At 38.2% G+C, this 230,686-nt stretch carries 182 protein-coding genes, 2 tRNA genes, 1 other RNA gene and 21 pseudogenes (2 of these 206 running past the window's edge); 37 read left to right on the forward strand and 169 right to left on the reverse strand.

Annotated features, from left to right (window positions below; translation table 11 throughout):
• Positions 1-801, reverse strand: the 5' portion of a protein-coding gene (locus FLP15_RS10755; protein ID WP_142767115.1) for an NAD(P)/FAD-dependent oxidoreductase. 459 nt of this gene lie to the left of the window's left edge; only the first 801 of its 1,260 coding nucleotides appear in the window; the start codon lies at positions 799-801; its stop codon lies off the left edge, out of view.
• A gap of 145 nt (positions 802-946) precedes the next feature.
• Positions 947-1,312 (reverse strand): hypothetical protein, encoded by a 366-nt coding sequence (locus FLP15_RS10760; RefSeq protein ID WP_142767116.1) that lies wholly within the window; start codon positions 1,310-1,312, stop codon positions 947-949.
• A gap of 384 nt (positions 1,313-1,696) precedes the next feature.
• On the opposite strand from FLP15_RS10760, the gene FLP15_RS10765 reads away from it, so the two are divergent.
• Complete coding sequence (locus FLP15_RS10765) at positions 1,697-2,050, forward strand: iron-sulfur cluster biosynthesis family protein (protein WP_142767117.1); 354 nt, start codon at positions 1,697-1,699, stop codon at positions 2,048-2,050.
• A gap of 105 nt (positions 2,051-2,155) precedes the next feature.
• Here FLP15_RS10765 and FLP15_RS10770 read toward each other — a convergent pair whose 3' ends face one another.
• The 11 genes and pseudogenes from FLP15_RS10770 to FLP15_RS10820 all read right to left on the reverse strand — a co-directional run bounded on the left by FLP15_RS10770 (position 2,156) and on the right by FLP15_RS10820 (position 16,751).
• Entirely contained in the window at positions 2,156-2,953 is a 798-nt protein-coding gene (locus FLP15_RS10770; RefSeq protein WP_142767118.1) for an alpha/beta fold hydrolase, read from the reverse strand.
• A 350-nt stretch (positions 2,954-3,303) separates the two neighbouring features.
• The gene (locus FLP15_RS10775; protein ID WP_142767119.1) at positions 3,304-4,662 is read right to left on the reverse strand and encodes a glycoside hydrolase family 1 protein; all 1,359 of its coding nucleotides are present in this window, start codon (positions 4,660-4,662) and stop codon (positions 3,304-3,306) included.
• 87 nt (positions 4,663-4,749) lie between these two features.
• The gene (locus FLP15_RS10780; RefSeq protein WP_142767120.1) at positions 4,750-6,159 is read right to left on the reverse strand and encodes a PTS sugar transporter subunit IIC; all 1,410 of its coding nucleotides are present in this window, start codon (positions 6,157-6,159) and stop codon (positions 4,750-4,752) included.
• 399 nt (positions 6,160-6,558) lie between these two features.
• Positions 6,559-7,314, reverse strand: a complete 756-nt coding sequence (locus FLP15_RS10785) for a MurR/RpiR family transcriptional regulator (RefSeq protein WP_142767121.1) — start codon at positions 7,312-7,314, stop codon at positions 6,559-6,561.
• Between the two features lie 75 nt (positions 7,315-7,389).
• A complete protein-coding gene (gene leuS / locus FLP15_RS10790) occupies positions 7,390-9,900 on the reverse strand; it encodes a leucine--tRNA ligase (protein ID WP_142767122.1) in 2,511 nt (836 codons plus the stop codon).
• 229 nt (positions 9,901-10,129) lie between these two features.
• On the reverse strand, positions 10,130-10,804 hold the full coding sequence (locus FLP15_RS10795) for a helix-turn-helix domain-containing protein (RefSeq protein ID WP_142767123.1): 675 nt from the start codon (positions 10,802-10,804) through the stop codon (positions 10,130-10,132).
• A gap of 708 nt (positions 10,805-11,512) precedes the next feature.
• Positions 11,513-12,486: pseudogene (locus tag FLP15_RS10800) on the reverse strand (ribose-phosphate diphosphokinase).
• A gap of 430 nt (positions 12,487-12,916) precedes the next feature.
• Positions 12,917-14,116: a signal recognition particle-docking protein FtsY gene (ftsY, locus tag FLP15_RS10805; protein ID WP_142767124.1), complete on the reverse strand. Its 1,200-nt coding sequence runs from the start codon at positions 14,114-14,116 to the stop codon at positions 12,917-12,919.
• Positions 14,117-14,267: 151 nt separating this feature from the next.
• Entirely contained in the window at positions 14,268-14,822 is a 555-nt protein-coding gene (locus tag FLP15_RS10810) for a VC0807 family protein (RefSeq protein WP_142767125.1), read from the reverse strand.
• 83 nt (positions 14,823-14,905) lie between these two features.
• Positions 14,906-15,715, reverse strand: coding sequence for a Cof-type HAD-IIB family hydrolase (locus tag FLP15_RS10815; protein WP_142767126.1), 810 nt, complete (start codon positions 15,713-15,715; stop codon positions 14,906-14,908).
• 148 nt (positions 15,716-15,863) lie between these two features.
• The gene (locus FLP15_RS10820) at positions 15,864-16,751 is read right to left on the reverse strand and encodes an Rgg/GadR/MutR family transcriptional regulator (protein ID WP_142767127.1); all 888 of its coding nucleotides are present in this window, start codon (positions 16,749-16,751) and stop codon (positions 15,864-15,866) included.
• Positions 16,752-17,085: 334 nt separating this feature from the next.
• Here FLP15_RS10820 and FLP15_RS10825 point away from each other — a divergent pair, with 334 nt between their 5' ends.
• Positions 17,086-17,931, forward strand: coding sequence for a hypothetical protein (locus FLP15_RS10825; RefSeq protein ID WP_142767128.1), 846 nt, complete (start codon positions 17,086-17,088; stop codon positions 17,929-17,931).
• A 48-nt stretch (positions 17,932-17,979) separates the two neighbouring features.
• Here FLP15_RS10825 and FLP15_RS10830 read toward each other — a convergent pair whose 3' ends face one another.
• The 5 genes from FLP15_RS10830 to FLP15_RS10850 all read right to left on the reverse strand — a co-directional run bounded on the left by FLP15_RS10830 (position 17,980) and on the right by FLP15_RS10850 (position 22,077).
• Entirely contained in the window at positions 17,980-18,219 is a 240-nt protein-coding gene (locus tag FLP15_RS10830; RefSeq protein ID WP_120772015.1) for a KH domain-containing protein, read from the reverse strand.
• An 87-nt stretch (positions 18,220-18,306) separates the two neighbouring features.
• On the reverse strand, positions 18,307-18,579 hold the full coding sequence (rpsP, locus tag FLP15_RS10835) for a 30S ribosomal protein S16 (RefSeq protein ID WP_120772016.1): 273 nt from the start codon (positions 18,577-18,579) through the stop codon (positions 18,307-18,309).
• A gap of 177 nt (positions 18,580-18,756) precedes the next feature.
• Positions 18,757-19,965 (reverse strand): MFS transporter, encoded by a 1,209-nt coding sequence (locus tag FLP15_RS10840; RefSeq protein ID WP_142767129.1) that lies wholly within the window; start codon positions 19,963-19,965, stop codon positions 18,757-18,759.
• 107 nt (positions 19,966-20,072) lie between these two features.
• On the reverse strand, positions 20,073-20,534 hold the full coding sequence (locus FLP15_RS10845; protein ID WP_142767130.1) for a MarR family transcriptional regulator: 462 nt from the start codon (positions 20,532-20,534) through the stop codon (positions 20,073-20,075).
• A 517-nt stretch (positions 20,535-21,051) separates the two neighbouring features.
• Positions 21,052-22,077: an SDR family oxidoreductase gene (locus tag FLP15_RS10850; RefSeq protein WP_223804640.1), complete on the reverse strand. Its 1,026-nt coding sequence runs from the start codon at positions 22,075-22,077 to the stop codon at positions 21,052-21,054.
• Between the two features lie 110 nt (positions 22,078-22,187).
• Here FLP15_RS10850 and FLP15_RS10855 point away from each other — a divergent pair, with 110 nt between their 5' ends.
• Complete coding sequence (locus FLP15_RS10855; RefSeq protein ID WP_142767131.1) at positions 22,188-22,697, forward strand: TetR/AcrR family transcriptional regulator; 510 nt, start codon at positions 22,188-22,190, stop codon at positions 22,695-22,697.
• A gap of 48 nt (positions 22,698-22,745) precedes the next feature.
• On the opposite strand, the pseudogene FLP15_RS10860 reads toward FLP15_RS10855, so the two are convergent.
• Positions 22,746-23,977: pseudogene (locus FLP15_RS10860) on the reverse strand (hydroxymethylglutaryl-CoA reductase, degradative).
• A gap of 2 nt (positions 23,978-23,979) precedes the next feature.
• Positions 23,980-25,124, reverse strand: a pseudogene (locus FLP15_RS10865) (thiolase family protein).
• Positions 25,125-25,337: 213 nt separating this feature from the next.
• Between FLP15_RS10865 and FLP15_RS10870 the strand changes: the two are divergent.
• A complete protein-coding gene (locus FLP15_RS10870; RefSeq protein ID WP_142767502.1) occupies positions 25,338-26,489 on the forward strand; it encodes a hydroxymethylglutaryl-CoA synthase in 1,152 nt (383 codons plus the stop codon).
• 1,009 nt (positions 26,490-27,498) lie between these two features.
• Here the strand turns inward: FLP15_RS10870 and FLP15_RS10875 are convergent.
• From FLP15_RS10875 to FLP15_RS10905, 9 genes are all read right to left on the reverse strand, one after another.
• Entirely contained in the window at positions 27,499-28,347 is an 849-nt protein-coding gene (locus FLP15_RS10875) for an aldo/keto reductase (protein ID WP_142767132.1), read from the reverse strand.
• 449 nt (positions 28,348-28,796) lie between these two features.
• Positions 28,797-29,501, reverse strand: a complete 705-nt coding sequence (locus FLP15_RS10880; RefSeq protein ID WP_142767133.1) for a glucosamine-6-phosphate deaminase — start codon at positions 29,499-29,501, stop codon at positions 28,797-28,799.
• Positions 29,502-30,120: 619 nt separating this feature from the next.
• Positions 30,121-30,645: a hypothetical protein gene (locus FLP15_RS10885; protein ID WP_142767134.1), complete on the reverse strand. Its 525-nt coding sequence runs from the start codon at positions 30,643-30,645 to the stop codon at positions 30,121-30,123.
• Between the two features lie 230 nt (positions 30,646-30,875).
• Positions 30,876-31,022: a hypothetical protein gene (locus tag FLP15_RS12825; RefSeq protein ID WP_190288299.1), complete on the reverse strand. Its 147-nt coding sequence runs from the start codon at positions 31,020-31,022 to the stop codon at positions 30,876-30,878.
• Positions 31,023-31,270: 248 nt separating this feature from the next.
• Entirely contained in the window at positions 31,271-31,687 is a 417-nt protein-coding gene (locus tag FLP15_RS10890) for a hypothetical protein (RefSeq protein WP_142767135.1), read from the reverse strand.
• Between the two features lie 5 nt (positions 31,688-31,692).
• Positions 31,693-31,869: a hypothetical protein gene (locus FLP15_RS13320; RefSeq protein WP_223804641.1), complete on the reverse strand. Its 177-nt coding sequence runs from the start codon at positions 31,867-31,869 to the stop codon at positions 31,693-31,695.
• On the reverse strand, positions 31,866-33,083 hold the full coding sequence (locus tag FLP15_RS10895; protein WP_142767136.1) for a hypothetical protein: 1,218 nt from the start codon (positions 33,081-33,083) through the stop codon (positions 31,866-31,868). Before FLP15_RS10895 ends, FLP15_RS13320 begins: the two co-directional genes overlap by 4 nt.
• Positions 33,074-33,433 (reverse strand): hypothetical protein, encoded by a 360-nt coding sequence (locus FLP15_RS10900; protein WP_142767137.1) that lies wholly within the window; start codon positions 33,431-33,433, stop codon positions 33,074-33,076. The genes FLP15_RS10895 and FLP15_RS10900 overlap by 10 nt, the downstream gene beginning before the upstream one ends.
• Positions 33,433-33,705 carry a hypothetical protein gene (locus FLP15_RS10905; RefSeq protein WP_142767138.1) on the reverse strand — a complete coding sequence of 91 codons (273 nt, stop codon included), beginning with the start codon at positions 33,703-33,705 and terminating at the stop codon, positions 33,433-33,435. Before FLP15_RS10905 ends, FLP15_RS10900 begins: the two co-directional genes overlap by 1 nt.
• A 424-nt stretch (positions 33,706-34,129) precedes the next feature.
• On the opposite strand from FLP15_RS10905, the gene queA reads away from it, so the two are divergent.
• From queA to FLP15_RS10920, 3 genes are all read left to right on the forward strand, one after another.
• Positions 34,130-35,167 (forward strand): tRNA preQ1(34) S-adenosylmethionine ribosyltransferase-isomerase QueA, encoded by a 1,038-nt coding sequence (gene queA, locus FLP15_RS10910; RefSeq protein WP_142767139.1) that lies wholly within the window; start codon positions 34,130-34,132, stop codon positions 35,165-35,167.
• A gap of 190 nt (positions 35,168-35,357) precedes the next feature.
• Entirely contained in the window at positions 35,358-35,750 is a 393-nt protein-coding gene (locus FLP15_RS10915; protein ID WP_142767140.1) for a hypothetical protein, read from the forward strand.
• A 279-nt stretch (positions 35,751-36,029) separates the two neighbouring features.
• Complete coding sequence (locus FLP15_RS10920; RefSeq protein WP_142767141.1) at positions 36,030-36,662, forward strand: hypothetical protein; 633 nt, start codon at positions 36,030-36,032, stop codon at positions 36,660-36,662.
• 97 nt (positions 36,663-36,759) lie between these two features.
• Here the strand turns inward: FLP15_RS10920 and FLP15_RS10925 are convergent, their stop codons facing one another.
• From FLP15_RS10925 to FLP15_RS11020, 21 genes and pseudogenes are all read right to left on the reverse strand, one after another.
• The gene (locus FLP15_RS10925; RefSeq protein ID WP_142767142.1) at positions 36,760-36,930 is read right to left on the reverse strand and encodes a hypothetical protein; all 171 of its coding nucleotides are present in this window, start codon (positions 36,928-36,930) and stop codon (positions 36,760-36,762) included.
• A 262-nt stretch (positions 36,931-37,192) separates the two neighbouring features.
• The gene (obgE, locus tag FLP15_RS10930) at positions 37,193-38,506 is read right to left on the reverse strand and encodes a GTPase ObgE (RefSeq protein WP_142767143.1); all 1,314 of its coding nucleotides are present in this window, start codon (positions 38,504-38,506) and stop codon (positions 37,193-37,195) included.
• A gap of 130 nt (positions 38,507-38,636) precedes the next feature.
• Positions 38,637-39,740 carry a cell division protein FtsQ/DivIB gene (locus FLP15_RS10935; RefSeq protein WP_142767144.1) on the reverse strand — a complete coding sequence of 368 codons (1,104 nt, stop codon included), beginning with the start codon at positions 39,738-39,740 and terminating at the stop codon, positions 38,637-38,639.
• Positions 39,737-40,830: pseudogene (gene murG, locus FLP15_RS10940) on the reverse strand (undecaprenyldiphospho-muramoylpentapeptide beta-N-acetylglucosaminyltransferase). Before murG ends, FLP15_RS10935 begins: the two are co-directional and overlap by 4 nt.
• Before the next feature lie 130 nt (positions 40,831-40,960).
• Positions 40,961-42,310 (reverse strand): UDP-N-acetylmuramoyl-L-alanine--D-glutamate ligase, encoded by a 1,350-nt coding sequence (gene murD, locus FLP15_RS10945; RefSeq protein WP_142767145.1) that lies wholly within the window; start codon positions 42,308-42,310, stop codon positions 40,961-40,963.
• 434 nt (positions 42,311-42,744) lie between these two features.
• Entirely contained in the window at positions 42,745-43,086 is a 342-nt protein-coding gene (locus tag FLP15_RS10950) for a P-II family nitrogen regulator (RefSeq protein WP_142767146.1), read from the reverse strand.
• 602 nt (positions 43,087-43,688) lie between these two features.
• On the reverse strand, positions 43,689-44,930 hold the full coding sequence (locus FLP15_RS10955) for an ammonium transporter (RefSeq protein WP_142767503.1): 1,242 nt from the start codon (positions 44,928-44,930) through the stop codon (positions 43,689-43,691).
• A gap of 847 nt (positions 44,931-45,777) precedes the next feature.
• Positions 45,778-47,256 carry a HAMP domain-containing sensor histidine kinase gene (locus FLP15_RS10960; RefSeq protein ID WP_142767147.1) on the reverse strand — a complete coding sequence of 493 codons (1,479 nt, stop codon included), beginning with the start codon at positions 47,254-47,256 and terminating at the stop codon, positions 45,778-45,780.
• Positions 47,257-47,264: 8 nt separating this feature from the next.
• Positions 47,265-47,957 (reverse strand): response regulator transcription factor, encoded by a 693-nt coding sequence (locus FLP15_RS10965; RefSeq protein ID WP_120772040.1) that lies wholly within the window; start codon positions 47,955-47,957, stop codon positions 47,265-47,267.
• Between the two features lie 154 nt (positions 47,958-48,111).
• Positions 48,112-48,642, reverse strand: a complete 531-nt coding sequence (locus tag FLP15_RS10970; protein ID WP_142767504.1) for a DUF177 domain-containing protein — start codon at positions 48,640-48,642, stop codon at positions 48,112-48,114.
• Between the two features lie 537 nt (positions 48,643-49,179).
• Positions 49,180-49,425, reverse strand: a complete 246-nt coding sequence (locus tag FLP15_RS10975; protein ID WP_120772041.1) for a type B 50S ribosomal protein L31 — start codon at positions 49,423-49,425, stop codon at positions 49,180-49,182.
• A 162-nt stretch (positions 49,426-49,587) separates the two neighbouring features.
• Positions 49,588-50,667: a carbamoyl phosphate synthase small subunit gene (locus tag FLP15_RS10980; protein ID WP_142767505.1), complete on the reverse strand. Its 1,080-nt coding sequence runs from the start codon at positions 50,665-50,667 to the stop codon at positions 49,588-49,590.
• Between the two features lie 936 nt (positions 50,668-51,603).
• A pseudogene (locus tag FLP15_RS10985) lies at positions 51,604-52,515 on the reverse strand (aspartate carbamoyltransferase catalytic subunit); the annotation flags it as partial.
• A gap of 236 nt (positions 52,516-52,751) precedes the next feature.
• Positions 52,752-54,044, reverse strand: coding sequence for a uracil-xanthine permease family protein (locus tag FLP15_RS10990; RefSeq protein ID WP_142767149.1), 1,293 nt, complete (start codon positions 54,042-54,044; stop codon positions 52,752-52,754).
• A gap of 225 nt (positions 54,045-54,269) precedes the next feature.
• A complete protein-coding gene (pyrR, locus tag FLP15_RS10995) occupies positions 54,270-54,785 on the reverse strand; it encodes a bifunctional pyr operon transcriptional regulator/uracil phosphoribosyltransferase PyrR (protein ID WP_120772045.1) in 516 nt (171 codons plus the stop codon).
• 409 nt (positions 54,786-55,194) lie between these two features.
• Complete coding sequence (locus FLP15_RS11000; protein ID WP_142767150.1) at positions 55,195-57,060, reverse strand: BglG family transcription antiterminator; 1,866 nt, start codon at positions 57,058-57,060, stop codon at positions 55,195-55,197.
• A 190-nt stretch (positions 57,061-57,250) separates the two neighbouring features.
• The gene (locus tag FLP15_RS11005) at positions 57,251-58,705 is read right to left on the reverse strand and encodes a glycoside hydrolase family 1 protein (RefSeq protein ID WP_142767151.1); all 1,455 of its coding nucleotides are present in this window, start codon (positions 58,703-58,705) and stop codon (positions 57,251-57,253) included.
• Between the two features lies 1 nt (position 58,706).
• Positions 58,707-59,309, reverse strand: coding sequence for a PTS transporter subunit EIIC (locus tag FLP15_RS13645; protein ID WP_280954073.1), 603 nt, complete (start codon positions 59,307-59,309; stop codon positions 58,707-58,709).
• 8 nt (positions 59,310-59,317) lie between these two features.
• Positions 59,318-59,959 (reverse strand): PTS transporter subunit EIIC, encoded by a 642-nt coding sequence (locus tag FLP15_RS13650; RefSeq protein WP_280954074.1) that lies wholly within the window; start codon positions 59,957-59,959, stop codon positions 59,318-59,320.
• A 1-nt stretch (position 59,960) separates the two neighbouring features.
• Positions 59,961-60,299 carry a PTS lactose/cellobiose transporter subunit IIA gene (locus FLP15_RS11015; RefSeq protein WP_142767152.1) on the reverse strand — a complete coding sequence of 113 codons (339 nt, stop codon included), beginning with the start codon at positions 60,297-60,299 and terminating at the stop codon, positions 59,961-59,963.
• On the reverse strand, positions 60,299-60,616 hold the full coding sequence (locus FLP15_RS11020; protein WP_142767153.1) for a PTS sugar transporter subunit IIB: 318 nt from the start codon (positions 60,614-60,616) through the stop codon (positions 60,299-60,301). Before FLP15_RS11020 ends, FLP15_RS11015 begins: the two co-directional genes overlap by 1 nt.
• A 367-nt stretch (positions 60,617-60,983) precedes the next feature.
• Here FLP15_RS11020 and FLP15_RS11025 point away from each other — a divergent pair, with 367 nt between their 5' ends.
• The 3 genes from FLP15_RS11025 (at position 60,984) to FLP15_RS11035 (ending at position 62,857) form a co-directional block, all read left to right on the forward strand.
• Positions 60,984-61,253: a heavy-metal-associated domain-containing protein gene (locus FLP15_RS11025; RefSeq protein ID WP_142767154.1), complete on the forward strand. Its 270-nt coding sequence runs from the start codon at positions 60,984-60,986 to the stop codon at positions 61,251-61,253.
• A 409-nt stretch (positions 61,254-61,662) separates the two neighbouring features.
• The gene (locus FLP15_RS11030) at positions 61,663-61,950 is read left to right on the forward strand and encodes an ArsR/SmtB family transcription factor (RefSeq protein WP_142767155.1); all 288 of its coding nucleotides are present in this window, start codon (positions 61,663-61,665) and stop codon (positions 61,948-61,950) included.
• Positions 61,943-62,857, forward strand: a complete 915-nt coding sequence (locus tag FLP15_RS11035) for a cation diffusion facilitator family transporter (protein WP_142767156.1) — start codon at positions 61,943-61,945, stop codon at positions 62,855-62,857. The genes FLP15_RS11030 and FLP15_RS11035 overlap by 8 nt, the downstream gene beginning before the upstream one ends.
• Positions 62,858-62,941: 84 nt before the next feature.
• Here FLP15_RS11035 and FLP15_RS11040 read toward each other — a convergent pair whose 3' ends face one another.
• The 11 genes and pseudogenes from FLP15_RS11040 to FLP15_RS11085 form a co-directional block, all read right to left on the reverse strand.
• Positions 62,942-64,183 (reverse strand): glutamate-5-semialdehyde dehydrogenase, encoded by a 1,242-nt coding sequence (locus FLP15_RS11040; protein WP_142767157.1) that lies wholly within the window; start codon positions 64,181-64,183, stop codon positions 62,942-62,944.
• Between the two features lie 348 nt (positions 64,184-64,531).
• Entirely contained in the window at positions 64,532-65,335 is an 804-nt protein-coding gene (proB, locus tag FLP15_RS11045; protein ID WP_190288300.1) for a glutamate 5-kinase, read from the reverse strand.
• 180 nt (positions 65,336-65,515) lie between these two features.
• On the reverse strand, positions 65,516-65,812 hold the full coding sequence (locus tag FLP15_RS11050) for a hypothetical protein (RefSeq protein WP_142767159.1): 297 nt from the start codon (positions 65,810-65,812) through the stop codon (positions 65,516-65,518).
• Positions 65,809-67,305, reverse strand: a complete 1,497-nt coding sequence (locus FLP15_RS11055) for a DUF438 domain-containing protein (RefSeq protein WP_142767160.1) — start codon at positions 67,303-67,305, stop codon at positions 65,809-65,811. Before FLP15_RS11055 ends, FLP15_RS11050 begins: the two co-directional genes overlap by 4 nt.
• Before the next feature lie 285 nt (positions 67,306-67,590).
• A complete protein-coding gene (locus FLP15_RS11060; RefSeq protein WP_120772055.1) occupies positions 67,591-67,827 on the reverse strand; it encodes a DUF1858 domain-containing protein in 237 nt (78 codons plus the stop codon).
• A 313-nt stretch (positions 67,828-68,140) separates the two neighbouring features.
• A complete protein-coding gene (locus tag FLP15_RS11065) occupies positions 68,141-68,662 on the reverse strand; it encodes a GNAT family N-acetyltransferase (RefSeq protein WP_142767161.1) in 522 nt (173 codons plus the stop codon).
• 223 nt (positions 68,663-68,885) lie between these two features.
• Positions 68,886-69,233, reverse strand: a complete 348-nt coding sequence (locus tag FLP15_RS13325; RefSeq protein ID WP_425351495.1) for an AzlD domain-containing protein — start codon at positions 69,231-69,233, stop codon at positions 68,886-68,888.
• A pseudogene (locus FLP15_RS11070) lies at positions 69,210-69,914 on the reverse strand (AzlC family ABC transporter permease); the annotation flags it as partial. The pseudogene FLP15_RS11070 and the gene FLP15_RS13325, both read right to left, overlap by 24 nt.
• A 1,082-nt stretch (positions 69,915-70,996) precedes the next feature.
• Complete coding sequence (ffh, locus tag FLP15_RS11075) at positions 70,997-72,550, reverse strand: signal recognition particle protein (protein ID WP_142767163.1); 1,554 nt, start codon at positions 72,548-72,550, stop codon at positions 70,997-70,999.
• A 201-nt stretch (positions 72,551-72,751) separates the two neighbouring features.
• A complete protein-coding gene (locus FLP15_RS11080; RefSeq protein WP_142767164.1) occupies positions 72,752-74,317 on the reverse strand; it encodes a leucine-rich repeat domain-containing protein in 1,566 nt (521 codons plus the stop codon).
• Positions 74,318-74,775: 458 nt separating this feature from the next.
• A pseudogene (locus FLP15_RS11085) lies at positions 74,776-76,481 on the reverse strand (ribonuclease J).
• A gap of 657 nt (positions 76,482-77,138) precedes the next feature.
• Between FLP15_RS11085 and FLP15_RS11090 the strand changes: the two are divergent.
• Positions 77,139-77,810: an MgtC/SapB family protein gene (locus FLP15_RS11090; protein ID WP_142767165.1), complete on the forward strand. Its 672-nt coding sequence runs from the start codon at positions 77,139-77,141 to the stop codon at positions 77,808-77,810.
• A gap of 77 nt (positions 77,811-77,887) precedes the next feature.
• Here the strand turns inward: FLP15_RS11090 and dapA are convergent, their stop codons facing one another.
• The 17 genes and pseudogenes from dapA to FLP15_RS11175 all read right to left on the reverse strand — a co-directional run bounded on the left by dapA (position 77,888) and on the right by FLP15_RS11175 (position 98,626).
• Positions 77,888-78,781, reverse strand: a complete 894-nt coding sequence (gene dapA / locus FLP15_RS11095) for a 4-hydroxy-tetrahydrodipicolinate synthase (RefSeq protein ID WP_142767166.1) — start codon at positions 78,779-78,781, stop codon at positions 77,888-77,890.
• A 642-nt stretch (positions 78,782-79,423) separates the two neighbouring features.
• Positions 79,424-79,888, reverse strand: a complete 465-nt coding sequence (locus FLP15_RS11100) for an NUDIX hydrolase (protein ID WP_142767167.1) — start codon at positions 79,886-79,888, stop codon at positions 79,424-79,426.
• On the reverse strand, positions 79,885-80,961 hold the full coding sequence (locus FLP15_RS11105) for an aspartate-semialdehyde dehydrogenase (protein ID WP_142767168.1): 1,077 nt from the start codon (positions 80,959-80,961) through the stop codon (positions 79,885-79,887). The genes FLP15_RS11100 and FLP15_RS11105 overlap by 4 nt, the downstream gene beginning before the upstream one ends.
• Positions 80,962-81,559: 598 nt before the next feature.
• Positions 81,560-82,456, reverse strand: coding sequence for an alpha/beta hydrolase (locus tag FLP15_RS11110; RefSeq protein WP_142767169.1), 897 nt, complete (start codon positions 82,454-82,456; stop codon positions 81,560-81,562).
• A 414-nt stretch (positions 82,457-82,870) separates the two neighbouring features.
• Complete coding sequence (locus FLP15_RS11115) at positions 82,871-83,125, reverse strand: hypothetical protein (RefSeq protein WP_142767170.1); 255 nt, start codon at positions 83,123-83,125, stop codon at positions 82,871-82,873.
• Between the two features lie 288 nt (positions 83,126-83,413).
• Positions 83,414-83,749, reverse strand: coding sequence for a DUF2200 family protein (locus tag FLP15_RS11120; RefSeq protein WP_142767171.1), 336 nt, complete (start codon positions 83,747-83,749; stop codon positions 83,414-83,416).
• 135 nt (positions 83,750-83,884) lie between these two features.
• Positions 83,885-85,861: a transketolase gene (gene tkt / locus FLP15_RS11125; protein ID WP_142767172.1), complete on the reverse strand. Its 1,977-nt coding sequence runs from the start codon at positions 85,859-85,861 to the stop codon at positions 83,885-83,887.
• A gap of 369 nt (positions 85,862-86,230) precedes the next feature.
• A pseudogene (locus FLP15_RS11130) lies at positions 86,231-87,603 on the reverse strand (PTS ascorbate transporter subunit IIC).
• Positions 87,604-87,663: 60 nt separating this feature from the next.
• Complete coding sequence (locus tag FLP15_RS11135) at positions 87,664-87,963, reverse strand: PTS sugar transporter subunit IIB (RefSeq protein ID WP_142767173.1); 300 nt, start codon at positions 87,961-87,963, stop codon at positions 87,664-87,666.
• 1 nt (position 87,964) lies between these two features.
• Positions 87,965-89,905, reverse strand: coding sequence for a BglG family transcription antiterminator (locus FLP15_RS11140; protein WP_142767174.1), 1,941 nt, complete (start codon positions 89,903-89,905; stop codon positions 87,965-87,967).
• Between the two features lie 189 nt (positions 89,906-90,094).
• A pseudogene (locus tag FLP15_RS11145) lies at positions 90,095-90,735 on the reverse strand (bifunctional 2-keto-4-hydroxyglutarate aldolase/2-keto-3-deoxy-6-phosphogluconate aldolase).
• A pseudogene (locus tag FLP15_RS11150) lies at positions 90,714-91,726 on the reverse strand (sugar kinase). Before FLP15_RS11150 ends, FLP15_RS11145 begins: the two co-directional pseudogenes overlap by 22 nt.
• Entirely contained in the window at positions 91,686-93,095 is a 1,410-nt protein-coding gene (uxaC, locus tag FLP15_RS11155; protein ID WP_142767175.1) for a glucuronate isomerase, read from the reverse strand. Before uxaC ends, FLP15_RS11150 begins: the two are co-directional and overlap by 41 nt.
• Positions 93,096-93,132: 37 nt before the next feature.
• Positions 93,133-93,999 carry an aldose 1-epimerase family protein gene (locus FLP15_RS11160; RefSeq protein ID WP_142767176.1) on the reverse strand — a complete coding sequence of 289 codons (867 nt, stop codon included), beginning with the start codon at positions 93,997-93,999 and terminating at the stop codon, positions 93,133-93,135.
• A 92-nt stretch (positions 94,000-94,091) separates the two neighbouring features.
• Positions 94,092-95,616, reverse strand: a pseudogene (locus FLP15_RS11165) (MFS transporter).
• A gap of 290 nt (positions 95,617-95,906) precedes the next feature.
• Positions 95,907-96,988, reverse strand: a pseudogene (gene uxuA, locus FLP15_RS11170) (mannonate dehydratase).
• A 3-nt stretch (positions 96,989-96,991) separates the two neighbouring features.
• Positions 96,992-98,626 (reverse strand): mannitol dehydrogenase family protein, encoded by a 1,635-nt coding sequence (locus tag FLP15_RS11175; protein WP_142767177.1) that lies wholly within the window; start codon positions 98,624-98,626, stop codon positions 96,992-96,994.
• 224 nt (positions 98,627-98,850) lie between these two features.
• Between FLP15_RS11175 and FLP15_RS11180 the strand changes: the two genes are divergently transcribed.
• Positions 98,851-99,531, forward strand: a complete 681-nt coding sequence (locus FLP15_RS11180) for a GntR family transcriptional regulator (RefSeq protein WP_142767178.1) — start codon at positions 98,851-98,853, stop codon at positions 99,529-99,531.
• 283 nt (positions 99,532-99,814) lie between these two features.
• Here FLP15_RS11180 and FLP15_RS13330 read toward each other — a convergent pair whose 3' ends face one another.
• The 17 genes and pseudogenes from FLP15_RS13330 to ccpA form a co-directional block, all read right to left on the reverse strand.
• Positions 99,815-100,057 (reverse strand): hypothetical protein, encoded by a 243-nt coding sequence (locus FLP15_RS13330; protein ID WP_142767179.1) that lies wholly within the window; start codon positions 100,055-100,057, stop codon positions 99,815-99,817.
• A 114-nt stretch (positions 100,058-100,171) separates the two neighbouring features.
• Positions 100,172-101,146 (reverse strand): substrate-binding domain-containing protein, encoded by a 975-nt coding sequence (locus FLP15_RS11190; protein ID WP_142767180.1) that lies wholly within the window; start codon positions 101,144-101,146, stop codon positions 100,172-100,174.
• A gap of 12 nt (positions 101,147-101,158) precedes the next feature.
• A complete protein-coding gene (locus FLP15_RS11195; RefSeq protein WP_120772078.1) occupies positions 101,159-102,103 on the reverse strand; it encodes an ABC transporter permease in 945 nt (314 codons plus the stop codon).
• On the reverse strand, positions 102,104-103,582 hold the full coding sequence (locus FLP15_RS11200; protein ID WP_142767181.1) for a sugar ABC transporter ATP-binding protein: 1,479 nt from the start codon (positions 103,580-103,582) through the stop codon (positions 102,104-102,106). It abuts the gene before it with no gap.
• Positions 103,579-103,976, reverse strand: a pseudogene (gene rbsD, locus FLP15_RS11205) (D-ribose pyranase). The gene FLP15_RS11200 and the pseudogene rbsD overlap by 4 nt, the downstream one beginning before the upstream one ends.
• Positions 103,951-104,856, reverse strand: coding sequence for a ribokinase (gene rbsK / locus FLP15_RS11210; RefSeq protein ID WP_142767182.1), 906 nt, complete (start codon positions 104,854-104,856; stop codon positions 103,951-103,953). The pseudogene rbsD and the gene rbsK overlap by 26 nt, the downstream one beginning before the upstream one ends.
• A pseudogene (locus tag FLP15_RS11215) lies at positions 104,857-105,833 on the reverse strand (LacI family DNA-binding transcriptional regulator).
• A 186-nt stretch (positions 105,834-106,019) separates the two neighbouring features.
• Positions 106,020-107,284, reverse strand: a pseudogene (gene purB / locus FLP15_RS11220) (adenylosuccinate lyase).
• A gap of 840 nt (positions 107,285-108,124) precedes the next feature.
• Positions 108,125-108,814, reverse strand: coding sequence for a type I 3-dehydroquinate dehydratase (gene aroD, locus FLP15_RS11225; protein ID WP_142767183.1), 690 nt, complete (start codon positions 108,812-108,814; stop codon positions 108,125-108,127).
• Between the two features lie 92 nt (positions 108,815-108,906).
• Positions 108,907-108,978: transfer RNA gene (locus FLP15_RS11230), tRNA-Gln, on the reverse strand.
• 262 nt (positions 108,979-109,240) lie between these two features.
• On the reverse strand, positions 109,241-109,444 hold the full coding sequence (locus tag FLP15_RS11235; protein WP_142767184.1) for a DUF2969 family protein: 204 nt from the start codon (positions 109,442-109,444) through the stop codon (positions 109,241-109,243).
• A 69-nt stretch (positions 109,445-109,513) separates the two neighbouring features.
• On the reverse strand, positions 109,514-109,828 hold the full coding sequence (gene trxA, locus FLP15_RS11240; protein WP_142767185.1) for a thioredoxin: 315 nt from the start codon (positions 109,826-109,828) through the stop codon (positions 109,514-109,516).
• Between the two features lie 1,041 nt (positions 109,829-110,869).
• Positions 110,870-111,001: a hypothetical protein gene (locus FLP15_RS13655; RefSeq protein ID WP_280954075.1), complete on the reverse strand. Its 132-nt coding sequence runs from the start codon at positions 110,999-111,001 to the stop codon at positions 110,870-110,872.
• A 107-nt stretch (positions 111,002-111,108) separates the two neighbouring features.
• The gene (locus FLP15_RS11245) at positions 111,109-113,439 is read right to left on the reverse strand and encodes an endonuclease MutS2 (RefSeq protein WP_142767186.1); all 2,331 of its coding nucleotides are present in this window, start codon (positions 113,437-113,439) and stop codon (positions 111,109-111,111) included.
• Between the two features lie 3 nt (positions 113,440-113,442).
• Positions 113,443-114,003, reverse strand: coding sequence for a CvpA family protein (locus FLP15_RS11250; RefSeq protein WP_142767187.1), 561 nt, complete (start codon positions 114,001-114,003; stop codon positions 113,443-113,445).
• 390 nt (positions 114,004-114,393) lie between these two features.
• A complete protein-coding gene (locus tag FLP15_RS11255; protein ID WP_142767188.1) occupies positions 114,394-115,359 on the reverse strand; it encodes an NAD(P)/FAD-dependent oxidoreductase in 966 nt (321 codons plus the stop codon).
• Between the two features lie 319 nt (positions 115,360-115,678).
• On the reverse strand, positions 115,679-116,677 hold the full coding sequence (gene ccpA / locus FLP15_RS11260) for a catabolite control protein A (RefSeq protein ID WP_142767189.1): 999 nt from the start codon (positions 116,675-116,677) through the stop codon (positions 115,679-115,681).
• A 201-nt stretch (positions 116,678-116,878) separates the two neighbouring features.
• Between ccpA and FLP15_RS11265 the strand changes: the two genes are divergently transcribed.
• Positions 116,879-117,970: a M24 family metallopeptidase gene (locus FLP15_RS11265; protein ID WP_142767190.1), complete on the forward strand. Its 1,092-nt coding sequence runs from the start codon at positions 116,879-116,881 to the stop codon at positions 117,968-117,970.
• A gap of 553 nt (positions 117,971-118,523) precedes the next feature.
• Here FLP15_RS11265 and FLP15_RS13880 read toward each other — a convergent pair.
• From FLP15_RS13880 to FLP15_RS11305, 9 genes are all read right to left on the reverse strand, one after another.
• A complete protein-coding gene (locus FLP15_RS13880; RefSeq protein ID WP_280954099.1) occupies positions 118,524-118,739 on the reverse strand; it encodes a cell division site-positioning protein MapZ family protein in 216 nt (71 codons plus the stop codon).
• Entirely contained in the window at positions 118,637-119,821 is a 1,185-nt protein-coding gene (locus FLP15_RS13660) for a cell division site-positioning protein MapZ family protein (RefSeq protein ID WP_142767191.1), read from the reverse strand. Before FLP15_RS13660 ends, FLP15_RS13880 begins: the two co-directional genes overlap by 103 nt.
• 95 nt (positions 119,822-119,916) lie before the next feature.
• Positions 119,917-120,285 carry a hypothetical protein gene (locus tag FLP15_RS11275; RefSeq protein ID WP_142767192.1) on the reverse strand — a complete coding sequence of 123 codons (369 nt, stop codon included), beginning with the start codon at positions 120,283-120,285 and terminating at the stop codon, positions 119,917-119,919.
• 276 nt (positions 120,286-120,561) lie between these two features.
• On the reverse strand, positions 120,562-121,716 hold the full coding sequence (locus tag FLP15_RS11280) for a THUMP domain-containing class I SAM-dependent RNA methyltransferase (RefSeq protein WP_142767193.1): 1,155 nt from the start codon (positions 121,714-121,716) through the stop codon (positions 120,562-120,564).
• Between the two features lie 95 nt (positions 121,717-121,811).
• Positions 121,812-122,189, reverse strand: an RNA gene (rnpB, locus tag FLP15_RS11285) — RNase P RNA component class B.
• Between the two features lie 525 nt (positions 122,190-122,714).
• Positions 122,715-123,101: a cell division regulator GpsB gene (gene gpsB, locus FLP15_RS11290; protein WP_142767194.1), complete on the reverse strand. Its 387-nt coding sequence runs from the start codon at positions 123,099-123,101 to the stop codon at positions 122,715-122,717.
• A 53-nt stretch (positions 123,102-123,154) separates the two neighbouring features.
• The gene (gene holA / locus FLP15_RS11295; RefSeq protein WP_142767195.1) at positions 123,155-124,159 is read right to left on the reverse strand and encodes a DNA polymerase III subunit delta; all 1,005 of its coding nucleotides are present in this window, start codon (positions 124,157-124,159) and stop codon (positions 123,155-123,157) included.
• Between the two features lie 205 nt (positions 124,160-124,364).
• Positions 124,365-124,946 (reverse strand): hypothetical protein, encoded by a 582-nt coding sequence (locus FLP15_RS11300; RefSeq protein WP_142767196.1) that lies wholly within the window; start codon positions 124,944-124,946, stop codon positions 124,365-124,367.
• On the reverse strand, positions 124,936-127,173 hold the full coding sequence (locus FLP15_RS11305; protein ID WP_142767197.1) for a DNA translocase FtsK: 2,238 nt from the start codon (positions 127,171-127,173) through the stop codon (positions 124,936-124,938). The genes FLP15_RS11300 and FLP15_RS11305 overlap by 11 nt, the downstream gene beginning before the upstream one ends.
• A 260-nt stretch (positions 127,174-127,433) precedes the next feature.
• Here FLP15_RS11305 and FLP15_RS11310 point away from each other — a divergent pair, with 260 nt between their 5' ends.
• On the forward strand, positions 127,434-128,219 hold the full coding sequence (locus tag FLP15_RS11310) for a Cof-type HAD-IIB family hydrolase (protein WP_142767198.1): 786 nt from the start codon (positions 127,434-127,436) through the stop codon (positions 128,217-128,219).
• Between the two features lie 427 nt (positions 128,220-128,646).
• Here the strand turns inward: FLP15_RS11310 and FLP15_RS11315 are convergent, their stop codons facing one another.
• A complete protein-coding gene (locus FLP15_RS11315; RefSeq protein WP_142767199.1) occupies positions 128,647-129,036 on the reverse strand; it encodes a hypothetical protein in 390 nt (129 codons plus the stop codon).
• Positions 129,037-129,655: 619 nt separating this feature from the next.
• Complete coding sequence (gene pta / locus FLP15_RS11320) at positions 129,656-130,639, reverse strand: phosphate acetyltransferase (RefSeq protein WP_120772099.1); 984 nt, start codon at positions 130,637-130,639, stop codon at positions 129,656-129,658.
• 177 nt (positions 130,640-130,816) lie between these two features.
• Here pta and FLP15_RS11325 point away from each other — a divergent pair, with 177 nt between their 5' ends.
• Entirely contained in the window at positions 130,817-131,182 is a 366-nt protein-coding gene (locus FLP15_RS11325; RefSeq protein ID WP_142767200.1) for a DUF4176 domain-containing protein, read from the forward strand.
• 110 nt (positions 131,183-131,292) lie between these two features.
• Here the strand turns inward: FLP15_RS11325 and udk are convergent, their stop codons facing one another.
• Positions 131,293-131,913, reverse strand: a complete 621-nt coding sequence (gene udk / locus FLP15_RS11330; RefSeq protein ID WP_142767201.1) for a uridine kinase — start codon at positions 131,911-131,913, stop codon at positions 131,293-131,295.
• A 789-nt stretch (positions 131,914-132,702) separates the two neighbouring features.
• Between udk and FLP15_RS11335 the strand changes: the two genes are divergently transcribed.
• From FLP15_RS11335 to FLP15_RS11345, 3 genes are all read left to right on the forward strand, one after another.
• Positions 132,703-133,683, forward strand: coding sequence for a Gfo/Idh/MocA family protein (locus FLP15_RS11335; protein WP_142767202.1), 981 nt, complete (start codon positions 132,703-132,705; stop codon positions 133,681-133,683).
• 47 nt (positions 133,684-133,730) lie between these two features.
• A tRNA-Arg gene (locus FLP15_RS11340) sits at positions 133,731-133,804 on the forward strand.
• A gap of 21 nt (positions 133,805-133,825) precedes the next feature.
• Positions 133,826-134,206: a thioesterase family protein gene (locus FLP15_RS11345; protein WP_142767203.1), complete on the forward strand. Its 381-nt coding sequence runs from the start codon at positions 133,826-133,828 to the stop codon at positions 134,204-134,206.
• A 676-nt stretch (positions 134,207-134,882) separates the two neighbouring features.
• Here FLP15_RS11345 and FLP15_RS11350 read toward each other — a convergent pair.
• From FLP15_RS11350 to FLP15_RS11425, 16 genes and pseudogenes are all read right to left on the reverse strand, one after another.
• Complete coding sequence (locus tag FLP15_RS11350; protein ID WP_142767204.1) at positions 134,883-136,436, reverse strand: ClC family H(+)/Cl(-) exchange transporter; 1,554 nt, start codon at positions 136,434-136,436, stop codon at positions 134,883-134,885.
• A gap of 2 nt (positions 136,437-136,438) precedes the next feature.
• A complete protein-coding gene (locus tag FLP15_RS11355) occupies positions 136,439-137,176 on the reverse strand; it encodes a demethylmenaquinone methyltransferase (RefSeq protein WP_142767205.1) in 738 nt (245 codons plus the stop codon).
• Positions 137,177-137,725: 549 nt separating this feature from the next.
• Positions 137,726-138,310, reverse strand: coding sequence for a transglycosylase (locus tag FLP15_RS11360; RefSeq protein ID WP_142767206.1), 585 nt, complete (start codon positions 138,308-138,310; stop codon positions 137,726-137,728).
• A gap of 458 nt (positions 138,311-138,768) precedes the next feature.
• A complete protein-coding gene (locus FLP15_RS11365) occupies positions 138,769-140,202 on the reverse strand; it encodes a 6-phospho-beta-glucosidase (protein WP_142767207.1) in 1,434 nt (477 codons plus the stop codon).
• Between the two features lie 35 nt (positions 140,203-140,237).
• Entirely contained in the window at positions 140,238-140,582 is a 345-nt protein-coding gene (gene yidD, locus FLP15_RS11370; protein ID WP_223804642.1) for a membrane protein insertion efficiency factor YidD, read from the reverse strand.
• Positions 140,583-140,798: 216 nt separating this feature from the next.
• Positions 140,799-142,541: a 1-deoxy-D-xylulose-5-phosphate synthase gene (locus FLP15_RS11375; RefSeq protein ID WP_142767208.1), complete on the reverse strand. Its 1,743-nt coding sequence runs from the start codon at positions 142,539-142,541 to the stop codon at positions 140,799-140,801.
• A gap of 128 nt (positions 142,542-142,669) precedes the next feature.
• A pseudogene (locus FLP15_RS11380) lies at positions 142,670-144,030 on the reverse strand (sensor histidine kinase).
• Between the two features lie 262 nt (positions 144,031-144,292).
• Complete coding sequence (locus FLP15_RS11385; protein WP_162930842.1) at positions 144,293-144,961, reverse strand: response regulator transcription factor; 669 nt, start codon at positions 144,959-144,961, stop codon at positions 144,293-144,295.
• 1,015 nt (positions 144,962-145,976) lie between these two features.
• Positions 145,977-146,950 (reverse strand): annotated as a pseudogene (locus tag FLP15_RS11390) (LacI family DNA-binding transcriptional regulator).
• Between the two features lie 733 nt (positions 146,951-147,683).
• Positions 147,684-149,945 (reverse strand): glycoside hydrolase family 65 protein, encoded by a 2,262-nt coding sequence (locus FLP15_RS11395; protein WP_142767209.1) that lies wholly within the window; start codon positions 149,943-149,945, stop codon positions 147,684-147,686.
• Between the two features lie 489 nt (positions 149,946-150,434).
• Positions 150,435-152,054, reverse strand: a complete 1,620-nt coding sequence (locus tag FLP15_RS11400) for an alpha-glucosidase (RefSeq protein ID WP_142767210.1) — start codon at positions 152,052-152,054, stop codon at positions 150,435-150,437.
• A gap of 38 nt (positions 152,055-152,092) precedes the next feature.
• Positions 152,093-153,670, reverse strand: coding sequence for an alpha-amylase family glycosyl hydrolase (locus FLP15_RS11405; RefSeq protein WP_142767211.1), 1,578 nt, complete (start codon positions 153,668-153,670; stop codon positions 152,093-152,095).
• Positions 153,660-154,268: a sugar O-acetyltransferase gene (locus FLP15_RS11410; protein ID WP_142767212.1), complete on the reverse strand. Its 609-nt coding sequence runs from the start codon at positions 154,266-154,268 to the stop codon at positions 153,660-153,662. Before FLP15_RS11410 ends, FLP15_RS11405 begins: the two co-directional genes overlap by 11 nt.
• 280 nt (positions 154,269-154,548) lie before the next feature.
• Positions 154,549-154,812 (reverse strand): DUF1294 domain-containing protein, encoded by a 264-nt coding sequence (locus FLP15_RS11415; protein WP_142767213.1) that lies wholly within the window; start codon positions 154,810-154,812, stop codon positions 154,549-154,551.
• 37 nt (positions 154,813-154,849) lie between these two features.
• Positions 154,850-156,445 (reverse strand): glycoside hydrolase family 13 protein, encoded by a 1,596-nt coding sequence (locus tag FLP15_RS11420; protein WP_142767214.1) that lies wholly within the window; start codon positions 156,443-156,445, stop codon positions 154,850-154,852.
• A 107-nt stretch (positions 156,446-156,552) separates the two neighbouring features.
• A pseudogene (locus FLP15_RS11425) lies at positions 156,553-158,306 on the reverse strand (glycoside hydrolase family 13 protein).
• Positions 158,307-158,696: 390 nt separating this feature from the next.
• Here FLP15_RS11425 and FLP15_RS11430 point away from each other — a divergent pair.
• The 3 genes from FLP15_RS11430 to FLP15_RS11440 all read left to right on the forward strand — a co-directional run bounded on the left by FLP15_RS11430 (position 158,697) and on the right by FLP15_RS11440 (position 162,223).
• The gene (locus FLP15_RS11430) at positions 158,697-159,926 is read left to right on the forward strand and encodes an extracellular solute-binding protein (RefSeq protein ID WP_142767215.1); all 1,230 of its coding nucleotides are present in this window, start codon (positions 158,697-158,699) and stop codon (positions 159,924-159,926) included.
• Positions 159,927-160,003: 77 nt separating this feature from the next.
• The gene (locus tag FLP15_RS11435) at positions 160,004-161,362 is read left to right on the forward strand and encodes a carbohydrate ABC transporter permease (protein WP_142767216.1); all 1,359 of its coding nucleotides are present in this window, start codon (positions 160,004-160,006) and stop codon (positions 161,360-161,362) included.
• A 3-nt stretch (positions 161,363-161,365) separates the two neighbouring features.
• Positions 161,366-162,223 (forward strand): sugar ABC transporter permease, encoded by an 858-nt coding sequence (locus FLP15_RS11440; RefSeq protein WP_120772119.1) that lies wholly within the window; start codon positions 161,366-161,368, stop codon positions 162,221-162,223.
• Between the two features lie 37 nt (positions 162,224-162,260).
• Here the strand turns inward: FLP15_RS11440 and FLP15_RS11445 are convergent, their stop codons facing one another.
• The 3 genes from FLP15_RS11445 to FLP15_RS11455 all read right to left on the reverse strand — a co-directional run bounded on the left by FLP15_RS11445 (position 162,261) and on the right by FLP15_RS11455 (position 165,648).
• Entirely contained in the window at positions 162,261-163,640 is a 1,380-nt protein-coding gene (locus tag FLP15_RS11445; RefSeq protein WP_142767217.1) for an LCP family protein, read from the reverse strand.
• A gap of 780 nt (positions 163,641-164,420) precedes the next feature.
• Positions 164,421-165,083, reverse strand: coding sequence for a (d)CMP kinase (gene cmk / locus FLP15_RS11450; protein ID WP_142767218.1), 663 nt, complete (start codon positions 165,081-165,083; stop codon positions 164,421-164,423).
• A gap of 52 nt (positions 165,084-165,135) precedes the next feature.
• Positions 165,136-165,648 (reverse strand): SAG1386/EF1546 family surface-associated protein, encoded by a 513-nt coding sequence (locus FLP15_RS11455; protein WP_142767219.1) that lies wholly within the window; start codon positions 165,646-165,648, stop codon positions 165,136-165,138.
• Between the two features lie 46 nt (positions 165,649-165,694).
• On the opposite strand from FLP15_RS11455, the gene FLP15_RS11460 reads away from it, so the two are divergent.
• From FLP15_RS11460 to FLP15_RS11480, 5 genes are all read left to right on the forward strand, one after another.
• Complete coding sequence (locus FLP15_RS11460; RefSeq protein ID WP_142767220.1) at positions 165,695-165,901, forward strand: ferredoxin; 207 nt, start codon at positions 165,695-165,697, stop codon at positions 165,899-165,901.
• A gap of 264 nt (positions 165,902-166,165) precedes the next feature.
• The gene (locus tag FLP15_RS11465) at positions 166,166-167,158 is read left to right on the forward strand and encodes a PTS sugar transporter subunit IIB (RefSeq protein ID WP_142767221.1); all 993 of its coding nucleotides are present in this window, start codon (positions 166,166-166,168) and stop codon (positions 167,156-167,158) included.
• A gap of 19 nt (positions 167,159-167,177) precedes the next feature.
• The gene (locus tag FLP15_RS11470) at positions 167,178-167,981 is read left to right on the forward strand and encodes a PTS mannose/fructose/sorbose transporter subunit IIC (protein WP_120772125.1); all 804 of its coding nucleotides are present in this window, start codon (positions 167,178-167,180) and stop codon (positions 167,979-167,981) included.
• Positions 167,982-168,002: 21 nt separating this feature from the next.
• On the forward strand, positions 168,003-168,944 hold the full coding sequence (locus FLP15_RS11475) for a PTS system mannose/fructose/sorbose family transporter subunit IID (protein ID WP_120772126.1): 942 nt from the start codon (positions 168,003-168,005) through the stop codon (positions 168,942-168,944).
• Positions 168,945-169,077: 133 nt separating this feature from the next.
• The gene (locus FLP15_RS11480) at positions 169,078-169,464 is read left to right on the forward strand and encodes a DUF956 family protein (RefSeq protein WP_142767222.1); all 387 of its coding nucleotides are present in this window, start codon (positions 169,078-169,080) and stop codon (positions 169,462-169,464) included.
• Here FLP15_RS11480 and FLP15_RS11485 read toward each other — a convergent pair.
• A pseudogene (locus tag FLP15_RS11485) lies at positions 169,461-170,128 on the reverse strand (YitT family protein). The gene FLP15_RS11480 and the pseudogene FLP15_RS11485 overlap by 4 nt on opposite strands.
• 431 nt (positions 170,129-170,559) lie before the next feature.
• Here FLP15_RS11485 and FLP15_RS11490 point away from each other — a divergent pair.
• From FLP15_RS11490 to FLP15_RS11500, 3 genes are all read left to right on the forward strand, one after another.
• Positions 170,560-170,919 (forward strand): DUF956 family protein, encoded by a 360-nt coding sequence (locus FLP15_RS11490; protein WP_142767223.1) that lies wholly within the window; start codon positions 170,560-170,562, stop codon positions 170,917-170,919.
• Positions 170,920-171,898: 979 nt separating this feature from the next.
• Complete coding sequence (gene serS, locus FLP15_RS11495) at positions 171,899-173,170, forward strand: serine--tRNA ligase (RefSeq protein WP_142767224.1); 1,272 nt, start codon at positions 171,899-171,901, stop codon at positions 173,168-173,170.
• Positions 173,171-173,861: 691 nt separating this feature from the next.
• Complete coding sequence (locus FLP15_RS11500; RefSeq protein WP_142767225.1) at positions 173,862-174,836, forward strand: S66 family peptidase; 975 nt, start codon at positions 173,862-173,864, stop codon at positions 174,834-174,836.
• Positions 174,837-175,279: 443 nt separating this feature from the next.
• Here FLP15_RS11500 and phoU read toward each other — a convergent pair whose 3' ends face one another.
• The 10 genes from phoU to FLP15_RS11545 form a co-directional block, all read right to left on the reverse strand.
• On the reverse strand, positions 175,280-175,933 hold the full coding sequence (phoU, locus tag FLP15_RS11505) for a phosphate signaling complex protein PhoU (RefSeq protein ID WP_142767226.1): 654 nt from the start codon (positions 175,931-175,933) through the stop codon (positions 175,280-175,282).
• A gap of 556 nt (positions 175,934-176,489) precedes the next feature.
• Entirely contained in the window at positions 176,490-177,251 is a 762-nt protein-coding gene (gene pstB, locus FLP15_RS11510) for a phosphate ABC transporter ATP-binding protein PstB (protein ID WP_142767227.1), read from the reverse strand.
• A gap of 512 nt (positions 177,252-177,763) precedes the next feature.
• Entirely contained in the window at positions 177,764-178,570 is an 807-nt protein-coding gene (pstB, locus tag FLP15_RS11515) for a phosphate ABC transporter ATP-binding protein PstB (RefSeq protein ID WP_142767228.1), read from the reverse strand.
• Positions 178,571-178,636: 66 nt separating this feature from the next.
• On the reverse strand, positions 178,637-179,524 hold the full coding sequence (pstA, locus tag FLP15_RS11520) for a phosphate ABC transporter permease PstA (RefSeq protein ID WP_142767229.1): 888 nt from the start codon (positions 179,522-179,524) through the stop codon (positions 178,637-178,639).
• Entirely contained in the window at positions 179,524-180,447 is a 924-nt protein-coding gene (gene pstC / locus FLP15_RS11525) for a phosphate ABC transporter permease subunit PstC (protein WP_120772136.1), read from the reverse strand. The genes pstA and pstC overlap by 1 nt, the downstream gene beginning before the upstream one ends.
• A 663-nt stretch (positions 180,448-181,110) precedes the next feature.
• Entirely contained in the window at positions 181,111-181,962 is an 852-nt protein-coding gene (locus tag FLP15_RS11530; protein WP_142767230.1) for a phosphate ABC transporter substrate-binding protein, read from the reverse strand.
• Positions 181,963-182,360: 398 nt separating this feature from the next.
• Positions 182,361-183,257 (reverse strand): phosphate ABC transporter substrate-binding protein, encoded by an 897-nt coding sequence (locus tag FLP15_RS11535; RefSeq protein WP_120772138.1) that lies wholly within the window; start codon positions 183,255-183,257, stop codon positions 182,361-182,363.
• A gap of 69 nt (positions 183,258-183,326) precedes the next feature.
• Entirely contained in the window at positions 183,327-183,455 is a 129-nt protein-coding gene (locus FLP15_RS13665) for a hypothetical protein (protein WP_280954076.1), read from the reverse strand.
• A 338-nt stretch (positions 183,456-183,793) separates the two neighbouring features.
• Positions 183,794-184,261, reverse strand: a complete 468-nt coding sequence (smpB, locus tag FLP15_RS11540) for an SsrA-binding protein SmpB (protein WP_142767231.1) — start codon at positions 184,259-184,261, stop codon at positions 183,794-183,796.
• A 21-nt stretch (positions 184,262-184,282) separates the two neighbouring features.
• Positions 184,283-184,585 carry a winged helix-turn-helix transcriptional regulator gene (locus FLP15_RS11545; RefSeq protein ID WP_142767232.1) on the reverse strand — a complete coding sequence of 101 codons (303 nt, stop codon included), beginning with the start codon at positions 184,583-184,585 and terminating at the stop codon, positions 184,283-184,285.
• Between the two features lie 840 nt (positions 184,586-185,425).
• Between FLP15_RS11545 and FLP15_RS11550 the strand changes: the two genes are divergently transcribed.
• Positions 185,426-186,037 (forward strand): nitroreductase family protein, encoded by a 612-nt coding sequence (locus tag FLP15_RS11550; RefSeq protein ID WP_142767233.1) that lies wholly within the window; start codon positions 185,426-185,428, stop codon positions 186,035-186,037.
• Positions 186,038-186,073: 36 nt separating this feature from the next.
• On the opposite strand, the pseudogene alaS reads toward FLP15_RS11550, so the two are convergent.
• From alaS to FLP15_RS11595, 9 genes and pseudogenes are all read right to left on the reverse strand, one after another.
• Positions 186,074-188,691 (reverse strand): annotated as a pseudogene (gene alaS / locus FLP15_RS11555) (alanine--tRNA ligase).
• A gap of 328 nt (positions 188,692-189,019) precedes the next feature.
• Positions 189,020-189,946: a peptidyl-prolyl cis-trans isomerase gene (locus FLP15_RS11560; protein ID WP_142767234.1), complete on the reverse strand. Its 927-nt coding sequence runs from the start codon at positions 189,944-189,946 to the stop codon at positions 189,020-189,022.
• A 143-nt stretch (positions 189,947-190,089) separates the two neighbouring features.
• Positions 190,090-190,785: an O-methyltransferase gene (locus FLP15_RS11565; RefSeq protein ID WP_142767235.1), complete on the reverse strand. Its 696-nt coding sequence runs from the start codon at positions 190,783-190,785 to the stop codon at positions 190,090-190,092.
• Between the two features lie 20 nt (positions 190,786-190,805).
• The gene (locus FLP15_RS11570; RefSeq protein WP_142767236.1) at positions 190,806-191,636 is read right to left on the reverse strand and encodes an aminoglycoside 6-adenylyltransferase; all 831 of its coding nucleotides are present in this window, start codon (positions 191,634-191,636) and stop codon (positions 190,806-190,808) included.
• A 462-nt stretch (positions 191,637-192,098) separates the two neighbouring features.
• Positions 192,099-193,892, reverse strand: a complete 1,794-nt coding sequence (pepF, locus tag FLP15_RS11575) for an oligoendopeptidase F (RefSeq protein WP_142767237.1) — start codon at positions 193,890-193,892, stop codon at positions 192,099-192,101.
• A 635-nt stretch (positions 193,893-194,527) separates the two neighbouring features.
• The gene (locus tag FLP15_RS11580; protein ID WP_142767238.1) at positions 194,528-195,388 is read right to left on the reverse strand and encodes an HAD-IIB family hydrolase; all 861 of its coding nucleotides are present in this window, start codon (positions 195,386-195,388) and stop codon (positions 194,528-194,530) included.
• A gap of 125 nt (positions 195,389-195,513) precedes the next feature.
• A complete protein-coding gene (locus FLP15_RS11585; RefSeq protein ID WP_142767239.1) occupies positions 195,514-196,506 on the reverse strand; it encodes a competence protein CoiA in 993 nt (330 codons plus the stop codon).
• 159 nt (positions 196,507-196,665) lie between these two features.
• Positions 196,666-197,745 carry a YdcF family protein gene (locus FLP15_RS11590; RefSeq protein WP_425351479.1) on the reverse strand — a complete coding sequence of 360 codons (1,080 nt, stop codon included), beginning with the start codon at positions 197,743-197,745 and terminating at the stop codon, positions 196,666-196,668.
• A gap of 257 nt (positions 197,746-198,002) precedes the next feature.
• Complete coding sequence (locus FLP15_RS11595) at positions 198,003-199,424, reverse strand: NCS2 family permease (RefSeq protein WP_142767241.1); 1,422 nt, start codon at positions 199,422-199,424, stop codon at positions 198,003-198,005.
• A 565-nt stretch (positions 199,425-199,989) separates the two neighbouring features.
• Here FLP15_RS11595 and FLP15_RS11600 point away from each other — a divergent pair.
• The 6 genes and pseudogenes from FLP15_RS11600 to FLP15_RS11625 all read left to right on the forward strand — a co-directional run bounded on the left by FLP15_RS11600 (position 199,990) and on the right by FLP15_RS11625 (position 205,310).
• Positions 199,990-200,813, forward strand: a pseudogene (locus FLP15_RS11600) (HAD family hydrolase).
• A 167-nt stretch (positions 200,814-200,980) separates the two neighbouring features.
• Positions 200,981-201,499: a DoxX family membrane protein gene (locus FLP15_RS11605; protein WP_142767242.1), complete on the forward strand. Its 519-nt coding sequence runs from the start codon at positions 200,981-200,983 to the stop codon at positions 201,497-201,499.
• A gap of 143 nt (positions 201,500-201,642) precedes the next feature.
• The gene (locus FLP15_RS11610) at positions 201,643-202,413 is read left to right on the forward strand and encodes a (Fe-S)-binding protein (RefSeq protein WP_142767243.1); all 771 of its coding nucleotides are present in this window, start codon (positions 201,643-201,645) and stop codon (positions 202,411-202,413) included.
• Between the two features lie 80 nt (positions 202,414-202,493).
• Positions 202,494-203,966 carry a LutB/LldF family L-lactate oxidation iron-sulfur protein gene (locus tag FLP15_RS11615; RefSeq protein ID WP_142767244.1) on the forward strand — a complete coding sequence of 491 codons (1,473 nt, stop codon included), beginning with the start codon at positions 202,494-202,496 and terminating at the stop codon, positions 203,964-203,966.
• Between the two features lies 1 nt (position 203,967).
• Complete coding sequence (locus FLP15_RS11620) at positions 203,968-204,651, forward strand: LutC/YkgG family protein (RefSeq protein ID WP_142767245.1); 684 nt, start codon at positions 203,968-203,970, stop codon at positions 204,649-204,651.
• A gap of 158 nt (positions 204,652-204,809) precedes the next feature.
• The gene (locus tag FLP15_RS11625) at positions 204,810-205,310 is read left to right on the forward strand and encodes a DoxX family protein (RefSeq protein ID WP_142767246.1); all 501 of its coding nucleotides are present in this window, start codon (positions 204,810-204,812) and stop codon (positions 205,308-205,310) included.
• A 76-nt stretch (positions 205,311-205,386) separates the two neighbouring features.
• On the opposite strand, the gene FLP15_RS11630 is transcribed toward FLP15_RS11625, so the two are convergent.
• The gene (locus FLP15_RS11630; protein WP_142767247.1) at positions 205,387-206,106 is read right to left on the reverse strand and encodes a Bax inhibitor-1/YccA family protein; all 720 of its coding nucleotides are present in this window, start codon (positions 206,104-206,106) and stop codon (positions 205,387-205,389) included.
• 286 nt (positions 206,107-206,392) lie between these two features.
• The gene (locus tag FLP15_RS11635) at positions 206,393-206,905 is read right to left on the reverse strand and encodes an HD domain-containing protein (RefSeq protein WP_120772158.1); all 513 of its coding nucleotides are present in this window, start codon (positions 206,903-206,905) and stop codon (positions 206,393-206,395) included.
• Positions 206,906-208,065: 1,160 nt separating this feature from the next.
• On the opposite strand from FLP15_RS11635, the gene rpsT reads away from it, so the two are divergent.
• Entirely contained in the window at positions 208,066-208,299 is a 234-nt protein-coding gene (rpsT, locus tag FLP15_RS11640; protein WP_120772159.1) for a 30S ribosomal protein S20, read from the forward strand.
• Positions 208,300-208,616: 317 nt separating this feature from the next.
• Here the strand turns inward: rpsT and recD2 are convergent, their stop codons facing one another.
• The 21 genes from recD2 to aroC form a co-directional block, all read right to left on the reverse strand.
• Positions 208,617-211,124, reverse strand: a complete 2,508-nt coding sequence (recD2, locus tag FLP15_RS11645) for an SF1B family DNA helicase RecD2 (RefSeq protein ID WP_142767248.1) — start codon at positions 211,122-211,124, stop codon at positions 208,617-208,619.
• Complete coding sequence (locus tag FLP15_RS11650) at positions 211,121-211,714, reverse strand: histidine phosphatase family protein (RefSeq protein ID WP_142767249.1); 594 nt, start codon at positions 211,712-211,714, stop codon at positions 211,121-211,123. The genes recD2 and FLP15_RS11650 overlap by 4 nt, the downstream gene beginning before the upstream one ends.
• 229 nt (positions 211,715-211,943) lie before the next feature.
• The gene (gene pheA / locus FLP15_RS11655) at positions 211,944-212,762 is read right to left on the reverse strand and encodes a prephenate dehydratase (protein WP_142767506.1); all 819 of its coding nucleotides are present in this window, start codon (positions 212,760-212,762) and stop codon (positions 211,944-211,946) included.
• Positions 212,763-212,770: 8 nt separating this feature from the next.
• The gene (locus FLP15_RS11660; protein ID WP_142767250.1) at positions 212,771-213,259 is read right to left on the reverse strand and encodes a shikimate kinase; all 489 of its coding nucleotides are present in this window, start codon (positions 213,257-213,259) and stop codon (positions 212,771-212,773) included.
• Entirely contained in the window at positions 213,256-213,642 is a 387-nt protein-coding gene (locus FLP15_RS11665) for a GNAT family N-acetyltransferase (protein ID WP_142767251.1), read from the reverse strand. The genes FLP15_RS11660 and FLP15_RS11665 overlap by 4 nt, the downstream gene beginning before the upstream one ends.
• 27 nt (positions 213,643-213,669) lie before the next feature.
• The gene (locus FLP15_RS11670; protein WP_142767252.1) at positions 213,670-213,885 is read right to left on the reverse strand and encodes a tRNA(Met) cytidine acetate ligase; all 216 of its coding nucleotides are present in this window, start codon (positions 213,883-213,885) and stop codon (positions 213,670-213,672) included.
• Positions 213,872-215,161: a 3-phosphoshikimate 1-carboxyvinyltransferase gene (aroA, locus tag FLP15_RS11675; protein WP_142767507.1), complete on the reverse strand. Its 1,290-nt coding sequence runs from the start codon at positions 215,159-215,161 to the stop codon at positions 213,872-213,874. Before aroA ends, FLP15_RS11670 begins: the two co-directional genes overlap by 14 nt.
• Positions 215,162-215,479: 318 nt before the next feature.
• Positions 215,480-216,016, reverse strand: a complete 537-nt coding sequence (locus FLP15_RS11680; RefSeq protein WP_223804643.1) for a GNAT family N-acetyltransferase — start codon at positions 216,014-216,016, stop codon at positions 215,480-215,482.
• Positions 216,017-216,217: 201 nt separating this feature from the next.
• Positions 216,218-217,282, reverse strand: coding sequence for a prephenate dehydrogenase (locus FLP15_RS11685; RefSeq protein ID WP_142767253.1), 1,065 nt, complete (start codon positions 217,280-217,282; stop codon positions 216,218-216,220).
• A gap of 4 nt (positions 217,283-217,286) precedes the next feature.
• Positions 217,287-218,162, reverse strand: coding sequence for a sensor histidine kinase (locus FLP15_RS11690; RefSeq protein WP_142767254.1), 876 nt, complete (start codon positions 218,160-218,162; stop codon positions 217,287-217,289).
• Positions 218,149-218,910 carry a response regulator transcription factor gene (locus tag FLP15_RS11695; protein WP_142767255.1) on the reverse strand — a complete coding sequence of 254 codons (762 nt, stop codon included), beginning with the start codon at positions 218,908-218,910 and terminating at the stop codon, positions 218,149-218,151. The genes FLP15_RS11690 and FLP15_RS11695 overlap by 14 nt, the downstream gene beginning before the upstream one ends.
• A 349-nt stretch (positions 218,911-219,259) precedes the next feature.
• The gene (locus FLP15_RS11700) at positions 219,260-220,321 is read right to left on the reverse strand and encodes a VanZ family protein (protein WP_142767256.1); all 1,062 of its coding nucleotides are present in this window, start codon (positions 220,319-220,321) and stop codon (positions 219,260-219,262) included.
• 1,478 nt (positions 220,322-221,799) lie between these two features.
• The gene (locus FLP15_RS11705) at positions 221,800-223,725 is read right to left on the reverse strand and encodes a glucose PTS transporter subunit IIA (RefSeq protein ID WP_142767257.1); all 1,926 of its coding nucleotides are present in this window, start codon (positions 223,723-223,725) and stop codon (positions 221,800-221,802) included.
• 227 nt (positions 223,726-223,952) lie between these two features.
• Complete coding sequence (gene murQ / locus FLP15_RS11710) at positions 223,953-224,840, reverse strand: N-acetylmuramic acid 6-phosphate etherase (protein WP_142767509.1); 888 nt, start codon at positions 224,838-224,840, stop codon at positions 223,953-223,955.
• A 98-nt stretch (positions 224,841-224,938) separates the two neighbouring features.
• Positions 224,939-225,793, reverse strand: a complete 855-nt coding sequence (locus FLP15_RS11715) for a MurR/RpiR family transcriptional regulator (protein ID WP_142767258.1) — start codon at positions 225,791-225,793, stop codon at positions 224,939-224,941.
• 63 nt (positions 225,794-225,856) lie between these two features.
• Positions 225,857-227,851: an ABC transporter permease gene (locus FLP15_RS11720; protein WP_142767259.1), complete on the reverse strand. Its 1,995-nt coding sequence runs from the start codon at positions 227,849-227,851 to the stop codon at positions 225,857-225,859.
• Positions 227,844-228,674 carry an ABC transporter ATP-binding protein gene (locus FLP15_RS11725; protein WP_223804644.1) on the reverse strand — a complete coding sequence of 277 codons (831 nt, stop codon included), beginning with the start codon at positions 228,672-228,674 and terminating at the stop codon, positions 227,844-227,846. The genes FLP15_RS11720 and FLP15_RS11725 overlap by 8 nt, the downstream gene beginning before the upstream one ends.
• A gap of 355 nt (positions 228,675-229,029) precedes the next feature.
• A complete protein-coding gene (locus FLP15_RS12835; RefSeq protein WP_190288302.1) occupies positions 229,030-229,185 on the reverse strand; it encodes a hypothetical protein in 156 nt (51 codons plus the stop codon).
• A gap of 123 nt (positions 229,186-229,308) precedes the next feature.
• Entirely contained in the window at positions 229,309-229,662 is a 354-nt protein-coding gene (locus tag FLP15_RS11730; RefSeq protein WP_142767260.1) for a YxeA family protein, read from the reverse strand.
• A gap of 532 nt (positions 229,663-230,194) precedes the next feature.
• Complete coding sequence (locus FLP15_RS11735; RefSeq protein ID WP_142767261.1) at positions 230,195-230,431, reverse strand: hypothetical protein; 237 nt, start codon at positions 230,429-230,431, stop codon at positions 230,195-230,197.
• Between the two features lie 2 nt (positions 230,432-230,433).
• Positions 230,434-230,686, reverse strand: partial view of a chorismate synthase gene (aroC, locus tag FLP15_RS11740; protein ID WP_142767262.1) — the 3' end only. Its footprint extends 920 nt past the window's final position; 253 of the gene's 1,173 nt are visible here — the last part of the coding sequence; its start codon lies off the right edge, out of view; it ends in the stop codon at positions 230,434-230,436.

Raw genomic sequence — 230,686 nt, forward strand, 5'->3', positions numbered from 1 at the left:
CGTCCAGATGAGCGTGTACCCTGCAATTTCTTTAGTTACTTTTTCCTCATCACGTCCACCAACACTGACTGTGATATAGTTTTCTGCAACAGCTGTAATCCCATGATTTACAAGAACATTGATGTTCTTATTTTGTAGATAAGCCAGTGCTTTGTCCGCTAGACTTCGATCCAAGATATTCATAATCGTCGGCATCATTTCTACAACATTAATCGTAAATTCTGATTCAGGAATGTCGTATTTTTTAGAAACTTTTTTACGCCAGTCAATCAATTCACCAGCCATCTCAATACCTGTAAATCCTGAACCTGCGATACTGAAAGTCAATAAAGCTTTACGTTTTTCTGGATTTGTTTCTGATTTTGCAGCTTCAACCATTTTTTTCAATTGAGCTTTAATTTTCAAAGCGTCTTCAAGTGACCAGAGCGTGAACCCGTGTTCTTTGACTCCTGACACACCAAAATCATTGGGTTCTCCACCCATGGATACGATAATGTAGTCATAGTCATAACTACCTTTGGCAGTGATTGCCTTTTTATTTGCTTTATCAAGTTCTACAAGACTATCTTTAACTAATTTTACATTATCAAACTTCCCTATTGTTTTACTCAATTGGTATTGTACGGCATCTGGTTCAACACGGCTTGCTGCAACTTCGTGAAGCTGTGTCATTGATGTCTGAAAATCATGTTTGTCAATAACCGTAATTTCTACTTCATTTTTAAGTGTTTTTGCCAACAGACGCGTTGCTGATATACCAGCAAATCCTGCACCTACAACAACTATTTTCTTCTTAGCCATTTTTATTTGGCCTCCTACTAATAATTAATAAAGTCAAAGATATTATACAATTTATTGCTTAAAATATACACTTTGTTGTTTATAAATTTAGATTTCCAAAAAAGCTAGAAAAGAAAAAGCCGTATTGTCACGACTTTTGTGTGTTTTACTCCTCTGAGTAATTTTGCATGACCTGACCTTCAGTTACACCAAAACATTTTGTAAAAGGAAGGATGTATTCAATATCCTCAATGTTTTTGTTCTTCATCACAGTGATTCTACTCATACCTTGGTGGACTTCTACTGTAATTTTGTGATTATTGTCAATAAAGAAGTGAACATTATCACAAGCTCCATGATGAATACTTACTCCAAGGATTTTCCCATCATGCAGTTCACAGGTCTGAGCTCCGTGCAAATAACCGTCAACAATGAGCTTCATCACCGCACTTTCTACTTTAGGACTGGTGTTTGAAATTTCTTCAATATGTGGATGGTCAGTTTCTGGTATTTCCATTCTTTTATGTCTCATGAAACACCTCCTCTCTCTTATTACTTCTATTTTATCAAGTTTTTTCATTAGAACAAAATGAGATACAAATTAATTTTTACTTATACGATTTTATACTATGATTATCATTCAACAAATTGATATTGCTTTATAAACTTCTGAACGTAGGAACGTTTATCATTAGTTATTAGCTGATTGGAGTTTGTTCTACACCGTCATGATGATACTACGACGATAAATTCAATTCTAACTTCAAAAAATATCTTAGAGATTAAAAAGTATGAGTTTTATCTCTTAAGCTGAACTAATAGAATTTCGCTGATAAGTTTGATAAAATAAAGTTGAATTTTGAAAGTAAGGCTCATTCAGTTGAATTTGCCCTCCTTACAATTTATAGGAGAAAAAATGAAAATTACATTTGATGATAGTATTACCAAACATCTGTCAGAACTGACAGAATCGAAAACTGGGGATTTTGTCTTAGATTTTGACCACACGTTGAGCACAGAAATGATTGATAGTTCCTGCTGCGGAATTACACGCTATCGCATTGTTTTAGTTGATAAAGGCGCTGTACCTGCTGTGTTTGACGTACGTATTGATTCTCCAATGGGTGAGTTTTTCTGTAAAAAATGGGGGATGATGTATTTTGACGAAGAAATGAATGTTCGTTTAACTGCTAATCATTTGATTGAAATTATGGGACGAGGTGAACAAATTGCTCCTCATATCGAAATTATTGATTATCGGCAAAAATAATGCTGACAGATTTCTGTCAGTATGCTGACAGAATAAAAAGACTGATAAAATCAGTCTTTTTTTATCAAGGCAAATGTTTGATTTGAATTTCGCTTAGCTAAATCTCTATTTTATTTTCTCAAGAAAGTGAAGGACACTTTGATTAAATTTTTTGCTGTCTTCCAAATGCAAAATGTGTCCGCAGCCTTCAAATATTTGGACTTCTGAGTCGGGATTAGGTTGCAGGTCACGTGCTGCTTGGGCATGACTTGATGGAAATATTGGCGATTGACTTCCTGCAAAGAACAAATGTGGAATCGCCTCTTGAGTAAGCTCCGCCCGCCAATCTTGCAAAATAACATTTTGTAAAAGTGAGCGATAACGCTTGAAATCAAAGGGTTTCATCCCTTTACCTAACTCACGTTTTATATCATCGGAAAGTGGCTTCTGCGTCAGTCTTGTTTTAGGGAAATCATCAATAAAAGTTCCTAATGTTTCTAAAGTTCTACCAGCTTTACCATCAAGCCAATCTTTTGATTTTAAAAAAGTTGGAGCTTGATCCTCTGTAATCACTGCTGACAGGTTTCTGTCAGTAAATAATTCTTCATATGCCATGATTGTCGCAGCACCCATAGAATGACCAATTAAGACAACATCTGACAGCTGTAAATACTCTATTAATTCATACAAATCAGTTGCAATACGATGCAAAGTCATTCCAAAGTCAACTTTTTGAGAATCCCCATGTGAACGATGGTCGTAAGTAATCACACGGTAACCAGCCGCTACAAAATCATCAATTTGACAAATCCAAGTAACCTCGCTTGATGAATATCCACCAATTAAAATCAGCGCTTGGTTATTTTTATCTCCGTAATCATGAAAATTTATTTTCACATTATCATTGGTTATAAAAAAAGACATTTTTTCTCCTATACTGCTATAAATCCTTTGCACATTCACTTGAAAGTTGTTGAATGAGCAAATGCTTTTAACTTAGCATCACTATCTCCGCTTCGCTACGCTGTCCATTCGCTCTAAATCGCTAAAGCGATAAGGCGAAATGGCAAGCTCTGCTTTCGTTCTACTAACATTGGTGGGGGAGAAAGAATCCTCCACCAATGAAGTAATCACTTCAACTTTCTCATTGTACCAAAAAATCTGGCAGTAGTGCGATTTCGACTAGTCGCTTTAGCGACTTAGCGAGAATCGACATTCGGAGCAATAGTGGAGATGACAGATTTTTGATTTATGACTATGAAATACTCCTGCTTTCATAACTCATCACCGTTGCTTCCAAAAACTTTTTTAAACCAATGAAATGACTTTTTGGGTACACGTTTGAGTGTTTCTGGCTCGACATATACAGCACCATAGCGTTTGTCAATATCTCCACCTGATGCTGGAATATCAATCAACCCCCAGCCTAAATACCCTATCACATCCACACCATCAAGGAACATTGCATTCTTCATTGCTTCGATATGCTTTTTATGATAGTTAATGCGCACATCGTCTTCAATCTCGTGTTCACCATCCCAAGATTCATCCTGCCCAATTCCATTTTCTATTGGAAAGACAGGCAATCCAAATTCACGATAAATTCGATTCAAAATATTTCTAAATCCCTCTGGGTCGATTGACCATCCCCAACGGTTATGTGAAAGAAGTGGATTTAATTTCATCGCTTTTGATAGATAAAAATTGGGGGTATCTTCGTCTGTTAATGTTGTAGCATCAAGAAGTACTGAACGATAATAAGAAAACGAAATGAAGTCCGAAATCCCTCTCTCCAAAATCAGTTCATCCCCTTTTTGAAAGTCCATCTCAATCTTATGATTACGAATAAAAGTTAATACTTCATCTGAATAATGCCCGAAAGCATAAACATCACAGAGATTTCGATTGTAAAACTCATCAAATTTTCTCAAATACAAACTATCTTTTGGCGAAGTTGAAGCAGGATAAACCTCCGTTGTCGCCAACATTCCGCCAATTTTTGCATCAGAAATTTCATGAAGAAAATCAGCTAACTCACAGTGAGCAAGCATCGTATGATGAAATACAGTATAACAATCATTCACCGTTAATTCTTTTTTTAGAACACCAGAATAATGCTCAAATCCCTCTGCAAAATATAAATTATGCTCGTTGAACACAATCCAATACTTGACACGACTAGAAAAACGACGCATCATCTCTTTACCAAAGCGTACGAAGGCTTCTTCAACAGCGCGACTCAAAAAACCATTATATTTTTCTGCTAAAACCAGTGGCATATCAAAATGATAAAGACAAATCATCGGCTCAATCCCACGTGAAAGCAGTTCGTCAATCATTTCGCTATAAAAAGCAATGCCTTCCTCATTGAAATCACCATCCCCATCTGGCACTACACGTGACCAAGAAATTTGGAAACGATACATATTCATGTTCATTTCCTTCATCAAATCAAAATCATGCTGGTAATCATGAAAATTATCAATTGTAATTTGCCAATTTTTAGCCGTTCGCCCTGCTGTATCAACATCGTAGACGGATTGACCTTTACCTCCTTCATTCCAGCCTCCTTCTGTTTGCATGGATGAAGTTGAATTTCCCCAGAAAAAACCTTCTGGCATTTTATTTTCCATTTTTCCCCCTTTATCATTAACTGACAGTTTTGTTAAAAAGTCTGTCAGTACTGACAGACTTTATTTTTTATATCAATCATCAATTTTTCAATGTGCTTCTGCTTCAAGTTCTTCTTCATTTTCTGCTTCTTGTTGCAAAAGTAATTTATCATATTTACGCGCAAATGGTAGATAAATCAAAGTTGATTCTAGCAAAGCAACTGCTTGCAAAACAGCATATTGCCAACCACCAATCAAGAAACCTGAGATAATTGGAGGTGTTGTCCAAGGCGCAGCTACTCCGTTCATCGGTGGAACAATGTGGAAATAAATCGCACCATAAACCGTTGCTGAAACCACTACAGGTACAAGGAAGAATGGCAATGCTAAGATTGGATTCATGACCAATGGCAATCCAAACAAGAATGGTTCATTAATATTGAATAACCCAGGAACCAACTCAACTTTACCAATTGACTTCATTTGTTGAGATTTTGCAAGGAAAATAGTGAAAATAATCAAACCAAAAGTAATCCCAGATCCTGACAAGTTGATAAAGTTATTGTAAAATTCATTCGTTACAATATGTGCACCATTTGCCAACGACAACTTATGTGCTTGGTAAAGTGCTGCATTATCAAAAGTATTAGGAATCAAGAAAGCACCAGTAATCGCACCCATGATAATCCCACCATGCACACCAAAGAACCAGAAGAATGGCACTAAAAGTGAGATGATGATAATTCCACCAAATGAACCGCCAAGTCCTTGTAAAGGAACAGACAACCAGTGATAAATAAATGTTACAGCATCCGTATGACCAATCTTATTAAACAAAGCATAGACCACCGTTGCTCCAATAATAATCACACCCGTTGGAATCATTGATGTGAATTGATTAGCAACATTTGAAGGCACTTGCTCAGGCATGGTAATCTTCCAACCTGCTTTAATCATTGAACTATAAGCCCAACCGCTCAAAAGTCCAATCAATATAGCAGCAATCATCCCTTGTCCACCATTCCAAGTCAGATTAAGAACTCCTGTCACTGGACTATTCAAAAGGCTTTGTACAGCGCTTGGCAACTTGTCAAAAGCAGCTGTGACTTCTTTACCTGTAAGCGTACCCGTACCATTTGCGAGTGCTGATGTCATGGGATTTGCAATCGTCAGCGATTGAATAATAAAGAATGCCGAAAGTGATGTCAAGCCTGCTTGCAAAGCAACATCGCCATGCCCAGCATCTTTGACATAACTGTAACCAATCCCAACCGCAGCCCAAATCGCCAAAATACCGAAGGACATACTGAAAGCTTGGCTGAAAACTTCAGACCAGCCATTAGTTGACAACCAATTTGCAACTGCAGGGATTGGAAGATTTGCCAAAATCAAGAAAATTGAACCTACAATGATGAATGGCATCGCATAAAGCATCCCATTCTTCAGAGCTGTAATTGCTCGAGTGTTAACAAATTTCATGACTGGAGGCAAAATTTTATTATTTATAAACTCATTCATAAATAGTCTCCTTTAGATTTATTAAAATTGCTTACACAATAATAATACCGTTTACAAATATATTTGTAAACGGTATTTTAGGCATTAGTTACATGTTACAGCAATGGTTACAAGACAAGATACATCACTAATCATTGCTTGTTTAAAAGCTACTTAATCTCATGCAAAAAATCTCTTTTCATCTCTTAGCTGTTCTGCGATTGGTGTGTTCTGTTGCGCTGTGGAGAACAGGGATGAAGCACGTAATCCGCAATATTTTACCATAGTATAGACTCACCAATCAAAAAAATGTTTATACTAGTTTACCTCTAAATCTGCTGCTTTGTGCTTGCGCAAGAAGTGGTTGACGTGGAGCGCAAATTTAAACTTCTAAACAATACGCTTAGAAGTTTAATCATTTTACTCTATCTTTTTGGCTTGCTCCACAGCCTTGTGTGCCAAAATCTCCAAAAAAGCAACAACAGGAAGTTGTGAAGTCAAGTTTTCCAGCGGATCATAATTTGAATATTCTGTTTGGAAATTATAAGTAAGATTGATATTGGATAATTTAGATAAGGTAGTTTCTGGCTGATTTGTGATAGAGATAATCTTTGCAGAAGCTTCCTCACGCAATTTAACAACTCGCTCAATAATTTTATCAGTTTCTCCCGAAGCAGACAAAATTATACTCAGCACATCAGGTGCTCCCTTACCCTTAACTGCTTGATAAGGGTCAGAAATAGCATAAGATTCTAAACCAATATTGGTAAAATATCTAGCACCATATTCCGCTAAAGCCCCAGATGAACCGACACCAATAAAAATAATATATCTCGCTTGTTGAATTAACTCTACTGCCGCCTCAAGTTTCCTTGATGACTCTTTCGAGGTAATCTTTCTTAAAAACAAGTCAAGTTGTAGCAGATTTTCATAATAATTGACAGGAACTTCATCAACCTGATTTTGATTTTTCAGGTAATACTTCATCTCTACCCATCCATCAAAACCTAACTTTCTGGTCATTCTCATCACTGTTGCAGTTGAAACATGAACAGCCTGAGCAAGTTCTCTTACGGATAACCCTTCTGAAATACCAAGATTTGCCAATATAAAATTAAAGACTGAACTCTCTAATTCATTGAGTGTTCTGACTTGTTCTGGTGAAAAATTAATCATAAGCTTAATATCAGCACTTTCTATGACTGATAGCGTGCTGACAAGACTCACTTTCCCGTCAGCACGCTGACAGATTTATTTTACAACGATATTCACGAGTTTATTAGGCACCGCAATGACTTTGACAATATTTTTATCTGCGAGCGCCTCCGCAACTGCTTCTCTACCTACTATTTCAAGTTGTTCTCGTGGTAAATCTTTTTCAATCTTAATTTTTGCCTTGAGTTTACCATTAATTTGGACAACAATTTCAACTTCAGATTCAATCAGCTTACTTGCGTCAAATGTTGGCCATGCAACATAAGAAATTCCAGCTTCATTCCTCAGTTTTACCCAGAGTTCTTCAGCAATGTGTGGTGCAAAAGGTGCTAACAATTGCACAAATCCTTTTGCATAATTAACAGGTAAAGTTTTTGCCTTGTTAACACTATTCACGAAAATCATTAACTGTGAAATAGCAGTATTAAAGTACATATGGTCCAAGCGCTCAGTCACATTTTTGACGGTTTCATGATAAACTTTATCAAGTGTTCCATCATTTTCCTCTGTGAGTTCGCTATTTTCAATCATACGAACGGCACGATCAAGGAATTTACGTGCGCCTTCAAGACCTTCTTCTGACCAAGGGATACTTGCGTCTAACGGTCCCATAAACATTTCATAAACTCGAAGAGTATCTGCACCGTAATGCTCAACTACATCATCTGGATTAACAACGTTTTTGAGCGACTTAGACATTTTTGCTGGAAGTTGAGTAAGCGCTTCGCCTGTTTCAATATGGAAATATCCACCATCACGCTTTTCAACTTTATCCGTTGCAACAAGTGCCCCACGATGGTCACGATATGACGTTCCCAGAATCATTCCTTGATTAAAGAGTTTTTGGAAAGGCTCTTTTGTTGGAACGATGCCGAGGTCATAAAGCACTTTATGCCAAAAACGTGCATAGAGCAAGTGTAATACTGCGTGTTCTGCACCACCCACATAAATATCAACTGGAAGCCATTCTTTGAGAAGGTCTGGATCTGCAAGCGCCACTTTGTTGTGAGGGTCAATATAACGAAGATAATACCAGCTAGAGCCTGCCCATTGTGGCATCGTATTTGTCTCACGACGTCCTTTGACACCATCACGGCGTGTCACAGTCAACCAATCCGTCAAATTTGCAAGTGGTGACTCACCTGTACCTGAAGGCTTGATGTCGCTTGTCACAGGCAATACAAGTGGTAAATCTCTTTCAGGAACTGCCGTTGATGTTCCATCTTCCCAATGAATGATTGGAATAGGCTCTCCCCAATAACGTTGGCGACTAAAAAGCCAGTCGCGCAAACGATAAGTGATTTTTCTCTTACCAATTTCTTTTTCTTCAAGATAATCAACAATTTTTTCTATTGCTGTGGCTTTGTCAAGCCCATTCAAGAATCCAGAGTTAATATGTAATCCATCTTCAGTATAAGCGGCTTGATTGACATCAAAAGATGCTCCATTTGCATCTTTTCCTTCTAACACCGGAATGATTTCAAGACCAAAAACTTTAGCAAACTCCCAGTCACGTTCATCATGAGCAGGTACAGCCATGATCGCACCATGTCCGTAGCTGGCAAGTACATAGTCTGAAATCCAAATCGGCATCTTACGCCCATTCACAGGATTAATGGCATAGGCTCCTGTCCAAACTCCTGTCTTATCTTTTGCAAGGTCAGTACGAGCAAGATCAGATTTAAGGCTAGCTTGACGTTGATATTCTGCAACGCTAGATGCTTGTTCATCTGTAGTGATACGATTTACCAAAGGATGTTCTGGAGCAAGTACAGCATAAGTCGCACCAAAAAGTGTATCTGGACGTGTGGTAAACACTTCAAATGTTTGGCTTGTACCGTCAACAGCGAAAGTCACATCCGCACCTGTTGATTTACCAATCCAATTGCGTTGCATTTCTTTAATTGACTCTGGCCAATCCACGAGTTCAAGGTCTTCAAGTAAACGTTCTGCATAGGCAGTAATTTTGAGCATCCACTGACGCATGGGTTTACGGACTACAGGAAATCCACCGCGTTCTGAGGTACCGTCTGGTAACACTTCTTCGTTGGCAATCGCAGTACCGAGTTCTTCTACCCAGTTTACAGCAACTTCTGCTTCATAGGCAAGCCCTTTTTCATAGAGTTTTGTGAAAATCCACTGCGTCCATTTATAGTAATCAGGGTCAGTTGTATTAACTTCACGCTCCCAGTCATAGCTAAATCCTAAACTATTAATTTGACGTTTGAAGTTGGCAATATTTTCGGCTGTAAATTCTGCAGGATCATGTCCAGTATTCATAGCATATTGCTCTGCTGGTAGCCCAAAAGCATCCCATCCCATTGGATGAAGAACATTATAGCCTTGCGCGCGTTTATAGCGTGCAAGAATGTCTGTTGCAGTGTAACCTTCTGGATGCCCGACGTGCAATCCTGCTCCAGATGGATAGGGGAACATATCAAGCGCATAAAATTTGGGTTTTTTCTTATCTGTTCCTGTGCGGAAAGTTTGATGTTCTGCCCAGAATTTTTGCCATTTTGCTTCTACTTCTTGGTGATTGTATTCCATAATTTTAAGATGTGAGACCGACTGCTCTGAAGTAACGAAAAGTGTCCTTTGGCGCTTTGCACCATAAATAAGAATATGAGGTTCTGAGCGTAACTCAGATTCCACCTTATCTATTTTCGTTTACTTCAAAGAAGGCGAACTCAGTTCCTTTCTTGATATATAATACTAATTCCACTACCGTATTTTATGATGAACACCCTTTAGTTAGCTTACAAACTAGTGAACAGTATTAGATTAAATTATAAGCGAGAACAAGGTCGCTTCCTGTAAGCTGAAGACCGTATTTTTGCTCGTATTTTTTAATTTTATTGAGTAAAGTATTTCTGTGAACATAAAGATTTTTTGCAGCTTGAGATTGATTACCATTTGTCGCATACAGTGCAATGACAAGTTTTTGGTCTTCTACATTTTCCAATAATTCACGATGAATATCTTTTAAAATTTTGTTATCAGAAGTTCTCAAACTTTCTGTTAATATATATTCACTAAACGATTTTTTACTTTTAAAAATTGTGGACTCTTCAGCATAAATTTCAGAAAGCTGGGCTTTATCCACAAACATCCCCACATAAGCAGAGATTTTTTCTCCCATATCTTGTGATAAAGTTTGAAAGATATCAAAAAGTTCCGACTTTGTCGGATTATCATTTGACAAGCGCTCAATGACAATTTTTTTATCAACATCACTACTTGCAAAGTCCGGAAGTAACAGTTTTAAAGTGCTTTCTAGCGGCTCAAAATCTGTTGCTGAAAACTGCAAAATACGGTAGCGCCCATTTGGTAACAATTCTGTGCTGACAGGATTTCTGTCAGTAAAAATTAATTCTGTCAGTAACTTTTCACGTTCTGAAAGTGTACTGATATCAACATTTTCATAAAGTTTTCGAATTTTCTCTAGTTCCATTTTTTAAAAAAGCGACCAGCGGCCGCTTGAAGTCTTATACTAGTTCAGCTAATAATTTTTTTAGAAAAAGTTATTAGCTGAACTGCAAATAGACTGCTTTGCAACGATTGGGAAAAGCGATGCTTTTCTTATCCGTAGTTTGAGAAGTAACCTCAAGTGGGAAACCCAAGCTTCGACTTTTAACTTAGTAAGTGCGTGCTGTCTCCGCCCTTTGGGCTACGCGATAAACATTTGTCCTTTTTATCTAGCCGCTAAAGCCTCTGATAAAAAGGCCGTCAATGCCCGCTGCGATGCTACGTGCTTCGCACACCGTTCTATGAACGGTCTTTGCAACTTCGTTGATCACTATCCATTCGTTCCATCTCCGCTTTACTACGCTGTCAATTTCACTATCTACGCAACTTCGTTGCTCCGCTGTCCATGCTCGCTATGGTGCTACGTGCTTTGCACGCCGTTCTGCGAACGGTCTACGCAACTTCGTTGCTCCGCTGTCCGTTTGCTTAGCAAGCAAAGCTGGCAAGACGAAATGGTAAGAGCAAAAGGCACGCACCTGTGCGCCGTTCTTCAAACGGTCTACGCTCGATGTTCTCGCTCCGCTGTCCGTTTGCTTAGCAGGCGAAGCCTGCAAGAGCAAAAGGCAAAGCATCTAGTCGCAATCGCAATTCCCCACCAATGAAGTAACCACTTCAAACGTCCCGTTTAACCGTATTAGATTTGCTCTGAAGGAAGATGCAATTCAAAAAGAGGTGAAAGAGGACGGCGTTCGTGGATACGAATGATTGCATCTGCAAGCAAGTGTGCAATCGAAAGTTCTACGATTTTCTCACTCTTACGTTCTTCTGGAATTTGAATGGTATCCAAAACGACTAATTTAGTGATTGCTGAGTTATTGATACGTTCAATCGCTGGTCCCGATAGGACTGCATGGGTACATGAAGCGTAAACTTCAGTTGCTCCAAGTTCCTTGAGCGCATTGGCAGCGAGAGTAATTGTGCCTGCTGTATCAATCATATCATCAATCAAGATACATTTTTTACCTTTAACATCACCAATAATATTCATAATTTCAGCGACATTTGCACGCGGACGGCGTTTGTCAATAATAGCAAGTGGTGTTTTGAGAAAATTTGCCAATTTGCGCGCACGACCAACTCCTCCATGGTCAGGAGAAACAACGACAACATCATCGCCAGCCGATACAAAATGACGACGGAAATAATCTGCAATGAGCGGTGAACCCAAAAGATGGTCAACTGGAATGTTAAAGAAACCTTGAATTTGAGGCGCATGAAGGTCAAACGTAATCAATCGATCTGCACCTGCAATTTGAAGCATATTTGCTACAAGTTTTGATGTAATTGGCTCTCTAGCACGCGCTTTACGGTCTTGTCTAGCATAACCGTAATAAGGCATGACAATGTTAATTGATGCAGCGCTAGCCCTGCGAAGAGTGTCCATCATAATCAAAAGTTCCATCAGATTGTCATTGACAGGGCACTTGTTGATTGAAGGATAAAAACATGGTCACCACGAACTGATTCGTCAATGTGAACTTCCGTTTCACCATCTGAGAAGGTGCGAACACTTACTTTTCCAAGCTCAATTCCGATTTCCTTAGCCACTTTTTGGGCCAATTCTGGATTGGAAGAGAGCGAAAACAGCTTCAAATTTGAGTACGACATGAAGAGCCTTTCTTATAAATCGTTACGAACCTACTGGTTCAGTTAGATGCACTACTTATTTTACCTTAAATTACTAATTTTTTCAAACACTCATTTGTTTTTGATACTGAAATTTGTACTGATAATCTAATACTGTTTGACTTTTAACTTAGCAAGTGCGTGCTATCTCCGCCCTTTGGGCTACGCTATCCATCCTTGCTACGGTGCTACGTGCTTTGCACGCTGTTCTGCAAACGGTCTACGCAACTTCGCCGTTTGCTTAGCAAGCAAAGCTTGCAAGAGCAAAAGGCAGTGTATCTGCAGTTCATCTAATATAAGGAGTCTCTGTCAGTATCCCACCATTCACCTAAGCATGAAAGTGGGAGATAAAAATTCTGTCAGCATACTGACAGAATTCCCTTTACTTTATCTCAACTAATCAATCCTTAATTTACAATAATTCTTTGAAAAGTCCTCGAACAAAAAACTCTTCATCAAAATCTTGCAAATCATCTATTTTTTCTCCAAGACCAATCAATTTGACGGGTATTTTCAAACTTTGTACGATTGATAAAACAATTCCTCCTTTGGCAGAACCATCAAGCTTGGTCAATGCAATCCCTGTAATCGGTGTAACTACACTAAATTCTTTTGCCTGTTGAATTGCATTTTGACCTGTTGTCGCATCAAGTGCAAGAATCGTTTCGTGAGGTGCATCTGGAATTTCACGTTTAATTACTTTCCCGATTTTTTCCAATTCCTTCATGAGATGGTCTTTATTTTGCAGTCGTCCTGCCGTATCCACAAGTAAAATGTCATAACTTTCAGCCTTAGCTTTAGCAACAGCGTCAAAAACGACACTCGCAGGGTCTGAACCAGCAGCTTTTGTTACCACTTCCACACCAGAGCGATTTCCCCATTCAACCAACTGGTCAATGGCGCCAGCTCTAAAAGTATCCGCTGCTGCAAGCAGCACACGCTTTCCTTCATTTTTGTAACGCGCTGCCAATTTGCCAATCGTCGTTGTTTTACCAACACCATTTACACCAACAAACAAGAAAATCGAAAGTCCTGTTTCCTGAATATCAAGTGCTGATGGCAACTTCTCTCCATCAAACTTGTCAACAATCTTCTCAATAATTAATTGGCGTAAATCATCAGATGATTTTGCATGAGCAAGTTTTGCCTCATGTCGAAGCTCCTCAGTAATTTCCATCGCCAAATCAACACCAACATCAGACATAATCAGCGTTTCTTCAAGTTCCTCAAAGAACTCCTCATCAACAGTTCTAAAGTTGGCAAACAACTCATTAAAGCCATCACTAAACGTTTTCCGAGTCAAACTTAAAGAATCTTCATATTTCTTTTCAGTTTCCTCACGCGACTTCGTAAAAATATCTGCCAAAGCATCAACATCAATGACAATTTCTTCCTCATCAGTGCTGACAACAGTGTTGTCAGTAACGTTTTCACTTTCTGTCAGTACTGACAAACTTTTATCACTATTTACAGGTTCTTCATTAGCCTCCTGCACTTCTGTCAGTGCTGACATAGTGCTAGATTCGATATTATCCTGTTTTTCCTCAATGACAATATCATCAGCTACGTCTTCTTGCTTTTTTTTACCAAACAAACGGTCAAAAAGTCCCATATTTTCTCCTTTAAAATGGCTCAATAAACGATGGGCAACAACTCAACTCCCATGCTTCAATCGCTCAAGCTTGCATTTTCATTAACTTTCAGGCGCCCTAAACTCAATATCACATACCGAATCTTACTTCCCAAAAACGACTCAGCCATTCTCATTTCAATTTTTTTCTAAGTAATGCAAGTCCAGCAATCAAAATTCCAACCGCCGAAAAATCAATAATCTTTGATACAATCATAAAATTTGTTGTGTCCACCGAGAAAGCAAGCATCATCACAAGCAAAGCATGACTAGCAAATACTAACCCCATAAAACCAGTCAAAATCATAAATTTCTTATGACTTCCTTCACTCTCACCAGCCAACTCTAGCAAAGGCTTATTAAAAGCTACCGACAATAAAAAGATAATTCCAATCACTGCTGTCAAAATAGGATGCCAAAGTTTAAAAGCCAAATTATTTCCATGCGTCAAATAGACCGATAAAAGTGAAATCAAAAATCCCACAATCGCAACCAAACTAACGGGATTCAACGTCCGTTTTGTGAGCAATCCCCAAATCATATGGATGACAGGAAATGCTGTAGCCACGCCAAGTGCTAACGTATCAGACCAACCACACGTTTTTAAAATTAAATAAGCAACAACAGGCAATATAATTGCAAAAATCAAGCTTGGTATAAACTTTTTCAACTGTAAATTTTGACTCATCCTTAATCCTTCTACAAATATTCAAAACCTATTTTACCATGATTTTACCTAGAAAAAATCAGGCGCAAGTCGGATAATCAAAATTACAATACATACTTTTCAATCATATCTGCAACAGCATTTTGGTCATTCGTCAAACTCGAAATAATATTCGCTTGCTCTTTCACGCTATCTACTGCATTTCCCATTGCAACACCATAACCTGCCCAAGCAATCATTGACAAATCATTTGCCTCATCTCCCATCGCCATCACATTTTCTGGCTGTAAATCAAGCTGACCGATGAGTTGGGTCAATCCATAAGCTTTATTAATTCCCTTTGGCATAAATTCTAATAATTTTGCCTGAGTTTTGAAAATCTCAAAACGACTAAAAAATTCAGCAGGAATCTGCTTTAAACTTTCATCCAAAAATTCTCTTTCCGTGCAAGAAACAATTTTATTATAAACCACTTCACGCGGCACATCATTGAAATCCATCTTGATAAAGGTCAAAAGTTTATTCAAAGTTTCATATTCCGATACTCTTGCACTCTTTGTAACAAACACTTTTTCTTCACTCAAAATATCACAAGGAATATCAAGACGAGAAGTCAAAGTTTTTATTTCCTCAATTTCTTCATAAGAAAAACTTTTTTTCGATAGGATTTGTCCTGTATTTCGCTGAACCAATCCTCCGTTAAAAGTCACACTATAATCATCAAAATCAAGCATATTTAATCGTTTCAAAAACGGCTGAATCGCAATCAAAGGACGTCCAGTCGTCAACACGACATCAACTCCTTTATCTCTCGCAGCATCAATCGCTTCAATATTCTCGCGAGAGATTTCTTTCGACGAATTCAATAACGTCCCATCTAAATCAAGGGCAACCAATTTAATTTTGTTAGTCATGAATTTATTATACCACAACTCTCAAAATGACAAATGCTCCGAACAAATGATTTATCCCTCTTCAAAACCTTTGATCTAATTTTCTCTATCTAGTGGTTTTTATACTTTAAAAATCAGTAAGTATCGGCTACGTTAAACACTTACTTTTCTACCTTCTCACTCGTTTCAACTCTTTAATTTCTTTACTCATCAGTAAAGCATAGGAGTTACAATCACAATATTCAAAAACATCACGACATTTCTCCATTATCACTAATGCTGTATCATCTCCTCGATGAAAACGATAATTGGCTTTATTATACTTTAGAATATTTTTTTCAAAAGTATAATAATCTTCGATATTCATATTTTCAAGATAACTAATATATTTTTCTGCTAACTCCCACTGCTTATTCCTAACAAATGCATTGACAATATTGAGTAAAGCTTGAATTTTTGCACGTCGTATTTCTGGTAACTTTTTATTGAAATAATTAGCTTTTAACATCTGTTGAGTTAATTTTGAAAGTGTAACAGGGTCAAAAATATGATCACTTCGGGTTAGTGCATTAATATCATATATTCCCCAATCTTCTAATTCTAAAAGATAGGTTTTTAAAAATAAAATATCCTCTTCAGGTATTTTATACTCCCTATCAATTTTTGCAAGAACTGCCTCTGCTTGTACTTTATCTAACTTGTATTTCTTACTCTCAAACGTCAAAGATAGCATTTTTAGTTTTTCAATAAATTGACAAACCTTATCCTTATCATTAGACATATACGCTGCAATAAGTTCTGATTCGTAAAGCATAATATCTTTAGAATTCAACATCTGATTATATAAGTTCTGAAACTCAAAAGCTGAAACATTAATATTATTTATGATATTAAAGAAAGTTTCAACAGATGGACTAGAAATTCCATTTTCAAATTTAGATATATTAGCACTAGAGGTATCATTTCCAGCTGCTTCTTTCAACGTAAACTTTTTTGAAGTTCTAAAAAGTTTAAAAGCTTCCCCATATAAGACTTTCTCAACATTTCCACTTTTCATCCATCCTCTCCTATATTACAAATAAATAATAATTAACGATAGTTAAAAATTAACTCTATTTTATTTTTGTATTCTTTTATATAGTTTATTATACTACAAACATAATTATGAGGGAGGAGAAGTTATGAAAAAATCAAAATTCACATCACTACTAGTCGCTTTAGTATCCTTGGTCGTTGTCTTTGTTGAAGTTCTTCCTTGGGGATAATTTTAATACTACTTATAAATAAAGTTTCACTGATGCGATAATGTCACTTATTATCTTTAGATTAAAATATTAACATATTGAAATTTTTCTCCATCTAGAACATACTAAACAAAAGGAAAAAACTAAATGAATAATACGATTACTAACCTATTATCCAATCAATCTCAAAAGGAGATACGTACAGACCGACTACAAGTCCAAGGAAATGTGCTCAAAGTTGACAAAAACACTCTTCAATTAAGTAATATCTCCACGCTAAGTCACGGTCGCCTAAAAGTTAACATTCCATATCCGCTTATTATCATATGGCTCTTAATCTCTCTTATCATCTTAAAGTTTTCTTTTATACTAGGGTTAATTTTAATCATTGCCTTAGGAGTTTATATCTACTATCTCTATCAGAAAACTTTAAATACTAATTCTTATCTTTATATTCAGCTTAACTCTGGAATAATCTATCCTATTTATTTTAAAGAGGAATCTTTTTTACTTGAGGTTCAGGATGTGTTAGAAACTGCTTTTAATCAGCGAAATCAAAATATTAGCATTAATATCAAAGATCAGACAATTGTTGGAGATAATAACTCAATTGCTGAACATTCTATTGGGAATAACAACATTATTGAATCAAACAATACTGATAAATCTTTCAGCATAGGAGAGATTAATAATAGCTCTCTTGAGCAGGTTCAACTCGGTCATGGCAATCACGCAAATATTGCTTCCAATGTTTCCGGTTATGACTGGGATGAAATCTCTAAAGAACTAGAGCGTGTTATTAATAACATCTCAATTTCCTCTTCAGTTAAGTCTGTTAGTATTGAAGCATTAGAAGCCGCTAAAAATAAAGATACTTCCACATTTGAAACCATTGTAAAGAGTCATAAAGCCGAGTTTCTTTCAGAGTTATTTGTAAATTTTGCAGGAAGTTTATTAACTCAAGTTGTCACTAAAATTTTAGGAATGGGATAACACATTTATCATTGAAATAAAAAAAGCCCAAATGGGCTTTTTTTATTTTTATTGGTCAACCAAAAGACGAACTTTTTTACCCTCAACAGGGACAAAATAAACAACTGTACGAATAGCTTGGATAATACGCCCTTGGCGACCGATAATCCGACCGATATCACCATCAGCGACTTTGAGATGGTATTCCATAAATTCTTCACCTTCAATAAGTTCTAAAGATACTTCATCGGGTTGTGTTACCAATGGTTTGACAATCGTCAAAACTAACTCTTTCACATCTGATTGCATAACATTTCCTACTCTAACCAGAATTCTGGTTCAATTTTTTATGTGAATATCCACGAAAAGCTGTCCAAAAGGGCAGCTTCAAATTTCTTATTTAGAGAATTTTGATTCGTGGAATTTTTTCATAACTCCAGCTTTTGAAAGCAAGTTACGAACTGTATCTGATGGTTGTGCACCATTGTTCAACCATTCCAAGATGCGTTCTTCTTTAAGTGTGACTTGGTTTTCAGCTACGAGTGGGTTGTAAGTACCAACTGTTTCGATGAAACGACCATCACGTGGAGCGCGTGAATCAGCAATGTTAATACGGTAGTAAGGTTTTTTCTTAGAACCCATACGAGTCAAACGGATTTTTACAGACATGTTTATCTATTCCTCTTCTTAATTTTTAATACTTGAATATTATAACATAGGTAAGGAAAGCTGTCAAGAAAAAATCTTGACAGCTCTCATCTACCGATTTTTTACTCAATTCAATCGCAAAAAACGATCAAGAAACTTCTCAATAGTTTTGTATTATTTTTGGAGAAAAAGATATGTTTATAAAATATTTTCCTTTTCAGCGTTGTCTTCTCTCTTTCTTAGAGTGAATAAAGCAGCAACAAGCAAAATTATTCCCATAAGCGCAGGAGCTGAATGTCCAAAGAGAATATATATTTCACCACCGATTAAAGGTCCTGCAATGCGTGCAAGGGATTGTAAGGCTTGTGACCCACCTTGGAGCTTTCCCTGCTCGCTATCGCTTGCTTGTTTGGATAAACGGCCGTTAAAAGCGGTACCAAATACCGAATCGCCAAAAGCATAGATAAACATTGCAAGGATAAAGATGGGCCAAAACTGAGTGATTGCTGAGAGAGCCATCAATGTGTACCCGATAAGCTCACTCACTATCGCGAGATTAATTAACTGCTTATCATTGAAGTGCTTGAGTAGATGTTTCATTATCAATGTTTGAGTGACAATATCTTGTAGCCCCATGATAGAAAAGACGAGTCCGATAGCTACAGGTCTCCATGCAAAACTATCCCATGTAAACTGGCTAATGATGGCCTGCATTGCTCCTGCTGGAATCCACAGGAAAAAACCTACGATGAAAAGTTTTGAAAGATTACGCATAGTCAAAACATCAAAGAGTGCTGTAAAAGGATTAATCCGATTGAGCGGAAGTTTTGATAATCGCTTATCTACTGCTAAACTTTCTGGCATTGCAAAGAGACCATAAACAAGATTGAGCAAACAAATAAAAGCACCGAAATAAAAAGGAACACTATTTCCAAAATGAGCAAGCAGTCCCCCAAACGTAGGGCCAGTAATCGTCCCAATACCAACGGCCGCTGCTGCCCAACCAAAGATTTTTGTACGTTCTTCAGCTTTTGTAATATCGGCAAAGTAGGCAAAAAGTGCAACAATATTTCCACCAGTCAATCCATCAATAATCCGACCAAGAAACAGCATCCAAAGTGCGCCCGCCAGTCCAAAAACGAGATAACCGATGCTTGAACCCGCGAGACAAGTTAATAAAATGACTTTTCTACCATATCGGTCAGAAAGAGCACCCATTGCTGGTGCAGCAAGAAAGGTACAGCCTGCATAAATCGCAGTTAGCGCAGTCACAATAAATGCTTGATTACTATGATTTGCAAAAGGAGCGACTAGAAACGGAACAACAGGAGCAATGATTGTAAAGCCCAGTCCTGTAAGAAATGTTGAGATAAGCCCAAAGGTTAGGGCATGATGATTAGGTTTCATATTAGTTGACCTCGATTGAATATCTATATTTAGTTTCCTTAGAAACAATAATAGAATATCATCTTTTTGTTTCTTTGTCAACAAAAAGATGATAAAAAAGAAACACTTTACGATTTCAAAGTGTTTCTTATTGTTTTATCAAGGTGATTGTTATATTTTTCTAGAAAATTCAAAATAACTTGACTTTCTTTTTCAGATAAATCTTCAAATACTATTTCATCTTCTTTGAGAAATTTTTGATGCATCGCCTCATGACGATTATTGATTTCACTTCCAGCTTGTGTCAGCCGAAAATAAATTTCTTTTTTATTGTCAGGACTTTTGAAACTTTCTATGAGACCTTTCTTGAGCAATTTTTTGGTGACCTTACTGATTGCTCCGCGTGTGACATAAAGTGCTTCTGCGAGCTTGGTAACATTGGGATACTCAAGTATGGCAATTATCTCAATTGACTCAATCTCTGACAAGCTTAACTCTGGGAAAACTTTTTCCATTTGTGGACGATAGTAGTAATTAATTTTATTAAATAAATCAGTTAAACTTGATAGGATTTCTGCTTGCTTGGACATTTTACCACCTTCTTTTTTTAAATCTTTTCTTTTATCAAAGTAAGTGCGTGCTATCTCCGCCTTACGGCTACGCTGTCGATGCTCGCTACGCCACTAAAGTGGCTAGTCGCAATCGCAATACTCCGACCTCTTAGGTCGGAGATAAAGCAGCACTATCTCCGCTTTGCTACGCTGTCCATCCTCGCTAAGGTGCTGAAGTACCTAGTCGGAATGGCAAGCTTTGAATTTCGTCCGACTGCCATAGGGCGTTGGCGCTTTTAGCGCCTAGGCTTCTTGGACAAGGTGACCTCATATCGAAGATGTTAAGCAGACTGTTGCAGCTTTAGCTGCGTACAGGTCGCTTAGTTGTTACACCTAGAGGTTGTACCTTAAATTCAGTGGGGAGTTGCCTTTTTATCAGTCGCTTCGGCGACTAGAGAAAATGGACAAATGTTTTATGAAACTCCTACTGAATAAGTCTTGACTTCATTTTACATTCCAAGGAATCAAAAGTCAATTTGTGATTAGAAAAATGATATTAAATTATTTCAAGATCTATCATGCTTTGTACAGTAGCTATAATAGCTTCTTTTGCTGGGCGAGGTTTCCACCCAAGTAGTTTTCTCGCTTTTTCATTACTACAATTGGTATTTTGTCCGAGAAATGTAGCAGGCATTTTAAGACTTTCATTAAAATGCGAGAGAAATCTAACAACAAAATCTGGAATTTCTCTGATAGAAACTTTACTTGCTCGCGAGTGAAATTCTTGTTTTAACCATTCTGCTAGTTGTTTGTAGGTGATGTTTTCGTTTGTCGTTGCTAAAAATCTTTCTCCTACAGCACTTTCAGATTCCATAGCAAGAATATGAAGTTCCGCCACGTCTCGCACATCAACATAATCAAAACCCATTTTTAATAAAAAAGGCATTTTCCCATCAAACATAGATTTAATGATTTGATTAGAATGAGAAAAATCTTTCCCTAACACAGGTCCCATTACTGCTACTGGCAAAATGCTTGTCAACTCAATGTTTTGTTCTTTAGCAAATTTCCATGCTTCTTGCTCCGCTCTTGTTTTAGAACGCTGATAGGCATTTATTGAAGCGGCCAAATTAGTCCAATCTTTTTCTGTAAATGTTCCTGGATGATTTTTGTGACCTGCAAGTACCGCCCCCGATGCAGAGGTCAATACAATCCGTTTTACTCCTGCTTGTTTAGATGCTTTAAAAACATTGAGTAGTCCTTCTACTGCCATTTTGACCATCTCTGATTCTTCTTTTGGTCTTGTGGCCGGAGTTGGCGAAGCAACATGAATGACATAGCCTACTCCCTGAGCTGCTGTTATCCAACTTTCTTTGTCCAATAAATCTGCTTGAACAAACTCTAACATTTCTAAATTTATTGCACCTGCTTGGTTTATCATTGCTTTGACTTCGTCTTGACGGCTCATCGTGCGCAAAGTCGCTCTCACCTGATAACCTTTTTTCAACAGTTTTGCTATCGTATGCACAGCGATAAATCCACTACCACCTGTAACGAGTACTAATTCTTTTTTATCCATCATTTCCCTTCAACTTACGTTTCACTTGTAACTTATGCTTTCTTAATATATAATATTTTCAAATAGAAAACAAGAAAAAAACTAGCTTATGTGACAATAAAGGAGCTTTTGTAATGGCAGCTACAGACTATGCGCAAACGGTGAAAAATGATACACGGGAATTTATTTCTCTTGCCATCTTACAACTTTTAAAAAAAGAAAAACTATCAACTTTGAGTGTTTCCAAAGTTTGCAAACGTGCAGGTGTAAGCCGTATGGCATTTTATCGAAATTTTTCAGACTTATCTCAAGTTTTGCATGAGTATTATCAACCTAAGATTTCCGCTGAATTTGATGTTGTGCGGAATCAACCGTTGGCCTCTGTTAAGATTGAGCGTCAAGAAATATTTTTTGAGCGATTTGGTGATGATTTTATCTTAGCGGAGCAAGGGGAGTTTGAACCAATTATTCGGAGCATTTTTACAGAAGAAATTAAAAAGTTTTATGTAAACTCTGAAGATGATTATTGGGTAGCTTTCATGGCTGCAGGTGTTTATGCCATTTGGCATAAATGGCTATTGGAAGACAAAAAGCGTCCGTTAAAAGAGGTTCATGCTTTAATCAAAAACTTTGGTATAAAATAATAATAAAAACTTACTGACAAGATTATCAGTAAGTTTTTATCAGTTTTGTCAGTGATTTCTGAGTTCTGTCAGTAATTTTTCTGCTGTCGCTTGATTCATTAGTTTTGATTGATGAAGAAGTTGAGTCAACTGAGCGATTTCTTCACCTTTTGCACCGACCGAAAGCGCTAGAGAGCGAGTTTGTAAGCTCATGTGTCCTTGCTGGATGCCCTCAGAAACAAGCGCACGCAAGGCTGCGAGATTTTGTGCCAAGCCAACAGCAGCAATAACTTTCGCCAACTCCTGAGCTTCTGTAATTTGCAAAATTTCCATCGCTGCTTGCGCTTTAGGTAAAACTTTGACACCTCCACCGACCGTAGCAACAGGAAGTGGTAATTCTAGCTCCCCAAAAGCATATCGCCTGAAACCCACCATGTCGCAAGCCCACGATATTTTCCATCATGGCTTGCAAACGCGTGGATTCCGGCAGCAATGGCGCGAGTGTCATTTCCCGTTGCAAGCACAACTGCATTAATTCCATTCATAATCCCTTTATTATGCGTAGCTGCACGATAAGGATCAAGCTTTGAAAAACGTGAGGCAGCAGAAATCTTATCTGCGACATCTGCTCCATTTCCTGTCTTGGATAACTTTTCGACTGGAATCTCACAAGACACTTTAACTAGAGACTCTGTCGCAAAATTTGACAAAATACTGAACAGAATTTTTTCCTCAGGGAACCATAGTCTAAAGCGTTCTGCAATGCTTTCCAAAATAGAATTGACGATGTTTGCGCCCATAGCATCTCTGACATCAATCTTAAAATCTACTGACAGAAAATTTTCATCAAAAAGTCGAGTAGAAATATCACGTAAACCTCCACCTCTTTTGACAATAGAGGGGTAAGCTGTTTGCGCTACTGACAAGATTTCGTCAGTACTGACAGAAATTTTGTCAGCGATTTTTGAAGCATTTTGTAGATCATAAAAAACGATTTGTCCACGCATTAGCCGTTCCGTAATCTTTGCAGTAAAGTTCCCAGCCATTTTGGCACCGTTACTTGCTGCAGCGATAACTGATGGTTCTTCTGTTGCAAAAGGAATCATATATTTTTTGTCATTAATGACAAAATTTTGAGCGAGTCCCATCGGTAATTCAAACTCCGAGATTTGATTTTCAATCAAATTATTTGCGACATCTTCATCTAGTGTTATCTGACGCAAAATCTCTTGTGTTTGCTCCTTTAAGTCAAGCGTCTGACGTCTTTCTTCTGGCGTCATCTGATAGAATTTCTTTTCCATTTTTAGCTCTCAAATTTTGGATTTTTCAACAAGACGGCAAGCCCTAGACCACCGCCAATACAAAGACTTGCAATACCGTAACGTTTGTTTTCACGATTGAGCGCGTAGCTCAAGGTTGTGATAATCCTTGCTCCAGTTGAGCCGATGGCATGCCCAAACCAATTGCTCCACCATAAATGTTTACTTTTGTCTCATCAAGTGCCAGTTCACGATTGACCGCAACACTGGATGCTGCAAAGGCTTCATTGATTTCGAAAAGGTCTATTTCTGATTGATTCAACTTTGTTTTAGTGAGCAATTTTGTGATTGCTTCAATCGGTGAAACACCCATGATGGCTGGATTAATTCCGATTTCTACTGAATCAACTAACTCCGCAAGATATGGAATTTTGTGTCGTGTGGCATAATCTTTCGTTGCCAAAATGACTGCCGAAGCACCATCATTCACTGGTGAAGAATTCCCAGCAGTTACCGTTCCATCCTCTTTGAAAACCGTACGCAAAGTGCTTAATTTCTCTAAACTTGAGTTTGGACGTGGAGCTTCATCGTCTACCAGCGCTCCAATTGGGATAATTTCATCTTTAAAAATTCCTGCACTTCTGGCTGCAACCGACTTTTCCTGTGAACTTTGCGCAAAGACATCTTGACTTTCTCTAGAAATTTTAAATTTCTCGGCAATGGTTTCGCCAACATTTCCCATATGAATCCCTGAAAAAGCATCAATCAGACCATCAGAGAGCATCGAAAGTGTTTCCTTACCAGTCTTTTGATTTTTCAGGATTGGTGCATTAGACATTGACTCAGTCCCGCCTGCAATCACAAGCTCTGCCTCTCCAAGTTGGAGGAGTTGTTTTGCTAAAATGATGGCTTTCATCCCTGATCCGCAGACTTCATTGATTGTTGAAGCAGGTACAGTGGCGCAAAGTCCACTATTCATCGCGATTTGCCGAGCGACGTTTTGACCATTGCCGGCTTGAAGCACATTACCAAAAATGACTTGAGCCACATCTGATTTTATCGCTTCATGTCGAGTCAGAAGCTGTTTTACGACAGATGTTCCAAGCTCTGTTGCTGAATATTTAGAAAGTGCGCCGTCATATTTACCGACCGGCGTACGTAAGGCGTCAATGATTACAATTTCTTTCACGAGTGAACCTCCGAAAGCCATTATAGCATAATTTCGAGTCCTTTTTGTAAAGAGAGTTTATCCCTTGGAGATGGTGAGCTATGAAAATCTTGTTAAATGTGCTAAAATGATATCATTCAAAAATAAGGTTGTGAAATCAACTTTTTTTGTTTTTCTTAAAGCAAAAATATGATTTAAACTCACAAAGCGATGATAATGAGGGAATTTTTAAAAATGAAAGTCGGTATAGATAAAGTTGCTTTTTTTGTGCCAAATACATATGTTGATATGACAGAGTTGGCGCTTGCTAGAGGGGTTGACCCTGCAAAATTTCATATTGGAATTGGACAAGATGAAATGGCAATCAATCCTGCTACTCAAGACATTATTACTTTTGCAACAAATGCTGCTGCAAGTATTTTGACAGATGAAGATAAAAAATCAATAGATATGGTGATTGTCGGCACAGAATCCAGTGTTGATGAATCTAAAGCTTCTGCTATTGTAGTTCATGGTCTTCTTGATATTCAACCCTTTGCACGTAGTATCGAGATGAAGGAAGCTTGCTACGCAACAACAGCAGGGCTTGCTGCTGCTCGTGACCATGTACTTCTTCATCCTGAGTCGAAAGTCCTTGTCATTGCCTCCGATATTGCAAAATATGGTTTAAATACAGGCGGAGAACCAACACAAGGGGCTGGTAGCGTTGCTATGCTGGTTACTAGCGCCCCTCATCTTTTGGTATTAAATAATGATAATGTTGCACTTTCGCAAGATATTTATGATTTTTGGCGTCCTTTTGGGCAGGCCTATCCTTCTGTTGATGGAAAATTTTCAAATGAAACTTATATCAATGCCTTTGCAAAAGTTTGGGATGAATACACTAGCCGCACTGGTTTGACTTTTGAAGATTTTAAAGCGGTCGCTTTTCATACGCCTTATACCAAAATGGGTAAAAAAGCTTTATTGCCAAAACTTGAGGCTGAAAATCCTAAAAATGCTGATGATTTGATGAAACAGTTTGAATATGGAATTGCTTATAATCGTCGTGTCGGCAATCTTTACACGGGTTCACTTTATTTGAGTTTAATCTCTCTTTTAGAAAACTCAACTGACCTATCCGCTGGTGATAAAATCGGATTATTTAGTTATGGTTCTGGAACTGTCGCTGAATTTTTCTCTGGTGAATTAGTAGATGGTTTTGAGAAATATTTGCGTGCAAAAGACCACCAAGCATTACTTGATGGACGTTCAAAATTGGCAATTTCTGAGTATGAAACAATGTTTAATGAAAAGTTAGATTTGAATCATCATGCAGAATATCATGATGAAATGCCTTTCTCAATTAGTGAGATTCGTGATAATCATCGTCTTTACAAAAAATGAAGCCAAGACATACGCAGTAGAGAATGGACAATGCTTATCCTAAAGCGCTGCGGGTAAATAAGGTGACCTCAATCTTTGATATTAAGCAGACTGTTTGCATACAGGTCGATTGCGATTTGAACTTGCCACTTTATAGGATAACCGTTGGCGCTTCAGCGCTTACGGATATGCTAGTTGTTTCACCTAGTGGCTTAGTGAAATCGACAGCGTAGCAAAGCGGAGATAGTTGTTACACCTAGAGGTTGTGCCTTAGGTTCGCCGTCAATGAGTTGACTTCACAATCTTAATAAATGCTGACAGAAATTTCGTCAGTAATTTTTCCAACCTCTACTCCCTGCCATGATACTGACAGAGAGTAGAAGATTGAGGTAAGTAATGAATCAGTAAATAATGAAACCTGTCAGCGTACTGACAGGTCTTTCTTTTTTGAAGTGATTACTTCATTGGTGGGGATTCTTCCCCCCCCCACCAATGTTAGGGCACAACCTCACATCAAAGATATGAGGTCACACCTCCGCTTTGCTTCGTTATCCATTCGCTCTAAGCGACTAAAGTCGCAAGGCGAAGTGGTCTTGTCCCTGAAGTCTAAGCGCTGAAGCGCTAAGACCCTAGGGCAGTAGAACGAAAGCAGAGCTTGCCATTTCGCCTTGTCGCTTTAGCGAGTTGCGACTTCGACTAGGCACGTTCGTGCCGTAGCGAGAATCGACAGCGCAGTGAAACGGAGATAGAGCGAATGGACAGCGGAGCGAAGCGGAGATAGTGCTGCTTATCCCACCACCTTATAGAGGTGGGGGGAATTGCGATTGCGACTAGACACTTTGCCTTTTGCTCTTGCAAGCTTTGCTTGCTAAGCAAACGGACAGCGGGACCGTTCGCAGAACGGCGTGCAAAGCACGTAGCGCCTTAGCGAACCATTTCGCCTTGCTGCTTTAGCAGCTTAGAGCGAATGGATACCCGTGGTTCATCGACAACGTAGCCCAAAGGGCAGAGATAGCACGCACTTGCTAAGTTAAAACTGAACATTATCAGGATATTTGTGTGGCAAAAGGGCACCATGCAACTGGTCAATAAACACCATATCTTCATCTGTCAGTTCAAAATCAAAGATTTGAGCATTTTCTTTGATTCGATTAGGTGTGATAGATTTAGGTAGGGGAAGGTATCCTTTTTGTAGATGCCATCTCAGCACTGTTTGCGCCACTGTCTTATCATATTTTTCGGCAATTTCACCCAAGGCTAATATTTTAAAAATTTCACCTGTTCCAAGCGGAGAATACGCTTCTGTCAGCAAATCATGCGCTTTATTATAAGCTACAATATCTTCTTGTTGATCACTTGGATTGCTATAAATCTGATTGACAACAGGCTTGATTTTTGCTGTTTCAAACAAAGCATCCAGATGATGAGGTTGAAAATTGGCTACACCCAACGCTCTAATTTTTCCCGCCTCATGAGCTTCTTCCATCGCACGCCATAGTTCACTATTTCGCAGCTTAAAGTTAGGACGTGTTTTCACTGGATTTGGCCAATGAATCAGTAGAAGGTCAATGTATTCTAAACCTAACTTCTCCAAACTTTCATCAATACTGCTGACAGCTTCTTCATAAGTACTGACAAAATTCCATAATTTTGTTGTAATGAAAAGTTCATCACGTGCTATCCCTGAATCTTTTATTGCTTCTCCTATAGATTGTTCATTGCCATAAGCCTGAGCCGTATCAATATGACGATAACCTGTAACAAGTGCAGTTTTCACTGCTTCATAAGCAACCTCTCCATCTGGACTTTGCCAAGTTCCAAAGCCAACTTTGGGAATTTGCACACCATTTGCGAGTTGATAAGTGTCTGATAACCCCATCCTGTCCTCCTCCAAACTTTTCTTTCTATCAAAGCAAGTGCGTGCTATCTCCGCTCTTTGGGCTACACTGTCGATGCACCACGGGTATCCATTCGCTCTAAGCTGCTAAAGCAGCAAGGCGAAATGGTTCGCTAAGGCGCTACGTGCTTCGCACGCCGTTCTGCGAACGGTCTACCTCCGCTGTCCGTTTGCTTAGCTGCTAAAGCAGCAAGAGCAAAAGGCAAAGCGCCTAGTCGCAATCGCAAGCCCCTCAGGGGAAGCAGCATTATAACTTTGAATTTCGTCCGACATAAACTCAGTAGCGAGTTTCTCGCCACTGAATAAGTCTCGACTTCATTTTATCAAAATTTTAGAAAAAATGATTTCTGTCAGTACTGACAATTGTATTAGATTTTCTTTAAAGTTCGTTCAGTATAGAAAAAAACTGTCAGTACGCTGACAGATTTTTTTCATTTAAGTAATGATGCAGCTGCTTCATCAGCAATCACTGTGACATTATCACGAGTTTGCAAGATAGATGCTGGCAAATCAAGTGTAACTTCGCCTTCAATCATTCCTTTGACAGCCTCAGCTTTCTCTTTTCCATAAGCCATCAAAACAATATTTTTAGATTTCATAATACTGGCAAGCCCCATAGAAATTGCTTGACGTGGCACATCAGCTTCTGACGTGAAGAAACGCGCATTTGCTTTGATTGTACTTTCTTCAAGGTCAACAACATGAGTTGTAATATCAGTAGGTGTCCCTGGTTCATTAAAGCCAATATGACCATTTTGACCGATACCAAGAATTTGCCAATCAATAGGATGTTCTGCGATAATTTGATCGTAATGTTTCACTTCAGCATCAAGATCTGCGGCTTTACCATTTGGCAAGAAATTTTCTTTAAAAGGTTTTTCTTCAAACAAATGTTTGTTCATGAAGTAGCGATAAGACTGGTCATTTGAACCATCAAGACCTACATATTCGTCCAAGTTAACTGAAGTCATGCCAGTAAAATCAAGGTCAGAATTAATGATTTGATTATAAAATTCTACTGGAGTTGAACCTGTCGCAAGTCCAAGTGTCTTAGCACCATTTTCCATTGCTTCTTTAAGAAGATTGAAACCGATTTTTCCACCTTCAAGTTGATTTTTAACTACGATAACTTTCATTTTTCTATGCTCCTTTTTAAAATGTAAACTCACCCAATCACTGTGAAATTAGTCATACTACAGATAATCCGTTGTAACAATCAGCAACAGATTGACCTCGTTACAAAAAACATCACTATGATAAGCAAATTCAGTTATAAAGTAGACCCTGATTTCAGATGTCTGAATCACTTTTAAATTGGTATATATCAATTTATCTACACTTTTATTATAGCATAAAATGACGTCATGTCAACCAAAATTTATCAACAAAACTCATTTTTTTACTCTTCATGATGATTTGTAAAATTTACTTTTACAAGCTGAAGTTTGCACTTCACATTTGATGTCGTGATAAATCCTCACAAGGCAGTATATCTAATTTGCCATTCAGTGCAGCACAGCCACTCACTAATTTTACGATCTGCGAGCAAAGAAAAAATTCTAGCTAGATACTAAATAGCTAGAAACTTTTTCGTTTAATGCTCTAATGAAATTTCTTATTTATTTTTTAATGCTTAAATCTGCTAAAATTATGAAATCGCAGACTTTAAAATACTCTATCGGTTTCAAGTAATAGCAAAATAATTAACTGACAATCCGAGTAAGTATTTTTGTCAAAAACTCTACAGATATAGAATTATTCGGTTTTTGAGTGATACAACCCTCTAGCCAATGCTTCCCCCTCAGTCATAGAAATCACAGGATTTGTTGGTTTAGGATGAATAGCATATTCATTGTACCAATACACTTTAGTAGTACCATTATCTACAACATATACAGTTCGACTATTTGGATCACTAGCAGTAGTGGTCTGTGAGTCTTGTTTATTTTGTTCGGCCACTGCAGCTGCTGCTTGTGAAGAAGCTTCTTCAGATGCTTGGTTAGCTTTAGAAATACTGACAGACTTATTATGCGAACTCTCAGCAATGGATTTTGACTCAGACTGACTTTCAGCAATGGACTGTGATTCAGATTGTCTTGACAGGCTTTCAGATTGTGAAATAAACTGGCTTCTGCTAATTGATTGTGATTCAGATTGTTTTATCTTTGCTTCTTGTAAAGAACTGGATTTGGTAGAACTATCATTTGCTGAAGTTGACGAACAAGCAGAGAATGAGAAAACCGCTAGTATGGTTAATAATAGTAATGGAAATTTTTTCATAAATTATCTCCTTATAATATATTTTTAAATTTTTTCTTGATTTATTTTGGAAGATAAATTTCTCAAGAAAATTCCTCTCCCATACGACAGTAAGTTATCTGAGATAAGCAAATCTTTTATTTCCGTAATAATCTTACTTTCAAATTCTTTTTTATTATCCACAAAATTTAAAACCCTAATGTTACAGGCTTCCCTTATAGTTTTATACTTTTACAGCCTATGTAAATACGTTAAAGTATTGTAGGTGTGTTAATGATTGGCAAGGTGCCTTCCATATTATGAGAGTGGTCAAGTTCTACACCTGCTCGTAGACGGAAAATTGGTTCTCCATATATTTCAATCAAATCATTTGATAATTTTTCGATTTCCAAGCTCAATATTTTCTTCTTACGTTCTTTCAGAGTTTTAACAAGAGAAAAATTTAAATCATTAATTGCTTCCTGAAATTTTACTCCTTCTTGAATTTCAGTGATACTTTTTTTTAATATACTCTCTATTTATCTGTCACACTTGAATTTTCTTTGCTTAGTTGAATCATTCGAATTTAAAATTTGTTCTGTCTATCTGTTAGCATATTAATTTCCAAACTAAACTGTACCTCCATTTGACATGGTCTGTAAGTTTTTTATTTTAGATACTTTTCTAAGAAATCAAAAAGAAAATTTAGTCTGCCTGTCCATGCTAAAACAATCAGCAAAGTAAAGAATAGCATCGTCCAAAACCATTGAGTATTACTAAGTTTTCTGTAACCACCATTGTAGAAGACATGAGTTTCTTTTTTTTCTGGAATACCATATCTTTCAATTAATTCATCATATATTTTTTTTGAATTAGGACTAAGACTGTACTCTTGATTTTCTTCTAGTCTATGGAAATTTGTTAATAATTGTTCTACGGCTTCTTCAAAGCTTTCTCCACGGTCTAATCGAACAATAAATTTTTCAAAAGAGTTTCTTTCCCCATAGGACAATGCACTGTCTGAAATAATTATACTTTTTATTTTGATAGTTATATTGTTCTCAAATTCTATTTTATCGTCCATAAATTTTACGACCCCAATGTTGCTGGATTTCCTCCATCTGAAATTTTTTGTTGCGCTTTTATTATTTCTTCTTGACGTTTCTTCTCTTTTTCCTTCGCTATTTTATCCAAATATTCTTTTCCACTCATATCCTCTTTTTCTTCGGAATGATATGATTTTTTAAAAGCAAAAGAATCCATCAAACCGTCCAATCCACCTTTAACAGTATCAGCATAGCCAAGTGTATGACTTTGTTCTTGTTTGTATTTTGGAGCCTTTCCCTCCCAAACTCCAGCATATTCAACTCCTTTTGCCTCTTCAGAAGTCCCACTAATACCATTAAAACTAGCAAGATTATCCATGAAGCTTCCCCATTAACTGAAAGAACAACATTCTTAGTTTCATCATAGACAACTTCTAAATTACCTTGATTAGTGTAATAGATTATCGTTTTAATCACGTCATCAGCTGAAACCTTATTTTCTGTATGAAGTTTAGAAAATTCCCCTGTAATAAAATTCCAGACATTTTTAACACCTTGACCCGCATCTGAAATCTTTTCTTTTTGATTTTGAGCATATATGGCGAACACTTCCGCTAAAGTCATCCCTGTTACTTTAGCTAGTTTTTTCAACTGCTCTACTGTAGCTTGGTTCTCTTTTGATACGTTGTCAGTTAAAATATCCTCTAAAGTCAAATCATTATGTTTTTTAGACACGAGTGATTCATCTAAATCTTTTCCAGTTAACTTTTTATACCAAGCCATGTCAATATTTTTACTCACTGTGAAATTACCTTTTGAATCAAAAGAGCCACGTCTCAAACTTTTTGCTCCTAATAAAGCATAGCGAAAATCTTGCAAACTATCTGAAAACAACGAACTTGTTCGACTTTCTACATCTTCCAAGATATGTATTTTGTCCTCTAGTTCTTGAATCTCTTTTTCGTAGTGATTTAAGACACTCTCTAAACCTTTTCCCTCAAAAAATAAATTTTCCGTTGCTGTTTGTGATAGGCTTGTTGCTAACAGTTGACTAAAAACAGTGAGTTGATTTTCTGTTAAGGCTTTTTGTTGACGCTTGATTTCAAGCAAGTGTTCAAAATACGTTTTATCATAAACACTATCAGAATAACGGTCAAATGCTTCAATCGCTGATTTATAGGTATTTAACTCTGATTTAATTGTAGTCGTTGCATTTTTTAGTTCATTAAGCATGGGGACAACGAGTTGTCTAAAAAGCGTGTCTGCCGCATGATAAGCTTGACCTGATAAACCAGCAAAAGGGGCTCCGATGCAAGAAACTAACCGCTCAACTCCCTCTTGCAAGTCACTGATGATTTGGTCGGCAGTTGAAAGATTATGGTCTAATGCTGAAACCAAGGCTTGACCGTCTGCTTTGGTATATTTTAATCCCACGGTAACTGATTCCTTTCTTGATGTGTCATTTCTATCTCCTCTTGAATTCGATTACTTTCATTACGGTAATCTTGTTCTAATTGCCCTAGTTGACGTTCTGAAACATTTTGAATCTCACGACGGACTTCGCGAAAAGTCTCGGCACTCCAACCTAATTTTTGTCCGCCTTGTTCTGCTTGATAATAAGTTTCTTCTTCCTCACGAAATAAGTGGTTCATTTGGTTTTGATACGCTTCAATTTGGCGTTGAATATTTTTCTTTTCTTGACTAAACTCATCTAACTGATTTTCTTTATAACTAATCAAGCGATTCAATTCTAAACGTTGGTCTGCACTTCTATCTCTTTGCATTAAAACCCCCAACTTTGAGCATCCGTTTGGTCGCGGTATTCAATAATTTGAGCTAAACCAGTTACTTTGTGCGCCTGCGTTTGAATCGTTTCAACCAATTCTTCTACATCTTTAAGCATATCGTTAGTTAAATTTTGGGCAGAACTCATACATTTTAAACTACTTCCTGAAAATTCAACTTGTTTACCTTGAGTTGAACTTGTCACACTCGTCAATTTTGAAACAGCACTTTGTGCCACTCCAATGTCCGAACTGATCCTTGATGTTCCCATTAAGTAAAATTCTCCTTAAATTTTCATGTGATTCTAATTAAGTTTATTTTACAGTTTTTAGAATACATTTGCAAGATGTAAAAAGAAAAAGCTAGACTTACTCTAGCTTTTTTATTTCAATTTCTAATACCTCTCAGCAAATACCGCTAGTTCTACTATTTTCAAACCTAACTCCGATTCATAAGTGCTAGCCATAACTAGTTTAATAAATTGTTCTCCAAGAGCTCAAAATATTTCCCTAAAAGTTTTCCTTTTGATAAAACATGAATAATTTCCGAATTATAGCAAAATCAAACTCTTGACAAAATAACATTTTATCTTGCATAAAAAACCATTAGGCCTTATCATTATTGCCGAGATGAACCACCATAAAAACTCACATCAAAATACGCTGCCTGAGTGAAATTTTGCTATAATTGTCTTTATGAATATTAACGAATTTGATTTTGATTTACCAGAAGAACTTATTGCTCAAACCCCTTTAGAAAAGCGTTCTGAGTCACGTCTTTTGGTCCTTGACCCTAAAACTCACCAAATGCAAGATAAGCATTTTTATAATATTATTGACGAGCTTGAAGCTGGAGATGCTTTAGTGCTTAATAACACTCGTGTCTTGCCTGCTAGGTTGCATGGTATGCGCAGTGAAACAGGAGGGCATATTGAACTGCTTTTACTCAAGGATTTGGGTGAAAATCGCTGGGAAACTCTTGCAAAACCTGCTCGGAAGATGAAAGTCGGTGAGCAAGTTATTTTTGGTGATGGTCGTCTGAGCGCTGTTGTTATCGAAATACTTGAGCATGGTGGACGCATTGTTGAATTTCATTACGACGGAATTTTTCTTGAAATTTTGGAAAGTTTAGGTGAAATGCCACTTCCACCCTATATTCACGAACAACTTGAAGACCAAGAACGTTATCAAACGGTTTTTGCCAAAGAAAATGGCTCTGCTGCAGCTCCAACAGCAGGTTTACACTATACACCAGAACTTTTGCAAGCCATCGAAGATAAAGGCGTAAAAATTGTTGAACTGACACTCCACGTAGGTCTTGGTACTTTCAGACCTGTCAGCGTAGATAATGTTGACGAGCATCATATGCATAGTGAATTTTATCAACTTTCAGAAGAGGCAGCAAGAACCCTCCGCGAAGTTAAGGCCTCTGGTCACAAGGTTGTTGCCTGTGGGACAACATCTATTAGAACTTTAGAAACAATCGGAAGCAAGTTTAAAGGAGATATACAAGCAGATTCAGGCTGGACAGACATTTTCATCAAACCTGGCTATGAATGGAAAGTTGTTGATGCTTTCAACACAAACTTTCACCTTCCAAAGTCAACATTAGTCATGCTTGTTGCTGCATTTGCTGGACGCGATTTTGTACTTGAAGCTTATCAACACGCCGTTGATGAAAAATATCGCTTTTTCAGTTTTGGTGATGCAATGTTTGTACGAACAAAAGCATAAAATTCACTGACAAAAACTTTGTCAGTTCAACGCAACTAAAACGAGCATTGAATCCACCAAATAAAGGAATTATCAGCCCAGCTGATAATTCTGTCAGTTCAATGCGACTAACGCGAGCATTGAATCCACCAGATAAAGGAATTATCAGCTGGACTAATAATTCTGTCAGTTCATGCGACTAACGTGAGCATTGAATCTACCAGATAAAGGAATTATCAGCCCAGCTGATAATTCTGTCAGTTCAATGCGACTAACGCAAGCATTGAATCTACCAGATAAAGGAATTATCAGCTGGACTGATAATTCTGTCAGTTCAATGCGACTAACGCGAGCATTGAATCTACCAGATAAAGGAATTATCAGCCAAGCTGATAATTCTGTCAGTTCAATGCGACTAACGCGAGCATTGAATCTACCAGATAAAGGAATTATCAGCCAAGCTGATAATTCTGTCAGTTCAATGCGACTAACGCGAGCATTGAATCTACCAGATAAAGGAATTATCAGCCAAGCTGATAATTCTGTCAGTATACTGACAGAAAAAAACTATTGCATACAAGGACCGCTTAGTTGTTATACCTAAAGGTTGTGTCTTAGGTTCGCCGTCAAAAACAATACGAGTTGACTTCACAACCTTAATAAATAGGCTTTTTAATACTAGTTCACCTAGTCGTAGTGGCAACAACAACTAGCATATCCGTTGCTGCTTTAGCGCAAACGGCTATCCTATAAAGTCGGAAGTTCAAATCGCAATCCAGCAGAGCTGGCAAGGCGAAATGGTAAGCGCAAGAAGTGGTTTGCGTAGGATGCAAACTTTAACTTCTAAGCGATAGTTTAGAAGTCAAACAATATAAGGAGCAAAATGAGCTTTCTCAACCTTGTTATGACACCTGATTTTATCAGCATTATCTCAGATGGACAAATTACAACTGACCAACACATCACACAAAGTCACTTTAAAAAATTTGAAACTAGCCCAAATGGTTTTGTTGTCGGTATAACAGGATTTGAACTTATTACAAATGAGATTAGAAAAAAATTTTACTATCAGCCAAAATTGACCTTTGATGAAGCACAGCTTTTTTTAAGAGATGAATTAGAAAAATATAAAAATAAGCAAGCTACTTTTGGTCAGTTTATCCAATTCAATGCTATCATTGCTGGATACCCAAATTTACTGACAGAGCCCCTTTCCTCTAAGCATGAATCTTCTACCCTGTCAGTGCCAGAAGCCACGACATTCCACATTGAAAATCAAAGCATTACAGAAACACATTATCAAAATTCGGCAGTTCTTTCTCTCATACCCGATGATATTTCATTTAATCCTAATCGTCTCATCAGCGATAACCTTGCCAATTTTTCCTCTCAAACACTCTTACCTCATCTTCAAAATCTCCAACGCAACGCTCTCTACAAAGTCGCTGACGAATCTAAAACTGTAAATCGTGTCATTTTTCAAGAAACGATTACCCCTACCAATCTCATTAGGTGACTCCCAATGAGAAATTGTTTACTGACAACCTTCTGTCAGCACTGATAATGTTTGTAGATTTGGAGTTGAGCTGGTATGACAAAACAAAAAGACTGAGTTACTCAGTCTTTTTTTCATCATGTTTTTCTTGATTGGCTTTGGATAATGTTAATTTGCCCTTTGGATTATATTTTTTTAACAATGTATCAATCCGTGCATCCGTCCAATAATCTGCAGAAGCAATAAAATTACCATCTTTATCTCGGTCACCAATAATTTTAAATCCCATTCTTGTTCTCCAAAATCGCTTATTGCTCATTCGTTGCCTTGCAACTTCACCATACAAAATTAAGCTTTATCGCCTTCATTTGAGTTTCAATCTCGATGAATCTAATACTGTTTAATTTCTAAATATTCCATTTAGAAATTACTTCGCTTTGCTCTGCTTCCGATTTCACTATCTCCGCAACTTCGTTGCTCCGCTGTCCTTTTGCAGTTGATCCAATAATCTTACTGCATAAAATTAAAGATAAACTAGTATAAATCTTATGTCAATCCACAAATTCAAACTCAAATTTACGAATTCTTACATAATCGCCATCACGAGCGCCCATTTTCCGAAGGGTTTCATCAACACCCATAGAACGCAGCTGACGAGCAAACTTCATAACAGATTCATCATGGTCAAAGTTTGTCATAATGAATAATTTTTCAATCTTCTCACCAGACAAGCGCCATCCTCCATCATCATCTCTAGACACACTAAAAGGTTGCTCCTCTTCTTCAAATCCGTAGTACGCAGCTTCATTCGCAATCTCGTCTTCATCATAAAGCAAGAACTCAGGCGTTTCGGAAAGTAGTTCACTCGTGCGAGCCAACAGACCTTGAAGACCTGTTTTCGTTAAACCAGAAACTTCAAAGATTTCAGGCATTTGCTCGTCATCTTTCAAATCTGCCGCTAATTTTTCTTTAAACTCTGCCAGACGTTCAGGAGCTTCAGGCATATCCATTTTATTTGCTACAATGATTTGTGGGCGTTCCATCAAGCGCAGATTATAAGATTCCAACTCATCATTAATCGTTTTATAATCTTCATAAGGGTCACGTCCTTCAAGTTCAGACATATCTAAGACATGAAGCAAGACGCGCGTCCGCTCAATATGTCTAAGAAATTGAATACCAAGACCCGCACCTGAATGCGCTCCTTCAATCAAACCAGGCATATCCGCCATAACAAAGCTATCGCCATAGCCGACTTGTACCATCCCAATATTTGGAGTAATTGTCGTAAAATGATAAGCTCCGATTTTTGGTCTAGCGTTTGATACTACAGAAAGTAAAGTTGATTTACCCACAGATGGAAATCCAACCAAACCAACATCTGCAAGAACACGAAGTTCCAACAACAAAATCTTATCCTCACCAGGCTCACCATTTTCGGCAACCTCTGGCGCAGGATTGCGTGGTGTTGCAAAACGAATATTTCCTCGTCCTCCACGTCCTCCTTTAGCTACAACAAATTCTTGATCCTTTTCAATCAAGTCAGCAAGTACGTTACCTGTTTCATTATCTTTGACCGTTGTTCCTTGAGGAACGCGCACAATTAAATCTTCAGCGCCACGTCCATGCATTCCCTTATTCATCCCCTTTTCGCCAGCTTTAGCACGAAAAATACGATTATAACGGAAATCCATCAATGTAGACATTCCTTCATCTACCTTGAAAATAACTGAACCACCTTTTCCGCCATCACCGCCTGCGGGGCCTCCGTCTGGGACATATTTTTCACGACGAAAAGCAACTGCTCCATCGCCACCTTTCCCAGCTTTTACCTCAATTTTAGCTGTATCTAAAAATAAGCTCATTTTATTTTTTCCTCTGTTTTCCTATTTTTCAGCACTTCCTAAAAAAAATAGGAGCTTTGAACTGCTCCTATTTTATCATATTTTGTTAATTATCTCAAAAGCTGGTTTTAACTCGGTCATATTTTTTATTCTAGTTACTAGTAGTCGTACTGCTCGCTGATGTTCCTGTATTTTCCGCTGCTTTTTTGGCTTTTTCTGCCGCGAGTGATGATGATTGAGCACTAGCTTGTTTGCTTAGGGCAGCAAGATAGGCAGCTTTAGGTTTTGTATAAATTCCTGCTTCCATATCAACGACTTGGGGTGCCTTGACCTGTTTGGCAACACTTGGATAATAGGGGAGTTTTTCAGCGATTTGACTCAAAGGCACCCGAACTTGATTGCCATCGCTCATGTCAAGAGCAATAAAATCTTTGCTTGCGCTAGTTGGAGTTTTTGTCACATTGGTAATCAGAGCTTTTAAAGCGGGTTTCAATGTTTCATATGCTCTTACAAACTCCTGAACCTCAGCATTTGAAAAATTTTGTAGAGTAGGAAGCTTATTTTCTTGTACTTGTTTTGAATCAACTGGTGTTGTGATAATATATCCATTACTCAAAACAAGATAGGTTTTATTACTTTGTTTGACATAGACACTATTTGCATATTCTTGGATTTGAGCTTCAAAATTATTGGGAAAATGGTAGCTCAACTTTACAGTAGATACGCGTGGAAATTGAGCTTTTATTGTATTTTCAATATTTTGTTTTGTGTTCAAAATTTGAAAAATACTGTCACCCGTTTTAATTTTAGAAGCCAAAGCGATTTGTTCTGCACTTTCATTTTGGTTTCCAGATACAGTAAAGTTTCCGATTTTGCTTAATGGAGAAACTGCGTAAACAGAGCCAAAGAAAATAAGTAGCGCAAAAGCCAAACCAATCCACATTTTTTTGAGGAGAGCCCCACTGCCCGCAAAAATAGATGGTCTAGTTTCTCTTAAACTTTCAACATCTTGAGCAATATTTTCTAGCTCACTCAGGATTGTTTCTTGGCCTTCTACATTTTCTGTTTCTTCTAAAATGTCTTTCCTGTTCTTAGCTTCTTCCTTCTTTGAGACTGTTTTGAGGAATGGAGAAGAGAAACGAGCAATTTTGGGTTGATTTTTCTTAGCTTCTTGTCTGGCTTCCTCAGCTTTTTTTTGCCGATATTCGAGATTTTTTTCTTGCCAGGGTGTTAGATTTTTATCTTTTTCACTCATTTAATTATTTCTTTCACAAGATTGTAAAGTCGCTCACTTGCATCTGGTACGCCTGCTTTGCGACTATTTTCTGCCATTTGCTGGTAGTTGTTCTCGTCCTTGAAAATTTCATTGATGGTTTCAATCATCACTTCACCTGTTAACTCACTGTCTGGAATCATTTTGGCAGCATTTATTTTGACTAGTGCCTGAGCATTCTTGGTTTGATGGTCAGCAGTCACGTTAGGACTAGGTACAAAAATCGTCGGTAAACCTAATGCTGTAATCTCCGCAATGGTCGTCGCTCCAGCACGGCAAAGAATTAAATCCGAAGCTGAAAGAACTTCAAGCATATTTGAAATATATGGACGTATTGCTATATTTTGGCTATTTTCGTAAGGGGCGAAGTACTCGTGGTCTTCATCATAGTAAATTTGACCCGATGCATAAATCACTTGATAGTCTTGTTCAACAAACTGAGGGAGGGCTTGTTTTACTGCTTCATTTATCGTCATAGCACCACGTGAACCACCAAAAATCACGACTGTTTTCTTACCTTTTTGTAGATGATATTCACTTTCTAAAACATCTGAGTGTTTCAAGTCTGCAACTTCTTGAGCCCGTGGATTTCCAGTGAAAACTGTCTTTTCGGCTGGAAAGAACGGTTTTGCAGCTTCAAATGCAACCGCAATTTTGGTCACATGTTTACTTAGAAATTTATTTGTAATTCCTGGAATTGAGTTTTGCTCGTGAATAAGTGTCGGAATTCTCAATTTTTCTGCGGCATAGAGTACAGGTCCTGCGACATATCCCCCGTACCAATAACGACGTCTGGCTGAAATTCTTGGATTAATTTTTTAGCATCACGCGCTGATTTGAGAAATTTCGCAATTGTTCTGAAATTATCTAAACTTAGCGAACGCTTGAATCCTTGCACGTCTACCGTTTGGAAATCTATTCCTGCTGCTGGAACAATTTTATTTTCCAGTCCACGCGTCGTCCCAACATATAGAATTTTTGAGTCCGGCTCAACTGTTTTAAGGTAATTAATGAAAGCAAGCGCTGGATAAATATGTCCACCCGTCCCGCCGCCTGTAATGATAATTCGCATTTTGTTCTCCAATTTTAACTTGGGGTTTTTGGCTCACTGACAGAATCCTGTCAGTTTTATTTTTTCTACATTAGATGTGTATTTATAGACTAGAACCTCGTCAGCACAGACCTTTTCACTGATGAGGTCGTCATTTCAATTTTTCAAAGGTAGTGATGAACAGGTCGCCTCGCTCTTCAAACGTTTTGTATTGGTCCCAACTTGCACAAGCAGGGCTCAATAGAATGATATCTCCTCTTTCTGTTTGTGGCAGAATTTCTTCCAGTGCTGTAGCAACATTTTCACTGTGAAAGACTGGAATGTCTAATTTTTCTGCAGTTTTCTGCAATTTTGATGCAGTCTCCCCAAAAACAACCATTCCTTTTAAACCAATCAAGTCTGGTTCAAGTGTGTCAAATCCATTTCCACGGTCTAAACCACCCGCAAGTAGCCAAAGTTTACTATTATCGAAACCTGAAAGTGCTTTCTGAGTGGCCAAGATATTTGTCGCTTTGCTGTCGTTATAAACTTTGCGTCCATCAAGTTCTCCGAGATATTGAAGACGATGTTTCACACCAGCAAATGTTGTCAGTACTGACAGAATGGAAGTATTGCTGACAGCACGCAGTTTTGCTACCGCAATTGCAGCAAGTGCATTTTCCACATTATGCTCACCTGGAAGAGCGAGCTGCTCAACATTCATGATGAATTCGTCTTTAAAATAGATTTTACCATCAAGAACATAAGCTCCTGCCACTTTTTCTTTTGTTGAAAATGGAACAACTGTCGCTTTTGTAGCCGAACTCAAGGCTTTACATTTTTCTTGATTAAAATTCAAAATCAAGAAATCATCTGCCGTCATATTCTCTTGAATTCGCCATTTTGCAGCTTCATAAGCTTCTTGTGAACCATGATAATCCAAATGTGCTGAAAAAAGATTGGTAATCACAGCGATTTTGGGTTTAAATGTCTTGATTCCCATCAATTGGAAACTTGAAAGCTCCATAACAAGGCTGTCAGTACTGACAGCTTTTGACGCTACTCCTGACGCAGGAAAACCAATATTTCCTGATAGTTTAGAGAACTGACCGTCAGCATTTAAGATGTCTGCAATCAGCGTTGTTGTTGTTGTTTTTCCGTTTGTCCCAGTTATACCAATAATCGGTGCTTCGCTTACCAAATAAGCTAATTCAACCTCGGTGATGACAGGAATATTTAGAGAAATTGCCCGTTCAACCATTGGATTATCATAACGAATGCCTGGATTTTTTACCATCAGTGCAAAATCTTCATCTAACAAATCCAATGGATGACTGCCACAGATGACTTTAACTCCCTCTTCGAGCAATTCCTGCGCTTCTTTATTTTCCGCGAAAGGTTTGCCATCGTTGACTGTAACAATCGCGCCTAAATCATGTAAAAGTCTGGCCGCAGCCAAACCTGATTTTGCTAAACCAAGTACCAAAATTTTTTTATCTTCAAACGTTGTGATTTTTTTCATTTTTATTCCCTTTTTGGATTCAACACATCATCGTATTTGAGATGACTTTATCCAAAGTTGCAAGCTCAATCTTTCCATCTTTCATTGCAAAATTTTGCTTCTGCTCCTTACAACTTTATCTCATCTATTTTACCCCTAATTCCGCTTTTTTTCAACAGTCTTACCACTCACCCTTTCTGTCAGTGAATTTTTTGCTGACAAAAACGACTTACAAATTGTAAGTCGCTGACAGATTTTATCAAAGCAAGTGCGTGCTATCTCCGCTTCGCCACGGTGTGGCTCCATAAAGATGTCAAGCAGACTGTTGTACAGGTCGCTTAGTCACTGGGTTGTACCTCAAATTCAGTGACGAGTCAGAACTCTCACTGAACAAATCTTGACTTTATCACCTCTGCATCATGACAAATTATCAGATTAACATTGCGACGTCAAGCTTACAAAGCCTCTCCATCTTCCTCACCAGTACGAATACGAATGACACGCTCAACAGGTTGAATAAAAATTTTTCCATCACCCACTTCTCCTGTCTGAACAGCTGTGGCAATAACAGCAACAATCTCGTCCACTTCTTGATTAATACAGACAATCTCTATCTTTATTTTTGAAAGTAATGTTGTTTCAATTTTTTGCCCACGGACATATTCTGTAAAACCTTTTTGTTGACCATAACCAAGAACTTGAGAGACTGTCATACCATGCACAATTCCATTTTCGACCAATGCTTTTTTTAAATCTTCTAGCTTATCTCCTCGAATGATTGCTTCTATTTTTTTCATCTTTTCCTCCTTATATTTTCATTGACAACTGACAGAAATTCTGTCAGTAGATTTCTTTGATTTTATCAAAAAAAGTGCGTGCTATGTCCGCCCTCTGGGCTACGCGATAAACATTTATCCGTTTTATCTAGCTGCTAAAGCGTCTGATAAAAAGGTTGTCGATGCTCGCTACGGTGCTACGTGCTTCGCACGCCGTGCTGTGAACGGTCTACGCAACTTCGTTGTTCCGCTGTCCGTTTGATTGCCATTTGGCGTTGCCTCTATTCTTGTCACTTTAGTGACTTAGAAATAGAGGACAAATGTTCATTGGCACTTTAGTGCTTACGGATATGCTAGTTGTTTCACCTAGTGGCTTAGTGAAATCGACAGCGGAGCAAAGCGGAGATAGAGCGAATGGATAACGAAGCTTTGCTACTGTGTGACCTCATATCTTTGATGTTAAGCAGACTGTTGCAGCTTTAGCTGCGTACAGGTCGCTTAGTTGTTACAACTAGAGGTTGTACCTTAAATTCAGTAGGAGTCAAAACTCCCGCTGAATAAGTCTTGAATGTATCCATAGAAATAATGATTAGTTCATCATTAATTTGTCGCAACCACTAAAATCAAGAATCCAGTCCCAAAAACGTAGGATATGCAGTTTCTTCATGTTCACTGTCATCAAGTCCAATTGCCTCAGCGCGGTCAGTGACACGAATCGGCATAAACAAAGTAATCACTTTGATGATCACAAAACTCATCACAGCAGAGAAAACAATTGTAAAAATTACTGCTAATAAATTAGCCAAAAGTAGCTTACCAGAGCCATAAATCAAGCCAACATAATCTTTATCAGGAGAAAGCGCAGGTGTGGCAAAAATTCCTGTCATAATTCCACCAAACATCCCACCAATTCCATGACATCCAAAAGCATCCAAAGCGTCATCATAACCAAATTTTTTCTTCACAACACTAATCATGAAAAAGCAGATAGGACTCACCAAAAATCCAATAATAAGAGATGACCAGAGCGAAACATATCCTGCACCAGGAGTAATCGCAACTAGTCCAACAACCGCTCCAGAGCAAGCCCCAACTACAGATGGCTTACCAATGATAAGTTTTTCCAGCAACATCCAAGATAACATCGCACTTGCTGCCGCAGTATTAGTTGTCATAAAAGCATTAATAGCCACACCATTTGCTGCAAGCGCTGAACCAGCATTAAATCCAAACCATCCAAACCATAAAAGTCCAGCTCCTAGTACTACAAAAGGAATATTGTGCGGCCGATATTCTAAGCGCTCATAATCACGACGTTTTCCAAGAACAATTGCCAATACAAGCCCTGTCACACCACTCGAAATATGCACAACATCACCGCCAGCAAAATCAATCGCATGAATCTGGGCCAAAAATCCACCGCCCCAAACCATATGTGCCAAAGGATAATAAACTAGAAGTAGCCAAACAACCATAAAAATCAATAACGGAGTAAAACGCATTCTACCAACCACAGCACCCGTAATCAACGCTACCGTAATAATTGAGAACATCATTTGAAAACCGCTGAACAATCCGTCAGGAATGTGACTAGCTGGAAATAACGAATTTTTTGCCATATCCACACCATTCATGAATAAATGCTGAAAATCTCCAATAAAACTACCACCACCAGAAAAAGATAAACTAAATCCAGCAATCACCCAAAGTATTGAAGCAAGTGCCATCGGCGCTAAGGACATCATCATGTTATTCAAAACATTCTTTCGACGTCCCAGTCCCCCATAGAAAAAAGCAAGTGCGGGTGTCATTAATAAAACTAGTGCAGAACAAATTAAAATAAAAGCAATTGAGCCCGTCTCCATATCAACCTCCTTTAAAATGCGTGAAATACTCATCATGAAATCACTAATTTCCTCATGTCAAAGAGTTAACAAATAATTCAATCACTTGGAAAAGTCTGTACTATGGCTAATCCGTTGTAAAAATTAACAACGAACCAACCTTCATGGCACGAACCCAGCACCATGAAGTGAAATAATCACTTCAAAATGGAACTAGTATATACAACATATATCACCAAAAATCAGCAGTCCATCCACTTTTCTCTGGAATAATATGTACCAAAGCTATAATACATCAAACTATCTCCAAGCAAATCACTTTGAGTGCTTCTTTACCAAAGTACCAAATAATAGAATTTATAGTCATTTCAAACAGATAAAATTTACTCTATTTTCTGACAATTTATTCATGTTATAAATTATAACATGAATTTATAAAAAAGCAAGTATTTTTTATGTTTGATGTCACAAAACATAACATTAACTTCTCGTGAATACCAGTCGGTATACAAAAAAGAGCTGTCAGTGCCATGACAACTCTCTAATATTCATTTATTTTCTAGTTTCCTAAATGGCAAGACATATGAAGTCAAGACTTATTCAGTGGGAGTTTCAACTCACTACTGAATTTAGTCGGACGAAATTCAAAGCTTAGTGCTGCTTTATCTCCGCCCTTTGGGCTACGCGATAAACATTTGTCCTTTTTATCTAGCCGCTAAAGCGTCTGATAAAAAGGCTATCGATGCTTGAACAACTAGCATATCCGTAAGCGCTGAAGCACCAACGGCTACCCTATAAAGTGGCTAGTCGCAATCCTCACCAATGAAGTAATCACTTCGAAGCACGATTAATATAATGTCCATCACCATTAGTCCAATTTCGGAATTTTTAATATGAAAGTTGAGCCAACACCAAGCTCAGACTCTACCTCAATTTTTCCTTTATAGTTCTCCGCTAGACGTGCCATGATTGACAAGCCGAGCCCTGTTCCACCAATATCTCTATTTCTTGCCTTATCTGCTCTGAAAAAGCGCTCAAAAAGGTGTTGAATATCTTCCTTAGAAATCCCTATTCCCTTATCAGAGACTTTCGTAATCACATAGTCTTCATCCTCAGCAATCGTGATTGTAATTGACTTTCTATCATCAGGTGAATACTTCGCTGCATTATCTAACAAAATACTTAAAGCTTGCTCATAATGATTTGGATAAATTTTTGCCTTAGTCTCATCACTCACTTTTTGAATCAGCTCAATTTCAAATTCTTGACGCACCAAAGCAAAATTTTTCACCGCATGTTTACAAACTTTTACCACGTCACAATCCAGTTCACTACTAGATAAGTCAACATTTTCAAGTCTTGCAAGTGCAAGCATCTCCTCTAGCATCTTTTTCATTCTTGAAATTTCAAACTGACTTGCCTGCAAAGATTCATCCAAAATCTCAGCATCATTCTTTCCCCAACGATTAAGCAGGTTAATATGACCATCCAACACAGCAAGCGGTGTCCTAAGCTCATGAGAAACATCTGAAACAAAGCGTTTTTGTTGCTCCACGTAAGCATTGGTTTTCATCATCATCTCATTATAAACATGGGCAAGTTCCTCAATTTCATCACCCGTCTTAATTTCAATCGGTTTAAATTCACCTGTCGGATCTTCAGCAACTTCCTGCATTCCCTTATGTAACTTCTCTAATGGTCTCATAAAATAATGAGCCATGAAGTAACCAATAATCTGAGCTACAATCAATGCTACAACTTCTAAAACCAAGAGGGAAATCAATAGAAGATTACTTACCTTATGATAAGAAGTTAAATCATAAAAGGCCTGTAAATATCCAATCACCTTACCCGTTGACTTAGAAACAATCTCTCTTTCAACCAAAAATCCAGGATTTTTACCATCAAACTGCTTAATTTCATTATTTTTTAAATTCATGAAACCAAATGAACGAGGATGGGTTGAATAAAGCAAGTGTTTATCAATATCGTAGATATAAAAAGCTTTTCGACTACCAATCATACTCATCAATGTTTGCTCTTCAGCAGAATGGTTACCAGGCTTTATCGTTGCTGTATACTCAATATATTGGTGTAAATTTTCCGAAGTTAACGGCTCTTTTGCCTCGGAGAGTACATTTTCAATATTTGTCATTGAATTTAATACAACGCTTTTCTCCTCATTGATAAAGGTTGTTATTGTCGCCTGATAAATCACAACTGCAAATACCGTAAAGGTGATAAAACAAAAAACTGTATTAGCAAAAGCCCATCTAAGCATGATACTTCTTTTAGATGAGCTTTCATTTTTATTCTCTATTTCTTTGGGCGTTTTATTTTTTTTCATCTTACATTCTACTTACGTTCACGCATCACGTATCCCAAACCACGTACCGTTTGAATATAGCTTTCATGTCCTTCAACATCAATTTTGTTGCGAAGATAACGAATATAGACATCAACAACATTTGTTTCTGTTCCTTCTTCATATCCCCAAACTTGTGACACTAAATGTTCACGAGTCACAACATCACCAACATTTTGCATCAAAGTCAAAAGCAAGTCGTATTCACGGCGAGTAAGGTCAATAACCTTTTTACCACGATGCACTGTACGATTTGTTTTATCAATCACTAAATCTCTGAAAGTCGTATTTTCTGATTGTTCTACCGCATGAGCATGATCTTCACGACGGAAGAATGCACGAACACGCGCCAATAGCTCTTCAATAGCAAATGGTTTAGTAATGTAGTCATCTGCACCAATATCAAGACCGGCCACTCGGTCCATTGTAGAATCACGTGCCGTCATCATGATAATCGGTGTGTCTTTTTCTTTACGCAAACGACGAGCCACCTCGAAACCATCAAGTTCTGGCAACATCAAGTCCAACAAAAGTAAATCGTAATCTTTTGCTAGAGCTTCTTCAAGACCTGAACGACCATTGTCTTTAATCTCTGTTGAATATCCCTCATGTTCCAATTCAAGTGAAACAAAGCGTGCTAAATTTTTTTCATCCTCTATAATCAATATTTTTTTCGATGTCATATCTTCTCCTTCTTAAAAAAATCTGTATAATTTGCTATCTTATAATGCTATTATAATATAAATTTAATTTATCTACAAACTATTTGCTGGAATTATTAAAATTGATTCCGCTTACCTTTACTCTGTTATCACTAACAGATAAAATGAGAAGCCTCTAATCAAATAATCCATCTAAGCCTGCGAACGGAGATTTCTTTTCATCTTGTTTTTCTTCTTGTTGCTTTTTATAATCTTCTTCGGTGAGTACTGACCAAAATTTTCCCATTGGCATTGCTTCATCTTCTTCATTTTCCGCCAATACTCTCAAAGGAATTTCCAACAAAATATTGTCAGCCACAGATTCATCCAAACTAATCAAATCTTTGTCCAAGATAAAAATCATATCATTATCTAACAGTTCTTGATTTTCCTTTGCATTTTCTTCCGTGGTAAAAATTTCATTGACAACCACTTCCATCGGATACTCTACTGCTCTTAAACTTCTTGACGAAGGTAAAGTCAGAACCGTCTTCAACTGATAATCCAGATAAAATAGTCCATCTTCATAACTCACTTCACCCCTGGTTTCAATAATAGAGCAATCAAGAATTTCTGACGAACGCGCCAATAATTCCTCGTGCAAATCTAAATTTTCTTCAAAATTAATGTGCTTTTTCTTAGTTATCTCATTCAAAGACCATTTCATATTCATCGTTCTCCAATTATTTTTCAAGATGATTTATACTAGCCCATCTCTAAACAGCTTTAGACGTTTAGCTAGATGGGCTGCAGTGACACTGTCTTGTAGCGATTGGAAGAACCATGCTTTTCTCATTCGCAACCTTAACACAGCGCATTGAAGTAATCACTTTAAAAGTGAAACAGTATCAGTAATTTTCTCTACCATCAACTCATCTTATTTTATATTATTTTTAGTTTTTATCCTAGCAATATTTATCATTTTCTCAATAAGTCGCAAATCATTGCTAGTACTGTTTTATTTCTACAAGACTCTTTTAGAAAGAACTCTGCTATGTTACGTTGTCAATGCACCATGTCTAAGCTGTCGAAATATTTTGCCACCCGCTCCATCTTTGTGATTATACTTTTCTTATCTGTCTATCTTTGCAGTTCATCTACTAAATCTGAGACCTAGTATAAACCTATGAGTCCATAGTATAAAAAGCTGCCTATTGACAGCTTTTCATCTTCAAAAATAAAAATGGTCGATTGACCATCTCTATTATTGTTTGCCGTATTTCTTTTCGAATTTCGCGATACGTCCGTCCGCTGCTTGGAATTTTTGACGACCTGTATAGAATGGATGTGAGTCTGAAGAGATTTCAACACGAATCAATGGATAAGTGTTACCGTCTTCCCACTCAACAGTTTCTTTAGAACCTTTTGTTGAGCCAGACAAAAATTTGTAACCAGTTGTTGTGTCCATAAACACTACTTCTTGGTACTTAGGATGGATATTTTGTTTCATCGTTAGAATTTCCTTTCTGCCTTGGACTGTTTGCCAGACCAAAGTTGTACGAATACTTAAACATTTTATCAAATTCATAATAAAATTTCAAGTCAAAGTTTTGATTTGTCAAGAAAAAAACTTTACATCTTCTTTTAGAATCATGTTTTTTACATTTTTACACTAAGCTTCTATCTTAAATGTATCCATGAGATCCATAAAATCATCAAAAAGATAACTTGCATCATGTGGACCTGGTGCTGCATCTGGGTGAAATTGAACAGAAAAAGCTGGGAAACGACGATGTCTTACTCCCTCAACAGAGTTATCATTAATTTCCACATGGGTAATCATCAAATCTTCTGGTAAGTTTTCACTATCTACTGCATAGCCATGATTTTGGGAAGTAAAATCAACGCGTCCTGTAGCGATTTCACGAACTGCATGGTTAAATCCACGATGTCCAAACTTCATCTTATAAGTTGTAGCGCCATTTGCTAGACTAAACAATTGATGACCTAGGCAAATTCCAAAAATGGGAATTTTTCCTTGAATCCCACGAATCATCTCTATCGCCTCTGGAACATCTGTAGGGTCACCAGGTCCATTTGTCAACATGACTCCATCTGGGTTCATGTCTAAAATTTCATCAGAGGTTGTATTATATGGAACAACGGTGATGTTACATTGACGCTTTGAAAGTTCCCGTAAAATACTATGTTTAAGTCCAAAGTCTACCACAACAACTTTCCTTCCTGTATTTGGTGAAGGATATGCCGTTGTTGTACTGCTGGTTTCGACTTGATTTGTTGGTAATACGGTGGCTTTTAGTTGACTCATTTGATGTTCAACTTCATCTTTTGCTTGAACAAGAGCCGCTTTCATCGTTCCGTGTTCGCGAACAATCTTTGTAATTGCTCGTGTATCTATCCCTGAAATACCAGGGATATTTTTTGCTTTAAGAAACTCATCAAGAGACATTTGCATCCGCCAATTCGAAGGACGACGCGCTGCTTCATGAACAACTATAGCCTTACAAGTCGGGTGGATAGATTCGTAGTCATCACGATTTACACCATAATTACCAATAATTGGATAGGTAAACGTTAGAATTTGCCCATTGTAAGATTGGTCGGTGATTGATTCTTGGTAACCTGTCATCCCAGTACTAAAAACTAGCTCTCCCGTTACATCAAGATTTGCTCCAATCGCCTCTCCCTCAAAAATTGTGCCATCTTCCAAGATTAAGAGTCTCTTGCTCATCATTATCTCTTTTCTGTTCTTATTTTCCGTATTTGAAGTGCGTTAAAGTCACCTGCTTCATACTAATACTGTTTAACTTAGCAAGTGCGTGCTAATTCCCCCACCTCTATAAGGTGGCGGGATAAGCAGCACTAAGCTCCGCTTTCGTTCTACTAACATTGGTGGGGGAAAAAGAATCCCCACCAATGAAGTAATCACTTCAATTTCTAAATCTTCCATTTACAAATTACTTTGCTACGGTGCTGAAGCGCCAAGAGCAAAAGGCAGTATCTTTGCAGTTGACATTTGGCGTTGCTGCTTTAGTTAGATTGCGATTTGAACTTGCCACTTTATAGGATAGCCGTTGGCGCTAAAGCAGCAACGGATATGCTAGTTGTTTCACCTAGTGGGTTGCCACTGCGACTAGGTGCTTTGCCTTTTGCTCTTACTGCTTTAGCAGTTAAGCAAACGGACAGCGGCGCAACGAAGTTGCATAGACCGTTCGCAGAACGGCGTGCGAAGCACGTAGCACCATAGCGAGCATGGACAGCGAAGCAACGAAGTTGCGGAGATAGCGAAATCGACAGCTTAGCAAAGCGGAGATACAGCCAATGGACAGCGTAGTCATCTACCAAATCTGCTGAGCAGATTTAGAGATGAACTAGTATAGCATGCTTTAACAATGTGTGCCATGCCGTCATTATGAAATTTGAAATATCATCTGACCAATCAAGGTTCCATTCACTCACCCAATGAGAATTCAAGTCTATTATTCTACATTTAGATATTGTGCAAGACACAATTTAACTTCTAAGTAGATGAAGCTAGATGATACCGCCTTACTTTATACGTGCACTTACATTAGACTATTGTTTCTAAGTTAGAACTTATTGCTCCCGAAATACTTGCACCTACAACTTTTAGATTTTTTTCTTGTTTGATTTCATTTTGTTTTTGCATGATTGCCTCAAGAATTGCCATCCGTGTGTAAACACCATTGCTCATTTGTTGAACAATACGGCTTTGTGGACTTTCAACTAAATTATCCGAAATTTCTACATCACGATTTACTGGTGCTGGATGCATGATGATTGCCGTTGGTTTAAGCAATCTAGCTCTTTCTTCTGTCAAGCCAAATTGTCTATGATAAGATTCTTTTGAGAAAACTTCTCCACTTGCGTGGCGTTCATGTTGAACACGCAGCAACATATGAACATCCAGTTCAGGAAGGATACGGTCAAGGTTGGCATAATGTCCGTAGGCGTCGAATTCTTCACTATACCATGCTGCTGGACCTGTGAAATAGAGTTTCGCTCCCAATTTTTTAAGCATCATCATATTTGATTTTGCAACACGTGAATGTGTCAAATCACCAGAGATTGCAATTTTTAAACCTTCAAATCTGCCGAATTCTTCATAAATCGTCATCAAGTCAAGTAGACATTGGCTTGGATGTTGACCTGAACCATCTCCACCATTGACAATGGCACAAGTGATATTTTCAGAATTGACAAGTTCTTCATAGTAATGTTCAACGCCTGAGCGGATAACGCAAACTTCAACACCTAACGCGCACAGTGTCAATACTGTATCATAAAGTGTTTCTCCTTTACTGATTGAGCTGGCTTGGGCATCAAATTCAAGGACGTCCAATCCCAGTTTTCGCTCAGCAATATGGAAACTGTGGTGAGTTCGTGTACTGTTTTCAAAGAACAAATTTGAGGCAAAAGTCTGTTTAGGCAGATTAAATTCTGCTGTACCTGACTTATGGGCTTGCGCTCTTTTGATTAATGCCATCACTTCCTCGGTACTTAGATTTTCCATTGTTGTGAGGTTTGATAAACTTACTAATCCGTTTTTTACTGACATATTAGGTCTCCTTTACCCTAACTGAGCGCTCTCGGTCGCTACAGTTTGTTTTGACAATTTTGATTTGATTGAAGTGATTACTTCATCAGCGGGGATCCTTTCTCCCCACTGATGTTAGTAGAACGAAAGCAAAGCTTAGTGTCGCTCATCTCGCCACCTAAGAGGTGGCGGGATTTAGCACGCACTTGCTTGGTTAAATTTGATGCTATCAGTGTACTGACAGACTTATCGTCATTTTAATGTTCACTGACATCTTCTGGTAAAACTAGATTTAAGACAATCCCAAGAATAGTCGCAATGGCTACTGACGAGATTTGTAAATTTTGCGTAATATTGATAATCATGCCACCAATCCCAATGACTAGAACAACTGAGCTAATAAGGAGATTGCGTTTAATATCAAAGTTTACTTTGTTTTCTACTAAAATCTTTAAACCTGATGCTGCAATAACTCCAAAGAGTGCAATGGATGCTCCACCAATCACTGGCGCTGGAATAGATTGCAGTAATGCTGTAATTTTACCAATAAACGAAACAACTACAGCGAGAACTGCCGCTCCTGCAATAACATAGATAGAATGAATCTTCGTAATTGCCATTACTCCAATATTTTCACCGTAGGAAGTTACTGGCGGCGCACCGAGGAAACCAGCGATAATCTGTGCGACACCATCACCACTCAGTGTTTTTTCAAGTCCTGGTTCTTGGAAGTAGTCTTTCTTTGTTAGAGAATTTAGAACCATGATGTGTCCAAAATGTTCTGTCATTGTGACAAATGCAATGGGTGCCATTGTCAAAATAGCCGATGGATAAAATGCCCAATGATAACTTACAAAAGGAACAACTACTGGCGGAAGGTCAAGCCACTTTGCGTGAGTGAGTCCAGTAAATGAAACGATGCTTAATCCCGTGATTTTTCCGATAATAATCGCTGCAACATAACCTGTAATAATCCCAAGCAAGATAGGTACAACAGAGAGAAAACCTCTTCCATAAATACTATAAATTACAATTGCTAACACTGTAATCAAAGCAATGATGATATAAGATAAGCTATATCCTGTCTGCGCTCCTGCATTGGTATACATTGCATCATTAATTGCAGTTGGAGCTAATGAAAGTCCAATGACCATAACAATTGGTCCTACTACAATCGGTGGTAAAACTTTATCAATCCAGCCTTTACCTGCAAACTTGACGATGAGAGCTACCACTAAATAAACTAAACCACCTGTCATTGCTCCTTGTGCAATTGCAGGCATTCCTCCATTTTTCATCAGTAGAGTCATCGCACCAATATAGGCAAATGACGAACCCATGTAAGCAGGAACTTTAAATTTCGTCACACTCATGTGAGCTAAGGTACCAAGTCCAGAACTCAATAAGGCAATGGCAGGATTGATTCCAACAAGAATCGGCACCAAGACAGTTGAGCCAAACATAGCAAAGAGATGCTGGAAGGAAAGCCCAAACCACTGTCCTGCTCCTGGTTTTTCGTCTACTTTCAAAATAATATCGTTATCGTTCAATTTTTTCTCCTGTCAGTAACTTCTTAATGCTGTCAGTATACTGATAGCTCTGTCAGTATGCTAACAAAACTATCATATGCCGATTCAATGCTTCTGTCAGGCACATTGAACTGACAGACTTTTATCAAAGGCCTTCGGGCTATGCGATAAACATTTGTCCTTTTTATCTAGCCGCTAAAGCGTCTGATAAAAAGGCTGTCGATGCTCGCTACGGTGTTAAAGCACTTAACGTTCAATCAAAATACTATCAGTACCATCATGTTCTGACATTTGAACGATAATTTCTTCTTCGCGGGCAGTTGGAATATTTTTCCCTACATAGTCTGCACGAATAGGTAATTCACGATGCCCTCTATCTACAAGGACAGCTAATTGGACACGTGCTGGACGACCAATTTTTACCAAACCATCAATTGCTGCACGAATTGTGCGACCTGTATAGAGAACATCATCAACAAGTATGATATCTTTACCCGTAATGTCTACATCAATGTCTGTGGTATCTTTTTCTGCTTGCTTATCATCACGAAATGGCCGCGTATCAAGCTCACCAAAAGGAATTTCCAGACCTTCTAACTGTTGCAGGCGTTCCTGAATCCGCTTTGCCAGATAAACACCCCTTGTCTTGATTCCGACAAGAACTAACTTATCCAAGTCTTTGTTACGCTCGATGATTTCATAAGTAATCCGTGTAATCGCACGTTTCATTGTGATTTCATCAATAATTTCTTTTTTTGCCATCTTTGACTCCTTTATTTTAAGATGTGAGGGACGCTTGTCCTGAAGTGATAAAAATTAGGAATTTGCAAGTTCACATTGAAAGTGTGCTTCTGAAATTTCTCTATTTTTTGCTCGCTTCAGGCGCACCGACCTCCGTTGATTAAGACACCCACTAAAGTCCTATTTTACAAACTTTAGCACTCCGACAGTTTTTACAATCTGATTTGTAAAAACAAAAATCCTGCATCCATCAGAATGCAGGTATAGTATCAGAAAATGGACGCTGTCCACCGTTTTATTACTTTGTTATTTTCTGACCTTGCCTGCCTCTCTGGACAACCTTAAAGGTTTAAAACATTATAGCAAATTTATATTTTTTTGTCAAAGATATTTTGATAAAAATCTGTCAGTACTGACAGAAAATATTTTACTAATCATAATATCCGTCAGCGACCATCAATTCAATCAAACGCTTAATAAATTCATCACTCGTTTGACTTCTCTGCAGAAAATTCACATGATATTCTTCAACAAGTATTTCAATAATTCTTGGAAATATACGATTAAAATCATGTGAGTCTGCTGGATTTATCGCCATCGCGAGAATCAATTTTATTGATTGTTCATCCCAATAAAGTGGCTGAACTGGCTTTAATACAAGAAATCCAGTTTTTTTCCCTTCGTATCTGATGGTATGAGGAAGTGCGACACCACTTGTAAAGGCAGTTGAGGCCATTTTTTCCCTCTCAAATAATCGTTGGGTATAATGATAATCAGTAAAACCCTTTTCGAAAAACCACTGTCCAATGAAGCTGAACACTTCTTCTTTTGATTCTACTTCTTCCAGCACTATGCACGCTTCTTTTTGAATTAATTTTGGTAAAAATTCTTCTAAAAAGTGCAAATAGCGTTTTTGTTTGATGCGTTCAATTCCCCTACGAATCCTTGCAAAATCACGTTCTCTTAAAAATTCTTGGATAAAAACGACTTCTGCATCATAATCGAAAAATTTTTTCTCTGACGAAATAATAAACTCAATTCTGTCAGTATTTTTTATTTCGTCAGTACTGACAAAAAGTAATTCATCACCAAAACGTGATTCTAATAAGACTTGAATCTGATTTTCTCTCTCCAAATAGTCTGAGCCAACAAGCAAAGTATGGATCTTTTTCTCATTTTTCTTTTGCTCGTCCAGAAAAGAACCAATATGCAACGCCAAAAAAGCAATTTCATCCTCAGCAATCTCAATTTTCAAATCCGTTGCAATCAACGAAGACAAATATACAGCAACATCAAACAAAGCAGGATAACGCATCTTAATCTCTAAAGCACTCAGATTGCGCTTAACTTTTTTATCCTTTACTCGATGATAAAGATTTTGAGTATGAAGTAACAGACGATTTAAAAACTGTTGGTCAGTAAAATCAATCAGGAATACACTACTTAATTCTTCCAACGCCTGATGAAGACTATCTGAAACATTTTTTGACACATAATTAGCAACCTCAACTTCACGATGCCCTCGCTCACCATCACATAACAAAGCCAGCTCAAACTTATCTTCCTGCGCCAGTTCAAGATGATATTTTTCAAAAATCAACACTGCAATTTTTTCAATCATTGGCAAAGATGGACTTGAAAACACTTTAGGCTCTTCCTGCCATTTCTGATTAAGCACAATAATCAGATGCAAAATAAAATTTTGGAAAAAATATTGATTAACATGAAAATTAAATTCATCAAAAACCTGCTGACAGATTTCTGTCAGCACTGACAGCGGAATTTCTCCTAAAAATTGCTGCATTTCATCTTCTAGAGAAGGTGCATCACCATTTTTCTTACGAATGAGTGTCATGATGAGTAACCGCTTTGCCTCTTGAGTCCCTGTCAGAAAATAGTGAAACTCATGCTGCTTAATCATCAACTGATAATCCTGCATTAACTCTTGCAACGCTGACATATCCTGACGAATTGTTGATTCTGATACCCAAAGCTTTTCTGCCAAATCAAATAAATCTACTCCCTCGTCACCTTTTTGCAGTAAATAACGTAAAATAGAAAATCTGCGCCCATCCACCGATTCATCCACTTTCGGAACCTCAAAATACTGCCAATTGTATCGGTAGCCCTCCCGACTACTTTCCACTAAATCAGGCGTATCATTATTAAGTTGTTTCACATAATACCTGATACTTCGATTTGTGACCCCCAATATTTTTGCTAAATCCGAACTCGAAACAAACTGCTCCTTTTTCTGATTTTTTAGATAATCTAAAAGAATTTCTTTCTTTTTCATCCTATTATCCCGTTTTCATCATTTTCACAGTAAAATATCTGTCTATCCTATCTTTTGACATTCATACAAACTCACTCCAGCTATTGCGCAACGCTCAGAATCTTATTTCACAGCCTTTGAGTACCAACAATTTGCACACCCTCTCTTACAATCATACCAAGCAAAGCTCAAAAAGGAGTTTAAAAACTCCTTAAATTTCTGCTCCATTTGTTTCGATTACTTTTTGATACCAAGCAAAGCTATCTTTTTTCAAACGCTGACGTGAGCCATTTCCCTCGTCATCAATATCAACATAGATGAAACCATATCTTTTTGACATCTGTTGAGAAGAACAACTCACAATATCAATCGGCCCCCATGCACAATAGGCAATAACCTCTGCTCCATCATAAATAGCACGCCCTACCTGCTCAATATGAGCCCCAAGATAATCCGAGCGATAACCATCATGAACCTTCCCAGACACGAGTTCATCATACATTCCAAAACCATTTTCAGCAATCAAAATAGGTTTTTGATAACGATCCCAATATTGTGATAATGTGTGATATAGCCCCTTCGAATCAATATTCCACCCCCACGGATTAGCCTCCAAATATGGATTTGTTGTAATGTCATACGGAATATAACCATTTTTATCCGCATCAACCATTTGAGAGAAGTAATAAGAGATAGCTAGATAATCCATTGGATTTTCCCGCAAAAGCATAAGCTCTTCATCTGTCATGTTAATTTTTAAATCGTGCTCTTTAAAGTAATTTAAAGCAACTTGTGGATATTCTCCTCTAAACTGCACATCCGTAAAAAGATACTGCATCCTGTTATGCCACAAAGCAAGGGTGACATCGTCTGGCTTGCAAGATGCAGGATAAGCTGTTCCATCTGCAACCATTGTACCAACCTGCAAATTTGGAATGTTAAGTGTTTTTGCATATTGTTGAATCATACTAGAAGCAACCATTTGATTATGAACAGCTTGATACTCAGCTTCTTCAATATTTTCATACTGATTACTGCAAATTCCAAGTGACAAGAAAGGTTCCACCTGAATCATATTAATTTGATTAATAACAATCCAATACTTCACTTTTTGACCAAAACGCTCCAGTAACACTTTACCATAGCGAACAAACAACTCAATTACCGCTTTATTCGTCCAGCCTCCATACTCCAAAGTTAAATGAATCGGCATTTCATAATGGAGCATTGTGATAATAGGCTCCATACCCACTTCACGAATTTTGTCAATCATTTTTTCGTAGTGTTCTAGCGCTGCTTCATTTGGCAGCATTTCATCTCCATTTGGAAATACTCTCGACCAATCAATAGAAGTACGAAAAGCTTTCATTCCAGTTTCAGCAAGCATTTCTAAATCTTTTTCATAGCTATTATAGAAATCAATCCCGTGACGTTTAGGATAAAAATGCTCCGTATCCAAAAGCGCTTTCTTCACTTGCTCAATTTTCATTCCTTCTTGCTCAAGGTGTTGAATTTCCATATTACTTAAACCTTTAAGATAAGGTTGAACATCCGATGAATTAGGCTTCTTTCCGTCTTGGGTGTACGCTCCATCTGCTTGTGATGCTGCTTGTGCTCCCGCCCACAAAAATCCTTCTTTGAAATAAGGGTATTTATTTTTTCTCACATCAATCCTCCTCGTCTTCGGCCCATTCTAAATCTTGTTGGACTGCTTGCTTATCATAAACTTTAAAAAATGGATAGTAAATTATCCATGAGATGGCAAAGATTGCCAATACAAAGATAACTCCTGCAATAGATTTCGTAATTATCCACCCAGCAATAGGTGCTGGTGTGTACCACATTTGAAAAGGTTGCGCTGGAATAGGAACAAGGTGAAGCTTCATTGACAACCATAATAATATTGGGGTAATTAAGCCAGTAATCCAAAACGGAATCATCAATATTGGATTAAACGCAATTGGGGCACCAAAGACAAGAGGTTCATTGATATTAAATACTGATGGAACAAGTGCCGCTTTCCCAATCATACGTAAACGTGATGATTTAGCAAGAAAAGCCATCATAATACACAGTGCTAATGTCGCTCCACCACCACCAATTAAAATTAATGTCGTAGCCTCTACAGTGAAAATATTTGTAGGTGCTTGTCCAGCAGCAACAGCTGCTTGGTTTGCAGCAATACCAGGAAGCTCAATCGCATAAATTACAGGAGTCAATACCCAACTGGAAATCCCAAAAGAATATAAGAAAGAAAATCCAAGGAACATTAATATTGTCAGCCCCAGAAACTTTGTCCCAAATTAATCAGCGGGCTGAATAATGAGTTAATCCCTTCGTATAAGTTAAAGTGAAGTTGGAAAGTAAATAACCAGCCTACCAGAAGGATAACGATAATTGGCAACAAAGTGTTAAACCAAATTGCCACAAAATCTGGAAGACCTGAATCCTCCCCGATAAAATTAAATTTCGTAAATAGATTCATGATAAAGGCAACAAATAAACCCGCAATTAACGCTGCAATCATACCGCCTGTACCAAATGAATTACTATCAAAAGTAATCGCACCTGTCGTTGTGTTTAATTTAGGATAAATCAAGATTAAGAAAAACGCCAATCCCGCCAATCCTGCTTGTTTCGAGATTTCAACATGATTTTTATGTTTCATCACTGAATTTGGAATCAAATACGAAAGAAAAATTGAGAAGAGTCCAAATGAAAAAGTACCAATCATTGAAAAATCTGGAAAGCCCTTGACATAAATATTGACAAGGCTCAATACTGTAGCAAATGAACCAATCAAAATCATTGGCATTGCTGCCATAATCGCCTCTTGAATAGCTGCAATCCAAGCATTTTTGGCAAACTTATTCACTTTTGGTGCAAAACTGTCGGTCATCCAGCCCATAAATTTGTTCATATCATTTTTCCTCCAATCGTTTGTAGAGCTTGATAATTTCCTTGACAAGATTGTACTCTGTTTTTACAGTCATTACATGGTCTTGGGCATGACCAAATAATGAAGAGTAAGGAATTTCAATCCCTTCTGCTTCTTTTTGTAGGGTTGAGGTTTGAGCGCGATGTGCCTCTATAAGCTCATCATTTGCTTGTTTCATGAGTTGATTTACTTCGTCAAATTGCCCTTCTGCCGCTTTATTTGCAGCCTGAAAGATAAAATCACGCGCATTCCCCGCATGAAGAATAGTACTCATTGAAATTATTGCTAACTCGTCACGCTCTATTATTTCTTTTTCTTCCACTAGTCTTCTCCTTCAAACTGTTTTAGAGCAAACTGGACTAATCCTTTACCATCTAACGCTCCATAGACACGTTGTGGAATAATGTTATATTTGACATGATTTGTTTCACAAAGTTCCTTGACTTCATCAATCATGTACTTTAAATGAGGAGCAACGAGAAGTAAATCAATTTCTGGTAAAGAAGCTTCAACCTCTGTTTCACTTTTTGCTTTAATTTCAATATCTGCGCCGAGTTTTTTTGCCGCTTTACGTGCTGCTGCTGCCATAAACCCAGATGATGCACCTGCACCACAGGTCAATAATACTTGTTTTGTCATTTTGTTCTCCTAAAATATTTAATAAGTTTTACCACCGAAGTAATGAATGGAAATCTATTGTTTCGATGATTTCATTGTAGCAAAAGTTATTTTTTTCCTCTGCCAAATTTTTTTCCTACTAAGCGGAAGTTTTTTTGAATGCGTTAACATTAACGATATGAAATTACTGAATTTTTGACAAAAACTGATCATCGTCGTAAACTATAATTAAGCTGCTACGAGGTGCTCCAAGTTTTTCATAATTGGCTGATTTATCTCGTGATGACAGCTGTGTCCCACATTTTTGTAGTTAAAATCTTAATGTTTTTACTAAATTTTTGAGTGGAACTTGTTTAAAAAATATTATTTAATTTAAAGGAGAAATATAATGTCAGAAATGAATGATGCTACCACAGGTCCAACAATACGTGAAGTGGGTGCTACTGCTATCGGTGCACATACGACGGTTACCATTGGTGGCATGACCTGCGCGCATTGCGCAAATACCGTTGCCCAAGCTATTTTTGATGTTCCCGGTGTTATCGCTGTTAAAGTTTTTTTGGAAGAAGGGAAAGCAATGTTTGATACAAATGCTGAGGTATCATTAGCTGATGTTGCCCTCTCAGTCGAAAAAGCTGGCTATAAACTTGTGTTCTAAGATTATTAGAACTTATATCACTTTTTCTTAATTGGATAAATAAATGGAAAAACAGTCAAGAATCACCATCCTTTGACTGTTTTTCTTTTATAAGTCAACCAAATGCCCCTACTTTTTACTTTTGGAGCTTCAGGCTCTGATGCTGTTTAGTTTCTAAAAACTCCTTTTAGAAATTAAAGTTTGCCTAGATGCAAGATGGTATACCTGCAACTGCTAAATCTGCTAATACAGGCTTAGAGATGAACGAGTATAAACAAACAGATAAATGATACGACACAGAGATGAGATGAAGAAACTAAAAGTTGAAATAGTGTTACATCACATTGACCATATCTTTGAAACTGTTGTCTCACCAAAAATAACTTATTATTGACTTGACATTTATATTATAAAATTATAATATAATAATATGACGAATTATAATGATATTGCAGAATTTTTTAAGCTTTTTTCAAATGAAGGACGTTTAAAAATTATCTCAACACTTGCTACGAGCGATTCAACTGTCAATGAAATTGTTGAAAAGAGTGGACTATCTCAGTCCCTTGTCAGTCAACAACTCAAGTTACTCAAAAATGCACGGATTTTAACAAGCGAAAAACGTGGAAAAACTGTGACATACAGTATTTATGATCGACACATTCTCCATTTACTCAAGGATGTTTCAGAACATTTAGGGGAGCATTTAGATGAATAAAAAATTATCTTCTACAAAACATAAAAAGCACCATCACACTTTGGATGCTTTGACTTCACAAAATGTCACAATTGTTTTTGTACTCAACTTTTTCTTTGCAATTTTGGAGTTTATTTTTGGATTTTTGTTTAATTCGACTGCGATACTATCTGATGCTGTCCATGATACAGGAGATGCTGTTGCTATTGGTTTAGCTTGGTTTTTCCAAAAATTCTCTAAGCGTGGTGAAGACAATAAATTTTCCTTTGGTTATCAGCGATTTAGCCTTTTAGGAGCCATCCTTACGAGTGTTATTTTGATTACTGGTAGTTTTGTTGTACTCTTTGAGTCTGTGCCTAGATTATTAAATCCGCAACCAGTTCAAGCTTCTGGAATGTTTGGTTTAGCGATTTTTGCAATTGTTGCTAACGGATTCGGAGCGTGGCTTCTTGCACGCGGTTCTTCTCGTAATGAAAGCATTTTAAATCTCCATGCTTTGGAGGACGTATTGGGATGGCTTGGTGTTTTGATTGTTTCCATTACTCTCCATTTTGTAGATTGGTATTGGTTAGACCCACTTTTATCAATTGCTATTGCACTCTTTATTTTGAGCAAAGCACTGCCAAAATTCGTGGGTACTTTGCGCATTTTGCTAGAGTCTGTGCCACTTGATGTTGATTATTCTGATTTACTTCTTGAATTGGAAAAGCTTCCAGAAGTTCGTGCTATTACTCAACTCATTATATGGTCTATTGATGGTGAACAAAATGCTGCAATGATTCATATTTTGATTCCTCAAAATCAAGATTTTACTGAGGCAAAAGTTGCTGTTAGGAAGCTTTTAGAGGCACACCATGTTTGTCAATCTGCGATTGAGCTCGACGAAACACAGATTGAACATGAATGTCACTTGAAGTATGAAAAGTAAAAAAAAACGACTTCTTACAGAGGTCGTTTTTTATTAAACTTACTGACAGAAATCTGTCAGCACTTATCAACTTTTGTCAGTGATTTAGCGAGTTTGTCCTGTCCCGTCAATCAAAAATTTTGTGCTTGTCAGTGCATCAAGTCCCATTGGCCCACGTGCATGAAGTTTTTGTGTGGAAATGCCAATCTCTGCACCCAATCCGAAAACAAAACCATCAGTAAAACGCGTTGAAGCATTGACATAAACGGCTGCCGAGTCAATTTCATCTTGAAACTTTTGAGCATTGAAATAATCATGGGTCACAATTGCTTCTGAATGATGACTTGTATATTTATTGATATGCTCAATCGCTTCATCAAGGCTATCAACGATTTTGACAGACATCACATAATCCAAATATTCACATCGAAAATCTTCGTCAGTTGCTAACGTAGCTTCTGTCAGTACTGACAGCGCTTTTTCATCAGCACGAAAGTCAATTTTGTGAACTTTGTCTATTTCTTTTTGTAATTGTGGTAAGAATTGGTCTGCAATCTTTGCGTGAACAACAAGGCTCTCCGCGGCATTACAAACACTTGGGCGCTGTGTTTTTGCATTAATGATGATTTTTATTGCCATCTCGAAATCAGCTGATTCATCAACAAAAATCGTGCAATTTCCAACGCCTGTTTCAATGACTGGAACGGTCGCTTTTTCTTTAACTGTATTAATTAATCTACTACTTCCACGTGGAATAAGGACATCAAGATAAGCGGTTGCCTGCATCATTTTCTCTGCTTCTGCATGACTCGTGTCGCTCAAAAATTCCACTGCTGACTCTGGAAGATGACTACTTTTCAGATTTTCTTTGATAATTTTCACTAAAATCATATTTGAAAACAAAGCATCTGAACCTCCACGTAGAAGCACTGAATTTCCCGTCTTAAAACACAGAGAAAACGCATCAACAGTTACGTTTGGACGACTCTCAAAAATCATTCCGACAGCACCTAAAGGTACTTTTTTCTGCACAATTTTTAACCCATCAAGATTCGTAAAACCTTGCACAAGCTGTCCAATCGGATCAGGCAAACCAGCTACTTGTCGCAACCCTACTGCCATGTCAGCAATCCGCGTTTCTGTCAGCCGCAAGCGGTCAACCATAATATTGGAAATTCCATGCGATTGGGCTTTTTCCAAATCCTTTTGATTCTCTGACAGGATTCTGTCAGTATTTTTAATGAGACTATCAGCCAATTTCATCAAAAAATTATTCTTATCAATTGTCTGAACTTTCGAAAGCGCTCGGCTTGCTATTTTTACTTTTTGCCCAAGTTCCTCAATCATTAATTTTCCTTCCTATTGACTGACAAAGTTTTTATCAAAGTAAGTGCGTGCTATCTCCGCCTTGCGGCTACGATGTCGATGATTGCTAAGGCGCTGAAGCGCCCAGTCGCAATCGCAACACCCCTGGATGAAGTAGCACTAACTTCGAATTTCGTCCGACTGCCCTAGGGCGTTAGTGCTTTAGCACTTAGGCTTCTGGGACAGTGTGACCTCATATCGAAGATGTGAGGTTGTATCCTAAATTCATTGGCGAGTTGCCCTTTTATCAGTCGCTTTGGCGACTAGAGAAAATGGACAAATGTTTTACGAAATTCCCACTGATTAAGTCTTGACTTCATTCTGACAGAATTATTTTCGATAAAAATAAGTGCCAATTTCTTTACCCGCAATGATTTCACGAATCTCACGGATTCTGGCGCCATTTGTCAGTACCATTTCTTGCCCATTCTCAAACAAAATTTGTGCTGCGGACAGCTTAGAAGTCATCCCTCCTGTACCAAAGCGACTCCCAGCTCCACCAGCCATTTCGCGCAATTCATCTGTAATTTCATGGATTTCTCTAAAAATCTGTGCATCATCATAGATTGTCGGATTTTTGTCATAAAGTCCATCAATATCAGACAGCATAATCAGCAAGTCAGCATCCACAAGCTTCGCAACGATTGCACCGAGTTTATCATTATCACCAAACTTCGTCTGATGATCCATTTCATCCACCGCGATGGCATCATTTTCATTGATAATCGGGATAATATTCATCGAAAGCAACGCTGAAAGCGCATTTTCTGCATTTTCCCGACTTGTTGGAAAATCCGTAACATCCCGCGTCAGAAGTAACTGAGAGACTTTCTGCGAATAACGCCTAAACATCTGCGTATAAAGACTCATTAGCTCGACTTGTCCAATTGACGCTAAAGCCTGCTGCGTTGCGATGTCGGCAGGTCGTTTGTCCATTTCCAAAACATTTAATCCTACCCCTACAGCACCTGAGGTCACCAAAATCACTTCATAACCTTTATTATTCAAATCAGATAAAACAAAAGCAAGTTCATCAATATTCGATAAATTAATTTTTCCATTTGGTAAAATCAGCGAACTTGTTCCTATTTTTATCACAATTCGCCGAAATTTCAAAATATTTCTTCTCGTCATAATCAACAATTATACCAAATGAACCACAATTTTGCTGTAAAAAATCAATTTTTTCCCTATAAAATTTTCTATCATCTTCGCTTCGTTTCACTGTCCATTCTCGCTATCTCCGCTTTGCTCCACTGTCGATTTCACTATCTCCGCAACTTCGTTGCTTCGCTGTCCATGCTCGCTATGGTGCTACGTGCTTCGCACGCCGTTCTGCGAACGGTCTGCGCCGCTGTCCGTTTGCTTAACTGCTAAAGCAGTAAGAGCAAAAGGTAAAGCACCTAGTCGCAGTGGCAGGCCACTAGGTGAAACAACTAGCATATCCATTGCTGCCTTAGCGCAAACGGCTATTCTATAAAGTGGCAAGTTCAAATCGCAATCTGCTAAAGCAATAAGTCGAATCGCAGTGCTGACAGAAATTTCATCAGTCCAGAACACACTTCTCGGCTCTGTCAGCAAACCAATTCGCAAATCATCAGTACTTATCAACGTTTATCAATACTGACCGAACGTTCTTCCAACATTTTTTTCACAAAATCAGGCATTTCGGAAGCCGCCAGTTTTTCATCAATACTGATAGCATTGCTGTCAGCAGTCTTCTCAGCTACAGCATCCTCATAAGCAGAATGCTGCTGTTCATGCCCATCCAATCGTTTCTCTCCAACAAGATTTTGAATCGCTGTAATGTCTTGAGAAACCTCTAAACATCCCAAATACTCCCCTGTTTCCTCATCACGCATCGCAAAATATCGAATATAAACTTTTTTATTAAAACGATGTAAATCAATCCAAAACTCTGCTGAATCCCGAATTCCTGCGTGAAAATCTTTCAAAATTTTATCCACAGCATCAAATGACTTTGGTGGATGACAATCAATTACTCGTCTACCTACAACAGATTTCGCACGTGGAAAAATCCGCTCACCACCAGAGAAAAACCGAACAATATCATCTTTATCCACAAAACTCAAATCCACAGGCAAAACATTAAACAATGCAGTCAATTCGTTAAGGTGCATGATTCCAGTTGGCAACACGACAACACCGTCACCCTGCGCCTTTTCCCAGTCATACTGTCGCTTAACACGCTTAGGTTTGACAATTTCAGCACCACCATCTGCCGCAATTGCCGCTGTCATTTCCTTTGCTGACTCAATCGCAGCAAGACGCTCTGGCTCTCGTTCAGTTTCAAGCGCACGTGATTCACTTGAGGCTTTCCACTTCAAAGGTTCTGCGATAAATGAGTAACCAATCTCACTAGAATCCCGCTCAATCTGCTCCCAATCATCCAAAGAAAAAACATCCAAACACATTGGAATCATGATTGCCTCTTCCTTAAAAATCATCTCTTCAATCTCAGTAATCACATCATCCAGCATCTCACGCAAAGGATTCAAAGCAACTTTACCTGTTTTAAGATAGACTAACAGCTCTTTTATCATGTCGCGCACAGCATCATCCACACCCCACATCACCTTTGGTGGCGCTGTAATACCATATTTCTCCATGTAACTAAAAATCAATGTTTCTTTTCTCGTATAATGTTTATCAATATTATACAAATCTTCGAGTGCGGCAAGCAAGCGTTCCAGAAGTTTCCAATCTCCCTTTTCAATCTTTGCAAAAACCCAACGAATTTCATCATTCAAAAGCGATGCAATGACTTGATTCTCAAGTTTCAGCGTATGTACAGGATGTCCAGGCGTATTTTCCTCCAAAGAAGATTTATGAATATCTTTGATTGAACCTTTAAAAACCGCCGCATGGACATTACATAACTTTTGAATTTCTGATGGACTCAATCCTCCCTGAATCAAAGCTTTTTCTGCACCAGTAATCTCTGAAACATCCACACCATCAAACTCTTCATTAAAAATTTTCTTTGCTTCCTCAAAAGAACCCCCTTCATGAAGCAAGGTCAAAATCTCAACAATTCTTTTTTGGCGGTCAACTGTTGTTGACTTTTTCATATCTTTATTCATTTTTTATCTCCATTACAAATCATCTCAGAACACACACTTCCTGCACCATTCTGCAAACGTTCTACGCAACTCCGTTGCTCCGCTGTCCTTTTGATTGCCATTTGGCGTTGCCTCTATTCTTGTCACTTTAGTGACTTAGAGATAGAGGACAAATGTTCATCGGCACTTTGGTGCCTTACAGCCAATGGTCATGCGAAGCTAGGGGCTACAAAAGGCAAAGCCACAAGTCGAGTCGCAAAGCGCTAATACCCTAGGGGCAGTGGAACGAAAACAGCACTTGCCAAGTTAAACAGTATCAGAGCTTACAAATTCAAAACCATTTTCAGCAAAGACTCGAACAATCTCCTCCCAGTCAATGTGTTTCATCTTAGCTCCCATCGGAATTGTTGCCATTCGACCCGCTGTTTGTAGCATTCCTGGCATCTTAATTTCGTGGAAACCTAATTCGTCCATCAACTCCACAATTTCAGGATAAGCTGTCGCCAAATCATAAAGTTTCGCATCTATATTAAGTTGAATCATCTTCTTTTCTCCATCTCACACTGTTCTATTTCCATATCTTAAGCTCATTGTAAAAATCAACAATCCTTTACATAGAAATGAAAGTTTTCGTCAACACAAACAACCTCTTGTGATTAACACATCACGCAAGTCAAAGTTGCACATAAGAAAAACACCATTTTCTCATGATTCTATTTGCTGTAAAAAGTTTTTGACACCTTATTTTAACAAAATATCTCTTATTTGAACAGAAAGAAAAAAGCCTAGATTCCTCAAAACCCAAGCTTCATATCATTTTTTTAGAAACTACAAACTTCTACTCAAAGAGCTAGCTTCATTTATACTTCCAGTATTGTGAACTCAATTTATACCAAAAGACGTCACACCAATTTCCGTCATTATCTTGACTTGCTGTTCTTTCAATTTTGTCCAAGTCAAATCCCAGTTTTCTCACCAACGCTCCTGATTTGTCGTTATCTAAAGTTTCTGCCACGATTTCATCAACTTCTAATTGTTCAAATGCATACTCAATCAATCGCGTAACTCCCTCATAGGCGTAACCTTTGCGCCAATAATTACGATTTATCCACCACCCTATTTCAAAAATATTAGCTTGTTCTGAATAAAATGGCTTAAATAGCAGATAACCTAACAGTTTTCCATTCATTTTTTCTTCTACCGCAACGGCTTTTCTCCCACTGATACAGAAGTTCTGCAAAAATTCCTTAGTTTGCTTTAAAGAATAGATAGGTTCACAAAATCTCATTGTTTCTCTATCTCCAAAAATTTCTTGTAAATCTTCTAAATCACTTTCTTTAAAATCTCGTAAAATCAAACGCTCTGATTCAATTTCCATCGTATTCCCATTCTCCTAATACTTGTTTAACCAAGCAAGTGTCTGCTACCTTCGCCCTTTGGGCTACGCTGTCCACACTCGTTATAGTGGGCTAAACTCTGGACAGTCGCTGTGGTAACCTAATAAAGCAGCAAAGCGAAAGGTTCGCTACGCTATCCATTTGCTTACCAAGTGGCAGTATAACTGCAGTTAATCTGACTAATCAACTAAAATTATTTAGTGATTAACCAGTATAAAGCACTAGTTGCACAATTGCTAAAGATACAATCCCAACAAGAACAATAAGCAGCAAATTTTTAGTTAAAATTGCTGCTATCACTGTTGGGATAGAGGCCCATAAATTATTCCAATCCACTGAGGGAAAATGTCCCAAATGTTGCACAAATAGATTGGATACCCATAGTGCAGACATAATCACAATCGGAACAAAGCTTAAATACTCGACTAAAAGCTTAGATAAAGTCATTTTTTTTAGCAAAATAAAAGGAAGAACGCGCGAAAGCCAAGTCACAAGTCCACATCCTAAGATAGTTAATAAAGTAAATTCAAAAGAAGACACGTTTAACCCCACTCCCACAGCACATACAATCAAAGTCACAAATAGGACAAGTAAATTACTCGGAATAATCATCAAACCAAAATAGAATAAAACAAAAGTTATTCCAATCATTATTAATTGAAGAAGCTTTCCTAGACTTTTATCGCTAATGAGTTGCAAATATAAAAGACCAATGAACATCGCGATAACCGCAAATCCCAAGCCCAACTTTCTTGGGTCTGTCAAAAGGTTTCCTAGTAACGCCCCAACAACAGTCGCCACATTCCAAACCATATAAGACAAAAGATTTGCCGCATTAAACCAAGGAAAACTAAGTTTTCCTCCTGTATAATTTTGCTTGTTCATCCCCAGTGCGAAACTTTCGTCTGTCAACAAAGTGCCAAGAAAAATATTTTTGAGCAAACTTTCTTTTTTAAAGTAAGAGGCAGTGGTCATGCTCATCAAAATCATACGTGAGTTAACCAAAAATACACTCAAAATAATTGATAGAATAGGACTTTTATCAGCAAGTAGTGTAATCATGATAAATTGAGCTGAGCCAGCATATACAATCAGCGACAACAAAAAAACAATCAATACGCTAAAATTAGCTGCATGCCCAATCATTCCAAATGCTAAGCCAATTCCGATATAACCAAAAACCGTTGGCAAAGTATCTCGCAATCCTTGTTTAAAAGTCAGTTCTGAATTCATAATCTCTCAAATTTCTAATGCTATAGCTAAGCCACTCTAAAATCCAACCAAGATTGCTCAAAAATTAATTGAGTTCGGTGTGCTAGAAGCTAGGAAAATAGATGCTCCGCTGTCCATTCGCTCTATGCGAGTAAACTCGCTAGGCGAAATGGCAACTTGGAACCTGTCCTTGCGGACAGAACCTCAATTTCCTAATTTTCTACGCTTCTGAACGAGCGCACCTCACATCTTATTTTCGTCAGACTGAGGCGGAAGGACGCAGGGTTGCTGGCGCAAGTCAAGGACGGCAACGAAAGACTGACGGAAAATTTGAGGGATTTTAGAGTGGCTTGGTTATATTTACTTCTAAATACAACTACCCTACTGAAATAATATATTTAGCCAATGAGCAAATCCATCTTGAATCGCTCTAAAATAGTGTGTTTATCCATTATATAAAAAAACAGGGAATTTTTCCTGTTCTAATAAGGCTCATTGAAGTTTTACTACTGTTTTATCAAAGCAAGTGCGTGCTATCTCCGCCTTACTATGCTATCGATTTCACTTAAGCCACTAGGTGAAACAACTATCCTATCCGTTGCTGCTTTAGCGCCAACGGCTATCCTATAAAGTGGCAAGTTCAAATCACAATCTGCTAAAGCAGCAAGGCGAAATGGTTCGCTACGGTGCTAGGTGCTTCGCACACCGTTCTGCGAACGGTCTACGCAACTTCGTTTGATTGCCATTGGCTGTAAGGCACTAAAGTGCCGATGAACATTTGCCCTCTATCTCTAAGTCACTAAAGTGACAAGAATAGAGGCAACGCCAAATGGCAATCAAACGGACAGCGGAGCGGAGCGAAGATAGCAACTAGAGAAAATTGACAAACGTTTTACGAAACTCCCACTGAATAAGTCCTGACTTCATTTCTAGCCGAAACCTTTATTTATATTAAGGATACAGGTAGGAAAACAATACTTTTTTCCTTTCATAGTCTTGATAAGTGTATCAAACGAAAGATATGTTTTCATGGATTATTCCGCATTATCCTTTGAAGTCCTAAAATGCATGGACAACTGATGCAACATAAATCAAAGCAACTATTATTTTTTCTTTTTACCTTTTTTCATTTTCTTTTGAGCTCTTTTCATTGCTTGCTTCATGGCAAATTCAGTAGCCTTTCCTTTAAGGCCTCCACCGAACATCGAAGACATATCTGGTGTTCCGCTGCCTCCCATCATACCTGATAAATCTCCTAATTGGCTCATATCAGGCATTCCTGCAGGTAGCTTCCCATTTTTAGGAAGATTAGGCATACCCGCACCGCCCATCATTTTTTGCATCATTGCATTCATATCACCATTCATGATACCTTGCATCATTTCTTTAGACTGATTGAACTGCTTGATAAACTTGTTTACTTCAATAAATGAATTTCCTGAACCTGTAGCAATACGCCGTCTTCTAGCCGGTGATAAATCCACTTCAAGATGACGTTCTGCTGGCGTCATTGATAAAACCATCGCACGTTTTCTTGCAATATCTTTAGGGTCAACTTTGACTTTGTCAAGTCCAGGCATTTGCGACATTCCAGGAATCATCTTCATAATATCTTCCATTGGTCCCATGTTGGTTACTTGGTCAAGTTGTTCAACAAAATCTTCAAAATCAAAACGATTTTCTGCCATTTTTTCGGCAAGTTTTGCAGATTGTTCCTCATCAAATTGTGCTTGCGCCTTTTCAATCAGCGTAAGCATATCGCCCATACCAAGAATTCTTGAACTCATCCGGTCTGGATAAAATGTTTCAAGATCTGTTAATTTTTCACCTGTCCCAGTGAATTTAATCGGTTTCCCTGTGATTTCTCGAATAGATAGCGCCGCACCACCACGTGTGTCACCATCAAGTTTTGTGATAATTACACCTGTAATATCTAGCTTTTCATCGAATGTTTTAGCAACCTGTGCTGCCACTTGCCCTGTCATTGCATCGACGACAAGTAAAATTTCTGTTGGTTGGGCAAGAGCCTTGATTTGATGCAACTCATCCATAAGTCTATCATCAATTTCAAGGCGACCTGCTGTATCAATCAATACGTAATCTTTGCGTTCTTCTCGAGCTTTTTCTAGTCCATTTCTAACAATATTAACAGGGTTTTCTGCTGTCCCTTCATCATAAACTGGAACATCAAGCTGAACACCTAAGGTCTTTAACTGGTCAATCGCTGCTGGTCTGTAAACGTCAGCAGCAATCATTAAAGGACGAGCATTCTGCTCCTCTTTGAGTTTTTTAGCAAGTTTTCCAGCAAATGTTGTTTTACCAGCCCCTTGCAGTCCAACCATCATGATAATTGTAGGAATTTTTGGAGACTTGAGAAGTTCTGCTTCTCCTCCTCCAAGAATCGCTGTTAATTCTTCGTCTACAATTTTTATTACTTGTTGAGCAGGGTTGAGTGCCTCTGAAACCTCTGTACCAATCGCACGTTCACGAATTGCTTTGATAAATTTTTTGACAACAGGAAGTGCAACGTCGGCTTCTAAAAGCGCAACACGTATCTCTTTAGTGATTTCCGCTACATCTGTCTCTGTAATTTTTTTCTTTCCACGTAAATTTTTAAAAACGTTCTGCAAACGCTCTGTTAAATTCTCAAATGCCATTTTCTATTCCAATCTCTTTTTTACATTGATTTGTTCATACTATAAAAATCACTTTAAAATCCGCCAAGTGACGGATGAAATAAGCGAAGCTTGCACTAAAAGCATAGTTGGACAAAAGCAATATTTCTGAACAACTTTAGTGTTCTTATTATAACATTTCTTTTAAAAAAATTGAATACATCAATGGTCTGAGGGAATTTTTCATTTTTTAAATTTTTTAGGACTCGGTATAAGTTTACCAACTATAAAACCAAGCAACAATGCTGGAATAATCATAAAATAATCAAATTTTTGCTGCTTCTGACTCGACTTTTTTGTTTGCTTGAGATCTTGATTCTTTTTATCAAGCTTTGTTGATTTTTTAGTAGCCGTTTGCATTGTTTTTGGTTGCTTTGAAAGTTCTGACGAGACTGTATGACTGAGCAATGCTGGAGTTAATCCTCTGGAGCGCTTAGCCATCCGTGTTTTCTTTAGCTTTTCTATTGATTCGGATAGTGGTAAACTGGAGCGGAGTTCCAAAGTTTTGTAACTTACTGACATATTTTTGGGTGTCGAGTCTATTGTTGTCAGTAATTTATCATCATCCGTAATCAATGGAACACTCTCCGCTTCAGAAACAACGTTGGAACTATCTATTGATGCATTGTCAGCAGCATCTGGTAATATTATCGTATCATCAACATCTGGAGTATTAGGCAATGTCGTTGTAATCTCATTGTTGAGCGGAACAGCATCAGGTAATGTCATTGGGCTGTCAGTACTGACAGTGGCTTCGTCATTAACATTTGGAGTATCAGACGAGGACGTTCCATTATTGGGGGAAACAGCATCAGGCAATGTTACTGGGTTGTCAGCACTAACAGTTGTTTCGTCATTGTTTCCTTTCGTATCACTTTCATTGTCAGTACTTTCTGAAATGGAATCACCAGTGGATACCATATTTTCCCCTAACCAACTTTTTTGGATTGTTCCATCACTACTGACAGAAATCATTCTTACGCCCGTCAGAGGTAAATCATCAAGCTGCCCAAACAGTGGACTGACTTTATTGAAAGTATCATCCGCTAGAGTCACGCCAATCCCAAGTGTTAAAGATGACACAGGACTCCCTGAAAATGCTTCTGAGTCAACAATTGTCCGTGCATTATCTGCAAATGTAATATTAATCAGTTGATTACTTTGGAAAGCCTTACTCATAATTTCTGTAACATTATCTCCAAATGAAACTTCTGTCAGCAAATTATTTGCGAAAGCTCTCGTTGCAATTTTAGATACTGATGACGGGAAAATAATGTTTGTCAGTGCGTTGCCAGCAAAGGCGTCTGTTTTAATGTTTTGAACATTGTTTCCTAATATTACACTGGTCAATGCTTTTTTATAATAATCTGGATAGCTTGTTGTTGTTTGGAAAGCGCTCGTATTAATATCTGTAACATTATTTCCAATGACAACCGAATGCAACCCCATATTTGAAAAAGCGTAAGCACCAATAGAGGTCACTCTGTAGCTTAGTCCATCAGTACTGACAGAATCTGGAATGATAGCATCAGCACCAGCGCCTCCTGAAAATGTAGTGACTGTCGCCGTTTGACTGGTGTTATCTAAAGTATAGGTTATTCCTTGATTGTCCGTATAAGTCTGTGTTGCAGTTGCTGCTTGTACTGACAGCTCTATCAGTGATTTCGGTATCTCTGAAACAAGTGGTCCTAAACTTACAACAAGCAATCCTGTGATAATAATTACTTTTGAATGTCTTAATTTATACATAAAAAACCTCCTAACTTTCTATACGAAAATTTGGAGGTTTTGTCACTCATAGTGTAAATAAAATTAATTTTTTTCTGAAAGTTCGCTGAAATCTAAACGAATTGGATTCGCACTTTTAGTTTTATCAAAGCAAATGCGTGCTATCTCCACCCTTTGGGATACGCTGTCGATGCATGCACCACAGGTATCCGTAGAACATTTGTCCTCTATTCGTAAGTCAGCAGAGCTGACAACGATAGAGGCATTCGATCTATCTCCGCTTTGCTCCGCTGTCGATTTCACTAAGCCACTAAAGTGGCAAGTTCAAATCGCAATCTGCTGAAGCAACAAGGCGAAATGGTTCGCTACGGTGCTACGTGCTTCGCACGCCGTTCTACGGACAGCGGAGCGCAGCGAAGATAGCGACTAGAGAAAATGGACGAATGTTTTACGAAACTCCCACTGAATAAGTCTTGACTTCATTTATTATTTTTTTTGCCATAACGTTTGTTAAGCTCTTGTGGTTGACGTGCTTCCATCACAACCGGAAGAATCACTGGTTTACGTTTTGTTTGTTCATAAAGGAATTTGCCAAGTGCATCACGAATATTTCCCTTGATGTCCGCCCAGTCAAACTCTCTGCCTGCTAAATATTTATCCACGGTTTCATTAACTAATTCTCCCGCTTCACGCATTAAGTCACGAGAGGTTTTTACGTAGACAAATCCGCGCGTGTGAACACGTGATTTACTAACAATTTTACGCTCTGTTTTAGAAATTGTAATCACTGCGATAAAAATTCCGTCTTCAGACAAAACTTTTCGGTCACGCAAAACCACCGAGCCAATATCTCCCACACCAGAGCCATCAATCATAACATTTTCTGCTGAAATAACTCCTGTTGGAAGCATTTCTCCCTTTTCAAACTCAACAGATTCTCCACGTTTAGCAATAAAAATATGCTCAGGCAAAATACCCATTTCCATTGCTAATTCAGCGTGAGCGCGAAGTTCACGATACTCCCTTGAATCGGAATCAGATTTTTAGGACGTAAGATATCAAGCATAAACTGCAAATCACGCGCGTTGGCATGACCTGAAATTTTTAAATCTGAGCCAAGCATTTTCATGACACCGCCAGCTTTATAAATATCATTTTCAATGCGTGCAATCGTCGTTTCGTAAGAAACCGATGGACTTGTAACCGCAAGAACAAGGTCACCATCTTTGATTTGAACGTATTTGTGACGGTGATGTGCCATATCTCCAAGCGCTTTTAATGGTTCTCCCATGCGACCTGTTTCCAAAATAACAAGTTCATTATCATTATATTTTTTGATTTCTGAAGGTTTAATCACTGATTTTTTATCCACAACTCGAAGTTTTTTCAAACGTGTTGCCGTTTCAATGATTTGGTCCATATCTTCACCTGTGAAAGCAAGACGACGTCCTATTTTAATTGCAGCATCAATCGTTTGTTGAATACGTCCCAGATTCCCCGCATTACAAGCAATAATCACGCGACCTTCACTATCATTGATATAATCATATATCTTGTCATAAATCTCATGTTCACTAGCGGACTGTAGTGTTGATAAAGCATTAGGTGACGAAGACAACAGAGCAAGCACCCCATTGTTACCAATCTCGGCAAGACGACGCATATTTGTCCGATACCCCTTTGCTACTGCAGGGTCAAACCTGAAATCTCCTGTATAAACAACATTACCAGACTTCGTAGAAATAACTATTCCTAAACTTTCAGGAATCGTATGTGTTGTGGAGAAGAACGAAACTACAGCTTTGCCAAAGTCAATTTCTGTATCTTCATTGACCACATGAAAGTCATTAAACTTACGGCTATCCGCATAGTTTTTTACATTAATTTTTGCAAGTTCAATTGTGAGTTCGGAGCCAAATACAGGAACACGAAGCTCAGATACAATATAGGGAAGTGCACCAATGGAGTCCGCATGACCATGAGTCAAAAAGATACCAGCCACACGGTCTGCATTTTCCAAAAGATAAGTAATATCAGGAATCACAAAGTCAACTCCCAACATTTCTATTTCTGCGTATTTTAGCCCAGCATCAAGCACAAAAATCTGCTCATCGACCTCAACCAAATACATATTTTTACCAAATTCACGTACACCACCTAAAGGGGTGATTTTAATATTAGACATAAAAACCTTTCGTTTTAAGAACAAATTGCTCTTATCAGTGTAAATTATAATTTTTTCGACATAAAAACGCTCTGTAAGTGCTGACAGAATTCTGTCAGTAAATTCCAGATTTTCTAGGACAATATAACCTTATCTTGCAAATGTAAGGTCGTACCATGACAGAGTTTTTTACTTTATCCTTGCCGTATTCACTCTCGTAAACGGTCGAGTGGGACAAGCGATAAAAACAAGCTTCATTACATTTAAGTTAGGAAGCTACAATAAAAGAGACTGGCATTCCAATCTCTACCGAGAATACACTAACATAAGTTTAACCCAAACTAATTAAAAAATCAAGTAGATAAGAAAGTCTGTTATCTCTCTCCCTTCTGTTTCCGCATTGACTCTCTAGCAAACAGTCACTTATTAATAAGTTTAACTTAGTAGGTGCGTGCTCATTCCCACACCAATGAAGTAATCACTTCAATACCATATGAAGTCAAGACTTATTCAGTGGGAGTTTCGTAAAACATTTGTCCATTTTTTCTAATCACTATCTCCGCTGTGCTACGCTGTCCGTTTGCTTTGATAAAATCATATTCATTTTGATTTATCACTAAATCGTCCTATAATAAAGAGTGTGTATTTCAAAAACAACAATACAAGAAAGGAAATTTTATGAATATTAATCTGTTAACTCAGCTGGACTGGTTAGTTCGTTTAGTTATAGCCGGAATCTGTGGCTATACGATTGGTTATGAAAGAAATAGTCGTTTAAAAAATGCTGGAGTGAGAACTCATCTGATTGTCGCCTTGAGCTCTGCCTTGATGATTATAGTTTCAAAATATGGTTTTATGGATATCATCAACCTTCATGGCGCCACGCTTGACCCTTCACGTATTGCTGCCCAAGTCGTAAGCGGGATTGGCTTTTTAGGAGCCGGTATGATTTTCGTGCATAACCAATCTGTCAATGGACTTACCACTGCTGCTGGAATCTGGGCAACAGCTGGAATTGGAATGGCAATAGGTTCAGGTTTGTATTTTATCGGGATCGCCGCAACACTTCTGATACTCCTTTTTCAAATTCTCCTACATCAAAATCTGCGATGGATAAAATTACCTGCGAGTGACCGTCTTATCCTACAATTTTCTGACATTGAGGGAATTAACTTCGTTCAAAAAATCTTGAAAGAAAATGATATCAAAATCATCAATCTAAAAGTTGAACGTCAAACAAACAATATTTTACGTGCAGAATTATATCTTAAAATTCCGCAAAATTATGATATTGGTTTATTAATGGATTTATTAAAAGAAAATGACGAAATACAATCTATTGAGTACTGATTTTCACAATTGAAAATTCGAATTACATTTGCTTCAAGAAATAATATAATAAATAGACTGTCCTTTCGGACAGCCTATTATTTTTCTATCTTTTCAATAATTATTTTGGCTTCATCAGAAGTTACTGCAACAAGTGGAAGTCTTAACGCTCCTGTGTTATATCCTTTATGATTAAGTACTGCCTTGATTGGCGCTGGACTAGTGCTACTAAATAACGCATTAATTTTCGGTAAGATTCTACGTTGAATTGCTGCTGCATTTACAAGTTTCCCTTGCTCTAAGTCATTGAACATTTCATTGATTTCATCACCTAAAATATGGCTGGCAACAGAGATTACTCCTTGTCCACCCAAAGCTTTTGCATGAAAAGCAAGTCCATCTTCTCCCGTATAAACAAGAAAATCAGCTGGCGCATTTTCAATCAGATAAGCAATATTGTCTGTATTTGTGCACTCCTTTACGGCAATAACATTATTTAATTGAGCGAGATGCAGCACCGTTTCGGGATGAATTTCTGTGACAACTCGTCCTGGGATATTATACAAGATGATTGGTAATTCGGAAGCTTCAGCAATAGCTTTAAAATGTTGATAAACTCCCTCTTGCGTTGGTTTATTGTAGTAGGGCGTCACTGCAAGACCCGCATCAATATAGCCTAACTTTGCCACTTCTTTTACAAATTCGATAGAATCGCGAGTATCATTCGTTCCAACACCTGCGATAAGTGGCACGCGCCCCGCTACAATCCGATTAACTTCAGCGAAAATCGCTAATTCTTCATCATGAGTCAAAGTTGGAGATTCAGCGGTTGTTCCTGCCAAAATAAAACCTTCAGTATGATGAGCGAGTAAGTCCTCTATCAATTTTGGAAATGCTTCAAAGTTAATTTCACCATTTTCATCAAATGGTGTGACAAGTGCAGTGATAATCCGCGCACTTTTCAATTTTTCAATTGCTTCTTTTGCTGACATAATTTCTCCTTTTGGTTGTTAGGTCATAATCAATGAAGTCAAGACTTATTCAGTGGGAGTTTCGGCTCACTACTGAATTTAGGGTACAACCTCTAGATGTAACAACTAAGCGACCTGTACGCAGCTAAAGCTGCAACAGTCTGCTTAACATCTTCGATATGAGGTCACACCGTAGCAAAGCTGCGTTATACATTCGCTCTATCTTCGCTTTGCTACGTTGTCGATTTCACTAACCGACTGAAGTCGCAAGGCGAAGTGGTCTTGCCCTCTACCTTTTAGGTAAGGGATTAGCACGCACTTGCTCTGATAAAAAAACAAAAAACCTCTATTTTTGTGCAAAAGAGGTTCTTAAAAGTTCGTCAAAAATGATTTTGATTAGCTCAACTTTCTATCAGTGCTGACAGAAAGACAGTCTGACGGATTTAACCTGTCAGCCCAAGAAAAACCTTGTGGAAATTTTTCTTTCGGCAAAATACGCCGCCGCCAGTTTCATCGCATCCACCGCTCCACTGACTTTTTCGCATTTGCAACCTCTAATTTGTTTGAACTATTATAACACATTTTCATGCGTTCGCCAAGTTTTAAATCTATCTCAGCTATTGATTTGAATTCCAACATATCACAAGATGATTAGAGTATTTTTCAATAGTTTGATTCGTTTACAATCAATCTAATAAAATCCTGCAAAACTCTTTGATTGGGTTTATGAATGTTTTCTGGAAGTTGGTCAAGCGGAAACCATGCGAGCTGCTGAACTTCATCAGGCTGAGGACTTAACTTTCCTGTGAAATCACGACAAATATAATAAACATTGGGCATATAAATTTGGTCGCCATTAGGATAAGTCATAAAACGGTCTTGACCTGAGTAAATCCCCAACAATTCAAGAGTTCCAGCCTTTAGTCCTGTTTCTTCAAAGAGTTCACGACGTGCTGTATCTTCAAGTTCTTCTCCAACCTCAATACCTCCTGCGTGCAAAGCCCAAGTTCTGTTGTCTTGACGCTGTTGTAAGAGGATTTTGTTGTCATGGTAGATAATCACACCTGCGCCAAGATAAATCAGAAGTTCATGACCAATTTTCTCACGAATTTTTCTGATATAACTCATTTAAGTTCAAACTTCAAATCTTTTGTTGCTCGAACTAAGCCACGTTCATGCAGCGTTTCTGCGATTTGCACCGAATTCCATGCCGCTCCTTTGAGCAGATTATCTGATACGACCCACAGATGAACACCATTTTCGACATCAAGGTCTTTACGGATTCGTCCAACAAAAGTTTCACGTCGTCCAACTGAGTTAATTGCTTGTGGATAAATTTGATGTGCGACATCATCTTCAAGGACTGCACCAGGAAATTCAGAAATAAGGCGCTTCACTTCTTCAATAGGTGCAACTTTTTCAGTTTCAACATAGACAGACTCAGAGTGTCCATAGAGTACAGGGATACGTACACAAGTCGCTGAAACCGCAATAGAATCATCTTCCATAATTTTTTTGGTTTCATTTGTCATTTTCATTTCTTCGTAAGTATAATCATTGTCAGTAAAAACATCAATTTGAGCAAGTGCATTATAAGCAATTGGATAGTGCTTTTTATCACCTGCTGATGGCAAAATGTTTGCTGACAACTCTGTCAGGGGTGTTCCATCCAATGCTTCTTGCAACTCACGATTTGTTTCATTGATTGCAGACTGACCTGCACCACTGACCGCTTGATAAGTGCTGACAATGATACGTTTGAGTCCATAAGCACGTCTTATAGGCTCAAGCGCAATCATCATTTGAATCGTTGAGCAATTGGGACAGGCAATAATTCCATTATGTCCATCCAATGCGTGGGCATTGACTTCTGGCACAACTAATGGCACATTGGGATTTTGACGGAAAAATGATGTATTATCTACCACCACAGCGCCTGCTTTTACAGCATATGGAGCAAATTTTGCTGATACTGAACCTCCTGCAGAGAAAAGGGCAATATCAATCCCTTCAAAACTGTCTTCTGTTAGCTCTTCAACAACGAGTTCTTGATCTTTGTATTCCACAATTTTTCCTGCTGAACGCTTGCTTGCCAAAGCACGAACAGTTTCAATAGGAAGGGTTGATTGCGCTAATTGTTCAAGCATCCGAGTGCCGACAGCTCCAGTAGCTCCGACAACTGCAATATTATATTGTGTCATAATTGTCTATCCTTTTTTAGTAAATTAACATTATTATAACGCTTTTGAGTGCTCAGAGCAAGAAAAAATTTACTGACAGGTTTCTGTCAGTAAACTAGCTCCACTAAAAAAACAGTCGCTCAGAGGACTAACGCTAATTTTATACTAACTCACCTAACAATCTATTGAGTAAAATGATCAAATGAAGTCAAGATTTATTCAGCGGGAGTTTCGTAAAATATTTGTCCGTTTTCTCTAGTCGCTATCTTCGCTGCCCATTCGTAGAACGGCGTGCGAAGCACGTAGCACCGTAGTGAACCATTTCGCCTTGTTGCTTCAGCAGATTGCGATTTGAACTTGCCACTTTAGTGGCTTAGTGAAATCGACAGCGGAGCAAAGCGGAGATAGATCGAATGCCTCTATCGTTGTCAGCTCTGCTGACTTACGAATAGAGGACAAATGTTCTACGGATACCTGTGGTGCATCGACAGCGTAGCCCATAAGGAGGAGATAGCACGCACTTGTTTTGATAAACTATAGGTATACTTAACCACAACCTTGAAAGTAGCCTCATGTACTTACTGTGATTCTGTCAGTCATCTATTTTCTGTCAGCACACTTACAAGTATTTTTTTAGGAAATCTTTCACTTTTTCACGATAAATTTCTGGCGCTGTTTCATAGGCGATGGCGTGTCCTGCATTTTCTATCAAAAGTAATTCTTTTTGCGCTGACGTTGCTGCAAAATTGCGATGTACCATTTCTGTTGGGACAAAGACATCTTTTTCTCCATGAATAAACAAAAATGGTCGTGTATTTTTTTCTAATTGCTTTACTGCCGAGGCTTCTTTATAGTCATAACTAGCAAAGATTTTTGACCAAAATGACAACAAATGAACAAGCGGAAAAGCAGGCAAGTGAAAATCATGTTTGGCTTTAAAGGCAATTTCATTCCAAAGATTATCATAACCACAGTCAGCAATGAAACATTTCACTTGCTCGGGCAAGGACTCACCTGACACCATCATCGCTGAGGCAGCTCCCATCGAAACACCAAACATCGCAACTTTAACCGACGAATCTTGCTCAATTAATTGGTTCATCCATCTGAGATAGTCATCTCGGTCAAGCCAACCAAAACCTATAAAATGTCCCGCAGCCTCCGCACTCGCACGGTATGCAGGAATTAACACATTATATCCTAACTGATGAAAAAGCCAACCATAAGCCGCAAATCGCGCACGAATTGAATGGTAGCCATCAGCAACAATCACGGTTTTCTCTGTTTTAACCTCAGCCGGTAGATACCACGCATACAACTTCAGTCCGTCCTGAGTGCGGATGCTCCATTCTTCCAAATCAGAAGCAAGAAATTTTTCACTATCCTGATACAGATGATGGTCAGGCTTTAGTGAAGCAATCACTCGCCTACTTTTATGCTCCACCACAAAAAAAGTAATCAACGAAAATAGCAAAAACAACAAAAGTATAATTAGCAAAATCCATAACATTATCATATCTTGATTATAACAAATCTACTCATTTTTATACTTCGATACAAAACTTAGCATGGCTGATTCTCTGTAAAAATCAGCAACGATTTGACGTTGCTTCACACTTTAATGACGCCATATCAACACCACAATGGACAAGTATGTTACCAAATTCAACAGATTCTCCTACGCCTCACCGTTTTAGCAAATTATACACTTCTGAGCTGTAAATCTCAAAAGACTTTTAAGATAGAACCAACATAAAAAAGCCCCGAAGGGCTTTATAAGGCACGAAACCGTGTGCCAAAAAGGTTCACACAATTTGACAAACGCTCACACTTCCTGTGCGGAAAACCAAATTTCCCAGCGTTCCTTTAGCTTCGACTCTGACCAAAGGTCAGAAAAATCGACTCATCGCATAGGCAATATTCTATCACATTAATACAAATGAAGCAAGAGTCCCAGCAAAATTGAACCAGCTCCCAAAAAACTGATAAAGCAAATCACAAATCCAAAGGTAAAATAGCTCTGTACATAGCCACTATAATAAGCTTTTCTCGTCCGCTTCCCTCCATAAAAAATCATTGATAGCACTGACAGAATCGTCAGTACGATTTGAATGATTACATTATTGATTGTCATAAAGTTCAAAATAGAACCTGCTCCTGCTACAAGCGCAAATAAAATCCCCATTTTTCCTCCTTCAAGCTTTAGACTATTCCATTATAATTTTTTATAAATCTCTCAATGTTTACTGACAAAAATCATGAAGTCAAGACTTATTCAGTGAGAGTTTCGTAAAACATTTGTTCACTTTCTCTAGTCGATATCTTCGCTGTCCGTAGAACGGCGTGCGAAGCACGTAGCGAGCATCGACAGCCTTTTTATCAGACGCTTTAGCGGCTAGATAAAACGGACAAATGTTTATCGCGTAGCCCGAAGGGCGGAGATAGCACGCACTTGTTTTGATAAATTTCTTTCTCAGCGCAAAATTTTCTCTATCTTTTTCCCTTTTGCCAGTTCGTCAACCAGCTTATCCATTTGTCGTATTTTTTTGATTAAAGGATCTTGGATTTCTTCAACGCGTACACCACAGATGACACCTTTAATCAAATCTGCCTTGGGATTAAAAGCTTTTTCTGACAGCAGCCCTTCAAAAGTTCCTGTCAGTGCTGATGGTTCTTCAAATCCTGTCAGCCAAGACAAAACTTCATCTAGCTCGGCAACCGTGCGCCCTTTCCGCTCTATTTTTGCAACATAAAGCGGATAAACCGCTTCCCATTTCATCTTATAAATACGCTCCAAATTTCCCACCATTTTCATCTCCTCAGTTTCAAACAAAATTTATCAAAGCACAATGACAGCAGCCTGTCAGCATACTGACAGAAATTTTCAAGGTAAAATTCAACCAAAAAACGCTGACAGAAATCCGTCAGCGCTCCTATTCAAGGGTCAGTCCAAAGTATTGTAAACTGCCACAACATTTTCAGCAGTAAAGCCGTACTCTGGCAATACTTTTGTTGCAGGTGCGGAAGCGCCCCATTTATCAATCGTTACAGTTGCGCCATCAAGCCCAACATATTTACCCCAGCCGTAGCTTGTGCCCGCTTCAACAGCAAGACGACGACGAACAGCTTTAGGCAAGATTTCTTCTTGATATTCAGCAGATTGTTCATCAAAAATATTCATTGATGGCATAGAAACCACGCGCACACCGCTACCTAGCGTCTTCTTCGCCTCAAGCGCTAAAGCAACTTCAGAGCCAGTAGCAATGATAACTCCTGAAAGTTCACCTTCTTCTTTCGCAAGAATGTAAGCACCACGGCTCAAACCTTCTTCAGCCAGTTCAGCCGTTCCAGGAAGAATAGGCAAGTTCTGACGTGTCAAGACCAAAGCTGTTGGACGATGTTGGCTAGAAGCCGCATGACGCCAAGCAGCCACCACTTCATTACCATCTGCTGGACGAATCACATCTAAGTTAGGCATTGAGCGTACAGAAGCCAGTTGTTCAACAGGTTCGTGAGTTGGACCGTCCTCACCCACAGCAATCGAATCATGTGTCCAAACATAAGTCACGGGCAGACTTTGCAAAGCCGCCATCCGAACCGCTGGAAGCATATAGTTTGAAAAGACGAAGAAAGTCCCACCATACACACGCGTTCCACCATGCAAAGCAATCCCATTCATCACTGCGCCCATCGCAAATTCACGAACACCAAACCAAATGTTACGTCCTGCATAATTTGACGGCATAAAGTCTGATTCTGCCTTTGCCATTGTGTTATTTGACGCTGAAAGGTCAGCAGAGCCACCCCAAAAATTAGGCAGTTGAGCAGACAATTCTTGAATCGCTTCTTGTGAAGTCACACGTGACGCCTTGCTGCTTCCTTCTTCGTGTTTTGTGAGTTCCAAGTCAGGCGTTTCATTCGCAAAAGCTTTCGCGTATTGTTCTGCAAGTTCTGGATATTTCTCAGCATAATCATCAAACATCGCACGCCAGACTTGTTCCATGGCTTCGCCACGTGCCACTGTTGTTTCCAAGAAACGTTTTGAAACTTCGGCAGGAACTGTAAATTCTGGATAATCCCAGCCATAAGCTGCTTTCGCAAATTTTACACCCTCAGCTCCCAAAGGCGCACCATGAACGGCTGAAGTTCCTTGCTTTTCAGCACCAAAACCAATCACAGTTTTCACTTCAATAATCGTTGGCTTAGATTTTTCGCTCTTTGCCACCTCAACTGCCGCAGCAATTTCTTCTAAATCATTGCCATCTTTTACCAAAAGATGTTGCCAACCATAAGATTCAAAACGTTTTTGAACATCATCAATAAATGACATTGATAAATCACCATCAAGTGAAATATTATTTGAATCATAAAAGAGAATGAGCTTGCCTAATTTCAACTTACCAGCAAGTGAAGCCGCTTCTTGCGAAACACCTTCCATCAAATCGCCATCGCCATTCAACGCATAAGTATAATGATCCACAACATCAAAGTTAGGACGATTATATTGCGCAGCCAAATGAGCCTCAGCCATTGCCATACCGACAGCATTCGCAATCCCTTGACCGAGTGGACCAGTCGTTGCTTCAACACCATCAGTATGATTAACTTCTGGATGTCCCGGTGTTTTAGACTGCCATTGACGGAAATTTTTCAAATCATCAATCGTCACATTGTATCCAGCCAAGTGCAACAAACTGTAGAGCATTGCAGAGCCGTGACCAGCAGAGAGGACGAAACGGTCACGATTAGACCATTTACGACTCGTCTTAGGATTCACATTCAAGAACTTACTCCAAAGGACATATGCCATTGGCGCAGAGCCCATCGGAAGACCTGGGTGACCAGAGTTTGCCTTTTGAACGGCATCTATTGACAAAGTCCGAATCGTGTTCACAGCCAATTGATCAGTGTAATCAAACATAAGATTTCTCCATACTTTTTATTAGTTGCGTTTAAAGACTCCGCTTTTTATCACAACTTCGCTTGCTCTATCTAAGTTTCTTGAAATGTAACTTCCAGAAACTGATTTTGCACATGAAGTTGTGAAACCATATCAATTCGTCATCACTTTTTACAACGAAAAATTATAAAAGCAAGGCCAGTTTTTGAACAACTTTATTTATCATCTATTATAACACAACTTAGAAACGGTTTTCACTCTTCAAAATTAAAATTTTTTTCTTTTTTTGGAAATTTATATGAAAATCTTTTTAATTCTCGTAGGAAATGTTGTTATTATTAACTTTTGAGCCCGTATAAAATAGCCAGATTATCAATCTAGCTATTTCAATTACTTCGCATTCAATTTATCACGTCTATTCAATAATGCACTTGTAATAAGTACAATACCTAAAAAGGCTAGAATAAATATAATCAAGGTCGCAGAACCTGCTTTCCCCATCACTCCAAGCAACCCGCCTGATACGATATAATCAGAGTCAGCAAAAGTTGAAGCAGCATTTGCACCAAATGAACCTAAAGCAGGCAATATCAAAAGTGGCCCCCAAGCTAAGACTAGTCCATTTGCAATTGAGCCAATAATCGCGCCACGTACTCCCCGAAAGCATTACCATAGACACCAGCTGCACCACCACAAAAGAAGATACCAACGACTCCTGGAATAATCACGGTTGTCCCTAATCCAAGCATAATAAGCATTGAAACAATCCCAACAACGAAAGAAACAAAGAATCCAATCAATACAGCATTAGGTGCATAAGGAAATACAATTGGAACATCAAGTGCTGGTTTCGAATTAGGCACAAGTTTTTTCGCAATCCCTTGAAAAGCTGGAATAATCTCTGACAAAATCATCCGAACACCTTGGAGTACAACAACAAAACCTGCTGCAAAAGTTCCTGCTTGGGTAATGGCATAAACAATATAATTTGTACCAGCTGACAGAGTTGCACTTTCTACAAAATGAGGTCCTGCAATTAAAGCTAAGATAATATAAACAACCATCATCACTAGAGAAATAGAAACTGTAGAATCTCTCAAAAATCCAAGACTTTTTGGAATATTTAACTTCTCAGTCGATTTTTCAGGATTTTTGTTACCGAATTTTTCACCGAGCCAACCAGAAAGAGCATATCCCATATTTCCAGTATGCCCCATCGCTACACCATCATTTCCAGTAATCTTACGCATATAGCGCTGGGTTAAAGCAGGTGTAACTGTGAGAAGCGTTCCTTCAAATATCCCTCCTAGTAAAATAGTTAACCATCCATTTCCCAATCCTGCTGAGATAAGAACAACCGCAGCCATTGTAGAAACATAAAGCATGGCTTGTCCCGTCAAAAAGATGTATTTGAAACGTGTAAAACGGGCTAAAATGACATTAACAATGAACCCTACAATCATAATCAAAGCTGCTGGTGTACCATATTTTACCAATGCTAAAGCTACAACGGCTTCATTAGACGGTACAACACCTTTTGCGTTGAATACATGTTGAAACATCGTTGCAAAAGGGTTTAAAGAAGTTACCAAGATTCCTGCTCCACCAGTCAATACTAAAAATCCTGCAAATGTCTTGATTGAGCCTTGAATAACAACGGTAGCAGCTTTTTTCTGCAAGATTAACCCTAACATTGCAATCAGACCCACTAAAAGAGCCGGTGTTGTCGTTACCGATACGACAAAGTTTAAAAAACCATTCATTTTGTTTATCTCCTTTAAGCTATGAAGCACTCCTCACTGCCTCAAAGACTCTTTTTTATATTATTGATGTTCAATTCCATTCGCATCTAGGACTTTATAAACTCCCTCACGCGCTATTTCTTTATCAATGATTGAGTTAAGCGGAATAATTTTTTCTTCTGGAAGATTCGGTAAAGCAGAAACCAAAGTAGATTCTACAAAGAAATAATCTGCAGCATCCGAGGTAGCCGAACCAACATCCATATGCTCTAACTCAAAGTCATCAACATTTACACCAGCTTCTTCCAGTATTGATTGAATATTCATTTGAACCATAAAACTCGTTCCAAGTCCTGATTGACATACACACGCAAATTTCATATTATTTTTCTCCTTCTTCTTCTAAAAGTATTTGTTCGACCTCTGATGCTTCTGTTGCTGTAAGTAACTGGTTCAAACGGTCTTTATTAGACAATATTTTGGTGAGTGTGGATAAAGCTCTGAGATGCGTTTCATTATCTATCGCTGCTAAAACGATAAAAAGTTTAATCTCATGTTTTACATCATCCATTAGTTTTACAGGCTGTTCGCATCTTAAAAATGACATAGCAAGTTGATTCACTCCATCTTCAGGTCTAGCATGAGGAAGAGCAATACCCAGCCCTAAGTCAATATAAGGACCAAAAGCTTCTACTTTATCAATAATAGCTTGCACATATCTTTTTTCAATTTCATGTTGCTCAATAAGCGGTTGAGCAGCGAGTTCAATTGCTTCTTGCCAGCCTAAACTTTTATCTGTAAAACGTATTTTTTCTTTTGTGAGTAAATCTGATAGCATAACTCCTGAAATTTCTCCTTCTCGTCTTGTATGGTTTAACTTTTTATCAATAATTCTCAATAAATCTTTTTTACTTGCTGGATTTTTTACTGTAATATAAGGTTCAATCGCACTCAAAATATTTTGTGCGGAAGGTTTGACAAATCCTGGAAGATGATAGTCTTTTAAAAGTTGATTGTAGAGTTCATTTTCTTCTCGATGCTCAGGAAACACAGACATAAGATAAACTTTTTTGTCTGATTTCACAGGGACTGTTGAGAAAATAATATCGTATGAATTTTTAGGCAATTTTTCAAAATGTGAGACTCCTGTACTAAGGATAAATTCCATTGTGGGAAATAGGTTTTCTAGCCTTTTTTTCATAATTAGGCTTGAGCTTATCCCATTCACACAGAGAACAATTGCTTTTAATCGTTTCGATGAGTATTTCTTTTTGTAAATTTCCCCACCAAATAAAATCACAAAATAAGCACGCTCGGATTCTGAAATTTCTCCGACCTGTTCTTTTAAGGGAACAAGCGCAATATCCATGAGCAAAAATAATGAATAGTATTCGTTTTTTATTCGTTCAAGAAGGACATTCTCTAATTCAAAATGATTTTTTATTCTGAAATAAGCGGGTGTCAAATGCGCTAAAAGTGCCATAAATGTTTTTGTAAAATCTTCAAATTCGATGGCCGCCAGTTTCATGACATTTTCCATAATGTTAAACGCGATACGATATAAAAAATTATCTTGTGGAATTGCACCTCTTCCGTCTGACATCCCAATCATCAGTGCTTCGATTTGTTTATTTATTGCTTCGTCAGGATACTTACTGGCTCTAGCCTTTAACAAACTCGTATAAAGAAGCGTTGAAATGTACCGACTATAAACAATTTCAATTTTCATTTGTTTCATTGTTTGTCTTAAAAACTGACTCACTTTAAAAATAGCTAGAGAATCTTTTTGATTTAAAAATTTTGATAGGATATAACAGCCATTTTTTTCTGATAGTTTTTGTAAAAAATACCATGCTTTTTCTTGATGTTTTTCATTTTCAAAGTGGAGATAAAATCCTTTTTTTCTTGAATATTCAACTTGGATTTTGTCTTTTTCTAGTCGTTTTCTTAACTTTTTTATGTCACTCAATACTGTATTTCTGCTTACAACTAGCCAATTTTGTAAGTCATAGATTGATAGTGTCCTTGCTTCAACAAAAACAAGTAGATAAATTAACGCTTGACGTTCAATTTCTGATAAAACAAAATTTTTTTGATTAATTGAAAAACGAACTTCTTCAAAATTTTGGAGATTATCAGGTATTGCTACAATTTCATTTTTATATTCAAGTTTTCTTAAATGCCTTATTTCTAATTTTTCGTTGAGTTCCTCTAACTTTCTTTGAAATTTTTCTTTATCAAGATTGGTGACTTCTAATATGCGCTCTAATTTCCAGAGTTTATGTTTTGAAAAAAGAATAACATCTAAATCATAGTCAATCATAAAGTGCTTGTCTCCTCTGTATTTTTATTATAACTTAATTATTCTAGCAAAAAACAGCGCTTACAGTACAATTTCACTTATTTAAAATTAATAAAATTGGACTGATTATCTGTGAATATAAAAAAACTCTCTAAGAGAGCTTCTTATTATCTTATTTTTAGATGACGTTTTATTAAATCAGAAGTTGCCTTATTTTTTAGCTTCCTCAAATGCCGCAATGAATTTTTTAGCATTCTCAGTCACAGCGGCGTAATCGCCTGTCAGTGCTGGCGCGGTTACCCCACCTCCTGCGCTGACGGCTGCTGCGCCTGCCGCAAACCAATCGGCAACATTATCCACATTGACCCGCCTGATGGCAGGATATTGATATATGGAAATGGGCCTTTCAAGTCTTTAATCATCTTCGGACCTGTGATGTCGCCTGGGAAAAGCTTAATCAGCTCTGAGCCATATTCAAGTGCGATTTGCGCTTCTTTCGGTGTTAAAATGCCTGGTACATAAGGAATTTGATAGAGGTTACAAATTTTTGCCACTTCGACATTAAAGCTAGGGCTGACGACAAATTGGGCTCCTGCAATAAGTGCAAGGCGCGCAGAAGTCGGGTCAAGTACTGTACCAGCGCCAATGACAACGTTTGTGCCTTGATATTTTTCCACCAATTTCGCGATAACGTCATTAGCTTTGGGAACGGAGTAGGTCAGCTCAATCGAGCTAATTCCTCCTGCGACAACGGCTTCAACGATTTTGATGGCTTTTTCAGGACTGTCAGCTCTTACCACTGAGACTACGCCTGATTTCAGGACTTTTTCTAGTAAGTTTGCTCTTTGCATTTTTCTTCCTCGTAAAATTTTTCTAACTGTTCGTGCGTTGGATAGCCCTCACTGTCGCCAGCAGACTGGACGGCAAGTGCTCCAATAGCGCAGGCTCTGCGGACGGCGGCTTTGAGCGGTAGATTTTCTAGCAAGGCGCTCTCCAAGCCTACGGCAAAGCCATCGCCAGCACCGACTGTATCCACGACTTTTTCAACTTTAAATCCACTGACCCTAAAGGCTTCGCCTGATTTTGTTTTGACAAAAGCCCCTCAGCGCCGAGCTTGACGATAACGGTATGAGTCAGCTCACTCTGGTTCAGGTAAAAATCAGCGATTTGCTCTGGGTCGCGTGAGCCGGTCAAGATTTCGCCCTCGTTGATCCCTGGTAAGATAATCTGACTTTCTTTTGCCAAACGATTTGTCGTTTGAATCATCTGTTCTTCGTTCTGCCAGAGTGCTGGGCGCAAATTGGTATCAAATATGGTCAGCACCTGGTCCGACTTCAATTTGGCATTGAGTGCTTCGAAAGTCTCCAAAGCAGTCTTTGACAAGGCTGGAAAAATCCCTGACAAATGGGCGATTTTCACGCTGTCAGTACTGACAGAATCAATGTCCGAAGCTGTCAGTTGACTTGCTGCCGAATTTTTGCGGAAATAAGCGACCTGTGGATCACCATGACTGACTTTTTGCTTGATATAAAATCCTGTGGCGGCTGAGCGGGTTTTCGTCAGTAAACTTATATCAAGCCCTGCCTTATCCGCTTCGTCAATGATAAAATTTCCAAAGGGGTCATCTCCTACTTTGGATAAATATAGGGCTTGATGACCGAGTCGTGCCAGACCAATCGCGACATTCAGCTCTGCGCCTGCGACATATTTCGTGAAATGTTGCGCCTGCTCAAGGCTGACATCTACATCTTGCGAGGCAAGGACGACCAGTGGCTCGCCAATGGTTAAAAACTCTGCCATGCTAGTCTCCATTCTCAAAAAAGCCAAAATAGTCGTGTGCATTGGTATAACTGATGTCTTTCACCATTTTTCCAAGTAAAGCTTCGCTATCTGGCACTCGTCCAGCCTCAGAAAGACTGCCGATGAAGTTGCAAAGCACGCGGCGGAAATATTCGTGGCGCGGATAAGACAGGAAACTCCGTGAGTCCGTCAGCATGCCAACAAAGTTTGGTAAAAGGCTCTGTGAAGCGAAGGTCTGGAGTTGATGCGTCATGCCCTCAGCTGTGTCATTGAACCACCAGCCTGCGCCAAGTTGCAGCTGTTGAACACCCGTGCCTTGGAAACAGCCCATCATGGTCGCAAGCTCCATCCAGTCGTTGGGATTGAGTGAGTAGAGGATTGTTTTGGGAACAATTCCACGATGAGCCGCCGCTGTGAAAAGTTTGGTTAATTCTTCTGAAATATTGGCTTGGGTGCCGATGGTGTCAAAACCTGTATTTTCCCCAATTTCTTGCAAGGCGATGGGATTGATAGAGCGATTAACATTGACATGAAGTTGGAGCGTCCAATCGTATTTTTGATTGAGTTTCATGATTTCTAGCATCAAAGCGGTAATATATTGATGATATTCAAGGTCACTGACTGGCTCATTTTTGATGGCTTTTTGGACAATCTGGTCAATCGTAGCTCTGTCAGAATTGACAAAATAATAAGTGGACAGTGAGTGGTCTGACAGTCTTCCTCCCATTTCATGGAAATAAGCGAAGCGCGCTGACAGTGCTTCAATCAAACTGTCAAAGTCTGTAATTTCAATCTTTGCAGCAGCTGACAGCTGTGTCAAATAATCGGCGAAAGTGCCATCTCGCATCGTAATCAAATGGTCTGGGCGCAATCCTGGCAAGACTTTGAAATCCTTTTCTTCAGCGGATAATAGCTTGTGATAAGGCAAGTCACTGGCAGGATCATCTGTGGTCACAAGAACTTTGACCTTAGAATTTTTGATGAGATTTCGTGGCGTAAAAGCGTCAGTAGCAAGCTTTGCATTGGCTTCTTCCCAGATTTCATCTGCCGTAGCGCGACTGATGAGTTTGTCAATATTGAAAAAACGTTTCAGCTCCAGATGTGTCCATTCATAAATCGGATTTCCGAAAGATTTTTCGAGTGTTTCTGCAAAAGCGAGAAACTTGTCATAATCTGATGCCGCTCCTGTAATCAAACGTTCGGGAATGCCATTTGCGCGCAACAGTCGCCATTTATAGTGGTCTCCGCCTAGCCAAATTTGTGTCAGATTTTCATATTTTTTATTTTCATAAATCTCTTGTGGCTCTAGGTGACAGTGATAATCGATGATGGGCATATCCTTTGCATAGTGGTGAAATAGCGTTTTTGCCATCTCATTTTCTAACAAAAAATCATCTGATAAAAATTTCATAATATTTCCTTTCTCAAATTTACTGACAGAATTTCTGTCAGTTGTCAAAAGTTAATTTGACTTTATAAGTTGCTGCTTCATTTGCTGTCAGCACATGATTTCCTTCTTTTTCTAAAAGTTCTTGTTTTTGATTGATGATATCAGGTAGGCCGCTGAAGGGCTCAATGCACAGATAAGGAAGCGTCATGTCTTCTTTTGTCCACAGACAAAGGTAGGGAAAATCAGTCATTTCCAGACTGACCGCGTAGTCTGTCAGCACTGACGAAAGCTTTATCTGATCGATTTTATTGTCAAAAATGACCAAGCCAGCAGCAAACATCTGACGATCAAGGGAAAATTCACTGACAGACTGAGCAAAAGTTGTCAGTTTTCCCGAACGATAAGGAAATGGATTTTTGACAATGTCAAAAGTTTTGAGCACTTTGTCATTCGTCGCAAATCGAATCTGATAATCTTCAAATTTACCTGGTAAGTTAAAAGCAGGGTGAAATCCCAATGCAAATGACATTGATTTTTCTGTCAGATTTTTCACCTCAAACGTCAGATTTAAGGCATTGTCTTCTAGTTTATAAATGACAATAAATTCAAAGTGAAAAGGAAATGATTGATAAGTTTCAGGATTATCTTTGAGCAAAAGCTTAATAAAATCAGTCCTTTGCTCAAGAAGTTCAAAATCATAATCTGTCGCAAAGCCGTGCTGTTGCATCGGGTAAAGCTTGCCATCTAAGAGATATTCATCTTCTGTGGAACGACCGATTGCTGGAAATAGAATAGGCGCGTGTTTAGCCCATTCTTCGCCATTCCAGATAAAATCCTGACCTGTTTTATTATCAATAATGTGAGTTAATTCTGCTCCTTTTGGGTTGATTTTAACGGTCAATTTTGTATTTTTTAGTGTCAACATTGTTTTATTCCTTCAAAAGTTACTGATACTGTTTGATATGCCTGAACTCCTATGACGAGAATTTCGTCAGCACTGACAGAGTTCTGTCAGCATCAAATATCAGCTTCGTCAGGCCAACATTCATCATAAGGGTGACCTGTCAACATTTCAACCACTTCACGCGCTTTTGGTGTAACATCGGCCTTTGAGCCGCCATCTTCTAAACGCTTCAGCTCTGATTTCAAGACATCGTGATTTTCACGGTTGAGCTTAAAAGTACGTGCAGCAATCAAGGCCAAAGCGATAAGTACAATCGGTACAACAATGAAAATCAGCATAATTCCGTGCTGGATACCCAGTGGTGTATTAGCATGTGTCGTCATTGTTGCTGAATCAAATCCAATCGCTTCAAGCAACCAACCTGCAACATAAGTCGCAAGCGCACCCGTTGATTTACGGAAGAAAGTCATGACGGACGCATAGACACCTGCCTTATCGCCGTGTGTGTAAATCCGATCCACGTCAGGAATAAAAGGAAAGACATTCCAAGGTGTGAACTCCAAAATCCCACGCCCAAGTTGATAAAGGATAGAAACGATAATCAGCATCCACATCGGATCGCTCACACCCGTCATATAGACGATGAAATAACCAATCATGGCAATAATAATGGAAACATAGCTCAGTGTGAACAGGTATTTCGGTCCATGAGAGACCATGATTTTGACCGCTGCAATCGTCGAGAGAATCCCAAATGCAGACAAAGCTTGAAGAATCCAAGGTGAATTAGCCGACATCCCTGAAATCCCAACCACGATGAAGGTTGGCAACAATGTAGAATAAAAGTCCTTACCTGTAAAACTCAACAAATAAACCAAGAGGTGTTTGCGGAAAGATTTGTTTTTAAAGGTACCAAAGTAGTCTGTGACCGTCTTCTTGAGGAAACCACCAAAACCTAATCGAGGTTGTGCATCAAGTTCTGCCAAAAATTCTGGTGTCAACGGACGTTCCCAAGTCGAGCGCCAAGAGGTAAAAATCGCAATCACGAAAATAATTGTCCATGTAATCCCAGTGTAGAGATAAGCGTTTGGATTGTTGAAAGATTTCAAAACTGCCAGCGTAAAGAAGACAATCGCTGTCCCAGTCGCTGAGATAAACATCCGATTTCCCGACAAAGTCGTACGCTTTTTATAATCTGGCGTCATTTCCGTAGGTAATGTTTCCCAAGGAATTAAAATCATGGAAATAGCAACTTCAATGGCGACATAAACCCATAGATAATATTGCCAGTTTGTCGTTGAAATCCAAAACATAGGAAACAAGATTGCAAAGAGGACACCGCCGACCGCAATCCAAAAATGTCGTCTCCCAAAACGTTTACCAAGTCGCGTCCGATAAAATCTGTCCGTAATTGCCCCAAAAAATAATGACCAGATGGCATCAATAATACGCCCAATCCCAAGCACCGCGCCGGTAAATAGTGGACTAATCCCTTGTGAGAGGACAAAGACGAAAATAACACCTGAAACAATGTTATTCCAACCCCACCCATTAAGTCAGTCAAGCCATAACGCAAGCCTCGCGCCGTATTAATTTCTTTTGGGTGTAAACCCAAGAGCTTTTCTTTTTTTCTGCCATTTTGTTTAGATTCTCCTATAAATCTGTAAACTGATGCTACTTTATAACCGAACTTTCTTCATAGCTTGATGAGCTAATCTAAAAGGCTGAAATTCGGTACATCTTGTTAATTTGTGAACTTTGTGAAGCGCTTACTCTAGCGCTGTAAGTTTAGCGGAGAATTTCCCGCTAATGTTTCTTGTTATTGCATTTTTTGAGTCTTTTTCAGCACGAATAAATCTGATTTAACATTTTATTCTTACTGACAGTATTTTTTGTCAGCAATTGATTTCTGTCAGTACTGACAGAAATCAAATCGTCGAATCATTTTTCTCAATGGCTTCCCAAAGTCCATTAAGATAGCTGGCGCCGAGTGCGCGGTCGTAGAGACCATAACCAGGGCGTCCTGTTTCACCCCAAATCATACGTCCGTGGTCAGGGCGGATATAGCCGTCAAAACCGTTGTCATACATGGCTTTGAGGATTTTATACATGTCAAGCGAGCCATATTCAGACTTGTGCGGTGCTTCGTAGAAATCTTTTTCACCACTTGGCAAAAATTTGATATTACGCACGTGAGCAAATGGAATACGGTCACGTTTGACAAATTCTGCCATGATGCCATAAACGTCATTTGCTGGGTCTTCAGCGATTGAGCCTGTGCAAAGCGTAATCGCATTTGACGGGCTATCAACAACTTTACAAATCCAGTCCAAATCATCACGATTTTTTACGACACGAGGCAGACCAAACATACTGTAAGGTGGGTCATCAGGGTGAACTGCCATTTTGATGCCAACTTCTTCACAAGTCGGTATGATGGCTTTCAGGAAATAAGCAAAGTTTTCACGCAATTTTGCTTCGTCAACATTTTTGTAGGCGGTCAGTAATTTTTTGACTTCTGACAGCCGTTCAGGCTCCCAACCAGGGAGTGAAAATCCGCCGTCAGCGGCTTGCACGCGGTCAATGATTTCCTGCGGCTCAGCAGGAATATCATTTGCAATGAAAGCCATCGTCTGCGAGCCATCAGCCAATCGGTAATCCAAATCCGACTTGAGCCAGTCAAAGACGGGCATGAAGTTGTAGCAAATGACCTCAATCCCAAACTCAGCAAGGTTTCTGATGGTTGTCTTGTAATTTTCGATGTAGCGGTCGCGCGTCGGCAGACCAATCTTGATGTCATCATGGATATTCACCGACTCGATGACTTTAAGCTCAAGTCCTGCCGTTTCGATTTCTTCTTTAAGTGCTTTAATTCGCGCTTTCGGCCAAATCTCGCCTGCGGGAATATCCATAATCATCCCCACCACGCCTGTCACTCCTGGTACTTGGCGATGTCAGCAAGCTTGACCTTGTCAGCATCATGCCCAAACCAGCGCATTGTCATTTTCATTTTTTAGTCGTCCTTTCCATGACCTGTCAGCGCTTTTTGCAAGGTCGCAAGCACTGCGCCTTTTCCTGTCAGCATTTGTGCGAAGTAAGTTTCGATTTTTCCAGCCAATCCTGTGGCGTACATTTCTTGTGGAAAGATAGATTTATTGCTCAAAATCGGTTTCAAGAGTTCTGACACATTTTCTGTGCTACCGTCAAATTTGACAGTAGCTAAGTCAGTCTGTAATTCGTCAAGTAATGGATCTGGACTTGGTGTAAATTTTGCTAAATCATCATTTACGCCTGTCAGATAGCGGCACCAAGCCGCGATAACGAGCGGAATGAACTCTAATTCTTTGACTGAAAAACGTGGATTTTCAATATAATGCCCAATCGTCACGCCATAGCGCACAGGGATTTTTTGCGAAGTATCTGCTGCAATCCGCTGTGGTGTGTCCGGAATATTTTTATTCGGCAGGCGCTTTGTCAAAAGCTGGTCAATAAAATCGCGCGGATCAATGATTTTCGGATTTTTTACCACTGGTAAAGCTTCTCCATAACCTAGATTTTTAATCAAAGCGAGCAAATCAGGATTTGCCACTTCGTCTGCAATCGAATGATAATCCAACAAACAGCCAAACACCGCAAGCGCCGTATGCAGTGGATTAAGACAAGCTGTCACTTTCATCTGATCCGCATCATTGACAGTGGCACGGTCAGTCATGATGACACCAGCTTTTTCAAGCGCAGGGCGCCCATTCGGGAAACTGTCCTCAATGACCAGATAATGCACTTCCTCAGTATTGCCAAAAGGCGCGATATTCGTGTGTTTTGCCGTATGCAAGATTTCTGTATCTTCAAAACCAGACTTAGCGAGCAACTGACCAACTGTGTCAGACGGATTGGGCGTGATTCGGTCAATCATTGACCAAGGAAAACTCACTTTTTGTGGATTGATCAGATAATCATAAAAACCTTGCTCCACAATTTCATTTTCCACCCAGCCTCGCGCAATGGTCAGCACTGCTTCTTGCAACTTTTGACCATTTTCAGAAAAGTTGTCAGTGCTGACCATCGCAATAGGAAATTTTCCAGCCTTATAACGTGCATAAAGCAGGTAAGTGATTGCACCCATGTTCGTCACAGGTTTGCCAGCCCCTTGAATATCTGCAAGCGCAAGTGCCGTCAAATTTCCCTGAGAATCACGAAGTGAATAACCCTTTTCTGTAATTGAAAACGTTGTAAACTGCAAGGACGGATTCTCAAAAATTCTTGTCAGCGCTGCCCAGCCCTCAATATTTTCAGCATTAAAATAAAAGCTATCCGCAACTGCCGCAATCAGTTCTTTGTCAAAACTGCCATCTGCCTTCATCGTGACTGACAAAAACCGATTATCATAAGCATGATACATTTTTTCAATCACTTCATCATCATAGGTTTCTGCTACAATGACTCCTGCGTTCATTTCACCTTTGTTCAACAAATCCTGCGCAACAACGGCGTGGAAACAGCGAAAAAGATTTCCTCCGCCAAAATGAACCCATGTGGGATTTTCTGCCGCACGCTCGGCAATCTTCTCCTGGTCAAATAAAGGAACTTGAATATTAGCATTTTTAAACTCCTCTGCCTTCTCCAAGTAAGAATCAACCAACTTTACCATGATTTTCTCCTTTTCAAGATATGAGCTTGACGCTCCATGTTCTAGAATACTTATATATCTTAAAATGCTTTACTCCTAAAATTGATATATCAGTTTTCCATTTACGAAAACTAGTATATTACTTTTAGAAAACGTTGTCAACCCTAATTAGATAAAATAAATTATTTTTTTCTCCTTATTTGCTTTTATTTGACTTTGCGAAACCACTGCTCTATAATTACAGAATGAACGAATCGAATTTTAATCTACAGAGTCAGGCTTATAAGCAAATTATTGGTAAAATTCTACGAAATGAGTATATTCCTGGACAAAAAATTTCACAAAAAAGTATTGAAAAGGATTTGCAGCTTGGACGCACGCCTGTTCGTGAGGCTTTATTGCGCCTGCGCCGTGATGGTCTTATTTATACTATTCCTCAATCTGGCACTTTTGTCACCAAGATTGATTTAGATGCCGCGATTAATGCGCGCTTCATTCGAGAAAATTTGGAACGTAAAATCGTTTATGAAGCTGCCAACACCGAAGATAACCTTCTTTTATCACAGGCACGAGATGCGATAGCACTGCAGGAAAAATATGCTGCCAACGGTGAATACAATAAATTTTTTGAAGCTGACGAAGAATTTCACAAAACTTTTTATCTCACAACCAATCATGCACAAGTCTGGGATTGGCTTCAGACCATCAACACCCAGTTCAATCGTTTTCGTTGGCTTCGTTTGGCTATCTCTGAACTCCCTTGGAATACGCTGATTGAGCAACATAAGGAAATCCTAGATGCTGTAGAAAACCACGATCCAGAGCGCGCAGATGCCGCTGTAGCAAAACACTTACACTTGATGTTTGAGGAAGAAATGACCGTACTGACTAGCTTCCCTGAATATTTTGACAATCTTCCAGAATAAAAAGCCCTGTCTAACCTAGTGACAGAGCTTTTTTATCTTATTAGTCAGATTTATACTAATTCCACTTTAAAATCCGACAGAATTTTATACCACAGGTGTCCATTCGTTCTATCTCCACTTTGCTCCGCTGTCCGTTTGATTGCCATTTGACGTTGCCTCTATTCTTGTCACTTTAGTGACCTAGAGATAGAGGACAAATGTTCATCGGTACTTTAGTGCCTTACAGCCAATGCCTTTTGCTCTTGGGCTTTAGCCCCTAAGCAAACGGACAAATGTCCTATGGTCATGCGAAGCTAGCTGCTAAAGCAGCAAGAGCAAAAGTCAAAGCACCTAGTCGCAGTGGCAACCCACTAGGTGAAACAACTAGCATATCCGTTGCTGCTTTAGCGCCAACGGCTATCCTATAAAGTGGCAAGTTCAACTCACAATTTGCTGAAGTGACAAGACAAATGGCGAGTGGCAACGCCTTTTTATCAGTCGCTTTAGCGGACAGCGGAGTAAAAGAGCGCTCTGAAGAACGATGCACAGAGTGCGTGCCATAGCACCTTTTTTCACTAGAAGTTGCGAAGCACTGTCAATCCTTTGTTGGTTTTGACAATGGATTAGCTATGGAAACTCATTTCAAATGAAGTTTTAGCTCTCACCAGTTATGCTCACCTACATTATCTTTTGTAACAAGATAGATTGGTGAATTAATGGTTTTAGACACTTCTTTTCCTTGATAGTAATCATACGCAGCTTGTAGTGCCATTTCTCCTATTTTCGCTGGAGCTTGAGCTACTGTTCCTGTCACTGTTCCCGCCTTGATTGCATCGTGAGTTTCAGATTCGCCATCAATCCCAAAAATTGCGATTTTTTGTCCTGTCGCTTGCACAGCTTTTGCCGCACCAAGTGCCATTTCATCGTTCTGTGCAAAGATGGCTTGAACATCTTTATGAGATTGAAGCATATTTTGTGTTGTATTCAACGCTGTTGTACGATCAAAGTTTGCAGATTGGCTTGAAAGTATAGTCAATCCAAGTAATTTTGCTTCATCGTTGAAACCTTTTCCACGGTCAATGGTTGATGAAGCTCCTGGTGTGCCAGAAAGTTCTAGCACTTTAGCATGAGCACCAACAAGATCTTTCACTGCCTCAGCTGCCATCTTACCAGCTGCAACATTGTCTGAAGCAACCGTTGCCAATACAGTTCCACCATTGGAACCACGGTCCATTGCAATAACAGGAATATGAGCATTGTTCGCTGCATTGATTGCTGGTACAATAGCGTCAGAATCCACAGGATTAATCAAAATCGCATCTACATTTTGACTAATAAAGTTTTGAATATCATTCAACTGTGTTGCTGAATCATTTTGCGCATCTGACACTGTGATTTTTGTATTATTCTTCTTTGCCATTGCCTGAATAGCATTGTCCATCGAAACAAAGTAGGGATTATTAGTCGTAGAAATCGAAACACCGATTTTCAACTCATCTGGTTTTTTATGAGTCACTTGACTCGTTTCTTGCCCACCATCTCGACCAGGAATTCCGGTATAAAGGCTACAAGCTGCTAAAGTTGATACTGCAAAGGTTGCTAGTACAGCTAAGGTTATTTTCTTCATCAAATTCATCTTTAAATTCTCCTATTTGCTCCTTTTGCTACGAATCACATCAATCAAAACAGCAATCAGGATAACAATTCCTTGAATTACTTGTTGCCAGAATGCTGAAACACCGATGATATTTAGTCCATTATTTAGTACACCGATGATTAAAACACCAATCATTGTGCCAAACATCCGTCCTTTACCACCCATCAATGATGTTCCACCAAGGACAACAGCCGCGATTGCATACATTTCATAGCCTGATCCTGCTTGTGGTGTCGCAGAAGATAGACGTGAGGTAATAATCAGTCCAGAAATTGCTGACATCGCACCAGATAAAGTATAGATAGCAATTTTAACTTTATTAAGTTTAACTCCTGAGATATAAGCAGCTTTTTCATTTCCACCAAGAGCATAAACTGACTTACCAAAGGCTGTCTTATGTAGGACAATCCAGAGAATGATGAAAACAAGAATCATTAGAATGACTGGAAATGGAATACCAAGAAGATAGCCTTGACCGATATAAGCAAGGAAATAGCTATCCAAGTGTTTAGTAATCGGGTTCCCATTAGTAAAAACGAGTGTTGCTCCACGATAAACCATCTGAGTCGCTAAAGTTACGATGAATGGTGCTAATTTTCCGTAGGCAACCAAGGCACCGTTGACAGCTCCGAGAAATGCACCAATTAATATTGCACAAAGTACTGCCAACGGAATCGGCATTCCTTGAGCGATAAATCCTGCTGAAACTGCACTTGAAAGTGCTAAAATAGCTCCGACTGAAAGGTCGATGCCTGAAGTTAAGATGACAAAGGTCATCCCAAAAGCAATAAAACCATTGGCAGTAACTTGCAAGAGCAAGTTTAACAGATTATTTGTTGTCAAAAAATTTGGATTGATAATGGTGATGACAATCATCAAGATAACCAGGGCAAGTAGGGTGGTTAAAGAACTGAATTTTTTCGATAAGGCTTTCACTTATTTTCCTCCTGTGGCAAACTGCATGATTTTTTCTTGCGTCGCTTCTTCTTTAGTTAAAATACCTGATATTTTGCCCTCGTGCATGACGACGATACGGTCAGAAACTCCAAGGACTTCAGGTAAATCACTTGATACCATAATAATTGGCACACCACGTTCGGCTAGTTCATTCATTAGTTGGTAAATTTCTCTTTTGGCACCGACATCAACACCACGTGTTGGCTCATCTAAGATGAGTACTTTTGGTGCAATTCCAATCCATTTAGCGAGGACAACTTTTTGTTGATTTCCACCTGAGAGACTAGCGACTGACTGTTCCTCATCTGTTGCTTTTACTTTGAGTCGTTCAGAGAGCGTTTTTACGAAAGTTGTAGCTGTTTTGTCATCAAATAGACCTCGATGAACAAAATCTTTGGTGCTTGGCAAAGTGATATTGTCTTTAATGCTAAAATCTAGAACTAACCCTTCTTCCTTTCGGTCTTCTGTTAAAAATCCAATGCCTGATTGAATCGCTTGAGCTGGAGTTTTGATTTTCAATTTTTTACCATTAACTCTGATTATGCCTGATTTTAGAGGGTCAATACCAAAGATTGCACGCATGACTTCAGTGCGTCCAGCACCCATCAGTCCTGCGAAACCTAAGATTTCACCTGATTTTACTGAAAAAGAAATATCTGTGAATTTTTCGCCTGAGAGATGTTCTGCTTCAAAGACAAGTTCGCGAATTTCTGCTGTTTTCTCTGGATAATAGTCTGTAATTTCACGTCCGACCATCTTGCGAACAAGTTCGTCAACATTGGTTTCTACCGTTTTTTTAGTGTCAATGACGAATCCATCACGCATGACAGTGACACAGTCTGTGATTTTGAATATTTCTTCCATACGGTGCGAAATATAAACAATTCCAACTCCTCTTTGTTTCAATCCATCAATGACAGAAAATAAACGTTCTGTTTCACGTTCTGTCAGTGCGGCTGTGGGTTCGTCCATGATTAATATTTTCAAGTCTGATAGAAAGCTTTTGGCGATTTCAACCATTTGTTGCTGTCCAACGGATAAGCCACCGATTTCTGCATCTAAATCAATACTTACACCCAGTTGCTCAAAAGCAGAACTCGCTTTTTTACGCATGGTTTTATTGTCTAAAAGTCCAAACTTTCCTTTTATTTCACGTCCTAAAAACAGATTTTCTAAAACTGTCATGTCTTTCCATGTGTTCATTTCTTGATGAATGAAGCTGATGCCAAACTGCTCGGCTTCTTGCGGATTAGTGAATAGTTTTGACTGTCCATCAATCGTAATATTGCCACCACTTGCAGGAAAAAGTCCTGTTAAAATGTTCATCAAAGTAGATTTTCCTGCACCATTTTCCCCCATCAGTGCATGAACTTCTGCCGAATTAATCGTCAAATCAATGGCTTCCAATACTTTGTTTGTGCCAAATGACTTGGAAATATTACTCATCTCGATTTTCAAAGTGTCACCCCCGATTGTAAAATAATGTTTGAATACGGTGTATCTTCGCCTGTTCTGACCACTGCTTTTACATTGGTATTCATGGATTTAAGTTCTTCATGACTGACAAAAATAATTTCAACTTCTGACGAAAGTTTGTCAGTAATGCTAGCCAGCTGATCAGGATTATTTTCTTTGATTTCCTCGGCTAAAAATACTTTTTCAACCAGTACATTTTCTAGATAAATATCTAAAACTTCCTGAAAACTGGGGTTCCGTGCTTGAGCGCAAGGTCAATTTTTTTGATACTCTTTGGCACAGGCAGACCCAAATCTCCAATACAAACTTGATCCGTATGTCCCAAATCATCAACGATTTTGGCAAGTTCGCTATTTAATATTCCATTCTTTTTCATAATTTTTATGTTCCTTTATCACTTTTAATGTTGGCATACCACCTTGGGCACCAAACTTTTGGACGGACAGATGCGAAGCAATGACAGCAAATTTAACACTGTCAGTTACTGACAAATTTTCTGTCAGTGCAAATCCAAAGGCTCCATTGAAAGTATCACCAGCACCAGTTGTATCAACAACTTTCGCCTTTATGGCTGGAATGAGTTGGATTTCTTGTCCGTCATGGAAAGTCACACCAGCCACACCCAAAGTCACAATCAGCTTGTTGGGATATTTTGTCAGCACTGACGAAAGACTGTCATCAGGGAAAAGCGCTTTACATTCATGCTCGTTTGGTGTGATGTAGTCCACAAAATCAATCATTTCAAGGTCTGTTGGACGAGCAGGTGCTGGATTGTAGAGTACTTTTACGCCATTTTCTCTACAAAATTTAGCGATAGCAAGATTGGTCGCGTGTGGAATTTCGTTTTGTAAGACAACTAATTCACTATTTTTGATTATTTCCCAGCTTTCTTTTAGACTGTCAGTACTGACAGAATCATTGGCACCGGGAATGATGATGATGCGGTTATCCTCGTCAAAAAGTGTAATTTGAGCAATTCCTGTCATTTGTGGTATCGTTCCCACATTCTTAAAAAGAACAGCATTTTTCTCAAAATTTTCTGAAATACTCTGACCAAATGCGTCAGTACCTATTGCTCCAATCATATCAACCTCGTGAGGTGTCAACCTTGCCATTGCAATTGCCTGATTAGCTCCTTTCCCTCCTGGAACCATCGAAAACTCTTGACCAAAAACTGTTTCACCAGCTTCAGGAATACGCAGAGTGCGCGTTACCAAATCCATAGCAATACTTCCAACTACTGTTATTTTACCCATTTATTTCCTCTTTCTTATCGTATCTCTTTCAACATAATGAACAGGAAGTTCAATTCTCTTTTTTTCTATTGGCAAATCATTTGCCATTTTATAAATCAATTGTGCTGCTTCAAGCCCCATTTCATAAGCCGATTGATGAATCGTGGATAAAGCAGGATAGATAAACTGACTCATCTGTATATCATCATAGCCAATAATCTGAATCTCCTCTGGAATTTTTTTGCCCAAGCGATGAATTTCATGCATATATGCCATAGCATGAATATCAGAAGGAGCAATGATTCCATCAAAATCATTCTCCAAAGCAAAAACTTCTTTTGCTTCTTCTTGAATGGTATCAAAATCATAGCTCTTACTATAAAATTTCTGGAACTCTACTTTGGCTTTTTTCAGGTAAGACACACTTGCTTTGAAACGATTATTGATATTAGCCGCGGTGACTGGGCCACTTACTACGGCGACTTTTTTGCTTCCAGCATCAACCACAACTTTTGCAGCAATTTCTCCCCTGACTCATTATCCGAGAAAACTCCAAAGTCACTCTTATGTCCTACACGGTCAACAATAACGGCTGGGATATCTAATTCAGGAAACTCTTCTTTAAAATCATGTGTTGTAATCACCCCAGCCGCATTACTCTGAATCAATACTTTGAGATAATCCTGCTCCAGTTGATTATCCTCACCAATGTTTCCCAACATCACTCGATAACCTTTATCCTTTAAAAATTCCTCCACACCCTTTGCCAGCATTGGAAAAAAAGGATTAGAAATATCAGGTAAAAGTAATCCCACCAACTGATTTTTCTTAGTTTTCAAGGATTGAGCTGAAAGATTAGGAATAAAATTTAATTTCTTAATTGCCTGCTCAACTTTTTTCTGTGCTTCATTGCTGATATAACCATTTTGTGCGATATAACGCGACACCGTGGATTTTGACACACCAGCTTCTTTCGCAACTTGTTTTATCGTAACCATGAGCTCCCCAAGATATAATTAGATTACAAATTTTCAAACTTCTAACGTTCAAATTTGCTGTTCCATGTTTATGGGAACGTTCTCATATTTATGATTTTAATTGTACGCGTTTTCATTTAATTTGTCAATCTTTTTTATGTTATATTTTAATGACAAAAAACCTGTCAGTATACTGACAGGTTATTATTAATCAAAAACACGGTCAAAAATTTCATCCACACGTTTAAGATGATAATTGTAATCAAAAGCAGCATCAATATCTTCATCTGTTAAAAATTCACGAACTTGTGAATTTTCTTCAACTAATGGACGGAACATGATTTGTTCATCCCAAGCTTTAGCAGTCAGTGGTTGCACGAGGTCATAAGCAGTTTCGCGTGTCATCCCTTTTCAATCAGGAGCAACATCACGTGCTGACTATAAATTAAGCCAAAAGTTGCATCCATATTGCGTTTCATATTTTCAGGGAAAACAGTCAAATTCTTCACAATATTTCCAAAACGATTGAGCTGATAATCAAGCAACTCCGTTGTATCTGGCGCAATAATCCGCTCCGCTGATGAATGGCTAATATCACGTTCGTGCCAGAGGCTTACATTTTCAAGCGCAGTCAAAGCATGACCACGAATCACGCGCGCAAGTCCTGTCATATTTTCAGAACCAATCGGATTACGTTTGTGAGGCATCGCTGATGAACCTTTTTGCCCTTTGGCAAAAAATTCTTCAACTTCACGCTGTTCAGATTTTTGCAGACCGCGAATCTCAGTCGCCATCCGCTCAATAGAAGTCGAAATCAGAGCCAAAGTCTGAAAATACTCAGCGTGCAAATCCCGAGGCAAGACTTGAGTCGAAATCTCTTGTGGACGCGTCCCCAATTTTTCACAAACATAAGCTTCAACAAAAGGAGGAATATTCGCAAAAGTTCCTACCGCACCTGAAATTTTACCTGCTTCAACTCCTGCGGCAGCGTGCTCAAATCGCTCAATATTGCGCTTCATTTCGCTGTACCAAGTCGCAAGCTTAAGCCCAAAAGTTGTTGGCTCTGCGTGAACACCATGTGTCCGTCCCATCATGACAGTGTATTTATGCTCTAAAGCTTTGTCCTTCACAATCTCAGCAAAATTCGCTAAATCACGGCGAAGAATATCATTCGCCTGTTTATAAAGATAGCCGTAAGCCGTATCCACAACGTCAGTTGAAGTTAGACCATAATGAACCCATTTACGTTCTTCTCCAAGGCTTTCAGAAACCGCGCGCGTAAAAGCAACCACATCATGACGAGTTTCTTGCTCAATTTCAAGAATACGCTCAATATTAAAAGTCGCATTTTCTCGAATTTTCTTAACATCTTCATGAGGAATTTCACCTAGTTCTGCCCAAGCTTCATCCGCAAGGATTTCAACCTCAAGCCATGCTTTATACTTGTTTTCTTCTGACCAAATATTCGCCATTTCTGGACGTGAATAACGACTAATAACCACTTTTCGCTCCTAATTTATCTTTTTATACTGTAGCCAAACCATTGTAAAAAACACAATAATTTACACCACCCACACCTGTTTTGTTGCCAAAAATGCACCAGCTCCATACTATCAATGTTCGCACACAGGTAAAACCTGCAAGAGCAAGAATCATACTAATTGTAGCACTACTAATTGAAGTCAAGACTTATTCAGTGGGAGCTTCGACTCTCCTCTGAATTTAGGGTACAACCTCACATCTTTGATATGAGGTCACACCTCCGCTTCGCTGCGCAGTCCACACCACGGGTATCCATGCTCGCTACGGTGCTGAAGCACCGAGTCGCAATGGTTCTCGCTAAGTGGCTAAAGCCACAAGTCGAGTCGCAAAGCACTAACGCCCTAGGGCAGTCGGACAAAATTCAAGGATTGTCATTCCGACTAGGCGCTTCAGCACCGTAGCGAGGATGGACATCGTAGCAAAGCGGAGATAGCGCTGCTTTGATAAAATGAACTTACTTATTAACTGTCCTAATATAGTTTCAAAATCCAACAGGATTTTATATCATTTCAATATTAATTATATCATTTTTCACTGACAAAACAGCTCCGTCTTTCTGTCAGCACTGACAGAACTAAAAAATTGTTTGTAAAATCCGAACAATGTGAAACCATTGAAAATTAATTGTAGTTTGAAACACAAAAAAAGAGTAGTTTCCTACTCAGTTGAAGTGATCACTTCAAAGATACGAAATCTCCTATCCCTAATATCCCAGGGCACTAGATCGAAAGCGTAGCCCAGCGGAGCGGAGATAGCACATACTTGCTAAGTTAGAAAAGATTTTCTTCCAAAAGATTTAATATTTTTTCAGCTTCAGCAAGTCTTATCTGTCCAGGTGCACTCGCCTTTTCAAGACTTGCAAAAGTCCAGCATGAGCCCGTCAAATATCCAGAAATTCTCGAAATTCTGCCCAAATCTCCCATAGCCATTGTGATAAAATTCTCACCATACTCTAATGTCAAATCTCGTGTAATCTGTAATAAATCTAGAACATCACATTCATGTTCTGGCATAACTGCGGCTTTCACGAATGCTGTTTCCTCACCATGCATCTTAATCAGTCGCGTGGTCAAATCGGTAGGTATCTCATCAAAGTTATGATAAGACAAGACAATCTTCTGACGAAAATCTGTCAGTGCTGACAATGCCCGTCCATGACTAAAATACTCAATATCAATGTAGTCAGGGTCAAAATTCAGTATTTCTTCTAAAATCTGAATGTACTTTTTATCAGAAATTTTTAAATTTCCACCTTCTGATGTTGTTCTTATTGTAAATAAAATCTTATTATTCTTAAACTTCTCAAAGACTTTGGGTGCTAATATTAGAATATCATCAACTGATAAAAAATCTGCTCGCCATTCAACAACATCAGCAGAGACATAATCACTTACAGAAATAGCCTCAAAGTCTGAAACATTTTCTATTATTAAGGGAACTACAATTTTAGTCTTTCTCATGATTCTCTCCTTCCTTTATCATTATTCTCTTGGTTCTATTCTAGCATATTTTAGTAAAAACAAAAAAAGGAAACCAATGTTTCCTTCAAGAACTGGGGTAGCTGGATTCGAACCAACGCATGAGGGAGTCAAAGTCCCTTGCCTTACCGCTTGGCTATACCCAATATTTATACTCATTTCCCTTTAATCCCCTCAAAGATATTATACCAAAGGCACTCATTATATAGAGACAAAGCGATAGAGGAAACGACTAGTGACAATTGACATGGTATCTACTTTTACGTCATGAAATCAAACTGCACCAAATGAATCACCGTTTTACAACAAAAATTATTCTATCAAAAATCAAGTCAAAATTCAAGCTACAACATTTTCGTTTTTGTTGAAAAAATCGAAAAAAAAGCATGAAATTAATAACTTTCCTGCTTAGATTGATAAATTATAAGCCTTAATTGCTTCCTCAAGAGCATCTTCAAATGTTCGAACAACGGCAATTTCCTTACCTGACATTATCACCACAAATGTCCCAAACTCTTCTTTAATTTCAGCAATGGTTTTCTTACCAAGATTAACTACGGCACCAGTCGCCGTATCAATAACTCCAAGTTCTGTATCTTTTTTCTTTGACATAGAATTATTTTACTATAAAATATGAAAAATCACAATAGAAAAAGCGAGCTTTCACTCGCCTCACTCTACTTATGATAATTCAGCGATTACCGATTTAAGTTGTGCTTTACTTTGCACACCAACGATACGTTTCACTTCTTCACCATCTTTTTTGAACATCAAAGTTGGGATAGACATGATACCAAATCCTTGGGCTGTTGCTGGATTTTCATCAACATCCATCTTGCAAATTTTGAGTTCTGATTCATCAAGTTCTTCAGAAAGTTGTTCCAAAATTGGCGCTTGCATACGACATGGACCACACCAAGTCGCCCAAAAGTCAATTAAAACAAGTCCTTCTTTTGTTTCTTCTTCAAATGTTGCATCTGTAATATTGTATTCCATTTTTTCTCCTGTAATACTCAGTGTATGAAAGAATTATTTCAAGTTCTAATTCTTCCCTCAATTTATTTGGAAATTTTTGGGTGTATGGCACCTCAGAATCTACGCATGAGAAACTACAGCTAACCCCATTACGATGGATTGACTTTGCTACGCAACTCCATGACACGTTACTTCGTGCGCCGTTCTCCGAACGGTCTACGTCCATTTCACACTAACACTACTTCTCTGTCCGTTTTGGCGTTGCCTCTATTCTTGTCACTTTAGTGACCTAGAGATAGAGGACAAAAGATTACCGTTACCAATCATTTCAGCAATACAGAACGAATGGGCATCTGCGGTACATCTACCGGATTTTAAAGTAGAACTGGCATAAAATCTGAATTCCAAGTATAATGTCAACTTATCCCAATACATCTATTCTAGTGTATTTTAGCTCATATTTCAAGGAAACTGACTTTTTTACACTGAAAAACCTGCCTTTATAAAGGCAGGCACATGGTTCTAGATTTTCTACCATCTACACTTAAATACATCCTTTCGACACTTCTCTGTAGACGATACACCCATCTCTTCTCTGCAATATTGAAGAGAGAGGAGCTAAGGTTGGGCAAATCTTACTCGATTTACCTTTGGAATAGGTTCACGCTTGTTCGCTAACCACTCTCCTATATAGCTTATTCGTTATACAACCCTCAATGAATTGGAATTGCCTGCAATATCATACCCAGAGCAACACCATGCTGATATAGTCCACCAACGAACCATTCTCCAAATTCGAGGTAGAAGTGGAAACAATACAGCTAACACCAATGTCGCCCCGACATCATCCCTTGTGTTAACTTATTGACTAGCTTTCACGTTCACTTTCCTTGAAAATCTAGTTCCTTCAAAAGATAAATTACCTTTATCTTTCTTTAATATTATTATATCAAAATTCAGACAATTGGCAAAATAATATGCTTATAACCTATTCTCCTAAAAATTACTTCTATCATTTTGTCCAGAAAGTTAGAGAAATTGAATGAAATGGAGTAATTTCATTCAAAAAGATGTGCCAGCAGAGAATCTTGGATGCTCCACCTCCAAAATTGCGGCTCGACTTGCAGCTTTAGTCGCATAGCGAGAACCATTGCTACTCAGTACTTCAGCACCGTAGCGAGCATGGGTACCCATGGTGTGGACAGCGCAGCGAAGCGGAGATAGCACGCATTTACTTTGATAAAATATAGTGAGCAAAATTTTCTCTGAAAATAAGTGCTTATTATTTTACAATGCAATATTCACTTCAATATTGCAATTGTTGCCCCTGACCCACCAGCGTTAATCGGCGCATATTCGTATGATTTAATATGACGATTTTTCTGAAGTTTTTTCTGTACCATTTCTCTGATTACCCCTGTACCAATTCCGTGAACAATCGTAATCTGAATCAAGTTTGCAAGCAGTGCTTGGTCAATGTAGCTATCCAACTCAAGCTCTGCTTCTTCATACCTCAACCCACGTAGGTCAAGCTGCGCTTTGACTTTACTCGTTACTTTTTTGGTGATATTTTTAGTTTTTGCTTGCTTTTGTTCTTCTGTTTCAATCACTTCAAATTGGCTTTCTGCAAGTTTTGTTGTAATTGAACCCATTTGAACAGTCCAACGTCCATCTTTTTCAAGACGAATGAGCTTTCCTCTTTGTCCGAAACTCATGACATTGACCTCAGCCCCTTGTTTGAGACCGCGTTTGGCTTTAGCTTTTTTGAGCACCTTGTTTTGACTAAAATCAATCGTTGGAGCAAGTGCTTCAAGATCCGCTCTTGCTGCAATGATTTCATGAGGTTTGAGGGTTGCTTTATCATTAAGGTTTTTGAGAATCTCTTGAGCTTCATGACTTGCCTTTTTCACAAGCTCCTGAGCTTCTTTATGAGCTTTTTCAAGCTCCATCTCACGCTCACGATTAATTTGATTGTAGACCCGCGTTAAATCTCTATGAAGCGCAATATTTTCACGTTCCACTTTTTTAATATGATTGGCACTTTCAATGACTTCTCGCGTTTTTTCTTCGAGGCTTTGAATCATGTGATTCACATCATGTTCTTCATCTGAAATCTGACTACTTGCTTCTTTGATAATTTCGGAAGAAAGTCCCAATCGTCTTGATATTTCTAACGCATTTGACCGCCCTGGAACACCAAGTTGAAGATGATAAGTAGGCTGCATCTTGTCAATATCAAACTCCATACTAGCATTGATGACACTATCCGTTTCCACACCATAGGCTTTCAGCTCAGGATAATGTGTACTTGCTATCGTTTTGATTTCTGCACGACGAAGTTGTTCTAAGATGGCAATCGCAAGCGCTGCTCCTTCTTTCGGGTCAGTACCAGCACCAAGTTCATCAAATAATACTAGACTGTTGTCGTCTGCTTTTTCAAGAATGTGAACAATATTTGTCATGTGACTAGAAAATGTTGATAAACTTTGCTCAATAGATTGTTCATCTCCAATATCTGCAAAGATTTCATCAAAAAGATGAATACGACTTCCTTCACCTGCTAAAATCGGCAAACCAGACTGTGCTAACGCAGAAAGCAGCCCCACAGTCTTGAGTGTAATTGTTTTACCACCTGTATTCGGTCCTGTAATCACAATTGTGTTCAAATCTGCGGAGAATTTTATATCATTTGCTACAACAGTACTAGAATCAATCAAAGGATGGCGTGCTTCAAAAAGCGTAATATCTTTCTCTTCCGTAAGTGTTGGAATGGTTGCTTTATGTTTTGTCAGATAAAGATACTTTGCACGAATGAGGTCAATATGACCGATTAACCAAGCATTTTGACGAATTGCTGTAGTATAAGGCTTAACTTCTTTCGACAATTCTCGATAGAGACGTGAAATTTCATTTTTTTCTTCAATGCGTTTTTGATTGAGGTTGTTATTTAGTGCTACTACAGCATTTGGCTCGATATAAAGTGTTTGCCCGCTCGCTGACATATCATGAATAACACCTGGAATTTTGTTTTTATTTTCTGCTTTGACAGGAAGCACCTGACGATCATTACGGATAGTGATGACATTTTCTGTCAGTACTGACAAATTCTTTGTCAGCATTTCTTGCATAATTTTGCGGATATCAGACTGATAGCGCTTGATGGCATCTCGAATACGGAGTAAATCTGATGATGCATTATCGTAAAGGCTCCCAGCATTATCAAAGATTTCTAGTTTTTTTGTCAGTATTGACAAATCAACGACTTTATCCAAAGTGAGTTGTAGGGTTGGTATTTCTACATTCTCAGCTGCATCAAAATATCTTACAATATTGACACCAAGCTGAACCAATTTTTTTATTTCGACAAATTCCTTGCCGTTAAGTTCTCCATCAAGCTCTAATCGTCTAAGAATTTCTGTCAAATCTGTTGTTTTTGACAGATTTAAAAGTCCGTTTTCTTGCGTGAGAATACGGAAATCAGAAAGTTCATCAAAAAGAAGCTGAATTTTATTTTGGTCAGTAAGTGGGAGAAGTTCTGTCAGTTCTTTTTTCCCTTGAGCAGTTGTCAAATCATTCACAAATTGTGATTTGACTTTATCATATTCTAATATTTTTAAGATTTTTTTATTCATTTTTTAACTAAGTGGATTAATGTGGACAATATTTTCAATAAATAAATTTTGAAGTAATCCTGATGTTACTGGTGTGTGTAATACCATGAATCTAGCAAGAAAGCTTGCATCAATATGACTCTGAACCGTTGCAAGCGGCACTAAGCTCAGGATAATGAGCAACATTTGCAACCCAAAATAGGTTGCCAAAAGGCCTAATACTCCTGCAATAATCTTACCGTTTTTTCCTAGTGGTTTCATAGTGAAGCGTAGGAAAAGTCCAATGAGTCGGATGATGACATAAACCACTACAAAAATCATCAGAAAGGCTACTCCCGCATAAAATGCTTCATCTAGATGAAAAAGCAAGTCATTGCTAAACAGCAAGAGATGTGAGTTTTCTGTAGCGCTTGAAAAAGGAATCCACATACTAATCTGCTTGGCAAGTCCTTTATAGTTATTCGCTGCGATAATCGCTGAAAGAATTGTTCCAAAGCTATAAATAGCTTGCAAAATCAGACCACGTGAGTAGCCAATCATAAATGCCCAAATTAGTGCAATTAAAATAATCAAATTTAATAACATGAGAAATTCCTATTTTTTAGAGGTTATTTATCTATTGAAATCCAGTTGTCCTATGGATAATTCATTATGTACTCTTCCTATTATATCGTATTTCATCAAAAAAACGTAGCCCTGAATTGAGCTACGTGAAAAACCTGCATGAATTTATCAATAATTTTATCGAAGTAAGTGCGTGCTATCTCCGCCCTTCGGGCTACGCTGTCGATGCTCGCTAAGGCGCTACGTGCTTCGCACGCCGTTCTACGAACGGTCTACGTAACTTCGTTGCTCCGCTGTCCGCTTGATGGTGACTAGAGAAAATGGACAAATGTTTTACGAAACTCCCACTGAATAAGTCTTGACTTCATGAAATCAATTCATTTTGCTTTTTTGTACACGTCTAATAACCTCTTAGAAGAGTGATGAGGAATGCCCTTTTCTTATGGCATGATCTAACGTCAAAACTTTTGTCATCGCATTGATTGCTGTGACTGCTTCTCCAAAGCCAGCCGACATCAAAGGAACTTTACCTATGTAATCACTCGCATCTCCAGCAGCATAAAGTCCCTCAATATTTGATTGCTGCTCACGATTTGTTTTCACACGACCGTTGCGACTTAACTCAATCTCATCAATCAAATCAATGTGATTCGTCACAAAACCATAATTGACAAGTATTTTATCCACTGACAGATTAACTTTTTCGTCAGATTTTACCTTTGTCAGCAACAATCCTGTTTCTGTCAGCGCTGACAGAGTATAAGGAACATGAATTTTCACACTTGACTCAGATATTTGCTCAACGGTAATTTCATGAGCACGAAATGCAGTCCTACGGTGAATAAGGTACACTTTTTCTGCAACATTTTCAAGCATCAATGACCAGTCCAAAGCCGAATCTCCGCCTCCAAGCACCGCAACCCTTTTCCCTCGAAACTCTTCGAGTGACTGGATAAAATACGATATTTTTCCAGATTCAGCAAATTGTTCCTCGCGTTCCACACCCAGTTTTCTCGGAGTCAAAAGTCCAGCTCCTGTCGTTAATAACACCGCTTTTGCGCTTCTTTTTTCTTTGTCAGTACTGACAAAAAATCCGTCAGTGACTTTCTCAATTTTTTGAACAGATTCGCCCAGGAAAAGCTCATGAGGCACTCGTGCCACTTGTTCTAAAAGGTTTTTGGTCAAATTAATTCCTGAAATTGCAGGCAATCCTGCAACATCATAGATCAATTTTTCAGGGTACAGATTTTGTGGTTGTCCCCCTGCAACTTCCGCAGACTCAATCATTGCCACAGATAAACCTCGCATTCCAGCGTAAAATGCTGCATAAAGTCCAACAGGACCCGCTCCAACAATAATCAAATCTACATTCTGCATTTCAAACTCCTATTTTATACTCGTTCATCTCGAAATTTCCCCAAAACGTAGAGATGAACTACAAATACACTGTCTTACGATAAATTTGCTTTTCATTCATAGCTTTGACACAGTGCGCCAAGACTGAAACAGCATTAAGATGTATTTCTTATAGATAAATCCGTGTAAACAATTATCTTGTATTTTTCACGTTAACTCTATTATTACCAGTTTTTTTAGAAATGTCAAATACTTTTTACTTTACAATTCTTTTTACTAATCTATCACTGACAGAATTTCGGTCAGTAAAAAAAGCCCCATCAAAATGGGGCAATTACTCTTATTTTGTAGATTGACGTTCAATGATTTCATGATCCAAAATCAATTGATTTTCTTCTACTTCTTCTTTAAGCATCAATTTTGTCAAAAGACGCATTGCAACTGCACCTAAATCATAGAGTGGTTGATTAACAGATGTCAAGCTTGGGTAAGTATATTGCGTAATTGGTGAATTACTTCCTGCAATAATTTCAAAATCCTCAGGGACCTTGATTCCTTTAGCCATCAAGGCTGATAAAACACCAACTGCCACAGTATCATGTGCCACAACAACGCCTGTCACTCCTCTATCAAGTAAACGTTCGACCAAAACTTTCCCTTGTTCATAGCTATAATTACCTTCGAATACCAATTCTTCGTCAAACTCAAGACCAGATTCAATCAAAGCTTCTTGATAACCAACCATGCGTTCAATGTTCTCAGCATCAGTCAACGAACCCATGATATAGCCAATTTTTTTATTTCCATTTTTAGCAAGTTTTGTTGTTGCCTGATAAGCAGACAGATGATAGTCAATATTGACTGATGGAAGTTCTTTATCTCCATCAATTGTCCCAACTAGCACAACTGGTGTGCGCGTATTTTTTAGCGCAGTACGTACCTCTTCATCTAAAGACGACCCCATGTATACAATTCCATCAACTTGTTTCGACAGAAAAGTTTCAAGAATTTTTCCTTCTTTTTCAACATCATTATCACTGTTAGCTAAAATCATGTTGTACTTATACATGGAAGCGATATCATCAACTCCACGTGTAATTGCTGCAAAATAAGTTGAAGTGATGGTTGGCAAGATAACGCCCACTGTTGTTGTGCGCTTACTTGCAAGACCACGCGCTACCGCATTTGGACGATAGTCAAGCTCTGCGATAGCATCCAAAACCTTCTGGCGCGTCTTCTCTTTCACATTTGCATTCCCGTTTACAACACGGCTAACCGTTGCCATTGAAACTCCAGCGACACGTGCCACGTCATAAATTGTTGTTGTTGATTCTACCATATTCTGGCTGACCTCTTTCTTATGTTTTGTCCACAGTATTTATGAAAACCATTTTCATTTACAAATTTTATCATAAAGTGTAAACCTTTTCAACCATAAAATACGTGATTTTTTAGAAAAATTAGCGTAAAATGAAAATAAGATGCTTTTTAAGAAGTAAAAATCTTAAAATGCTCATTTTCATAATTTGGAGGACATATTTTGAGCAAAATTGAACGCATTTCAGATTTTCTGAATGAAAAAGAAGTCGATATGACTTTTATCACCAACCCAACAACTCTCAATTATCTTACAGGGCTTGCAATTGACCCGCACGAACGCATTGCTGGACTGATGATTTTTAGAGATTCAACACCTATGCTTTTCACTCCAGCTCTGGAAGTTGAAAAAGCGAAAGAAAAAACAAATGGCTTTGATATTTTTGGTTACGAAGATGCTCAAAATCCTTGGGAAGTAATCAAAAATCATGTCAAAACAACTGTAAAATCAATCGCTGTTGAATTTTCTGACATTCCTCTTTCAAAAACAGAAGGACTGAAAGCACAATTTGGCGAAAATATCGAATTTGTCAACCTCACGCCACTCGTTGAGCGGATGCGCCTGATTAAATCTGCTGATGAGATTGAAAAAATGAAGATTGCAGGAGATTTTGCAGACAAATGTTTTGAAATTGGCTTCGCAACAGCCGCTGAACGCAACGGTGTAACTGAATCTGACATCGTCGCAAAAATTGAATACGAAATGAAGCGCATGGGTGTACCTCAAATGAGCTTTGAAACTATCGTTTTATCAGGAGCTAGAGCTGCAAATCCACATGGTGTCCCAGAAGAAGTCAAAATACAAGAAAACAAACTTTTGCTCTTTGACCTTGGAGTGATGAGTCATGGCTACTCCTCTGACGCTACACGAACAATTGCAATTGGAACACCTTCAGAATTCGACGCAGAGATTCACAAAATAGTTCTTGAAGCACAGCTTGCTGCTATGGATTTCATTAAACCAGGTGTTTCTGCTATTGAAGTTGATAAAGTCGCGCGAGATGTGATTACTAAAGCGGGTTATGGTGAATATTTCAACCATCGTCTTGGTCATGGGATCGGAATGGATGTCCATGAGTTTCCATCAATTGGTGGTTCAGAAGACATCATCGTCGAAAAAGGCATGTGTTTCTCTGACGAACCTGGTATTTATATTCCTGGTAAAGTTGGTGTACGGATTGAAGACTGTATCTATGTAACCGATTCTGGTTGTGAAAGCTTCACGCATACTAATAAAGATTTGATGATTTTCTAATACTTATCACTTCTAAATCATGTCATATTAAAGAGCTATATATAGTATAAAATTTTATCGTATTTTGAGATAAAATAACTAAAAACGTTCCGTCAGTAATGACAGAACGTTTTTTTATTTGGGATAAACAAAAACCCCTGTCATAATATAAATTCACATGAAAGTTGTGAAGTTATATTATCATATCCTGAAAGTTTGACACAAAAGCGCCTCATCTCTCGAAACAGCTCTGATAGAGTTTATCAAAACAAGTGCGTGCTATCTCCGCCTTGCGGCTACGCTGTCGATGCTCGCTAAGGCGCTGAAGCATCGCAATACCCCTCCTCTTAGGTAGGTGATGAAGCAGCACTAACTTTGAATTTCGTTCGACTGCCCTAGGGCGTTAGTGCCTTAGCACTTAGGCTTCTGGACAGGGTGACCTTATATCGAAGATGTGAGGTTGTGCCCTAAATTCAGCGGTGAGTTGCCCTTTTATCAGTCGATTCAGCGACTAGAGAAAATGGACAAATGTTTTACGAAACTCCCACTGAATAAGTCTTGATTTTATTTTTCATCAATAATCTAAATCATCAGCATGACCTGCACCATTTCCAACGAAATAGCCTGTTTTGTCATTAATAGACACAAGATAACTTCCATCTGGAGCATAAAGATTGTAATATCCACTTACAATGCCTGCTGGGAAGCCTTGGCTACCGTTAGTCGTATGGATAGCCGTTGGTACAAGGATATAGTTATTTCCTTTAATATAACCTCGCGCACGACAAATATCCAAAACTTTCTGCAAGATACCATCCCCCAAATAAAAGCTGAATCATTTGGATTAATGCCTGCTTGTGGTTGAACACGCGCTTTAGCAGTATCAAGTGTCACGCCATTAGCACTCAAACCACCATTATTTGTTACTACACTTGACGATCCTGAGTTATTCGTGTCTGTATTCGTATTAGACTCAGTAGTATTTGTTGATGGTGTTGTATTACCTTGTGTATTATCTGATGATGAGGTTGTTCCAGCTGAAGCTTTTTGTGTTGAAGACGTTGTAGCAGCATTTTTTTCGACTTGCGACTTAGCCAAAGCAATCGCTCTAGTTAATAATTTATTTAATGTTTCGTTACCTGTTTTAGGAGTAGCAGGAATTTTTACATTATTTATCACTTTCGGAGTAGTATCAAACTTTCCGTCAGTAATGACAGGCTTAGTAAATAAAGCGTTCACGAGATTAATCGCTGCAATTTGTTCTTTCAAATCTTGTGTTTCGGAAACGGCGTTAGACCAAGCCGTTGCATTTTTATGCGGACTGACCATTTTTTCAAGAGTAGAAAATTGAGTAAACTGATTATTTTTTAATGCCACATGAGATTTATCAGTAAAGAAAGCATCGTAAGCTTTATTGAATTTATCTAAATCCGATGATTCACTATTACTTTTAGCCGTTTGTACTGGTTTTGGATGCTGATTGGCATTATACTGTGCAAAACCAACTGCACCTACTCCGAGCAAAACAACTGCACAAACACCAATAATAATCGGTGTTTTCCTATTTTTACCTTTAGAGCGACTCAATACTTCTTGATTTTCATCTGAAGGAGCAATGACTGGATTTTCTAAAATTTCTGCCTGCGCTTTGATATTTTCTTCTGTTTTGTCAGTACTGACAACTTCTTCTGTCAGTGGCACTTCATTGGCTGACATTATGATAGGAACTGGTTCTTGATCCAACTGTTGCTCTAAAACGCCTTCACTTGATTCTTTTACTGACAGTTCCTCATCAACAAATGATTCTTCGCTGTCAGTAGGCGCAACTGTCATTTTTGACTTTTCATCAGCATTTTGTGCTGCATCCGCCATAATAACAGGATCTAGAGTAGGTTCATTTTTCTCTACATCACTCTCTTCTTTAGCATCATTATTTTCATCAGAGATATTCTCTTGCTCTGATTCGACTACTTCTGCTTTTTCCTCTTCGTGATTGTCATGGATAAAAGCTCTTCTTTGTCAGTACTGACAGGATTTTCCGTCAATTCATCAGTTACATTTTTCTCTTCAGACTCTTCTTTCTCCTCTGAAGGACTTAACTTTTCACGCTCATTTTGGATAAACTCATCTAAATTTTTACTCTTCGCTTCTTCAATTTCACTCCGATGTTGGCGAATATATTTATCCAGCACTGACTCATTGTCTTGATTTTCCTGATCTACTCGCTTTGATTGTTCGACAATCTCTCCCACAGTAAAATCCTTCAAATCTTGCAGTTTTAGTGTCTTTTCACCGATTTGCTTTTGGTTATTATTTTTTTTATTCTTGTTTGACATTTTTCCTCCGAATAAGACCTCACTTCCTCAATCTCTAGGACAAGAAAATGATAAATCAGAACACAAGAGCGACTCAAACTCAACTATTCCAATACAACGCTCTGCTAAACTTAGTCTACACTGAACTTACTATAGCTAATCTAGTATAAAAATCAACAACGAATTAGCATCACGGTCTAACTTCATGGCGCAGAAATAACACCATGACACGTATAAAGTTAATCTAGTATAGCATAATTTATACCACCCCACTCATCAATATACATCTGCAAAAGATTATTTTATACGCTTTCCAAAATACATATACAAATCAGCACGCAATGTTCCATTATAGAGTTTACGTTTCTTCGTTGCCTTTGTGCCATAATGCTGCTCAAAAGCTACATCACTTGTCAAAATATACTTACTCCATGTTTGAAGAGGAGCAAAAGTTTCTCCCATCTCTGCATAAAGTTGTGCGACACTATCCTCATCATCAAGACGGACACCATACGGTGGATTAGAGACAATTACTCCATCAAGCTTATCCGTCTGAAAATCTTGAAGTCGCATTTGTTTATATTTTATCACATCTGAAAGGCCTGCCGCAAGTGCATTGCGTTTCGCAATTTCAATCATTTTACCATCAATGTCCGTTCCTTGAATATCTAGCTCCAAACCACTTCTCACTTGCTTACGAGCTTTCACACGCTCTGATTCTAAGAGATCATCCTCAAACCAAGGCCATGCTTCAAATGCAAAATTTCGATTCATTCCTGGTGCCATATTTAACGCCAACATCGCTGCCTCAATGGTGAAAGTTCCAGAACCACACGTTGGGTCAATAAAAGGACGTTTGGTATTAGCTAACCAATTGGTTAATAAAATAATCGCAGCAGCCATATTTTCTTTTAGTGGTGCCTCACCCTTTTCCGTTCGATAACCTCGCTTAAACAAAGAATCTCCCGTTGTATCAAGTAATACCGTTGCCACATCTTTGTGCAGAGCGATTTCGATAGAAAATTTAGCACCATTTTCGGGAATAGGCACCCCTTCAGGACGATGATAAATCTTTTGTAACTTCTTCACGATTGCTTTTTTCGTAATCCCTTGAACAGAAGGTTCATTATGCAATGTAGATTTGACTGATTTTGCTTTACTTACAGGAAATTGACAACCAAAAGGGATTAATTCATCCCAAGGAAGTTCATATACCCCTTCAAATAATTCATCAAAAGTTCGCGCTTTAAATTCTCCCACTACAATCTTCACTCTATCTGCCGTACGCAACCAAAGATTAGTTTTAGCAATGGTAGTCAAATCTCCTTTAAAAAATACACGTGATCGGTCATCAATTGTCACATTTTCAACATCAAGTTGGCGCAATTCGCGAGCCACAAGACTCTCAAGTCCAGCTGCAGCCGTTGCCACTAATTTAAATTCTTTTTTCATTAATTTCTTATTTTTCCTTATGTATTGAATACTTTAAAGTAATCACTTCAATTAAAAAAGGCGAGGCTAAAAGCCCCAGCCTGTGTCATACAGTTTTCTATAAGCCATGTTTTGTTCCAGTCTAAAAGACCTTCGATAACCATCTGTCTGCCAAAATCCGAAGAAATCAGCCTCAACCACGCTTTCATTTCAGCTAGTTAAGTGCCCCGACCATAAGTTTGGGTTGCTCGCTTGAGGGGTTTACCACGTTCCATCCTTACGGTTTCCCGCAAGACTCGTCTCTATGGCACTTTTATAGGCTACTTTCACATATTTTTGAAAATCAAAAACTTAGTGATTTCGCCAGCCGTTAGGCATGACGCTCCTACCTAGGTTTATTGTTTAACCTAGCACAAACACTGCGTGCATCTCAGCAACGCGCGAGCATGGACTTTCCTCACGATTTTCAAAAAATCGCGCGATTATCCGAAAACTGTTATTCTATCGCAATTACACTCCCAAATGCTGTAACACAATTGGGGACTATTGCTTCTGATTTCAGCACAAGACCTGCGCCAAAACACAAAAAATTATTCTAAAAGCCTATTTTTATTCAATCCTATGATGTTAATAAACCTAATCATATCAGGTGAATTCCATAGGATTGGACATAATATTTCTTCCATTATCAGAACACATCAAATGAAGTCAAGACTTATTCAGTGGGAGTTTCAACTCGCCACTGAATCTAGGGTACAACCTCACATCTTCGATATGAGGTCACCCTGTCCCAGAAGCCTAAGTGCTAAAGCACTAACGCCCTAGGGCAGTCGGACGAAATTCAAGGCTTGGTGCTGCTTTATCTCCGAACTAAGAGGTCGGAGTATTAGCACGCACTTGCTTTGATAAAGTTTGAACTAAGGACAACGAATTGATTTTGCATTTAGAGATTCATATATTAAGCGCAAGACCATAATACCGAACCCTAGACACAACAAAAACAACGTAGCCACAACTGGTTAGTCATTATCATTTGCAATACCATTTGGGCCAAATACAGCTTGTTCCAAACGATTAATGCGTTTCAAAAGGTCAAAATTACTTGGGTTACGTAGTTCAGTTTTTGGCTTACTTACGCGCGATTGAAGGATTTGGCTTGGGTCAAAGCGTTGCGTATCATCAAGATTCGCTTGATTTGGCTTAGATACTTGCATCTCCAATTCAGCAATTTTTTTCTTTAAAAATTCATTTTCTTCTTGTAAACGCAGAACTTCCGTTTGATAAGTTTCATAATCCGCGATGATATCATCAAGGAGTTCATCAACTTCCTCTTTATCATATCCACGCATTTTGGTCGAGAAGTCTGCTTCATAAATATCTTTGGGAGTAAATTTGAATGTTGGCATTTTTACCTCTTTATCATCATTATAAAATGTCCGTTACTAATCATACCAGATTTTCATACTTTTTTCAAGGTCAATTTGATTAAAGTGATATCAAACAGATAGGCTTTATCTGCAACACTTGTCTTAACAGCAAAATCTAGTTGAATCAATTCCAACAAACTTTTCTTCAAAAAATCCGAAGAAAGTTTTCTTACGAGCTGATTAGCAAGTTTTACAGGGTAAGGATGCATTTTCAAGAAACTCACTTGTTGTTGTTCTTGCCATCGTTTTTCTTGCATTAATTTCACTTGGAGATAAAGACGATACGAATTAGTCAAAATTGCCAATATCTTAATCAAATCTTCTCCTTGCAAAGTTAAATCGTGGACTAGTTCACGAGCTTCATCAATTTTTCCTTTAAAAATTAAATCTGTTAGAGCAAATATATTATCTTGTAAAGATTTAGGAACAACTTTTTCTACATCATCAGTGGTTACTTCACGTCCTAAAGCATAAGTTTGTACCAAACCAATATTTTGCTTCATAATTGAAAAGCTATCATTTGATTTTTCAGCAATTTTTGCAAGTACATTTTTTTTCAGTTGAGTGACTTGACCGAAATACTGGATGAGCTCTGAAGTTTTTAATTCTGTGGCTTCTAGTAAATAAGCTTGTGATTTAAGTTTTTTTACAACTTTTAATCGACTATCCAACTTACCATGCAAAATCAGAACAAGCTGAGTTGTGCTAGAGGGATTTTCAAGGAAATTTTCAAAGCGTTTGAGCTGCTTTTCATCCAAGACACTTTTCTTTACAGTTGTTAGATTAACTAGATTTTCTAAGATGACAAGTCTTGAATCTGAAAAAAACGGAAGAGATTCAAGTTCTTCCAGAGCAAGATTAGCATTTGTAGTTGTCAAATCATAATATGCTTGACTTAAATCTGTTGGTTCAAAATTGACAAAATCTAAAATCTGACTTTTCAATTCTTGTACCATATCGTCTGCTTCACCAAAAATAACTAAAATTTGTGGTAAACCCTCATTTTTTATTTTTTCAAATTCATCAAATACACTCATGGATTAGCCACCTTTTTTTAACTTAGCAAGTGCGTGCTATCTTCGCCCTTTGGGCTACGCTGTCCATCCTCGCTACGGTGCTAAAGCACCTAGTCGGAGTGGCAATTCCCCTCCTCTTATAAGGTGGCGGGATAAGCAGCACTAAGCTCTGCTTTCGTTCTACTAACATTGGTGGGGGAGAAAGAATCCCCCACCAATGAAGTAATCACTTCAAAAGTAGTCCCAAGACAACGACTAGCGCAAGAATTACAATTAATATAATTCCGATAAAAGCACCGCCCCTCCCGACACTTCCTAAAAAGCCCCCTGCTCGAGCTTTTCTAATAAGTTCATTATCTGGAACGGCAACTCGTTCCTCAGTACTTTTGTATTTTTCACTTGGGTCAAACTGAGCATAGCCTAAACCGACAAATCCTTCATCCTCGGTAAATTTGTGTCCTTTTATTGCATCATCCCAAGTAACCGCATTGATTTCTCTCACACCTGGGACAACAGAAGAGGACATTACAAATTTATTTTCTCGTAATTTCTGTGAAAGTTTAAGAACTTCACGATTCATCCCTCCACGGATAAATCCTTCATTATCATGGTTTTCAAAAAAATCTAAACGCATTGCCAACTGTCCCAATATTTCACCAACAGGCTCTTTTCGCTCAAGTAATACCAAGCTATAAGCGAGTATTTTCTTTTCTGTGGAGGATAAAAGTTTATCTTGTGACTGCAAAACATCATAGACCTCTTGCATCAAATCCATCTGAAGAGCATGAATTTCAATTTCATTCATCATTTTCCAAAATCTCTCCATCTGGACTTACAAGGACTTTGCGCGGTGTTGTCCCTTTAGCTGGTCCCACAACTCCTTGTGCTTCTAACTCATTCATCAAATCAGACGCACGATTGAAGCCCACCTTTAATGCACGTTGAAGCTGTGCTGTTGAAGCCTTTTGGGCAATGATTACCATATTTCTTGCCTCCTCAAAAAGAGGGTCTCCTGAGCCCGTATTAGAAGCTGAATTCCCAGTCGGGCTTTCCTCAACATCTCCTGGGTCAAAGCTCTCATCATACTCTGCTTCCGACTGTGCTTTGATGAAGTCAACAACGGCTTCAACATCAGCATCAGATAGGAAAGCCCCTTGTAAACGGATGGGGTGATTTTCATCAATTGGTTTGAAAAGCATATCTCCACGCCCAAGCAGTTTTTCAGCACCATTTGTGTCTAAAATTGTTCGTGAATCCGTTCCTGAAGATACTGCAAAAGCCACACGTGATGGAACATTTGCTTTAATTAAACCACTGATGACATCCACTGAAGGACGCTGTGTCGCAAGAATCATGTGAATTCCTGCTGCCCGCGCCTTTTGCCCTAGACGAATAATCGCATCTTCAACTTCTTTACTCGCTACCATCATCAAATCTGCCAGTTCATCTACAATGACCACAATCAAAGGCAATTCCAACATTTTATTCTCAGATTCAGCGTTGTATTTTTGAACCTTTTCATTGTAACCTGCAATATTTCGAACACCATATTGGCTGAAAAGTTCATAACGATTTTCCATTTCATCGACTACTTTTTGAAGCGCTCGTGAGGCTTTTCTAGGATTGGTAACAACTGGTATCAAAAGATGAGGAATATCATTATAAACAGAAAGTTCAACCATCTTTGGGTCAACCATCAAAAACTTAACTTGACTTGGCAATGCCTTCATCAAAATTGATGTAATAATCCCGTTGACAGCTACTGATTTTCCCGAACCTGTTGATCCTGCAATGAGTAAATGAGGCATTCTTGTCAAATCGAAAATGCGCATACCACCGTCTAATGATTTTCCAAGTGGGATCTCCAAAAGTTTGTTGGGATTGGTTTTGCCACCTTCCCACATTTCTCTGAAGCCTACGGTTGCAACTTCAGCATTAGGTATTTCAACACCAACTAATGATTTCCCAGGAATTGGTGCTTCAATACGAACGTCTTTGGCAGCTAGAGCAAGTGCGAGGTCATCTGAGAGATTAACAATGCGTGATACTTTTGTCCCTGTTGCTAATTTAATTTCATATTTTGTAATAGAAGGCCCAACCACTGCTGATTCTACCGTAGCTGCAATACCAAATGATTTAAAAGTTTCTTCAAGAATTCGGATATTTTTACGAACATTTTCACGCTCTCCTGATTGATTTTTGACAGGTATTTCTGCGAGTAAATCAATCGTTGGGAGTTTGTAGTTGCCCTGATAATAAGTAGGAGCAAAGTTTACAGCTTCTTCTGAAGTTTCCTCATCAAAATCTGGGACAGTATCATCTTCAAAGTCTGGGATATTAATAGGAATTTCCGTTGAATTTGCTTCTTCGTTATATGCTCCCTCTGGCTCTATCTCCAGTTGCTTTTCAGCTTCTAACTTTTCCAAAGCTCTTTCTGCTTTCTTGGCTTCTTGTTTTTCTGCGTGTTTAATTTTCCACTTGGCGACACGCTCATGAAGCGCATCACGCATTTTGGGAAATAGTCCTGGAATCAAGAGATAAATCGCAATCAGAAAGAAGATGACAGCAATAATGTAAACACCAACAACTGAAAAAAGTGCTTTAGATGGGCTAAAAATTGCTGCCCCAATAATTCCTGAACCGACGAAATGTGTGACTTTTCCAGACATCAAATCGTTTATCACAAGAGACAAAGTTTGTCCAAAATCTTTTGCAAGTTTAATCTGAAAAATAAGCATTAAACCAATAAAAAATAATATTCCAGCAGGAATAAGACGTTTGTTTTCTCTAAAAATTTGTTTTCTAAAAACGGAAATAATCATTGTAAAAGCAAGCAATATCAAAAATAATATCGCTAATGAGCCAACGAATAATCGTGTGACATTATAAAAAAGCACTCCAACAATTCCAAGACGAAATAGTGCAAATAAGATTAAAATGAGTCCAGCAAAAAAGATAATCATTCTTCTCGTTGCAGCCTTTTTTTGCTGTTCTTTCTTCGTTGTTCTGCGTGTTGGTTTTTTCTTTACAGGCATTTTTTTACTTCACATTTCTTTATTAAACTTACTTAAATTCTGTCAGTATACTGACAGAAAGCTCATCGAAGCTGAGCTTTCTTTTATCCGCCGATTTAATGCTCTCTTTGGTCGCATTAAACTGACAGAAAGCTCATCGAAGCTAAGCTTTCTTTTATCCGCCGATTTAATGCTCTCTTTGGTCGCATTAAACTGACAGCGTTATTCATCTACTTAAGACTTTACTTACAATTATATCATAATTTTGATACAATAAATTTATGGAAAATATCAATAATTATAAGGCGTTAGCCTTCTTTGACTTAGATGGAACTTTGCTCAATTCAAAGAGTCAATTGGACGAGGAAGTCATTCTTGCTCTTCATCAGATTCGTGAAAATGGGGTTCTTCCTTTTATTGCTACTGGACGTGGCCATTTTGAGCTTGATAATATCATGAAACTGACAGGAATTACTGGTGCTGTTGCGATGAATGGTCAGTACATTATTTTGAATGGTGAGACCATTTACAAAGAGGAAATCCCTACTGACAGCGTTGAAAAATTGCTGACGGCGGCAGAACCTCATAATGAAGCTCTTTCTTTTTATGACAGCAAAGGCTATTGGGTAAGCGAATTAACTGATTTTGCTAAGCAAGCCTACTCCTACACTCATATGCCACTTCCTCTGGTTGACCGCAGACGCTATCTGCAAAATGAAGTCAATATGTTGTTAGTGTTGACCAACCAATTGAGCCAAGTTGATTACTATAAAGATGCTGTCCCTGAGCTAAATTTCTTTATGAATTCTCCAAGTTCGATTGATGTGACAAACATTTCAACAAACAAGGGCACTGGAATCAATCACGTCAAGGAGATTCTCGGTTTTACAGGTGAAACTTTTGCTTTTGGTGATGGTAGAAATGATCTCCATCTTCTCGCAGCTAGTGACCACAAAACAGCGATGGGAAATGCCGTGCCTGAACTTAAAGAATTAGCCGATTTTATTTCTACAGCAAATACTGATCACGGTATTATCAACGCTTTCAATCATTGGGGAATTTTGTAAGCTGTCAGTATATTGACAGAAAGCTCATCAAAGCTGAGCTTTCTTTTATCCACCGATTTAATACTCCCTTTGGTCGTATTAAACTGACAGAATGCTCATCAAAGCGGAGCATTCCTTATATCTGCCTATTTAATGTTCTCTTTGGTCGTATTAAACTGACAAATTTTTCATCAGTAAAATTTAATTCATTTACAAATAAAAAGCCTGAAAATCAGGCTTTTTATCAAAGCAAGTGCGTGCTATCTCCGCGCTGTCAATGCTCGCTACGGTGCTACGTGCTTCGCACGCCGTTCTGCGAACGGTCTATGCAACTTCGTTGCTCCGCTGTCCGTTTGCTTAGCGCAGCAAAGATAGCGACTGGAGAAAATGGACAAATGTTTTACAAAACTCCTACTGAATAAGTCTTGACTTCATTTTTAGCTTAAGTCTAAACTTCTGAAAGTTCACGTCTTTTGAAAACAAAAGCAAGGATAAAACAGATAGCAATAGGCAAAGTAATGATAATCCCTGCACTATTGATAGTAGAAGCTAGACCATAAAAAATTCCTAGCACTAAAAAATAGATACGCCAGCCTTTTCCTTTGTCTAATCGCGCAAAAGCAATCCAGTTGAAAATCATCAAAATCAGAATCAGACTAAAAGCAATAATCATGGCTGTAATTAGAAGTTGCATATCTAATCCAGCTTTTTTTAATTCTTCATCAAGTGCTTTGGAATGTTGGAGAACCAGCAGTGTCCAGCCAACAAGCGTACTCCCAAACGCAAGAAGGGTATAAATGATATTGCCAATTAAGGCAAAAATTCTTGACTTAGCCATACTTTCTCATTTCTAATCATGCGAACTCAATTACAAGATGTGAGCAACACCGTCAAGAAATGGAAAAATGTGGTTCTGCTCATAGAGCAGGTTCCATTTTGTCTTCTTTCATAGCTTCTGGTGTTGCAAATTCAATTATAACATAAAAAAATCACTGACAAAATCCTGTCAGTGATAAATATTTTTATCAAAGCAAGTCCGTGCTAACACCTCTACCTAGGTGTAACAACTAGCATATCCATAAGTTGCTAAAGCAACAACGGCTATCCTATCTTAGGTAGGGGATGAAGCAGCACTAAGCCTTGAATTTCGTCCGACTGCCCTAGGGCGTTAGTGCTTTAGCACTTAGGCTTCTGGGACAAGACCACTTCGCCTTGCGACTTTAGTCGATTGCGATTTGAACTTCCGACTTTAGTCGGTTAGTGAAATCGACAGCGGAGCAAAGCGTAGATAGAGCGAATGGATAACGAAGCTTCGCTACGGTGTGACCTCATATCGAAGATGTTAAGCAGGCTGTTGCAGCTTTAGCTGCGTACAGGTCGCTTAGTTGTTACACCTAGAGGTTGTACCCTAGATTCAGTGGTGAGTCGAAACTCCCACTGAATAAGTCTTGACTTCATTATTTGTTCAATGCTTGAGCAGCAGTAATGATGGAAAGTTTATAAACATCTTCTTCATTACATCCACGTGAAAGGTCAGATACTGGAGCGTTTAAACCTTGCAAGATTGGGCCAATAGCTTCAAAGTTACCCAAACGTTGCGCAATCTTGTAGCCAATATTTCCTGCTTGAATATCTGGGAAGATAAAGACATTTGCTTTACCAGCCACTTCTGAATCTGGTGCTTTTTGACGCGCAACAGCGGGTACAAATGCTGCATCAAATTGAAGTTCTCCATCAAGTGCAATTTCTGGATGTGCTTCTTTTACAAGATTAGAAGCCTCTACTACACGGTCAACATCTTCTGATTTACCAGAACCTTTGGTTGAAAATGAGAGCATAGCAACTTTAGGGTCAATGTCAAAAAGTGCTGCCGTTTCAGCTGAAGCAACTGCAATATCTGCAAGAGTTGCAGCATCTGGTTTGATGTTGATTGCACAGTCACCAAATACATATTTTTCATTGTCATCACGACCACGAACCATGATAAATGCGCCCGAAACAGAGCGAACACCTGGTTTTGTCTTGATAATTTGAAGGGCTGGACGCACTGTGTCAGCAGTTGAGTGAACCGCACCCGAAACCATACCATCAGCAATGCCCATAAAGACAAGCATTGTACCAAAATAGTTAGGGTCTTTAAGAATTTCTTTGGCTTGTTCTTCCGTCACTTTACCTTTACGGCGTTCAACAAAAAGTTCCGTCATTTTTTCAAATCGTCCACAGTTTTCTGGGTCATAGATTTCGAAACCTTCTGGATTAATCCCACGAGAAATTAAAGTTTCTGTGACTTCAGATACGTTCCCGATAAAGACAGGAGTAATCAAACCATCTGCATTCAAACGATTTGCAGCACCAAGAATACGTGCATCTGTTCCCTCTGGAAAAACGATTTTTAAGCCTTTGCTGGCAATTTTTTGTTTTAGTGATTCAAAAAGTTCCATTTTGAAATTATTCCTTCTTTCTTAACAATACTCCACGATTATAACACACTTTCACAAAAAAAGTAAGCATTACCAAGGGCATTTTCACGGAGTATTCTTTTGGTTTCGTTTGCTCCTTTTTTCACAAACATCACACGAATGCATTCTTACCTCACATTTTTTGCTATACTAAATCCTATGAACAATGATTACATTTTACCAATAGGCAGCATTGTCCACCTTAAAGATGGAAATATTGACCTCATGATTACAAGTCGCGCTCAACTCTTTAATGACAAGGGAAGACTAGGTTACTTTGACTATGCTGCAGTCTTTTATCCCACTGGTGTCACTGAAGAAAATAAATTTGTTTTCTTCAATCGAGAAGATATCCAAGCTGTCATCTTTGAAGGCTACCGCAACGAAGAAGAAAAACACTTCTCCAAGCATTATGACGAGGAAATCCTCAAAGTACCTTATCCAAAACTCGGTGTAAATTCTGAGCGCGGTGTAGGCACAAAAACAGCGCAAACAGATGACCTCAGCACTAAATTTGGCTTATAAAAAACTGTCAGTTCAATGCGCCTAGGCGAAGCATTGAATCGGTAAATAAAAGACTTGCCAGCATAGCTGAAAAGTCTGTCAGTATACTGACAGACTTCATCCATAAGCGCTCATTGTCCTAAAATACTAGCAATTTTTGTGGTAATAATATCAACACCAACGGTATTAGACACACCTTCTGGGATAATCACATCTGCATAACGCTTCGTTGGCTCAATAAATTGGTGGTACATCGGTTTAACTGCTGCTAGATATTGATTGATGACAGAGTCTAATGTCCGCCCACGTTCCTCAATATCACGACGAATCCGTCTGATAATTCGCACATCATCATCAGTATCTACAAAAATTTTGATATCCATCAAATTTCGCAAACGCTCATCTTCAAGAACCAAAATTCCCTCAACAATCAGCACATCCACAGGTTCTTGTCGATAAGTCTTATCAGACCGTGTATGATTCGCATAATCATAAATAGGAATATCCACAGCCCGCCCATCTTGTAGCTCTTTAAGTTGAGCAATCAAATAATCTGTATCAAAAGCCAACGGATGGTCATAATTTGTCTTTGTCCGCTCAGCAAAAGTCAGATGCGACTGATCTTTATAATAGCTATCATGTTCAATCATTGCAATACGTTCATTGGAAAAAGTTTCTAAAATCGCATGAGAAACACTTGTTTTTCCACTTGCAGAACCACCTGTTACACCAATAATTAATGTTTTTTTCAAAGCACTATACCTTCCAGTAAGATTTTCATCAAAGCAAATGCATGCTATCTTCGCCCTTTGGGCTACGCTGTCCATTCGCTCTATCTCCGCTTTGCTTCGCTGTCGATTCTCGCTACGGCACAAAAGTGCCTAGTCGAAGTCGCAACTCGCTAAAGTGATAAGGCGAAATGGCAATCTTTGAATTTCGTCCGACTGCCCTAGGGCGTTAGTGCCTTAGCACTTAGGCTTCTGGGACAAGACCACTTCGCCTTGCGACTTTAGTCGCCTAGAGCGAATGGATAACGAAGCGAAGCGGAGGTGTGACCTCATATTGAAGATGTTAAGCAGACTGTTCGTACAGGTCGCTTAGTTGTTACACCTAGAGGTTGTACCATAGATTCAGTGGTGAGTCGAAACTCCCACTGAATAAGTCTTGACTTCATTTACCATTCATTAACATTCTACAAAATACCGCGACAATAGCTAATAGCAGCTGATAAAATGATAATTAACCTCAAAATTTCTTCAAACTATTTTACCACAAATCAATTTTTTTGTAAGCAACTGACAGATTCACTAGAGAAATTTGAGCAAAAATTTGATATAATTAAGCTTACACAATTTAGAAACTCGTGAAAAACAAAATCTCTCCAAGATTTTCTATTTTTCATCATTTCTTATCAATCACACTCACATCTTGTTGCTGAGTTCTAAGTAACCTCACACCTTGGTAGATATAGGACACGGGGTTGACACAAGATTTGTCATAAAAAGCACTGGTTATTGTCAATAAAAAATGGAGGAAATTTTATGTTAAAACTAGGAGTAGTAGGAACAAGTTGGATTGCTCGCTCATTCATTGATGCCGCATCTCTCACAAAAAAGTTTACTTTTAGCGCTGTTTATTCAAGACATCTTGACACTGCAGCAAAATTTTCAGCTGATTTTGAAAACGTTCAACAATTTGACCAGTTTGACCAGTTTTTGGCATCTGACTTAGATATCATCTATATTGCTAGCCCAAATGCACTCCATTTTGAGCAAGCAAAAGCTGCGATTTTGGCTGGACACAATGTCATCACTGAAAAGCCTGCTTTCTCAAATCCGTCAGAACTGACAGAAATTATTCAACTTGCTGACGAAAAAAATATTCTCTTTTTCGAAGCTGCACGCAATATCCATGAGCATTCTTTTACGCTCATCAAAGATTTTCTTGCTGACAAAACTATCACTGGTGCTGACTTCACTTATTCAAAGTATTCATCAAAAATGCCTGCTTTACTGCGCGGTGAATTACCAAATAAATTTAACCCCAAATTCTCTGGTGGACTTCTTGCAGACCTCGGCGTTTACCTTTTGTATGCTGCAATCTTCTGGTTTGGAAAACCTCAAGATGCTCACTACGATGCCGTTGTTCTCCCTAGTGGAGTTGATGTTTCTGGCGTCGGCTCGCTTGATTATCATGACTTCAAAGTTGCTATCAAGTGTGCTGGTAATTTTAATAGCTACTTACCCAGTGAAATTTATACCACAGATGGCACACTGATTTTAGATGGTGTTAACGCTATCTCCTCTGCAAAATTCATTGCCCTTGATGGTTCAGAAACAAAAATCGAGCTTACCGCTCCGAAACATTCTCTCTATGATGAAGCAGTAAAATTCGCCGAAATCCTGACCAATAAAGATTTTGAAACAGCTCGCAAGCTCCAAAGCTTTGCCAAAGATGTCGCGAGCACCTCATACAAAATGCGTCAAAGCGCTGGTATCGTTTTTGATGCTGACAAAAAATAATCTTACTCTGTCAGTGCTGACAACATATTGTCAGTATTGACAAAAGCTGATCCCTTAGTTAAGTTGGATATAACGAGAACCTCCTAAGTTCTTGTCGCCGGTTCGAGTCCGGCAGGGTCATATTTAGAAATCAGGTAACTTTATGACCGAGATAAAACTTGGAACAACCTTTTCTGTAAGCACTATCGTTGATGAAAGCAATATCGCAAGTACTGTTGGTAGCGGACTGCTCCCTATCTTTGCTACTCCCATGATGATTGCTCAAATGGAAAAAGCAGCAAGTGAACTACTCGCACCATTTTTGGAAAAGGGTCAAACTTCTGTTGGCATAAAAATTGATGTCAGCCATGACAAAGCCAGCCCCATTGGCGCAACAATTACCACAACAGCAAAAATTATCGCGGTTGACCGCAGACAAGTTGACTTCGAAGTCATTTCTAAAGATGAAAAAAGCCTGATTGGCAAAGGATTTCACAGTCGTTTCATCATAGATAGCCAAAAATTTCTCGAAAAATTGAAGTGATTACTTCATCAGTGGGAGATTCTTTCTCTCCCGCTGATGTTAGTAGAACGAAAGCAAAGCTTAGTGCTGCTTATCCCTCCACCTAAAAGAAGTGGGGAATTGCCACTCCGACTAGGTGCTTTAGCACCGTAGTGAGGATGGACAGCGGAGCCCAAAGGGCGAAGATAGCAGACACTTGCTTGGTTAAAATGAAGTCAAGACTTATTCAGTGGGAGTTTCGTAAAACATTTGTCCATTTTCTCCAGTCACTATCTTCGCTAAGCAAATGGACAGCGGAGCAACGAAGTTGCGCAGACCATTCGCAGAATGTCGTGCGAAGCACATAGCACCGTAGCGAACCCTTTCGCCTTACTGCTTTAGCAGATTGCGATTTGAACTTGCCGCTTTATAGGATACCCGTCTGCGCTAAAGCAGCAACGGATATGCTAGTTGTTTCACCTAGTGGCTTAGTGAAATCAACAGCGTAGCAAATCGGAGATAGCACGCACTTGCTTTGATAAAACTGCTGTCAGTATACTGACAAAACGGTTAGCGTTGCTAACCGTTTTTTTATTCGCTTAAATCGTTCTTATACTGTCTAACTTTTAACCATTCCGCTTAGAAGTTACTTTGCTACGCTGCGCAGATTTAGAGGTGAACTAATACCAGCTTAATCAAACCGAACTGACAGAAAATTTCAGCTACTGATAGATGTTTTTTCAGTCAAAATTTTCCTAATCTGTTCACGCGCAACTACTTCATCCTCACGGTTAACCAAAAAAGTCAAATAATCTCCAGCTTGCAACTCCGTTTTTCCCCTTGGAATCAAATCTTTACCCGACCGATGAATAGAAACAAGTAAAACGCCTTCAGGCAGAGCCAATTGTTCCAGTCTCTTATGATCAGCCTTCGCATCAAATTGCACCATTGTTTCAAACATCATCTGACCTTCTGAAATTTCCTCATCACCATTTCGCGCACTCAACATTCGCTCCAAAAGTGAATCATAAATAGGTTCTGAGCCCAATAAATCAGCAATAACATAAGCTACCAAAGAAACCAGTGCCAAAGGAAGCAAATGGTCAAAAGAACCCGTCATTTCAACCAATAATAGAATTCCCGTCATCGGCGCACGCACAATTGCCGTAAATGTCCCAGCCATTGAAAGAATCACAAAGTTCGCAAATAGATGACTTGGCAAATGAAAAGCTGCCAAAACAATCGTGGCATACACAGCACCCAAACTCGCCCCAAGTACCAAAAGTGGAAAGAAAATTCCTCCTGGAACTCCAGAAGCATAAGAAACCATTGAGATAAAATACTTAGCAATCAAAATCAAGCATAGAAAACCAAGCCCCATTCCGAAACTAAAGGAATCCATCAAAATATGACCACTACCAATAACAATTGGAAAAATCAGTGCCATCAATCCAACACTTAAAAAACTAATCACAACTCGAACAAAAGGCAAGCGAATCTTACTCATCAACCTCTGACTAGAAAGTAAAGTCCAATTATAAAAAGCACCAAAAAACCCTAAAATCACCCCTAATATTAATAATAACCAATAGTCAGAAAGTGCAATAGAACCAGAGATTTGAAAATGAAAAACTGCTCCTTCACCAAAAATAATTCTCGAAACAACATCCGCCACCATCGCAGAAGTCATACAAGTCAACAAAATTAAAGGTGAAAAATATTTAAAAACTTCTTCTAAAGTAAACATGACACCTGATAAAGGGGCATTAAAAGCAGCAGATAAACCTGCAGAGGCACCTGATGCAATCAGAATACGCTTATGCCGTTCTGTTTGCGCCAACCGACCTGATACCATTTGTCCCATAGCAGCTCCCAGTTGAATCGAAGGCCCCTCACGTCCCAGCGATAAACCAGCAAACATTGCTAATGTGCCTGCGATAAATTTAGAAAAAGCAGTCGTAAACCAGTTATTTCTAAAGTAACCTTGCAATTGCCCCTTGACCTGTGGAATACCGGAACCAGAACTCATAGGAAACCACTTCATAAACAAACTCACAATACCAGCAATAATGACTAAAGAAATCACGAGAAAAGGAATGAACATTAAATGCAAAGACACGAAATGATAAATTTCGCGCCCTAACGTTTCCGCCTTCTCCAACGCCAAACGATACAAACTTGCCAAAAAACCTGCAGTTAATCCAACAAGTACGCTCAAAAAAAGAAGGTACAAATTTTTATTGGGTGATTTTTCTATATCTTTAAGTTTCATCACTACTTACCAATACGAATATTTGACTTAGGCTTCAATGATTTTTTAGCAAAATGAGTTGCAACAGCACCTCCACCATGCATTTTATACTCCACCGCCGAAAAACCTGCGCGTTCAAATAACTCTTTTAACAGCTTTGCATTTGGAAAATCTTTAGCTGACTTTTGTAACCAACGATATTCTTCATAAGACTTAGCAAATAATTTTCCAAAAAGTGGCATGATATTTTCAAAATATAACTCAAAAGCTTGCTTGTAAACAGGCAATGTGGGATGAGAGGTCTCAATACAAATTGCCCTACCTCCAGGCTTTAAAACACGGTATATCTCTGATAGTACGGTAAGATAGTTGGGTGTATTTCTAAGCCCATAGCCAATCGTAACCACATCAAACTGCTGATTAGCAAAAGGCAACTCCATTGCATTTCCCTGAATTAACTCAATGTTTTTATCTCCACGCTTAGCAACTTTTGCTTGAGCAATGGCCAGCATATTCTCCGAAAAGTCTAAACCAGTCGCTTGCCCACTCTCTCCTACAGCCTCCGCCAAATCAAGTAGCCAATCTCCAGTTCCACAGCACAAATCAAGCACTTTTTGCCCCGTTAAATTTCCCATTTTTTTCATTGTTTGCGCTCGCCACAAATCATGTTGTTTAAAGCTAATAATTGAGTTCATCTTATCGTAGTCTTCTGAGATTGTATTAAAAATCTCATGCACACGTTCTTCATTTACTTCTGTCATATTTTTATTATATCACACCCCGCAATCACATATTTACATTGAACTATTTTATACTGCCAAGGTTCCCAACATTCTTATCTCTTTATCTATATTAATTACAATATTTTTTAATGAAAAAAGCCCTATATAGATAGGGCAATTTAAAGTTTGACACTACTAAAGTAGAGTAAGCCAACTCTGATGTAGAAATCTACAAAGAAGTTAGATACTGCTTAATTTTATCAAAGCAAGTGCGTGCTATCTCCGCTTCACTACGCTGTCGTTCTACTGCCCTAAGCGTTTTTGACGCTTTAGCGAAATCAACAGTGTGCGAAGCGAGATAGACTTCTGGGATGGGGTAACCCATATTATTGATGTCAATAGACTTTTGCAGCTTTAGCTGCGTACAGATCGCTTAGTTGTTACACCTAGAGGTTGTACCCTAAACTTCAAAGTAGAACTAGCTATATCAAATCATACAATACGTAAAGTCATAAGCATTCAATTATTAATATTTATAGTCTTTTCACTTGATAACCAACTGAAAAGACACTTGCAATCTTTCAATACTTAGTTGTAAACCACCCAGCTACCAGCGGGAAGTTTACTTGCCATAGCAATCTGTTCGCTCAAAGGCATACCAGAATATTCACCATGACCTAGCAATTGAAAAACGCCATAAGCACCTGAACTCGCATTAACACTATCAACTAACCCGTTTGATTCACGAGAGATGATATAAGCCCACTCACTAGCAGAATAACCAGCCGTATTTGCTGTATTAGCCATCATATAATTTGCGAGCGCTTGAATGTCAACTTGTCCAGAATTTTGGCTCATATTGAGTCCATCAGAAACACTTTGTACTGATGTAACTTTAGTAGGTTGTCTTTCAATAATCTTAGTAGATACGGGAGTTTGTTTTACTTTTCCTAGTAAGATATCATTAACTTCTGCTTGGATAACTTTAGCATCAAAACCTTTGTTTGTTAGTTTTGTGATGCGTTCACCACCGTCACCATAGTTTCCATTAATCACCTCCAGCGCAATGTCATGTGTTGATGGAGTAGGGGTGTCTGCATGAGCAATACCACTACTGATAAACATTAACGATGCAACTAATCCAGTTGAAATAGCAACTTTACTTAACTTCATTTAGACCTTTCGATTTCGCCACTAAGAATATTCCATAGGAGTACGATCCAGTATATACCCTATCATCATGGTTACTTCCCATACACATCATAAAGTCTTGAACGCTTGTGTAGGATTACCGTAAGCAGTTTAACGTCATTGCACGCTATGGACGTTACACCTTTAAAATATTCAGCTCTTCTTTAAGATTAAAGGTCTATTAGTGTACTCTAAATAATAAAAAATGCCGTAACATTTATGAGTAGCCAATTCTACTCTCCTTCCCTTAAACAAAACTTAATTAAATTAAGGAATTGTTTTTTGTTTTAATATAAAACGATTACATTTATATTTTTTTTGAAATAAAAAGTAGGCAAAGTCGTAAAACTTTGCCTACTAAAAAACCTTTTTAAAACTACTTTATATTCTCATTTAAAGCGTTTTATCCCTATACTTCATAGTAAAATGAAATATCAGCTTCATTCATTACTTAAATCTTCCCCGTTTGATGCAATCACTTTTTTGTACCAATTAAATGATTTTTTAGGGGTACGTTTCAATGTTCCCTTACCAAAATCATCTCTATCAACGTAAATAAAGCCATAACGTTTGCTCATTTCACCCGTACCTGCAGAAACAAGGTCAATACAGCCCCAAGTCGTGTAACCAAGAAGTTCTACGCCATCAATCTCAACGGCTTTTTTCATCTCTTCAATATGAGCTGCCAAGTAAGCAATTCGATAATCGTCAGCAACAAAACCATCTGAATCAGGTGTATCTACTGCACCAAGCCCATTTTCAACAACAAAAAGTGGTTTCTGGTAGCGGTCATAAGCTGTATTCATTGTGATGCGAAGACCTTTAGGGTCAATTTGCCATCCCCATTCACTTGCTTCCAAATAAGGATTAGTCACTGATTCAAAAATATTTCCAGCAGACTTATCTGCTGCCTCATCTTTTGCCTTTGCCACCCGACTTGAATAATAGCTAAATGAGATAAAATCTACAGTATTTTCCGCTAAAATCTCCAAATCTCCTTCTTTGATTGGAAGTTCAATGGATTCACGCTCTAGCTTTTTAAGAAGATAATTTGGATATTTTCCTCGTGATTGAACGTCAATGAAGAAAAGATTATCTCGATTTTGTTTTTGAGCTTCAAGTACATTATCTGGATGACAGTCAAAAGGATAATATTCTCCTGCAGCTAACATACATCCGATTTTATTTTCTGGGTCAATCTCGTGAGCTATTTTTGTAGCAATCGCTGATGCTAAAAGCTCATGATGAGCCGCTAAATATTTGGTTTGCTCTTTATTTTCTCCTTCTTCAAACACAATACCTGCTCCCATGAACGGAGCGTGCAAGAGCATATTGATTTCATTGAAAGTGAGCCAATAATGAACCAGTCCTTTAAACCGTGTGAAAATCGTACGTGCAAGATTTTCGTAAAATTCAACCATTTTTCGATTACGCCAGCCGCCATATTCTTCGATAAGATGAATCGGACAATCAAAGTGTGTAATGGTTACTAATGGCTCAATGCCTAAACGTTGACATTCTTTGAAGATTTCTTCATAAAACTTCAATCCTTCTTCGTTTGGCTCTTTTTCATCACCTTTTGGAAAAATTCTTGTCCATGCGAGTGACATTCGATAGGTTTTAAATCCCATCTCCGCGAAAAGAGCAAGGTCTTCTTTCCAATGATGATACATATCAATCGCTTCTTTTGCTGGATAATAATGTTCATCATCGAAATCCAAGTGTTTCATTTCTCCCGTAATAATGGGAAATCTATCTTTACCATGTGGTACAACATCAACGTTTGCAAGACCTCTACCTCCAAGGTTATATCCGCCTTCACATTGATTAGCAGCCGTGGCACCGCCCCATAGGAAATCTTTACTAAATGGCATAAATGGTTCTCCTTTTATTTTACTCTTATATTATTCTAACATTTTTCAAAATGATTTAATAGCGTTTTCATTTTTATTTTTAATATTTTTTGATTTACGAAAAAAAGACAATTCTTATTTAGAAGAGTTGTCTTTTGGGGTTCTTCCCAATTTCGTCGCAAGCTAAAATGGTCTGGAACTAGGTCATACCCAGGAGTGCACAATGGATGACAACGTAAAATACGAGCGGTTCCCATTGCTATACCTTTTGTGGCACCGTGTTTTTCTATCGCCTGAATCATATAGTTGGAGCAGGTAGGATAATAACGGCAAGCTGGAGGGAGAGCTGGAGAAATCCAACGCTGATAACCATGCACTGCCTTCACTAATACTTTTTTCATATTTCTTTCATTGGGATGTTTCATAATCCTGTAATTTATCCATCATTTACCAATATTTATCCAACAGTTCGCTGAAATCCAACTCATAGACGACTTGCTTATTTCTGTAAGCTCGGATACTACCGACAAAAGATTGAACTATTGAAGTCACTTATTCTGTCAGTGTCTGGATCATTTCCCTTTTGTCAGTATACTGACAGCTTTGTTTGTTAATGTCTATTTTAGAAGTTGAAGGATATCAGCAACCATTAGTTCTGGTGTGAGGTGATAACGTTCATATAATTCTGATGCGGGTACGGAATCATTAAATTCACGTTTTGCGCCAAAATTCAAAACTTTTACATCATATTTTCCGAGGAATGACGCTACTTTTTGACCGAATCCTCCGTCTAAAATTCCATCTTCAATAGTGACAATAACCTCATGATTTTCTGTCAGTGCTGACAGAAATGTTTGATCTAAATCATTGACAAAAAGTGGATTGACAAGTGTTGCTTCAATTCCCGACTTGGAGAGTTCTGAAACGATTTTTTCTCCATGAGAGTATAAGCCACCAAGCGCCAAAATTGCGACTTTTTCGCCGACTTTTTCCATCTGATAAGATGGTTCTGAATAGTCTGTCAGTACTGACAAACGTGACTCCACACCATGTTCTGGCATTTGAATCACAACTGGCTCTTCATGCTGTGCAAGCGCCCAGTCAAGCATAGACAGTAATTCTTCCTCCGAAGTTGGCGCGAGATATTTAAGATTTGGAATATTAGAAATCCATGTCATTGCTGATGAACCTTGGTGTGTCTTATCAGAACCAGAAATCACACCACCTTTGACAATGATAATTGCTGGTTCTTCATTAATTGCGACATCATGCCAAAGTTGGTCGTAAGCACGTTGTAAAAAGGTCGAATTATGGAAAATAATTGGGCGCGCACCATAAGCCGCCATTGCTCCACCAAAAGTAATCGTGAACTGTTCAGCAATTCCTGCATCAATATAGCGTTCAGGGTATTTGCTGGCAAATTGTTTCAGACCAAAAATCCCTGGAATTGCGGCATTAATAGCGACAAGTGGTAGACCTTCTGCCATTTTTTTATCCAGATAATCAAGCATGACACTTATGTAAGATTTTGTAGATGGTGCTGCTTTTAAAGCACCTGTTTCTAAATCAAATGCCCCACGCCAGTGAAAATTTTCTTTATTCTCAATTGCTGGTGCATAGCCATGTCCTTTTTCGGTGTGAATATGTAAAACAATGGGATGATTAATGTCTTTCACTTCTTCAAAAAGATGAATCAACGCTTCAATATCATTTCCTTCTTCAAGATATTTATAATCTAAACCGAAGGTTTTAAAGAAGTTATTTGCTGCCGCTCCCTTTGTTTCACGTAACTCAGCAAGATTACGATATAAACCACCATGATTTTCAGCAATTGACATTTGATTATCATTAAAAATAATAATAAGATTACTATCAAAATCCCCTGCGTTATTTAACGCTTCCATAGCAAGTCCGCCAGAAATTGAACCATCTCCAATCACTGCAATAATATTTTCTTTGTTTCCTTTCAAATCGCGTGCCTTAGCAAATCCTAAAGCGTTTGCCACAGAAGTTGAAGTATGACCTACAGTGAAGAAATCGTGCTCAGACTCATGCTGACTAGTATAGGGAGTAATGTCATGAAAGTGTCCATCAGTAAAACCAGCCTTGCGTCCCGTCAAAATCTTATGAGGATAAGTTTGATGAGAAACATCCCAGATAAACTTATCAACAGGTGAATTAAAAACTTTGTGTAGAGCAATTGTTAACTCTGTTACTCCAAGATTAGGACCAACGTGCCCCCCGACATTTGAAACTTTATGAAGCACAGTAGCACGTACTTCAGTGGCTAATTCATTAAGCTCTGAAATTGTCAAATTTTTTACATCCGCAGGTGTATTTACTTTATCTAAAATTGACATTTTTTCTCTTTTCTAATTATTTAAGTAAGATATCTAATAGGCAAACTTGATGTCACCACATACTTTGTCCCATCAAGTTCTATTTTGTAGTTTTCGTATTATAAAATACACAAATATTATCTTTTATTTTACAACTTTTGGAAAATTTTTGCAGGATTAACCATCGAATTGTCCAAACGAATTCTTATGATAAATTTTGTCCCTTGTGGTTGATTGTCCTCAACAGAAATTTTACCGTTATAAGCGTCAACAATTTGTTTCGCTAAGGATAGTCCCAAGCCCAAACCACCTTTTTGCCTTGTGCGTGCTTTATCTACACGGAAAAAGCGGTCAAAAATCTTCTTTTTATCGTCGTTAGAAATTCCTTCACCATTATCAGCGACTGTAAAAATTAAGTTTCCTCCATTTTTTTGCACATCAAGTGAAATCTCCCCGTCATCATCAGTATATTTCAGCGCATTATCAAACAGAATAGTCAATAACTGCTTAATCAAAGCTTGGTCTAAATTTATTGTTCCTTCTAATTTGACCGTTCCTGTAAACAGTTTTCCTGCATTTTCAGCAAGCATTTCATAACTATTGAAAATCATCTCAAAAAATGCTGCTGTTGTTTCTTCTGGTTCAATCTTAATTCCTGATTCACGACGAGCTAAGTTGAGCAGATTAGTGGTCAAAAGTCGCATATTTCGAACTTCTGACAGACTTTCAGAAATATTTTCCGATTCATCAATGATTGTCGCTGTCGGTTTTTGAAATAAAAGTTCCAACCGATTTTGCAAAATAGCGAGTGGAGTACGTAATTCATGAGAAGCATTTTCCACAAATTCCTTTTGCTTCTCATAAGCAGATAGAATTGGTTTCAAAGTCCAATTAGCAAGATAAAGACTAATCACAACTGATAAAAGCCAAAAAGCAACCATTGTCGTTAAAATAACAAGCATAGCACGACTCATCGCATCTTGAATTTGGTCAACATTTGAAAAGACCTGCACATAGGCTGGGGTAATGCTACCATCATTGTTTGTAATGACAATTTGCGTTGTTAGATAGCGATAGTGCCAATCTGCACCATAGGGATTATGCACGGAAATTGTCCGAATCGTATTAATCGCATTTTTATTTAATTTTACTGCTTTTTTTAGATGACTAAGAACAAAATCTGATGGTCCCATATCAGTAGAGGCTGGGTAAAACTATGTCCATCAGCATCGTAGAAAAGTACACTATTCGTCGGACCATACGCTCCTTGGCTTTGCAAACTTCCTGTTCCAGTTTGATTATTTGCTGCATCTTGCAAAAAAGCCGAATTACGCGCTAAATCCTGTAAATTTTGGTCTGTTGCTTTATACATCCCAATCTGCATTACTTGAATGATGATAACTGCCAAAGCCACAAAAATTACTGTAAAAGCTAGAAAAAAATGAAGGAAATTTTTCCCATCATTTTTCACAATCGCTGAAGACTTAACTTTTTTAATTATTTTCTTCAAATTTTCTCTTTTCCATTTCGTCAGCACTACAACTCATTCGTCATTCAGCTCTCTTTGAGGATAAGATTTACTGACAGACTTATAACAGTTTTGTCAGTACTGACAGAAATAATTTTTATCAAAGCAAGTGCGTGCTATCTCCACCCTTTCGGGCTCCGCTGTCGATGCTCGCTACGGTGGCAATCGCAATACTCCGACCTCTTAGGTCGGAGATAAAGCAACACTAAGCTTTGAGTTTCGTCCCACTGAATAAGTCTTGACTTCATCGCAAAATATATCCTACATTCCGCAAAGTAGAAAGATTGTTAACAAACTCTGTATCTTTCAACTTTTTACGTATTTTGCTCATATATACTTCAACAACCGTAACAGTAGTATCGCTATCATAACCCCAAATTCGGTCAAAAATTTGTTCTTTAGGCAGGATAACATTTTGATTTTGCATCAGATAAACGACCAAATCAAACTCTTTACCAATCAAATCTACTGGTGTATCATCTACCATCGCTGATTTATTCGAAAGATTCAAGCGAACATTACCATAAGAAAGTCCATTGGAATCTTCAAGTTTTCCTGTGCGTTTTAGCAGTGCCTGAATACGCGCTCTTAACTCGTCAAGATAAAAAGGCTTTGTCAAATAGTCATCAGCACCAATATCAAAACCGTGCATCTTATCATCTAAGGATTCTTTTGCTGTCATGATAAGAACTGGCGTATCAACATTTTTTCCGCGTAATTCTTTCAAAACTTCAAAACCATTTTTTTCTGGCAACATCAAATCTAGCAAAATCAAATCATAGATTCCAAGCTCTGCTTCGTATAATCCTTCAATCCCATCATAGACTTGCTTTACTTCCGCAAATGATTTTAAGAAATCATAAACAGACTTGGATAACGATAAGTCGTCCTCGACCAACAAAATTTTAATCATCGGATCCATCCTTCTTCACTTTTTTGAGCTAAAATCATTTTTCTTATCTCATGCTTTTATACTAGTTCATCTCTGTAGCCATAACTATACTGCTTTGTGACAATTTTCTCATTTTATAGGTTTTAAAAATAGCATCAAATGCAAGAAATAGTTTGCGTAAACGCAAACTCCAATTTCTAAAAGAAGCTTCTAAAAATTAAACCATATTAGAACGTTACAATATAAAAAAACATTCAAGAAATCTCTAGTATTTTTACTTATATTTGTAAAATATACTCTCGCTATTTTTCAAATAAAGCTGATAAGAACGCGCTCACCCTTTCTTTTATTTTATACTATTATGCCGTTTTTGTCTTGTATTAAACTTAATCAATACTGAAATAAAACTAAAACAATTATTTTGAATTCTTCTGATAACCCAAACAATATTTTTCTCCAAATTTCGTAGTTGAAGTGATTACTTCATTGGTGGGAGATTCTTTCTCCCCACCAATGTTAGGGCACAACCTCTAGGTGTAACAACTAAGCGACCTGTACGCAGCTAAAGCTGCAACAGTCTGCTTAACATCAAAGATATGAGGTCACACCGTAGCGAAGCTTCGTTATCCATTCGCTCTATCTCCGCTTTGCTACGCTGTCGATTTTGCTAAGTTGCTAAAGCAACAAGCTCAAATCGCAATCGCTGAAGCGCTAAGACCCTAGGGCAGTAGAACGAAAGCAGAGCTTGCTACTTCGCCTTATCGCTTTAGCGATTTAGAGCGAATAGACAGAGTGCTGCTTATCCCGCCACCTTATAGAGGTGGGGAATTGCCACTCCGACTAGGTGCTTTGCCTTTTGCTCTTGCTGCTTTAGCAGCTAAGTAAACGGACAGCGGAGCAACGAAGTTGCGTAGACCGTTCGCAGAACAGCGTGCGAAGCACGTAGCACCGTAGCGAGGATGGACAGCGGAGCCCAGCACGCACTTACTAAGTTAAAAAGATTCCAAAGACAAGCTTCGGAATCTTTTTAACTCTATTATTTTTTGATTTTTGTTGATTCTCTCAAAATAAGCTCGAAAGGAATAATTGTTTTCTCAGGCAAAAAATTCTTATCATTGGACAAATCTAAAAATTTTTTGACCGCAGCTGCGCCTAACTGCTCAATATGAATATCAAAAGTCGTCAAATAAGGATGTAAAATTGATGCAAAAATCGAATTATTGTAGGTAATCATGCTGACATCGTCAGGTACTTTCAATCCAATTTCTGACAAACGTTCCACCACTTTCAACGCTAAGACGTCATCCATGACGACAAGAGCTGTTTCATCTTCTAGCATGAAGTCTTTGTTAAAAAATATAAGACGTTTTGTCAATCCTAATCGGTTCATCTCATCTTTGAAACCTTGATAACGTTCTTCGTAGACTTCTCCTTCTGTAGTATCAGTGACAAAGGCAATTTTTTGATGTTGAAGTTCAGCCAAGTGTCTGACTGCTTCTCTTCCCAAAAGCATATTATCATTATCCACATGCGTAATCTCATTTTGCCGTTCAGAAGGTGTTCCAACTAGCACAAATGGAATATCATTTTCTAAAAGATAGTCACGAATTTCATCTCTTTTCCCTGCATATAAGATAATAAAACCATCCACTCGCTTCTCTGAGTATTGTAGCTCAACTTGTTTTTTTAATTCTTTGGTTGAATGCCCTGTTGCAATAGCTACTGATACATTGTAATCACGAGCCGTTTCATTAATCGAGGTCAATATTTTCATAAAGAAAGGCTGACTGGCTTTATCACTTACAGGGGAAAGACAACGCCAATGGTGTTTGTTTTACCTGAAGCTAAAATTTGAGCAGCTGCATTTCTCCTGTAACCTAAGTCTTGCATTGCTTTACGCACTTTAGCTTTGGTTTTATCGCTAATTTCTGAGCTGTCTTTTATGACTCGACTTACGGTCGAAGCATTTACTCCAGCTTTTTTTGCTACATCTTTAATTGTTACTGCCATTTTCGTCTTCTGAGCAATGCCCAGACTGGATAAATCCAGCACTCCTTTCTTTATTTTTTTTCTATAAAAAGCGACAATGCTCTCGTTTTACTCATAACCCTTGGGCTTATTATGAAGTCAAGACTTATTCAGTGGGAGGCTCGTAAAACATTTGTCCTTTTTCCCTAGTCGCTATCTTCGCTGCGCTACGCTGTCCGTTTGATTGCCATTTGGCGTTGCCTCTATTCTTGTCACTTTAGTGACCTAGAATAGAGGACAAATGTTCATCGGCACTTTAGTGCCTTACAGCCAATGCCTTTTGTTCTTGGGCTTTTAGCCCTAAGCAAACGGACAAATGTCCTATGGTCATGCGAAGCTAGCTGCTAAAGCTGGCATCTTCGCTGCGCTCCGCTGTCGATTTCACTAACCGACTAAAGTCGGAAGTTCAAATCGCAATCCAGCAAAGCTGGCAAGACGAAATGGTAAGAGCAAAAGGCGATTCGACTGATAAAAGGGCGACTCCCCGCTGAATTTAGGGTATAACCTCACATTTTCAATATGAGGTTACACCGTAGCGAAGCTTCGTTGTCCATTCGCTCTATCTTCGCTTTGCTCCGTTGTCGATTTCACTAACCGACTAAAGTCGCAAAGGCGGAGATAGCACGCACTTACTTCGATAAAAAACTTATCTTTTTATAATCTTGTTCCATTTTGCTAAAAGTTTTTCAATTTGTCAACCTTTGATTACAATTTTTTATTTTATATTTGTTTTATAGTTTGTTTCTAAAAGAATTTTTTCATTGTAAACTTCAAGTTCTATTGGCTGACCTTTAAGGAGTTCGATTTCGATTGTGTCGGAAACAGAGATTTTTAATAAACGTCCACGATAATTGATATGGAAATTGTAAGCCGTCCAAGCTTCTGGTAAAAATGGAGCAAAACTTAGCTGACCTTCCCATGTTTTCATTTGAGCAAAACCATGAACAATGGCTAACCATGAGCCTGTCATTGAAGTGATGTGAAGTCCATCTGCTGTATCGTTATTGTAGTTATCAAGGTCTAAACGTGCTGTACGTTCATACATCTCTACTGCTTTAGCTTCCATTCCAAGCTCGGCAGCAAGAATCGAGTGAATAGATGGAGATAACGAACTTTCATGAACAGTGAGTGGTTCATAAAATTCAAAGTTACGGCGTTTTTCTTCCAAGCTAAACTTGTCTCCAAAGAAATAAATCCCTTGCAATACATCTGCTTGCTTGATGTACGGACTGCGCAATACTCTGTCCCAAGACCAGTTTTGATTAAGCGGCAAGTTTGATGGATCAAGCTGCGCTACTGGTGTTAAGTCCTTGTCAAGATAACCATCATGTTGGACAAAAATACCTAATTTTTCATCCTCTGGATAGTACATTTTTTCCACGATTTCTGACCATTTTTCAAGTTCTTTTTCTGAAACTTTTAGATCAGGACGAGGAAATTTTGCTAGATTTTCACTGGTGTAGGTGAGAACCCATGCGGCTAACTTATTGGTATACCAATTGTTGTTGATATTGTTTTCGTATTCGTTAGGTCCTGTGACGCCATGAATCATGTATTTATCATTTCGTTCTGAATAATGCACGCGGTCCGCCCAAAATCTTGCAATTTCAACTAGAACTTCCAGACCTTCATGAGCAAGATAGGTTTCATCACCCGTGTAATTGGTATAATTATAAATTGCATAAGCCATCGCGCCATTACGATGAATTTCTTCAAAGGTGATTTCCCATTCATTGTGACATTCAACTCCTGTGAATGTAACCATTGGATAGAGCGCTCCAGCTAAACCTTGTTGACGTGCATTATGTCTGGCTTGTGGAAGCTGTATATGTCTATATTTCAACAGATTTTTTGTGACTTTTTCATCAGCCAATGCGAGATAGAGTGGTACTGCATAAGCTTCTGTGTCCCAATAAGTCGCTCCGCCGTATTTTTCGCCTGTAAATCCTTTAGGTCCAATGTTCAAGCGTGCGTCTTCACCATAATAAGTGCTGAAAAGTTGAAAAAGGTTGAAACGTATTCCTTGTTGTGCTTCGTCAGAGCCTTGAATCTGTACGTCAGCGATTTCCCAACGTTTTGACCATGCTTCTATCTGTGCTGTACGAAGTTCTTCATAGCTAATTGCTGACAAAGACTCTATCAAAGCTACAGAAGTGTCTGTCAGTGCTGACAGATTGTCATAATCACGACTTGTCAGCACCAAAACACGTTTTTCAAAAGTTAATGTTTGGCCTGCTGGCAAGATTTCTTCGTAAGTATCACTCACGTTGTCGTCAGCAGATTTTTGAGCGGTCAGTTGTAAACTTCCTTTGAAATCTTGATGGGCAAGGACCGTAAATTGTTCTACACCAAAAGGATTTGGAATGGTTTGACTAATGAGATAAGAACCGTGTTCTGTATTACCTGATTCATAGGTATTCCAGAATTTTTCATCATAGTTGGCATCTTCATTACGAACATCAGCATCTATAAATGACTCTACCCGCACACTGTGCATTTGCCCATCAATATTTTCAAAGTTAAAATGGAAAACTGCGAGTTCTCGCGTTGCAATTGAGAAAAAGCGCTCAACTGTCACGCGCACACCAGAAAAAGAATAACCATAGCTCAATATTCCCTTTTCCATGTCCAATGCTAAATCAAAATCTGTTACTGGACTTGTTGCTAAATCAACTTCTTTTTTATCTATAAACAGACGAACTTTGGAAAAATTCAGAGCGTTGATTGCCTTCCCAAAATATTCTGGGTAACCATTTTTCCACCAACCCACACGAGTTTTATCTGGAAACCAGACACCTGCGATATAAGTTCCTTGATGATGGTCACCACTGAAAGTTTCGCTAAAATTTCCACGCATTCCCATGTAGCCATTTCCGATGGAAGTCAGGGATTCTTGCAATCTTCGGTCTTCTTTTTCGATTTGATGGGCCGTAATTTTCCAAGGATCAATTCCCATAATTCTCTTGATTTGTTTCATTTTTACTTTTATTTTTCCTTTTCTATAAGATGTGAGTCCGACTGTTTTGAAAGGTTGAAAAATGCCACTTGGCTCTTTACGCGAAAGCAGTATAGCTTCGCATGACCATTGGCTGTAAGCTACTAAAGCAGCAACGCCAAATGGCAAGCCAATGGACAGCGTAGTAGTTGCACTACGGAGATAGGAAAGCTGGAGGTTCTGTCGCAGACAGGTTCACAGATTTATCTTTTTTCACACCTTTCAAGGAGGATGAACTCAGTTGATTAAGATGTGAGGAGCGCTCGTTCAAAAGCGTAGCGATTTAGGAAATTGGATGGTTCATGCGAAAGCACGGTTCTCCAATTTATCTCGCCTAGCTTTTAGCGCTCCGAATTCAACTGAAGTGATTACTTCATTGGTGGGGAATTGCCACTCCGACTAGGTGCTTTAGCAGCGTAGCGAGGATGGATAGCGTAGCCCAAAGGGCGGAGATAGCACGCACTTGCTAAGTTAAATCTTTTGATAAACATGATATTCCCATGCTTCTAGTAGCATTTTGGTTTGAAATTGTCTGTCAGCACTTCCCAAGATATGCTGGTAATTTCTGTCAGTACTGACAGAAGTTTTATCAAAATTCAGATGTGCTTTTTTCGTTCCTAAATTGACCATAATCAAAAATTCATCACGTTCATAGACAAATGCCTGCAAGTGTCTAGCAAAATGGAAACGAACGGCTCCATCAGAAATTGCTTTCTCATCGTGCCGCAGATGAATCAGTCTTTGATACAGTTCCGTCAGCACTGACAGACTTTCTGAATTTACTGTTTTAAAATTTGGATTAATCTCCATCCACGGCTGACCTGTCGTAAAACCTGCATTTTCATCAAGCGACCATTGCAAAGGGGTACGTGCGTGTTCACGACTTCCCGCAGTCACTTTTTTTAGTGCATCATCTGCTGACAGATTTTCTGTCAGTAACGCTTGATAATGATTTTTAACTTCCTCTGCACGCAACTGACTACTGTCAGTAAATGGAAAATTGGTCATGCCAAATTCTTGACCTTGATAAATGAAAGGGGTCCCCCGCAACAACATATAACTGACCGCAAGTGCTTTTGCTGATGCAAGTGAGCCATCACCAAAAGTGTCAATACTTCTAGGCTGGTCATGATTTTCAAGATAGAGCGCATTCCAACCCTCTGCTTGTAAGTCCTCCTGCCAACGCATAATCACTTTCTTGTAAGCATAAATTGAACCTGTACCATCACCATTTGATTTGCGCGTGTTATGTTCAAGCTCAAAAATCATGTTGATGTAACCTGAATCATTTGTCCAGCTTGAAGCCTGATGTGAGCGAACTCCTGAAGCTTCACCAACCGTAAGAGCACCATACTCATCAAAAATTTTCTTCAAATCATCCATGTATTGCTCAATGCCCGCAACATTCATGAACGGCTGCCACGGACCATCGCCTTTCCATGATTTAATTTTAAAATCCCACGGTTCTTTTTGAATATGAGAAATAGCATCTAATCTAAAGCCGTCAATCCCAAGCTCTAACCACCAGCGAATCATACGATAAACTTCTTCTCGTACTTTAGGATTTTTCCAGTTTAAATCTGGTTGCTCTTTTGCAAAAACATGAAAATAAGCCTGTCTGGTCGCTTCATCATAAGTCCACGCTGAACCACCAAAAAACGAAATCCAGTCATTTGGCATCTTCTCATCTATCGCGTCTTGCCATAAATAATAGTCGCGATAAGGATTATCTTTCGACTTCTTGCTCTCTAAAAACCACGGATGTTGATCAGAAGTATGATTGACAACCAAGTCCATGATTACTTTTATACCAACTTCATGAGCTTTTGTAAGCAAAATTTTGAAATCATCAAGACTTCCAAACATCTCATCAATCGCATAATAATCTGCAATATCGTATCCACCATCAAATTGTGGACTTTTGTAAATTGGATTGAGCCAAATAAAATCAACCCCCAACTTTTTCAGATAAGTTAATTTTTCAATAATTCCTTGAATATCGCCGATGCCATCACCATTTGAATCCTTAAAAGATTTCGGATAAATCTGATAGCCAACGGCAGAATGAAACCAATTTTTATTCTTTTTCATTAAACCTAATCTCTGTCAGCACTGACAGAATTTTCCTTTTACTTCGTCAAAATTACCGTGCTGTATGCCGGAATTGTCAACTTGTCATCTGTGAGTTTTGCTACTCCACCTTTGATGTAAAGTCCATCAGAAAGCTTGTTTCCAATGACTGCTTTAGGTAATTTCACAGTAACGGCGTCAGTAGCCGAAAAATTATTGACAATCGTTAAGTCTTGCCCGTAATTAATGACAGATAAGCTATCATTACTGACAGAAACTGATTTGATTCTGTCAGCAGCAATTTCTGGATATTTTTCCTTTAATCGTAAAATTTTCTTATACCAATTAAGCAAAGAATCTGGATTGGCTTCTTGTTGCGCAACTGAACCACCAAGTGTCGTAGCTGTCATATCACTTCCAGGCACAGAAACACTTGCTTTTGGCGAATCTTTGCCATTAGCAGTCCAAGGCATTGGCAAACGTTTATTTTGGTCAACTCCTGAGCCACTCATTCCTAGCTCCTCTCCATAGTAAATAAATGGATTGCCTGGCATGAGCAAATAGCTTGATGCTGCCATTTTAGATTCAGGTAGCGTATTTGTGAAATTAATCGCTCGATCCATATCATGATTGGTCAAAAACGGTGCATCAATTGCCATCGGATTTGCTTTATGAATCTCGTCATCCCAAGCCGTTTCCCCCTCTGCAAAAGTTGAACCTTCACCATACATCAAAGCATTCACCAATGGACTGTTATTATTATTTAAAGCATTGGGAAAAGCAAACAGCGAATTAATCTTCGAAGCATAAAGTGATGTAATATCATCTGCACTTGCATAATCCTCGCCTACAACATAAGCCTTTTTATCTTGAGAATGAATTGTCTTCATCAACCAACTCGAAAATTTAACCGTGTTTTTATCCACAGATGTGCCATAATAATAAGCCATACCATCTAAACGAAAGCCCGAAACCCCTTTGTCCAGCCAAAATTTTGTGATTTTTGCGATTTCTTTTTTAACCTCTGGATTGGATAAATTCAGGTCTGGCATAGATTTGTCAAACTCTGACTCATAGTACTTTCCATTACTTGCCAAGTTATAGCCTTGTTTTGCCCTATCTGACCAATTGTAATAATTTACATATTTTTTATCGCCAGCAAGCGCCTTTTCAAACCACACATTGTTTGTCGCTGTGTGATTAAATGGCATATCCAAGATGACTGCAATTCCACGTTTTTTCGCCTGTGCAATCAAATTTTCAAAATCTGCCATTGTTCCCAATTTTGGATTGATTTCTTCATAATTTGTCACATCATAACCGTGATAACTAGGACTTGCAAAAATAGGTGTCATCCACAAGCCCTGAACTTTTAAATCCGTTGTTGATTGGGGATTTCCAGTGTTCAAATAATCTAAATGCTGAGTGACACCATTCAAATCTCCTTGCCCATCAGCATTTGAATCCGCAAAAGAACCTGTAAAAATTTCATAAAAATTGCGGTATAAATTTGGACTCACTTTTGTACTGACAGCTTTTTTGTCAGTACTACTCGCTTGCGAATTTGTCTTTTGGCAAGCTGTCAGTACTGACAGAGCAAGAATACTCGCTGACAAAACAATGATTTTACTTTTCATGATACTTTCTCTCTTCATTTTCCCAATAAAGACGGTCTGTTTCCGAAATTTCGCGTAAGACACGCGCAGGATTTCCTACTGCAATCACATTTGCAGGCAAATCCTTTGTCACAACACTTCCAGAGCCAACAATCGTATTTTCGCCAATCGTAACCCCAGGATTGACAATCACACCAGCACCGAGCCAAACCCGATGGCAAATCGTAATCGCCTCTCCTAACTCTAACCCACGCACACGAACCCCAGCATCAATCGGATGACTGGGTGTAATCAACTGCACACGAGGTCCAAACATGACATCATCACCAATCGTAATCGGTGCTACATCAAGAAAGATACAGTCCATATTGGCATAAAAACGCTCACCAATCTTTGTGTTAAAGCCATAATCAACATAAAGCGGCGGATTGACATAAATTTCTTCACCAGTTTGTCCAAATAATTCTTTTTCAAGCGCAACGATTCTATCTCTTTCCAGTAAACTCATTTGATTGATTTTTTGCGCCAAAGCACGTGATTTCCTTGGACGGTATTCTGGTTCAATCTTGCCTGCATCGTAAAGCTCGCCTGAAATCATACGTTCGTATTCAGAAGTCATTTTTCACCTCACATCCTCTTTCTCCTAATTTTGTCGCTGATAGTTACTGCAAAATTCTGTCAGTTTAACCAAGCAAGTGCCTGCTAAATCCCCACCTTTTTAGGTGGAGGGATAAGCAGCACTAAGCTTTGCTTTCGTTCTACTAACATCAGTGGGAGAGAAAGAATCTCCCACTGATGAAGTAATCACTTCAATACGCCCAAAGAAAGTATTAAATCGGCAGATAAAAGAATGCTCAGCTTTGATGAGCATTCTGTCAGCGTACTGACAGAAAAAATTTTCACATTAGATTAATAATCACTAAAATTAGAAGAATATCGACAGTTACTCCAATAATCCACGCCAACCAAAAATACCATTTTCGCGTCTTATGATGGCAAATCTGTCCTGCCAAAATTGCACCAAGACCTCCGCCAATGACCGCCTCTGTCAGTAAAACTTTCTCAGGAATACGCCACAAATGGTGTACTGCTTTATACTTGTCCACCGCATAAAAGCCAAAAACTATGATGTTCCAGGCTAGTAAAATCCAAAGGAAAATCATCCTTTATCTCCTATCCTTTGACAGAATTCTGTCAGCATTATTCTACTTCGCAGACAAAAGCTTCCCAAGGTAGCAAGTTCATTCGAGAAAGTTCAGGCATAAATTCATAATTGTGAATCAGCAACTCCTTGCTTACAAATCCCGTCAAAAAGCTATTTTGCTCATCAGATAAATTAACTACAACCAAATATTTTTTCCCTTTATACTTGCGTAAATAAGCAAAAACATCCCGCTCACTATCCAACAGCTCAAAATCACCATAAACGACCCAGTCATTCTGACGGCGAAGTTCGATTAACTTTTTATAAGTGTAAAAAACCGATTTTTCATCTTTGAGCGCACGATCAGCATTAATTTCCAAATAATTTGGATTGACAGAAAGCCACGGATTTCCCTCTGTAAATCCTGCATTTTCATCAACAGACCATTGCATTGGAGTTCTGGCATTATCACGTCCCACACGACGAATCGAATCCATAATCTCATCTTCTGAGTGCCCTTGCGAAAGACGCTCTAAACGCATATTTCTCGACTCAACATCATTAATTTGTTCAATCGACTCAAAAGGAAAATTCGTCATACCGAGTTCTTCTCCTTGATAAATATAAGGCGTTCCTTTCATCATATGAAGTAAAATAGCAAAAGCTTTCGCTGATTCCACGCGATATTTTCTATCATTTCCCCAATTTGACACAATGCGAGGAAGATCATGGTTGTTCCAAAAAAGTGAGTTCCAGCCTTTTTCGAGCGCCTGCCATTTGGAAAAAACTTCCTTCAGCAACGGTACAGAAAACTCCTTCTTGTCCCATTTCTCTCCCTCATCCAGATAAGTATTTGTGATATGTTCAAATTGAAAAACCATTGACAATTCCGCACGTTCAGGATTAGAGTAAAGCTCTGCAATTTCTGGTGTTGCTCCCCAAGTTTCGCCGACTGTAAGCAAATTTTTATCCCCAAAAGTTGCTCGGTTCATTTCTTGCAAATATTCATGTAATTTTGGACCATTTCCAGTGATTTCTTGATCAATTTCTTTTCCAATCAAATCAATAACATCCATACGGAAGCCACCAATTCCCTTGTCAATCCAGTAATTCATCATGTCATAAACTTCCCTGTGAACTTTTTCGTTTTCCCAATTTAAGTCAGGTTGACGTTTACTGAAAATATGCAAAAAATATTGACCAGTTTTCTCATCAAATTCCCAAGCCGAACCTGAGAAAGTTGATTTCAAACCATTCGGCTCATCACGCCAGATATAATAGTCACGATATTTATTATCACGCGAACTTCGTGCTTCAACAAACCAAGCGTGTTCATCCGAAGTGTGATTGACCACCAAGTCCATCACAATCTTAATCCCACGTCGCTCCGCTTCAGCAAGCAACTGCTCCATATCTTCCATTGTTCCAAAGACATCCGCAATCGCCTGATAATCTGAAATATCATAACCATTATCATCCATCGGTGATTGGTAGACAGGCGATAACCAAATTGCACCAATCCCTAACTCTTTCAAATAATCAAGCTTTGAAATAATCCCTTGCAAATCGCCAACACCATCATTATTACTATCCATAAATGACCGCGGATAAATCTGATAAACAACTGTCTTTTGCCACCAATTTTTTTCCATAAGTTAACTCCTAAAAATGTCAAACTACTCACTGACAGCTTTCAAAATTTTCTGTCAGTAAAAAATTAATTTCTGTCAGCAAAATATCTTGCTGACAGAATCATAAATTATTTATAAATCACAAAACCATATTGTAAAACATTCTTACCATCTATCAAATTAGAGAATACAATATTTTCAGCTGAAAAATAAGCTGGTTTTTCCCCAATATTGAAAACAGCTTTCAAGTCTCCACGTTTAAACTTAACAATACCATTTTCATTATCGACAATTTTCCACTCAACATCAGAATCACTTAAAATCTCTTGATATTCATGACGAAAAGCAACCAATCCTTTGAAAAATTCAAACATATTTTCATCTTGAAATTCCTTTTCCCACGGCATACATTTCCGACACTCTGGGTCCATACCACCAGTAACAGCGTACTCATCGCCATAGTAGATACATGGCACACCAGGCTGTAAATAAGTAAAAGTCTCCACAAGTTTCATCAGATTTTTGTTATTCTTTGCAACGGTCAAGATACGAGGAGTGTCATGCGAGTCTAACACATTAAACATCATTTGATTCACTTGTTTTCTATAAAGTGTCAATTGTGTGTTAATATTAGAAGCCATTTGTTCAAGCGAAATCTTCTTCGTGATAAATCCATCCTTAATGGCATCTGTATAAGCATAATTCATCACAGCTGTGAATTCATCCCCTACAAGCCACGGTTGAGCCGAATGCCACACTTCTCCTAAGATATAAAAATCTTTTTTCGCAGCATCACAAGTTGCTCTAAATTTCTTCCAGAAAGTATGGTCTACCTCATCAGCAACATCCAAACGCCAAGCATCAATATCAAATTCACGAATCCAATAATCTGCAACTTTAAGCAAATAAGCTTCAACTTCCGGATTTGCTGTATTTAACTTAGGCATATGCGGAGTAAAAGCAAATGTGTCGTAAGTTGTATTCTCAGCATTTTCAAAATCATCTGTCGGTGTATATGTCGCTGGCCATTGATTTACATGGAACCAATCAGCAAATTTTGAGTCTTGTTGATATTTCAAAACATCTTGCCATTGTGCAGAAGTATCCCCAATATGATTAAAAACTGCATCCAACATTACTTTAATTCCGCGCTTATGCGCCTCATCCACAAGTTTTTTGAAAATTTCTTTATCACCAAAATGCTTGTCGATATCCAAATAATCCTCAGTATCATATTTATGATTTGAAAATGCCTGAAAAACAGGAGTAAAGTAAATTCCATTCACACCAAGCTCTGTTAAGTGATCCAAATGATTAATCACCCCTTGCAAATCGCCCCATAAAAATCCTGACGTTCAGGTGTTTCCGCTGGATTCCATTCCTTTGTTTCTTCAGGATCATTTGATTTATCCCCATTAGCAAAACGTTCAGGAAAAATTTGATACCAAACCGTTTGTTTAACCCACTCAGGTGCATGGAAACGGTCAGTTTCATGGAAATAAGGAAGGCGAAAAGCACCATATTTTTTAGTTACTAATGTCTTATCATAATCCAATAAGCCTTGGTCTGTATAGATGACTTTTTCACCATCTACACCAGTGACTACAAATAAATAATCCACTCGTTTAGTAGGAACAGTAATCTCCGCTTCAAAGAAATCACTAGTATTAGTAGAAAGAATCTTCTTCATTTCTATACTATGACTTTCCCAATACTGCGTATCTGGATTATCCACTCCTTTCCACATATAAGGGTCACCATAAACCAATTCTACAGTTGCGATATCATCCTTATCAGCTCGAAGCCGAATATGCATCAATTCCTTCGTATATAAGTATGCAAACTCTGATTCAGGGCGATGGTAAAGTGCTGCTTTGTTCATAAAAAGAACCTCCAAATTATTTGATGGTTGTACTGCCCTAACATTGTCACAAGATTTTTTCTGCACAATTTTAGGGACAGCGGAAAATCAATGCTCATACAATCAACTCTCCGTTAGTGTCATGTCCACCACATCTGGAAGAATACAAATCCTCACATTGATTACATTTTAGCATAACGCTTTCATCTGCGCAACCGATTGCATATTATTTTGCAATTTCTTTTATTTTACATGATTATTTCTAACAGAAAATATCTCAGAAACGCTGTTTTTAAGCCAAAAACACCTCGTAACTAAAATGTAATATTATTTTCCTTGACAAAGAGCAAACGTTTGCGTAAAATGAGAGGTGTAAAAATTAAAACCGTTTTCATTAGGAGGAAACACAAAATGAAATCTTGGAAAAAAGTTGCTCTTGGAGGAGCATCAGTGCTCGCAGTAGCAACACTCGCAGCTTGCGGAAATTCTGCAAGCGGTAGCAAATCAACATCATCAAAATCTCCAGCAGTAAAAGGAGATGTTACTTTGTGGGTTGATCCTGCAAACGTTGACAGTTACAAAACTTTAGTAAATGGGTTTGAAAAGAAATACCCTGATGTTAAAGTAAAAGTTACTCAGTCCCCAACAGGTTCAGCAAACGCTAAAACTGACGTTGGTAAAGATCCATCTAAAGCTGCTGACGTCTTCAAAGTTCCTAATGACCAACTTGGTGCTATGGCTGAAGCCGGATACATCAATCCTTTATCACCTGATGCAACAAAATGGGTTAAATCAAACGATATTTCAGTAGCTGCTGATGCCGTATCTTGGAAAGGTAAATTCTACGCTTACCCTCAAGACCAACAATCTAACATTATTTTCTACAATAAATCAAAATTCTCAAGTGCTCCAACTGATTGGAGTCAATTCACAAAAGATACTGCTATTGGTACAGACTTCTCCAATTCATACAACTGGTATCCTGCCTTCCTTTCAAATGGAACTGTTTTATTTGGTAAAGATGGTGAAACTTTAGATGGTACTGATGTATCTGGAGATGCAGGAGTTCAAGTTCTAACTTGGTTTGCAAAACAAAAAGCAAATACAGGTGTAGTCAATTCTGGTCAAGCTTTACTTGCTGATTTGAAGTCTGGTAAAACTGCTGCGGTCCTTGATGGTCCTTGGGATGCTGGAAACATCAAAAAACTTCTTGGCGATAATTATGGTGTAACAACACTTCCTACTATTGATTTTGGTTCTGGCTCTAAACAAATGCAAGCATTTTCTGGTGTAGGTACACTTGCTGTTAATTCTGCATCTAAAAATCAAATAGCTGCTTCAAAACTTGCTGAATATCTTTCAAATGCAGACTCTCAAAAAGAACTCTATAAAGACAATAATGCTATCCCTGTTGCTAAGAGCTTACAAGATGATTCAACAATCACTAATGACCCTGCTGCACAAGCCGTTATCAAACAAGTACCAAATGATACTTTAATGCCTAAGATGCCTGAAATGGCCACATTCTGGAATTTAGCTGCACCTTTGATTAATAATACATACCTTGGTAAGACTCCAGCATCACAATTTGCTACACAACTTAAGACTTTCCAAGAATCTATTTCTAAAGCAACTAAATAATTAGTAATGACTCTTGTTATAAAGAGGTTGGGCACAGCCTAATCTCTTTATTTCTTATTTAAAGAAGGACAAATTTTATGTTCAAAAAGAAAAATAAATTTCCTCCTGAAGCAACTTATGGAGAAGTGTGGTCTAAAGGTGATATTTTTGCCAAACTTAGCTTCATAATCATGGGACTTTTTCAACTTAAAAATAAACAATGGCTTAAGGGTATTCTTTTTCTCGCTAGTGAGATTATTATCATCGGTTGGCTATTCTTTTCTGGTTTCAGCGCCATTAGTATGCTCGGAACGTTAGGAACAGTCAAGACAAAAAAAGTCGTTTGGGATGCCTCACAAGGTGTATACAATACCATTTTACCTGATAATTCCATTCTTTATTTGCTTTTTGGTGTTTTCGCCATAGTAGCCGTTGCTTTACTCATCTTCCTATACATCGTACACCTCCGCTCTTTACGCCATTTATACGCTCTGAACCGCGATGGTGAACATATTCCTACTACATTAGAAGATTTATCTTCACTTTTGGATGACCGTCTTTATATTACCTTGATGGCTTTGCCATTGCTCGGGATTCTCGCTTTTACAGTCGCACCTTTGATTTTCATGATTACACTGGCTTTCACAAATTATGATAGTCAACACCTCATAGGCTTTTCATGGACTGGTTTTTCTGCTTTCATTCAGATTTTCCAAGGAGATTTTGGACAAGCTTTCTTACCTATACTAGCTTGGACAATTATTTGGGCAATCGCTTCAACAGTGACAACTTTCCTTGGAGGTGTGTTGCTCGCTCTACTCATCGAATCTAAAGGCATTAAATTTAAAGGATTCTGGAGAACAATTTTTGTCGTTGTCTTCGCCGTACCTCAGTTTGTCTCTCTTTTACTGATGGCAATGTTCCTAGATGATCATGGGCCTATCAATACTGCATTAGAAAATGCGCATTGGATAGCAGGACCTATTCAGTTTTTATCCGACCCAACATTGGCAAAAATTTCAGTCATCGGAGTCAATATGTGGATTGGTATTCCAGTTACAATGTTAGTTTCAACTGCCATTATTCAAAATCTTTCTCAAGATCAAATTGAAGCTGCGCGTATTGACGGAGCTAACTCTTTCCAAGTTTTCCGTTCAATTACATTCCCGCAAATTCTTTTTGTCTTGACACCAACATTGATTCAACAATTCATTGGTAATTTTAACAACTTTAATGTTATTTATCTCCTTACAGGTGGTGGTCCAAATACAAGTAACACTCTAGCTAATGCTCAAGCCGGAACGACTGACTTGCTTATTACTTGGCTTTATAAATTGACAACCCAATCTACGAGAAACTACGCAGTCGCATCTGCAATTGGTATTATCATATTTGTTATTACCGCAACGGCTTCATTAGCATTGTATCGTAGAACCAATGCATTTAAGGAGGGATAAACATTGAAATCTTATAAAAATCAAAGAAGAACTTCTCTTATCTTGCGTTACATTCTATTAGTTGTTTTAGCGCTACTCTGGATTTTTCCCGTGCTATGGATGATAGTGACAAGCTTCGCTCAAAATAATAACACAGGGTTCGTTCAAACGCTTTTTCCAACTCACTGGACACTTGAAAATTATATAGGGATTTTCAATAATCCTATGTACCCTTACTTAAATTGGGTTTTAAATACTTTTATCTTAGCAGTTATCTGTGCAGTAGCTAATACATTCATCACAACTATTATGTCCTACTCTCTATCGCGTTTACGTTTTAAATTTAGAAAACCATTCTTACAATTTGCCCTAATTATCGGGATGTTTCCAGGTATCATGGGAATGATTGCCATGTATTCTATTTTAAAATCTATTAATATGTTAAATCTTTGGGGAATGGCTTTAGTTTATGTCGGAGGCTCAGGACTTGGTTTCTATGTCTTTAAAGGATTTTTAGATACTATACCTCGCTCTATTGACGAAGCTGCAATCATTGATGGTGCCTCACGCTGGCAAACTTTCATCAAAATTACCTTACCTTTATCTCGTCCAATGATTGTTTACACTTCTCTTATGGCTTTCATTGGTCCTTGGCTCGATTTCCTATTCTCTAGCTATATATTGGGAGGCGGAAATCCTAAAATACGTACAGTAGCTTATGGTCTGCAAAACATGATGACTAACTCTAAAGGTTCCAGTGCAACTAACCTTTATCAGTTTATCGCAGGTAGTGTACTTATCGCTGTACCTATCACAATTCTCTTTATTATCATGCAACGTTTCTACGTCAACGGAATTACCGCTGGTGCAGACAAAGGATAACAAAAAAAGTCTCGTTAATATAACGAGACTTTTTTATTTATTGTCCAAGAAGTTTTTCAGCTTCCGCTTTATATTTTACCATATCAATAGAAAGTCCTAGGCCTCCATACCTATCATATGCATTTTGCCAGTCATTATTATTTGGTATTGTTGTTGATTTTATTCCATTTTTCATATCAAATAATGATTTGAGTCCTGATGTTAGTAGGAATGAATTTGGAATATTTGTCATTGTGACTGCACGAGTCGTTCCCAACGCACTAGAACCAGTGAAAAGAGTGAGAGGATTTTTCATTTTAGACATCACAGTTTCTAAAACTTGTTGTTGGCGTTTTACTCGACCAAAATCTCCTTCATCATCATGACGGAACCGAGCGTAGTTCAACAAAGTACGACCATCCATTTTTTGAACCCCTGGCTTAATCATCATGAATGTTCCACCACCATCTGGATAACCTAAGGCAGCTGCTTCATCTGCAGTAAGGACTTTATCGGTAGAAGTTTTACCTTCTGTTTCTGATAAATCATCTGGAACAGGTACAGCACTGAGTTTTTGTCCATTTACTGTTGAAAATTTCGCATCAATTTTCAATCCTGTAGGGAAGAGAGAGTCAATGATAGTCGCAAAACTAGAGAAGTCTACCACTGCATAATATTGACAGTTGACACCAAAATTCTCTTTCAATGTTTCACTCATCAAGTTCACTCCTTGACGGTTCTCCTGCTCTCCTACTGTGAAAGCTGAGTTGATTTTCGAGCTACCACTAACCCCTGGCACATTGACTAATGTATCGCGCATGAAACTGACAAGCCTCATTTGATGGTCTTTAGCATTCATATGGAGCACCATGATTGTATCTGTATGCGCCACATCTGATGATTGACCTGGGCGTTTATCCGCTCCAAGAAGAAGGATATTAACAGATCCATCAGAATTTTTTAAACTAGTAAAAGTTTCTGGTTTCGCTACACCTCCTTCATGTTTTACACCTCGACTATAGCCATAAATGAAAAATCCTGCCATGACTACAATAATTAAAATAATAACACTGAGTATTCTTCTCAACCAATGCCTTTTTTTCTTACCATTTTTCCCCAACTTAGGAGACTTTTTTGAATCTTTATCTTTTTTAACATTTTTTCTCCTCTCATTTAGAGTCGGAGATATTGATGAACTTCGCCCACTTCTTCGGTTTGAAGCAGAAGAATGTTGGGCACCTTCATCTGAATAACCGTTATCATAATCATTAGTCTGAGCTTCATATCCCGAATATTCCTCAGCCTCTTCAGGATTATAGTAACTTTCATGTGATGTAAATTCATTGAGTAATTCATAATACTCTTGACGTTCACGAATAGTGAGATAGTCAATGTTATGTCTCAAATATTCTAGTCTTTTATATTTTTTATCATTCATTTCCTACTTATTATACCAAAGTTTCTTAGCTCGTGCAAAATACATGAAGTCAAGACTTATTCAGTGGGAGTTTCGACTCACCACTGAATTTGAGGTACAACCTCTAGATGTAACAACTAAGCGACCTGTACGCAGCTAAAGCTGCAACAGTCTGCTTAACATCAAAGATATGAGGTCACACCGTAGCGAAGCTTCGTTATCCATTCGCTCTATCTCCGCTTTGCTGCGCTGTCGATTTCACTAAGCCACTAAAGTGGCAAGTTCAAATCGCAATCGACTAAAGTCGCAAGGCGAAGTGGTCTTGTCTAAGAAGCCCAGGCGCTAAAAGCGCCAACGCCCTATGGCAGTCGGACGAAATTCGAAGATTGCCATTCCGACTAGGTGCTTTGCCTTTTGCTCTTGCTGCTTTAGCAGCTAAGCAAACGGACAGCGGAGCAACGAAGTTGCGTAGACCGTTCGTAGAACGGCGTGCGAAGCACGTAGCACCTTAGCGAGGATGGACAGCGTAGCGAAGCGAAGATAATGCTGCTTTATCCCCTAGCTAAGATAGGATAGCCGTTGTTGCTTTAGCAACTTACGGATATGCTAGTTGTTACACCTAGGTCGTCCGGGGTATTGCGATTGCGACTAGGCGCTTCAGCGCCTTAGCGAGCATCGACAGCGTAGCCCAAAGGGCGGAGATAGCACGCACTTGCTTTGATAAAGATACCTTAGCTGTTTTTTTCACTTTTTATACCACGTTTGGAACACCTATTTATACCCAAAAGTAAAAACACTCGTTTAAACAAGTGCTTTTACTTTTTCTTCGATAAATAAAACAACATCCTCAATTGTTTTCCCTGTGCTATCAAGGAGTACAGCATCACTAGCTTGCTTCAGAGGTGAAATCTCACGCGTACTATCTTTATAATCTCGTTTAGCGATTTCTTCTTTCAGTTGTTCAAGATTTGTGGGAATTCCTTTTTCTATGTTTTCTTTATAGCGTCGCTCCGCCCGTTCATCCACAGAAGCAACTAAAAATATTTTGAGTTCAGCTTCAGGTAGAACTACTGTTCCAATATCACGTCCATCCATGATGATTCCACCGTTACGAGCAATCCGTTGCTGCTCAGCAACTAGAAATTCACGAATTTCTGGCATGGCTGAAATTTTAGACACTGCATTTGTAACTTCATTAGTCCGAATAACTTGAGTCACATTATTTAGTCCCAAATAAACTTCTTGACCACTCTTACCATTCATAAAAGAAATAGGATTACGTTTTATAAAATCAATAATTTCCTCTGCTTTATTTGTTTCTTTTTGCAAAGCAACAAATGTTGCAGCTCGATACATTGCGCCTGTATCTAGATAGATTAAATCAAGGTCGCGAGCTACGATTTTAGCAACTGTTGATTTCCCACTTGATGCTGGTCCATCAACAGCAATTTGAATCTTTTTCATAATTTCCTTTTTCTAAATTTACTTTTATGATATTGTTAATACTTGATAAATTTTATTTTAATTTAAGAACTTGTCCTGCGTGGATTGCACTACCATCAGCATTATAGCCATCTGCCGAGATATTGTTCAAACTTGCAATAGTCTCCCATGCAATCCCAGTTTTTGCAGCAATTGTACTAGGATAGTCTCCAGCAACAACGGTATACGTTGAACCAGCAGCCACACTACTACTAGAAGCAGTACTTGTGCTACTTACGCTTGTATTAGTAGTCGCACTTGAAGATGCTGATGTCTTATCACTTGATTTCGCTGTTTCTTTCTGGCTCACTGATGCTTGATGGAAGTTTTTTGCTATACTCGCATTGCTTTGGACTTGGCTATTCCATAGGATGAAACCTATTGCCAATCCCACAATGATAAACATTAAGACAACAAGAAAAGTCAAAAAGCGTGTCGTTAAAGGTCGCTTATTTTCATCTTTTATTCTAACTTGTCTTTTCATTTCTGTTGGTTCTTCTCGCATTGCACGATATATTTCGTTATTCCAAGGTTCTTTCGTTGACACGACGTTTTCCTTTCATTTTTACCATTTTTTTATTATCATTCTTTATATGAAGATAAAAATTATTCCTGATAAATGTATCGCATGTGGGCTATGCCATATCCATGCACCCGAAGTATTCGACTATCACGATGATGGCATTGTCAAATTCTATGCTACTGATAAACAACAAAAAGAATTACCCGATACTTCGTCACTCCGTTCAGCCGTTAAATTATGTCCCACTGGAGCCCTCAAAATCGTTGAGGACATTTAGAAGTATTTTATCACTATCTATTTTACCATAAGTTTTCAAATTCATAAATATTTTGTGTTTTTAATAAAAAATTTGTATTCTTTATAAGAATAAATTTCAAAACCGTGCTTTAAAAGTGTCTATACAACTTGATTTGTAAAGGGCTTTCAACGCTAAGATAACCGCTTTTCTATTTTCATGAAACCATTTGCAAATATTGGATTAAAATAGTATAATGACTAAGTAATAATTTTTATTATAATCTTATATAGGAGGTTACTCACATTGAGTATCGGAATTGTTATTGCGAGCCATGGTGAATTCGCCGCAGGCATCAAACAATCTGGTTCTATGATTTTCGGTGAGCAAGAAAAAGTACAAGTTGTTACTTTTATGCCTAACGAAGGACCAGCTGATTTGCATGCTAAAATCGAAGCAGCTATCGCAACATTTGATGCTGAAGATGATGTTCTTGTCCTTGCTGACTTGTGGAGCGGTTCTCCATTTAACCAAGCAAGCGCTGTGATGGGTGAAAACCCTGACCGCAAGATTGCCATTATCACAGGCCTCAACTTGCCAATGTTGATTCAAGCCTACACAGAGCGTATGATGGATGCGTCTGCTGGGATTGAACAAGTAGTGGCAAACATTATGAAAGAAGCTAAGGCGGGCGTACGCGTTCTTCCTGATGAGCTTCAACCCGCAGAAGAAACTGCTACGGCAGCTGCTCCTGTAGCCGCACAAGGCGCTATTCCAGAAGGGACAGTCATCGGCGATGGTAAGATTAAAATCAACCTCGTTCGTATTGACACTCGTTTGCTTCACGGTCAAGTTGCAACAGCATGGACTCCAGATTCTAAAGCTGACCGCATCATCGTCGTTTCTGACAATGTTGCCAAAGATACTATGCGTAAGACTCTGATTGAACAAGCTGCTCCTCCAGGAGTTAAAGCTAATGTTGTTCCAATCAAGAAAATGATTGAGGTTGCTAAAGACCCACGTTTCGGTGGAACACACGCTTTCTTGCTCTTTGAAAACCCACATGATGCTTTAGAAATTGTTGAAGCCGTTCCTGGTCTCATCTCAACGATTAACGTTGGTTCTATGGCTCACTCAGCAGGTAAAACTATGTTGAACACTGTTCTTTCTGCTGATAAGAGTGATGTTGCAGCCTTTGAAAAAATGCGTGAACTTGGTATCAACTTTGACGTCCGTAAAGTTCCAAGTGACTCAAAAGCCGATTTGTTCGCATTGATTCAAAAAGCAAATGTTAAATAATTAAGGAGAATTAAATAAAATGAGTGCTATTTCAGTCATTTTTGTCCTTATCTTCGCGTTCCTTGCTGGACTTGAAGGTATTTTGGACCAATGGCAATTCCACCAACCTATTCTTGCTTGTTCATTGATTGGTCTTGCTACTGGTCACTTGGCACAAGGGATTATCCTCGGTGGTGCCCTTCAAATGATTGCCCTTGGTTGGGCTAATATCGGTGCTGCTGTCGCTCCCGACGCTGCACTTGCTTCTGTCGCTTCTGCTATCTTGATGGTTCAAGGTGGTAACTACGATTTGAACCACATTATGGGTGTTATCGTTCCTACTGGTATCTTGCTTGCAACTGCTGGTTTGGTTCTTACTACATTCGTTCGTTTCCTTTCAGTTGGTATCATTCACTTGGCTGACGCTTCTGCTGAAAAAGGTTCTTATAATGGTGTTGCTGGTTGGCATATGTTTGCGCTTCTCCTTCAAGGTTTGCGTATTGCTATCCCTGCTGGTATCATCTTGGCTATCCCTGCAAAAACAGTTACAGCTGCCTTGAATGCTATCCCTGACTGGGTATCTGGCGGTCTTGCTGTTGGTGGTGGTATGGTTGTTGTCGTTGGTTATGCAATGGTTATCAACCTTATGGCTACTAAAGAACTCTGGCCTTTCTTCTTCCTTGGTTTTGCTCTTGCACCAATTTCACAATTGACTTTGATCGCTATGGGTATCCTTGGTGTCGTTATCGCTATCGTTTATCTCAACCTTGAAAAAGCAGGAAACTCACGTGGTGCTGCTGGTGGTTCTGGTGACCCAATTGGCGATATCTTGAACGATTATTAATAGGAAAGGAGACTTATAAAAATGGAAAATACAAATAAAAAGTTCAGCCTTTCTAAAAATGAACGTTTCAAAGTAATGGTTCGCTCAATGTTCTTGCAAGGTTCATGGAACTTCGAACGTATGCAAAACCTTGGTTTCCTCTATGCAATTCTTCCTGCATTGAAGAAATTCTATCCTGCTGGCTCTGACGGTGCTAAAGCTGCCCTCAAACGTCACATGGAATTCTTTAACACTCACCCATATCCAGCTGCTCCAATCATCGGTGTTACTCTTGCCCTTGAAGAAGAAATCGCTAATGGTGGTGATGTTGATGAAGCAGCTATCCAAGGGGTTAAAGTTGGTATGATGGGTCCTCTCGCTGGTGTTGGTGACCCTGTCTTCTGGTTTACAGTACGTCCTATCGTTGGTGCCGTAGCTGCATCTCTTGCAACTGGTGGTTCTATTATCGCTCCTTTGTTCTTCTTCTTTGTATGGAATATCATCCGTATCGCTTTCTTGTGGTATACTCAAGAATTTGGATACAAACAAGGGGTCAACATTACTTCTGACCTTGGTGGTGGTTTCCTTCAAACTTTGACTAAAGGTGCATCTATCCTTGGTATGTTTATCCTTGGTGCCTTGATTCAACGTTGGGTTAACATTAGCTTTGCTGGTCCAAATGCTATGCTTCCTAAACAACCTATTCAAGATGGAGGTTATATTGACTTCCCTAAAGGTTCTGTTTCAGGAACTGACCTTCACAATATCCTTGGTCAATTCAAAGGTGGACTTAGCCTTGAAAACTTCAAACAACAATCTTTGAATGATGTGTTTAACTCATTGATTCCTGGTTTTGTTGCTTTGCTCTTGACTTTCCTTGTTATCGCTATCTTGCGTAAATGGAAATCTAAAAATGCTCCACTTGTTATTATCATCGCTCTCTTCGTTGTGGGTATCTTGCTCCGCGTTGCTGGTCTTGCTTAATAATTATATTGGATTAATTTGGTCGCCAGTTTCTGGCGACTTTTTTCATTTTCCTTTTTACGGAATCGTAATGAAATTAGCGCTTTCTTATGGTATAATAGGTATATATTTATTTTGAATGGAGTGAGATATAGTGGCTCAATCACTGAACACAAAGGTGGATTATAATGGTAAGGCGATAGCTTATCTTGGTTTTCCACAGTATGGACAAATTATGATAGGGGATCGGGCATTTGAGTTCTTTGATGACCGCGATGTTGAAAAGAATATGCAATTTCCCTGGAAGTCAATCAAGGTCGTTGAAGGCGATGTGACTAAATCTTTTAAGGGTGAGTATCAGATTGGGCGTCAATTCTATGTTGTTTTTGCCAATGGTCAGAAAGTACGCTTTTCGTCAAAGGATTCGGGAAAGATTTTGCGCATTATTCGTCAATATATTGGCAATGATAGGGTTGTTAAATCAAAGAGATTTACGAGTACGATTACTTCTATTTTTAAGAGAAGAAAAAAAGAGGATTAATCCTCTTTTTGTTTTCTTAAATTATTAAATTTTAACCCTTCAATGACGCGTAAGCGATACTCTTTACGTCCAATGAAACGTGTGACTTTACTGAAAATGAAGCACGAAAGTAGCGTGACTGCAAAATTTGGAAAAGCGAGATAAGTTAATAGCGAGAGAATCATGACGACAACATCTATTCCAAAGAGGACGCGGTCGATTGGGAGTTTCCACTGGTCTTCCATCATTCTACTTAGTAGCAGCGAACCACCAAAAGTGCCTTCTGATATTACGACTAGTCCTGCTCCAATCCCTGATAATATACCGTCAGCAATACCTGCAAAGATAATTTGATTAAATTGAAAGCCTTGTATTCCCATAAATTCAAAGGCAATCATCCAAAGACTCATCGCTAGAGCACCAGGAATGCTGAGCAGTAACTCACGCTTGGTCAGTAAGCGCCAGCCAAATAGAAACAGTGGGATATTAATAACGAAAAAGGTAAGTGCTGGGTCTAAATTAAAGACAAAGTTCATAAATACTGAAAATCCTGCGATTCCATTACTTGCGAGAAGATTAGGAATAACGAATAGTCGCACGGATAAGATGTAACAGCCTACCCTAGAATGAGTACAATTAAATCTTTTATAAATTTTTGGTCGATTTTTACGCCTATAATGTGCACAAGGTCCTCCTTTAGGATGTTGGGTTGATGTATGGGTTGTCATTTTAATATACTGGTTACTTTAAGATTATCTGGAATGATGTAAGTCGAATCTTATTTATCTTCTTAAGACTAATATTCAACCAAAAATGAGTAGCCAAAGTTGTTCTTACATTTTTCCTTTAGTCTGTCCGTAACTCGTAACTTACTAGCCTGAGAACCTCTAAAGACATAGAAACTCAAACTGGAACTAGTGCCTTATTATGATATAATAAGGCTGTAAGAAGCTTTTATGATTGAATCTCAAAGCCGGTCTTGCTTGGAAACAATCTTAGTCGTTTAATAAGCTGTCGATAAAACTATTATGTTTGTGTAGGATAAAATCATGAATAGCCTCATAACAAACTAATGATAATAATTTTGTCCGTACAATAATAAGTGAGGTGAATGAGATGGAAATGAATAACAACCAGATTGATTATACTGCTAAGGGGCGCGTTTTTTTGGGCGCCGTTGAAAATGGAGAGATAAAATTGACTCCTTTAGGATTTGAATTTGAGTATTCGAACCGTCGAATTGGTAAAAATCTCAACTTTCCTTGGCATACTATTGTCAAAGTTGAATTGGATGTGTCTCTTCGAGGAAAAGTCGGCTCACAATTTGGTCTATATCTAAATACAAATTCTAAAATAAGATTTTCCTCTAAAGATTCTGGAGCAATTTTGAAACGAATCGGTCAACAGATTGGTACTGATAAATTAGTTAGAAGTCGCAGTCTTCTGGCACCTCTGATGGATGGGCTTAAACTATAAAAACTTGTTAAGCTACACTATAATCAAACCAACTAAAAAATGGGAACTCTTTTAGTTGGCGCTTTAGCAAATTGAAATTTGAATTTGCGACTTTATGGTTAAACCTTGTATAATTCAGATAATCCTTCTTTTAATTACATTTTCCTATAATATAATGATAACATTTTTATAAGAAATCTCTAAATCATATCCGATAATCTTTGACAAAACAACAGATATTTTGGTAAAATAGGGGACAGAAGCTGGTCTAGCATTTGTTTTTGTAGAGAACTTGTGGTGGTGTGAACAAGTAAAATAGAGTAATGACCTTCTACTTCTTTATTTTTCTCATGAAAATGAGAACGTTTAGCTCACGTTATGAGTGCTAGAGTTCTGATAGTTTTGACAGTTCGTCAAATTTTCTGTCAGTAAATTTAGGTGGAACCGTGCAATGACAGCGCCCTAATTCTTATGAATTTTGGGCGTTTTTATATTTTATTTTACTGACAGATTTCTGTCAGTGATGATTTATAAGTTAAAAATCTTAAACAACTGAGTATAACTATTTTGACGTGGTAAAATTAATACTGTTTCACTTTCAAACTTACTGCTTGACAGTTGCTACGCTGTCCGTTTGATTGCCATTTGGCGTTGCCTCTATCTCTAGACTTAGAGATAGAGGACAAATGTTCTAAGGTCATGCGAAGCTAGTAAGCAAATCTTGCATCTTCGCTTTGCTACGCTGTCGATTTCACTAGCCGACTACTAGGTGAAACGACTAGCATATCCGTAAGGCTGAAGCGCAAACGGCTATCCTATAAAGTAGGAAGTTCAAATCGCAATCCAGCAAAGCTGGCAAGACGAAATGGTAAGAGCAAAAAGACAAAGCAGCAAGGCAAAATGGTTCGCTACGAAAGCAGAGTCTGCTAGTCGCACTAAGTAGAGTTGAAAGTGAACTAGTATAAAAATGGTTAAACTCACATTTTACAAGGAGAATCTTATGTTAGATATTAAAAGAATTCGTTCAGACTTCGATGAAGTCGCTAAAAAATTAGCCACTCGTGGTGTGGTTAAAGAAACATTGGAAGAACTTCGCGCGCTTGATGTTAGCCGCCGTGAACTTATCGTGAAATCGGAAGAATTAAAAAAAGAGCGTAATGCTGTTTCTGAAGAAATCGCTCAAATCAAGCGTACTAAAGGCGATGCTTCTACTCAAATTGCTGCGATGCAAAAAGTATCTGCAGAGGTGAAGCACATTGATGCTGAACTCGCTGACATCGAAACAAAATTGACTGAGTATACAACGACTCTACCAAATATTCCTGCTGACAGCACACCTATCGGTGCTGATGAAGATGACAATGTCGAAGTCCGTCGTATTGGAGATGTACCGACATTTGATTTTGAACCCAAAGCACATTGGGACTTAGGTGAAGCGCTTGACATTCTTGATTGGGAACGTGGTGGAAAGGTGACTGGTTCACGCTTCTTGTTCTACAAGGGTGCTGGTGCAAGGCTTGAACGTGCACTTTATAACTTTATGTTAGACGAGCATGCTAAAGAAGGTTACACTGAGATGATCCCACCTTATATGGTCAATCAAGATTCAATGTTTGGCACTGGTCAATATCCTAAATTTAAAGAAGATACCTTTGAGCTAAAAGACGAACGTGGATTTGTCTTGATTCCTACGGCAGAGGTTCCTTTGACAAATTACTACCGTGGTGAGATTTTGGATGGTAGCGAACTCCCAATTTATTTCACAGCAATGAGTCCTTCATTCCGTTCTGAAGCTGGTTCTGCTGGGCGCGACACGCGTGGTTTGATTCGTTTGCACCAATTTCATAAAGTAGAAATGGTAAAATTCACAAAACCTGAAAATTCTTATGATGAGTTAGAAAAAATGACTCAAAACGCTGAAAACATTCTCCAAAAGTTGGGACTTGCTTATCGTGTCATGGCTCTCTCAACGGGTGATATGGGCTTCTCTGCCGCTAAAACCTATGACTTAGAAGTATGGATTCCTGCACAAAATACTTATCGTGAAATTTCTTCTTGCTCAAACTGTGAAGATTTTCAAGCTCGCCGTGCGCAAATCCGTTACCGTGATGAAGATGGAAAAGTACATCTTCTCCATACTTTGAATGGTTCTGGACTTGCTGTTGGACGATGTGTTGCTGCCATTTTAGAAAACTACCAAAATGCTGACGGCTCTATAACTATCCCTGAGGTGCTTCGCCCTTACATGGGTGGTCTGGAAGTAATTAAATAATAGCTCATAACTTTGAAGTGATTACTTCATTGGTGGGGAATTTTTTCCCCTACCAATGTTAGAGCACAACCTCTAGGCGTAACAGCAACTAAAGCTGCAACAGTCTGCTTAACATCAAAGATATAAGGTCACACCGTAGTGAAGTTTCGTTATCCATTCGCTCTATCTTCACTTTGCTACGCTGTCGATTTCACTAAGCCACTAAAGTCGCAAGGCGAAGTGGTCTTGTTCCTGAAGCCTAAGCGCTAAGACCCTATAGGACAGTGGAACGAAATCAGAGCCTGGTGCTGCTTATCCCAGCCCCTTATAAAGGTGGAGGAATTGCGATTGCGACTAGCCACTTTATAGGATAGCCATTGGCGCTTCAGTGCTTACGGATATGCTAATTGTTTTACCTAGTCGCGTAGCGAGCATTGACAGCGTAGCCCAGAGGGCAGAGATGGCACGCACGTTCTAAGTTAAAAAAAGCTGTCAGCATACTGACAGCTTTTTCAGCTCTGCTGATAAAGCTTTTATCCGCCGATTCAATGCTCATGTTAATCGCATTGAACTGACAGAATTTTTTTAATCATCAATTCAATGACAATTTCTTTCAGTAACTATAGTTATTTTCTATCCTAACCGCAGCCATAATAAGAAAAGAATTCTTGTAAGTGATATAATAAATAAAATTCGAGTTGGAGGTTTTTTTATGAATAAAATTTTTCCCGAAAAACTAAAACAAACTGACGAAATTCGTGTCATTTCCCCAAGTTCATCTTTACTGCGGACAGGATCCTTTGACGAAAAACTAAAAGCTAAAAAACGCCTTGAATCTCTTGGTTTCAAGGTAACATTTGGCGAGCATATTTTGGAAAATGATTTGCTTGAATCCAGTAGCATTGCTTCACGTATCGCAGACTTCCACGCTGCTTTCTTGGATAAAAATGTAAAAGCGATTTTATGCACGATTGGTGGATTTGATGCCAACGAACTTCTCCCTTATATTAACTGGGAAATTGTTCGCAAAAATCCAAAAATATTCTGTGGTTTTTCAGACATCACTGTGCTCCATAACGCCATCTTTGCAAATACAGGACTTGTGACTTACTATGGACCAGGATACATCGCTTTTTTGATGGATGAAGGACAAGAGTTTCAGACTGCTGAATGGCTCAAAGCTGTTGCTGGTAAAAGCTCATATGGACTCATTGCGAGCGACTTTTACACTAGTGATGCATGGTATGATCCAACGCAACCCCGCCATCTGCTTCCTGCTTCATGGAAAGTTTACAATTCTGGGTATGCCCGTGGCACGATTTTGGGTGGCAATCTGAATACTTTAATGCTAGTCACTGGTACAAATGCTCAAGTTAAAGCTAAGTGTCCGATTGCTTTTTTAGAAAATGCTGAACAAGAAGATTTTTATGACTGGGATAGAGAGTTAGCACACTTTTTACAAATTTATCCTGATATTTCTGGATTAATCATCGGACGTTTTCCAAAAGAGGAACAGATGACACCGGAGATTCTACATTTTATTTTGGACAAACATCCTATTCTCAAAAAAATTCCTGTAATTTATGATGTTGACTTTGGACATACTCAACCAATTTTCACCTTTCCATTAGGAGGTGAAGTTGAGGTCTCTACTGAACCGTTAAAAATACAGGTACTCAATGGATAATTAGCGAAGTGATTTGGCACAGAACAAAAAGTTTATGAATACAAATTACGATTTGAGCTTCTACATTTTATAGGATTCAGCACCATAACGAACTCCTTCACCTTGTTATGTAGAGCGCACACTGAGTGTGTCATGATGTTTTTTGTGCGATGAAATTAGTCCCCAATATCAATTGAATTGGATGTTAGTTCTTACATTGGTACATAATAAAAAAGTTCTGACCAAATAGCCAGAACTTTTTTATCAAAGCAAGTGCGTGCTATCTCCACCCTTTGGGCTACGCTATCGATGCACCACGGGTATCCCATTCGCTCTAAACTGCTAAAGCAAAAGGCAAAGCACCTAGTCGCAATCACAATACCCCTTCCTAGGTGCAACATCTAGAGATTGTACCCTAAATTCAGTGGGGAGTCGAAACTCCCACTGAATAAGTCTTGACTTCATTAAAGTTCAATAATATTGCCTGAATTCAAATAGACAATCCACTCACAAAGGTTCACAGCATAACCTGTGATACGCTCAAGATAAACAAGCGTGAGAAGATATTCCTTACCCGTGGTTACTGTTTCAGAGTTTTCCTTCATCCCTTCAAGAACTTTTTCTTGAATTTCACGACTCATATTTTTAATCGTATATTGTTGTTCCGCAATTTCATGCGCACGAACATCATTTCCTTGAATATAGGCATTAAGCGATGCATCTACGATTGATTTCACTTTTTCACCAAGAAGACTGATATCTTCTTCAACAATATGGATTCGTTCTTCACCTTTAAGTGAAATCGTTGCTTTAGCAATAGAGGCAACATGATCCCCCATTCTCTCAAGGTCTGATGAAGCTTTCAGCACCGTGATAATAGTACGCAAATCACTTGATACAGGTTGTTGGAGTGCAATCATTTCCAATGATTGAGTTTCAAGACTCTTTTCTTGCTCATTAATCGCATGGTCGCCTTCAATAACATCTTCTGCTAAATCACGGTCGTGGCTGACAAATGCACGAACTGCCTTGTTCAATTGAGCTGAAACTTGCGTTCCCATTGAATAAAATTGATTATGAAGTTTATTTAAATCTTCTTCAAATTGTGTACGAAGCATAGACTCCTCTTTCTTATTTTAACAAATTTCTTATCTTGTATTATAACACAAAATATTATAAAACTTTTTCATCAACTTGCTGACAAAACTTTTGTCAGTAAAATTAAAGATGAACTGCAGATATACTGACTTGCACTTGCCTTTTGCTCTTGACGCTTCAGCGACTAAGCAAACGGACAAATGTTCTGAGCGCAAGAAGTAGTTTGCGTGAAACGCAAAGGTTGCGATTGCGACTAGGTGCTTTAGCACTGTAGCGAACCATTTCGCCTTGCTGCTTTAGCAGTTTAGAGCGAATGGATACCCGTGGTGCATCAACAACGTAGCGCAGCGAAGTGACTTTTAAGCCGTAGGTTTAAAAGTCAAACAGTATTAAGACTGACAGAAATCTGTCAGTAAATCTTGAGGTAAAACAATCAGTTTATCTTTTATCAAAGCAAGTGCGTGCTAATACTCCGACCTCTTAGGTCGGAGATAAAGCAGCACTAAGCTTTGAATTTCGTCCGACTAAATTCAGTGGTGAGTTGAAACTCCCACTGAATAAGTCTTGACTTCATTTCTAGCCAAACTTACCTGCAACATAGTCCTCTGTCTCCTGCTTTTCTGGATTCAAGAAGATTTTCTTTGTGTCATCCATTTCAATGACATCACCATTGAGCATAAAAGCAGTCCGGTCAGAGATTCTTGAAGCCTGTTGCATACTATGAGTCACCATAATCAGTGTATAATCTTTGCGTAATTCGATCAGTGTTTCTTCGATACGTCCCGCAGAAATTGGGTCAAGCGCCGATGTTGCTTCATCAAGCAGAATAATTTCAGGATTGACCGCCAAAACACGTGCAATACAAACCCGTTGTTGCTGACCACCAGATAGGCCAAGCGCTGATGTGTGCAAGATATCTTTCACTTCGTCCCAAATATTTGCTGCTTTCAGTGAATTTTCTACCACTTCATCAAGATGTGCTTTATCCTTCACTCCTTTCAAACGCAGTCCATAAACAACATTTTCATAAATTGAAAATGGAAAAGGATTTGGTTGTTGAAAGACCATCCCAATTTCTTTCCGTAAGTCAACAGTATCAATTTTAGGACTATAAATATTTTTCCCTTTATAGTCAATCGCACCTGTAATCGTTACAGTTGGAATCAAATCATTCATTCGATTAATTGAACGTAGGAGCGTTGATTTCCCACAACCAGACGGTCCAATCAAGCTTGTAATTTCATTCTTATAGAATGTCATATTAATATTATTCAGTGCTTTTTTCTTCCCATAATAAAGCGAAAGGTCACTGACCGTTAAAACTACTTCTTTTGTCATATTTTTCCCTTTGTCAGCATACTGACAGAATCCTGTCAGTAGCAAATATCTACTAATACTGCTTAATTTCTAAAATTTCCTTTTAGAAATTACTACTCCGCTACGTTACATTGTCTATGTACCACAGGTATCCGTAGAACATTTGTCCTCTTAAGTCAGCAGAGCTGACAACGATAGAGGCATCCGCTCTATTTCCGCTGTTGATTTCACTGAGCCTCTAGGTGAACAACTAGTATATCCGTTCCTGCTTTAAGCGCAAGCGGCTATCCTTATAAAGTGGCAAGTTCAAATCATATCCAGCAAAGTTGGCAAGACGAAATGGTAAGAGCAAAAGGCAGTATACTTGCAGTTCAACTACTAAATCTACGCATACAAGTTTAGAAATGAACTAGTATAAATTGAACTCGGAAAGATAAAAGCTAGTGAAAAAAGATAAAATTGTGAACCGCACAAATGCAGAACCGAAAACTTTTCCTATTTTTCATCGCTTTTGAACGAGCCTTCCTCATATCTTAACCAAAGTGTCCTGAAACGTAGTCCTCAGTAGATTTCAAACTTGGTGAGGTAAAAATCGTACTTGTTTTATCATACTCGATTAAATCACCAGAATAGAAGAAAGCAGTATTATCAGAAGCACGCGAAGCTTGAGCCATGTTGTGTGTCACAATAATAATCGTGTAATCCTTTTTAAGTTCCATCATGGTTTCTTCAATTTGCATGGTAGAGATAGGATCGAGTGCTGATGCTGGCTCATCCATCAATATAATTTCTGGTTTTACTGACAACGCACGCGCGATACAGAGTCGTTGTGCTTGCCCACCAGACATCGCTAACGCTGATTGATTAAGTGAATCTTTCACTTGTTCCCATAAAGCAGCTTGTTTAAGCGATTTTTCAACAATTTCATCCAATTTTTTCTTATCTTTTACGCCAGCTCTCCGATGAATAAAAGCAATATTCTCATAGATAGATTTTGGAAATGGGTTTGGACGTTGAAAGACCATTCCAATTTGCTTACGAACCTCAAATACATTAACCTTCTGGTCATTGATATTAACGCCTTCGTAATTGATTTCTCCAGTCACTCTTGCACCGTCAATTGTATCGTTCATACGATTCAATGCACGCAGATAGGTTGATTTCCCTGAACCAGAAGGACCAATAAGCGCTGTAATTTCGTTTTTAGGAAAACTCATCGTTACCCCATGAATTGCTTCTTTTGTCCCATTATAGAAAACACGCAAATCAGTAGTTGAAAGAGCAATTTCATTTTCTGGCACCATAATTTGGCGCTCATTCCAGTCATAAGTTGTTGCCATATATAAGCTGTGAGACCCCTCCTAGTATCTAAGGGAGCTCAATTCCTTTCTTTTACAAGTTTGCCTTTAATTTGATGAAGTCAGTTTCTTATGAATTCGATTCCCAAGGAAACGTGCCCCTAAATTAAAGAGCAAAACAAAGATAATCAATACCGCTGACGCACCTGCTGAAATTTGTTGCGCTGTTGCAATCGTACCTTCAGTATTAAGTGCCCAGATATGTACTGCTAAAGTTTCAGCAGGTCTGAAGAGTGATAAAGGTGATGTGATACTCATTGGATTCCAATTTGTCCAATTGATTGGAAGGTTGGTTTGTCCTGCAGTATAGATAAGTGCTGCGGCTTCCCCAAAGACACGACCAGAGGACAAGATAACCCCAGTGATAATCCCTGGAACAGCAGCTGGCAAAATTACTTGAAGTGCAGTTTCCCATCTTGACATTCCAAGTGCCAAACCACCTTCACGTTGAGTGGTTGGAATGGCGCGAAGTGATTCCTCAACATTACGTGTCATCAATGGTAGATTAAAAACTGTCAACGCTAATGCACCAGATAAAACTGAAAATCCTAAGCCAAATTGTAAAACGAAGATTAACATCCCAAACAAACCGACTACGATAGAAGGGAGTGAAGACAATACTTCAATTGCAGAGCGAACGACTCCGGTCAACCAATGTTTTTGGTTGGCGTATTCAGAAAGATAGATTCCCGCTCCAAGTGATAAAGGAACAGAAATAATCAATGTTACAAGTAAAAGATAAATAGAGTTGAAGAGTTGAACAGCAATACCACCACCAGTCAACGGGTTAGATGCTGTTGTAATAAATTCCCAAGAAATATGAGGTAATCCCTTAGCTAGAATATAACTCAAGAGAAAAGCTAGAATAAGGACAATGATGCCTGAAAGGACGTAAAGGACGCCAGTGGCAATCTTATCAGAGCGTTTAGCGTTCATTATTTGAGACTTCCTTTCTTAGCAATCGCACGCATTGCAAGGTTAAAGAGGAGTGACATGATTAAGAGAAGTAATGCAAGTGACCAAAGCGCGTTAAGTTGAATACCTGGTGTTGCGTTTGGAATTCCTGAAGTCAAGATTGAGGTCAAGGTAGATGCTGGTGAAATCAAGTTTTTTGGCATCATAACAGCATTACCTACAACCATTTGAATAGCAAGTGCTTCACCAAATGCACGCGCCATACCAAAAATAACGGCAGTCAAGATACCTGGTGTTGCTGCTCTTAATAACACGCGCCAAATTGTTTGCCAACGTGTCGCCCCAAGCCCAAGAGAAGCTTCTTTATAATGACCTGGCACAGCTCTTAAAGCATCTACTGTCATACTGGTTACTGTCGGAAGAATCATAACAAAAAGGACAAACACACCAGACAAAAGTCCGAGTCCCGTACCACCAAATGCATGACGGATGATTGGAACAACAACTGTTAAACCAATAAATCCATAAACAACAGATGGAATACCAACAAGAAGTTCAATAACAGGTTGAAGAATTTTTTTACCATATTTTGGTGAAATCTCTGTCATATAAATTCCCGCACCGATAGCAAATGGAGTTGCAACAAGCGCCGAAAGTACTGTGACAATCAATGAACCAGAAAACATAGGAAGTGCACCAACAGCAGGTTTACCGTCTGGTCCCAAATTTCCAGGCGACCAATTTGTCCCAAAAAGGAAACGAAATGGATTAACACCATTGGCATAAAAAGTTGACAATCCTTTTTGTGCAACAAAAACAAGAATCGCGCCAACCACAAAAACGATAAGGGCAATACACAAGAAAGTTAAACTTTTACCGAATTTTTCGAGTTTAGAATTTTTATTGCCTGAAAGCAATTTTTCTTTGATTTTTGAGTTTTCCATATAGACCTAACTAAAATTAATTTTGACATGGCATTTTTATTGACAAGTCCACTTTTTTATCGAAGCAAGTGCGTGCTGCTTTAGCAGCTAGCTTCGCATGACCATTGGCTGTAAGTCCCTAAAGTGCCAACTCCAAATGGCAATCAAACGGACAGCGAAGATAGCGACTAGAGAAAATGAACAAATGTTTTATGAAACTCCCACTGAATAAGTCTTGACTTCATTATCTTAAAGTTCGGATTTTGTTCACAAATCAAAGCTGACTCTCGCCAGCCTCGATTTACTAAAATTTTTTTCTGTCAGTAAGTAATAGTTTTGAAGTGATTACTTCATCAGTGGGAGATTCTTTTTTCCACCACCAATGCTAGCTTACATCAAAGATATGAGGTCACCTGTCCCTGAAGTCTAAGCGCTAAGACCCTAGGGCAGTAGAACGAAAGCAGAGCTTGCCACTTCGCCTTATCGCTTTTAGCGAGTTGCGATTTCGACTAGGCACGTCCGTGCCGTAGCGAGAATCGACAGCGCAGTGAAACGGAGATAGAGCGAATGGACAGTGAGAGATGGTGCTGCTTATCCCACCACCTAAAGAGGTGGGGATGTAGCACGCACTTGCTTGGTTAAAAGTATCGTGATAATCACGACTGTATGCTTGCTTCAAAAGCATTATTTTACCTTTGTTACTGTACCGTTAGCATCACGATCCACCTTCATCTCGGAAACACGGATGTATCCGAGTTCTTCAAGAGTTTTTTTATCATTTTTGACATACTCTATAAACCGATTTTCTATTTTGTTATCATTAGATTTGTTGGTATACATATGCTCGTAAGACCAGATTTTCCATTCATTCGTCTTAACATTATCATATGTTGGTTTGACATTATCAACATTCAATGCTTTAACTCCTGGCTTTTCTGTGTAACTAAAAGCAACATAAGAAATTGCACCTGGTGTTTGACCAACAAGCTGAACAACTGAACCAGAAGCATCTTGTGTCGGACCATTGATTTCTGTAGCATTATTTAATCCGTACTTATCAAAGTTCACTCGTGTTCCAGAACCTGCAGTACGACCAATGACAGTAATTTTTTGATTTTGACCGCCAACTTGCTTCCAATTTGTAATTTTCCCAGTGAATATATCAATCAATTGTTGTTGAGTCAGATTTGACACCTTCAAACTTTTATTGACAATCGGTGCAAAGCCAATTACCGCAACCTTATGGTCAGTAATTTTATTTGCCGCAATACCCGATTTTTCTTCTGCGAAAATATCTGAATTTCCGATTTGAAATGAACCCGCTGCAACCTGAGCAAGTCCCACACCAGAACCACCGCCTTGAACCATGATAATATCTTCTGGATTCTGTTTCATATAATCCATTGAAGCATGCTCAACCATAGGTTGCAAAGCTGTCGAGCCACCTGCAGTAACTTGCTTATTACCAGCACCACAAGCCGATAAAACTGCTAAAGCAGATGCCGCTACTAAAGCGATAAAAATTTTCTTCTTCATGCCTTAATTATATCATAAGGGCTGTATAATTTAAGAGAAATGACAGCGTTTTTATGTAAATAATTTGTAAACGAAACAGGAAATTGCCCATCTCCATAACGGAAGTGAGCAAGTATATTCCTGTCTTTTTTAAAAAAGAATGAAGAAAATTTTTAACGCCTCAAAATGTGCGTTAGTTTGCCAAAACTGCTTACGAGTATTTGGCAAAGTGAGAGACTAGACAGACTTATAGGAATTCATCTGTCTTGCTTATATAAGTAACTGACAGAATTCTTGTCAGTACTGACAAAACATAAAGCGACAAAAGATTTTGATTTATGAAGAAGAAAATTTTTATCGCTTTAGTTTATTAAGAAAGAGGCTGATTGATTCCTGCTTGTACCAATCAGCACATGGTATTATTTATTAGTTACATTTCCGTCAGCATCACGGCTAACTTTCATGTCACTTACAGGGATATAACCCAGTTTTTTGATATCTGTTGTATCATTGGCAATGTATTTGATGAATGCTTTATCAGCAGCACTTTCTTTTTTAGCGTTTGTATACATATGCTCATAAGACCAAACTTTATAATCATTTGTTGCAACATTTTCTTCTGTTGGTTCAACACCATCAATAGAAACTGCTTTAATATCTTTGCTTGTATCAACGTATGAGAGAGCAACGTATGAAACAGCGCCTGGTGTTTGTCCTACCATTGTTACAACTGAACCAGAAGCATCTTGTGTTGGACCATTGACTTCTGTTGCACCACCAAGAGCGAATTTATCAAAGTTTACACGTGTACCAGAGCCTTCTGTACGACCGATGACAGTAATCTTTTGGTCAGGTCCACCCACTTGTTTCCAGTTGGTCACTTTTCCAGTAAATACATCTTGAAGTTGTTGTGAAGTCAAATTTTTCACGTCAATCTTAGCATTTACGATTGGAGCAAAACCAACAACTGCTACTTTGTGGTCAGTAATTGCTGAAGCATCAATACCAGATTTTTCTTCCGCAAAAATATCAGAGTTCCCGATTTGGAATGAACCTGCAGCAACTTGAGTCAATCCAACACCAGAACCACCACCTTGAACAGTGACTTGAACATTAGGGTTTTTAGCCATAAATTCAGTTGAAGCTTGTTGTGCCAATGGTTGGAGCGCAGTCGAACCACCTGCAATAATTTTACCTGACAATGCTTTATCAGATGAACTAGTGGAAGTAGATGATGAACCATTAGATGAACCACATGCCGCTAGAGTCAAAAGTGCGCTACCGGCAACAAGAGCAACAAGAATTTGTTTTTTCATGAGAAGTTTCTCCAATTAATTTCTAAATAAGTTTGTTAAGCACCTTTTGCTTACAAAACTATTCTATCATCAAAATGCCTCTCCAAATGTAAACCCTTGGTAAATACTAAGTAAATGAAATGTAAACAGAATAAATTCACTCAAAAAATCACCTATCAGCATCGTAAACTCTGTCAGTACAATAAGATTTAATGCCATTTTACTTCTAAAAACCCTTTTCTTTTTTTTGTTGTTACACCTAGAGGTTATACCCTAAATTCAGTGGTGAGTTACCCTTTTATCAGTCGCATTGCCTTTTACTCTTGCTGCTTTAGCAGCTGGAGAAAATGGACAAATGTTTTACGAAACTCCCACTGAATAAGGCTTGACTTCATTAAATCAACCCAACAAAAAAACGGTCAGCATTTTGACCGTTTTGTCAGTACACTGACAGAATTTATTACCGTTCGTCAGTAGATATGCGCTTCGCTTTTGAACATATACAAACCTTTAGCAACAGCAACTTCAATGAAAACAACGCTATCCTCATCAGTTAATCAGCGATTATAAGACTTGAGTTGCCTTGCAATATCTCGATTTTGGTCTTTACGCTTGAGCGTTTCACGTTTATCATACTGCTTTTTCCCGCGCGCAAGTCCCATCAATACCTTAGCAAATCCGTTTTTCAGATACACTTTCAATGGAATAAATGTTACGCCCGTTCCCGCTAATTCTTTGTCAATCTTAGCAATTTCTTTCTTATTAAGCAGCAACTTTCGCGTTCTCAACTCATCCACATTAAAAATATTTCCCTGCTCAAAAGGTGCAATATGCACATTTGATAACCATACCTCACCATTTCTTACACGTGCAAAACCATCTTTTAACTGTATTTTAGACTGTCTGACAGACTTTATTTCCGTTCCTGTCAGCACAATTCCAGCCTCAAAAGTTTCAAAAATTTCATAATCGTGCCTTGCTTTTTTATTTTGCGCTAACGGCTTATCCTCTGTGTTTTTTACCATAAATTCATTTTACCACATCATTCAAAGATTTTCTCGTCCCCATGCATCCAATGCTTGCATAAAAGGAACAAGCTCCCTCCCTTTATCTGTCAAATAATATTCCACATGAGGAGGAATCGTTTGGAAATCCTTACGAGCAACTAGATTTTTCTCAATCAAAGTTTCCAACGAACGTGTTAACATCACATTTGTAATTCCCTTAACTTCGCGCCGCAACTGATTAAACCGAATCCCTTCCCTCTTACAAATTGCCCATAAAATATTCACTTTCCATTTTCCACCAAAAACATCCATCACACGACGAACCCCACATTCCTCAATCATATTTTTCTCCCATCTAAAAATTTACAGTAACAAAAAAGTGCGTACTTATATTTTATAATTCATTATACTATAATATCTTTATACAACTCACACTTCAAAACTCTCAAAAGCTGAAGAAATCTTTTTATCGAAGCAAGTGCGTGCTGACTCCCCTTGAGATAAGCAACACTAGCATTTGCTTTCGTTAGGTTCTTGGCGCTTTAGCGATGAGATTTGAATTTGTTACTTTAGCAACTTTGCGAAATTGCCAGTGTTCGTGAGGTCACCCTAACAATTAGTGGAGAAGAAAGAATCCCCGCCAATGAAGTAATCACTTCAACAGAGTTTGTTCTCCTTGAAATGAGTGAAAAAAGATAAATCGTACTTAGAAGCTCTGATCCCCATGCAATCTCCTATCTATGTGCTTTCAACACTCCGCTGTTCTTTTGCTTGCATCATCTTCGCTTCGCTATCCATTCGTTCTATCTCCGCTTTAATCTACTTCCGATTTCACTATCTCCGCAACTTCGTTGCTTCGCTGTCCATGCTCGCTACGGTGCTACGTGATTTGCACGCCGTTCTATGAACGGTCTCCGCAACTCTGTTGCTCCGCTGTCCTTTTGCTTATCTGCTAAAGCAGTAAGAGCAAAAGGCAAAGCACCTAGTCGCAGTGGCAACAACTAGCATAGCCGTTGCTGCTTTAGCGCCAACGGCTATCCTATAAGTGGCAAGTTCAAATCGCAATCCAGCAAAGCTCGCAAGACGAAATGGTAAGAGCAAGAGGCAAAGTTCCAAGAGCTAAGTAGCATTTTTTATCATTTCAAAGCAGCCAGACTCATATCTTATTCACAAGGAGAAAAAATGTCACCACTCGAATTTTTAGATGCACGTTCCTCAGTCAGAGCGTTCGATCCCAATGCCAAAATCAGCACTGAAGAAATCAAGAACATTTTGTCACACGCTGCAAATGCCCCTTCCAGCAACAATTTTCAACCCTGGAAAGTCATCGTCATTAAAAATAAAGCCAAACAGAAAATTTTAAAAACCTTCTCAGCAAATCAAAAACAAGTCGAAGATTCATCTGCTGTTTTCCTTATTTTGGGTGATAAATCCGCCTATGATATTCAAAAAATTATGGACTTCAACCTTAGAAACAACATTATTCACCAAGATGAGCTTAGAGAAAAAATAGAACGAGTAACAACTTATCTTCAACTACATCCTGAAGACATTGAAAATGAAGGCTTACGTTTTGATGTTGGGCTTTTTTCGATGAATCTGATGTATGTCGTAAGAGCTTTTGGATACGAATCCGTGCCAATGCGTGGTGTATTTTTTGATAAAATTATGGATTATTTAAACATTCCAAAAACCTATGAACCTATCCTCATGCTCCCTGTTGGCAAAGCTTTACAGCCTGGTTTTCCACACCTTCGCTATCCCATTGATGAATTTTCAAATATCATCGAATAGAAAAACTATCGCAAAATCTTGCGATAGTTTTTACTTTTATACTAATTTTTCACTAACTCTATCCAAGAGTACCCCAATACCAGCAGTATTAGAACCACCAGCCATCGCCATGTCTGGCTTACCGCCACCTCGGCCATCAATCAATGGAGCAAGTTCTTTAACCAAATTTCCTGCTTTGACCTCTGATGATTTGCTTGCCACCAAAAGACTTACTTTTTCACCAATTTTTGCAACAAGCACTAGCACATCTGAGCGCTCCTTTTGTTTCCAAATATCTGCAAGTTGGCGCAAACCATTTGCATCAGGGACAGATACCTCACTAGCAACAAAAGTCAAATCTCCTACTGATTGTACATTTTTGAAAATTTCATCTGACTGACTTGCTGCAAGTTTTCCTGCTAAAGCCTCATTTTCTTTCTGAGCGGTTTTTAGCTCATCTTGAAGACTCGAAACCTTTGCTACCACTTGTGATATTTGCGGTGCCTTGATTACCCCTGCTACCTCATTCAAAGTATTTTCAGCCTCCTTAAAGGCTTCATAAGCTTTTTGACCCGTCACTGCAATAATCCGACGAACACCAGATCCGATTCCTTCTTCTTTGATAATCTTGAACAGACCAATTTCAGAAGTTGTTGCTGTATGTGTTCCTCCACAAAGCTCCACCGAATAATCACCAATTTTCACAACTCGAACAACTTTTCCATATTTTTCACCAAAAAGTGCCATTGCTCCCATTGATTTCGCTGTTTCCACATCTGTTTCAATCGTATCAACTTTTATAGATTGCCAAATCACTTCATTAACCTGACGTTCAATCGCTGCTAATTCCTCTTTTGTCACTTGTGCAAAGTGAGTGAAGTCAAAACGGAGGAAGTCAACTTCATTAAGTGATCCTGCTTGTAAGGCATGATTACCTACAATATGATGAAGCGCTGCATGAAGTAAATGAGTCGCCGTATGATTTTTAACAACGGCATTACGCCGCTCTACATCAATCTCTAGAGTATAAGTATCACCGACCTTGAGTGTTGATAAAATTTCTACTTGGTGTAGATTTTGTCCATGAGGAGCGTGTTGCACATCTAAAACATTTGCCACCACTTGGCCAGAAGCATTTTTTATCACACCGTGGTCAGCAACTTGTCCACCCATTTCAGCATAAAATGGAGTGACATCAAATACAAGTTGAGCTGTACCAGTTACATTTTCAACAAGTTCATTATCTTTAACTGCTACCAACAATTTCGCTTGTGCTACTTTATCTTCATAAAGGAAAGTTGATTCAACCTCAATTGAAGACAAAGTTTCATTTTGAGCGCCCATTGAGCCACCCTTAACCACTGCACTCCGCGCTCTGTCTTGCTGCTCTTTCATTGCAGCTTTGAAACCTTCATGGTCAATCTTGAAGCCTTCATCATAAGCAAGTTCCTCTGTTAATTCGACTGGGAAACCATACGTATCATAAAGACGGAAAATATCTTCTCCATCAAGTGTATCTTTCCCCTCAGCTTTGAGCTTAGTCAGGAGTTCATCAATCAACTTTTGTCCCGCATCAATGGTTCGATTAAATGTTTCTTCTTCACGATCAATAATCTGCATGATAAAGTCTTGCTTTTCAAGCACTTCAGGATAGTAACTTTGCATGATTTTTCCAACAGTTGGAACTAATGACGCCAAGAATTTGCCTTGAATACCTAATTTTTTCCCATGCATAACAGCACGGCGTAGCAAACGACGTAAAACATAGCCCCGTCCTTCATTTCCAGGCAATGCCCCATCACCAATAGCGAAACTCAATGAACGAATATGGTCCGCAATAACCTTAAAACTCATGTTTTCTCCATCAGAATCATAAGTTTTTCCAGATAGTTTCTCAATTTCACGAATAATAGGGAGAAAAAGGTCAGTATCAAAGTTAGTTTTTCCACCTTGAATGATACAAACCATACGCTCCAACCCCATACCTGTATCTATATTTTTCTGAGGCAATTCAGGATATTCTGAACGTGGGATTGCAGGATTAGCATTAAATTGAGAAAGGACAATATTCCAGATTTCAATATAACGGTCATTTTCAATATCATCTGCTAGTAACTTTAATCCGACGTGTTCTGGATCATATGTCTCACCACGGTCGAAGAAAATTTCTGTATCTGGTCCCGAAGGTCCAGCCCCAATTTCCCAAAAATTATCCTCAATAGGAACAAGGTGGAAGGGTCAACTCCGACTTCTACCCAACGATTAAAGGTATCTTTATCATCAGGATAATAAGTAATGTATAATTTTTCAGCTGGAAATTCAAACCATTCTTTACTTGTCAACAGTTCCCAAGCATAAGCAATCGCTTCTTTACGGAAATAATCACCAATAGAAAAATTCCCCAACATCTCAAACATCGTATGATGACGTGCTGTTTTACCTACATTTTCAATATCATTTGTCCGAATTGCCTTTTGTGCATTAGTAATTCTAGGATTTTCTGGAACAACTGAACCATCAAAATATTTTTTCAATGTTGCAACACCAGAATTAATCCAAAGTAAAGTTGGATCATTTACTGGTACAAGACTTTGTGAAGGTTCTACTGTATGATTTTTTGATTTAAAAAATTCAAGAAACATTTGACGAACTTCTGCTGAAGTCATGGTTTTCATTAAGATTTCTCCTTTAGACTTTCCACTATCCATTTTATAGTTAGTCTTACTTTTCCATTAAGCGTCTAACCTATTTAGAAAGGGAAATTCATTTCAAATTATTATTTATTTATTTTAATTTGTGTGTTTATTCACAATAAAACGATAAAAAACTACCGTAAACAAAGGGCGCATACAGTTAAATACCGCGGTACCACCCTTATTCACGATAGAATTTCTATCATCTCTTTTGATTGTCAAAGCAGTTTTCTCTGCTATTTAAGCACTGTTGTTTTAACCTACTCATTTTCAGCACCATGAGCTCTCTGCAAAGTTAAAGTTTTAATTATTAGTTAGATGATGAGCTTGATGAAGTTTGTGTAAATTGTGAGAAAAGATTTGAGAACGCTGTTTCTTTCACAGTAACATTATACTTTTTCAAGTAAGAAGCAATCACACCACTAACATATGTTGTATCAGACTCTTTTTGAGATTTGATGACATCTTGAAGTTCTTTTTTATACTTATTCATATCAGTACCTTTGTCAGATGTTTTAACCATCTCAACGATATAATATGAAGTAGAACCTGTAGAAGCATCAGAGGCTTCAATAACATCTGAGAATTCGCCATTCTTCAACTTGAAAGCTGCTGTTTGAACTTCCGCTGGTACTGTTGTAGAAGTCGAATTAAACGTTATTTTGCTTGAAGCATTTGTTTTCTCAAAGCTCGCTTTACCAGCATCATCTTTCTTTGCTGCTGCCAATGCTTTGGTTGCAGCATCTTTTGATGTTTCAGAAACCACATAAGCAGTCACATCTGGGTGATAAGTTTTCCATGCTGCTTCAAGATTTGCTTTTATATATTGTGTCGTTTTGATATCATGATCAATCGCTGCTTGTTCAAGCATTTGAGTACGCATATATGGCGTAAAACTCGCTTCTGTCAATCCTTGTTGTTGCAAAGCCGAAGAGAATTGATCGCCGTATTGACTCTTAATATCCTTAACTTGAGCTGCAACTTTTTTATCTGTCACTTCTTTCCCAAACTCTTTACTAAAAATTTTATCAAATGTTAAGTTTTGGAGTAAAGTGTTTGTTGGTTGTGATGGAAATTCTTTTGCTTCGTTATAGAGGTCTGACACACGAATTGTATCACCTTTCATGGTAATAATATCCTTGCTCGCTGAGTCATTGTTTGAACAACCCGAAAGTGTTACGAGCGCGGCACCTGCGAAAACTGTAGCAATAGCTAAACTGAGTTTTTTGAATTTCAAAATATTCTCCCCTACATGATGACCGAGCAGCCACTTCGGTCTAAAATCATTAATTTATTTTTAACTTGTTGTAATTATAACATAAAAAGTTAAATAAAACTTTATTTATGCAAAGTTTCAATTTTTGTCATATTTCCAAGGGTTTAGCGACATTTTATCATCAATAACCCATCTCCAAGTGGAAGAACACTCGTCATATATTTAGAATTATCAAATACTTCATCAAATAGCCTACGCAATCCTCGCTCTAGAGCACGTTGCGTTCTCTTAATTTCCATGATAGGGACTAATATTTCGCCTGCCTGAAAAACATCATCCATCAAGATAACCCCATTATCAGATAATAACTCTAATGCATTTGGCAGAAATTCGATATATTTTGATTTCGCCGAATCCATAAAAATAATGTCATATTTTTTATGTCCATCTCTTTTCAAAACTGATAAAACATCAGCAGCATCGCCTTCTTTAAGGATAATTTGATGACGAGAATCATATTTTTTTAGATTTTCTTTTGCCAAAGCAATCATTTCAGGATTTCGGTCTATTGTCACAATCTCAGCACTAGGAGCAGCTTCTGCCATCATAAGCGCTGAAAAACCAATGGCTGTTCCGACTTCCAGAATACGTTTAGGCTGCATAATACTAATCAGCATTTGAAAATAAGTCACAGTTTCATGCGGAATTACGGGAATATTGTTTTCTTTAGCAAAGGCAAGAACTTTTGTAATATCTCCACTCAACTGAGTTTGGCTTCTACGCATCCAGTCAACAAGTTCTGGTTTTACAACTGGACGGTTCATCATTGGATTACTTGTACGTTTATAGGTTTCAACCACGAATTAATGGTTTCCTTTCTTTATTCGCTATTTTTTATCATATTCAGATAAACTCTCATTCCATCTTCATCAGACTGTTCATAAGTAAAATTCAACCGTTTTCCAACATCATTTGCTAACAGATGAAAAAGGTCGCAGGCAGTAAAAATTGCTTGCCACGAATCTTTTTCATCCTCTGATAAATATGTTTTTTTATAAGCTTCATAGAGTTCATCAGGAAGGTAGGATTTAATATGCTTTCCCCACATTCCCGTTGTTAATTCAAAGTTATGCTGTACTGCAATAAACCAGTCTAACATGGTTTCTAATTCTAAATGAACTGTTTCCATATACATTCGCATTGTATACGAGATCTGTTGGCGCTTTATTCCTTTTGCTACATTGTTTAGGCACCACCAAAATTCATTGCACGATGCTGCATATTCTGCTTCTGTCGGTTTTTTTATCCAGTATCCTTTGTCGTTTGATGAAGGAATTTCTTTTAAAATATTATCTTTATCAAGTAATGGAATGGTTAGCGTATCTTCTCCAAAACTATTTTTATCCTTATTTTCAATTTGTAAGTCAATTCTGACACCATCCTGAAAAAGCATCAGCCACGTGTGGTGACCGTCAGGTCTGGGGGATTGAGGTTCCTGGATAATCAAAGGAGTACCAAATTTCTGTGGAAATTTTTTGTCTTCAATAAATGAACTAATTTCTGTGACAATGTAAACAATATCATAGTCTTGATATTTATCGCGATTTATGTTGGGATTTGCTCTTGAACCATTAAGATAAACTGCTCGTACACGTTCATCAGATTGCGCAATTTCTAAAATTAACTTCATCATTTCTTGGTCTTTTCGCATGATTACTCCTTAACCTCGCTTTTCTATCTTATACTAGTTCCTTTTAGAAATTAAGCCATATTAATACTGTTAAAGTTTTCGTCTTACGCAAACCACTTCTTGCGCTTACCATTTCAACCTGCCAGCTCTGCTGGATTGCGATTTGAACTTTCGACTTTATAGGATAGCCGTTTGCGCTAAAGCAGCAACGGCTATGCTAGTTGTTTCACCCAGTCGGTTGCCACTGCGACTACTATAGCGAGCATGGACAGCGTAGCCCAAAGGGCGGAGATAGCGCTTAGACTTCAGGGACAAGACCACTTCGCCTTGCGACTTTAGTCGCTTTAGAGCGAATGGATAACGAAGCGGAGCGGAGGTGTGACCTCATATCTTTGATGTGAGGTTGTACCCTAATATCAGTGGGAGAGAAAGAATCGCCCACTGATGAAGTAATCACTTCAAGACATAGACTTGATTATTAATTCATTTTTTTACGAGATTTTCAAATTCTTCTAGGCGCCTTTCAAAAAGCTGGAATGAACTTTCAAGATACTCTGCGGATGTCATGTCAACGCCCGCTTTAGCAATAACATCTAATGGATAAGCGGATGAACCTGCTTTAAGATAATTCAAATATTTTTCACGATTTTCTGTCGTTCCATGAACAATTTTTTCTGCAAGGTAGGTCGCGGCTGCAAACCCCGTAGAATATTGGAAAACGTAGAAATTATAGTAAAAATGTGGAATTCTTGCCCATTCATACTGAATCTCTAAATTTTCTTTTGCTTTCAAGCCGTAATATTTTTCATTTAATTTTCCATAAGTATCATTCATAAACTCACTCGTGAGAACTTGACCTTTAGCATCTGCTTCGTGAATCATCTGCTCAAACTCAGCAAATTGTGCTTGACGATAAACTGTTCCTCGGAAACTATCCAGCCAATGATTAAGTAAAGCAAAACGTTCTTTATCATCTTTTGTTTCATTGAGTAATGTTTCAGTCAAAATATTTTCATTTGTGGTTGAAGCAATTTCAGCTAAAAAGATCGGATAATCACCGTAAACATAAGGTTGATTTTCACGTGTAAATGTGCTGTGCATGGAATGCCCCATCTCATGTACCAGGGTAAACAGGTCATCCAATGTTTCTTGCCAGTTGAGCAACATGAAAGCATTTGTATCATAAGACCCACCTGAATAAGCGCCTGAACGTTTTCCTACATTTTCACATACATCAATCCAACGTTCGTCAAAAGCTCTTTTTACGCGTCTGGTATAATCTTCTCCAAAAATTGCTAGCACTTCTTGTGCTTTTTTTACCCCATCTTCATAGTTAAATTTATAGTCTAATGTTGATAATGGTGTATAGATATCATACATTTTTAAATCTGAAAGATTCAAGATTTCTTTGCGAAGTGAGATATAGCGGTGTAATAAAGGCAAATATTTATTGACTGTTTCGATAAGCACATCGTAGACTTTTTCTGGTACAAAATTTTCTGCCAAAGCTGCTTCACGTGCTGATGAGTAGCCCCGTACTTCTGCATTGAAGTTATGAACTTTCACATTAGTTTGTAAGGTTTTAGCATAAGTATGTTGATATTGTTCATAGTTACTATAGAGCGCTTTATAAGCATTTTCACGAACAATTCTATCCTTACTTTCCATAAGCGAAATATAGTTCCCATGAGTCAGCTGAATTTCTTCACCTGACTCATCTTTTACTTGTGGAAAGCGAACATCTGCATTATCAAACACTTCAAATGTTTCTGCACCACTACCAAAAATCTCTCCTGCGGATGCGAGAAGTTTTTCCACTTTTTGGCTCAAAATATGAGTTTTTTTGGTAAATAATCGTTCAAAATAATGTTGATATTTTTTTAATTGAGGCTCGTCTAATAATAATTTTTGATAATTTTCAGTTGTTAACGCTAGGAATTCTGGTTCATAGAAAGAAAATGCTTCACCGAATTTTGCGTAAAGTGTTGTGGCTTTTGCTTGATATTCTTGGTACTTTGCAGCTCTAGTGTCTTGGTCATTTTTCATGGAAGCGTAGACGTAGAGTTTTTCCACATCTTTTGAGATTGAAAGCATGGTCGCTGTTATCTCATGCAAAGTTACTGCGCTATCCAATAAATGTCCTGCAAAATCTGCTTCTGCCCCCTCAATGTTGCCTGTAACGCAATCTAACTCTTCTTCCCAAGCCTCATCTGTTGAAAAAATCGTTGTTAAATCCCAAGTTAATTGCTCTGGAATTTCAGTTCTTTCTTTAGCCATACCATCACTTACCTTTCTCAGTTTCTATGTCACTTTACTCCCGTTTTCCTAACGGAGAAGATACTACTTAAATCTTAACTTTTAAGCAGGACTAGATTTTTTTATTATAGCATTATCCACAATTTAATGTTCAGTTTCTGGAGCGATTATATTAGATTGATTTTGAAATGATTACTTCATTGGTGGGGAATTCTCTCTCCCACCAATGTTAGACATCAAAGATATGAGACCACCATGTCCTCGAAGTCTATCTCGCTTTGCTCCGCTGTCGATTTCGCTAAGTTGCTAAAGCAACAAGCTCAAATCGCAAGCGCTAAGCCCCTAGGGCAGTAGAACAAAAGCAGAGATTATCATTTCGCCTTATCGTTTTTGCCACTATCGTTTGCATACGAGTAGAGGACAGCGTGACAGCGTAGCAACCGAGTTGCGGAGATCGTTCAGAGAACGGCGTGCGAAGCACGTAGCACCATAGCGAGCATGGACAGCGAAGCAACGAAGTTGCGGAGATAGTGAAATCGACAGCGTAGCAAAGCGAAGATAGAGCGAATGAGTTCCTGTGGTGAGTCAACAGCGGAGTAGAGTGGAGATAGTGTTGCTAAGTTAAATCTAATCTCAAAAAGTGGAAGGTTTTTAGTTCATTTCGTATAGTTTAGAATTTCATCAAAAATAAATTTCCCAACACCACCTTCGTTGCAACTTAAAGTAGTTTTATGGCTTTTGTTTTTTACTGTATCAGATGCATTTGCTACCGCTACTGCTACATCAACTGTTTCAAACATTGTTAAATCATTTTCTCCATCACCTATTCCAAAGCTTAAGGCATGAGGTAATTTTTCAAGATAAGCGCGTATTGCAGCTCCTTTTGTGCTGAGAGGATTGACAATCTCAAGTGTTTTTATAAATGATGTGAAAACGTAAGTATCTTTGATAGTTAGTCTCTCTCTAAGGATTTCATGTTTTTTATCACTTGCTTCCATTAGCTCAATTTTTACGATTGTCCGCTCTGGATGTGCTTCGAAAAATCCAATGACATCTTCAACGTGATAACATTGCTCTTTGAAATACTCTGTTTTATAGTCCATCAACAGTTTTCCTTGATTTCCCATGAAGCTCAGGCTGTTACGGAGTTTTTGCAGATGCACCTCGTATTTTTCTACGGGTTGAATTACCACTTCAGTGTCAGTGTGGATAAAATAAAGGATATTTTCTTCATCCAAAATAGGTAAAAGAAGCCGCAAAGTATCTATTGATAAACAGTTGCTATAAGTCGGAAATTGCCCTCTTGCTTTAAAACCTGCGCCATTTCCAAAAATGACGTCACAATCTATCCCGATCTCTTGCTCCATCTGCTCAACAAGCCCAATCCCACGACCTGTTACAAATACAAAATGGTCACCTGCCTCTTGAAGTCTTTTTACTGCATCTATATTTATTTGAGGAACAGGTACACCTAAATCTTGAAAAGTTCCATCTACATCTGAAAAAACAATATTCATACTTTCTCCCACCTTTTCATCAAAACAAGTATCTTATGATTCCTTATGGACAAACGCTTTGCTTGATGTTGTAATTTTTAGTTGTAGCACTATAAAAAATAGACTATCCACTTGAATAATCTTTTCTATTTTGCCTTTGTTTCATTGTTAACTTCTTTTATTATAGCATAGAAACGAGGAGGATAGAGCTTGTTTTGCGGATTTTTTTTGAAATTTTCTAAAAAATTTTGATAGTAAGGCGTTATATTTTGTGTAATTTGTGTAAAATTTGCTGATGAAAACTTGTCAGTACTGACAGAAAGTAAATTGAGACCTGGCGGTGCAATGTAAGGCTTGTCAAAGTTTTCTGTCAGTAAATTTTTCCCTTGTTGATAATATTTTTCTTGAATTTCCAACCATTTTGTTGAGCGATGAAAGAGTTGTTGCCTTACAAAATGAGCAAGTCCTCTGTCAGTACTGACAGATAATGATAATGGAGCTTGTGCGGAAAAAGGGCGACGCAACTGTGCCAACAGTTCTCCATGACCAAATAATATTTCCTCTGTTAAATGTAAAATGTTGCCCCTCAAGTCCTGATGAATCAATGATTTTAATCTTAATTTTTTTCGTTCTAAATCAAGTTCCCAGAAATAAAATCCTCGATTTTCAGAAAAATACATCAAATTTTTTTGAAGTTCTGTCAGTTGATGACCCAGCCATAATTTCTTTCCCATTAGCCAAATCACAGAATAACCATGAGTTTGATAGTTTTCTGTTCGTTCTTTTAGGCGCTTGAGCGAAAGAGGGGAACATTGAACTTCTATTGCAATGTTATCATTGACCAACAAATCAGGGGTTTGATTTAGAGCCGGAAGGTACTTTTCTACTTCCACTTTTTCAGACTTTTTGAACCAACGATAGAGTAACTTTTTTAACGTTAAATGTTGTACAGACTCATTCTCAGTCCACGATTCACAATTTCGTAAAGTCTTGTGCGCAAAATGTGTAATTTTTATATTCCCGTTTTTCAAGACAACTTCTGTTTTGCAAACGGGGCAAAAATATTGTCCTGTCAGCTCTCCTGGAGAACTTTCCAATAAATTGACCAGTTTATTTTTTTCATCAATCGCTGTCAGCATACTACTATATACGAAAATACTGATAGATTGTCACAAAAAAAGCTGTCAGTATACTGACAGAATATTTTAGAATGGAATTCAATTGTTTTTCACCGTTTTTAACTTAGCAAGTGCGCGCTATCTCCGACCAATGAAGTAATCACTTCAATAAATGCGAACTCATTTCACATTATAATGTTGTATAAAAACGGCAAAAATAGCAAAAATGATGAAACTTCCGACAATGACGGCAACCCAAATCATATGTTTTTTCTTTTCAGAGTTGAGGACAGCAATAAATTCACGAATGAAGGCGGGAACGCGGTAATACATCGCCGTTTTTCCACCACGTCCTCCTTGCGCTTCTAAACCAATCTGAGCTGCAAATAAAGCAGCACGGAAGACATGATAATCTGAAGTGAAAAATAGAAATTTATCTTTCAAAAGTTTGTCAGAAAAAACTAAATTTTCGTAAGTTGTTCGAGATTGATTTTCTAGCAATGTGCGCTCAAATGGAAAGCCTAGCGTTTCAACGGCATATTTTTGCATGGCTTGTGCTTCTGAGATTTTCTCGTCCGGCCCTTGACCTCCTGAAAATACCAAAATCGTCTGTTCATCACGCACTGCATCTACAGCAGCGCGAATACGATTACCGAGCAGTTTTCCAACGTGCTCTCCCTGAATAAGCCCTGCACCAAGCACAACATAGTAAGGCGCTGTCATTTTTCTTACGCGCCTGCCATATACCCAACTTGATAAAAAGAAAATACCAAATTGCCAAGCCAAATAAATGGATAAAATGGGATAAACATAACTCAGAATTTGTAACCAAAGCCAACTTTCTGGTAGTTTCCCAACCGAAAGATAAAGAAAGTCAATACCAATAAAGAAAAGAACGACAATAGGCAACAATAAATTTGAAACAGATTTTGATTCTCTTCGCCACATTTTTATGGTCAAAACCACAATCGCAATAGGAATAACAAACCCTAACACCAGAGGAGCAATCGCAAACAAAACTGCTTCAATGAGGAGTAAGACAATGCCGATACTGTTTCGCTGCTCTGAAAATACAATAAACGAACCCAAAACACCGTTCAATGTTATCCACAGAAAAATAATATAAAAAAACGACAATCGTCCCAAGCGCAATGTTCTTAGATCTTTCAAACGCTTTATTTTCCACCAAAAAACGAAAGTGATACTCCCAAAAAATAACGTCAAAATTACGCCAATAATAAATAATCCAAAATCTTCCATGAGCATATTTTAACATATTTTTAGCCAAGCAAGCGTCTGCTAAATCCCTCCACCTCTTTTAGGTGGAGGAATAAGCAACACTAAGCTTTGCTTTCGTTCTGCTAACATCAGTGGGAGAGAAAGAATCTCCCACTGATGAAGTAATCACTTCAATCACTTCATGACAAAATTCTTTAAAAAATTACTGATAAGAAAATTATAAGTCAAAAAAATTCTGTCAGTATACTGACAGAATTTTCATAAGTAAACTTTTGAGCTTACAAAGCAGCTAAAACCGCAAAATTAATGATAAACAAGATAGCAACTACCCAAATAACAGGTTTTACTTCTTTCACTTTTCCATTGAACAGTTTAACAAAGATGAACGTGATAAATCCAGCGGCAATCCCGTAAGAGATTGAATATCCAAGTCCCATAAATACAGAAGCAAAGAAAGCAGGAATTGCTTCGCCAAGGTCGCTCCATTTAATTTCAGTAAATGAACTCAACATCATCATCCCAACAATGATAAGAATAGGTGCAGTCGCTTGAGAAGGTACAATCGCAAGAAGCGGTAAGAATAAGCTTGAAATAGCAAACATTACAGCTACCACAACTGAGGTCAAACCAGTACGTCCTCCTGCACCAATACCAGCGGCAGATTCAACATAAACTGTTGTATTTGATGTACCAAAGATTGCCCCAATTGGAGTTGCAATCATATCAGCAAACAAGGCTTTATCCATCTTAGATGAGAAACCATGACTATTTTCCATATCTTTAAGGTCTTCGTCTGTGAAGATACCCGTTGCACGACCCGTACCAATAAATGTACCGATTGGGTCAAAGATTGAAGTCAATGAAAAAGCAAGGACGGTCATCAAAACTTCAACAATACGTGAAGAATCAGAGAATAAAGTCCCAAAACCTTTAGGACCAAAAGCAGCACCAAATGTTGTTCCCATTTGATCAATGGCAGTTCCAAGATTATTTTGTGCAAACAACGTGTGCACATCAATCTTAACTACACCAGTCAAAATAGCAAGAATCGTTGTAACCAAGATAGAAAGTAAAATTCCTGCCTTCCATTTACGAAGAACGAAGAACATTGTTACAACAATCCCAACAAGTGCAATCAAGACACCAGGATTATTAAAAGTCACAAGTCCAGGCACAATTGATGAGTTAGCTGTAATCGTACCGTGTTCATTTGTATAAGTCCCAGGGTCAGCGATAAATTGCAAAATACCAGCATTTTTAATCCCAATATAAGCGATGAAAATACCAATCCCACCACCAATAGCGTGTTGCAAAGCCTCAGGAATACCAAGAATAATTGCTTTACGAATAGATGTAAACGTAATAATAATATTAATCACACCACAGATGAAAACCATAGCTAAAGCTTCTTGCCAAGTATATCCAAGACTCAATACAACCGTATAAGCAAAAAATGCGTTGAGTCCCATTCCTGGGGCAAGTGCATAAGGAACATTAGCGATAAATCCAATCGCGAGTGTACCAACAATAGAAGCCAAGATTGTTGCCAAGAATACCGCTTGTACGGGCATCCCTGTTGACCCCAAGATTTGTGGATTCACAAAGAGGATGTAGCTCATGGCAAAAAATGTCGTCAATCCAGCCATAATTTCACGGCCAACTGTAGTGCCGTTTTCTTCAAGTTTAAATAACTTGTTCACGAAAAATTTCTCCTTTTTAAAAGATGCGAAGTGGGTCTATTTGGAAGTTATGAAATATAAAAAACTATGGCTAATTCATCGTACAAAACACGAATGAACCGATGTTGCATTGCGAATTTCATGGCGCAAAACAGCAATATAACATGCCAATCGTAGTCATCACTAATAGAAGTGAGAAAAGTCTATTTTCACTAACTTTCTAGCCCGCTGAACTCAGTTATTCGCTAAAAAGTTGTATCCCACACGTTTTTGTGGCATACGTCATAAAATAAAAAATAACTATATTTCTATTCTAATCAGTTTTACTTAAGGAAACAAGATTTTTATTAGGAATTTTCTTTAAAAACATCTCAACGTTCGGAAATATCGAACATAATTAGTGAAAATTTTTTTAATGTTCGTTCCCTTACTCAAAACTCTTGAATCATCTAACAGTTTTCTAAGGAGAATTGAAAATAAATTAAGACACTTTTATTCAACCATTTTTTGTTTATTCTGTAACTTCAAAGTAAGAGCAGCCTATCTATGTTATAATGGATGAACGAATATAAATAAAGGATGGGGTATGGAAAATAAAGATAGAAAATTGATTGCTATTGACCTAGATGGAACAACTTTACAATCTGATGGTCACTCTATCAGTCGTTATACAAAATATGTATTTAAACGAATCGAAGCACTTGGACATATTATATGTATTACCACGGGACGCCCTTACCGAATGTCTTTAGATATCTATCGCGAACTTGAATTAAGCAGTCCAGTCATAAATTTTAATGGCGCACTCATTTCAATGCCCAACAATAGAGGATGGGAACATACAAAAGCTCACTATATTGACCGTTCTTTTGTCTTTGACCTATTAAGGCACCAACAAAATTTCAATCTCGATTTTTTTGCCGTTGAATATCGAAGAAAATTCTTCCTTAATACTTTCCGAAACGTTGATGCAAAGCTTTTTGGTGTAGAAAAATTTCAACCATACAATCGCTTACGTGCTGACCGTATCACTGATAATCCACACGCTGTGCTTATCTCTACTCGTCAAAAAGACAAAATAGCATTAGCAGAAGAAATGCGCAGACACTACAACGGAAAAATTGATGTTGGTGTTTGGGAGGCCCAAACGGTATCTTAGAAGTCGTTCCCAAAGGAATTAGTAAAGCTTCTGGATTAAAACACCTTCTTAAAGTTCTTGATATTCCTCTAGAAAATCTTATTGGTTTTGGAGATGAGCACAATGATATTGAGATGTTTAAACTTGCTAAAAATGCCTATGCAATGAAGAATGCCTCGAAACGTCTGACACCTTTTGCAACAGAAATCCTTCCTTGGACCAATGATGAAGACGGTGTTGCTCGTCAATTAGAAAAATTATTTTTAAAATAATTGAGTGATTGTAATTTTTAATAGACAATAAAATAAAATCATAGTAAAATAAACTTGTAAGCATAAAACCGTTTACAAGTTTTTCTATTATCTCAATGCTCTGCTTCTTTGGCTAATTTACAACTTTAAAGAGACTGAGCTCACCACAGAAAAAGGAGAAAACCGTTATGATTAAATTCTTACGTACTAATATTATCGCATCATGGATTCTCACAATCCTACGGATTTATATCGGTTGGCAATGGGTTGAAGCAGGTTGGGAAAAAATCCATACCTCTGGTGGTTTCCATGCTGAGGGAATGATTGCTGGTGCACTTAATCAAGGAACTTCTGAAAAGCCTTTTGCTTATCCCTGGTTTCATGATTTTCTAGCTTCAACAACAAACAATGGGCATAATGCTGGAATTTTTAATGTTCTGGTTCCTTGGGGAGAACTCCTCGTAGGACTTGGATTGATATTTGGAACTCTAACTCTTGCAGCTGCATTCTTTGGACTTCTGATGAATTTCACTTACTTACTTTCAGGCGTCGTTTCTACAAATCCAACTTTCGTAGTTATTCAATTTCTAATTCTTATTGCTGGATTCAATGCAGCTAAAATAGGTCTTGACTACTGGATTACCCCTTTCCTACGTAAGTATCTTCCATTTTTGAATAATGACATCAATACACGTAGAGTCAATTAATCTTTATATAAACAACATACTGTCAAAGTTTTTTGACAGTGCTTTATTTTGAAAAAACAGACTAATCATCCTATAATGTAAGGGAATACAAATAATAATATTATCTATTTTTTATAGATTTAATATATCTGAAGGAGAAATTAATGAAAGTTTCAATTTTCTCAACTTGCGTGATGGACTTAATGTTTCCTCAAGTCGGAATTGCAATGGTCGAAGTTTTAGAGCGTCTAGGAATAGATACTGATTTACCAGAACAACAAGTATGCTGTGGACAGCCAACTTATAATTCTGGATTAGTCAAAGAATCCATGCCCACAATCAAAAATCAGATTGATGCCTTTGAACACTCTGACTATGTTGTAGGCATCGCTGGTTCATGTTCTGGGATGTTTAAAGAATATCCTCATATGTTCAAAGAAGGTGACCCTTACAAACAAAAAGCAATTGATTTAGCAAATAAATCTTATGAATTTACACAATTTCTTTATCATGTCCTTGGTGTAAAAGACCTTGGGGCTACATTTAACGGTGAGAAGGCGACTTATCATCGTTCTTGCCACATGACGCGAATCCTTGGCGAACGTGAAGCACCTTTTATTTTATTGAATCATGTTGAAGGTCTTGAAATGCTACCGCTTCCTCACATTGAGAATTGCTGTGGTTTTGGCGGTACTTTCTCTGTCAAATCACCTGAAATTTCTGAAATGATGGTTACTGAAAAAATGAATGATGTTGTATCAACTGGTGCAGAAATCCTGATTTCAGCTGATTTAGGCTGTTTGATGAATATTGCTGGAAAATTTAATCGCGAAGGCAAAAAAATAAAAGTGATGCATATTGCTGAAGTATTAAATACTAATGTTGATTTGGAACGGATTGATTCTGTCACAAACCCAGTGTTTGCAAAGATTTAGGAGGAAAGGAGAATACGGAGAGCGCTGTTTTTTGAGTAATAATAGCTTAAAATACAGCGCTCAAAGTTTGATTAAAAATTATGGGACTTTCTACAAGTACAAAAACGTTTGCCGAACGTTTAGAAGATAGCAAAAAAGATAAATTTGCTCAAGCTGCTGTGGCTAGAGCACAAGATACTCAGTGGGAAAAAAGAGAATCTTCTCGTGAAGAACTTGGAAATTGGCAAGAATGGCGCAATATCGCAGAATCTATTCGACAACACACGCTAAAACATCTTCCTCACTATTTGACAGAGTTTTCAGACAATGTTGCTGCTCGTGGTGGCCATGTTTTCTTTGCAGCGGATGCCAAAGAAGCTAATGATTATGTGAAAAAAATTGTGTTAGAGAAAAATGCGAAAAAGATTGTAAAATCTAAATCTATGGTCACAACTGAGGTTGATATTGACCCGATGCTCGTTTCACTCTCTGATGATATGGATGTATTGGAAACTGACCTCGCAGAATTCATTTTGCAAGTCGCTGACTGGGATGAACCTTCTCATATCGTTTTTCCTGCTTTACATAAAAATCGCGATCAAATCCGTGAAATTTTTGCTGCAAAATTAGGCTATGAGGGAGATAATGACCCTGTTAATCTTGCACGTTGTGCGCGTGACACAATGCGCAAACTTTTTTTGAAATCTGAAGTGGGCATCACAGGTTGTAACTTTGCGATTGCCAATACGGGTGATATCAATTTATCAACTAACGAAGGAAATGCTGACTTGACTATTTCCATTCCCAAAACACAGATTGTCCTAATGGGAATGGAGAGGATTGTACCATCAATTAAGGAAGCTGAAATTCTGGATAATATGTTGGCACGTTCAGCTGTTGGACAAAAATTGACAACTTATGTGACTTTCGCTGGGCAAAAAGCGGATGATGAATCAGACGGTCCAGAAGATTTTCATGTCGTTATTCTAGACAATGGTCGTTCTAATGCAATTGGTACAGAATTTGAATCAATTTTGCAGTGTATTCGTTGCGGGGCTTGTTTAAATGTTTGTCCTGTTTATCGTCAAATCGGCGGACATACCTATGGTTCGATTTATCCTGGTCCTGTTGGCTCTGTACTCTCTCCTGTCCTCGGTGGTTATAAGCAATATGGTGATTTACCCTATGCTTCAACGCTTTGTGGGGCTTGCACAGAAACTTGTCCAGTCAAAATTCCACTGCACGAACTTTTGATTGCACATCGACGCGTCATGGAAGATGATCTTAAAATGCACCATGATGGTTCATTTGTTAATATAGAAATGAATGCTGTGGGTATGGGAACTGGCCATCCTGCAATGTTTGGCATGGCAATGAATATGGCTCATGCTGGACTTTCGATGTTGCCAAAGGCTAAAGAACTTACCGTCGAAGGCTCACTTTTTGAATACGGAGCTGTACGTAAAGCTCCAGCACTAGCAAAAGGTTGGACAGATGTACGAGATTTGCCTGTGGCACCGCCACATAAGGAACAATTCCGTCAGTGGTATAAGAAACATAAGGCAGGTAAATGAGATGACTGGAACTATTGAAAATCGTGAAAAATTTTTAGCAACTTTGCTAGAAAAACGTGGAGGTGTGGAACTTCCTTTTGAAGCTTATCAACCAATTTCTAACTTGCCCGAAACACACTTGGCTCATCTAACGACAGACGAATTGTTAGCTATTGCTAAAGACCAAGCAGCGCGTGTTTCTGCTAACTTAATAGAAACTACTGCTTCCAAGATGAATGAGGTCATTGCTGGATTGATTGAAAAATCTGGCGGAGGACAAGTCATGATTCCAACAACAGAGGAATTTGATCATTTTGGTATACAAGTAGAGTCCAACCAGCTTGTTCAGTGGAAGCTTGGTGTAGAGCATCGCGATGAAAATATCATGGCCGCTCAAAATTCAAATGTTGCTGTAGCTGTTGCTAAGTTTTTCCTCGCTGAATCTGCAACTATTGTTGTTGAATCTGAAGCTGGACAGGGTCGTTCATTGCATTTTTTACCAACACATTATATTTCTGTCATTCCTTTAAGTCGTATGGTGGCACGCTCAACGCAAGCAGCCAGTTGGTTTGAGCAAAATAAGAAACCTGGCTCAACCTTGCATTTCATCTCTGGTCCTTCTAATTCTGGAGATATTGAAATGCAACTCGTCGTTGGTCTTCATGGACCATTAGAAATTAATTATGTTATTGTAAAAGATTTATAATCATGAATATTTATGGAATTAACTCTGTCAGTGATTGATAGGGTTAGTTTTTTTGTCAGTATACTGACAGTCTTTATTTTTACTGACAAGGATATTGTTTTGGATTTCGTTCTTTCTTTTTTATAATTAAATTATAAAAACATTAGAAGGAGATTTTTATGATTAAATTTTTACGACATAGTCGGCTTGCTGCCGTTATCCTAACTGTCCTACGTGTTTTCATCGGCTATCAATGGATGAGCGCTGGTATAGGCAAACTGATGGCTGAGGAGAGTTTCTCTGCAAGTGGTTTAATTAATGGTGCTTTAAACAGTCCTACGGCTTATCCTTGGTTTCACAGCTTTCTTTCATTGACAACGGATAGTGGTGCAAACACGGCTTTCTTTGATTTTGTAGTTCCTTGGGGTCAAGTGATTGTTGGACTTGCTCTTATCTTAGGCGCTTATACTCTTTTTGTTGCTTCTGCGGGATTAATGATGAACATCGCTTTTATCTTGTCAGGCGTAATTTCTGAGAACCCAACTTTTATCTTGATTCAAGTCTTGATTTTAGTTGCTGGATACAATGCTGGTCGGTATGGACTTGATTATTGGATTACACCCATCGTCCGTAATATTTTTCCTTTTTTACATAATGATACTTTGCTTGAAAATGGATAAAATTAAAGCTGTCAGTATACTGACAGCCTTTTTGTTTGCTTATAAAAAACTCATGAGAAATTCTCATGAGTTTCTTTTAGTTACGGTTGTTTCCGCCTGCGATACCAAAGATACGAAGCAGGAAGAGGAACAAGTTAAGGAAGTCGAGATAGAGAGAAAGTGCCATTGATATTGCCCAACCATCATTGACTTGACCGTTATTTGCATTATAGACGCTGATAATTTTTTGATTATCCCAAGCAATCAAGCCAGAGAAAATAACAACCCCTGCGATACTTGTAAGGAACACCAGTCCTGAGCTTGCCAAAAACCAGTTGAGCACCATCGCTACAATCAGTCCCCAGACGGCAACTCCCATGACTTTACCCATAGCTGAAAGATTTCGCTTCGTCACGCGCCCATATACAGAGAGTCCTAAGAACATTGCTGCTGCGGTCACAAAGGCAAGGGTGATGTTTGTTGCAGTATACATGAGAAGTGTGAAACTAAGCAAGAATCCGAAGAAAGCAGCGAATCCGATGAATAGCGGAAGTGCCATCGGAGAGTTCTTCAGTGCAGCACGCTGCATCGGAAATACGAGAAAGAGTGGAACTAACCATAACAACAGAAAGGCAAGGCTACCGCTTTGCATAATAGAGATGAGATTATCCACAAAGAATGTAATCATAATCCATGAAACGAGTGCTGAAATCAGTACTCCAACTCCCATCAGCGCATAGATTTTACTGAAAAAAGCATTAAGTCCGTCTTTTTGTTGGTCAAAGATAATATTGTTATTGTCATTCATATTTTGCATTAAATTTGGCCTCCTTATTTTTAATTTAATTCTAATACTATTTTACCAAAAAATACATCATTTGTCATCAGACTTAAGTTGTATTTTTTACTATACCTAATTGTTGCCACTATTATAACTAATCCGCTGTGAAAAATAAAAGCTATATTAATTTTTATAACGCCATAGGGTCGAAATTTACAATCTCCTTAGTTTTTGATTTTGATGCATATTCTAGTCTTATAGTAAGTGTCAAAAATGATATGAAAAACAAAAAGCTGTCAGTGTGCTGACAACTTTTAAGATTTTAGTTCATATCGAAAGAAGGTAAACGTTTGAAATGTTTACGAGCATTCCATTTGTATTTCACAGAATCACGCCATTCGATACTTGCTACGCGTTTATCGACTGCTGTAACAATCCAACTTTCTTTATAACGCGGTGGATTAATGGTTGCACCAAACATATGTTTGATGATAATATCTTTTTCTAACTCTGACAAAGTTGTCAATTTGCGAGCATTACGATAGGCAATATGTGGATGTACATAAGCATGGCTCTTTGCAAATTTTGTTTCGCGCCAATCATAGTAGAAAAGATCGTGCAAAAGCCCTGCACGAGCTGTTGCTTTGGCATTCAAGCCTCGTTTTTTTGCAATAGTGTAGCTGACATAACTGACTTTCAGACAGTGTTGTAAGCGAGTTGAAGTGTAATGATGTGTGATTTTATCGAGTTTTTGGAGCTCGGGCATTTTGAGGAGATGACCGACATAACTCATATACTCGGCATCATTTAACCACGGTTGTTCATCTAAATTCATGAATTGATTATATCACGAAATTTGACTTTGTCAATGTAATATACAAACTTTTTTGATTAAATTTTTCTTTCTATTTATTTAGATTAATTGACTTCTTCTCTCACAAATTGATTCAAATGTGCTTTTTTATCTTGTTTTTATATTTATCTTTTTATTATTTTTCATTATATTCTCCAACTTTTGTAAACCATAATGTCATTCGTTATATTCTTTTATAGTACATCAGAGTTATCGAAGTAAGTTCGTGCTATCTCCGCCCTTTTGGCTACGCTGTTGATGCTCGCTAAGGCGCTGAAGCGCCTAGGCTTCTTGGACAAGACCACTTCGCCTTGCGACTTTAGTCGATTGCGATTTGAACTTGCTACTTTATAGGATAGCCGTTTGCGCTTCAGCACTTACGGATATGCTAGTTGTTACACCTAGTGGCTTAGTGAAATCGACAGCGTAGCAAAGCGGAGATAGAACGAATGGATAACGAAGCGAAGCGGAGGTGTGACCTCATATCTTTGATGTGGGGTTGTTTGCCCCTTTATCAGTCGAATCGCCTTTTGCTCTTACCATTTCGTCTTGCTAGCTTTGCTGGATTGCGATTTGAACTTCCGACTTTAGTCGGTTGCCACTGCGACTAGGTGCTTCAGCACCATAGCGAGCATGGACAGCGAAGCAACGAGGTTGCGGAGATAGTGAAATCGACAGCGTAGCAAAGTGGAGATAGAACGAATGGATAGCGGAGAGCGAAGCAAAGATGCAAACTTTATCAGCTAGCTTCGCATGACCACAGAACATTTGTCCTTTTGCTTAGCTGCTAAAGCAACAAGAGCAGAAGGCATTGGCTGTAAGGCACTAAAGTGCCGATGAACATTTGTCCTCTATCTCTAAGTCACTAAAGTGACAAGAATAGAGGCAACGCCAAATGACAATCAAACGGACAGCGTACTAGAGAAAATGGGCAAATGTTTTACGAAACTCCCACTGAACAAGTCTTGACTTCATTGATATTAAAGGAATTATTTATCAAAAATCAAAGTCCAGAGTTTACAAAGTCATAAAATTCCTGTATAATTGATAGGTATTAGAAAAATCTTGGAGGGTGTATTGTGCCCAACTGAGGATTCAATCATCAACCAGCTTTTCTACGAAAAGTACTAAAGGAGAACAAAATGGCTAATATCAAATCTGCAATCAAACGTGCTGAATTGAATAAAATCGCTAACGAACGTAACTCACAACAAAAATCTGCAATGCGTACTGCTATCAAGAAATTTGAAGCTGAACCAACTGAAGAATCTTTCCGAGTTGCTTCATCAGCTATCGATAAAGCTGCTACTAAAGGCCTTATCCATGCCAACAAAGCTTCACGTGATAAATCACGTCTTGCTGCTAAACTCGGCTAATCAAAAAACTTGTCAGCAGACAAGCTTTTTTGTTTAAAACATTACTCTACCAACAAAAAATTTCTCTACCTCATCAAATCATAGTTATTACTTCATTGGTAGGGGAATTGCGATTTGAACTTGCCACTTTATAGCATATCCGTTTGAGCTAAAGCCGCAACGGATATGCTAGTTGTTTCACCTAGTGGCTTGCCACTGCGATTAGGTATAGTGAGCATGGACAGCGAAGCAACAAAGTTGCGGAGATAGTGAAATCGACAACGGAGCAAATCGGAGATAGTGCGCACTTGCTAAATTGAAAAATCATAACTCAGTGGTTATGATTTTTTAAATATTTCAAAGTCGGAATCTAACATTCCAATGAGTGGATTGAAGTTCCCAGTTAGAATCATCTTTTCTGTCAAAATCCCAGACTGAATCACTGGTTCTTCATCATCTTCTTCAAAAAGCGAAATCGCCTCATTTACGGCAACTGATGTTTTTTTGTCAGTACTGACAGACTTATCAACAGGTATTTCCTCAAATCTGTCAGTCACTTCTTTGCTGTCAGTTATTTTTTCAGTCAAAAATCGCTCAATTAATCCTGTTTTACGGTTTGCTCCAGCTTTTGCAACAGCCGCAGCAAAAGCTTTTTTCTCTCCAAGTAAGATAAGACTTTGTTTTGCTCGAGTAATAGCTGTATATAACAGATTACGCTCTAACATTCGTGAATAGCTGGAAACCATTGGAACGACTACAGTAGAAAACTCTGAACCTTGTGATTTATGGATAGACATCGCATATGCCAATGTAATTTTGTACCACTCTGCTCGTGGATAACTCAATTCTTGACCATCAAAGTCCATAACTAACTCATCTTGCTTGCTCTCAGTAAATTTTGCAGGAATTAATTCAATAATAATACCCAAATCACCATTAAAAACGTTGGCTTGAGCATCATTAACCAGATGTAGAATCTTGTCTCCTTCACGAAATTTTAAATCATTAAAATTAAATTCGAGTCGCGCATCCAGCGGATTGAAAAGATTTTGGAGTAAGTCATTCATCGCATTTATTCCAGCAATTCCTTTATACATTGGTGCCAAGACTTGCAATTCAAAAGGATTATTCCCGCGATTTTTCCAAGCTTGCGCAATCTGCCCAATAAGCTGTGGAATCTGCTGACTACTTGCCTCAAAGTATGAACGATCTGCTTTCTTCTCCGTAAAATCATGAGGAAGTTCACCGTTTTTAATGTGATGCGCTAGATTTGTAATTGTTGAATCATTTCCTTGACGATAAATTTTGTCCAACTTAATTGATGGTATTTGAGAAATTTTCAGCAAATCAGCAAAAACTTGCCCTGGTCCAACTGAGGGAAGTTGGTCTCCATCTCCTACTAATAATACCTTCATAGAACTCGGAATCGCTTGAAATAGCTTATTTGCTAACCACGTATCAACCATTGAAAATTCATCAACAATCAAAAGACTACCTGATAAATCATTACCAAAAGACTCCGTATCTTCATCTTGACCCAAACCAAGATGTCGATGAATCGTTGCTGCTGGCAAACCTGTCAATTCATTCATTCGACGCGAAGCCCGCCCAGTCGGCGCTGCAAGCAATATCGGAAATAGATCATCAGTATAGTGCGCCGGATCCAAGTCGATTTTATGAATCCTTGCATAAACCTCAATAAAACCATTGATAATCGTTGTTTTCCCAGTTCCTGGACCACCAGTCAAAATGAAAAACTGTTGGTTCATCGCACTGATAATCGCCTGTTTTTGTAACTCATCGTAGGTCATTTCGAGGTCATTTTCAACTTCTGTCAGTACTGACAGGATTTTTTTATCAGCAAAATTTTTGTCAGCAATATCTGTTTCAGAAGTTCCTGCTTTTTGGGCGCTATTGTCAGCAACTATTGTTTTTGTCAGTGCTGACAGACTTTTTTTAATTCCTTCTTCTGCAAAAAAAAGCGAATTTTCAAATATTTTAGTTCCATCTTGTTGAATTTTTCCGTCAATAATCAGATGATTAATTTCAGCAGCAACTTCTGACGGATTAACTTCAACATTTCGCGCTTCTTCAAGAAGAAAAATGGTTTCAGAAAGAAGTTCTTTTGCCTCAATATAAGTATCTCCTGTCGCCAAAGAATGTGTATTGACAACATGCAAAAGCGCTGCCCGAAAGCGATTAGAGCTATCTGCTTCAATGCCTAACTCACTAGCAATCTTATCTGCGGTTTTAAAACCAACACCCTTGATTTCTTCAACAAGTTGATAAGGATTCTCTTCAATCTTCTCAAGCGTTTCGTCTTTATAAAGTTCATAGATTTGAAAAGTAATTTTACTTGGTAAACCATATTCTGCAAGCTTTGCCAATACTTTTTCCATTCCGTGATTCTCTCTCAAACGCTTAATAAAAGAATTTTTACGTGCAAGTGTCAATAAACCATCTAATTTCTCAGGCGCTTCAAGAATACGGTCTATTGTATTTTCAGGGAAAAGTTCAACAATTTTCTCTGCTGTTTTTTTCCCGATTCCCGGAAATTTATCTGACGAAAAATACTTTACTAGTCCCGCACTTGATGTAGGCATTGCCTTTTCATATTGCAAAACTTGCAACTGCTCACCATATTTTGGATGATGAGTTAAATTACCATAAAAAGTATAGCTATCTCCCTCAACCACATCCCCAATTGTCCCATTGACGACAATTTCCGAATCATCATAATCAGCATTAGTTTCATCAATTTCAATAAGTAACACTTTATAAAAATTACTCGTGTTGCTAAAAAAAATTGCCTCAATAGAGCCTGTCACATAAGTCTTTTCGGTCATAATACTTTATCCCAGATTTTCATTTCAAAATGACGAGTTCCCGACTCCAAAACGGTAAGTGTGTTATTAGCCAAACCACCAGCAGTACGCAATTCTGCAACATCAAAACCTGCTAAATGTCGTATTCCTGCTGTGCCTGAAGCCCCATGACCAACCAATAATACATTCTCCAAATCATCTGTCAGCAAATCTCTTGCCAATGCATCAAATCTTGAAAGCACTGATTTAACAGATTCTGCACCAAAAACAGAACCATCAAACTTGTCCAATTCAAACCTAGAATCATGCATTTCTTTTGGATATTTGGCAATTGCATCCTTAATCAACCACCCCTCTAACTCACCAAAATTCCATTCTGACAGCCTACTGTCAGCACTGACAGTGCTCTCAGTAATTAATTTTGCAGTTGTCAGCGCCCTTTGTTGTGGGCTAGATAACACCTTATCAAAAGAAATTGGAGCTAAATACTGACGGACACGTTCAATTGCTTGATAGGACTCTGGTAATAAAGCAGAATCTCCTTTCTGTCCCTGTAACCTTCGTTCTAAATTCCATTCCGTCTTACCATGTCTTACAAAATAAATTTTCATATCTAAAATGTGAGGATGATTGCTTTGAAGTACAAAAAATTCCTCATTAACGCCTCTGTTATATACTATAAATGAATAAACTCATTTCATCAGTCGTTCTGCAATAACGAGTTCTGGTGCACTTTTCGCGTCAGAACAGATGTGAAGCACCATAAGCCATTGTAGCCTTGTACAATGGTCTAGCTATAGTATAACTCCAGAGTGTCCATATCCAGTTCCTTTCTTTTATTCAAATCTCATAAATATTATAATGTCCAAGCATTCGTACCGTCACACCAAGACTTTTTAACTCTTCTAGCGCATAAGAAATCTTCTCATTTTCAACTAAATCAATGATGAAGAAATATTGTCCTAATCGTGTTTTCAACGGACGAGACTCAATTTTTGTCATATCAATATCACGCCAAGCAAAGACTGAAATAGCCTTATGCAATGCTCCTGGAAGATTTTCTGGTAAAGTAAGTGCAATACTGACTTTTTGCCCACAACTCACCAATGGTACCTCAGGGAAACAATGTCCCAATAACCAAAAGCGTGTATTATTTAATTCAATATCCTGAATATCTTTTGCTAATATCTCCAAGCCGTAGATACTCGCAGCTTCTTGATTAGCCACAGCCGCAATTGGCTCGATAGAGTGATTTTTCACAAATTCTGCTGCCATCGCTGTAGAATCTACCGCAATAAGTGATGCTTCAGGGTAATTTTTCTGCAGAAATTCTCTTGTTTGAGCCAAACCTTGAGGATGTGAATAAATTTTCTCAATTTTTTTATTTAAGTTAGTAACTAATAAATTTTGTGAGATAGATAGTACAACTTCAGCCACAACCTGTGCTGTACTCTTATGAAAAAGACTATCTATCGCAAGATTTACCGTTCCTTCTATGCTATTTTCTATAGGAATTAGCGCAAAATCACACTTCTTCTCATCATAAGCGGAAATTACATCAGCAATCGTATCAAAAGCAAGTAAATCTCCTTTAGGAAACGCCGACTTTGCGGCAATATGAGAAAATGAACCTATCGGTCCTAGATACGCTATTTTTATTTCTTTTTTCACAAATTTCCCTGCCAATCTCGAATTTCTTGAGCAATCTTGTCTGGTTGCTTATTTTCCACAGCAATAACTAAATCTGCTACTTTTTCATACACGGGAGTTCGCTTTTCAAATAATTTTCGCGCAAATTCCTTATCTTTAGCTAAAGGACGTTGATTTTTATCATCTTTTAAAATTCTTTGCCACAAAGAATCAAAATCACTTTTTAGATAAACAACTTGATTTTGAAAACCTAAAATATCCAAATTTCCAGTATTTTCTACAATACCGCCACCTGTTGCAATCACAAAGTCCATATGAATCGCAGCCTCAAAAACTTCTTGCTCCACTTGACGAAAATCATCCTCGCCAAATAAATCAAAAAATGTTGAAATCGGCATTTCAATTTGCTGCTCAATCATCTTATCCAAATCAATAAAATCATTCGATAAAAGTTTTGCTACTGTGGACTTTCCAGCACCCATAAAACCTATTAAAATTATACTCATAAATCTATCCAATATCGGCATTCACCGTCTATGATATTTTCCATTTGACCACCTGCTTGTTCAATCACATGACGGCTCACTTCATTCTCTACTTTTGCACAGACTAAAACCCGATAAATACCACGCTCCTTGTACTTTTCAAGCCCAAATTCTAACATTTTCCTTGCCAGTCCTTGCCTCCGAAAACTGGAAACAACAGCATATCCGATATGTCCACCCGTTTGAAACAAGCTTCCTTTTTCAATCTGCCATCGACAATTCAACATTCCCATCATGATACCCTGCTCAAAAGCGAAGTAAGTTGTTCCTGATGAGTGATTAGGGTCATCAGTTTCTATTTTTGAAGCGATTACTTCGTCAGTGGGAGAGTCTTTCTCTCCCACTGACGTTTAGTAGAACGAAAGCAAAGCTTAGTGTTGCTTATCCCTCCACCTGAAAGAGGTGGGGGATTTAGCAGACACTTGCTTGGTTAAATCCTCTGCAAAACTTAAATAATCATCAAACTGTAGTTCTTTTGCTTTTTCAATCATAAAAAGATGATGAAAAGGATTTTCATCTTTTTTCCATTCAACAACAAAATCTGAAAATGCCTTTTTATCTCCGAAATTCAATTCACGAATTTCCATCTAGTCGCTCCAAATCATCAAAAAAGCTTGGATAACTTGTATTAATTGCCTCAGCTCGCTCAAGCATCATCTCTCCTGATGAAACTAAAAGACTCGCAATCGCCGCCATCATCCCAATTCGATGGTCTCCAAGAGTATTCACAGTCGCAGCATGAAGTGGTGTTTTTCCTCGAATAATCATCCCATCTGCTGTCGGCTGAATATCTGCACCCATCGCATTCAAACTATCTGCCACCACAGCTATTCTATCCGTTTCCTTAACTTTCAACTCCTCCGCATCTCGAATAACCGTCTGCCCTTGTGCTTGAGTTGCTAAAAGAGCAATAATCGGTAATTCATCAATCAATCTTGGAATCAAACTCCCTGAAATCTCGCAACCTCTAAGCTGACTTGTACGGACACGAATTGTAGCTGATTTTGCTACATCATCTTGCTCTAAAAATTCAAGTTCTGCACCCATTGCTGAAATGACATCCAAAATACCTGTTCTTGTTTCATTTATTCCAACATTTTTCAAAACTATTTCCGAATTTGGCACAACTAGAGCGGCAACCAACCAAAAGGCTGCTGAAGAAATATCCCCTGGAACGATCACATCGCAAGCAGTTAAAGATTGTCCACCAGATACCAAAATAGTTTGTCCTGATACAGCAATCTCTCCACCAAACTGAATAAGCATCTCTTCAGTATGACTACGTGTCTTCTCTTTTTCTACTATCTTGGAGACTTCACCTTTAGGGGTTTGTAAAGCAGCAAAGATTAAGGCAGATTTAACTTGAGCAGATGCTACAGGCAGTTGATAATCAATTGCAGATAACTTTCCACCTTTTATTACCAAAGGAGGCAAATCTCTTGATGTTTGTCCTGTAATATCCGCTCCCATCATTCTCAAGGGTTGAGCAATTCTATCCATCGGTCTTTTTGACAAAGAATCATCACCAAATAACGTAGATTCAAAAGATAGACCAGCAAGGATACCCGAAATCAAACGTGTTGATGTTCCAGAATTCCCCATATCAAGTTTTTGCTTTGGCTGCTTTAGTCCTTCAAAACCTGTTCCATGAATCTTAATTAATTCACCATCATCTTCAATCTCAACTCCCATCGCCCGAAAAGCATTCATCGTTGAGATGACATCTTCTCCTCGTAAAATATCGCGTACATTTGTTGTACCATGAGCAATCGCTCCAAACATGATACTACGATGCGAAATAGACTTATCTCCTGGAACTTTTAACTCGCCACGCAGCCCTTGCGAATTTATTTTTAACTTCATTTTTTTCATCCATCCTATATAGCTAACTCACTGTAGAATTCACAGTGAGTCTTTCATAATTTTCTACAGTAAGGCAAGTGATTGCAGTCACTACTTCCCGTTTCAACATTTTTATCCAGAAGCTGAGAAATATAATACTCAAATATTTCTCGAAATACAGATTATAACTTCTCTCGAATTCGAAATAGCAAGCACACTCTACCTTTGTTCTATTAAAATTATAACAAATACACGCCTATTTTGCTTTACACAGTTGTGAAAAGAAATGAAAAGCACGTATTATTTCTCGTGCTCTTTAAAGTAACCGCTTCAATATATTTAAACCTGGTTCAGATATTCTTCTCGCATCAAAGCATAATAATCCGCTAAAAGAGATTCTCCAGCATAATCATCGTAAATCTGACCTAACTTTTTCATTCCTATTTTTTCCATTACTCGTCCAGACTGACGATTTCCAACGAAATGGCTCGCTGTTAAAACTTGGAGTTTCAACTGATTAAAAGCAAAATCTCTGAGGCAACTTACTGCTTCTGGCATCAATCCTCTCCCCCAATAATCAGGATGAATAGACCAACCAAAATCTGCTCCCTCTCCTCTGACTCTCAAATCAATTGAACCGATTAATTTCTGAGTTGTTTTTTCAACAATGCCATAAATAGTTAATCTATTTTTCATGAAGAAATTAACAATATCTAATTTCATAGCTTCCAAATCTTCTACAATTTTGAAACCTGCATTTTTGGCAAAATTTACATCACTTGCATACTCCAAAATATCCTGTGCATCAGACATCTCAACTTTACGCAAGATTAAACGTTTCGTTTCAAATCTCTCATGTTCTGCTAATGAAGTCAAGACTTATTCAGTGGGAGTTTCGTAGAACATTTGTCCATTTTCTCTAGTCGCTGAAGCGACTGATAAAAGGGCAACTCGCCACTGAATTTAGTCGGACGAAATTCAAGGCTTAGGTGCTGCTTTATCTCCGACCTAAGAGATCGGAGTATTAGCACGCACTTGCTTTGATAAAATAAGTGTTTTCATTTTATTTCCTCTTTATCATGCCACTTTGAAATCTGTTGCAAACTCTATAATCTCTCTTGCTCTTACCAAATCTTTTTCTGTTTTAAAACTAATTTGTAGTTGACCATGAATATCTTCACGATTTTCTTCATTTATTTTAATATTCGTGATTGAAATATCTTGTAGAAGAGCTAAAACTCTAAGAATCACTCCTTTTTCATCTGGAACAGAAATAAATAAATCGTAAAAATTAGGGATTGCACCTTTATGAATTTCCATTCCTTGTCTTATTTTCTTACCTGTATCAAAGAATGATTTAATTGCTTTCTCATCTTTTAATGAAATTTTTTCTGAAATTTCATCAAGCTGAGTTTTGAAATCTTTAATTCGATTGAGAATTGGCTCTGGGTTAGATAATAAGACTGCCGTCCACATTGTGCTATCTGCCTCAGCAATCCGTGTCATATCTCTAAATCCGCCGGCTGCGAGATTTTTGACTAAAGGATGCTCTTTGGAATAATCATCTGATTGTTGAACTAAAGATGAGGCTAAAATATGAGGGAAATGTGAAACTTGCCCTGTAATTTTATCATGTTCTTCTGGATTCAATATGATGAACTTGGCGTGCAAACCAGAGAGTATCTCTTGTAGCTCTGCGTTTTCTTCTGTCAATACATAATAAGCATTTTCAAATAAATTGACATCTGAAGCTAATATTCCTGATTTGTGAGAGCCAGCCATTGGATGTCCTCCAATGAATTTCACATTTTTATCATGAAAAACTTTTATTGCTCTCTCCATCACTCGTGATTTCGTAGAACCAGTGTCGGTAATAATGACATCTTTCTTTAATTTAAGCTGGCTCAATTGACCCAAAATTTCTAATGTTACATCTATCGGAGCAGCGAGAATAATGACATCTATCTCTTGAATTTGCTCTAATCTTGGGATACTTTCATCAATAATACCCAGAGTTTTAGCAAGGTTTTGAACGTCTTTTTTATCATAGCCAATAATTTGATGCTCAGGATGCGTTCTCTTAATCCCCAATGCGATGGAACCACCAATTAAGCCCAATCCAATAATTAATATTTTTTTCATCTTCTCACTCTTTCGTTAATGTAACGCAAGTTCCTTTACCAATTTCGGATGTAATTTCTATTTTAAATTCTAATTTATCCAAAATCAACTTCGCAAGATACAACCCTAATCCCGTTGATTTTTGTTGAATTCGTCCATTAAAACCAGTAAAACCATGCTCAAAAAGTCGCGGAATATCTTCAGAAAGGATACCAATTCCCGTATCTTTAATGCTAAATTTTCCTGGTTCAATTTGAACCAAAATCCCACCTTCTTTTGTATATTTGACAGCATTATTAAGCAGTTGTTCAATAGCCAAACTCAGCCATCTTTGGTCACTGACAACTGACCATTCTCCTTCAATCTTTACTGACAAATTTTTTTGAATGAAGAAACTACTGTATTTTTTTACCAAATCTTTTGTCAGTGCTGACAGACTAATCTGATTAAATCTAAAATCTGTTGCAAGATTATTTATTCTTTGATATTCGAGAAGTATTTTCAAATAATTTTCCAATGAAAAAAGTTGATTTTTTAGCTCTCTCTCATTTATCTTTGTCTGCGTCATTAAATCAATTGCAGATAATGGAACTTTCATTTGATGAGACCAGACGCGGATAACATCTTCAAAATCACGCTCTGCAAGGTTTTGTTGTTCCAACCTTTTCTGTAAGTTTTTATTTTCTTTCGTCAGCACTAACACTTTTTCTCGGATTGATTTCCATCGAAAATAAGAAGAAACTAAGTAAATAATAAAAATAACCAAAGCAAATAAAGTGCTATTCAGAAGCGCCATCATTGGCAAATGCCAAAGCAAAAAATCTACAACATAAATAGCTAGAATTAGAAGGAAAACCCCTATCTGCGGCAACTTTGATTTCAAAAATTTAAACCAGAGCATAGCCACATCCTCTTTTCGTCATAATGTGTTCATCAAAGCCAATCTCAGCCAATTTTTTACGTAAACGAGTCATTTTTACGTTCAAAGTATTCGTATCAATAAACTCATCAGTTTGCCATAACTCTTGTAAAATTTTCTCTTTTGTCACGACTTCACCATTCGCTCGGAAGAGTAAGGTTAAAATTTTATTTTCAGATGTTGTTAATTCAATTTCAATTCTGTCAGTACTGCGACTTCGATTAGATGTTTCAGCATCGTAGCGAGAATCGACAGCATGTATCTCGTCAGTATTCTGACGAGATTGCGAGATGACAAGATTTTTGTCAGTACTAATTGAGTTTTCTGTCAGTAAAAATCCTGCAAACTCTAACTTCTCAGCACCTGAAAATGCATATGAACGCCTTAAAAGTGCCTTAATTTTTGCCGACAATATCTCCAAAGAAAAGGGCTTCGTAACAAAATCATCCGCTCCCTGATTCATCGCTGTAATCTGATTCATATCATCTGACGACGATGAGATGAAAATAATAGGAATTTGAGAAACTTTCCTAAGTTCACTCGTCCAATAAAAGCCACTATAAAAAGGTAAACCAATATCCATTAATACTAAATCTGCATCAAATTCTAATATTTCCTGCTTAACAGCTCTAAAATTTAAAACACTTCTCACATGAAATTCATTTTCCAATGAAGCTTTAATCGCTTTAACGATAATTTCATCATCTTCCACAATAAAAATCTTATTCATCTTTCTCTCCTCTCACTTTCTCCATTGTCATCTATTACATTTTTTAGAACATTTAACCTAGCAAGTGCGTGCTATCTTCGCCCTTTGGGCTACGCGATAAACATTTGTCCGTTTTATCTAGCCGCTGAAGCGTCTGATAAAAAGGCTGTCCATCCTCGCTACGGTCCTACGTGCTTCACACGCCGTTCTACGAACGGTCTACGCAACTTCATTGCTCCGCTGTCCGTTTGCTTAACTGCTAAAGCAGCAAGAGCAAGAGGCAGAGCAATAAGGCGAAATGGCAAGCTCTGCTTTCGTTCTACTAACATCAGTGGGAGAGAAAGAATCTCCCACTGATGAAGTAATCACTTCAAAATGAACCTGATTTAGTTTTAACAGCCATCTCAGTTCCACTAAATCGCTCATACCAAAGTTTCTTGGTTCTTAACAGCCCAGCAAAAATCACATCTAAGATTGGCAATGCAATCAAGGCAAGGACAATCATCGCCATCAAATAATTTTGTGCCAAATCCTGCTCTGGCACCTCACCTGAACGTTGTAAAAAATACATTTCCAAATAAACTAATGAAAAATTCACTGACATCAGCAGTTGTCTCAATAAAATACGCCATCTATTTTTCGATTTTATTCCTATCTTCAACAATAATTGTCCTAAACTCGCTTTAAATACAATGGGAATAAGCAGAAATACAATAACTTCTGATAGATAGGAATAAGGAAGCAAAATTCCAACAATCAATACTACAAAACCATCCACTATAAAAGCAACAAAACGTCGAAGTAAACTCACTTTAACCTGCTCACTAGCCACAGCATCTAAATCAGGAAGAACTTTTTGCAAAAGTATTGCAAGCGCAAAACCGAGTAAGCTTCCCAAAAGATTAATCATCAAATCATCCACATCAAAGAGACGATAAGGCCTAGGATAGAGTCCAAAAAGTGCTGAACGTTGCAAAAGTTCAAAAGATAGAGTTAGTAAAAAGCCCAAAATAACTGTTTGCTTAAATGTTCGTTTAAATAAATAACGTAAATAAATCCCAAAAGGTATTGTCAACAATAAATTGAAAAATGGCTGAATAAATGTAAAGCTTTTAATAGCTGATAACCATGTTGCTGGCTCATCTAAGCGAAACGGACTATATAATATAAACTGTCTAACAAATTCAAAAGGTACAAGATTTTGCTTAGGTCCTGTCATCTTTGCAACTTCTGCTACATTGGGTAAAGGAAAAATCGTCATTGCATAAGCACAAATTAAATACAGAATAAAAGAAAAATTGACAAAGAAACGCCAAGTGTTAACATGACCATACTTTCGATACTGCACGATTAAATACGGAATCAAAGCAAGCAACAGAAAAACGAAAAATAATAAAACACCAATTTGGATAGAGTGAAGATATGTTGTCATAATTTCCTTTCATTGAAGTGATTATTTCATCAGTGGGAGATTCTTTCTCTCCCACTGATGTTAAGGCGCAACCTCTAGGTGTAACAACTAAGCGACCTGTACGCAACTAAAGCTGCAACAGTCTGCTTAACATCAAAGATATGAGGTCACACCGTAGCAAAGCTTCGTTATCCATTCGCTCTAAAGCGACTAAAGTCGCAAGGCGAAGTGGTCTTGTCCCTGAAGTCTAAGCGCTATCTCCGCTGGGCTACGCTGTCCACACCACGGGTATCCATGCTCGCTAAGTGGACAAAGCTACAAGTCGAGTGGCAAAGCGCCAAGACCCTAGGCAGTAGAACGAATGCAAAACTTGCCATTTCGCCTTATCGCTTTGCCTTTTGCTCTTACTGCTTTAGCAGCCAGCTTCGCATGACCACAGGACATTTGTTCGTTTGCTCAGCTGCTAAAGCAGTAAGAGCAAAAGGCATTGGCTGTAAGACACTAAAGTGACAAGAATAGAGGCAACGCCAAATAGCAATCAAACGGACAGCGTAGCCCCAAAGGGCGGAGATAGCACGCATTTGCTTGGTTAAAACTATCAATTCTATATATGATATTCTTGAACACTTGAGATTAGCTATAATCCTAACAAGATATCTTAAGATTTTCCAAAAAATTATACTAAACTTATTAATAAGGTATTCTGATATAAAATCAGCCTACTATCAAACTTTGTTCCCATTATACCAAAAATTAAGTTATTCCTCCTCTATCCCTATTATCATATAAAAAACTCAAACAGCTCTCGCCATTTGAGTTTTCCGATTATCTGTTATAACTGATCCTTTATCAGAACCAACAACGGATTGACATTGCAATCTCACTTCATGAGTAAAAACAATGTCTGCTTCGCCGTTCTGAGAACGTTCTACATTCGTTTCTCTGACTATGCTGTTCATTTAAGCAAGGGAAGCTAAGAGCGAATGGACATCTGCGCTATAAAACTCTATCGGACTTTGAAATGATTACTTCATTAGCGGGAGATTCTTTCTCTCCCACTGAGGTTAGGGCACAACCTCTAGGTGTAACAACTAAGCGACCTGTACGCAGCTAAAGCTGCAACAGTCTGCTTAACATCAAAGATATGAGGTCACACCGTAGCTCCGCTTCGTTATCCATTCGCTCTAAAGCGACTAAAATCGCAAGGCGAAGTGATCTTGTCCCTGAAGTCTAAGCGCTAAGACCCTAGGGCAGTAGAACGAAAGCAGAGCTTGCTATTTCGCCTTATCGCTTTGCCTTTTGCTCTTGCTGCTTTAGCAGCTAAGCAAACGGACAGTGGAGCAACGAAGTTGCGTAGACCGTTCGTAGAACGGCGTGTGAAGCACGTAGGACCGTAGCGAGGATGGACAGCCTTTTTATCAGACGCTTCAGCCGCTAGATAAAACTGACAAATGTTTATCGCGTAACCCAAAGGGCGGAGATAGCAGATACTTGCTTGGTTAAAGTGAATCTAGTATAATTTGTAACAACTTTTGTCCTCTTTGCACATTTCCTTGAGTATCAGATAACACTTCTATATATTCAGCCGAATTTGTTACGACAATTGGAGTAACTGTTGAAAGTCCTGCTGCACTAATAGCATCTAGATCTACTTCTACCAACACATCACCTCTCTTGATATGCTCTCCAACAGAAATCTTCAAGTCGAAAGGTTTTCCATCCAAACTTACAGTATCCAATCCGATATGTATTAAAATTTCAACTCCTTCATCACTCGTAATTCCAATCGCGTGTTTGGTAGGGAAAGTCATTGTAACCACACCATCGATAGGGGATACAAATTTACCATCTGTAGGTTTTATCGCAATTCCTTTACCTAAAATTCCTGTTGAAAAAGCTTCATCTTCTACATCGCTAAGTGAGATTGCTTCCCCATTCATTGGTGAGAAAAGTTCAATCGTATGTGAAAGGGTTTGAACTTCATGGTCTTTCGCCCAATGGTCAGCCTTATCTTTTTCAGATTGTGGAATTCCAAAGAAATAGGTTGCAATAAATCCACCAGCATAAGCACTTAATAGACCAATAATATAAATCCACCAGCGTCCACCTGCAATCAAAGGAATAAGTGCAAGCCCCGAAGGGCCAACAGTAATCGCTCCTGCATTACCCAATGCACCAATCACTGCACCGCCAATACCACCACCGATACATGAAGTGATAAAAGGTCGTCCCATCGGCAAAGTAATCCCGTAAATCAAAGGCTCACCAATCCCCAAAATCCCAACGGGTAGAGCGCCTTTAACCAGCTTCACAAAATCTTTATTTTTTCTCAAGCGAATCCATAAAGCAATAGCGGCACCAACTTGACCTCCTCCAGCCATTGAAAGCAGTGGAAGTAACTGAGTTGAACCTGTTTTTGCAATCATCTCCATATGAATCGGCGTCAAAATTTGATGCAACCCAAACATAACTAAAGGCAAGAAGAAAGCACCTAAAATAAATCCAGAGAAAGCTCCACCAACATTGAGCACCCAGTTAATACTTCCTACTAAGCCAGTAGATACCCAACCCGCAACAGGCATGATTAAGAAAATAGTTGCCAGTCCAATAATTAATAAGCTTAACGTTGGGGTCACGATAATATCAATTGAATCTGGAACCCATTTATGTAATCTTTTTTCCAATAACGATAAAAGCCATACAGCAAATATTGCTCCAATAATCCCACCTTGTCCTGCATTTAAAGGGGTTCCTGTAAAAATATTAGTTAATGGAGCATCTGGTGTTACACCCGTTAGTAATGTCGCAGCTCCAATAATACCACCCAATGATGGAGTTGCACCAAATTCAGTTGCAGCATTGATCCCTGTAAAAATAGCAAGATAAGTGAAGATACCATTTTTCAAAATATTTAATACTAACACCGTTTGTTGCCAAGTTCCAGCATCAATCGATCCAGCAGCGATTAGGTTTGATAGTATTGAGGCTACGCCGCCAATCAAACCAGCACCAACTAATGCTGGAATCAAAGGAACAAAAATATTAGAAATAGACTTTAAAACAGCTTTAAACTTACTCGGCTTATCATATTTATCTTTAGCTGCCGATTTTGTACGAGCAGCAAGTTCCGCCAAATCTTCTTCACTTCCAGGAAAAGTGTCGCCAAGTTTGACGCCTACCTTATCTACCATTGCTTGCGCAACCTTATTTACCGTTCCAGGTCCAATGATTACTTGCAAAGTTTCATCGTCCACTATTCCTAAAACACCTTCAATTTTCTTCAAACTATCCATATTAACTTTTGAATAATCTTTAATGGTCATGCGTACACGAGTCATACAATGAATGACACGTACAACATTACTCTCTCCTCCGACTTGCTCATAGATTTCACGAGCAATACGCTTTACTTTATCATCTGCCATAAGTGACAGCCTCCTTTTTTAAGATGTAAAGAGTTCATTCATTCCAATAAGTGAACTCCATTTTGAAATGATTACTTCATTGGTAAGGGACTCTTTCTCCCTCCACCAATTGTTAGGCTACAACCTCTAGGGGTGCGACCTATACGCAGCTAAAGCTGCAACAGTCCCCTTATCCCACTACCTCTAAGAAGGGGAAATTAGCATATACTTGCTAAGTTAAACTTTTTTCACAAGGTATCCTTCACAAAACCTTTGGCAGAAATTAATTTTTGCTCTGCTGTTTTTTTATCTGTTTGAGTCAAAATCATGACAATCGCGAGTTTCACATTTTCTTGCGCTTCGCTAAACTTGAGCGTTGCTGTTTCATAGTCACACTCTGTCGCTTGCATAATAATACGTTTTGAGCGTTCAACCAATTTTTCGTTCGTTGCTTTTACATCAACCATCAGATTGTTATAGACTTTACCGATTCCAATCATTGAAATTGTTGAAATCATATTAAGAATTAGCTTTTGCGCAGTTCCTGCTTTCAATCGGGTTGAGCCTGTCAAAAATTCTGCTCCACAGTCAACTTCAATTGGTAAATTTGCATGCTGACTAATTTCAGCATTAAAATTGCACGAAATCGTTCCTGTATTTGCTCCAATTTCTCGTGCATAATCGAGTGCGCCAATCACATAAGGTGTTCTGCCACTCGCAGCAATCCCAATGACCATATCATCCTTAGTCAGAGCCAAATGAATCAAATCTCTCTTTCCTAACTCCAAATCATCTTCTGCGCCTTCAACTGCAATCGTCATTGCTCTCTCTCCACCCGCAATCAAACCGATGACCATCTCTGGACTTACACCGAAGGTTGGAACACATTCCGCTGCATCAAGAACTCCTAATCGACCGCTTGTTCCAGCACCGAGATAGATCAGCCGTCCTCCTTTATTAAAAGCTTCAATGGTTGCCGAGATAACGTTCTCAACTTGTGGTAATACTTTTTCGACGGCCTGTGCAACTTTTTTGTCCTCTTGATTCATCAATGTTACTGCTTCGCTCACACTCATTTTATCAAGTCCAAAAGTATCTTTATTTCTTTTTTCTGTAATTAAATTTTCTAAATTAATCAATCCTTGCTCCTTTATAGAAATTTTATTTTATTTTCACATCGAATATAATAACATAAAAGAAATTTTATTTCAATCATTAAAATAAAAAAAAGAGCTTAATCACTCTTTTTTTCTATTTTGTTAATTGCTTTTAGTGATTTCAGGATAGAATCTCGTGAACGCTGAAAATTACTACTAACATAAGTATAAAATAAAATGTCAACAAGATAAATTTGTGCCATCATAGATACTGTAGCTGCTTGCCGAAATTCAAAATTCTCTCCAGAAATAGAAATTAATGGATAATCTACATTCTTTGCCAAACTAGAATTTTCTTTTCCTGTAATAGCTACTGTCGTAATTTCCTGACTTTTGGCCAATTCAACCATTTCTAATACTTCTTTTGATTCACCTCTATCACTTACTGCAAAAAATAATTTTTTTTGCTTATTATTCGTCAATATAACTGCTGTTGTATGCGTATTATCTTCGCACATCGCAGTTTTACCAATACGGTTGAACTTCTGGGCGAGGTCTTGTGCTACTAAATATGACGCCCCTATACCAAATACAAAAATAAGTTGTGCTTCTTCAATCAGTTGGGCGGTTATTTTCAGGGCATCGTTAGAGAGGTGTTCATTAACTAATTCTGTCATGTGATTGATTCTGGCTTTCAATTTAGATTTAATAGAATCAATTTCTTCGTTTGGCCGTAATTCTTGAAAATCTGTTTCAGATTGAGCATTTGCCTGCCAAATAGAAAGCTGCTGTTTGAGGTGAGGCACTCCATCAAGCCCAATTGACTTAACAAATCGGACGACTGTAGCTGGCGATACTTGACTATTTTTTGCGATGTCTTGTGTACTTAAAGTGATAATTTCATCAGGAGATTTCAAGATATATTCTCCAACTTTTGCTTCATTTGGGGAAAGTTCTTTTAGCTTAGATTGGATTTCTAGTAGAATATTCATACTTTTATTATATCATAAGCATGAAACTTTATTTCACAAAAAAGATGCCGAAGCATCTTTATCTTATCTTTCAACAATTTTGTAATAAACTCCGCTTGTTATTTTGTAAATGAGGTAATAGATAGCAGCACAGCTCGCAATAGTAATCAGGCTGATGGTCAGTGTTAGATTACTATCCATCACACCAAAAATCATCAAAATCTTGTCAATCATCCGATAAGCTCCTAGAAGGTGAAGAATCGTAATGAGTAAGGGCAAGAAGAAAATCATACGCACTTGAGATTTGATTGTTTTTTGAACTTCAGCTTTTGAAAGACCAACTTCTTGGAGAATCTTGAATGACCGTTTGTCTTGTGCTCCTTCAGAGAGCTGTTTGTAGTAGATAATCAAAGCTGCTCCAAGAATAAAGCTTGTTCCTAAAACAAAACCAATAAATACAAAACCACCGATTTGGGCACGTTGAGTTTCCCATGTTTCAGTACGGTAACTTAGTGATAGACTATCATCATTTCCATTTTGTCTATTGAAGGCTGTTGTTAATTTCTTTTCATCTGCCTTATTCACTTCAAACAATGTCATTGTTACTGGAAGTTGTGTATAACCTTGCTCACCCTTGGTTGAATTGTAATTCTTTAATTCTTGATTCATTATTTTGTCGTTGGCAAATACCATTAACAATGAATTTGTTGGACTTATTCCTTCTGGAAAATTCTTTACTGACTTAAGATGACCAGCAACATTGTATTGATGACCATACCAGTTTACTGTATTAACTGTAGTCGTTGCACTTTTCTTATCACTTGATAAGTCTAAAAGCAAGACCTGATTTTCTGTCAGTGCTGACAAATCTTGATTACCAAGAGATTTTAAACTATCTATCGTTGTCAGCGTAACAAAATAATCATCTTGATCAAGAAGTCTTGTACTTCCAGAACTTCTAGCTATAAATTGTGTTTCAGAACCTGCTTTACGTGTAATTTCAAGGTCCGGTGACATATAAAGAGTGGAGAGACTATTGACTTTAACACCTGCAGCTGCTGCTGCTTTTTCTGTCAGTACTGACAGGTCTGCACTCGTTTTTTTATCACCAAAGGACGTAATCTGCGCCTCTTTTGGAAATTGAGTCTTAACCATATTCTCTGTTCCAAAGAAAATTCCCAGACTGACAATAACTGTTACAATTGTCATTGACAATAAAATAGTAATATTACCAAGACCAACTGCATTTGCTTTCATTCGATAAAGCATTGAACTTGTCGTGATAAAGTTATTAGGTTTGTAATAACTTGGACGTTTCTTCTTACGTTTGAGGTACCATACGGTAAAACTCACATAGAAAAAATATGTTCCGAAAATAACAAGAAGTACGGCGATAAAGAATTTGACCAAAGCAGCGATTGGATTTTCAACAGTGAGCGCAACATAATATCCTGCGCCAAGTAGAATCACTGCAAGTCCAGCAAAGAAAATATTAGATTTAGGTTCTTTTTCACCCTTGGACTCTTCACGTAACAAATCGAGACTTGATGATTTCCAAATAATGAAACTTCCGATAATCATTAAAATCAGGAAAAAGATGGCATAAATAAACATAACAATTCCGATAGCTATCGGATTTATCGCCAAATTAAAATAATTTCCGCCAATAAGATTAACAAAGATTAAATAAAGAAATTTGGAAAATGCAATTCCGCATACTGTTCCGATAACAACTGTGATGATATAACTAAGTAAAAGCTCAAGAAAAGCCACACCTGCAATCCGAACTTTACCAAATCCAAGAATATCATAAAGTCCAAACTCTTTTGATCGTTGGAGCTGTAAGAAACGGTAGCTATAAATCAAAATTAAAATCGAAAAAATGGTTAAGATGATGAGAGCAAAGCCCATCAATTCAGCAACTGCACTTCCTCCTTTGAGTTTATCAATAGAAGGTGAAAGTCCAATAGATGCCGTTACAAAAATCATGACAAACATCGTAATACAAGCCATCAAAAAAGGAGCAAAGCTTTTAAATCCTTTTCTAATATTACTTGTGGCGAGCTTCAAACTAAGCATGGTTTCCTACCTCCGCTCCGATTTTTCTCGTAGCTTCGAGCTTTTCTCCTTGACCATTTTGAGCTGTTTCTACCTGACTCCCTAAAAATGCAGTCATAGAAAGCGTAATCTCTTTAGCAAAATCTGTTGCTGTTTTTTCGCCACGATAGAGCTGATGATAAAGAACCCCATCTTTGATAAATAACACACGCTTCGCATGACTTGCAGCAAGGCTTGAGTGTGTTACCATGATGATGGTTTGACCACTATTATTGATTTCCTCAAAAAGATTAAGCAAGTCTTCAGAATTTTTAAAGTCAAGAGCGGCAGTTGGTTCATCAGCAAGCACTAAATCAGGCTGACTAATCAGCGCACGCGCTACAGCAACTCTTTGTTTTTGACCGCCAGAAAGCTCAAAAGGCTGCTTTTCAAGTAGAGGTTCAATATGTAGTTTCGGTGCAAGTTGTTCCAATCTTGACTTCATAAGTTTTACATTTGTTTTAGCCAATACGAGCGGAAGATAGATATTATCCCGCACACTGAGTGTATCTAAAAGATTAAAATCTTGGAATACAAATCCGAGATGGTCGCGGCGGAAAGCTGAGATTTCTTTATCATTGATTGCTGTAATATCTTCTCTATTTAACAGAACTTGACCAGATGTTGGTTTTTCAAGCGTTGATAAAATATTTAAAAGTGTCGTTTTTCCTGAACCTGACTCACCCATAATGGCGATATATTCACCATTTTCTACTCCAAAATCAATATCAACAAGGGCTGTTGTTTCTTCTTTTGAGAAACGAGTTTTAAAAATCTTCTTCAGGTGTTTAACTTCAAGTAACATTTTGACCTCCGATAGTTTGCTCTGTATAAGTTAGCAAACTTTACTATTTTTATACTATAACTAATTCACTGAAATCAACACTTCATGATGGAGAAACAATATCGTGACATACCAAACCACTAGCTATTTCACTTTACGACTTTGCACCATGTCTCAGCAAATTTAGTAGCTGTATGCTATCTTGCGCTGATTCGAGAAAGTAAGGATTTTCTTATCCACAGTACATCAAACGCAAGCGATAATTTACATGAATACAAACTTCAATTTCTAAAAGTTCTTTTTAGAAATTAAACAATATTAGCCATTTAAGGAGAATGAACTCCTGTGGTATAGAATTTAAAGTGGAACTAGTCTATTATTCTTTAACTGTTTTAATTATTTTTGGTTCTTGTTCGATTTTTGCAAGCCTGTCCTTCAGAGCATGCATACTATAAACAAGACAACCTCCCATGAGCGAAACAAGGACAATCGTGATACCCATTAATGCGATATTTAACTGTAAAAATGTCATAACTGATGAAACCTCCTGTTTCTTTATATGTAGATTAAAACCATAAATATTGGTATCTTATGTTCTTTACAAACTATTAATCTTTTTATCAGTTGATTATTTCGTTTGTAGCAAGAACTGTTATTATTTTTGAATTTCCTTTAATGCTGGTGATGGAATTTTTGCCTTTTGGACTTCTTCCCAATTTGTGACCCCTTTGGCTTTATTATATGTCAATTTTAAATAAGCTTCGTGACGCAAGTTATGTTCTGCATTAAAATCAAGTTGTTTCATTTTACCGTTTTTATCATATGCTTTTTCTTTATATTCATAGTGATAATAAGTTTTACCTGTATCGTCTTGTTCTTTTACCTTTTTTCCATCTTGTGTAACTTGAATATAATAAGATGTTCCTCCGTAACTTATCTTGTACCAAGCGTATCCTGAGCCTGCAATAATAACAATTAATGCGATTAGCCCAAATAATATTTTTTTCATTCTTCTAAATCCCCTTTAATCCTTTTCTTTGAAAAGTTTTTGATTTGATAAATTAATTTTAACAAGAAAGACAGAGATTAAAACTTACAAATTTGTAAGCTTATATTTTTTAACTTAGCACGTACGTACCGTAGCGAGAATCGACAGCGCAGCAAAGCGAGATAGACTTCAGGAACAAGACCACTTCGCCTTGCGACTTTAGTCGATTGCGATTTGAACTTGCCACTTTAGCGGCTTAGTGAAATCGACAGCGCAGCAAAGCGAGACAGACTTCAGGGACAAGACCACTTCGCCTTGCGACTTTAGTCGATTGCGATTTGAACTTGCCACTTTAGTGGCTTAGTGAAATCGACAGCGCAGCGAAGCGGAGGTGTGACCTCATATCTTTGATGTTAAGCAGACTGTTACAGCTTTAGCTGCGTACAGGTCGCTTAGTTGTTACACCTAGAGGTTGTGCCCTAACATCACTGGGGGAGAAAGAATCACCACCAATGAAGCAATCACTTCAAGATAAAAAAATAGACTCGCAAGTCTATTTTGGAATGTGAATATCTAGTAGGACAACTTCCTGTCCTTCTGGTCTTGAATGATAAGGATTATAGAAAATTGCTGACATTTCCACATAATCTGGGTGAATCTCTTTTGGAGCGCCCATGATGATGTTGTCTTCAAAATCACGAGTGAAACTATCAATAAAAGAATTACACTGTCCCATATCGTCAAAAACTAACATTTCATGCTTGTTTACTGTGACTTCTACGTGTTTCATGCTTAAAACTCCTTTATACGAGTACGGTATGTCTCTACTGCTTTTCTTAACTCTGGAAAATTATCGCTACTAAATTTCTCGCAGATTTCTTGTGCAAGTACTGTTGCTACAACATTTTCCATGACGACCCCTGCCGCTGGAAGTGCCGTAGGGTCTGAGCGTTCGACACTTGCTTTATAAGGTTTGTGACTCTCGGTATCAACAGACATCAATGGCTTATAGAGTGTCGGAATGGGTTTCATCACACCACGTACA

The sequence above is a fragment of the Lactococcus protaetiae genome (assembly GCF_006965445.1).
Taxonomy (GTDB): Bacteria; Bacillota; Bacilli; order Lactobacillales; family Streptococcaceae; genus Lactococcus; species Lactococcus protaetiae.

Excerpts from the sequence above, each read along its gene's own strand:
- FLP15_RS10760 (WP_142767116.1), bottom strand. The coding sequence starts at position 1,312 with ATGAGACATAAAAGAATGGAAATACCAGAAACTGACCATCCACATATT.
- FLP15_RS10765 (WP_142767117.1), top strand. The coding sequence starts at position 1,697 with ATGAAAATTACATTTGATGATAGTATTACCAAACATCTGTCAGAACTG.
- FLP15_RS10770 (WP_142767118.1), bottom strand. The coding sequence starts at position 2,953 with ATGTCTTTTTTTATAACCAATGATAATGTGAAAATAAATTTTCATGAT.
- FLP15_RS10775 (WP_142767119.1), bottom strand. The coding sequence starts at position 4,662 with ATGGAAAATAAAATGCCAGAAGGTTTTTTCTGGGGAAATTCAACTTCA.
- FLP15_RS10780 (WP_142767120.1), bottom strand. The coding sequence starts at position 6,159 with ATGAATGAGTTTATAAATAATAAAATTTTGCCTCCAGTCATGAAATTT.
- FLP15_RS10785 (WP_142767121.1), bottom strand. The coding sequence starts at position 7,314 with ATGATTAATTTTTCACCAGAACAAGTCAGAACACTCAATGAATTAGAG.
- leuS (WP_142767122.1), bottom strand. The coding sequence starts at position 9,900 with ATGGAATACAATCACCAAGAAGTAGAAGCAAAATGGCAAAAATTCTGG.
- FLP15_RS10795 (WP_142767123.1), bottom strand. The coding sequence starts at position 10,804 with ATGGAACTAGAGAAAATTCGAAAACTTTATGAAAATGTTGATATCAGT.
- ftsY (WP_142767124.1), bottom strand. The coding sequence starts at position 14,116 with ATGGGACTTTTTGACCGTTTGTTTGGTAAAAAAAAGCAAGAAGACGTA.
- FLP15_RS10810 (WP_142767125.1), bottom strand. The coding sequence starts at position 14,822 with ATGAGTCAAAATTTACAGTTGAAAAAGTTTATACCAAGCTTGATTTTT.
- FLP15_RS10815 (WP_142767126.1), bottom strand. The coding sequence starts at position 15,715 with ATGACTAACAAAATTAAATTGGTTGCCCTTGATTTAGATGGGACGTTA.
- FLP15_RS10820 (WP_142767127.1), bottom strand. The coding sequence starts at position 16,751 with ATGAAAAGTGGAAATGTTGAGAAAGTCTTATATGGGGAAGCTTTTAAA.
- FLP15_RS10825 (WP_142767128.1), top strand. The coding sequence starts at position 17,086 with ATGAATAATACGATTACTAACCTATTATCCAATCAATCTCAAAAGGAG.
- FLP15_RS10830 (WP_120772015.1), bottom strand. The coding sequence starts at position 18,219 with ATGCAATCAGATGTGAAAGAGTTAGTTTTGACGATTGTCAAACCATTG.
- rpsP (WP_120772016.1), bottom strand. The coding sequence starts at position 18,579 with ATGTCTGTAAAAATCCGTTTGACTCGTATGGGTTCTAAGAAAAAACCT.
- FLP15_RS10840 (WP_142767129.1), bottom strand. The coding sequence starts at position 19,965 with ATGAAACCTAATCATCATGCCCTAACCTTTGGGCTTATCTCAACATTT.
- FLP15_RS10845 (WP_142767130.1), bottom strand. The coding sequence starts at position 20,534 with ATGTCCAAGCAAGCAGAAATCCTATCAAGTTTAACTGATTTATTTAAT.
- FLP15_RS10850 (WP_223804640.1), bottom strand. The coding sequence starts at position 22,077 with ATGATGGATAAAAAAGAATTAGTACTCGTTACAGGTGGTAGTGGATTT.
- FLP15_RS10855 (WP_142767131.1), top strand. The coding sequence starts at position 22,188 with ATGGCAGCTACAGACTATGCGCAAACGGTGAAAAATGATACACGGGAA.
- FLP15_RS10870 (WP_142767502.1), top strand. The coding sequence starts at position 25,338 with ATGAAAGTCGGTATAGATAAAGTTGCTTTTTTTGTGCCAAATACATAT.
- FLP15_RS10875 (WP_142767132.1), bottom strand. The coding sequence starts at position 28,347 with ATGGGGTTATCAGACACTTATCAACTCGCAAATGGTGTGCAAATTCCC.
- FLP15_RS10880 (WP_142767133.1), bottom strand. The coding sequence starts at position 29,501 with ATGAAAGTTATCGTAGTTAAAAATCAACTTGAAGGTGGAAAAATCGGT.
- FLP15_RS10885 (WP_142767134.1), bottom strand. The coding sequence starts at position 30,645 with ATGAAAAAATTTCCATTACTATTATTAACCATACTAGCGGTTTTCTCA.
- FLP15_RS10890 (WP_142767135.1), bottom strand. The coding sequence starts at position 31,687 with ATGGACGATAAAATAGAATTTGAGAACAATATAACTATCAAAATAAAA.
- FLP15_RS10900 (WP_142767137.1), bottom strand. The coding sequence starts at position 33,433 with ATGCAAAGAGATAGAAGTGCAGACCAACGTTTAGAATTGAATCGCTTG.
- FLP15_RS10905 (WP_142767138.1), bottom strand. The coding sequence starts at position 33,705 with ATGGGAACATCAAGGATCAGTTCGGACATTGGAGTGGCACAAAGTGCT.
- queA (WP_142767139.1), top strand. The coding sequence starts at position 34,130 with ATGAATATTAACGAATTTGATTTTGATTTACCAGAAGAACTTATTGCT.
- FLP15_RS10920 (WP_142767141.1), top strand. The coding sequence starts at position 36,030 with ATGAGCTTTCTCAACCTTGTTATGACACCTGATTTTATCAGCATTATC.
- FLP15_RS10925 (WP_142767142.1), bottom strand. The coding sequence starts at position 36,930 with ATGGGATTTAAAATTATTGGTGACCGAGATAAAGATGGTAATTTTATT.
- obgE (WP_142767143.1), bottom strand. The coding sequence starts at position 38,506 with ATGAGCTTATTTTTAGATACAGCTAAAATTGAGGTAAAAGCTGGGAAA.
- FLP15_RS10935 (WP_142767144.1), bottom strand. The coding sequence starts at position 39,740 with ATGAGTGAAAAAGATAAAAATCTAACACCCTGGCAAGAAAAAAATCTC.
- murD (WP_142767145.1), bottom strand. The coding sequence starts at position 42,310 with ATGAAAAAAATCACAACGTTTGAAGATAAAAAAATTTTGGTACTTGGT.
- FLP15_RS10950 (WP_142767146.1), bottom strand. The coding sequence starts at position 43,086 with ATGAAAAAAATAGAAGCAATCATTCGAGGAGATAAGCTAGAAGATTTA.
- FLP15_RS10955 (WP_142767503.1), bottom strand. The coding sequence starts at position 44,930 with ATGGAGACGGGCTCAATTGCTTTTATTTTAATTTGTTCTGCACTAGTT.
- FLP15_RS10960 (WP_142767147.1), bottom strand. The coding sequence starts at position 47,256 with ATGAAAAAAAATAAAACGCCCAAAGAAATAGAGAATAAAAATGAAAGC.
- FLP15_RS10965 (WP_120772040.1), bottom strand. The coding sequence starts at position 47,957 with ATGACATCGAAAAAAATATTGATTATAGAGGATGAAAAAAATTTAGCA.
- FLP15_RS10970 (WP_142767504.1), bottom strand. The coding sequence starts at position 48,642 with ATGAAATGGTCTTTGAATGAGATAACTAAGAAAAAGCACATTAATTTT.
- FLP15_RS10975 (WP_120772041.1), bottom strand. The coding sequence starts at position 49,425 with ATGAAACAAAATATCCATCCTAAGTACCAAGAAGTAGTGTTTATGGAC.
- FLP15_RS10980 (WP_142767505.1), bottom strand. The coding sequence starts at position 50,667 with ATGAGCAAGAGACTCTTAATCTTGGAAGATGGCACAATTTTTGAGGGA.
- pyrR (WP_120772045.1), bottom strand. The coding sequence starts at position 54,785 with ATGGCAAAAAAAGAAATTATTGATGAAATCACAATGAAACGTGCGATT.
- FLP15_RS11000 (WP_142767150.1), bottom strand. The coding sequence starts at position 57,060 with ATGAAAAAGAAAGAAATTCTTTTAGATTATCTAAAAAATCAGAAAAAG.
- FLP15_RS13645 (WP_280954073.1), bottom strand. The coding sequence starts at position 59,309 with ATGTTCCTTGGATTTTCTTTCTTATATTCTTTTGGGATTTCCAGTTGG.
- FLP15_RS13650 (WP_280954074.1), bottom strand. The coding sequence starts at position 59,959 with ATGAACAAATTTATGGGCTGGATGACCGACAGTTTTGCACCAAAAGTG.
- FLP15_RS11020 (WP_142767153.1), bottom strand. The coding sequence starts at position 60,616 with ATGACAAAACAAGTATTATTGACCTGTGGTGCAGGTGCATCATCTGGG.
- FLP15_RS11025 (WP_142767154.1), top strand. The coding sequence starts at position 60,984 with ATGTCAGAAATGAATGATGCTACCACAGGTCCAACAATACGTGAAGTG.
- FLP15_RS11030 (WP_142767155.1), top strand. The coding sequence starts at position 61,663 with ATGACGAATTATAATGATATTGCAGAATTTTTTAAGCTTTTTTCAAAT.
- FLP15_RS11035 (WP_142767156.1), top strand. The coding sequence starts at position 61,943 with ATGAATAAAAAATTATCTTCTACAAAACATAAAAAGCACCATCACACT.
- FLP15_RS11040 (WP_142767157.1), bottom strand. The coding sequence starts at position 64,183 with ATGATTGAGGAACTTGGGCAAAAAGTAAAAATAGCAAGCCGAGCGCTT.
- proB (WP_190288300.1), bottom strand. The coding sequence starts at position 65,335 with ATGACGAGAAGAAATATTTTGAAATTTCGGCGAATTGTGATAAAAATA.
- FLP15_RS11055 (WP_142767160.1), bottom strand. The coding sequence starts at position 67,305 with ATGAATAAAGATATGAAAAAGTCAACAACAGTTGACCGCCAAAAAAGA.
- FLP15_RS11060 (WP_120772055.1), bottom strand. The coding sequence starts at position 67,827 with ATGATTCAACTTAATATAGATGCGAAACTTTATGATTTGGCGACAGCT.
- FLP15_RS11065 (WP_142767161.1), bottom strand. The coding sequence starts at position 68,662 with ATGGAAATTGAATCAGAGCGTTTGATTTTACGAGATTTTAAAGAAAGT.
- ffh (WP_142767163.1), bottom strand. The coding sequence starts at position 72,550 with ATGGCATTTGAGAATTTAACAGAGCGTTTGCAGAACGTTTTTAAAAAT.
- FLP15_RS11080 (WP_142767164.1), bottom strand. The coding sequence starts at position 74,317 with ATGTATAAATTAAGACATTCAAAAGTAATTATTATCACAGGATTGCTT.
- FLP15_RS11090 (WP_142767165.1), top strand. The coding sequence starts at position 77,139 with ATGAATATTAATCTGTTAACTCAGCTGGACTGGTTAGTTCGTTTAGTT.
- dapA (WP_142767166.1), bottom strand. The coding sequence starts at position 78,781 with ATGTCAGCAAAAGAAGCAATTGAAAAATTGAAAAGTGCGCGGATTATC.
- FLP15_RS11100 (WP_142767167.1), bottom strand. The coding sequence starts at position 79,888 with ATGAGTTATATCAGAAAAATTCGTGAGAAAATTGGTCATGAACTTCTG.
- FLP15_RS11105 (WP_142767168.1), bottom strand. The coding sequence starts at position 80,961 with ATGACACAATATAATATTGCAGTTGTCGGAGCTACTGGAGCTGTCGGC.
- FLP15_RS11110 (WP_142767169.1), bottom strand. The coding sequence starts at position 82,456 with ATGATAATGTTATGGATTTTGCTAATTATACTTTTGTTGTTTTTGCTA.
- FLP15_RS11115 (WP_142767170.1), bottom strand. The coding sequence starts at position 83,125 with ATGGGGATTTTATTTGCGCTTGTAGCAGGAGCAGGTTCTATTTTGAAC.
- FLP15_RS11120 (WP_142767171.1), bottom strand. The coding sequence starts at position 83,749 with ATGGTGGGAAATTTGGAGCGTATTTATAAGATGAAATGGGAAGCGGTT.
- tkt (WP_142767172.1), bottom strand. The coding sequence starts at position 85,861 with ATGTTTGATTACACTGATCAATTGGCTGTGAACACGATTCGGACTTTG.
- FLP15_RS11135 (WP_142767173.1), bottom strand. The coding sequence starts at position 87,963 with ATGAAATTTGCGTGTGTATGTCAATCAGGACTTGGAACGAGTTTTATG.
- FLP15_RS11140 (WP_142767174.1), bottom strand. The coding sequence starts at position 89,905 with ATGATTGACTATGATTTAGATGTTATTCTTTTTTCAAAACATAAACTC.
- uxaC (WP_142767175.1), bottom strand. The coding sequence starts at position 93,095 with ATGAAATTTTTATCAGATGATTTTTTGTTAGAAAATGAGATGGCAAAA.
- FLP15_RS11160 (WP_142767176.1), bottom strand. The coding sequence starts at position 93,999 with ATGTTGACACTAAAAAATACAAAATTGACCGTTAAAATCAACCCAAAA.
- FLP15_RS11175 (WP_142767177.1), bottom strand. The coding sequence starts at position 98,626 with ATGGTAAAGTTGGTTGATTCTTACTTGGAGAAGGCAGAGGAGTTTAAA.
- FLP15_RS11180 (WP_142767178.1), top strand. The coding sequence starts at position 98,851 with ATGAACGAATCGAATTTTAATCTACAGAGTCAGGCTTATAAGCAAATT.
- FLP15_RS11190 (WP_142767180.1), bottom strand. The coding sequence starts at position 101,146 with ATGAATTTGATGAAGAAAATAACCTTAGCTGTACTAGCAACCTTTGCA.
- rbsK (WP_142767182.1), bottom strand. The coding sequence starts at position 104,856 with ATGGGTAAAATAACAGTAGTTGGAAGTATTGCTATGGATTTGGTAACG.
- aroD (WP_142767183.1), bottom strand. The coding sequence starts at position 108,814 with ATGAGAAAGACTAAAATTGTAGTTCCCTTAATAATAGAAAATGTTTCA.
- FLP15_RS11235 (WP_142767184.1), bottom strand. The coding sequence starts at position 109,444 with ATGTCAAAGAAAAAAGATACAGAACTTGGAGTTATTGATACGGCGACT.
- trxA (WP_142767185.1), bottom strand. The coding sequence starts at position 109,828 with ATGGAATACAATATTACAGATGCAACATTTGAAGAAGAAACAAAAGAA.
- FLP15_RS13655 (WP_280954075.1), bottom strand. The coding sequence starts at position 111,001 with ATGGGTACCCATGCTCGCTACGGTGCTGAAGTACTGAGTAGCAATGGT.
- FLP15_RS11245 (WP_142767186.1), bottom strand. The coding sequence starts at position 113,439 with ATGAATAAAAAAATCTTAAAAATATTAGAATATGATAAAGTCAAATCA.
- FLP15_RS11250 (WP_142767187.1), bottom strand. The coding sequence starts at position 114,003 with ATGTTATTAAATTTGATTATTTTAATTGCACTAATTTGGGCATTTATG.
- FLP15_RS11255 (WP_142767188.1), bottom strand. The coding sequence starts at position 115,359 with ATGCAGAATGTAGATTTGATTATTGTTGGAGCGGGTCCTGTTGGACTT.
- ccpA (WP_142767189.1), bottom strand. The coding sequence starts at position 116,677 with ATGGTAGAATCAACAACAACAATTTATGACGTGGCACGTGTCGCTGGA.
- FLP15_RS13660 (WP_142767191.1), bottom strand. The coding sequence starts at position 119,821 with ATGGCGGATGCAGCACAAAATGCTGATGAAAAGTCAAAAATGACAGTT.
- FLP15_RS11275 (WP_142767192.1), bottom strand. The coding sequence starts at position 120,285 with ATGTCAAACAAGAATAAAAAAAATAATAACCAAAAGCAAATCGGTGAA.
- FLP15_RS11280 (WP_142767193.1), bottom strand. The coding sequence starts at position 121,716 with ATGAAAAAAGAATTTAAATTAGTGGCAACGGCTGCAGCTGGACTTGAG.
- gpsB (WP_142767194.1), bottom strand. The coding sequence starts at position 123,101 with ATGCCAACATTCAAATTTACTCCCAAAGATATTTATGAAGCAGACTTC.
- holA (WP_142767195.1), bottom strand. The coding sequence starts at position 124,159 with ATGAGTGTATTTGATGAATTTGAAAAAATAAAAAATGAGGGTTTACCA.
- FLP15_RS11300 (WP_142767196.1), bottom strand. The coding sequence starts at position 124,946 with ATGATGAATGAAATTGAAATTCATGCTCTTCAGATGGATTTGATGCAA.
- FLP15_RS11305 (WP_142767197.1), bottom strand. The coding sequence starts at position 127,173 with ATGCCTGTAAAGAAAAAACCAACACGCAGAACAACGAAGAAAGAACAG.
- FLP15_RS11310 (WP_142767198.1), top strand. The coding sequence starts at position 127,434 with ATGGAAAATATCAATAATTATAAGGCGTTAGCCTTCTTTGACTTAGAT.
- FLP15_RS11315 (WP_142767199.1), bottom strand. The coding sequence starts at position 129,036 with ATGGCTAAGTCAAGAATTTTTGCCTTAATTGGCAATATCATTTATACC.
- pta (WP_120772099.1), bottom strand. The coding sequence starts at position 130,639 with ATGGAACTTTTTGAATCACTAAAACAAAAAATTGCCAGCAAAGGCTTA.
- FLP15_RS11325 (WP_142767200.1), top strand. The coding sequence starts at position 130,817 with ATGAACAATGATTACATTTTACCAATAGGCAGCATTGTCCACCTTAAA.
- FLP15_RS11335 (WP_142767202.1), top strand. The coding sequence starts at position 132,703 with ATGTTAAAACTAGGAGTAGTAGGAACAAGTTGGATTGCTCGCTCATTC.
- FLP15_RS11345 (WP_142767203.1), top strand. The coding sequence starts at position 133,826 with ATGACCGAGATAAAACTTGGAACAACCTTTTCTGTAAGCACTATCGTT.
- FLP15_RS11350 (WP_142767204.1), bottom strand. The coding sequence starts at position 136,436 with ATGAAACTTAAAGATATAGAAAAATCACCCAATAAAAATTTGTACCTT.
- FLP15_RS11355 (WP_142767205.1), bottom strand. The coding sequence starts at position 137,176 with ATGACAGAAGTAAATGAAGAACGTGTGCATGAGATTTTTAATACAATC.
- FLP15_RS11360 (WP_142767206.1), bottom strand. The coding sequence starts at position 138,310 with ATGAAGTTAAGTAAAGTTGCTATTTCAACTGGATTAGTTGCATCGTTA.
- FLP15_RS11365 (WP_142767207.1), bottom strand. The coding sequence starts at position 140,202 with ATGCCATTTAGTAAAGATTTCCTATGGGGCGGTGCCACGGCTGCTAAT.
- yidD (WP_223804642.1), bottom strand. The coding sequence starts at position 140,582 with ATGAAAAAAGTATTAGTGAAGGCAGTGCATGGTTATCAGCGTTGGATT.
- FLP15_RS11375 (WP_142767208.1), bottom strand. The coding sequence starts at position 142,541 with ATGTCAATTTTAGATAAAGTAAATACACCTGCGGATGTAAAAAATTTG.
- FLP15_RS11385 (WP_162930842.1), bottom strand. The coding sequence starts at position 144,961 with ATGATTAAAATTTTGTTGGTCGAGGACGACTTATCGTTATCCAAGTCT.
- FLP15_RS11395 (WP_142767209.1), bottom strand. The coding sequence starts at position 149,945 with ATGAAACAAATCAAGAGAATTATGGGAATTGATCCTTGGAAAATTACG.
- FLP15_RS11400 (WP_142767210.1), bottom strand. The coding sequence starts at position 152,054 with ATGAAAAAGAATAAAAATTGGTTTCATTCTGCCGTTGGCTATCAGATT.
- FLP15_RS11405 (WP_142767211.1), bottom strand. The coding sequence starts at position 153,670 with ATGAAAAGTAAAATCATTGTTTTGTCAGCGAGTATTCTTGCTCTGTCA.
- FLP15_RS11410 (WP_142767212.1), bottom strand. The coding sequence starts at position 154,268 with ATGACTTCTGAATACGAACGTATGATTTCAGGCGAGCTTTACGATGCA.
- FLP15_RS11415 (WP_142767213.1), bottom strand. The coding sequence starts at position 154,812 with ATGATTTTCCTTTGGATTTTACTAGCCTGGAACATCATAGTTTTTGGC.
- FLP15_RS11420 (WP_142767214.1), bottom strand. The coding sequence starts at position 156,445 with ATGGAAAAAAATTGGTGGCAAAAGACAGTTGTTTATCAGATTTATCCG.
- FLP15_RS11430 (WP_142767215.1), top strand. The coding sequence starts at position 158,697 with ATGAAATCTTGGAAAAAAGTTGCTCTTGGAGGAGCATCAGTGCTCGCA.
- FLP15_RS11435 (WP_142767216.1), top strand. The coding sequence starts at position 160,004 with ATGTTCAAAAAGAAAAATAAATTTCCTCCTGAAGCAACTTATGGAGAA.
- FLP15_RS11445 (WP_142767217.1), bottom strand. The coding sequence starts at position 163,640 with ATGAATGATAAAAAATATAAAAGACTAGAATATTTGAGACATAACATT.
- cmk (WP_142767218.1), bottom strand. The coding sequence starts at position 165,083 with ATGAAAAAGATTCAAATTGCTGTTGATGGACCAGCATCAAGTGGGAAA.
- FLP15_RS11460 (WP_142767220.1), top strand. The coding sequence starts at position 165,695 with ATGAAGATAAAAATTATTCCTGATAAATGTATCGCATGTGGGCTATGC.
- FLP15_RS11470 (WP_120772125.1), top strand. The coding sequence starts at position 167,178 with ATGAGTGCTATTTCAGTCATTTTTGTCCTTATCTTCGCGTTCCTTGCT.
- FLP15_RS11475 (WP_120772126.1), top strand. The coding sequence starts at position 168,003 with ATGGAAAATACAAATAAAAAGTTCAGCCTTTCTAAAAATGAACGTTTC.
- FLP15_RS11490 (WP_142767223.1), top strand. The coding sequence starts at position 170,560 with ATGGAAATGAATAACAACCAGATTGATTATACTGCTAAGGGGCGCGTT.
- serS (WP_142767224.1), top strand. The coding sequence starts at position 171,899 with ATGTTAGATATTAAAAGAATTCGTTCAGACTTCGATGAAGTCGCTAAA.
- FLP15_RS11500 (WP_142767225.1), top strand. The coding sequence starts at position 173,862 with ATGAATAAAATTTTTCCCGAAAAACTAAAACAAACTGACGAAATTCGT.
- phoU (WP_142767226.1), bottom strand. The coding sequence starts at position 175,933 with ATGCTTCGTACACAATTTGAAGAAGATTTAAATAAACTTCATAATCAA.
- pstB (WP_142767227.1), bottom strand. The coding sequence starts at position 177,251 with ATGACAAAAGAAGTAGTTTTAACGGTCAGTGACCTTTCGCTTTATTAT.
- pstB (WP_142767228.1), bottom strand. The coding sequence starts at position 178,570 with ATGGCAACAACTTATGACTGGAATGAGCGCCAAATTATGGTGCCAGAA.
- pstA (WP_142767229.1), bottom strand. The coding sequence starts at position 179,524 with ATGAACGCTAAACGCTCTGATAAGATTGCCACTGGCGTCCTTTACGTC.
- pstC (WP_120772136.1), bottom strand. The coding sequence starts at position 180,447 with ATGGAAAACTCAAAAATCAAAGAAAAATTGCTTTCAGGCAATAAAAAT.
- FLP15_RS11530 (WP_142767230.1), bottom strand. The coding sequence starts at position 181,962 with ATGAAGAAGAAAATTTTTATCGCTTTAGTAGCGGCATCTGCTTTAGCA.
- FLP15_RS11535 (WP_120772138.1), bottom strand. The coding sequence starts at position 183,257 with ATGAAAAAACAAATTCTTGTTGCTCTTGTTGCCGGTAGCGCACTTTTG.
- FLP15_RS13665 (WP_280954076.1), bottom strand. The coding sequence starts at position 183,455 with ATGGCATTAAATCTTATTGTACTGACAGAGTTTACGATGCTGATAGGT.
- smpB (WP_142767231.1), bottom strand. The coding sequence starts at position 184,261 with ATGGTAAAAAACACAGAGGATAAGCCGTTAGCGCAAAATAAAAAAGCA.
- FLP15_RS11545 (WP_142767232.1), bottom strand. The coding sequence starts at position 184,585 with ATGATTGAGGAATGTGGGGTTCGTCGTGTGATGGATGTTTTTGGTGGA.
- FLP15_RS11550 (WP_142767233.1), top strand. The coding sequence starts at position 185,426 with ATGTCACCACTCGAATTTTTAGATGCACGTTCCTCAGTCAGAGCGTTC.
- FLP15_RS11570 (WP_142767236.1), bottom strand. The coding sequence starts at position 191,636 with ATGCGAAAAGACCAAGAAATGATGAAGTTAATTTTAGAAATTGCGCAA.
- pepF (WP_142767237.1), bottom strand. The coding sequence starts at position 193,892 with ATGGCTAAAGAAAGAACTGAAATTCCAGAGCAATTAACTTGGGATTTA.
- FLP15_RS11580 (WP_142767238.1), bottom strand. The coding sequence starts at position 195,388 with ATGAATATTGTTTTTTCAGATGTAGATGGAACTTTTCAAGATTTAGGT.
- FLP15_RS11585 (WP_142767239.1), bottom strand. The coding sequence starts at position 196,506 with ATGCTGACAGCGATTGATGAAAAAAATAAACTGGTCAATTTATTGGAA.
- FLP15_RS11590 (WP_425351479.1), bottom strand. The coding sequence starts at position 197,745 with ATGGAAGATTTTGGATTATTTATTATTGGCGTAATTTTGACGTTATTT.
- FLP15_RS11605 (WP_142767242.1), top strand. The coding sequence starts at position 200,981 with ATGATTAAATTCTTACGTACTAATATTATCGCATCATGGATTCTCACA.
- FLP15_RS11610 (WP_142767243.1), top strand. The coding sequence starts at position 201,643 with ATGAAAGTTTCAATTTTCTCAACTTGCGTGATGGACTTAATGTTTCCT.
- FLP15_RS11615 (WP_142767244.1), top strand. The coding sequence starts at position 202,494 with ATGGGACTTTCTACAAGTACAAAAACGTTTGCCGAACGTTTAGAAGAT.
- FLP15_RS11620 (WP_142767245.1), top strand. The coding sequence starts at position 203,968 with ATGACTGGAACTATTGAAAATCGTGAAAAATTTTTAGCAACTTTGCTA.
- FLP15_RS11625 (WP_142767246.1), top strand. The coding sequence starts at position 204,810 with ATGATTAAATTTTTACGACATAGTCGGCTTGCTGCCGTTATCCTAACT.
- FLP15_RS11630 (WP_142767247.1), bottom strand. The coding sequence starts at position 206,106 with ATGCAAAATATGAATGACAATAACAATATTATCTTTGACCAACAAAAA.
- FLP15_RS11635 (WP_120772158.1), bottom strand. The coding sequence starts at position 206,905 with ATGAATTTAGATGAACAACCGTGGTTAAATGATGCCGAGTATATGAGT.
- rpsT (WP_120772159.1), top strand. The coding sequence starts at position 208,066 with ATGGCTAATATCAAATCTGCAATCAAACGTGCTGAATTGAATAAAATC.
- recD2 (WP_142767248.1), bottom strand. The coding sequence starts at position 211,124 with ATGACCGAAAAGACTTATGTGACAGGCTCTATTGAGGCAATTTTTTTT.
- FLP15_RS11650 (WP_142767249.1), bottom strand. The coding sequence starts at position 211,714 with ATGAAAATTTATTTTGTAAGACATGGTAAGACGGAATGGAATTTAGAA.
- FLP15_RS11660 (WP_142767250.1), bottom strand. The coding sequence starts at position 213,259 with ATGAGTATAATTTTAATAGGTTTTATGGGTGCTGGAAAGTCCACAGTA.
- FLP15_RS11670 (WP_142767252.1), bottom strand. The coding sequence starts at position 213,885 with ATGGAAATTCGTGAATTGAATTTCGGAGATAAAAAGGCATTTTCAGAT.
- aroA (WP_142767507.1), bottom strand. The coding sequence starts at position 215,161 with ATGAAGTTAAAAATAAATTCGCAAGGGCTGCGTGGCGAGTTAAAAGTT.
- FLP15_RS11685 (WP_142767253.1), bottom strand. The coding sequence starts at position 217,282 with ATGAAAAAAATATTAATTATTGGATTGGGCTTAATTGGTGGTTCCATC.
- FLP15_RS11690 (WP_142767254.1), bottom strand. The coding sequence starts at position 218,162 with ATGCTCTGGTTTAAATTTTTGAAATCAAAGTTGCCGCAGATAGGGGTT.
- FLP15_RS11695 (WP_142767255.1), bottom strand. The coding sequence starts at position 218,910 with ATGAATAAGATTTTTATTGTGGAAGATGATGAAATTATCGTTAAAGCG.
- FLP15_RS11700 (WP_142767256.1), bottom strand. The coding sequence starts at position 220,321 with ATGACAACATATCTTCACTCTATCCAAATTGGTGTTTTATTATTTTTC.
- FLP15_RS11705 (WP_142767257.1), bottom strand. The coding sequence starts at position 223,725 with ATGGCAGATGATAAAGTAAAGCGTATTGCTCGTGAAATCTATGAGCAA.
- FLP15_RS11715 (WP_142767258.1), bottom strand. The coding sequence starts at position 225,793 with ATGAATATTCTACTAGAAATCCAATCTAAGCTAAAAGAACTTTCCCCA.
- FLP15_RS11720 (WP_142767259.1), bottom strand. The coding sequence starts at position 227,851 with ATGCTTAGTTTGAAGCTCGCCACAAGTAATATTAGAAAAGGATTTAAA.
- FLP15_RS11725 (WP_223804644.1), bottom strand. The coding sequence starts at position 228,674 with ATGTTACTTGAAGTTAAACACCTGAAGAAGATTTTTAAAACTCGTTTC.
- FLP15_RS12835 (WP_190288302.1), bottom strand. The coding sequence starts at position 229,185 with ATGACATTTTTACAGTTAAATATCGCATTAATGGGTATCACGATTGTC.
- FLP15_RS11730 (WP_142767260.1), bottom strand. The coding sequence starts at position 229,662 with ATGAAAAAAATATTATTTGGGCTAATCGCATTAATTGTTATTATTGCA.
- FLP15_RS11735 (WP_142767261.1), bottom strand. The coding sequence starts at position 230,431 with ATGAAACACGTAGAAGTCACAGTAAACAAGCATGAAATGTTAGTTTTT.